Annotated in this window: 183 protein-coding genes and 2 tRNA genes (1 of these 185 running past the window's edge); 109 read left to right on the top strand and 76 right to left on the bottom strand. The window is 40.9% G+C overall.

The genetic code is table 11. The annotated features are described in order from the left end of the window. Both dacB and QZ407_RS12305 read right to left on the bottom strand, forming a co-directional pair. The coding region (dacB, locus tag QZ407_RS12310) for a D-alanyl-D-alanine carboxypeptidase/D-alanyl-D-alanine-endopeptidase (RefSeq protein WP_295771476.1) at positions 1-930 on the bottom strand (930 nt) is incomplete at its 3' end. After that, complete coding sequence (locus tag QZ407_RS12305) at positions 902-2,353, bottom strand: amino acid permease (RefSeq protein ID WP_295771472.1); 1,452 nt, start codon at positions 2,351-2,353, stop codon at positions 902-904. The genes dacB and QZ407_RS12305, both read right to left, overlap by 29 nt. Before the next feature lie 160 nt (positions 2,354-2,513). Here QZ407_RS12305 and QZ407_RS12300 point away from each other — a divergent pair, with 160 nt between their 5' ends. The 3 genes from QZ407_RS12300 (at position 2,514) to QZ407_RS12290 (ending at position 5,115) form a co-directional block, all read left to right on the top strand. Continuing rightward, entirely contained in the window at positions 2,514-3,350 is an 837-nt protein-coding gene (locus QZ407_RS12300; RefSeq protein ID WP_295771469.1) for a sulfite exporter TauE/SafE family protein, read from the top strand. Next, on the top strand, positions 3,347-3,739 hold the full coding sequence (locus QZ407_RS12295) for a DUF1634 domain-containing protein (RefSeq protein WP_295771466.1): 393 nt from the start codon (positions 3,347-3,349) through the stop codon (positions 3,737-3,739). The genes QZ407_RS12300 and QZ407_RS12295 overlap by 4 nt, the downstream gene beginning before the upstream one ends. Positions 3,740-3,825: 86 nt before the next feature. After that, positions 3,826-5,115: an alpha/beta fold hydrolase gene (locus tag QZ407_RS12290; protein WP_295771463.1), complete on the top strand. Its 1,290-nt coding sequence runs from the start codon at positions 3,826-3,828 to the stop codon at positions 5,113-5,115. A 57-nt stretch (positions 5,116-5,172) separates the two neighbouring features. Here the strand turns inward: QZ407_RS12290 and QZ407_RS12285 are convergent, their stop codons facing one another. Beyond that, positions 5,173-5,655, bottom strand: coding sequence for a hypothetical protein (locus tag QZ407_RS12285; RefSeq protein ID WP_295771460.1), 483 nt, complete (start codon positions 5,653-5,655; stop codon positions 5,173-5,175). A gap of 63 nt (positions 5,656-5,718) precedes the next feature. Beyond that, positions 5,719-6,366, bottom strand: coding sequence for an HAD family hydrolase (locus QZ407_RS12280; protein ID WP_295771457.1), 648 nt, complete (start codon positions 6,364-6,366; stop codon positions 5,719-5,721). Between the two features lie 142 nt (positions 6,367-6,508). Here QZ407_RS12280 and QZ407_RS12275 point away from each other — a divergent pair, with 142 nt between their 5' ends. Both QZ407_RS12275 and QZ407_RS12270 read left to right on the top strand, forming a co-directional pair. Beyond that, a complete protein-coding gene (locus QZ407_RS12275; RefSeq protein WP_295771455.1) occupies positions 6,509-7,765 on the top strand; it encodes a metallophosphoesterase in 1,257 nt (418 codons plus the stop codon). Positions 7,766-8,000: 235 nt separating this feature from the next. Continuing rightward, complete coding sequence (locus tag QZ407_RS12270; protein WP_157543188.1) at positions 8,001-8,342, top strand: DUF3276 family protein; 342 nt, start codon at positions 8,001-8,003, stop codon at positions 8,340-8,342. 72 nt (positions 8,343-8,414) lie between these two features. On the opposite strand, the gene QZ407_RS12265 is transcribed toward QZ407_RS12270, so the two are convergent. Together QZ407_RS12265 and mgtE are read right to left on the bottom strand one after the other, a co-directional pair. After that, positions 8,415-8,900, bottom strand: a complete 486-nt coding sequence (locus tag QZ407_RS12265) for a DUF5362 family protein (protein ID WP_295771450.1) — start codon at positions 8,898-8,900, stop codon at positions 8,415-8,417. Between the two features lie 83 nt (positions 8,901-8,983). Further along, the gene (gene mgtE, locus QZ407_RS12260; RefSeq protein ID WP_295771448.1) at positions 8,984-10,345 is read right to left on the bottom strand and encodes a magnesium transporter; all 1,362 of its coding nucleotides are present in this window, start codon (positions 10,343-10,345) and stop codon (positions 8,984-8,986) included. Positions 10,346-10,574: 229 nt separating this feature from the next. On the opposite strand from mgtE, the gene ychF reads away from it, so the two are divergent. The 4 genes from ychF (at position 10,575) to QZ407_RS12240 (ending at position 15,754) form a co-directional block, all read left to right on the top strand. Beyond that, positions 10,575-11,675, top strand: coding sequence for a redox-regulated ATPase YchF (gene ychF / locus QZ407_RS12255; RefSeq protein ID WP_295771446.1), 1,101 nt, complete (start codon positions 10,575-10,577; stop codon positions 11,673-11,675). 177 nt (positions 11,676-11,852) lie between these two features. Continuing rightward, positions 11,853-14,786, top strand: a complete 2,934-nt coding sequence (locus QZ407_RS12250; RefSeq protein ID WP_295771444.1) for a M16 family metallopeptidase — start codon at positions 11,853-11,855, stop codon at positions 14,784-14,786. 119 nt (positions 14,787-14,905) lie between these two features. Next, a tRNA-Arg gene (locus QZ407_RS12245) sits at positions 14,906-14,977 on the top strand. A gap of 198 nt (positions 14,978-15,175) precedes the next feature. Next, complete coding sequence (locus tag QZ407_RS12240) at positions 15,176-15,754, top strand: hypothetical protein (RefSeq protein ID WP_295771442.1); 579 nt, start codon at positions 15,176-15,178, stop codon at positions 15,752-15,754. A gap of 139 nt (positions 15,755-15,893) precedes the next feature. On the opposite strand, the gene QZ407_RS12235 is transcribed toward QZ407_RS12240, so the two are convergent. Together QZ407_RS12235 and ligD are read right to left on the bottom strand one after the other, a co-directional pair. Continuing rightward, a complete protein-coding gene (locus tag QZ407_RS12235; RefSeq protein ID WP_295771439.1) occupies positions 15,894-16,712 on the bottom strand; it encodes an alpha/beta hydrolase in 819 nt (272 codons plus the stop codon). Positions 16,713-17,085: 373 nt separating this feature from the next. Continuing rightward, positions 17,086-19,167 carry a DNA ligase D gene (ligD, locus tag QZ407_RS12230; protein ID WP_295771437.1) on the bottom strand — a complete coding sequence of 694 codons (2,082 nt, stop codon included), beginning with the start codon at positions 19,165-19,167 and terminating at the stop codon, positions 17,086-17,088. Positions 19,168-19,471: 304 nt separating this feature from the next. Here ligD and QZ407_RS12225 point away from each other — a divergent pair, with 304 nt between their 5' ends. From QZ407_RS12225 to QZ407_RS12210, 4 genes are all read left to right on the top strand, one after another. After that, positions 19,472-20,050 (top strand): RNA polymerase sigma-70 factor, encoded by a 579-nt coding sequence (locus QZ407_RS12225; RefSeq protein ID WP_295771435.1) that lies wholly within the window; start codon positions 19,472-19,474, stop codon positions 20,048-20,050. A gap of 138 nt (positions 20,051-20,188) precedes the next feature. Beyond that, positions 20,189-21,184, top strand: coding sequence for a FecR family protein (locus QZ407_RS12220; RefSeq protein ID WP_295771433.1), 996 nt, complete (start codon positions 20,189-20,191; stop codon positions 21,182-21,184). A 178-nt stretch (positions 21,185-21,362) separates the two neighbouring features. After that, the gene (locus QZ407_RS12215; protein ID WP_295771430.1) at positions 21,363-24,770 is read left to right on the top strand and encodes a TonB-dependent receptor; all 3,408 of its coding nucleotides are present in this window, start codon (positions 21,363-21,365) and stop codon (positions 24,768-24,770) included. Positions 24,771-24,785: 15 nt separating this feature from the next. Then, positions 24,786-26,756: a RagB/SusD family nutrient uptake outer membrane protein gene (locus QZ407_RS12210; RefSeq protein ID WP_295771428.1), complete on the top strand. Its 1,971-nt coding sequence runs from the start codon at positions 24,786-24,788 to the stop codon at positions 26,754-26,756. Between the two features lie 66 nt (positions 26,757-26,822). Here the strand turns inward: QZ407_RS12210 and QZ407_RS12205 are convergent, their stop codons facing one another. Genes QZ407_RS12205 through QZ407_RS12195 form a run of 3 tightly spaced genes read right to left on the bottom strand, consistent with a single transcriptional unit; the run spans position 26,823 to position 28,496 of the window. Next, entirely contained in the window at positions 26,823-27,326 is a 504-nt protein-coding gene (locus QZ407_RS12205; protein ID WP_295771426.1) for an MOSC domain-containing protein, read from the bottom strand. A gap of 8 nt (positions 27,327-27,334) precedes the next feature. Next, entirely contained in the window at positions 27,335-27,718 is a 384-nt protein-coding gene (locus QZ407_RS12200) for a DUF3037 domain-containing protein (protein WP_295771425.1), read from the bottom strand. Beyond that, positions 27,696-28,496: a HipA family kinase gene (locus QZ407_RS12195; protein ID WP_295771423.1), complete on the bottom strand. Its 801-nt coding sequence runs from the start codon at positions 28,494-28,496 to the stop codon at positions 27,696-27,698. The genes QZ407_RS12200 and QZ407_RS12195 overlap by 23 nt, the downstream gene beginning before the upstream one ends. Positions 28,497-28,937: 441 nt before the next feature. Here QZ407_RS12195 and QZ407_RS12190 point away from each other — a divergent pair, with 441 nt between their 5' ends. Continuing rightward, a complete protein-coding gene (locus QZ407_RS12190; RefSeq protein WP_295771421.1) occupies positions 28,938-31,970 on the top strand; it encodes a TonB-dependent receptor in 3,033 nt (1,010 codons plus the stop codon). 18 nt (positions 31,971-31,988) lie between these two features. Continuing rightward, entirely contained in the window at positions 31,989-33,785 is a 1,797-nt protein-coding gene (locus QZ407_RS12185; RefSeq protein ID WP_295771420.1) for a RagB/SusD family nutrient uptake outer membrane protein, read from the top strand. Between the two features lie 178 nt (positions 33,786-33,963). On the opposite strand, the gene QZ407_RS12180 is transcribed toward QZ407_RS12185, so the two are convergent. The 7 genes from QZ407_RS12180 to QZ407_RS12150 all read right to left on the bottom strand — a co-directional run bounded on the left by QZ407_RS12180 (position 33,964) and on the right by QZ407_RS12150 (position 43,131). Next, positions 33,964-35,214, bottom strand: coding sequence for a GTP-binding protein (locus QZ407_RS12180; protein ID WP_295771418.1), 1,251 nt, complete (start codon positions 35,212-35,214; stop codon positions 33,964-33,966). 122 nt (positions 35,215-35,336) lie between these two features. Next, positions 35,337-36,242, bottom strand: a complete 906-nt coding sequence (gene cysD, locus QZ407_RS12175; protein WP_295771414.1) for a sulfate adenylyltransferase subunit CysD — start codon at positions 36,240-36,242, stop codon at positions 35,337-35,339. Positions 36,243-36,257: 15 nt separating this feature from the next. Next, positions 36,258-36,965 carry a phosphoadenylyl-sulfate reductase gene (locus QZ407_RS12170; RefSeq protein ID WP_295771411.1) on the bottom strand — a complete coding sequence of 236 codons (708 nt, stop codon included), beginning with the start codon at positions 36,963-36,965 and terminating at the stop codon, positions 36,258-36,260. Further along, positions 36,966-38,480, bottom strand: a complete 1,515-nt coding sequence (locus QZ407_RS12165) for a TSUP family transporter (RefSeq protein ID WP_295771408.1) — start codon at positions 38,478-38,480, stop codon at positions 36,966-36,968. After that, on the bottom strand, positions 38,458-39,252 hold the full coding sequence (cobA, locus tag QZ407_RS12160) for a uroporphyrinogen-III C-methyltransferase (RefSeq protein WP_295771405.1): 795 nt from the start codon (positions 39,250-39,252) through the stop codon (positions 38,458-38,460). Before cobA ends, QZ407_RS12165 begins: the two co-directional genes overlap by 23 nt. Further along, positions 39,249-41,339, bottom strand: coding sequence for a nitrite/sulfite reductase (locus QZ407_RS12155; RefSeq protein WP_295771403.1), 2,091 nt, complete (start codon positions 41,337-41,339; stop codon positions 39,249-39,251). Before QZ407_RS12155 ends, cobA begins: the two co-directional genes overlap by 4 nt. A gap of 391 nt (positions 41,340-41,730) precedes the next feature. Continuing rightward, positions 41,731-43,131, bottom strand: coding sequence for a hypothetical protein (locus tag QZ407_RS12150; RefSeq protein WP_295771400.1), 1,401 nt, complete (start codon positions 43,129-43,131; stop codon positions 41,731-41,733). A 76-nt stretch (positions 43,132-43,207) separates the two neighbouring features. On the opposite strand from QZ407_RS12150, the gene QZ407_RS12145 reads away from it, so the two are divergent. The 3 genes from QZ407_RS12145 to QZ407_RS12135 all read left to right on the top strand — a co-directional run bounded on the left by QZ407_RS12145 (position 43,208) and on the right by QZ407_RS12135 (position 44,653). After that, complete coding sequence (locus QZ407_RS12145) at positions 43,208-43,783, top strand: thymidine kinase (protein WP_295771398.1); 576 nt, start codon at positions 43,208-43,210, stop codon at positions 43,781-43,783. A 67-nt stretch (positions 43,784-43,850) separates the two neighbouring features. Continuing rightward, entirely contained in the window at positions 43,851-44,141 is a 291-nt protein-coding gene (locus tag QZ407_RS12140; protein ID WP_295771396.1) for a putative quinol monooxygenase, read from the top strand. A 143-nt stretch (positions 44,142-44,284) separates the two neighbouring features. After that, positions 44,285-44,653, top strand: coding sequence for a response regulator (locus QZ407_RS12135; protein ID WP_295771394.1), 369 nt, complete (start codon positions 44,285-44,287; stop codon positions 44,651-44,653). Positions 44,654-44,761: 108 nt separating this feature from the next. On the opposite strand, the gene eno is transcribed toward QZ407_RS12135, so the two are convergent. The 8 genes from eno to rpsF all read right to left on the bottom strand — a co-directional run bounded on the left by eno (position 44,762) and on the right by rpsF (position 51,012). Beyond that, complete coding sequence (gene eno / locus QZ407_RS12130) at positions 44,762-46,057, bottom strand: phosphopyruvate hydratase (RefSeq protein ID WP_295771391.1); 1,296 nt, start codon at positions 46,055-46,057, stop codon at positions 44,762-44,764. Between the two features lie 164 nt (positions 46,058-46,221). After that, positions 46,222-46,911, bottom strand: a complete 690-nt coding sequence (locus QZ407_RS12125) for a DUF2490 domain-containing protein (protein WP_295771389.1) — start codon at positions 46,909-46,911, stop codon at positions 46,222-46,224. Positions 46,912-46,984: 73 nt separating this feature from the next. Continuing rightward, complete coding sequence (locus tag QZ407_RS12120; protein ID WP_295771386.1) at positions 46,985-48,079, bottom strand: ABC transporter permease; 1,095 nt, start codon at positions 48,077-48,079, stop codon at positions 46,985-46,987. A gap of 76 nt (positions 48,080-48,155) precedes the next feature. Then, a complete protein-coding gene (locus QZ407_RS12115; RefSeq protein ID WP_295771384.1) occupies positions 48,156-48,917 on the bottom strand; it encodes an ABC transporter ATP-binding protein in 762 nt (253 codons plus the stop codon). 158 nt (positions 48,918-49,075) lie between these two features. Then, the gene (gene mtgA / locus QZ407_RS12110; RefSeq protein ID WP_295771382.1) at positions 49,076-49,771 is read right to left on the bottom strand and encodes a monofunctional biosynthetic peptidoglycan transglycosylase; all 696 of its coding nucleotides are present in this window, start codon (positions 49,769-49,771) and stop codon (positions 49,076-49,078) included. A gap of 150 nt (positions 49,772-49,921) precedes the next feature. Continuing rightward, positions 49,922-50,365: a 50S ribosomal protein L9 gene (rplI, locus tag QZ407_RS12105; RefSeq protein WP_157543158.1), complete on the bottom strand. Its 444-nt coding sequence runs from the start codon at positions 50,363-50,365 to the stop codon at positions 49,922-49,924. Between the two features lie 18 nt (positions 50,366-50,383). Next, positions 50,384-50,647, bottom strand: coding sequence for a 30S ribosomal protein S18 (rpsR, locus tag QZ407_RS12100; protein WP_107831271.1), 264 nt, complete (start codon positions 50,645-50,647; stop codon positions 50,384-50,386). Between the two features lie 2 nt (positions 50,648-50,649). Further along, positions 50,650-51,012 carry a 30S ribosomal protein S6 gene (rpsF, locus tag QZ407_RS12095; RefSeq protein WP_157543157.1) on the bottom strand — a complete coding sequence of 121 codons (363 nt, stop codon included), beginning with the start codon at positions 51,010-51,012 and terminating at the stop codon, positions 50,650-50,652. Between the two features lie 193 nt (positions 51,013-51,205). On the opposite strand from rpsF, the gene QZ407_RS12090 reads away from it, so the two are divergent. Next, positions 51,206-51,829 (top strand): hypothetical protein, encoded by a 624-nt coding sequence (locus tag QZ407_RS12090; protein WP_295771373.1) that lies wholly within the window; start codon positions 51,206-51,208, stop codon positions 51,827-51,829. Positions 51,830-51,884: 55 nt separating this feature from the next. Here the strand turns inward: QZ407_RS12090 and QZ407_RS12085 are convergent, their stop codons facing one another. Next, entirely contained in the window at positions 51,885-52,970 is a 1,086-nt protein-coding gene (locus QZ407_RS12085) for a hypothetical protein (RefSeq protein ID WP_295771370.1), read from the bottom strand. A 171-nt stretch (positions 52,971-53,141) separates the two neighbouring features. Between QZ407_RS12085 and QZ407_RS12080 the strand changes: the two genes are divergently transcribed. Next, positions 53,142-55,064: a DNA polymerase III subunit gamma/tau gene (locus QZ407_RS12080; RefSeq protein WP_295771367.1), complete on the top strand. Its 1,923-nt coding sequence runs from the start codon at positions 53,142-53,144 to the stop codon at positions 55,062-55,064. A gap of 96 nt (positions 55,065-55,160) precedes the next feature. Here the strand turns inward: QZ407_RS12080 and QZ407_RS12075 are convergent, their stop codons facing one another. The 3 genes from QZ407_RS12075 to QZ407_RS12065 all read right to left on the bottom strand — a co-directional run bounded on the left by QZ407_RS12075 (position 55,161) and on the right by QZ407_RS12065 (position 56,883). Next, a complete protein-coding gene (locus QZ407_RS12075; RefSeq protein WP_295771365.1) occupies positions 55,161-55,655 on the bottom strand; it encodes a hypothetical protein in 495 nt (164 codons plus the stop codon). A gap of 80 nt (positions 55,656-55,735) precedes the next feature. Further along, positions 55,736-56,431 (bottom strand): hypothetical protein, encoded by a 696-nt coding sequence (locus QZ407_RS12070; protein WP_295771362.1) that lies wholly within the window; start codon positions 56,429-56,431, stop codon positions 55,736-55,738. Positions 56,432-56,433: 2 nt separating this feature from the next. Continuing rightward, positions 56,434-56,883: a hypothetical protein gene (locus QZ407_RS12065; RefSeq protein WP_295771359.1), complete on the bottom strand. Its 450-nt coding sequence runs from the start codon at positions 56,881-56,883 to the stop codon at positions 56,434-56,436. A 159-nt stretch (positions 56,884-57,042) separates the two neighbouring features. On the opposite strand from QZ407_RS12065, the gene QZ407_RS12060 reads away from it, so the two are divergent. From QZ407_RS12060 to QZ407_RS12045, 4 genes are all read left to right on the top strand, one after another. After that, a complete protein-coding gene (locus QZ407_RS12060; RefSeq protein WP_295771356.1) occupies positions 57,043-58,272 on the top strand; it encodes an NADP-dependent isocitrate dehydrogenase in 1,230 nt (409 codons plus the stop codon). Positions 58,273-58,384: 112 nt separating this feature from the next. After that, positions 58,385-58,903, top strand: a complete 519-nt coding sequence (locus QZ407_RS12055) for a hypothetical protein (protein ID WP_295771354.1) — start codon at positions 58,385-58,387, stop codon at positions 58,901-58,903. 97 nt (positions 58,904-59,000) lie between these two features. Beyond that, positions 59,001-59,981 carry a type I phosphomannose isomerase catalytic subunit gene (locus tag QZ407_RS12050; protein WP_295771352.1) on the top strand — a complete coding sequence of 327 codons (981 nt, stop codon included), beginning with the start codon at positions 59,001-59,003 and terminating at the stop codon, positions 59,979-59,981. A gap of 12 nt (positions 59,982-59,993) precedes the next feature. After that, positions 59,994-60,410, top strand: coding sequence for a PH domain-containing protein (locus QZ407_RS12045; RefSeq protein ID WP_295771349.1), 417 nt, complete (start codon positions 59,994-59,996; stop codon positions 60,408-60,410). A gap of 33 nt (positions 60,411-60,443) precedes the next feature. Here QZ407_RS12045 and QZ407_RS12040 read toward each other — a convergent pair whose 3' ends face one another. Further along, entirely contained in the window at positions 60,444-60,929 is a 486-nt protein-coding gene (locus tag QZ407_RS12040; RefSeq protein WP_295771347.1) for an ABC transporter ATPase, read from the bottom strand. A 278-nt stretch (positions 60,930-61,207) separates the two neighbouring features. On the opposite strand from QZ407_RS12040, the gene QZ407_RS12035 reads away from it, so the two are divergent. Then, positions 61,208-61,280 (top strand) — tRNA-Phe (locus QZ407_RS12035). Positions 61,281-61,375: 95 nt separating this feature from the next. On the opposite strand, the gene QZ407_RS12030 is transcribed toward QZ407_RS12035, so the two are convergent. After that, positions 61,376-62,125, bottom strand: coding sequence for an alpha/beta hydrolase (locus QZ407_RS12030; protein ID WP_295771344.1), 750 nt, complete (start codon positions 62,123-62,125; stop codon positions 61,376-61,378). A gap of 27 nt (positions 62,126-62,152) precedes the next feature. Beyond that, complete coding sequence (locus tag QZ407_RS12025) at positions 62,153-62,962, bottom strand: SDR family oxidoreductase (RefSeq protein WP_295771342.1); 810 nt, start codon at positions 62,960-62,962, stop codon at positions 62,153-62,155. Between the two features lie 292 nt (positions 62,963-63,254). On the opposite strand from QZ407_RS12025, the gene QZ407_RS12020 reads away from it, so the two are divergent. The 11 genes from QZ407_RS12020 to QZ407_RS11970 all read left to right on the top strand — a co-directional run bounded on the left by QZ407_RS12020 (position 63,255) and on the right by QZ407_RS11970 (position 79,612). Continuing rightward, positions 63,255-63,644 (top strand): response regulator, encoded by a 390-nt coding sequence (locus tag QZ407_RS12020; RefSeq protein WP_295771339.1) that lies wholly within the window; start codon positions 63,255-63,257, stop codon positions 63,642-63,644. A gap of 270 nt (positions 63,645-63,914) precedes the next feature. Beyond that, complete coding sequence (locus QZ407_RS12015) at positions 63,915-64,928, top strand: substrate-binding domain-containing protein (protein WP_295771336.1); 1,014 nt, start codon at positions 63,915-63,917, stop codon at positions 64,926-64,928. A gap of 127 nt (positions 64,929-65,055) precedes the next feature. Further along, entirely contained in the window at positions 65,056-65,970 is a 915-nt protein-coding gene (locus QZ407_RS12010) for an ROK family protein (protein ID WP_295771333.1), read from the top strand. A gap of 53 nt (positions 65,971-66,023) precedes the next feature. Further along, on the top strand, positions 66,024-67,442 hold the full coding sequence (locus QZ407_RS12005) for a glycoside hydrolase family 125 protein (RefSeq protein WP_295771331.1): 1,419 nt from the start codon (positions 66,024-66,026) through the stop codon (positions 67,440-67,442). 28 nt (positions 67,443-67,470) lie between these two features. Beyond that, the gene (locus QZ407_RS12000) at positions 67,471-68,553 is read left to right on the top strand and encodes a glycoside hydrolase family 76 protein (RefSeq protein WP_295771329.1); all 1,083 of its coding nucleotides are present in this window, start codon (positions 67,471-67,473) and stop codon (positions 68,551-68,553) included. A gap of 76 nt (positions 68,554-68,629) precedes the next feature. Next, positions 68,630-69,856 (top strand): L-fucose:H+ symporter permease, encoded by a 1,227-nt coding sequence (gene fucP / locus QZ407_RS11995; protein ID WP_295771326.1) that lies wholly within the window; start codon positions 68,630-68,632, stop codon positions 69,854-69,856. Positions 69,857-70,227: 371 nt separating this feature from the next. Next, positions 70,228-73,317 (top strand): TonB-dependent receptor, encoded by a 3,090-nt coding sequence (locus QZ407_RS11990; RefSeq protein ID WP_295771323.1) that lies wholly within the window; start codon positions 70,228-70,230, stop codon positions 73,315-73,317. Between the two features lie 11 nt (positions 73,318-73,328). Next, positions 73,329-74,951 carry a RagB/SusD family nutrient uptake outer membrane protein gene (locus tag QZ407_RS11985; protein ID WP_295771322.1) on the top strand — a complete coding sequence of 541 codons (1,623 nt, stop codon included), beginning with the start codon at positions 73,329-73,331 and terminating at the stop codon, positions 74,949-74,951. A gap of 30 nt (positions 74,952-74,981) precedes the next feature. After that, entirely contained in the window at positions 74,982-76,124 is a 1,143-nt protein-coding gene (locus tag QZ407_RS11980) for a SusE domain-containing protein (protein ID WP_295771320.1), read from the top strand. Positions 76,125-76,180: 56 nt separating this feature from the next. After that, positions 76,181-77,344, top strand: a complete 1,164-nt coding sequence (locus QZ407_RS11975; protein ID WP_295771317.1) for a glycoside hydrolase family 76 protein — start codon at positions 76,181-76,183, stop codon at positions 77,342-77,344. A gap of 177 nt (positions 77,345-77,521) precedes the next feature. Then, on the top strand, positions 77,522-79,612 hold the full coding sequence (locus tag QZ407_RS11970) for a TIM-barrel domain-containing protein (RefSeq protein WP_295771314.1): 2,091 nt from the start codon (positions 77,522-77,524) through the stop codon (positions 79,610-79,612). A 252-nt stretch (positions 79,613-79,864) separates the two neighbouring features. Here QZ407_RS11970 and QZ407_RS11965 read toward each other — a convergent pair whose 3' ends face one another. The 5 genes from QZ407_RS11965 to QZ407_RS11945 form a co-directional block, all read right to left on the bottom strand. Beyond that, positions 79,865-81,409, bottom strand: coding sequence for a DEAD/DEAH box helicase (locus QZ407_RS11965; RefSeq protein WP_295771311.1), 1,545 nt, complete (start codon positions 81,407-81,409; stop codon positions 79,865-79,867). Positions 81,410-81,432: 23 nt separating this feature from the next. Beyond that, a complete protein-coding gene (locus tag QZ407_RS11960; protein WP_295771309.1) occupies positions 81,433-82,158 on the bottom strand; it encodes a DUF3891 family protein in 726 nt (241 codons plus the stop codon). 241 nt (positions 82,159-82,399) lie between these two features. After that, on the bottom strand, positions 82,400-84,082 hold the full coding sequence (locus QZ407_RS11955) for a RagB/SusD family nutrient uptake outer membrane protein (protein ID WP_295771307.1): 1,683 nt from the start codon (positions 84,080-84,082) through the stop codon (positions 82,400-82,402). 11 nt (positions 84,083-84,093) lie between these two features. After that, on the bottom strand, positions 84,094-87,081 hold the full coding sequence (locus QZ407_RS11950; protein WP_295771305.1) for a SusC/RagA family TonB-linked outer membrane protein: 2,988 nt from the start codon (positions 87,079-87,081) through the stop codon (positions 84,094-84,096). Positions 87,082-87,167: 86 nt separating this feature from the next. After that, entirely contained in the window at positions 87,168-88,058 is an 891-nt protein-coding gene (locus tag QZ407_RS11945) for an inositol oxygenase family protein (protein WP_295771303.1), read from the bottom strand. Positions 88,059-88,436: 378 nt separating this feature from the next. Between QZ407_RS11945 and QZ407_RS11940 the strand changes: the two genes are divergently transcribed. Beyond that, positions 88,437-89,447, top strand: a complete 1,011-nt coding sequence (locus tag QZ407_RS11940) for a LacI family DNA-binding transcriptional regulator (RefSeq protein WP_295771300.1) — start codon at positions 88,437-88,439, stop codon at positions 89,445-89,447. A 4-nt stretch (positions 89,448-89,451) separates the two neighbouring features. Here QZ407_RS11940 and QZ407_RS11935 read toward each other — a convergent pair whose 3' ends face one another. Together QZ407_RS11935 and QZ407_RS11930 are read right to left on the bottom strand one after the other, a co-directional pair. Further along, a complete protein-coding gene (locus tag QZ407_RS11935; protein ID WP_295771298.1) occupies positions 89,452-90,924 on the bottom strand; it encodes a glycosyl hydrolase family 28 protein in 1,473 nt (490 codons plus the stop codon). 4 nt (positions 90,925-90,928) lie between these two features. Continuing rightward, complete coding sequence (locus QZ407_RS11930; RefSeq protein WP_295771295.1) at positions 90,929-93,217, bottom strand: GH92 family glycosyl hydrolase; 2,289 nt, start codon at positions 93,215-93,217, stop codon at positions 90,929-90,931. 213 nt (positions 93,218-93,430) lie between these two features. On the opposite strand from QZ407_RS11930, the gene QZ407_RS11925 reads away from it, so the two are divergent. After that, positions 93,431-96,616 (top strand): glycoside hydrolase family 2 TIM barrel-domain containing protein, encoded by a 3,186-nt coding sequence (locus QZ407_RS11925; protein ID WP_295771292.1) that lies wholly within the window; start codon positions 93,431-93,433, stop codon positions 96,614-96,616. A 190-nt stretch (positions 96,617-96,806) separates the two neighbouring features. Here QZ407_RS11925 and QZ407_RS11920 read toward each other — a convergent pair whose 3' ends face one another. After that, complete coding sequence (locus QZ407_RS11920; RefSeq protein WP_295771290.1) at positions 96,807-97,121, bottom strand: DNA-directed RNA polymerase subunit alpha C-terminal domain-containing protein; 315 nt, start codon at positions 97,119-97,121, stop codon at positions 96,807-96,809. Positions 97,122-97,508: 387 nt separating this feature from the next. Between QZ407_RS11920 and QZ407_RS11915 the strand changes: the two genes are divergently transcribed. The 3 genes from QZ407_RS11915 (at position 97,509) to QZ407_RS11905 (ending at position 102,872) form a co-directional block, all read left to right on the top strand. Then, positions 97,509-99,140, top strand: a complete 1,632-nt coding sequence (locus tag QZ407_RS11915; protein ID WP_295771287.1) for a sodium/sugar symporter — start codon at positions 97,509-97,511, stop codon at positions 99,138-99,140. A gap of 41 nt (positions 99,141-99,181) precedes the next feature. Beyond that, the gene (locus tag QZ407_RS11910) at positions 99,182-101,008 is read left to right on the top strand and encodes a beta-galactosidase (protein ID WP_295771285.1); all 1,827 of its coding nucleotides are present in this window, start codon (positions 99,182-99,184) and stop codon (positions 101,006-101,008) included. 232 nt (positions 101,009-101,240) lie between these two features. Then, positions 101,241-102,872 (top strand): alpha-L-fucosidase, encoded by a 1,632-nt coding sequence (locus QZ407_RS11905; RefSeq protein ID WP_295771283.1) that lies wholly within the window; start codon positions 101,241-101,243, stop codon positions 102,870-102,872. Positions 102,873-103,061: 189 nt separating this feature from the next. Here the strand turns inward: QZ407_RS11905 and QZ407_RS11900 are convergent, their stop codons facing one another. The 3 genes from QZ407_RS11900 to QZ407_RS11890 form a co-directional block, all read right to left on the bottom strand. Further along, positions 103,062-105,272 (bottom strand): alpha-N-acetylglucosaminidase, encoded by a 2,211-nt coding sequence (locus tag QZ407_RS11900; RefSeq protein ID WP_295771281.1) that lies wholly within the window; start codon positions 105,270-105,272, stop codon positions 103,062-103,064. A gap of 45 nt (positions 105,273-105,317) precedes the next feature. Beyond that, the gene (locus tag QZ407_RS11895) at positions 105,318-106,526 is read right to left on the bottom strand and encodes a DUF5009 domain-containing protein (protein ID WP_295771278.1); all 1,209 of its coding nucleotides are present in this window, start codon (positions 106,524-106,526) and stop codon (positions 105,318-105,320) included. A 189-nt stretch (positions 106,527-106,715) separates the two neighbouring features. Next, a complete protein-coding gene (locus tag QZ407_RS11890) occupies positions 106,716-108,242 on the bottom strand; it encodes a glycoside hydrolase (protein ID WP_295771276.1) in 1,527 nt (508 codons plus the stop codon). A gap of 407 nt (positions 108,243-108,649) precedes the next feature. On the opposite strand from QZ407_RS11890, the gene QZ407_RS11885 reads away from it, so the two are divergent. The 4 genes from QZ407_RS11885 to QZ407_RS11870 are packed head-to-tail and all read left to right on the top strand — an operon-like array spanning position 108,650 to position 112,357. Next, complete coding sequence (locus QZ407_RS11885; RefSeq protein WP_295771274.1) at positions 108,650-109,666, top strand: zinc-binding alcohol dehydrogenase family protein; 1,017 nt, start codon at positions 108,650-108,652, stop codon at positions 109,664-109,666. 50 nt (positions 109,667-109,716) lie between these two features. Beyond that, positions 109,717-110,985: an L-fucose:H+ symporter permease gene (fucP, locus tag QZ407_RS11880; protein WP_295771270.1), complete on the top strand. Its 1,269-nt coding sequence runs from the start codon at positions 109,717-109,719 to the stop codon at positions 110,983-110,985. Between the two features lie 2 nt (positions 110,986-110,987). Then, positions 110,988-112,013 carry an aldo/keto reductase gene (locus tag QZ407_RS11875; protein ID WP_295771269.1) on the top strand — a complete coding sequence of 342 codons (1,026 nt, stop codon included), beginning with the start codon at positions 110,988-110,990 and terminating at the stop codon, positions 112,011-112,013. A gap of 2 nt (positions 112,014-112,015) precedes the next feature. Then, positions 112,016-112,357: an L-rhamnose mutarotase gene (locus QZ407_RS11870; protein ID WP_295771267.1), complete on the top strand. Its 342-nt coding sequence runs from the start codon at positions 112,016-112,018 to the stop codon at positions 112,355-112,357. A gap of 40 nt (positions 112,358-112,397) precedes the next feature. Here the strand turns inward: QZ407_RS11870 and QZ407_RS11865 are convergent, their stop codons facing one another. Beyond that, positions 112,398-113,279 (bottom strand): AraC family transcriptional regulator, encoded by an 882-nt coding sequence (locus QZ407_RS11865; RefSeq protein WP_295771265.1) that lies wholly within the window; start codon positions 113,277-113,279, stop codon positions 112,398-112,400. A gap of 184 nt (positions 113,280-113,463) precedes the next feature. On the opposite strand from QZ407_RS11865, the gene QZ407_RS11860 reads away from it, so the two are divergent. The 5 genes from QZ407_RS11860 to QZ407_RS11840 all read left to right on the top strand — a co-directional run bounded on the left by QZ407_RS11860 (position 113,464) and on the right by QZ407_RS11840 (position 117,229). Then, complete coding sequence (locus tag QZ407_RS11860; protein WP_295771263.1) at positions 113,464-113,922, top strand: BON domain-containing protein; 459 nt, start codon at positions 113,464-113,466, stop codon at positions 113,920-113,922. A gap of 101 nt (positions 113,923-114,023) precedes the next feature. After that, positions 114,024-115,145, top strand: a complete 1,122-nt coding sequence (locus QZ407_RS11855) for a M48 family metallopeptidase (protein ID WP_295771261.1) — start codon at positions 114,024-114,026, stop codon at positions 115,143-115,145. 19 nt (positions 115,146-115,164) lie between these two features. Beyond that, entirely contained in the window at positions 115,165-115,827 is a 663-nt protein-coding gene (locus QZ407_RS11850) for a TIGR00266 family protein (RefSeq protein ID WP_295771259.1), read from the top strand. A gap of 3 nt (positions 115,828-115,830) precedes the next feature. Then, a complete protein-coding gene (locus QZ407_RS11845; protein ID WP_295771257.1) occupies positions 115,831-116,541 on the top strand; it encodes a TIGR00266 family protein in 711 nt (236 codons plus the stop codon). Between the two features lies 1 nt (position 116,542). Further along, on the top strand, positions 116,543-117,229 hold the full coding sequence (locus QZ407_RS11840; RefSeq protein ID WP_295771255.1) for a TIGR00266 family protein: 687 nt from the start codon (positions 116,543-116,545) through the stop codon (positions 117,227-117,229). A 15-nt stretch (positions 117,230-117,244) separates the two neighbouring features. Here the strand turns inward: QZ407_RS11840 and QZ407_RS11835 are convergent, their stop codons facing one another. The 5 genes from QZ407_RS11835 to QZ407_RS11815 all read right to left on the bottom strand — a co-directional run bounded on the left by QZ407_RS11835 (position 117,245) and on the right by QZ407_RS11815 (position 124,582). After that, positions 117,245-117,961: a hypothetical protein gene (locus QZ407_RS11835; protein WP_295771253.1), complete on the bottom strand. Its 717-nt coding sequence runs from the start codon at positions 117,959-117,961 to the stop codon at positions 117,245-117,247. A 106-nt stretch (positions 117,962-118,067) separates the two neighbouring features. Continuing rightward, the gene (locus QZ407_RS11830; RefSeq protein ID WP_295771250.1) at positions 118,068-119,483 is read right to left on the bottom strand and encodes a TolC family protein; all 1,416 of its coding nucleotides are present in this window, start codon (positions 119,481-119,483) and stop codon (positions 118,068-118,070) included. 34 nt (positions 119,484-119,517) lie between these two features. Beyond that, positions 119,518-122,676, bottom strand: a complete 3,159-nt coding sequence (locus QZ407_RS11825; RefSeq protein ID WP_295771248.1) for an efflux RND transporter permease subunit — start codon at positions 122,674-122,676, stop codon at positions 119,518-119,520. Between the two features lie 57 nt (positions 122,677-122,733). Then, complete coding sequence (locus QZ407_RS11820; RefSeq protein ID WP_295771246.1) at positions 122,734-123,912, bottom strand: efflux RND transporter periplasmic adaptor subunit; 1,179 nt, start codon at positions 123,910-123,912, stop codon at positions 122,734-122,736. A gap of 85 nt (positions 123,913-123,997) precedes the next feature. Next, positions 123,998-124,582 carry a TetR/AcrR family transcriptional regulator gene (locus QZ407_RS11815; RefSeq protein WP_295771244.1) on the bottom strand — a complete coding sequence of 195 codons (585 nt, stop codon included), beginning with the start codon at positions 124,580-124,582 and terminating at the stop codon, positions 123,998-124,000. A gap of 303 nt (positions 124,583-124,885) precedes the next feature. Between QZ407_RS11815 and QZ407_RS11810 the strand changes: the two genes are divergently transcribed. From QZ407_RS11810 to QZ407_RS11685, 26 genes are all read left to right on the top strand, one after another. Next, positions 124,886-125,389: an ArsR family transcriptional regulator gene (locus tag QZ407_RS11810; protein ID WP_295771242.1), complete on the top strand. Its 504-nt coding sequence runs from the start codon at positions 124,886-124,888 to the stop codon at positions 125,387-125,389. 37 nt (positions 125,390-125,426) lie between these two features. Next, complete coding sequence (locus QZ407_RS11805) at positions 125,427-127,220, top strand: ABC transporter ATP-binding protein (RefSeq protein ID WP_295771240.1); 1,794 nt, start codon at positions 125,427-125,429, stop codon at positions 127,218-127,220. A gap of 38 nt (positions 127,221-127,258) precedes the next feature. After that, positions 127,259-128,539: a UDP-N-acetylglucosamine 1-carboxyvinyltransferase gene (locus QZ407_RS11800; RefSeq protein ID WP_295771237.1), complete on the top strand. Its 1,281-nt coding sequence runs from the start codon at positions 127,259-127,261 to the stop codon at positions 128,537-128,539. A 24-nt stretch (positions 128,540-128,563) separates the two neighbouring features. Then, on the top strand, positions 128,564-129,421 hold the full coding sequence (gene murB, locus QZ407_RS11795; RefSeq protein WP_295771234.1) for a UDP-N-acetylmuramate dehydrogenase: 858 nt from the start codon (positions 128,564-128,566) through the stop codon (positions 129,419-129,421). A 9-nt stretch (positions 129,422-129,430) separates the two neighbouring features. Further along, complete coding sequence (locus tag QZ407_RS11790; protein WP_295771231.1) at positions 129,431-130,618, top strand: hypothetical protein; 1,188 nt, start codon at positions 129,431-129,433, stop codon at positions 130,616-130,618. 28 nt (positions 130,619-130,646) lie between these two features. Next, positions 130,647-131,528, top strand: coding sequence for a glycosyltransferase family 2 protein (locus tag QZ407_RS11785; RefSeq protein WP_295771229.1), 882 nt, complete (start codon positions 130,647-130,649; stop codon positions 131,526-131,528). A gap of 33 nt (positions 131,529-131,561) precedes the next feature. Then, a complete protein-coding gene (locus QZ407_RS11780) occupies positions 131,562-132,761 on the top strand; it encodes a glycosyltransferase (protein WP_295771226.1) in 1,200 nt (399 codons plus the stop codon). Between the two features lie 3 nt (positions 132,762-132,764). Continuing rightward, a complete protein-coding gene (locus QZ407_RS11775) occupies positions 132,765-133,523 on the top strand; it encodes a glycosyltransferase family 2 protein (protein ID WP_295771224.1) in 759 nt (252 codons plus the stop codon). Further along, positions 133,523-134,464, top strand: coding sequence for a DUF6625 family protein (locus QZ407_RS11770; protein WP_295771222.1), 942 nt, complete (start codon positions 133,523-133,525; stop codon positions 134,462-134,464). The genes QZ407_RS11775 and QZ407_RS11770 overlap by 1 nt, the downstream gene beginning before the upstream one ends. Next, complete coding sequence (locus QZ407_RS11765; protein ID WP_295771220.1) at positions 134,464-134,955, top strand: acyltransferase; 492 nt, start codon at positions 134,464-134,466, stop codon at positions 134,953-134,955. The genes QZ407_RS11770 and QZ407_RS11765 overlap by 1 nt, the downstream gene beginning before the upstream one ends. A 10-nt stretch (positions 134,956-134,965) precedes the next feature. Then, complete coding sequence (locus QZ407_RS11760; protein WP_295771217.1) at positions 134,966-135,820, top strand: hypothetical protein; 855 nt, start codon at positions 134,966-134,968, stop codon at positions 135,818-135,820. Positions 135,821-135,848: 28 nt separating this feature from the next. Further along, on the top strand, positions 135,849-136,907 hold the full coding sequence (locus tag QZ407_RS11755) for an acyltransferase (RefSeq protein WP_295771215.1): 1,059 nt from the start codon (positions 135,849-135,851) through the stop codon (positions 136,905-136,907). A gap of 27 nt (positions 136,908-136,934) precedes the next feature. Then, positions 136,935-137,750, top strand: a complete 816-nt coding sequence (locus QZ407_RS11750; protein WP_295771212.1) for a glycosyltransferase — start codon at positions 136,935-136,937, stop codon at positions 137,748-137,750. Between the two features lie 28 nt (positions 137,751-137,778). After that, positions 137,779-138,330, top strand: coding sequence for an acyltransferase (locus QZ407_RS11745; protein WP_295771209.1), 552 nt, complete (start codon positions 137,779-137,781; stop codon positions 138,328-138,330). A gap of 3 nt (positions 138,331-138,333) precedes the next feature. After that, entirely contained in the window at positions 138,334-139,428 is a 1,095-nt protein-coding gene (locus QZ407_RS11740) for a glycosyltransferase family 4 protein (RefSeq protein ID WP_295771207.1), read from the top strand. 2 nt (positions 139,429-139,430) lie between these two features. Then, the gene (locus QZ407_RS11735; protein ID WP_295771205.1) at positions 139,431-140,000 is read left to right on the top strand and encodes an acyltransferase; all 570 of its coding nucleotides are present in this window, start codon (positions 139,431-139,433) and stop codon (positions 139,998-140,000) included. A 192-nt stretch (positions 140,001-140,192) separates the two neighbouring features. Continuing rightward, a complete protein-coding gene (locus tag QZ407_RS11730; protein WP_295771203.1) occupies positions 140,193-141,218 on the top strand; it encodes a glycosyltransferase family 4 protein in 1,026 nt (341 codons plus the stop codon). Positions 141,219-141,222: 4 nt separating this feature from the next. Next, a complete protein-coding gene (locus tag QZ407_RS11725) occupies positions 141,223-142,461 on the top strand; it encodes a glycosyltransferase family 4 protein (protein WP_295771201.1) in 1,239 nt (412 codons plus the stop codon). 14 nt (positions 142,462-142,475) lie between these two features. Next, positions 142,476-143,843, top strand: a complete 1,368-nt coding sequence (locus QZ407_RS11720) for a hypothetical protein (RefSeq protein ID WP_295771199.1) — start codon at positions 142,476-142,478, stop codon at positions 143,841-143,843. Further along, a complete protein-coding gene (locus tag QZ407_RS11715; RefSeq protein ID WP_295771196.1) occupies positions 143,840-144,985 on the top strand; it encodes a glycosyltransferase family 1 protein in 1,146 nt (381 codons plus the stop codon). The genes QZ407_RS11720 and QZ407_RS11715 overlap by 4 nt, the downstream gene beginning before the upstream one ends. Positions 144,986-144,989: 4 nt before the next feature. Further along, positions 144,990-145,655 carry a hypothetical protein gene (locus QZ407_RS11710; protein WP_295771194.1) on the top strand — a complete coding sequence of 222 codons (666 nt, stop codon included), beginning with the start codon at positions 144,990-144,992 and terminating at the stop codon, positions 145,653-145,655. A 6-nt stretch (positions 145,656-145,661) separates the two neighbouring features. Continuing rightward, positions 145,662-146,804, top strand: a complete 1,143-nt coding sequence (locus QZ407_RS11705) for an XrtY-associated glycosyltransferase XYAG1 (protein WP_295771193.1) — start codon at positions 145,662-145,664, stop codon at positions 146,802-146,804. Positions 146,805-146,829: 25 nt separating this feature from the next. Beyond that, positions 146,830-147,609 (top strand): glycosyltransferase family 2 protein, encoded by a 780-nt coding sequence (locus tag QZ407_RS11700; RefSeq protein WP_295771191.1) that lies wholly within the window; start codon positions 146,830-146,832, stop codon positions 147,607-147,609. Positions 147,610-147,694: 85 nt separating this feature from the next. After that, positions 147,695-148,507: a polysaccharide biosynthesis/export family protein gene (locus tag QZ407_RS11695; RefSeq protein WP_295771188.1), complete on the top strand. Its 813-nt coding sequence runs from the start codon at positions 147,695-147,697 to the stop codon at positions 148,505-148,507. Positions 148,508-148,549: 42 nt separating this feature from the next. Next, entirely contained in the window at positions 148,550-150,952 is a 2,403-nt protein-coding gene (locus QZ407_RS11690) for a tyrosine-protein kinase (RefSeq protein WP_295771185.1), read from the top strand. A 74-nt stretch (positions 150,953-151,026) separates the two neighbouring features. Then, complete coding sequence (locus QZ407_RS11685; protein ID WP_295771183.1) at positions 151,027-151,605, top strand: WcaF family extracellular polysaccharide biosynthesis acetyltransferase; 579 nt, start codon at positions 151,027-151,029, stop codon at positions 151,603-151,605. A 7-nt stretch (positions 151,606-151,612) separates the two neighbouring features. Here QZ407_RS11685 and QZ407_RS11680 read toward each other — a convergent pair whose 3' ends face one another. Further along, the gene (locus QZ407_RS11680) at positions 151,613-152,170 is read right to left on the bottom strand and encodes a hypothetical protein (protein ID WP_295771180.1); all 558 of its coding nucleotides are present in this window, start codon (positions 152,168-152,170) and stop codon (positions 151,613-151,615) included. 127 nt (positions 152,171-152,297) lie between these two features. Between QZ407_RS11680 and QZ407_RS11675 the strand changes: the two genes are divergently transcribed. Further along, positions 152,298-152,516: a hypothetical protein gene (locus QZ407_RS11675; protein WP_295771178.1), complete on the top strand. Its 219-nt coding sequence runs from the start codon at positions 152,298-152,300 to the stop codon at positions 152,514-152,516. A 112-nt stretch (positions 152,517-152,628) separates the two neighbouring features. Here the strand turns inward: QZ407_RS11675 and pruA are convergent, their stop codons facing one another. The 3 genes from pruA to QZ407_RS11660 form a co-directional block, all read right to left on the bottom strand. Then, positions 152,629-154,263, bottom strand: a complete 1,635-nt coding sequence (gene pruA / locus QZ407_RS11670) for an L-glutamate gamma-semialdehyde dehydrogenase (RefSeq protein ID WP_295771176.1) — start codon at positions 154,261-154,263, stop codon at positions 152,629-152,631. A 154-nt stretch (positions 154,264-154,417) separates the two neighbouring features. Further along, positions 154,418-154,642 (bottom strand): hypothetical protein, encoded by a 225-nt coding sequence (locus QZ407_RS11665; protein WP_295771173.1) that lies wholly within the window; start codon positions 154,640-154,642, stop codon positions 154,418-154,420. Positions 154,643-154,781: 139 nt separating this feature from the next. Further along, positions 154,782-156,683 carry a rhamnogalacturonan lyase gene (locus QZ407_RS11660; RefSeq protein ID WP_295771171.1) on the bottom strand — a complete coding sequence of 634 codons (1,902 nt, stop codon included), beginning with the start codon at positions 156,681-156,683 and terminating at the stop codon, positions 154,782-154,784. A gap of 216 nt (positions 156,684-156,899) precedes the next feature. Here QZ407_RS11660 and QZ407_RS11655 point away from each other — a divergent pair, with 216 nt between their 5' ends. The 5 genes from QZ407_RS11655 to QZ407_RS11635 all read left to right on the top strand — a co-directional run bounded on the left by QZ407_RS11655 (position 156,900) and on the right by QZ407_RS11635 (position 162,191). Then, the gene (locus QZ407_RS11655) at positions 156,900-157,460 is read left to right on the top strand and encodes a hypothetical protein (protein WP_295771168.1); all 561 of its coding nucleotides are present in this window, start codon (positions 156,900-156,902) and stop codon (positions 157,458-157,460) included. 144 nt (positions 157,461-157,604) lie between these two features. Beyond that, positions 157,605-158,147 (top strand): hypothetical protein, encoded by a 543-nt coding sequence (locus tag QZ407_RS11650; RefSeq protein ID WP_295771166.1) that lies wholly within the window; start codon positions 157,605-157,607, stop codon positions 158,145-158,147. A 73-nt stretch (positions 158,148-158,220) separates the two neighbouring features. Next, positions 158,221-159,276 (top strand): tetraacyldisaccharide 4'-kinase, encoded by a 1,056-nt coding sequence (lpxK, locus tag QZ407_RS11645; protein ID WP_295771163.1) that lies wholly within the window; start codon positions 158,221-158,223, stop codon positions 159,274-159,276. After that, entirely contained in the window at positions 159,248-160,063 is an 816-nt protein-coding gene (locus tag QZ407_RS11640) for a purine-nucleoside phosphorylase (RefSeq protein ID WP_295771161.1), read from the top strand. Before lpxK ends, QZ407_RS11640 begins: the two co-directional genes overlap by 29 nt. Before the next feature lie 49 nt (positions 160,064-160,112). After that, positions 160,113-162,191, top strand: a complete 2,079-nt coding sequence (locus tag QZ407_RS11635) for a putative porin (protein ID WP_295771158.1) — start codon at positions 160,113-160,115, stop codon at positions 162,189-162,191. A gap of 37 nt (positions 162,192-162,228) precedes the next feature. On the opposite strand, the gene QZ407_RS11630 is transcribed toward QZ407_RS11635, so the two are convergent. Continuing rightward, complete coding sequence (locus tag QZ407_RS11630) at positions 162,229-163,410, bottom strand: asparagine synthetase B (protein ID WP_295771155.1); 1,182 nt, start codon at positions 163,408-163,410, stop codon at positions 162,229-162,231. A gap of 242 nt (positions 163,411-163,652) precedes the next feature. Here QZ407_RS11630 and QZ407_RS11625 point away from each other — a divergent pair, with 242 nt between their 5' ends. Both QZ407_RS11625 and QZ407_RS11620 read left to right on the top strand, forming a co-directional pair. After that, entirely contained in the window at positions 163,653-164,090 is a 438-nt protein-coding gene (locus QZ407_RS11625) for a peptidylprolyl isomerase (protein ID WP_157543071.1), read from the top strand. Between the two features lie 72 nt (positions 164,091-164,162). Beyond that, on the top strand, positions 164,163-164,597 hold the full coding sequence (locus QZ407_RS11620; protein ID WP_295771151.1) for a DUF5606 domain-containing protein: 435 nt from the start codon (positions 164,163-164,165) through the stop codon (positions 164,595-164,597). Between the two features lie 39 nt (positions 164,598-164,636). On the opposite strand, the gene QZ407_RS11615 is transcribed toward QZ407_RS11620, so the two are convergent. The 3 genes from QZ407_RS11615 to QZ407_RS11605 form a co-directional block, all read right to left on the bottom strand. Further along, positions 164,637-165,920, bottom strand: coding sequence for an ectonucleotide pyrophosphatase/phosphodiesterase (locus QZ407_RS11615; RefSeq protein WP_295771150.1), 1,284 nt, complete (start codon positions 165,918-165,920; stop codon positions 164,637-164,639). A gap of 60 nt (positions 165,921-165,980) precedes the next feature. Continuing rightward, positions 165,981-166,214, bottom strand: a complete 234-nt coding sequence (locus QZ407_RS11610; protein WP_295771148.1) for a hypothetical protein — start codon at positions 166,212-166,214, stop codon at positions 165,981-165,983. Positions 166,215-166,392: 178 nt separating this feature from the next. Next, positions 166,393-167,037, bottom strand: coding sequence for an ankyrin repeat domain-containing protein (locus tag QZ407_RS11605; RefSeq protein WP_295771145.1), 645 nt, complete (start codon positions 167,035-167,037; stop codon positions 166,393-166,395). A gap of 96 nt (positions 167,038-167,133) precedes the next feature. Between QZ407_RS11605 and QZ407_RS11600 the strand changes: the two genes are divergently transcribed. Together QZ407_RS11600 and QZ407_RS11595 are read left to right on the top strand one after the other, a co-directional pair. Further along, the gene (locus tag QZ407_RS11600) at positions 167,134-169,815 is read left to right on the top strand and encodes a DNA translocase FtsK (RefSeq protein WP_295771483.1); all 2,682 of its coding nucleotides are present in this window, start codon (positions 167,134-167,136) and stop codon (positions 169,813-169,815) included. A gap of 93 nt (positions 169,816-169,908) precedes the next feature. Then, on the top strand, positions 169,909-170,580 hold the full coding sequence (locus QZ407_RS11595) for an outer membrane lipoprotein carrier protein LolA (protein WP_295771142.1): 672 nt from the start codon (positions 169,909-169,911) through the stop codon (positions 170,578-170,580). 47 nt (positions 170,581-170,627) lie between these two features. Here the strand turns inward: QZ407_RS11595 and QZ407_RS11590 are convergent, their stop codons facing one another. The 4 genes from QZ407_RS11590 to QZ407_RS11575 form a co-directional block, all read right to left on the bottom strand. Continuing rightward, positions 170,628-172,523, bottom strand: a complete 1,896-nt coding sequence (locus QZ407_RS11590) for an acyltransferase family protein (RefSeq protein WP_295771140.1) — start codon at positions 172,521-172,523, stop codon at positions 170,628-170,630. Positions 172,524-172,645: 122 nt separating this feature from the next. After that, positions 172,646-173,293, bottom strand: a complete 648-nt coding sequence (locus QZ407_RS11585) for a uridine kinase (protein ID WP_295771138.1) — start codon at positions 173,291-173,293, stop codon at positions 172,646-172,648. Next, positions 173,280-174,191: a LysM peptidoglycan-binding domain-containing protein gene (locus tag QZ407_RS11580; RefSeq protein ID WP_295771136.1), complete on the bottom strand. Its 912-nt coding sequence runs from the start codon at positions 174,189-174,191 to the stop codon at positions 173,280-173,282. Before QZ407_RS11580 ends, QZ407_RS11585 begins: the two co-directional genes overlap by 14 nt. Positions 174,192-174,203: 12 nt before the next feature. Continuing rightward, entirely contained in the window at positions 174,204-174,965 is a 762-nt protein-coding gene (locus QZ407_RS11575; RefSeq protein ID WP_295771134.1) for a DUF4905 domain-containing protein, read from the bottom strand. A gap of 103 nt (positions 174,966-175,068) precedes the next feature. Here QZ407_RS11575 and QZ407_RS11570 point away from each other — a divergent pair, with 103 nt between their 5' ends. Together QZ407_RS11570 and QZ407_RS11565 are read left to right on the top strand one after the other, a co-directional pair. Continuing rightward, positions 175,069-175,548, top strand: a complete 480-nt coding sequence (locus QZ407_RS11570; RefSeq protein ID WP_295771132.1) for a DNA starvation/stationary phase protection protein — start codon at positions 175,069-175,071, stop codon at positions 175,546-175,548. A 217-nt stretch (positions 175,549-175,765) separates the two neighbouring features. Beyond that, positions 175,766-176,128, top strand: a complete 363-nt coding sequence (locus QZ407_RS11565; protein ID WP_295771129.1) for an SRPBCC domain-containing protein — start codon at positions 175,766-175,768, stop codon at positions 176,126-176,128. Positions 176,129-176,173: 45 nt separating this feature from the next. On the opposite strand, the gene QZ407_RS11560 is transcribed toward QZ407_RS11565, so the two are convergent. Next, on the bottom strand, positions 176,174-177,301 hold the full coding sequence (locus QZ407_RS11560) for a metallophosphoesterase (RefSeq protein ID WP_295771126.1): 1,128 nt from the start codon (positions 177,299-177,301) through the stop codon (positions 176,174-176,176). A 107-nt stretch (positions 177,302-177,408) separates the two neighbouring features. On the opposite strand from QZ407_RS11560, the gene QZ407_RS11555 reads away from it, so the two are divergent. Beyond that, positions 177,409-178,245 carry an endonuclease/exonuclease/phosphatase family protein gene (locus tag QZ407_RS11555; RefSeq protein WP_295771124.1) on the top strand — a complete coding sequence of 279 codons (837 nt, stop codon included), beginning with the start codon at positions 177,409-177,411 and terminating at the stop codon, positions 178,243-178,245. 3 nt (positions 178,246-178,248) lie between these two features. On the opposite strand, the gene QZ407_RS11550 is transcribed toward QZ407_RS11555, so the two are convergent. Further along, the gene (locus tag QZ407_RS11550) at positions 178,249-178,752 is read right to left on the bottom strand and encodes a CAP domain-containing protein (protein WP_295771480.1); all 504 of its coding nucleotides are present in this window, start codon (positions 178,750-178,752) and stop codon (positions 178,249-178,251) included. Positions 178,753-179,123: 371 nt separating this feature from the next. Between QZ407_RS11550 and QZ407_RS11545 the strand changes: the two genes are divergently transcribed. From QZ407_RS11545 to QZ407_RS11530, 4 genes are all read left to right on the top strand, one after another. Further along, positions 179,124-179,351: a hypothetical protein gene (locus QZ407_RS11545; RefSeq protein ID WP_295771122.1), complete on the top strand. Its 228-nt coding sequence runs from the start codon at positions 179,124-179,126 to the stop codon at positions 179,349-179,351. 67 nt (positions 179,352-179,418) lie between these two features. Next, the gene (locus tag QZ407_RS11540) at positions 179,419-179,778 is read left to right on the top strand and encodes a hypothetical protein (RefSeq protein WP_295771120.1); all 360 of its coding nucleotides are present in this window, start codon (positions 179,419-179,421) and stop codon (positions 179,776-179,778) included. 47 nt (positions 179,779-179,825) lie between these two features. Next, complete coding sequence (locus QZ407_RS11535; protein WP_295771118.1) at positions 179,826-180,881, top strand: nucleoid-associated protein; 1,056 nt, start codon at positions 179,826-179,828, stop codon at positions 180,879-180,881. A gap of 179 nt (positions 180,882-181,060) precedes the next feature. Further along, a complete protein-coding gene (locus QZ407_RS11530) occupies positions 181,061-181,669 on the top strand; it encodes a DUF1349 domain-containing protein (protein WP_295771116.1) in 609 nt (202 codons plus the stop codon). A gap of 6 nt (positions 181,670-181,675) precedes the next feature. Here QZ407_RS11530 and QZ407_RS11525 read toward each other — a convergent pair whose 3' ends face one another. The 3 genes from QZ407_RS11525 to proS form a co-directional block, all read right to left on the bottom strand. Further along, entirely contained in the window at positions 181,676-182,521 is an 846-nt protein-coding gene (locus tag QZ407_RS11525; protein WP_295771114.1) for a TIGR02757 family protein, read from the bottom strand. Positions 182,522-182,611: 90 nt separating this feature from the next. Continuing rightward, a complete protein-coding gene (locus QZ407_RS11520) occupies positions 182,612-183,751 on the bottom strand; it encodes a cystathionine gamma-synthase (RefSeq protein WP_295771112.1) in 1,140 nt (379 codons plus the stop codon). Between the two features lie 151 nt (positions 183,752-183,902). After that, positions 183,903-185,375 (bottom strand): proline--tRNA ligase, encoded by a 1,473-nt coding sequence (proS, locus tag QZ407_RS11515; RefSeq protein WP_295771110.1) that lies wholly within the window; start codon positions 185,373-185,375, stop codon positions 183,903-183,905. A gap of 105 nt (positions 185,376-185,480) precedes the next feature. On the opposite strand from proS, the gene QZ407_RS11510 reads away from it, so the two are divergent. The 14 genes from QZ407_RS11510 (at position 185,481) to QZ407_RS11445 (ending at position 211,114) form a co-directional block, all read left to right on the top strand. Then, positions 185,481-186,377, top strand: a complete 897-nt coding sequence (locus tag QZ407_RS11510) for a hypothetical protein (RefSeq protein WP_295771108.1) — start codon at positions 185,481-185,483, stop codon at positions 186,375-186,377. Positions 186,378-186,400: 23 nt separating this feature from the next. After that, positions 186,401-187,873, top strand: coding sequence for an outer membrane protein transport protein (locus QZ407_RS11505; protein WP_295771104.1), 1,473 nt, complete (start codon positions 186,401-186,403; stop codon positions 187,871-187,873). Between the two features lie 183 nt (positions 187,874-188,056). Continuing rightward, a complete protein-coding gene (locus tag QZ407_RS11500) occupies positions 188,057-188,626 on the top strand; it encodes a chemotaxis protein CheB (protein ID WP_295771096.1) in 570 nt (189 codons plus the stop codon). 152 nt (positions 188,627-188,778) lie between these two features. Beyond that, on the top strand, positions 188,779-190,977 hold the full coding sequence (locus tag QZ407_RS11495) for a right-handed parallel beta-helix repeat-containing protein (protein WP_295771091.1): 2,199 nt from the start codon (positions 188,779-188,781) through the stop codon (positions 190,975-190,977). Positions 190,978-191,215: 238 nt separating this feature from the next. After that, complete coding sequence (locus tag QZ407_RS11490) at positions 191,216-192,985, top strand: hypothetical protein (protein WP_295771088.1); 1,770 nt, start codon at positions 191,216-191,218, stop codon at positions 192,983-192,985. Positions 192,986-193,149: 164 nt separating this feature from the next. Beyond that, positions 193,150-197,283, top strand: coding sequence for a hybrid sensor histidine kinase/response regulator transcription factor (locus tag QZ407_RS11485; RefSeq protein ID WP_295771087.1), 4,134 nt, complete (start codon positions 193,150-193,152; stop codon positions 197,281-197,283). A gap of 117 nt (positions 197,284-197,400) precedes the next feature. Next, a complete protein-coding gene (locus QZ407_RS11480; protein ID WP_295771085.1) occupies positions 197,401-199,692 on the top strand; it encodes a right-handed parallel beta-helix repeat-containing protein in 2,292 nt (763 codons plus the stop codon). Positions 199,693-199,712: 20 nt separating this feature from the next. After that, positions 199,713-201,434: a glycoside hydrolase family 3 N-terminal domain-containing protein gene (locus QZ407_RS11475; protein WP_295771082.1), complete on the top strand. Its 1,722-nt coding sequence runs from the start codon at positions 199,713-199,715 to the stop codon at positions 201,432-201,434. Then, positions 201,434-203,416 (top strand): sialate O-acetylesterase, encoded by a 1,983-nt coding sequence (locus QZ407_RS11470; RefSeq protein WP_295771079.1) that lies wholly within the window; start codon positions 201,434-201,436, stop codon positions 203,414-203,416. Before QZ407_RS11475 ends, QZ407_RS11470 begins: the two co-directional genes overlap by 1 nt. 285 nt (positions 203,417-203,701) lie before the next feature. After that, on the top strand, positions 203,702-206,836 hold the full coding sequence (locus tag QZ407_RS11465; protein WP_295771077.1) for a TonB-dependent receptor: 3,135 nt from the start codon (positions 203,702-203,704) through the stop codon (positions 206,834-206,836). A 12-nt stretch (positions 206,837-206,848) separates the two neighbouring features. Next, the gene (locus QZ407_RS11460; protein ID WP_295771073.1) at positions 206,849-208,462 is read left to right on the top strand and encodes a RagB/SusD family nutrient uptake outer membrane protein; all 1,614 of its coding nucleotides are present in this window, start codon (positions 206,849-206,851) and stop codon (positions 208,460-208,462) included. Between the two features lie 18 nt (positions 208,463-208,480). Continuing rightward, positions 208,481-209,380 (top strand): DUF5017 domain-containing protein, encoded by a 900-nt coding sequence (locus QZ407_RS11455; RefSeq protein WP_295771072.1) that lies wholly within the window; start codon positions 208,481-208,483, stop codon positions 209,378-209,380. 47 nt (positions 209,381-209,427) lie between these two features. Further along, positions 209,428-210,090 (top strand): GDSL-type esterase/lipase family protein, encoded by a 663-nt coding sequence (locus QZ407_RS11450; RefSeq protein WP_295771069.1) that lies wholly within the window; start codon positions 209,428-209,430, stop codon positions 210,088-210,090. Between the two features lie 181 nt (positions 210,091-210,271). Beyond that, positions 210,272-211,114: a hypothetical protein gene (locus QZ407_RS11445; RefSeq protein ID WP_295771067.1), complete on the top strand. Its 843-nt coding sequence runs from the start codon at positions 210,272-210,274 to the stop codon at positions 211,112-211,114. A gap of 374 nt (positions 211,115-211,488) precedes the next feature. Here the strand turns inward: QZ407_RS11445 and QZ407_RS11440 are convergent, their stop codons facing one another. The 5 genes from QZ407_RS11440 to QZ407_RS11420 all read right to left on the bottom strand — a co-directional run bounded on the left by QZ407_RS11440 (position 211,489) and on the right by QZ407_RS11420 (position 219,458). Then, entirely contained in the window at positions 211,489-212,328 is an 840-nt protein-coding gene (locus QZ407_RS11440) for an endonuclease/exonuclease/phosphatase family protein (RefSeq protein WP_295771064.1), read from the bottom strand. Positions 212,329-212,349: 21 nt separating this feature from the next. After that, the gene (locus QZ407_RS11435; RefSeq protein WP_295771061.1) at positions 212,350-214,134 is read right to left on the bottom strand and encodes a RagB/SusD family nutrient uptake outer membrane protein; all 1,785 of its coding nucleotides are present in this window, start codon (positions 214,132-214,134) and stop codon (positions 212,350-212,352) included. A 25-nt stretch (positions 214,135-214,159) separates the two neighbouring features. Next, positions 214,160-217,753, bottom strand: coding sequence for a TonB-dependent receptor (locus QZ407_RS11430; protein ID WP_295771058.1), 3,594 nt, complete (start codon positions 217,751-217,753; stop codon positions 214,160-214,162). Positions 217,754-217,882: 129 nt separating this feature from the next. Continuing rightward, the gene (locus QZ407_RS11425; protein ID WP_295771056.1) at positions 217,883-218,857 is read right to left on the bottom strand and encodes a FecR domain-containing protein; all 975 of its coding nucleotides are present in this window, start codon (positions 218,855-218,857) and stop codon (positions 217,883-217,885) included. A gap of 79 nt (positions 218,858-218,936) precedes the next feature. Further along, positions 218,937-219,458: a sigma-70 family RNA polymerase sigma factor gene (locus QZ407_RS11420; RefSeq protein WP_295771054.1), complete on the bottom strand. Its 522-nt coding sequence runs from the start codon at positions 219,456-219,458 to the stop codon at positions 218,937-218,939. Positions 219,459-219,719: 261 nt separating this feature from the next. Here QZ407_RS11420 and QZ407_RS11415 point away from each other — a divergent pair, with 261 nt between their 5' ends. Next, complete coding sequence (locus tag QZ407_RS11415; RefSeq protein WP_295771052.1) at positions 219,720-220,460, top strand: SDR family oxidoreductase; 741 nt, start codon at positions 219,720-219,722, stop codon at positions 220,458-220,460. A gap of 38 nt (positions 220,461-220,498) precedes the next feature. Next, positions 220,499-221,404 (top strand): AraC family transcriptional regulator, encoded by a 906-nt coding sequence (locus tag QZ407_RS11410; protein ID WP_295771050.1) that lies wholly within the window; start codon positions 220,499-220,501, stop codon positions 221,402-221,404. Positions 221,405-221,415: 11 nt separating this feature from the next. On the opposite strand, the gene QZ407_RS11405 is transcribed toward QZ407_RS11410, so the two are convergent. The 4 genes from QZ407_RS11405 to QZ407_RS11390 form a co-directional block, all read right to left on the bottom strand. Then, positions 221,416-222,324 carry a helix-turn-helix transcriptional regulator gene (locus tag QZ407_RS11405; RefSeq protein ID WP_295771048.1) on the bottom strand — a complete coding sequence of 303 codons (909 nt, stop codon included), beginning with the start codon at positions 222,322-222,324 and terminating at the stop codon, positions 221,416-221,418. A gap of 13 nt (positions 222,325-222,337) precedes the next feature. Beyond that, positions 222,338-222,691: a hypothetical protein gene (locus QZ407_RS11400; protein WP_295771046.1), complete on the bottom strand. Its 354-nt coding sequence runs from the start codon at positions 222,689-222,691 to the stop codon at positions 222,338-222,340. A gap of 212 nt (positions 222,692-222,903) precedes the next feature. Then, positions 222,904-223,338 (bottom strand): DUF2147 domain-containing protein, encoded by a 435-nt coding sequence (locus tag QZ407_RS11395; RefSeq protein WP_295771043.1) that lies wholly within the window; start codon positions 223,336-223,338, stop codon positions 222,904-222,906. Then, positions 223,335-223,606, bottom strand: partial view of an SDR family NAD(P)-dependent oxidoreductase gene (locus QZ407_RS11390; RefSeq protein WP_295771041.1) — the end only. The gene runs 532 nt beyond the window's last position; only the last 272 of its 804 coding nucleotides appear in the window; its start codon lies beyond the right edge, outside the window — the gene reads right to left on this strand; it ends in the stop codon at positions 223,335-223,337. Before QZ407_RS11390 ends, QZ407_RS11395 begins: the two co-directional genes overlap by 4 nt.

Raw genomic sequence — 223,606 nt, 5'->3', positions numbered from 1 at the left:
TGGTGGTACAACCTCTGTCCTGGTGTTTAGTGTAGTTGTTGATTCTGGTTCTTTACCAACTGCAATTCCTAAGCGTTTAAGGGTATCCGTTAAACGCCACGCAGCATCATAAGCCGGATCGGGCATGGCAACGCTGATGCTTTTTTTGGCCTTATCAACGGCATAAGCACCCCTAATATACATTTGCTTGTTGCCCACGGGCAAGTAGGCGTATGATTTATCGCCCGTGCCTGCACCAGACGTAGCAACTTCACTTTTAAAATTAAAATAAGGCATTGCTGGTGCTGTACGCAAAATTTTTACCGGGTTGCCTACTTCACCTGTTTCATATTTAATATCGAAAGTGTTTTCGCGCCAGCACAAGCCTGATGTACCTGCACCGTAATAATTACCTAAATCCTGCCATATCCAACCGTCAGGAACAGATTGCGTATCAAAGGCAGAATCATCGCCAATAATGCGGCCATTTACTTGTTTAATGCCGGCCTGCTGCAACGCGGTAACAAACCTGTTAATTATTCTGCTTTCCTCGGTTTCGGCCCAACGCCAACTGCCGAGGGTTGGGTCGCCGCCACCTTTTATAATAACGTCTCCGTTCAATACGCCGTTTGCATCAACTGTGCCGGTGTATCCAAGGCGAGTCTCAAATGTAAAATCCTGTCCAAGTAAATTATAAGCTGTTATTGATGTTACCGTTTTTAGGGTAGATGCAGGCGCAAGTCCCATATCTGGGTTATGTGTAAAAACAGTGGCACCGGTACCCGCATCAAGCACTGTTAATGATATAGATGCATAGCTGCACTGGGCATCTTTACTTAGCCGGGTAATAGCTGTTTGAAGTTTTTGTGCAAGGCTGCCTGTTGTTTTCTTTTGCGCCTGCGCTGTACTAAAAAATAATAAACTAATGATCAGAAAGTACGGTATCCTCATGCTTTACGTTGCGTTGTGATATAAAATATATAGGGATGCCGATGAGTACAATAATGAGGCCAGGCCAAGTGTAGTCGCTTTTGTAACGCAACAACAAACCGCAAAATGCTAAACCCATTATGATGTAGATAGCTGGCAAAACCGGGTAGCCAAAAGCCTTGTAAGGTCGCGGCGCATCAGGGCGTTTTATGCGTAAAATATAAATGCCGGCAATGGTAAGCATGTAAAATAATACCACAACAAATGAAATCATATCCAGCAAATCGCCGTAACGGCCGCTTAGGCAAAGCACGCTGGCCACAGCACATTGTATCCATAAGCCAAACTCAGGTACGGCGTTCTCATTGAGTGTGCCGGTTTTTTTGAAAAAAAGACCGTCTTTAGCCATGGTGTAATATACACGTGCACCGGCCAATATAAGGCCGTTGTTGCAGCCAAAGGTTGATACCATAATCATTAATGCAATTACAACAGTACCTATATTGCCAAAAATTACGGTTGATGCTGCTACAGCCACGCGGTCTTTTTCGGCCGAAGCAATTTCATTTAAAGGTAGTACAGCAGTATACATTACGTTAGCTGATACATAAATAACCGTAACTATTAAGGTACCCAAAAACAGGCTCAAACCTATGTTGCGTTGCGGGTTTTTCATTTCACCCGCAATAAAGGTTACATTGTTCCAGGCATCGCTGCTAAAAATAGAGCCTACCATAGATGCCGCAATAGCGCCCAGGGCGGCAGCCATGGTGTAGGAAGTTAAGCTGCCATCTTTTGCCAGTCCGCGCATATCCCAGGCGTTAGTCCAGTTGGCTGTCCAAACATCGCCCTTAAGCATAATAAAACCAAAAGCAATTAAACCAAACAAGCTGATAAGCTTGGTTAACGTGAACGTGGTTTGTATAAGTTTGCCGCCTTTAACACCCTTGGTATTGATGTAAGTAAGCAGGATAATGATGAGAATAGATACCACTTGCGCAGCGCTTATGGTTAAGGTAAACATGCCCCCAAACGGAATGCTTAATAAAATATTTTCTTCGCTTACAGCTGGTATAAGGTACGCCGCAAATTTTGAAAACGCCACACCAACTGCTGCAATGGTTCCCGTTTGTATTACAGCAAAAAAGCTCCAGCCGTATAAAAAAGCTACAAACTTGTTGTAAGCTTCTTTCAAATAAACATACTGCCCGCCGGCTTTTGGAAACATGGCACTCAATTCGCCATAGCTTACCGCTGCAGTAAGGGTCATAAACCCGGTAATGAGCCAAACGGCAATTAACCACCCCGATGAGCCAACGTTGCGTATAATGTCGGCACTCACAATGAAAATACCCGAGCCAATCATTGATCCGGCTACCAGCATAGTGCCATCAAGCAGGCCTAACTCGCTCTTTAATTTTGTTTGTGATGAGGGTTGTTCCATCAATAGTTATGTTTAAAGCCCTAATCTATTTAAAAAACTTCAAATTACTGGTGCCTGGCTGCAAATTGGCTTTACAGGCAGGCTGTATAACCAAGGTTTAATATTGCTGCAACAAAATAACCGCATAGCAAAAGATATTGAATAATTTAGCGGCAAGTAAATGACAGTAACTGCAATAACACTTATTATACTGGCCGGTGCCTATCTGGCCGGACTTTTAGGATCATTAACGGGCCTGGGCGGAGGTGTAGTAATCATTCCGCTGCTTACATTGCTGCTTAACGTAAACATTCATTATGCTATTGGTGCATCACTTGTATCGGTAATTGCTACATCATCGGGCTCGGCAGCAGCCTATGTTAAAGAAGGAATCACCAATGTAAGGCTGGGGATGTTTTTGGAGATAGCCACAACCATTGGCGCCATGATTGGCGCAGTACTGGCGCTTTATATGCAAACCAATGTGATTGCGGTAATATTTGGATTGATACTCATCTTTTCGGCATTAATGTCGCTTAAAAATAAAAAAGAGCAAATTGAAACCAAACCTAATCTTTGGTCTGAAAAGCTCAATTTAAACAGTTCCTTCCCGTCAGCAAACGGGGTAGTAAGCTATAATGTAAAAAATGTGGGCGGTGGATTTTTCATGATGTTGTTTGCCGGCGTTATATCAGGACTGCTGGGTATAGGTTCGGGAGCTTTAAAGGTAGTTGCCATGGATGGTGTTATGCGCATTCCGTTTAAGGTATCAACCACTACCAGTAATTTTATGATTGGCGTTACTGCCGCTGCAAGTGCTGTTGTATACCTGCAACGCGGCTATATAGACCCGGGCTTATCCATGCCTGTTGTAATTGGCGTTTTACTCGGGGCACTTACGGGGTCAAAAATTTTGGTGCACACATCATCGGCGGGTTGGCTGCGCTGGGTTTTTGCTGTAATTGTCACCTTTTTAGCTGTGCAAATGATTTATAATGGCTTAAACCACAAAATATGAGTTTAACGCAGCCTAAATTACATGATACTGATATACAGCGAATAATAGGCTGGATACTGCGAGTTGGTGTAATACTATCAATGCTTGTTGTGTTTATTGGCGGCTGTGTATATTTGTACAGGCACGGAGCCGAAACAGTGCATTATAAAGAATTTATTGGCGTTCCGGGATTTGTACATTCGGCATCGGGCATATGGCATGGCATACTTACTTTCAGAGGAAGGGCCATTATACAGGCCGGCATTGTTTTATTGATTGCTACGCCTGTTGTCCGGGTCATATTTTCGGCTATTGGTTTTGCACTAGAAAGAGATTGGCTGTATACCGTTATTACCCTTGTAGTACTTGTAATAATAGCTGCCAGTGCACTAACCGGCCATGCAGGCTAAAAATTTTAGCGGCGCCTTGACCGCTTGAATAATTAAGATATAAACCAGGCAATCTTGATAAACAGATTGCGTTTTGTTAAATACAAATGAAGAAATTACTTTTTATACTGGCACTAATATTAAGCTTGCCTCAGGTATATGCCCAGGCTGCCGAGCCGGGAATTTACCGCATTGCATTAAGTAAATTTACACTTTACTATAACCGCAATCAGCCTGATAGCATCTTTAACATGTTTGCGGCAGATGTAAAGAAAGATTTACCAATGCTGAAAAACCGTGAGATGATCAGCGAGCTGCAGGTGCGTTCGGGGCGGTTACAGCGTGCAACCTTCACCACACTTAATGAGGGCATAGCCACCTACCGTGCCGATTTTCAGCGCGCTGTATTATCCATGCAGATAAGCATAAACGGCGCTGGTAAAATTGGCGGATTGTTGTTTGATAACTACCGTGGACAAAATATAGTTAAACCGGTTGATGACCCGTACACCACTGAAACTCCGCTTGAGTTAAAAACATTATCGGGTGCTATACGTGGCACACTGGCCATGCCTAAGCAAGCAAGTGGTAAGGTGCCGGTTGTTTTAATTATACCATCATCAGGACCTACAGACCGCGATGGCAATAAACTAAAACTGAATCAACAACCCGACACCTATAAATTGATAGCCTTTGCGCTGGCTAAAAATGGTATCGCCTCATTGCGTTATGATAAGCGTTTAACGGGTGAGGTTATTACACCAGCTAAAGAAACGCAACTACGTTTTGATGATTACATTGATGATGCGGTGATGCTGGCAGGTGCATTACGAGAGGATGAGAGGTTTTCAAAGGTGGTGTTGCTTGGCCATAGCGAAGGATCATTGGTAGGTATGCTTGCCGCGGTAAGCCAGCCTGTAAACGGATTTATATCTGTTGAAGGTGAAAGCTTGCCTGGTGACAAGCTGATGTCTGAACAACTGAAAAATCAGCCTGATTACATTACAAAAGGCTTTAAGCAAATTACTGATAGCTTACGCCGTGGTAAAACCTATGATAAGGTAGATCCTTCACTTTACAGTATTGCACGTGTAAGCGTTCAGCCGTATTTAATGACCTGGATGCGCTTTGACCCTGTAAAGGAGATAAAAAAAGTTAAAGCACCAACACTTATTATACAAGGTACAACTGACCTGCAGGTAAGCGCTGCCGATGCAGAACGTTTGAAAAAAGGAAAATCAGATGCAAAAGTTGTGATGATACCCGGCATGAACTACGTGCTTAAAGAAGCCCCTGCGGCTCAAGCTGCTAACCTTGCCACTTACAATCAGTCGGGGTTACCGGTAAAGCCTGAATTGGTGAGTGCTATAACCGACTTTGTAAAATCAATAAAGTAATCAAGGTTTCAAAAAGCCTTGATTACTTTATTGATTTGTATTTACTTGCAATAATTACTATTGCTTAATATATTCCTGTGGGCCAATACAATTAGCATTTGGGCCGCAAATATTATTAAGATTGAGTTTGGTGCGGGTATCATTAAAGCGGAAACTGTATGGCTGTGTTGATTGAAGCATTTCTCCTTTAACAAGGTTGTCCTCATTTGTAACAGTAGCATTGCTTTCTTTGGTGTAAGGTATTATATCATAAAGCTCAAGCCCGTTCTCACTAACAATCCGGTATTTTGAAACTTGCTTAGAGTTGTAGCTTTTTATAGCTCCTGTATTTTCATCAATATAATAACTGGTAAATGTAACCATGTTATTTGGGCCAAAAATTACCCGCACCCTTGCGCCTGCTGCCGAGCTGATGTTATTAACGGCGACCCAGGTGCCTTCAAGCTCTTTTTGACTTTTAGAAGCTTTACTTTCTTTTTTACAGGATGCTACGGCAATACTAAGCAGTAAAACGAGCATAGCAATAAACTTTGGTTTCATGTGTGATACTTGGTTTATTGCTATACGTTAGTACATGCCCGAGTGCTACAGCTAAGCTGTAATTTATAATATCTCCACTAAATCGCTGAACTTGTTAATTACCGCTACCGGCTGCCCATCGTTTACTTGACCAAAGCCATATGTGGCAAATATAATTGGCACGCTTGCTTTGGTTGCGCTGTCATAATCGCCTTGTGTGTCACCTACGTATACCGGTGCTTTAAGATTGTAGTCATTTACCACGTCAATAATATTTTGGAACTTGGGTTGACCCTTGGTTCCGTAGCATTGATGGCCCACAAAAACATGCTCTAATTGGTTAAGCCTTAAAAATGTTTCAATGTAACCACACTGGCAATTGCTCACCACAAACAACTTATATTTACTTTGCAGGTAGTTCAATGTGCTTTTTAATTCAGGATACAATTCTCCGCCTTTTGTATTGAGTACTTCCAATTCGTACTTTGCACATCTGCGTTTAAATTCCTCGCGCACTTCAGGCTCAAGGTAAGGAAACAGTTTTTCAAAAATAGCATTGTAAGCCATGCCGGTAATTGACCGCACCGTTTGCTGCGTTATATCATCTTTTATATAGTCAACCTCCAGCTTTGCCTTCTGCCATGCAGTTGCCACATTGGCTGTTGAATCCCAAAGTGTTCCGTCAAGGTCAAAAATAATACTGTCGTATCTTTCTTTTAAATGGTTATTCATAGCGGCGGTAAAAGTAAAAGTTTAACCCGGCCCGTGTTGTGTTTGCCCGCATAAACTTACATGGTACAAACATAACCGGCTTATTTTGCATTGTATGCCATGTAAAGTACTTGTATTTTACGCCGTTTATTACATCTAACTTATGCGTCACGGATTTTTGCAGTTTTCGTTGTTTTTGGCCACAGCCAGTATTTTATTGGATATATATGTATACCACGGATTTAAGCCGCTGCTTAAAAGTTGGAGTAAAACCGCCCGCCGCACTTTATTATATATCTACTTTGGAATAAATATAGGCGTAGCTGTAGCGCTGCTGCTCAGTTTAACCAATGCCGGTAAACCGCCAGGTATGACGGTGATGCACCAGTGGTTGTTAAGCATATTTATTACGTTGCTGGTTACAAAGGTGATATTTGCCTTAGTACTGCTGTTTAATGATGTATACCGGCTGATAGTTGCACTTTCTACCAAAAAGGAAGATAGGGTAAATGGAGAAGGTTTTTTGCCTCAACGCAGAAAATTTGTGAGCAAGGCGGCTATCACAGCAGCTGCTATTCCTTTTGCATCATTTTGGTATGCAATGCTTAAGGGCAAGTATGATTATAAAGTACACAAACATACCTTATATTTTGAGGATTTGCCCGAGGCGTTTGATGGCTTTACCATAACGCAATTGTCTGATATACATTCAGGTAGTTTTGATAATGCAGACGCTGTTCAAAGAGGTATCGATCTAGCTAATGCTCAAAAGTCAGACCTGTTTGTATTTACCGGTGATTTGGTGAACAATGTGTCGTCAGAAATTGAACCTTACATACACCGTTTCAAGCAGCTTAAGGCACCATACGGACAATTTTCAATTTTAGGTAATCATGACTATGGCGATTATGTACAATGGCCTAACGATGAAGCTAAAAAAGCTAACTTAATGAAGTTGCATCAGCACCACCGTGCAATGGGCTTCAGGTTAATGCTCGACGAAAATATAAAGCTTGAAAAAAACGGACAAGCCATTTCATTAATTGGTGTACAAAACTGGGGCAGGGGCTTTATACAGGTTGGTAATCTCGATAAAGCTTTAAAAGGAGTAAGTACAACAGATTTCAAAATACTGCTATCGCATGACCCTACACATTGGGAAGAGATTGTTCGATATCATCCAGCTAACGTACACCTTACTCTGTCAGGACATACACATGGTGCGCAGTTTGGGGTTGAAACCGATAAATTCAGGTGGAGCCCTGTAAAATACCGCTATCTTGATTGGGCCGGTTTGATGGTTGAAAAGGGCAGGCATCTGTATGTTAACCGTGGCTTTGGCTTCCTGGCCTTTTCGGGCAGGTTAGGTATATGGCCGGAGATTACTGTAATAGAATTAAAAAAGGGTAAACCCGCTTAACTTCTATTTCTCATTGGTTAACATAACCTTAGTTTATACAACTTTTTCTGATGGCTTGCGTAAACGTAATGGTTTGCTATTGTATGGCAGTTTCTAAAACGATGCAAGGCTAAATTGCCTGTTCGGATTATTTAAAAACATTTACAAAACAAGTGTACTCTTTTTGTAAAAATTGCTTGCAATTTCAAAAAATGATTATATTTATGCAATCATTACTATTACAACACTTTTAAACATGGGAGATTTTGACAACAGAGAGAGGGATGAAGTTTTCTCGAAAAAGGTAAGGGCCGGCAAGAGAACTTATTTTTTTGATGTAAAGGCAACGCGTTCAAACGACTATTACATCACTATAACTGAGAGTAAAAAGCGTTTGGAAGATGGAGCTTTTGTGAAACACAAAATCTTTCTTTACAAAGAGGATTTCGAAAAATTTGCCGAGGGTTTAAAAGATACGGTTGACTACATTAAAGCCAACCAGGAAGTAGTAGAAAAACGCTACGAATTCAGCGAACTAAATGAAATTACCAAAGCTGCAGGCGTTGCCGGTGCAACTGAGGAAGACTTTTCTTTTTAAGGGACTTTTATACTAACCAAATCAAAAAAGCCCGTGATGTACATCACGGGCTTTTGTATTTTACTGCGTTTATTATTGCCTGAAAGCAGAATAGGTGCTCATGCCTATAATTCCGGCTATAAAAACTAACGCGTATATTGATAGAATTACAATAGTAACTATACCAATAAACTTAAAGCACGATTTTAGTTTACCAAAGGCTTCGGCAAGCTCAGCACTGTTTGCAAATAATATTGCTTTTTTAGCTTTGCTACTAAACTGAAACAGGTACAAAGTTGGGAAAAAGTAAAAAATGGCAATTAGTACATACATAACAGTCATAACCCCTTGTACCGAGCCTGCCATAGGGTTGCCTCCCATTGCACTAAGGCTTGACATAATTGATGATATAAACGAACCAAGCAATAAAAGCAAGGCGCACATAATAAAACCAATGATGCTTAAAAAATTGCCCCATTTGGCAATTATCTGAATGTAATACTGCGCCTCATCGGTTAAAAACATTTTGTGTTCTGGCTCGGGCACAGGTGAGAAGGTTTCGATAGGTTTGTCTTCCATTTTATTGTGTTTAGTGTTTTAGAGTGATGCTGATAAAACTATAAAACAATAAGTTATAAAACAATACTATTGAAGCCAGACCATTAAATATTCATGATAGATACAGCAATGGTAAAGTAAATGATTAAACCGGTAACGTCAACCAGCGTTGCCACAAAAGGAGCGGAGGATGTTGCAGGGTCTAACCCCAGTTTTTTAAGTAATAAAGGCAACATTGATCCAGCCAGTGACCCCCATAACACAATGCCAACCAGGGCAAAAGCTACTGTAAAGCCAACCGCCATCCAATGAGGCCCGTATATGTTACTGAAAAGTGTCCATACAAAAATTCGTATAAAGCCAATTAGCCCCAGCGTAATACCTAAGAGTAAGCCTGATACAATTTCGCGACGCATAACTCTCCACCAATCGGCCACGGTAACCTCACCAAGGGCCATAGCCTGTATTATGAGTGTTGATGCCTGAGAACCGCTGTTTCCGCCGCTTGAAATAATAAGAGGAACAAAAAGGGCCAGCACAACAGCTTTGGCTATCTGTCCTTCAAAATAGCCCATTGCCGTAGCCGTAAGCATTTCGCCTAAAAAAAGAATGATAAGCCAGCCTACACGTTTCTTAACGAGTTTTAGCAGTGGCATATCCAGGTAAGGCTCATCAAGCGCTTCGGTACCACCAATTTTTTGAATATCTTCAGTGTATTCTTCGTTAGCAATCCACAAAATATCGTCAACAGTAACAATACCCAGCAGTATGTTATTATCATCAGTAACAGGTAACGCCACCCTGTTATTCATCCTGAATATGTTTATGGCTTCCTCCTGCGGGTCATTCACATTAAGGGCAATAAGGCGGTCGTCAACAAGATCGCTTACCTTGGTGGCAGGGTCAACCAGTAGTATTTCCCGTATACGTATATCATCCAACAGTACGCCGTTGTCATCAATAACGTAAATTACATCAATGGTTTCAGAGTTTTTACCGTAACGGCGTATGTGCGAAAGTACCTGAACCACATCCCAGTTTTTTTTCACGGCAATGTAGTCGGGAGTCATCAGTCGGCCAACGCTGTCTTCTTCGTAACCAAGTAACACCAAAGCTTCCTTGCGGTCATCTGGCGGAAGATGTAAAATTAGTGCCTTTACTGTATCGGCGTGCAGTTCGCCAAATAAAGCGGTACGGTCGTCAGGTGGCAGTTCGTTTATAAGTTCTGCAGTTTTGGTGCCGGGCAGTTTTTTGAGTAAGCGCTCCTGTACCGGAAAATCAAGTATCCTGAAAACGTTTACTGCGCGGTTAAGAGATAAGAGCTGAACAAAGCGGTGTGCATGTTCGGGGAGTTCGCCAATCAATTCTTCAACTTCCGATATGTTCAGATTGTTCAAATAGTCGGTTAGCTGTTGTTCATTATTTTGTTGCAGTAACAGTTCTACTTGTTCAACCATTTCTTCCATACTCGGCCCCCGTGTTTACATTTTAATAATAAAATACAGTTTTGTTTAACGCCCGCAAAAGTCGTTTATTTTTTCAAATTTTAAGGGTGTTTTTATATTATCTTTGCGCAAAATTTTTTGTTGGTTGAGTGGTTGATCAAAGTAAGCGGTTAAGTAGCTAAATGCGCATTATTAACTATTTACCAATCAACAATTCAGCTCAACTAACTACTTAACAAAAACTAAACTAATGGGTTTACAATGTGGTATAGTTGGTTTACCAAACGTGGGCAAATCAACACTTTTTAACTGTTTATCAAACGCAAAGGCACAGGCGGCAAACTTTCCGTTTTGTACCATTGAGCCAAACGTGGGTGTGATTACTGTGCCCGACGAGCGCCTTACCAAACTTACCGAGCTGGTAAACCCGCAACGCGTTGTACCCAACGTTATTGAAATTGTTGACATTGCCGGCCTGGTAAAAGGAGCAAGCAAAGGTGAAGGTTTAGGTAACCAGTTTTTGGGTAACATACGTGCAACAAACGCCATAATTCACGTTTTGCGTTGTTTTGATAATGATAACGTAATTCACGTTGATGGTTCTGTTGATCCTATACGAGACAAAGAGATAATTGACACCGAACTGCAGTTAAAAGACCTTGAATCGGTTGAAAAAAAGCTGCAAAAGGTTGAAAAGGCCGCTAAAACCGGTGGCGATAAAGATGCTAAAAAAGCATTTGAAGTATTAGGCATTTACAAAGAACATTTACTTAGTGGTAAATCAGCCCGTACGGCTGCTGTTTCAGAAGAAGATCAGGAGCATATAGCCGATTTATGGTTGTTAACCGCTAAACCGGTAATGTACGTATGTAATGTTGGTGAAAGTGAAGTTAACACAGGTAACGCATACGTTGAAAAAGTACGCGAAGCTGTTAAAGAAGAGAACGCCGAGGTGTTGATTATTTCTGCGCAAATTGAATCGGAAATAGCACAACTGGAAACTTTTGAAGAACGCCAAATGTTTTTGGATGATTTAGGTTTAGAGCAGTCGGGCGTTACCAAACTTATAAAAGCTGCATACAAGCTGCTTAACCTAAGTACCTATTTTACTGCCGGAGTACAGGAAGTACGCGCCTGGACTATTACTAAAGGTTTTACCGCACCACAGGCTGCAGGTGTAATTCATACCGATTTCGAAAAGGGCTTTATACGTGCCGAGGTAATAAAATATGATGATTACGTTAAATACGGATCAGAAAATGCCTGTAAGGAAGCTGGTAAATTAAGCGTTGAGGGCAAAACTTACATTGTTGAAGACGGTGATATTATGCACTTCAGGTTTAATGTTTAAGGCATAATTGCAAGCAGTGAAATACAAGCTGTTTATGCAGCAAACATAAAAGGCCACCTGTTAAGAATGGCCTTTTTCTTTTTGGCCTTAATAAAATGTCAACGAGCATTTTTTTATGGATGTTGGTCTTTGTAAAAACTGGTTTTAAAGCTATATTAGGCCTTTAATCAACTCTCAATGAAATTTAAACATTTGATTATCAGCTGCTGGCTAAGTTTTGCCGGTGTGGCTGTTATGGCCCAGTCGCAGTTTGAATGGAAAACTGCAACAGCCAACGGTTATCCGTACAAGTACGTAACCGGCGACCCAACCCACTCACGCTTTTATACACTTAAAAACGGTTTAACCGTTATTTTGAGCGCTACGCCAAAACAGCCTCGTATACAAACGTTTATAGCAGTTAAAGCCGGTAGCAAAACCGACCCTGCTACCAATACAGGTTTGGCTCACTACCTGGAGCACATGATGTTTAAAGGCACCGATAAGTTTGGTACACTTGATTGGGCTAAAGAGAAGCCTTTGTTAGATAAAATTGATGCTTTGTACGAGCAGTACAACTCAACCAAAGATGAGGCTAAGCGCAAAGAAATTTATAAGCAAATTGACCAAACCTCAGGAGAGGCAGCTAAGTATGCTATTGCCAATGAGTATGATAAGGCAATGGCTGCAATGGGTGCGCAAGGTAGTAACGCCTTTACATCTTTTGAGCAAACTGTTTATACTGAAGATATTCCAAGTTCTTCTGTAGATAAATTTTTGACCTTGCAGGCCGAGCGTTTCCGTAAACCGGTATTGCGCATATTCCATACCGAATTGGAAGCTGTGTACGAAGAAAAAAACCGCGGACTTGATAATGATAGCCGTAAGGTTTTTGAAACCATGTTTGCTGCGCTGTTCCCTAACAATAACTACGGTAAACAAACTACTATTGGTACTATTGAGCATCTGAAAAACCCTTCGTTAAAGAAAATAAGGGACTATTATAACAGCTACTACGTACCTAACAACATGGGCATCATTATGTCTGGTGATTTTAACCCCGATGTAATGATCAAGAAAGTTGACCAGTACTTTAGCTACATGGTACGCAAACCTGTACCTGCTTATACTTTTGGCGCCGAGCAGCCAATTACCAGCCCGGTTAAACGCGATGTATATGGCCCAACGCCTGAAAATCTTACTGTAGCTTTCCGTTTTCCGGGTGCCAGCACCCGCGATGCGCAAATGCTTAGCTTGGTAAGCGATATTTTAACCAATGGAAAAGCAGGTTTATTTGATCTTGACCTGGTTAAAAAGCAAAAGCTGCTTAGTGCCGGAGCTTTTTCATACGTACTTAAAGACTATAGCGCTTTAGTATTGCAAGGTAATCCTGTTAAAGGCCAAACCCTTGATGACGTGCGCGGCTTGATGCTTGACGAGATAACAAAATTAAAAAAAGGCGAATTTGCTGATGATCTGATTCCGTCAATTGTAAACAACTACAAAAAAACAATTATTCAGCAAAACGAAGAGTACGGTTCTCGTGCTAATAACCTGATGGATGCATTTACATCTGGGGTTGACTGGAAAACAAATGTTTCTACAGTAAGCGAGCTTTCAAAAATTACAAAGGCTCAAATTGTAGCGTTTGCTAACAAGTATTTGAATGATAACAATTACGTTATAGTCTACAAGCACCAGGGAGAAGACAAAGACCTTGTTAAGGTTGATAAACCAACCATTACCCCGGTAAGTGTAAACCGCGAGGCACAATCACCGTTCCTTAAACTGGTAAATGGAATGCCTGCCAACGCAGTGCAACCTGTATGGCTTGATTACAATCGCGATATTCAGCGTGCTAAAGCCGGTCAGTTAGATGTTCTATCTGTTCAGAATAAAGACAATAGTCTGTTCCGTTTATTTTACCGCTACGATATGGGTAGCTGGAACAATAAGCTGCTGCCGGTTGCTGCGCAGTACCTGCAATTTTTAGGTACCGACAAAATGAGCGCTGAAGACTTCAGTAAAGCTTTCTACAAACTTGCAGCATCATTCAACTTAACTGCCAATACCGAAATTACCACTGTAAGTATTAACGGACTACAGGAAAACTTTGGCAAAGCAGTTACCTTGTATGAAGATCTTATTGCCAACTGTAAACCAGATGCTAAGGCGCTTGAAGGACTTAAAGCCCGCTTGAAAAAGGCGCGTGAAAATGCGAAGCTTAACAAAACTGCAATTATGCAGGGCTTATTAAGCTATGCTCAATACGGTGCGCAAAATCCATTTAATAACGTATTGAGTAACGAAGAGCTTGACGCTATTAAAGCCGAAGATTTGGTTGCTTTACTTCACAGCCTTGCAACATACAAGCACACCGTGGTGTATTACGGGCCGCAGACAGCAACTGCTTTAGCAGCTTCGCTTACCCCTTTGCACAAAACGCCGGCACAATTTACTGAGTACCCGGCTGCAAAGAAATTCAACCGTATTGTATCAGATAAAAACAAAGTGTTGTTTGCCAATTTTGATATGGTGCAGGCGGAAATTAACTGGATACGTAATGAAACACCTTACGATGCTACTAAAACGCCAACAGTTGAATTATACAACAACTATTTTGGTGGTGGTATGAGCAGTATTGTTTTCCAAACTATTCGTGAATCAAAAGCTCTAGCTTACTCAACGTATGCAACATACGCCGAGCCTGCTAAAAAGGACGACAACAGTGTATTTGTTGCCTACGTAGGTACGCAGGCCGATAAATTTAACGAAGCCATTAAGGGTATGAATGAGTTACTGAATGATTTACCTGAATCAGAAAAAGCTTTAAGCGTAGCCCGCGATAATATCCGTAAATCTTTGGAGACTGATCGTGTGACTCAGGACGGTATCATTTTCAACTACCTGGCTGCAAAACGCCGCGGACTTGACTTTGACCAGCGTAAAACAACGTATGATAGTTTAAACAAATTAAATTATGCTGATGTTAAAGCGTTCCATAACAATGAAGTGAAAGACAAACCATACACTTACTGTGTTGTGGCTTCAGAAAAACGCCTTACTGACGATGATTTGAAAAAGTATGGTGAGCTTACCAAGCTTAACCTTAACCAGGTGTTTGGTTACTAGTTAACACTCATACAAAAAGGCCTTCTTGCTTAGCAGGAAGGCCTTTTTTATTTTAATCACTAAAACGCGTTAGTTACCTTTGAATAAGGTTGAAAAAACTATATTTGCTGCCACAAAAAGCTCCCGTAGTTCAATGGATAGAATTATGGTTTCCGGTACCATCGATAGGGGTTCGAATCCCTTCGGGAGCACAAAAAAGGCCACTTAAATTAATTAAGTGGCCTTTTTTATATTTTTTGTGCGGAATTTGTGCAGGTTATTTTGAGCATGTTTATTAACCAAATAAGGGTTATCATTTTAAATTTGAGTATGCGTTGATTATAGCTATAAAATGAAATTTTAAAGCTGTTAAAGCGTGGTTGATAAGTACTGTTAAAAAACTTATAAAAATGAAATTGTTTTTGATCCTTTTTATATCTGTTTTTGTATCTCACGCTTGTTTAGCGCAATCAAACGCTGATTCAATTAAAATAAAAAAGATTGAACTTAAAGGCGACGCATTTAAAAACGCGCTAGAGAAGTTTATAGAAGATAAAACTGCAGATAATTCGTTATTTAGCAAGGGGCGCGGATTTGTAATAGTTAGGCCTACGTCATCGTATCCAAAGCTGCCGCCTAATACTTCTGCCATATTTTATGTAAATGTAGACTATTACGGGCTCGATAATGCAGAAAACGATCGTATGTATCCCTCTTCATATGCAATTAGTAGTAGCGGAAGGTTAATAATGATGTACGAGAAATGGGTTCCCCGCGAAAGAAAAGTCAAATACACTGCTGACAGTAAGGCAAAGTTAAGGGCGGAATTGGAACCTTTCCTTCCAAAGTATAAAATGATACCTGCATTTAATGATTCAACTAAGCTAGTCAAATTCCGAGAAGAAAATTCTATGCAGCTACATGGCGGAAAATACTTCTTTGTTCTTAATGACAGTAGTGTTGTTGTTAGAGATACAAGACCCTATTAAAATAAGTGTTGATATTTAATCAAACCTGACAAGTTTGGATATGCTGTATTAGCCGGATGACCGCTTTTGTATAAAGCTTTGATGTTATTTTGTTGTATATAAGTAGTAATCCAAAAACAAATAAAGCATTACCAAACTTCTATTTTCCCCCTGATGTAATTGCTTTACTCACTTCATTAATTTCTTTTATAAGTAGTGGAAAGGCAGGCTGAGCCATTCCGCCATGGTCGAAGCCTTGCAACTCGTACAAGCGGGTTTGTTTATTTCCTGCCAGCTTCATCATGCGTAATAAATAGGCATTTTCTTCATACCGGCCAAGTAGCTCCAGTTCACGGTCGCCGGTGATAAGTAACATAGGGGGCGCGTCAGCTCTCACATGGTAAAGTGGGGCATACTCGTCAATAATTGGCTGAACATCTTTTATGCCTCTTTCCTGGCGTACCGTAAAATGAGTTATGGCTTGTCCGCTAAATGGTATAAGTGCGGCAATGCTGTTAGCATCAATGTTATATTTTTTAAGGTACTGTTTATTTAAGGTGGCCATCATGCCAAGGTACCCACCGGCCGAGTGTCCCGAAACAAAAATTAATTTGTTGTTACCGCCATATTTGGCGATGTTATTGAATGCCCAGGCAATTGCTGCAGCAGCATCTTCAATGTATGCCGGTGCTTTAACTTTGGGAGACAAACGATAACCAACACCTATAACTGCAAATCCTTTTTGAGTGAGTGCAGCAGGTATTTCTTTACTGCCGCCTGTTATGCCTCCACCATGAAACCACAGTACCGTAGCAAAATTTTTCTTGTTTTTTGGGTAGTAAATGTCTAACCTGCATTGTGAGTTTTTATAAGCATCACCATTGCCATCTGCATAGTATGAAACATTACGCTGGGTATCATATTCCTGAGCTACTGCAGCGCTGGTGATAAAAAACAAAATGATAAGTAAACGTTTCATAATGGCAAGGTATAAAATTTAATTAATACGCTTTACAGGAGTTGCCTGCTAAACAGTAGGGCAATTGGAGGTATGCACCGTTAAACGGCATTTTCTTTTTCGAACCTGATGCTGTTGAATTCACATTTTTTAGTGCCGTTTTGTTTGTACTTGTAAGGCTGCATAGATAGCATGAACAAGGCTTCCCTGTTGATTTATAAACATGATTATCTGCCGTTATGCCAAGTTTTTTTTGTAATCTTTTAAACATGTGCATGCCTTTTAATTTGCGTTGCTGTTTATTCATCCTTATGTAGCAAAGTGTTAAATAATGTTAAGTATCAAGCTTTAACATAATGTGTGATATACCTTAGTTGCAAACTTAACCCACATGTCATTTAAACAGCGAGTTAGCCTTTATTAAAACTTTGTCCAAATTTATGCCCTTGCCCAGTACAGGTTTAAATAAATCGCCTTGGTCTTTAAGACGTTTAACGGTATTGTGAATGGTAAAGTCCTTCATGGTAAGTCCGGCTTTAACCTCATCCCAGTGTAACGGCATTGAAACGGTTGCGCCCGGTTTAGGCCTTAGTGAATAGGGGCAGGCAATAGTAGCTCCCGGGCGGTTTTGTAAAAAATCCAGATACATTTTACCGCCGCGATTGGCAATTATACGTTCAACACTTGTAAATTCAGGTAATTGCTCATTTACAATATGTACCAACTTGCGTGCAAAATCTTGTGATTCATCGTAAGTGTATTGGGCAGCGAGTGGTATATAAATGTGTAATCCTGTTGAGCCCGAAGTTTTAGGAAATGATGGAACACCAATAGCCTCAAGTACTTCGTGCACTTTTTGGGCTGCTTCAATAACCTGGCTGAAAGTATTTTTATCCGGATCTAAGTCAATTACGCAGTAATCGGGGTTATCCGGCGCCGCAGTGCGACTGAACCAAGGGTTCATTTCAATGCAGCCTGAGGTTACAGCCCAAAGCAAAGTATCTTCATTATTACCAACCAAGAACTCCTTGTGCTTACCATCACTGGTAGTGTAAGGATAAGTTACTGCCCACTCCGGCGCTTTGTCCTTTACGTTTTTTTGGTAAAAGCTTGGTCCGTTAATACCACCAGGAAACCGGTTAAGCGAAAGCGGCCGATCTTTAAGGTAAGGTAAAATGTATTCGGCAATCTGATAATAATAATTGAGCATGTCACGCTTGCTTATATTATCTTCCGGCCAGTATAGCTTTTTTAGGTTGTTGAATTTGATGTTATGACCGCAAACAGGACGTACCTGGCTTGCCTCATTGGGGTTGAGCAATGTGTTACGGTCTCTAACCTCCGGAGCTTTAAGCGCTTTAGCGAATGCTTCACTTGCAGATTGGGTTTTGGTAACAGCATTAGTGTGTTCTGTGACCTCCCGTACAACATCTATGGCTTTTTTGTCGGGCCGTAAACCTTTAAATGATGGCTGCCTGAATACTCCATCAGATGTAATTTCGCTGAATTCAATTTCGCCAACCAACTCGGGCTTTAACCAGGTGGCAACAGCTTTAGGCGGGTCAGGACGGAACCGTGAGGGTTTATTGATGTCAGGAATAGTTTTAAAAGCACTTTTTTTAACAATGTAAGGTTGAAATGCATCCATTAGTTCCTGCTGCATTTTCTTATTAAATCCTGTTCCAACCTTGCCGGTAAATTGCAGTTCACCATTTTCATACACACCTAATAATAGGGAGCTGAAAAGTTTGCTGGTACCCTCATTAACGGTGTAACCTGCAATAACAACTTCCTGGCGCTGGTGTACTTTTATTTTAAGCCAGTCTTTCGAACGGAGATCAAGAGTATAAGTGCTGTTTCTTTTTTTAGCAATAATGCCTTCCAAGCCTAACTTTTCAGCATCTTTAAAAAAGGATTTTCCATTGGTAGTGAATACCTGACCAATCCGTACCCGGTCGTCATCGGCTGGCAAAATCGATTTTAAAATTGCCTGGCGCTCAACTAAGGTGAGCTGTGTAAGATCTTTTCCTTCGTACCACAAAAGGTCGAAAACATAGTATACTAATGCACCATCAGCTTCGCTTCTCCAATTTTGTAGTTCACCAAACTTGGATACTCCTTTATTATTAAGTACCAGTACCTCACCATCAAGCACAGCGTCCAGCTTCCAGGTTTCAAGCAAATGATGTATAGGGTAAAACTTTTCAGTAAAGCTTTTATTATTGCGCGATAGGAGGCTTACTTCACCTTTGTTTAAAACCGCCAGCGTGCGGAAACCGTCCCACTTAACTTCAAATTGCCAGTCTTCGTCATCAAAAGGCTCATCTACAAGGGTAGCCAGCATAGGTTTCACTTGCTTAGGAATAGCACCTTTTGGTGCCTTTTTAAGTAAAGCCGTAATATTTGTTTTCTCTACATTGTTATGAGCCGCTTTTTGTGCCAGCTTGTCAAGTGTTTTGGCTTTGTCGTTTTGCATATGAAAGGCTTTCTTATTTATACACCTATTAGCTCTATAAGGTTTGTTGTTCAAAATATTGCAACACATAACATTTTGTGAATTAAAAGCCTTGAAGTGCAAGCATGACACTACAGGATAGTAAATGCTGAAATATTATTTACGTTAGTTGCACCAATTACCGATCTGTTTTTTATAGCCAATTTTCATTTGTTATTAAGCAGTGTGTTTTCTTAAAATGCGCTTGTGTTGCAGTACAGGGCTGGTTTTTTGGTTTTTTATTTTAACAAAGGTTGACTTTTAACTGAATAGTGTTTACAGAAAAATGCCCAACGTACAAAGCCTGAATGATGTAGAGTTACTGGAACTGATAAAGGCAGACCACGAGCAAGCCTTTGAGGAAATCTATAACCGTTACTGGAAGCAGCTTTACTCGTTTGCGTATAAACGAGTGAAAAGCCGTGAGGTGGCAGAAGAAATAGTACAGGAATTTTTGACAAACTTTTGGGCAAACCGTAACAAACTGAAGATACAGACTTCATTTGAAGGATATATTTACACCTCAGTAAAGCATTTGGTGTTAAATTACTTTGCTCGCGAAAGTCGTAAAAGTATTGTATTTGAAAACATATCATTGACCACCTCCCATGCCGATTATTCAACCGAGCAGATTATACGCTTACATGAGCTTAATACTGTAATAGCAAAAGAGGTAAGCATTTTGCCCGAAAAGTGCCGTTCGGTATTTGAATTGAGCCGCATGCAAAATAAAACCAATAAGGAAATAGCAAGCACACTTGGAATTTCAGAGAAAACGGTAGAGGGGCATTTAAGTAAAGCCATTAAGCGTTTGAAAGTAAGCGTAACACTTATTGTTGCATTACTTTCATGTGTACTATATTAATCTTCAGTTTTTTTATCGCTCTACATTTTATCCGAAAAATAATTTAGCGGGCATGCAAGGGTAAGGCAGGGTTTAATTGTCATATACTATATAAACCAATTAAACTGAGCTTCTTAACCTGTAATTGCACGCTATGGTATGAAAATTACCCCTCAACTTATTCGTAAATATTTAAATAACACTTGTACACCGGAGGAGAAGGAGTTTGTAGATGAGTGGTACAAAAGTTTTGACGAACATCCTGACCCGCTTCGTTTTTTAGATGAAGTTGAGCAGGAGAGTTTAAAGCGTTCAATGTACAATCGCTTTACGCAAAGCGTTGAACAAAAGCATGAAAAGGGGGGCGACAGCTTTTTTAGTGGTAAGTTGTACACTGTTTTTTGTGCAGCAGCAGGAATTGCCGCCTTGTTGTTACTAGTAGTAAAGATTGCCGATACCTGGCTAACATCAGCTACTGTTCAACCAACAAACCTGCAAGCCAATATAACTTATAAAAACACCGGCTCAAGTATATCAAAACGGATCCTCCCTGACCGCAGCATAGTTTGGCTGAATCCCGAAAGTTCAATTACCTATCCCCAAAAATTTAATGACCATACACGTCAGGTTAAATTAACCGGCGAGGCTTTTTTTGAAGTAACTAAAGATAAAGCTCATCCTTTTATTATAAACAGCGGGGAGCTTATCACACGCGTTTGGGGTACCAGTTTCCGGGTTAAAGCTTTAAAAAATATTCCTGCCGAAGTTTCGGTAGTAACCGGAAAAGTATCGGTTACACAGCGTGAAAAGGGACAGGAGATGATGCTTGTAGCCAACCAAAGGGTAACACTGCTTAATCATAATAAAATGGTTAAGCATGAAGGCAAGCAAGTTGAAAGCGAAATGCGGATGTGGAAAAAGGTATCACTATCATTTGAAGATGCTCCTTTGAGTAAAGTTTTTACGGCACTTAATCAGCGGTTTGGTATTCACATTTACACTAAGGAAGCAAACCTTAATGGGTTGACGTTTACCGCCGACTTTACCGATCAAAGTTTGCCGGCTATACTTGAAATGATCAAAGAATCAGTTAACGCCGGCTACCTGGTTGATGATGATAAGACTTTCGTGTTTAAATCAAATGCCACATTATAAAATGCATAATCCACTAAATACCAATGAATAAAAAGAGAAGACGATTTAAAAACCTGATATCGGTAAGTTAATGTAGGGGAACACCCGGTAATTAAGTTCAAGCCGATTATTTATTTAAAAACAACCAATTTAATGTATGCAATATCATTTACTAACTCCAACTAACTGCCTGAAGATTATGAGGATAACTTTGAGCCAGTTATTTATTGCATTAATACTCTCAACAGTGGCCTATGCCAAGAGTAGCAATGCGCAAATCCTTGATAAAATAGTAAGTGTTACTATTAATGAACCAAATTTAGAAAGCGCAATTAAAGCGCTGGGAGAAAAAACAGGCGTAAAGTTTGTTTACAGCAAAAGTATCATTCAAAACAACGCTAAAATCAATTACACTGCTACGGGGCAAAGACTTGATGCCGTTTTGGACAATATTTTACCCGATCAAATTAGCTATCAGCTGATTAACGATCGTATTGTATTGGCAAAAAAGCAATCGGTTGCAACTGCTGAAACCTCTGTAAATACGCCAGTATCGGCTCAGCAGCCACCTGTACAAATTAAAGGTAAGGTTACCAGCGATAAAGGTGAAGAACTGGTGGGCGTAAGTGTAACCATCAAAGGTTCAACCACCGGTACTATAACCGATGTAAACGGTAACTTCTCTATCACTGTGCCTGATGCCAATACAGTATTAGTGGTTAAATATGTTGGCTTCACAACACAGGAAGTAACTGTTGGAACCCAAACGAACCTTGATATAAAACTAATTACCCAAGCCAGTAACCTGAGCGAGGTAGTTGTTGTAGGTTACAACGTGGTAAAACGTTCAGATGTAACGTCATCCGTAGTAAGTATAAACGCACAGGAAATTCGCTCAAGGCCGGTAGCTAACGCATTAGAAGCTTTACAAGGTAAGGCTTCGGGTGTTGATATCAGATCGGCTGAAAGGCCAGGCACCTTAGGTCAGGTACGTATACGTGGTGTACGTTCAATTACCGCTACAAGTGATCCACTTTATGTTGTAGATGGTATCCCACTAAATGGCTCTATAGAAAATATCAATCCTAATGATATTGAAAATATAGATGTTTTGAAAGATGCATCAGCAACAGCAGTATATGGCTCACGCGGTGCAAATGGTGTTATATTGGTAACTACCAAGCGAGGAAAGGCTGGTAGGTTATCACTAGATTATGTTGGAACAGCTACCATCGAAACCTTGCATAACGCACAGGAGATGATGAATTCTGCTCAATATATTGAATTCAGGAGAGATGCTTACCGCAGAGTGGGATATTTGAACCCAGCAGCTAATGCTAACTCAACTTATCCTTTAACGCCCACTTTAGCTGATGACCGAAGGATTTTTGGCCAGGATGCTGTAGCTTTTGCAAACATAGAAAAAGGTTGGGCTAACGGAACGTTTGATGGTAGCCTTGTGCCAACCACCAACTGGGGTGACATGGTTAAAAAAACAGGCGTAACTCATGATCATATATTAAGCGCAAGTGGTGGTACAGATAAAATGACTGCATATGGCTCTTTTGGCTACCTGCGTCAGGATGGTACGCAAATTGGACAGAACTACACTCGTTACAGCTCAAAAGTAAGTGTTGATATAACGCCAACCAAGTGGTTTAAAATGGGTGCCAGTATAAACGCAACTTTCAGTGCGCAGAATTACGGGTTCCAAACTTCCAACGTCACCGGACCCGGTCAACTGTATTCTGCTGCATTAGGAATGTTACCATACGCAGTGCCTTTTGATGCCAACGGTAACCGTATAAATCTACCGGGCGGAGATGTTAACATTCAAAATCCTATTGGTGAAGAAAAATACAATATCGACCTGCGTAAAACTACACGTGCTTTAGGCTCATTTTATGCTGAGTTAAGCATTTTGCCGGGTTTAAAATACCGTTTGCAGTTTGGTCCTGATTTAAGTAATTATAATAACGGACGCTACCAAGATGCCTTATCTATTAACCGTGGCGCCGGCCAGGCAGGTTCGACTAACCAGGCCCAACTTGCTCAGGGTAATAGGATGACATGGACACTTGACCACCTTCTTTATTACAATAAGTCGGTTGGTAAGCATGACTTCGGACTTACTTTGTTACAAAGTTCGCAATCAAACCGTGAGGAAAGCTCAGCAATGACTGCAACTAAACTTCCTTACACCAAACAATTGTGGTACCAATTAAATTCGGTTTCGGCTCTTGATGCATTTAGCTCAAACCTTGTTGATTCGAGACTAAATTCATACATGGTACGTGGTAATTACACGTTTGACAATAAGTACATACTTACTGCATTTGTACGCTGGGATGGATCATCAGTATTGCAGCCAGGCATGAAGTGGGATTCTTTCCCATCGGTTTCAGCAGGCTGGCGTTTAGATCAGGAAGATTTTATAAAACAGTTTAGCTGGATTGATGCATTAAAGGTACGTGTTGGAGTTGGTACAGTTGGTAACGCTGCAGTAAGACCTTATACAACTATTGGTGCTTTACAAACGCTTTACTACACGTTTGGTCCAAATGTAAGCCCGGGTTATGTATCGTCTGACGCATCACTGGCCAATCCAATTTCACTTCCAAATCCAATTGGTTGGGAAAAAACAACGCAATATAACTTAGGAATTGAATTTGGTGTTTTAAAGAACAGGATTAATGGTGCTATTGATTTGTACACTACCCGTACGTCAGACCTGTTATTAAACAGAGGTATTTCGCCTATAAATGGTTATCCTTCTGCTTTTGATAACATAGGCAGAACTTCTAATAGAGGTATTGAGATTACAATAAATACTGTTAACGTAAAAACTAAAGATTTTACCTGGACAACGGGCCTTAACTTCTCTGCTACAAGAGAGAAAATTGAAGAACTTTCTTTAGGAAAGGTTAACGATGTATCAAACGGATGGTTCATAGGTCAGCGTGTTCAAACTTTTTATGATTACGAGAAAATTGGTATCTGGCAAGATACTGAGGACGACCAGCGTGAAATGTTAAAATATCAACAAGCTTCAAGCACTCCAACGCGCCGTGTATTTTATCCGGGTGATATTAAAATTAAAGATCAAAACGGTGATTATCGTATTGATGCAAATAATGACCGCGTATTCAGAGGAAGCCGTAGCCCGAACTGGAACGGTGGTATGACAAATACTTTCAATTACAAAGGCTTTGAACTGTCTGCATTTGTATTTGCCCGCTGGGGTTATATAATTGATGCTGGAGCTGAGTCATTACAAGGTCGATTTGCGCAACGCGTGCTCGACTACTGGACACCAACAAACCCAACAAACGCTTACCCATCTCCAAATTATAACAGTGCAGCTGGAGATGTTTACCGTACATCAATGAATTATCAGGATGGGTCGTTTATAAAAATCCGTAACATTTCCCTGGGATATTTTTTGCCTACCAAGCTTACCCAAAAGCTTAACCTGTCACGCGTAAAGGTTTATGCTCAGACATTAAATCCGGGTTATATCCATAAGTCAGTTGATTTTATTGATCCGGATACTCAAAGCGCAATTTTTAACAGAGGCTTTGTATTTGGTGTGAACGTAGGATTTTAATTGCAAACACAAATCATGAAAAAATTAGCTAAACTAATATATGGCGCCGCAGCAGTCACCACACTTATGGTGATGCCTACAAGCTGCAAAAAAAGCTTTTTGGATGAAAATCAATTAACAGCTTTAAATACCGAAGATTTTAAGACAACCTTTGGTTTAGACGGATTATCAGTTGGTATGTATCAAAGTTTACGTTTTCATTTCAATTATGAATGGGCGTATTCAACTACAAACTATGGCACCGATGAGTTTGCCGTTGGGGGCGACCGCACCATGCAAATGTGGAACTCTTATGATGCAAACCTTAACAGTTTCATTGGTGATGCTGCAACCGTTTGGAGTAATATGTACGGCAACATAAATTCCGCTAACATTATGATACAAAATGTGCCGCAGTATTACGAGGGAGCAAATAAAAATACTCGTTTAGGAGAAGGTTATTTTATGCGTGCCTTTGACTACTTTAAATTGGTTAAACAATTTGGTGGTGTGCCGCTGAAGCTAACTACATCATTAACCATTGAAGAGGAATTTCCACGTAATACAGCGCAGCAGGTATATAATCAGATAATAGCCGACTTTACACAAGCCTATAACTTGTTGCCTGCAACTCCAGCCGAAAGGGGCAGAATAACCAAATGGGCAGCTGCTCACTTTTTGGCAAAGGCTTATCTTTTCAGAGCAAGTGAAATTAATAGTGATTGGAATGCAAGCACTAAAGAAGCTGACTTGAATAAAGCGATACAGCTTTGTGATGAAGTAATCAACACAAGCGGTAAAAGCCTTGCAAATAATTTTAGTGATTTATGGAATTTTACAACTCCTGATGGACCGAATGAAACACTTTCAGAAGTTATTTTAGCAGCGGAGTTCTCAAACAATACTGCAACGCAAGGCCGATATGGTAATCAAATACATTTGTATTATCCATCAATATATCAGAATTTGCCTGGTATGGTACGTGATTTAGCGGGCGGCCGGGAATTTCAACGTTTGCGCTCAACCGATTACGCAATGGATGTATACGATCGTGTAAACGATTCACGTTTTTGGAAGAGCTTTAAAACGCGATATATTGCCAATAATGCAAGTGCCAGTAGTTATCCTAAATGGCCTGCAGGTCATCCTCAGGCAGGTCAAAATAAATTCTCAATAGGTCAGGAAGCAATTCTTTACATAGTTAATAATGCTGGCGATGCCCGTTATACAGCTGCTAACATTACATTGCGTGCACCGCACATGTTCGTAAGATACTTTGCAGGTCAGGCTGAAAACTTCCAGGGAAATCATGGCAATTACGAGGCAAGCCGTTATGTAGCGTTATCGAAATTTATGGATGGCTCGCGTAATGCTGTGGCGTCACAATTTGGTACGCGTGACGGTATCTTAGCACGTTTGGCCGAAACCTATTTGATTGCTGCAGAAGCTTATGGACGCCTCGGCAACTATGGTGCTGCTCTGCCTTATATTAATAAAGTGCGTGACCGTGCCGCTTATAAAGATGGCGAAGATCGTTCGTTTTATGTTGACGGAGGAGTTTCTTATAAAACCAACCCAGCTGTTAGCCCAACTGCACCTAGTTCTTATTCTGATCGTAACACTTATTACGAATCAAACAATATTACAACGCCTGTTACTACAAATACGTTAAATAGTATGCATATTAACAGCGTAGGTGACATTCTAAATTCCAGCCGCGAGTTTTACAGTCGTATTGGCGCTGCATCAGATGCAGATAAGTTTATGGCATTTATACTTAATGAGCGTTCGCGCGAATTAATGGGTGAACTGATGCGTTGGGAAGATTTATCTCGTACACGTACTTTAATTGCTCGCGCAAATGCGTTCAATGATGAAGCCCGTCCTGTTGCTCCAAAGCATTTATTAAGACCAATACCACAGGCGGTTCACCTTGACTTAATCAAGAAAAATGGTCAACCGCTAACATCAGCAGAAAAAGCTGCGGAGCAAAATCCGGGTTGGTAATATTCTTTTTGGTTTACATAGTAATACCCCGTTCTGGTAATTCAGGCGGGGTTTCTTCTTTAAGAATTATGAAGATTGCTCGATAAACACCTTATCATTAATACCAATGTTACCACCTTGTAGTATCCGGGCTGTGATACCTCCGTGTCCTCGCATGGCATTGTAACCTCCGGGGCCGAGAATGTCTTCCATCCGCGAGCAGGGGTGGCAATCGCCGGTATACTCCAGTAATACATCTCCAACCCAAAACTTCCGGTCTTTCAAGGAATGTAAATTAATGCCTTTAACCACAATGTTGCGGCGCAGCATACCGGGCGTTAGATGCGCTAACTGCATTACCGATGCTACCAAATCTATATGTTCCTGCTGTATAAGGGTAATTTGTCGCTTGCTTTTTTCCGAACCTGAAAAGTGATCGCCGGCAAGTCCTTTAAGAGTAATTGCCTCCACATTTTCTACTGAAAGCAGAGGTGCTCTTCGCTGAGGCCTTACGCCAATCCAGGTTACCAAGCCCTGTTGGGGCAGGGTGTCCATTAATTTTTGCAGTGGTGAATTTGGCGATAGCTTCATTTTTACCGTTATAATGCTAAACTTTCATGTAACCGCAATAACGTTGCCGCAGGGTCGGTGCAAAAGCCCGGATGAACTTTGGAGGCCTGAACTACAGTGCTACGTGTTGCTGTCAGCCACCTGAATCTTGATGCAGCATCAAGTTTTCCAATAGCTCCAGCCAGAGTTCCACCGTTGCATATTTTCTCAAATGCACCCAGGTTTGCAGCTACATCATCAACATCCATCATTTTGCAAAAAGATTGAAGCCTTTCAATGTCTACATGATATCGGCACTGCAAAAATTTTAGTTTGGCGCAGTACAATATCACTCCAACATTAATGAACTCTTCGCGCTCCACCCTTGGCATAACGCGTATTACCGCATACTCAAATAAGTGTTGCTCTGGCATTTTGTGCTTCTTTAATAAATACTGAAGATTCGGCAAGGCGCGTAGTTAAAAACTTATAATAAACTTCACGTCGTTCAGACGGCGATTGATCAGATGATGGATCGGATAGCCACTCCTCAGGTATGAGTTCAGTTATGGCTTTTATGCTTTGAGGCGTTAATATGGTTTTAAACTCCTGGTCTGTCTCATCAAGTTGAGTAGCCCATTGCAGCAAAACATGATCTTTGATTTGAGCAAAAGGACGTTTAGCCTGCTCTTCCCAGTTATGCCACGAATGATGGAAATATAATGATGCACCATGATCAATAAGCCAAAGCTCCTTGTGCCACATCAGCATATTGGTATTACGTGGTGTGCGGTCAACATTGGTGAGTAAGCAATCAAGCCACACAATTTGAGAAGATAATTTAGCATCAAGTTGTGTTAAAACCGGATCATAAGTAATAGCGCCCGAAAGGTAGTGTAGTGCCAGGTTAAGGCCTGTACTTGCCTTGAGTAAATCCTGAATTTCTTCATCAGGTTCGGTACGGCCGAAAGCAGTGTCAAGGTTAGCAAACACAATTTCAGGTATTTTGAAGCCTAGTAAGCGTGCAATTTCGCCGCCAATAAGCTCGGCAATCAGCGCCTTTACACCTTGTCCGGCACCTCGGAATTTCAATACATACAAAAAATTATCGTCTGCCTCGGCAATGGCTGGGAGGGAGCCGCCTTCACGCAAAGGCGTTACATATCTTGTTACGTTTACCGAGCGTAACTTGTGCATATCGTCGTTTTCCATTAGCGATGTGATATTGGGCAAAGATATGATTTAGCATTTAATCACTTATCAAGCCAATTTTAGGTTATATGCTTATTGCTACCCATGATGAATGCTTGCCTTAATTAGTTGTCGTTAATTGAAAAATTGTTCCATTAACTTATACAATCTTATATTATGGGTTGAGATTAATCTTTGTTTTCTAATCAAATCTTAATGCCTTAATTAAAATGCTTAACCGCAATTGATAATATTTTACAAACATTAGGAAAAATTTCATAATAAGAAAAGGTGCTAACGCCTACTTTTGATGAGCAATCCCGAACGTTTTTGCAGCTCCCCAATTAACCTGACAATCAATATTTTATTTATTGTTTCAAATGTGGTATCTGATACCGCTTGAGTGTATTTGGTATAGGGGGCGAATGTAGGCTCGTTTGGCTCATTGAAAATTTTATTACTATGAAAAAACTTTATTTAATGTGTTTACTGCTTATTGCAGTAATGGGCGTTCAAGCTCAAACGCGCACGTTTAGCGGCCGGGTTTTGGACGCTGGTAACAGCGATCCGCTAATAGGTGCAGCTGTTACCCTGCAAGGTTCAACCACAGGCTCCATTACCGACGTTAATGGTAAGTTTTCCCTTAATGTTCCGGCCGGTAATGTTACGCTTGTAGTTAAATACGTGGGCTATGCAGACCAAACCGTAACCTTTACCGCAAACGATCAGGATGTGACCATTAAACTGGCTGTACAGCAAAATGCCCTTGAGGATGTGGTGGTAGTTGGTTTCGGTACCATTAAACGTCGCGACCTTACCGGTGCTGTTGCGTCAGTTAAGGCATCAGACATTGTAAGAGCGCCAACGCACAATCCGCTTGAAGCAATTCAAGGTAGGGCAGCAGGTGTTGATATTACCCGTAGCTCAGGAAATGCAGGTGCCGGAGTAGATATCAGATTACGAGGTACCCGGTCTATTGCTAATCCAATTACTACAGCTGCGGGTATAAATCCTAATGCGCCGTTGCTGGTAGTTGATGGTGTTCAAAACGGAGGAAGTATCAACAACATCAACCCTAATGATATTGAAAGTATAGAAGTATTGCAAGATGCCTCATCTACCGCTATTTATGGTTCACAGGGTGCAAATGGTGTAATCATCGTTACTACAAAAAAGGGAATATCAGGAAAAGCTAAAGTTTCATACAACGGATATTATGGCGTAAATGGCTGGACTCAGTTTCCTAAGCCCCGTCAGGGTGAAGACTTTGTTAATCTGCGTCGTGAATCATACCGAAATGCTGAGGGAGTTATCCCGGCAGATAACGTAGTGTTTCCTATTCCAGGCGAGCTTGCGGCCGTACAAGCTGGACAGTACGTAGATTGGATGGATTTGGCTACAAAGAATGGCAGCCAGCAAAGCCATACAGTTAGTGTACGTGGTGGTAGTGAAAATACCAAAGCTGCTTTTTCGTTAGGTTACTTCAGAGAGGAAGGTCAATTAGTCAATAACAATTATACCCGTTATAACTTTCGTTATAATGTAGATCATAAACTAAATAGCTGGGCAAAAACAGGTATTTTGGGCCAGTTGGCTTTCAATAAAACCAATGCTCGTCGTGATCCTATTTCTACTGCTTTAACAGCTATACCACTTGGAACTCCGTTTAATGCCGATGGATCAATTAACCCGCTACCAATTGCTGGGGCAGCCAATACTTTAAGCCCGATTACTGATCAACGTCCGGGTGCTGCAGTTGACGAAACTGTTGGTAATGAAATTAACGCTACAGCGTGGTTAGAATTAACACCTATAAAAGGTCTAACATTTCGTTCGAACTTAGGAACGGTTTTGGCTAACAGCCGTCGCGGTCAGTTTAATGATGCACTTTCTTTAAGTCAAAACAACCAACGTTATTCAGCGGCATCCATCTATAATTTCAGTTCAAGATATTACAACTGGGATAACATTATTACCTACAACAAAGAAATTCAAAAGCACAGTTTTACAATAACAGCTTTAACAAGTTATATTCATAACGACCAGGAAGATGCAACTGCAGGTGGCATCAGGGGTGTATTAAATTCTCAGTCCTTTTATAATTTAGCAGGTAGCGAGGCAAGTAGTCGTACCACTTTATCTACCTACAAACGTAATGACCTGTTGGCTTATGCAGGCCGTTTAAACTATGGGTTTGATGGTAAATACCTGTTTCAGGCAACCATGCGTTGGGATGGCTCATCAAGACTTGCACCTGGTAACAAGTGGGATTATTTTCCTTCGGTATCCGGTGGATGGGTAATCAGCAGAGAAGACTTTATGAAAAACGTAAAGCAACTTAACAATTTAAAGTTAAGAGCAAGTTACGGTGTTAGTGGTAACTCAACTATTGATGCATATGGCACACAAAGTTTACTATCATCAATACGAATGGGTTTTGGCAATGTTGCTGCGCCAGCATATACTTTTAACGGAACGGTATTATCGCCAGATTTAGGTTGGGAGAAGTCAGCTACGCTTGATATAGGAACAGATATAACAGCATTTAATAACAGAGTAACGTTAAATGTTGATTGGTATCGTACAAAAACGAAGGATATTCTATACTTGCGTAACTTGCCTCAGTCGTCTGGGCAATCGCTTGTTTACCAAAATATTGCCTCCACTCAAAATTCCGGTGTAAATATTGCATTATCCACTGTAAATATTCAAAGTAAAAATTTTAAGTGGTCGAGTATGGCTACGTTCTCTCACAATGCTGAGAAAATTACCGGTTTAGTTGACGGGAAGGACATATTCAGTTCCAATCAGGAGCGTGGTTCATTGTTTATCGGGTCACAAATCGAATCTTTTTACGGTTACAAAAAAATTGGTATTTGGCAAAATGGCGAAACGGGTACAAGATTTGGAAGCTTGACAGGTACGCAGTACAAACCCGGTGATATTAAGGTAGAAGATTTGAATGGAGATGGTGTAATTGATCCTACAAACGACCGTACTGTTATAGGCCATGCACAGCCTCAGTGGTATGGTGGCTTACAAAATACATTTACCTACAAAAATTTTGATCTGAACATATTTTTAGTTGCCCGTTACGGACAAATGGTTTACGGTGAATTTTTGGGAAGATATGATCCGTCTGCAGCTCAAAACGGACCTGCTAATTTCGATTACTGGACGCCGACCAATCCGTCAAATGATTTTCCACGACCAGGAAGGGGCAATTTAAGTAACCTCTATAACAGCAATTACACCTCGTTATTTTATATAGATGGCTCGTTCTTCAAAATCAAAAACGTGTCATTAGGATACACGCTTCCTAAAAGTGTTACAGATAAATTCAAAGTGGGATCTTTTAGGGTATATGCTACCGCGTCAAACATGTTTACGTTCACTAAAAACGATTTATTAAAAAATTACGATCCGGAACGAGGTGGTGCTGAATCTTCACCGCTTAGTCGTCAACTTGTTTTTGGTGTAAATCTGGACTTTTAATACAATATATAAATTGTCATGAAAAAAAATATATATAGAATTGCCGGTGTTGGTGTGCTTGCTGTTGCAATGCTATCATGTAATAAACGGCTAAATGAATATAACCCGGGAGGTGCAACAGCCGACGCTACCTGGACAACGCCTCAAGGATTTGTAACCGCAGTTAATGGTGCGTACCAGGAGCAAAGGGCATATTATGGTAAAGAAGATGGCCCGTTAATATCAGAGGGTGGTACGGATTTGTGGTTTACTGCAAATAAAATCAGCTATGCAAACCAGGTAACTAAATATATCAATTTGATACCTGCCACAAATAACTCATCTTTTACAATTTTCAGGCTCTTTTACCGGGCAATTAATCAGTGTAATGCTGGCATCAATCGCATTGACGGTGCCGGATTTACAGACTTAGGCGAGAAAAATCGCAGATTGGGTGAGTTAAGGTTTTTACGCGCATTTTATTACTGGCATATTGTTGAACAATTTGGTGGTGTAAATTTACGGACTACGGAAACTAACTCAGTTGAGCTTACTGCACAGCGCAGCCCTGTAAGTGCGTTTTATGATTTAATTATAAGTGATTTAAAGTTTGCTGCTGATAATTTACCCAATGCCAGCTTTTATGGATCAGGTATAGCCGGTGAGTATAGCCGTGCTTCAAAGAAATCGGCCCTGGGAATGTTGGCACGTGCTTATCTTTCAAGAGCCTATTATGCAACCGGTCAGGAACGTACCGACTACTTTACACTTGCAAAAAATACAGCAAACGATGTAATTGCAAGGAAGGGTGAATTAGGCACAGACTTGTGGGCATCTCCTGCAGAATTATGGAATCCTGCCAACAACAAGAATAACAAGGAAGCGCTTTATATTATCAGTAACTCAACCAATCAGCAATTAGATTATGATGATAACGCTAATCGCTTGCATGCTTGGTTTTTAACTACTTACAACGGTCGCCCAGGCTTGGTAAGAAGTATTCAATACGGTTTTGATAACCAAAAGCGCTTGCAGCCTACACGTTACTTACTTAGTTTATTCAACGAGCAGTTAGATGCCCGCTATGCGGCCAGCTTTCAAGAAAACTGGATTGCGAACACAGCTTACACATGGAATGCATCAGCTGCAAATACTTTTGGGAAAGCACCAAGCGTAATTGGTACGCAATTAATTCCAGGTCAAAGCCTGGCAATGCAGCTTACCAAGCAGGTGGTAGCTGACAAAGCGACCAAACCTTATGTTGTGTACGATATCAACGATATGTATAATGTATCGGCCACAGATAGTAGAGTGGGTACAATAAAATCTTTAACTGATTTTATACCCATGATTAAGTTTTTAGATTACACACGTACATTGCCTGATGCACAGCCGGGTTTTAATGATATAATGGTAATAAGATTTGCCGAAATGTATTTAATATCTGCTGAGGCTGAATTTAAATTAGGAAACATCGGAGCCGCAGTTGAAAAGCTTAATGTTTTAAGAGCAAGGGCAGCTGTGAAAACTCCTGTTGACCGTACTCAGGCATTTCAGGCTACAACCCAAGCATCATTAACAGCAGCTGAAACGTTAGAAGAAGGAGGCGGAATATATTTTATTTTGGCCGAGCGTGCGCGTGAGCTATGTGGTGAACACCTGCGTTGGTACGATTTAAAGAGAACACTTACCGATGAGCAGTTTGCAGCTTACATAAAGAAATTTAATCCTGATATCACTGACGTTCAACCTTTCCACAGGTTAAGGCCGGTACCATTAACAGAGTTAAATGCTCTTACCAACGGTGCTGAGTTTGGACAGAACCCTGGTTATTAGGCTGTAAAAACTGATCGTCGTAAAGGCAGGCAGATGAATCATCAGCCTGCCTTTTTCATTAGGAAATTATTTTAGTCACGCATCCTGCTCAAATGATATACGCTTAACAAAAAAGCAGATCAACCCGACCTGCTTTTACTACTACTGTTAAACATTTTATAAAGAACTATGGATTGGCTTATTCAACCGCTGCGCGCAGCATAAGAGCGCCCACGGTAACATTGGTGCGGCTATCAATGATGATAGCACCGCCGTTGGCTTTGTTGTTTTGGTAAACGTCAAAAGCCAGTGGGTCGGCCGTTTTAATGATGACACGGCCTATATCGTTCAATTTAAATTCTTCCTCGTACACCTTATCTAAGGTGTTGATATTGAATTTGTACAATACCTCTTGTATGCGGCAGCGGGTTACTTTGCTGTTATGCTGAATGAGGTAGGTGAGCGAAGTATCCAGCGCGCGGGTGTCCATCCAGCACAAGTCGGCTTCAATTAATTGAGATACCTCAGGTTTAGCCGAACTGTTTACCAGCACATCGCCACGGCTAATGTCTATATCATCCTGCAAGTGTATAGTAACCGATTGTCCTGCAAAGGCTTCGTCGAACTCCTTGTCCAGTAACTCTATCTTGGTAATGGTTGAGCTAAAGCCCGATGGTAGTACGGTAACCTGGTCATTCACCTTGAATGCACCGCTCGATATGCGACCGGCATAACCACGGTAATCGTGCAGTTCTTCGGTTTGAGGCCTTACCACCCACTGTACCGGGAAACGGGCATGAGCCGCGCTGTCATCCACCGGTATTTCGGCAGTTTCGAGGTGCTCCAATAGATTTTTACCATTGTACCAAGCCATGTTGGCCGATTGATTTACGATGTTGTCTCCTTTTAGTGCACTTACCGGAATGTAGGTCACATTTTGCAGGTTAAGCTTTGACGCCAAAACTTTATACTGACTAACAATTTGGTTAAAGGTAGCTTCATCGTAGTCTACCATATCCATTTTGTTTACACAAACTACCACCTGCGGCAGTGCCAGTAACGATACCAGGAAAGAATGACGGTTAGTTTGCTCAACCACACCTTTACGCGCATCAATCAAAATGATAGCCAGGTTAGCGTTTGATGCACCTGTAACCATGTTACGGGTATACTGGATATGCCCCGGCGCATCGGCTATGATGAATTTACGTTTTTCGGTTTGAAAGTATTTGTAAGCCACATCAATCGTAATGCCCTGTTCGCGCTCGGCTTTAAGGCCGTCTGTTAAAATGGCAAGGTCGATGGTGCCGTCGTCGTTTTTACGGTTTGAGCGGTGCAGGGCCTCCAGTTGGTCGGCCAAAATAGCGTCAGTATCATATAACAGACGGCCAATGAGGGTGCTCTTACCATCATCAACACTACCTGCGGTTATAAACTTTAATATCTCCATTATTTTATTTGGTGATTGATATGATTTTAGGATTGATTCCACCGATTACTTGATTTTGCGTTCTAAATGGGTGAAATCACTTTTAAAATCATTTTCATCATACATTCAATACAAAAAACAAATTAAAAATATCCACCCTTCTTACGGTCTTCCATGGCCGCTTCCGACACCTTGTCGTCCATACGAGCACCGCGTTCGCTTATTTTGGAAGCACTTATTTCGTCAATGATGTCGTCAATCAGGTAGGCATCTGATTCTACAGCCGCCGTACAGGTCATGTCGCCCACGGTACGGAAACGCACGTTGCGGCGGGTAATCACGTCTTCCTCATCCATATTCAAGAACTCGGCGGCAGCCATTAACTGGCCGTTGCGGGTAATACAATCGCGCTCGTGAGCAAAGTAGATGCTTGGCAGGGCTATGTTTTCGCGACGGATATAGTTCCACACGTCAAGCTCGGTCCAGTTACTTATCGGGAACACGCGTACGTTTTCGCCTTTGTGAATTTTACCGTTGTAAATGTTCCAAAGCTCCGGGCGCTGGCGTTTAGGGTCCCACTGGCCAAACTCATCGCGTACTGAAAATATGCGTTCCTTGGCGCGGGCTTTTTCCTCATCGCGGCGGGCACCACCTATACAGGCATCAAATTGATGATGGGCAATGGTATCTAACAGGGTAACCGTTTGCAAAGCATTACGACTTGCATTTTTGCCTTTTTGCTCAATGGCTTTACCCTGATCTATCGAATCCTGTACATGGCCGATAATGAGCTTCTCGCCTAAGCGGGCAACCATCTTATCACGGTATTGAATAGTTTCAGGGAAATTATGGCCGGTATCAATATGTACCAGCGGGAACGGAAACTTACCGGGACGGAAAGCTTTCTCAGCCAAACGTACCAAGGTAATTGAATCTTTACCACCCGAAAACAACAGGGCAGGTTTTTCGAACTGACCGGCTACCTCGCGCAAAATATGTATGGCTTCTGCTTCCAGTTCGTCCAGGTAATCCAGGTTATGCTTACTCATGTTTATTCACAAAAATTATTTAGTAACTGCATGCAAACCGCATTCCTTTTTCGATTGGTCTTCCCACCACCAGCGGCCGGCCCTGAAATCTTCGCCCGGTTGTACGGCGCGGGTGCAGGGGGCACAGCCAATGCTCGGGAAGCCACGGTCGTGCAGTGTATTATACGGTATGTTATTATTCTTAATATAGGTTTTTACCTCATCCAAAGTCCAATCAAAAATAGGGTGGAACTTGGTTAGTTGGTTGCCTTCATCCCATTCAACATTGTTCATGTCGAGGCGGTTGGCTGATTGTTCGGCACGTATGCCGGTTATCCAGCATTGGTTGCCAGCAAGCGCACGTCTCAATGGCTCAATCTTACGTATTCCACAGCATTCTTTTCGGTTTTCAACCGATTCGTAAAAGCTGCTTGGGCCTTTAGTGTTAACCATTTGCTCGAGTGCCTCATGTTGCGGATAGTAGGCGTAAATGGGCTTTCCGTACATTTCCATAGTACGGTTCCAAACGTAATAGGTTTCGGGAAACAGGCGGCCGGTTTCGAGTGTAAAGACTTTAATGGCCAGGTTATTAGCAAAAATCATGTGACTAATCACCTGATCTTCCCAACCAAAACTGGTAGAGAATACCACCTTACCCGGAAAGGCATTGGCCAGCCAGGCCAGCGCCTCAACCGGCGACAAACCTAGTGTATGTTCTTTTATATGTTGAACGAAGCTGTTCATTTACAAAACTTTTGAAGCGAAGCCATAAATACTTTTAAGGCTTACCAATATTACAATGATACCCACCGCTACCATAATAACCTTAACAGATATACGATTTGATATACGTGCCGCAATGGGTGCTGCCAAAGCACTGCCAATTATTAAACCGGCAATAGCGCTCCATGGCGCACTGTTAAGCATAATAAGGAAAGTAAGCGAACCAATCATCGCTATAAAGAACCTGGTTAGCTTAACGGTACCTAATGAAAAACGCGGGTGACGGCCACCGGCAATTAACGATGAAAGCACAATAGAACCCCAGCCACCACCGCCAACGGCGTCAATAAAACCGCCGCCTAAACCCAGTAATGATATGCGTTTGATTTTTTTATCGCCCGATTTTCTTTTACCGGCCTTAAATGCTTTGGATAGAATTACAGAACCTAATATTAGTGTATATACCGACACCAAAGGCTTGGTATACATACTATAATGCTCTAATGACGATACCAAATAAGCACCCGTTAATGCACCCAATATACCGGGGATAATGAGCAATTTGAATAGTTTCCAATTAACGTTACCCATGCGGTAATGCATCCAGCCGGCAATGCCGTTGCTCATAATCTCGGATAAGTGCACCGCCATACTTGCTGATGCCGGCGTAATACCCATCGATAGAGAAAATGCCGTGGAAGTTACTCCGTATGACATGCCAATAGCGCCATCAATCATGGCAAATACAAAGCCTGCTGCCAGGAAGTAGTAAAATATATGGTCTATACCCGCTACATAAGATTGAAATGCCGGCTCGTTAAACCAAAGGGCAGTAACGGCAATACCTAGCGATACCACGATGGTAAGCCAAATGAGCCATTTAAAATTCTTCTTTTTAACAGGCTTAGGTTCAACCAGTGATGCTGTAGCTTTATTGAGCGCTATTACTTTGCTGGCAAAATCGCCGCTCAGCGTGTTACGCAGGGCACTCATTTGCTGTAGCGTTGTATCCAGCTCAGCAGGTAGGGCCTCGTTCAAAACTTCTTTTAAACGCTTAGCTACCGTGGGCGATTTGCCATTGGTAGAGATAGCCACTTTTAAATCGCCTTTTTTAACAATAGAACCTAGGTAGAAGTCGCATAGCTCAGGCTTATCGGCTACGTTTACGAGGAGTTTACGGTCGTGTGCAGCCTGGCGGATATGCTCGTTCAGAATGTTATCTGCAGTAGCGGCAACTACCACCTGCGCATCATTCAAATCATCAGCCTCAAAGCTTTTTTGATTGATGGTTACCTGTGGAAATTTTGATACAAAATCAATTACTCCGGGCAATACGGTTTGGGCCACAATGGTCACCTTTGCCAACGGACTGTTATTAAGCAAAGCAGTAAGTTTTTCTAAACCTACATTGCCTGCGCCAATAAGCACCGTGTGCAAATGGTTAAGCTTCAAAAAAACAGGAAAAAGCTGGTTGCCTTGTCCGGTTTCTTGCGCTTCCAAAGGGGCTGTATCGTTATTCCTGGGCAACGAGCTCATAAAATTCGCGGATAGGTGAAAACTTTGGATGTAACGATACTACATCACCAAACACCATCATAGCCGGGGCTTTAACTTTATTTTCCTGGGCAAGTTCAACGATGGTATCAACAACGCCAATTACCACTTTTTCGTTTTTGGTCGAACCGCTTTGTATAAGCGCTACCGGTAAACGGTGTTTATCTTGTGCCTTAAAAATCTCGGCAATTTCGGCCAGCTTATGTAAACCCATCAATACTACAACAGTAGCTTTACTGCGGGCTGCATCGTACAAATCGTTTGAAATTTCCTGGCTGGCAGTTGTTGCTGTAACCACCCAAAAGCTCTCACTTAAGCCACGGTGGGTTACCGGTATTTGCTGTAAGCCGGGTACGCCAATTGAACTTGATATACCGGGTATAACCACAGTAGGAATGCTATAAGAAGCGGCAAAATCCAACTCTTCATAACCACGGCCAAATACAAAAGGGTCGCCGCCTTTTAAGCGCACTACATGGCCGTAATTAATGGCATAATCGATCATTAGTTTATTTACGGCATCCTGTGAGTAGCTGTGGTCGCCTGAGCGTTTGCCTACGTAAACCTTATGCGCTGTTTCAGGCGCAAAGCTTAGTAACTCTTCGTTTGCCAAAGCATCGTACAACACCACATCAGCGGTTTGCAGGGCCTTCATGCCTTTAATAGTAATTAAATCGGCATCACCGGGACCGGCACCTACCAGGGTGATTTTCGGTTCTTTTACAGTTGTTTTATTTTGAGTGGTTATGATCATGATAATTTTAGCGCCTCTCTGTTCGCTTTCATCTCGTTTAAAAATTCTTCGGCGCTTTGTTGGTAAGCTGAAGCAAATGCTTCTGAAGGTTCATTCTGATTAATTTGCAACACTAAATCGTTAAATGAAACAGGTAGTGTCACCAAACCTGTTTCTACAAAGTGTGCATCAAACTCTTTTATTACAGTTGCCTGGGTGCTACAGTTAACACCTTTATCTAACAACAGGGCTTTAGCCGAACTCAATAAAGTGTTGTAGCTATGGTAAATGGCATCGGCCCAACGGCTCTCGGCAAAAGCCTCTTTGCCCCAGCTCAATTTTTCTTCGGCTTCAAATAGTAGAGTAGCCACCAAGTCAACCATTACGCCGGCACACTCGCCCACACCAATGGCAGTGGCAAAGGTTTCTTCGTGGCCCCAGTCTACAAATTCTTCTTCGGTAAGGGTAGTCAAATCGGCCAGTGGTTTAAGTAACTGGTAAAAGTAATCCTTGCCTTTGGCATCGTAATAGTTATGGAATGTCTCTTCGCTAACTGCGTTTTCTTTGTAGTCATTCAAAACCGAACGTAATACGTGTGTGGCCCGTTTAGCAGGTACTTTGATAACTTTATCGGCCGCACGGCCAATACCATCTCCAACTGTACCGCCGCCCAATAGCACCTGTACCGATGGTAGCACGCGTTTATCAGCTTTTAGTGAGCTTCCGTGAAAGCCAATGTGCGCCAATCCATGCTGGCCGCATGAGTTCATACAGCCGCTGATCTTTATCTTAATGTCGCGGTTGTAAATGAGGTCTTCGTATTCATTGTAAATAACGTCTTCCAATACTTTTGAAAGCGTCATGCTGTTTGATATGCCTAAGTTACACGTATCAGTACCGGGGCAGGTAGTTACATCGGCTACACTGTCGAAACCTGGTTCGGCCAGTTGCAACGCATTTAAGGCGTTGAACAATGCCGGTAACGATTCTTTACGTGCGTACTTTAATAATAAGCCCTGGTTTTGGGTAACTCTTATTTCATCGGCTACCAAGCCGCGTATACCGTCAACAAGTTTACAGGCTTCGGGTGTATGAATATCGCCAACGGGCACTTTCACAAACACGCCGTAAAAGCCGGTTTGCTTTTGCTCAAATACATTGGTAGCTAACCATTGCTCGTATTTTAAAGGGTTCTCAATAGTTACTTCTATGGTGTTAAATGCTTCCGGCGCCTCAGGTTGAGGTACGGCATTGCGGTTTACTTTAAAGGCTTTTACTTTGTTTGCGGTTTTTTCCAGTTCGGCTAAACGTATAATTTCATCAATACCAATTTTGGCAACCAGGAACTTTAAACGCGCCTTATTACGGTTATTACGTTCACCATAACGGTCAAACACGCGAATGATTGATTCGGTATAAGGAATCAGTTCATCCTCGGGCAAAAACTCTTTTACTAAATGTGCTAATGAAGGTTGGGCGCCCAAACCGCCGCCCAGCATTACTTTAAAGCCACGTTCTTCGCCTCGAAGTTTAGGAATAAAGCCTAAATCATGTATATAGCTGAAACCGGTATCGGCCTCGCTTGATGAAAATGAGATTTTAAACTTACGACCCATTTCCTGACAGATAGGGTTACGCAAAAAGTATTCGAACACCGCATGCGCATAAGGCGATACGTCGAACGGTTCCTGCGGGTCAATACCCGAGGTAGGAGAGGCTGTTACATTACGTACGGTGTTACCGCAGGCTTCGCGCAGGGTAATATCATCCTGCTCCAGTTTTGCCCAAAGCTCGGGCGTACGGTCTAAACTAACGTAGTGTATTTGTATATCCTGGCGGGTGGTTAAGTGCAGATTGCCGCTGCCATACTCATCGGCAATATCGGCAATGCGCAGCAATTGTTTAAAGGTAACCTTGCCAAACGGCAGCTTAATGCGTACCATTTGTACACCCGGTTGGCGCTGACCATACACGCCACGTGCCAGGCGCAGGCTCCTGAACTTTTCGTCATGAATTTTACCTTCACGAAAAGCCCTGATCTTTTTTTCAAGGTCAATAATATCCTTTTCAACTACCGGGTTCTCCAGTTCGGTCCTGAAACTTTGCATGTTTAACAGTATTCAAAAACGCCTCTTTCAGTTGTTACCGGAAGAGGCGTTGTATAGATTAATCACTTAAAAACGGTTCTATAAAAGCCTTCTCACGTTGCTGTGTTACAGCAGCAAATGCAAATACAGCAAGTGGTAAAATCGTTAGTGGCTTTCATTATAATTTCAAATATATATAAAGTATATAGAAGTAGTAGGGTTTTTGTTTAAAATTTTTGTAAATGACATTGCGATCAGATTTTGCTTTGCCGTAGGTTTTTGTCTGATTGCAATTTTTATACGACAGGGACATATAGTAGTTACAAGACGGCCCGCGTTAGGATGAAGATATAATTTAAAAGTATGCATTAAGCAAAAAAGCCCGCCTGTTTATAATCAGGCGGGCTTTTTGTTATTGTGGAAATCTTCTGCGTAACACGGCGTAGAACTTGTCTACAGTTGAGGGTTTTTCCGTCCAGTGATTTTTAGTCACATAATTCATTTTTAGAAATTTATCGGCTTCTTCAAAGTTTTTGCAACGGTTTAGTATTTCAATGGCTTCATTGTAAGCCATTCCGTAGCCGTTGAATAATTCTTTTACAAACAGCATACGATCATTCAGGTTAATGGCCGATTTTACGTCGGTTACAGCAGACTGCTGCTGTGCCTGCTGCGGCTGAGTGGAGGCGTTACTTACCGTATCGCCACGAAGCTGTGCTGCAAGGCGCTCATGTAATGATAGCGGCTGCGCTTCCGGCTCTTTATGATCTGCAGCGGGTGTATGAGCATGAAACGTTTTTGGTTCCTCTGTGTAATGTTGGGTATTATCCGGCAACACAGGTGCCTTTTCCTCTGCAACAGGTACATTTACCTCTCGCTCGGCAAAGGTACTGGCTGTTTCCTCATCAAACTTTGAAGTTTGGTGTTCCGAAGCTTCAGGCTGTTCAGCGTCATTAAATTCTTCCGGGGCTTGATAGTTTGAATCAACGTTAGCCGGCACTGAATCGACTGGCTGCGAATTAAATGGCTGACCATATTTTTCCAGTATCGATTCATATGTTTCAGGTACGCTTTGTTCTTCTCTGGCTTCCTCTGCATGAGTTTCTTCCTCGGCCTCGGTCAGGTTAACGTGAGGAAATTCCGTTGTTTCATCAGTTGAGTAACTGCTCTGTATTTCAAATGTGCGCGGTTCTTCGCTTACCTGTGGTTCATTACGCACAAAGTTAAATTCGTTACGCTCATGAGCCGGTTCAATAGTTACATTATGTTCATTGTTATATTCGGTTGAGGCGGGTAGTATAATCGGTTTCTCAACTGAGGCAGTATCTGCATTCTCTTCAGGCTGCACATCGCTCTCTGCTTTGTTATCATTAACAAAATAAAACGGCTCGCTTTCAACCTGATGAGTTGTGGATTTATTCGCATTATGCTCATGATGAAAGGTTTCAATTTCAAACTCATCTTTATGCGGCTGAGCATCTGCGTTATTATTCTGGTAGTTTACGGCATCTTCAAAAAGCGGCGGTAAAATATTTGTTTCCTTAACGGCCGAAGCAGCCTCATGAGGTATATCATTGTCAAAATTAAGCTGCGCTGGCTCCTGATGTTCAGACAGGGCAGGAATAACGTTAAGATATTGGGCGTTGATTTTTCTTAAAATCTCGTTATGGTCTGTCAGGAACTTGGCATTAGCCGCAAAAAGTTCAAGTTCAAGATCATTTATATGAGCTTCCTGGGCTTGTAAGTATTCGTATTGCTCGTTCAGCTCTTTAAGGATATTGCCTATCTTTTTTAATATTTCCTGTTGTTTCATGTACGGATGTGTTGAAAATGTAGCTAATCAAAAGTAAGATATAATTCTGATATTAGCCCGCTGTAAAAGATTTGGAATGTTGTTTAGTGAAGATGTTTTTAGGAGGAGAAGTGAGCATGGCGGGAGTATTGAAGTGGTATGCGGATCAATGTTTTCGGGTAAAACCGAGGAGTTGATACGCCGGTTGCGTCGTGCCCAGATTGCCCGTTTGAATGTAGAAATATTTAAGCCAAACACCGATACCCGTTATGCTGAAGCTGAGGTGGTATCGCATAATCAAACCAGTATTCCATGCTCGCCTGTTGAAAATTCTTCATCCATCTTATTATTAGGCAGCAATGTGCAGGTAGTAGGCATTGATGAAGCCCAGTTTTTTGACGAAGAACTGCCCAACGTTTGTAATGCCCTGGCAAACCGCGGCGTTAGGGTTATTGTAGCCGGTCTTGATATGGACTATAAAGGCAAACCTTTTGGCCCTATGCCTGCAATTATGGCTATGGCCGAGTCTGTTACCAAGGTTCATGCGGTTTGTGTTAAATGCGGTAACCCGGCACTATATTCTTACCGGCTTGTGCCCGATGATAACCGCGTTTTATTGGGCGAGAAGGAGAGCTATGAGCCCAGGTGCCGGTCATGCTATCAACTGCCATAGCATACCGTTGAGTAAAGCGAACATTTTGTAGTTGAGGTTGGTTATATCTATATACTAACCACCAATTATGAGTACCAAAGTTATAGCCACCCTGCATTGTACTGCCGATGCAGAAGAGCCTTTTGAAATGGAGCTTAAACGCCTTGTTGAAGCTTCGCTGCTTGATGAAGGTTGCATTAAATATGAGCTTTTTCAATACGAGCAGGAAGATTGCCATTATATTATTATTGAGGAATGGCAGGATGATGATGCTTTGAAGAAGCACCAGGATTCACCCCACTACAAACATTTTTTGCGCATATCGCCGGTGTTGCTCAAAAATCCGGCGGAGGTTAAGGTACTTAAACGGCTTGTTTAAATAGTGTTGCTTTTTGCTTAAAATAAATGCTTTGCCGGCAAACAAAAAACGTAATTAATAATTATAAATGCGTAGAGGAACAAACTTAGCTTATTGGCTCAAATGTGCCTCTGCGCTTTACTATCATAATTCCGTTACATACCATGGCTAAGAAAGTACTACTTATTGAAGACGATAAAGACATCCGCGATACCATTGTTTATGCTTTAAAAGAGCATGATTATGAAGTTGTGGATTCAGAAGATGCCAAAATTTTAAAAAACGTAGCTGAAATTAACCCCGATCTTATTTTACTTGATAATTGGTTAACCGACTGGAAAAGCGATGCGAATGGTCAACAATTAAGTAAAGAACTTAAAAGCCATCCTGTTACCAGCCATATACCCATCGTTATTGTATCAGCGGTTAGTAACATAAAAGAAGTAGCTGAGGCCGGTATGGCCGATGGTTATCTAAAAAAGCCGTTTGAGCTAAGCGACTTATTTGCTATTGTTGAAAAACATATATCGTAAAGTAAATACAAGCTATATGCTATAAAACAAAAAAGCCACTTACTAAAGTGGCTTTTTTGTTTAAGCACACGGTTATTCAAATTAACCGTGTGACTTAATTACGAGTGATTACTTTTTTGCGTATTTGAAGTTTTTACCAATGAATTTTGCGTTAGCGCCTAATTCTTCTTCAATACGTAGTAACTGATTGTATTTTGCAATCCGGTCTGAACGTGATGCTGAACCGGTTTTAATTTGACCACAGTTTAAGGCAACGGCTAAATCTGCAATAGTAGCGTCCTCAGTTTCACCCGAACGGTGACTCATTACCGAAGTATAACCGTTAGTTTGTGCTAATGATACTGCATTGATAGTTTCGGTTAATGAACCAATTTGGTTTACTTTAACCAATATTGAGTTACCAATGTGCTGATCAATACCTTGTTGTAAACGGGTTACATTGGTTACAAATAAATCGTCGCCTACTAATTGAACTTTGTCGCCAATTTTTTCAGTCAAAATTTTCCAGCCATCCCAATCGTCTTCGGCCATACCGTCTTCAATTGAAATAATTGGGTATTTGGAAGCTAAATCAGCTAAGTATTGAGCCTGCTCTTCGCTGCTACGGATGGCACCTTTTTCGCCTTCGAACTTAGTGTAGTCGTATTTACCATCTACATAAAACTCAGAAGCAGCACAATCGAACGCTAAGCAAATTTCTTCACCTGGTTTGTAACCGGCTTTTTCGATAGCTTGTAAAATGGTTTCAACACCATCTTCGGTACCGCTAAAGGTTGGAGCAAAGCCGCCTTCGTCACCCACAGCAGTAGACAGGCCACGATCATGAAGAATTTTTTTCAGGTTGTGGAATACTTCAGTACCCCAACGTAATGCCTCAGAGAATGATGGCGCGCCAACCGGCATAATCATAAACTCCTGGAATGCGATAGGCGCATCAGAGTGTGAACCACCGTTAACAATATTCATCATTGGTATTGGCAGGGTGTTAGCGTTTACACCACCAATGTAGCGGTATAATGGCTGGCGGCTTTCCTGTGCGGCTGCCTTAGCTACTGCTAATGACACACCTAAGATGGCGTTAGCACCTAATTTACCTTTATTGTGAGTACCGTCAAGATCAATCATAATCTTGTCGATGCTGTTTTGCTCAAATACATCTAAACCTACCAGTTCTTTGGCAATAATATCATTTACATTAGCAACGGCTTGTAAAACGCCTTTACCCATGTATTTGCTTTTATCATTATCGCGTAGTTCAACTGCCTCATGTGCACCTGTTGAAGCACCCGATGGAACAGCCGCGCGGCCTAAAGCACCGTTTTCGGTTAATACTTCTACTTCAACTGTAGGGTTACCACGCGAGTCGAGTATCTGGCGGGCATGTACATCAATTATTAAGCTCATATTGCTATCAAGTTTTTGGTAAGTGTATGGTTATACAATTTATTGCGCGCTAAGATAAGCGCAAAATTATGACAATCAAAAAGTAAATGTGAATACTTAGTGTTGGCTTTACAATATCTTAATATGAAGCTTAGAGTGCTATTGAGATTTTCAGCGATGAAGTCTTATTTGGCTGCCTTACGTTGAATGTTGTAAATGGCATTCAGGTGTAAATAATATTTACGGTTACTGTTGGCCGAGCTATTAAACTGATGCAAGATGCCTGCGGTAATTGCAAAGGGCTTGGTTATCTGGTAACCAAGTAAACCGGCAAAACGGCTGCGCTCAAAATGAGGTTCTTTGTTATTGAAAAAAAGTTCGGCATAAACAATTCCATACAATGCCCCCGGCTCAACTTTGGGTTTGTTGATAGGGGTAATGGCGCTAAACCTGTACCTGAAGCGGTTACGATAGCCGGTGTTAAACCACCGCTGTTCGATGCGGTAACGGTGCTCAAATCTTATACGGCCTAAATATTGGTTTGATGTAAATTGCTGCCAAAACCTAAATTCTTCCAATTGTGGCCCGTCGTCAATATCTTCGAAATCATAAGTTATATAACGGCCGATACCAAGCAAGGCAGCATTATTTTTGTCAAAGTTGTAGCTTACCCCGCCTTTAACTTCATAGTAATAAAAAGTATTGGTAACGCCGTAGTTACGGTTTTGCGCTTCCATGTATCCGCCCCAGCGGTGCTCGGTGCTACCCGGTAAATTTATGGTCAGTACGTTCCAGCCACCTAAGCCGTTATATTGTGCTACTGCCGATTTGCAGATTGCTGTGATGAAAAGAATTATTACAAGCTTGCGAAACATATAACGGCTTTGTTAAGAAAAGATTAACAAAGGCGCAAATATATAGTAATATGAAATTATTGTTAAGAAAATATTATTCCCATTTAAAGGTTTTTATGGCTACTGCATAGATGCCTATGCCCCATATCAAAAGTATTAACAGCTGATGGGTAACATCGCCCAAGCCGGCGCCTTCAAAAGCTACTTTACGCATAGCATTATTTAAATGGGTAAGCGGTAGTGCATTACTAACAGGCTGTAACCATGATGGAAAGGCTGCGGTTGAGAAAAACGTTCCTGAAAGCAAAAATTGAGGTAAGGTGATGATGTTGGATAACGGCGGGATGCTGGTTTCATTTTTAGCAACACCTGATATGATGAAACCAAAACCCATAAATATAATTAAGCCTGCAAAGGAGAGCAGTAGCATGTTTAACACGGTTACTATGCCATTAACTAAGGTAAAGCCAAAAGCAAAATGGCCAACGCTTATAATAACAATAGCTCCTAAAAGGGCAAAGCTTACCCGTGCCAGCATTTCGCCCGTTATAATGCTGTACCGTTTCACCGGTGTAGCAAAGAAGCGCTTAATAACCAGGGTTTGGCGCAGGCTTAAAAAAACGAATGCAGTACCAAATACACCTATATTAAGTAACGAAAATCCTAACTGACCCGGCAAAATAAAGTCAATGTATTTATACTCGCGGCCCTTAATGGTTGTTTCCGTCATGGTGGCAACCTTTTGCGCATTGTTAGGCATGGCTTGTGTGTTAAATTGGTATAGTAAACTTTTGAGCATTGAGCGCAGCATATTCCCTTTCTCCTGAGATGCAGCTGTGTACTTTACATCAATAGTAAATGCAGGTAAGCCATTGCGCTTTTGTATATCAATAATGGCATCCAGGCTGCCTTTATCAAGATTTTTATTCATTTCGGCCTGGCTTTGCTTAGTTATAATGCGAACAACCTTGTAGTTTTTAAGTAGCTGGTATATTGGATTGAGCGTGTCCGAGCTTTTGGCTAGTCCTACATCAACCGATACCGCTCCGCCACCAATATTGGCAAAAATGACAATGAATATCAAGGGAAACAGCAGGCTAAACACCACTGCCGATGGGCTGCGGAATATTGAACGTAAACTGGCTTTTGCAATAGCAAGAGTTGCGCGGGTATTATTGTAAGAGGTCATTGGTTTAAGGTTGATTGAATTACAGAAAGGTTAGTTGATTGAGTGATTGCATTGATGCTGCTTATTTGCGAGGGTGCTACTCGCGCCATTCTTTGCCGGTAAGGTTAATAAATACATCCTCTAGGTTGGCCTGCTTTACTTGTTTTCTCCGTTCAAACCCGGCTGCTACCAATTCATCAATAAAACTATCCGGACTGTTGATGCCTACTATGCGACCGCCATCTACAAAGGCAACGCGGTCGCATAGTTCTTCGGCTTCATCCATATAATGAGTGGTAATAACCACAGTGGTTCCCGCACTTCGTATCTCGCGTATCAGTTCCCACAGGTTGCGGCGTGCCTGCGGGTCCAGTCCGGTGGTGGGCTCATCTAAAAAGATGATGCGAGGATTGTTGATTAAGGTTGTGGCGATTGAAAAGCGCTGTTTTTGACCGCCTGATAAGGTTTTATATTGAGCTTTGGCTTTATCAGTTAATGCAACCTTAGCAAGCATATCCATAGGGTTGATGCGTACACCATACAACCCTGAAAATAAGTTGAGCAGCTCAACAAGGTTCAGGCCCGGATAGTAACCGGCAGCCTGTAACTGAACACCTATACGCTGTTTAATCTGGTTGGCCTGTGTGTCTATCGAAAAACCATCAACCGTAACCTCACCCGAGGTTTTGGTTCGGAGGGTTTCAATAATTTCGAGGGTAGTGGTTTTACCTGCTCCGTTAGGACCAAGCAATCCAAAAATTTCGCCCTCGTATACCTCAAAGCTAATGCCTTTTACTGCGGTAAAGTTGGCATATTGTTTAACCAGATTGTTAACAGTGATAATAGGTTGTTTTGCCATGATGTAAAAGTACTATAGCTTTGCGCTTTTATAAAGGACTTTTCGGCGAATGGCTGCTTTTTAACGGTGAATGGTGGGAGCGGGGATGTAAAAATAAAAAAGGAGATGCTATACATAGCATCTCCTTTTTTTTCAGCGCAAGTCAAATAGGTTAGACGTTAAAAGTCTAATGGACCTAAACGTTTCATATTTTGCATTATTAAGTACCGCCTGTGTCTTATGAACTTAGTTGGATTAGTTGCTGAACGTTTTAACGGACTAGGAAATATGGCTGCAATAGCTGCGGCTTCGCGTCGCGTGAGGGTTGCGGCAGGCTTGTGAAAGTAAGCTTGTGCTGCGGCCTCGGCACCGTAAATGCCGTCGCCCATTTCTATTACGTTGAGGTATACCTCCATAATGCGCTGCTTGCTCCAGAAGATCTCGATTAACAAAGTAAAGTAAGCCTCAAACCCTTTACGCACCCACGAGCGACCGGGCCACAAGAAAACATTTTTGGCGGTTTGCTGCGAAATGGTACTGCCACCAATTACTTTTTTACTTTTAGCATTTTTCTTAATAGCGCGTTCAATGGCTTTGAAGTCAAAACCGTTATGCTCTAAAAAAGCCTGATCTTCACCCGCAACCGCAGCTTTCTTCATGTTAATTGATATCTCATCAAAATCTTTCCATGTTTTATCAATTTTCCATGTTTTGCCGTCGGCCTTGCGCTCAAAGCCACGGGTAATCATAAGCCAGGTAACAGGAGGATTAACCACTTTGTAAAGCAATACCCAAAGTATCGTAATACCAAAAAAGGCTATCAAAAATATTTTAACAAAATACCAGATGAGTTTTTTTATTCCAGTGAGTACCATGGTGTTCTTTCCCAAACCTCTATCAAGAGAGAGGTTCAGGTGATTTCTAATTTTTTGCTAAAATAACAAAGCCCTCTCCATGCGGAAAGGGCTTTTATTAATATTTTCTTTCAAGTTCGAAATTCACATTCCGAAATGTGAAATCAAAAATTACTCAGCTACAACTTCAAAAGGAACCTGTACTTTAACCTCTTTGTGAAGGTTTAGTGTTGCGGTATATTCACCAACAAATTTAGGATCCTCGTTGAAAGTGATGCGACGACGGTCAACATCAAAGCCTTGGTTTTTCAAAGCGTCAGCTACCTGGATAGTGTTAACAGCACCAAATATTTTACCGCTTTCGCCGGCTTTAGCACCAATTGTTAATTTAACACCTTCTAAACGGGCAGCAACTTCGTCAGCATCCTTACGGATTTTGTCTTGTTTAAACTGAGCTTGTTTCAAGTTTTCAGCTAGAACTTTGCGTGCCGATTCGGTAGCCAGGATACCATAACCTTGAGGAATTAAAAAGTTACGACCGTAACCGGCTTTTACTTTAACTACTTCGTCTTTCTCGCCGAGGTTTTTAACGTCTTGTTTTAAAATAATGTCCATTTTGTTAATCCTCCTTTATTATTTTAACGAGTCGGTTACGTAAGGTAATAAACCAATGTGACGGGCACGTTTAACAGCCTGAGCCACTTTACGCTGGAATTTTAATGAAGTACCGGTTAAACGACGTGGTAATACTTTACCCTGGTCATTAACAAACTTTAATAAAAAGTTAGCGTCTTTGTAATCAATGTATTTGATACCGTTCTTTTTGAAACGGCAGTATTTTTTGCGGTTATCGTCCACTTTAGGAGCGGTAACGTATTGAATTTGATCGTTTGCCATAATTAAGCTGCAGCCTCCTCTGTTTTAGGTTTTTTGTTGAAAGCGCCGCTACGTTTTTTCTCGTTGTAAGCAATGGCGTTTTTATCTAAAGCAATGGTCAGGAAACGCATAACACGCTCATCGCGTTTAAATTCAATCTCCAGTTTATTGATTAATTCACCCGGAGCGCGGAATTCGGTGAGGTGGTAGTACCCGGTCGATTTTTTTTGAATCGGGTACGCTAATTTTCTCAAACCCCAATTGTCCTCTTGAACAATTTCGGCTCCGTTATCGGTAAGGATCTTGCTAAATTTGGCAATTGCCTCTTTAGCAGCCTCGTCTGATAACAACGGGGTTAGAATGATTACGGTTTCGTACTGTTGCATTTTAATACGTTTTGTTAATTAATTCCCGTACAAAACGGGGACGCAAATGTAGAAATAAATCATTTAATATGCAAGGCTTTTAAATGTAATTCATTGACTGAATGCAGGGAGTGTAAAGGAGTTGCCAGCTTTACAATGCAAACTGACACGATATACTTATATTAGTAGGCTTAATATTTTCAAAGCTTATCACATGAAAACTTTTTTACTTGCGGCTTTATTGTTCCTTTTCGCCGCTTTTAACGTAAATGCGCAAAATAAAACCCCCGGCCCGGTTGAGCAAAAATTGCTTGATAGTTTGTGTGTTGGTTTGGCAAAAATAGACTTAACCAAAATAAGCACCAAACAAGAGGCAAATGATGCATTTATGGATTGTTTCACGAGCTATGCTTTTTTGCTGATGGATGTAGCCAAAGAGCGGGGTGTTGAGTTTGGGGATAATGCTGCAATGCATCAAATAGGAACTGATATTGGTGCAAGTTTACTTAAAAACAAGTGTTCGGCCTTTATGAAACTGGCTACACTTATGGCCGGTTCAGATAGTAAAGTAAATAGCGGTAGCGGCGTAACGCAAGGCAAATTAAAACGCATAGATAATAAAGGTTTTAACTATTTTATAATTACAGATGCTGCAGGCAAAGAACAGTCTTTTATTTGGCTAAGGCAATTTGCCGGTTACGAGAAATTTACAGGTTCACCAGTTACTTACGCCGGAAAGAAATTAAAGATAAAATGGCAGGAAATGGAAGTATACCTTCCCGGTGCTAAAGGGTATTATAAAGTTAAGGAAATTAGCCAAATAGAAATTTTGAAGTAAAACATGTGCGTATGTAGTAGAGCTTGTAAAATGTAAAAGCAAGCTTAAAAGAGCATCACTTATCTTGATTTAGTTTTAAAAGATGCAAATAACCATTTAACCAAATTTCAGGGCTTTTGGTAGAAGTTTGGATTTCCGACGTTAAGGCGTTATTTCTTTTCTTCAAAAAGTTGCGTTGCGTAGCAAATTTTTGCGGACTAAAATTACCGTGATTATCTATAAAATCTTCAATCATATTGCCGCTGGTGTATTGCTGCATTTGTATTTTTTGCTTCAACTCGGCCAGTTGCTTTTGCAATATTTTGTTGTAGCGTTTCAACATAATGTCGGCCATATTCGTAGCCTCGGTTTCATTTTCATCCAAGTATCTGATCTGTAATTTCAAGAGCGTATAAAAGTCTTTTTCCTGGTATGCTTTGGTAACTTCTTTTACAATCTCGGTATTTAGGTTCTGCTTGTCTTCATCACGTTCCAAATCAGGATGGAACTTTTTTATTAACCGCATGTATACGCTTCGTGCATCACGATGCAGGAGTTTATCATCTGCTTCTTTTCTTGCGGCAGTTTTATTGTCTTTACTCCAATCCTGCACTGGTTCGCTTTCAATAACAGCAGTTGGTTGCGTTTGCCTGGCTTTTATAAAGTGATGCCTGTTTTCGGTAAAGTAGTTTTCCTCACCTTTTTCAACCAACTCTTTAAAGTTGATATTAAAGCCGTAAACTTGGCTGAATTTTGCCGATGTAAACTGCTCTTCGTAATGTCTAACAACATCGTCTGCATTGATATTGCTATATTTAAGCAACAGAGCCGCAAGTAGCGTATCCTGGTAGCCAAATCTTTTAAGTAAAAACCTTGATGTTTCAGCCATATAAGCATCCAGCAACCCCTTGTTTTGTTTGCCCATAACTGATTTATTTGCAGCGCCGTCAATAGCAAATACCAATTTGCGCAGCAGCGCATAATATCGCTTGGTTAGTGGCTCTAACTCAGCGGTCACTTTGGCTTGCGCTGTTTGCAGGCTGCTTTGCAAGTTGTTGTTGTATTGCTGCTGTTCTTGTAACTGGCTTAACAGTTTTTCATATTTTACTTCTGCTTTTGATTTGATATGTTTTGCATTATTTCTGCGGATGATGGGTTTCATGATATGCGCAATTTGGGCAAAATGCGCTTAAACAACAAACGGTTAAAGTTTGTAGCTCAATAGCATTGTAAGTAGTTTCTTTGCTTTACTGTGCCGGTTTTTGGCCACTTACTGTACCTCATTCCCTTCTCGCTATTTTCCCTTTCGGCAAATTTGCCTAACTTAGTGGCTGTGGATAATTTTATTGTTTCGGCCCGTAAATACCGTCCTGTTACTTTTGAAAGCGTTGTAGGTCAGCAACATGTGACCAACACTCTAAAAAACGCAATCAAAAATAATCAGCTGGCGCAGGCATTTTTGTTCTGCGGGCCGCGTGGGGTGGGTAAAACAACTTGTGCACGAATTTTAGCTAAAACCATTAATTGCACCAACTTACAACCTAATGGTGAAGCTTGTGGCGAGTGTGATTCGTGCCGTGCATTTCAAAACGGTAATTCTTTTAACGTACATGAGCTTGATGCCGCATCAAACAATTCGGTTGATGATATACGCAGCCTGATAGAACAGGTACGCATACCGCCTCAAGCAGGCCGTTACAAAGTGTATATTATTGATGAGGTTCACATGCTATCGCAGGCGGCATTCAATGCTTTCCTGAAAACGCTGGAAGAGCCGCCCAACTACGCCATATTTATATTAGCCACAACCGAAAAGCATAAGATACTCCCAACCATACTTTCGCGTTGTCAGATATTTGATTTTAACCGCATCCGGGTAGAGGATATGGCTAATCACCTTGCCTCCATAGCTCAGAAGGAAAGCATAGGTTTCGAAGACGACGGTTTGCACATCATTGCCCAAAAGGCCGATGGTGGCTTGCGCGATGCGTTGTCAATGTTTGATCAAATTGTAAGCTTTTCGGGCGGCAAGGTTACCTATCGGTCGGTAATTGAAAACCTTAATATTCTCGATTACGATTACTACTTTAACGTAACCGATAGCCTGCTTAAAGAAGATACCACCAACACGCTATTGCTGTTTGATGAAATTCTCACAAATGGTTTTGATGGCAGTCACTTCATTACAGGTTTAAGCGGCCACCTGCGTAACCTGTTAGTAGCTAAAGATAGTTCCACGTTAAAGTTGCTTGAAGTAAGCGAAGGCATAAGGCAAAAATACTTACAGCAATCACAACAGGCCAGCACGTCATTCCTGCTATCGGCCATGAATATTGCCAACCAGTGTGATTTAAACTACCGTTTAAGTAAAAATCAACGATTGCAGGTTGAGCTTGCCTTACTTAAAATATGTCATTTGCAAGCAGCTTTTACTGCAGCCAGTATGCCAGCCGTTAACGGTCAGGACTTAAAAAAAAACTCTGAACCAAACGTAAACGCGCCGCAAAGTGCACCAAAACCACCGATAACCGAGCCTGTTGCAGCAAATACGGCTCCGATACAGCCGGTTTCAGCATCAGCGCAATTGCAGGAGCCTAAGCAAACTTACCAGGCTACGCCATCTTTAAGTGCTACTCCTTCAATAACGGCTACACCTTCTCTGTCAGGTGCTACCGGTAGTAATGAGCCAAAATCAGCTCCGGTGCATCAAACCGAGTCGTTGCCATCTGCTTCGCCTCAACCTGAGGCCGAAAAGGCAGCTGCGGCAATTCGTCCCTTAGCTTCATCATTATTAAGTACACCTTCTTTAAGCCCGTCTTTAAAGGGAGGTTTAGCGGGTGGTACCGTAATTGAAGAAGAGGAAGACCCTTATATATACGGTACTGATAAGGAAAACTTTAATAGTGACGATTTTTTAAAGTGCTGGAATGATTATGTAGCGAAGGTAAAGGCCGAAGGTAAATCAACCCTTGTGGCCATACTTACTACAAGTGCGCCCGTTATGACGCAGCCTTATGTTTTTGAACTAATTATAAGTAACCGTACACAAGAGGCAGTTTTCAGGGATGAGAAGCCCGGGTTGATGAATCATTTACGCACAACGCTGCGCAATTTTGATATTGAGGTGAACACCAAAGTAGATGAACTGGTTGTGGTGAGAAAGCCTTACACGGCTATAGAGAAGTTCCAGCATATGGCAGCCAAAAACCCGCAGCTTCTTGAGCTAAGAAAAACTTTTGGATTAGACTTCGATTAATAGCCATTAAATAGAAAAGAGGTATAAAATAAATTGACTATGCATTACTGCAACCTCAAGTTACTTTATACCTCTAACAAATTTATTTATAACTTCTTATTTTAAGAAGTCATCATCTTCGTTCTCACCGCTAATATCGCTGTCGGTTTTTTCAGCACCTTCGGCAAGGTCGGCATCATTTTTCGGGTAACCTTCTTCGTCAAGGTCTTCGCGGTCATCTTCGGGCGTACGGGCCAGGGTTTCGTCAACCGGGTCCAGTTCTACAATCCTTCCGCTGTCAATATGCATACCTAAGCCTTCGGCATCGGTTTCTAATGAGCGGTTTTTGTCATACTCACCCTGTGTATCATAAGGGTTGGCTTCGTCATAGCTCGAATCGAAATCGCTGCCACCCGGGGCTGCTGTATCAAATAATTGAGGCGGATCATAATCCGGATCATCGCTTTCAACAGCAATTTCGTAGCTGTCGGTATCCGGGTCGTATTTTAAATCATGGGCTGAAGTTTCTTCACCCAGTTCGTCTTTCATTTTTTTGTCTCTGTCCAGGTTTTCATCATTAAAACCAGGGTAGAAGGTATCGTCGTTTTTCATACAGGTTTAACTTTGTTGTAATGAATTAACATCAATAATCCATCCAAAGTTTTAACCCGTAAAACTTAAGTTTGCCTGTTTTACTTGCGTATAGGTTTACGATAAGAGGTAAAGCCGCCAATAGCAAAGCGCATTCCTACTACAAACTGCGAATAAACATCCTTGCGTATACCTGCTTTAATGCCGTCTAACTGATCGCCTAAAACGTAATTCAGCTGATAGCCTAAATCAACCTTTATAAACGGCTCATCATAGCTGTTAAAAACCTTAAACTCATATCCGGCTTTTAAGGGAATAAAAAATTCGCTGCTTGAATTACGGCCTGATGATGTATAATCGGGGATATAAAGTGAAGAACGGTTAATTTCAGACATGTTGTTATAAATAACACCTACGCCACCGCTAACATAAATGTTGCGCAGTGCATTCATTACAACATTGTTATTATAACGGATCAATTCGCCAGCCTGAACTTGCGCCCTGAAACTAACTGCGGTATAATTATTTTTAAACTCGCGCCCCGATAATGTTCTCACTGAATCTCCGCCAGCTAAGCGGCCAAACTGCACTTCAGCAATATAATTTAAGAAAGGGGTATGGTTATACGCAAACACCAAATGTGCTGCGGGCGTACCTGTAACCGTTTCAGCATCTGTATAAGCATAATTCAAAGCTGCAGCAAATCCTAAATCATATTGCCCGTACATATAGCCCAGCTGCGCTTTAGCCAACAGGGTAGCAAAGCATATGCATAGCGTAAGTAGTATTTTTTTCAAAACTATGGTAAGCGGTTATAGGTGTAGTAATTAATGATAGTTACAGATGAGCCTGCTTCGTTGGTATTAATAGTTTCAACAAGCTCCATTTGCGTAATAGATAGTGCCGCAACATTATACCTTATAAGCAAATCGCCGCTCTTAAATGCCAGCGTTGATGCCGCTGTATTGGCAGAGTAATAGCCTTGAAACAGTTTTTGGTAAATAGTTGATGATAGTGTGGCCCGGTTATCGGCCTCAAAAATAAAATAATCGTTAGCGGTGCCAATCAACGGACTGGAGTCGGGCTCTTTATCGCCATCAATGTATTTCTCTGATTGCATGAAGGCTAAATTCCACTTGCCAAGTAATTGCGTATTTCGCAGGCTTGCAGGTAAAACTGGCGGGTCTTGCTTGCAACCCGTATTTATTACAACGAGGGCAAGCAATAAAAAACCGTAAATCTTTTTCATCCGTTTCTATATCCGCCTTAAAATTAACATTTTATTTAAATGTGGCCAATTTTTGATGATATGCCGCAGGCAAAAAGTTTAACTTATAAAGTGGCAGGGCAATAGTCAAAATGTATATATTTGGACGTTTTTTAAATACAACTACAACAAAAACCCGATATGTCAAAAATTAAAGTAGAAAATCCGGTAGTTGAACTGGATGGCGATGAGATGACCCGCATCATCTGGCAGTTTATTAAGGATAAATTGATTCTTCCTTACTTGGATGTTGATTTAAAGTATTACGATTTAGGTATTGAATACCGCGACGAGACTAACGATCAGGTTACCATTGATGCAGCTAACGCCATTAAACAGTACGGTGTAGGTATTAAATGTGCTACCATTACTCCTGATGAGGAGCGTGTTAAAGAATTTGGTTTAAAGCAAATGTGGAAATCACCAAACGGTACTATCCGTAATATATTGGATGGTACAGTTTTTCGTGAGCCTATTGTAATGAGCAATGTGCCACGTTTGGTTCCAAACTGGACTGCTCCAATTTGTATTGGCCGTCATGCTTTCGGCGATCAGTACCGAGCTACCGATTTTGTTACTAAAGGTAAAGGTAAGTTAACCGTAACCTTCACTCCTGAAGATGGCGGCGAAGTTCAATCATACGAAGTCTTCAACTTTAAAGGTGATGGCGTTGCTTTATCAATGTACAACACCGATGAATCAATCAAAGGATTTGCGCACGCTTGTTTTAACCAGGCTTTAATGAAAGGCTGGCCTTTATACTTATCAACCAAAAACACCATCCTTAAAAAGTATGATGGTCGTTTTAAAGATATTTTTGAAGAGATTTATCAAAACGATTACAAAGCTAAATTTGCCGAAAAAGGCATTGTATACGAGCACCGTTTAATTGACGACATGGTTGCATCGGCCCTTAAATGGAACGGTAACTTTGTATGGGCTTGTAAAAACTATGATGGCGACGTACAGTCTGACACCGTAGCACAAGGTTTCGGTTCATTAGGTTTAATGACCTCTACTTTGGTTACACCTGATGGTACTGTAATGGAAGCTGAAGCTGCACACGGTACGGTAACCCGTCACTACCGCGAGCACCAAAAAGGTAACCCAACTTCAACTAACCCAATTGCTTCTATTTTTGCCTGGACCCGTGGTTTAGAGTTCCGTGGTAAGTTAGATAACAACCAGGAACTGATTGATTTTTGCCACACTTTAGAGCAGGTTTGTATTGAAACTGTTGAAAGCGGCAAAATGACAAAAGACTTGGCTATTACTGTTAAAGCTAAAGTTGAACACGGCACTGATTACTTGTACACTGAAGAGTTTTTGGAAGCCATTAACGAAAACCTTAAAGCTAAATTAGGTAAGTAATTGTTCCCTGAATTTAAACAAAAAATGCTCCGCAAAATTTTGCGGAGCATTTTTTGTTTAGGGTTGTAGCAATGAGGTGAGCGTCCCCGTAATAATAACAAACCTTCATGTTATGAAACCTGTAAACCTATTCTTGTGCCTGCTGTTAGTTTTTGCCTCATGTAAAAAGAATAGCAAAAGAGCTGATGATTCTGCAAAGGAATCAGAGTATGAAAAAACTGAAAAAAATAACAGCGCTAAGGTCAGCGTTGCCAATGGTGTATGGGGGACGGTTTATAAAAAGGAAGGTGATTGTATGCCATACTTTGGCAATGGTAAAAGTACTTGCAGGCAATACGCAATTCAGCGCGAGGTGCGTGTTTATAAGTACACTACCATAGATGACGCCAGCCCCAAAAGCCCGGTAAATGGATTGTATGATAAATTTGAAACCCAGCTTATTAAAACCACTAACGCCGATGCAGCAGGCTTTTTTGAGGCTGAATTACCAAATGGTAAATATACCGTAATACTTGTTGAAGAGGGAAAACTGTACGTGAGTGGCTGGGATGGTAAGGGTGGAATTTCGCCAGTAGAGGTACAGCAAAATAAAGTAAAAGCAAACTTAGTGTTAAACCGGGCGGTTTATTAGCTTTTGCTATATAGCATAGTAACTAAAATGAATTTTAAAAAACTAAATTTGACCGACTTATATTTGTCAGATAAGTTTTTTACAATTACAACCAACTATGTCAACACTCTATCCTTTAAAATTTAAAACCATTTACAAAGACAAGATATGGGGCGGTCAAAAGATCAAAACCTATTTGCATAAAGACTTTGGCAATTTGCCTAATTGCGGTGAAACCTGGGAAATATCAGGCGTAAAATCAGATGTTTCGGTGGTTGAAAATGGCGCATTGCAGGGCCAGTCATTAGCTGCGCTTTTAGAAGAACACAAAGATGCCCTAGTTGGTAAAGCCGTTTACGAGCGTTTTGGTAACGAGTTTCCGTTACTGATAAAGTTTATTGACGCCAACGAAGATCTATCAATACAGGTGCACCCTGATGATGAATTAGCCCGCAAACGTCATAACTCGTTCGGTAAAACCGAAATGTGGTATGTTATTGAAGCCGATCCAGGTTCGAGCCTTATTGCAGGTTTTAGCGAGGAAGTGGATGAGAAAACCTACGTAGAAAAATTAAACAGTGGTCATCTTACTGATATCTTAAACCGTGAGGATGTTAAAGCGGGTGATGTTTTCTTTTTACCTGCCGGCCGTGTACACACCATTGGCAAAGGACTTCTTATTGCCGAAATTCAGCAGACATCGGATATTACCTACCGCATATATGATTTTGACCGTGTAGATGATAAAGGCAACAAACGCGAGTTGCATACTGAGGAGGCATTAGCAGCTATCGATTATAAAAAATATCCTAACTACCGTACCGATTATACTCCTGTAAAGAACGAGGACGTGCACCTGGTAAGCTGCCCATATTTCACAACTAACGTAATGGATTATACCGAGAACGTTAACAAAGACTATTCAGCCTTTGATTCGTTTGTAATACACGTTTGTTTGGAAGGTAGTTACGAGTTGCAATACAATGGCGAAAGCTATGCCGTTAAAATGGGAGAGTGCCTGCTGTTACCTAATACGGTAGACAAGGTGGAATTGACTACCAGCGAGGGCTTCAAAATATTGGAAAGCTACATAGCATAATAAGCTTGCCGCATGGCCACAACATTCAGATCAAAGATTGGATTAGAATTAGTAATACCATTAGGTGTTGTCTTTATAGCCACATCCGTGCCCATGGTTATGGATGGCCTTTGGTCGGGCTTTATTGTTATAGGTGTTGTTGCTTTATTTACTGCGCACATGTTGTACAGCACATACTACGTGGTAAATAACTCTATAGTAAATATCAGATGCGGATTTCTGGTCAATCAAAATGTGGATATTGATACCATTAAAAGCATAAAGGAAACTAACAACGCGCTAAGCTCACCCGCCTCATCGTTAGACCGGTTAGAAATTGCTTACAATAAGTATGATTCGGTAATGATTTCGCCCAAAGACAAAGCCGGTTTTATAGCCTTAATACAAAGCGTGAAGCCTGATGTTGAAGTGATGTTAAAAGCAAAATAAATTAAAATGCCGCCCAATTACAGGCGGCATTTTTTATGCGGTTAATAAGCTCCCAAAAATCTGTACGTGCCAGCTGTTTTGCAATGGAACTTCCCATTTGGTTTGTAGTTCTGCTAATGTTTGTACCAGGTTATTGTATACAATAGTGCCAGCGTTGATTTCTCCGGCTTTAATTAAAGCCTCAAATTCCTCGCGTGGCAATGATAGTATTTTATCGCCTTCGCGGTATGCCAGGTTAAAACGGTCGAATAAATTGATATTATACTGCTGCTCCAACTCCTTCATTACCCGAACCGATTTATCAATAGAGCATCCGCTTGCACCTGCCTGGCTTTCATCAACCACTAAAATAAGAAAGCGGTTGTATTTTACTACAGCACTGGCCTTCAGTTGATTGTTATGCGCCGTCCAGCTATGTGTAAAGCTGTTTAGCTGCTCTTGTATTTGCTGCGCCTGGCTATCACTTAATTCTTTATCAGCCTGGTAAATCCAAACTCTCGAATCCTTTGAAAATTGCATTTGGCAAAGGTATCAAATTTATTGCTCAGGTATAAAGTGATGGTGGTCATGAATGAGATAAATTTGCTGGTGATATAGGATATTGTACACTTGAAATGCAATGTGCCCGTAACTTTAGGTAATTGCTTAGCCAGTAATCAAGCAAAAAAGTCAGCAATTAAAAAGTATGATGAATTTATTTCGCTTTATATCAATTACATAACACTTGGTGAGTGATTATTTTCAAAATAAATTTTTAGAAATAAAAAAAGAAGCTACATTTGCAGTCCCAAAAGGGCGGTACCATAGCTCAGATGGTAGAGCAAAGGACTGAAAATCCTTGTGTCACTGGTTCGATCCCAGTTGGTACCACAAAAGTCCGCAAGTTTAATACTTGCGGACTTTTTTCGTTTAATAAGCTTTTAATGTTCAAATACACCAATAGCCAGTTGGACGCTTCAACCTTCTCAGGAATATTTAACAACCTCGGATAAAGTTTTTGCCAGCCATTCAGGATTTTCCATTTGAAACAAGTGTCCTATACCTTCGGTCCATATAATATGTGTTGAAGCCGGAAGGTTAGGTATGGTTTCATCACTTGTCATCTGTTGCGTAATTGCAGGGTCGTCTTTTGACACAATCAACGTTACAGGAATTTTAAGGTCTTTAGTATGCCCGGCAATTGATTCGTTCATGCCGTCATTAATCCACCAGTTCCACGTGGCAGGGGCGGCCTGTAATTGCGTTGCTATAGCTGTTTCAAGTATTGCTCCCTCTAATTTAATAACCGTGCCGTTAGCAACTGTTGTTACGGCTTCCTTATAGTTTGGATGTATAAGCATCCGTTGCTTTTCGTCATCGGGCATTTTTTCTACCGTTGGGGGAGAAGGGGCCAGCAGTATCAACTGCTGAACCCTTTTATCTGTACTTTTAGACAGGTGCGCAACCTCCATTGCTATTTTGCCCCCCATTGAATGCCCTGCAAGTATGTATGAGTCGGTATCAACATGTTTATTAACGTAATCAATAACAAAACTTGCCATGTTACTTAAGCTTGGAGCAGGTAAGGCTGCTGCACCGCCAAAGCCAGGTAAGTTGATGGCAACACAGTTATAGTCGCTGCCAATTTCCTTAATAAGCCACTGCCAGCTTGCAGCTGCACCGCCAAAATAATGCAGCAATACTAACGTGGGGTTAACAGGCGAGGTTGTTTCCATTCTTAAATTGCATATTAAAAATTTGCGTTAAAAGGCCGACTCAACTGCCCCCCCGTCAACTCTGTAATTGCTACCGTTAACATAGCTGCATAAATCTGAAGATAAAAAGGCTATTACAGCCGCTACTTCTTCAGGCTTACCGCGCCGGCCAACTGCAATGTGCGGACGCTTATTGGCCAAAAACCATTTAACTGCTTCTTCGCGATCGGTGCCACGTTCTTCTGCCAGTTCATCCATCATGGCGTTCGTCATGGGCGATTCAACATATGCCGGCGATACACAGTTGAATAATAACCCATCATTAGAGTAAGAACGCGAAAGACACTTACTTAAGTTTATAATGCCTGCTTTACAGGCGTTATACGGGCTTTCCTCTTCGTAAGGCTGGTAAGCATTCTCTGAGGCTACCAAAACCACACGACCCCAGCCGCGCTCTTGCAATTGAGGTATAAAGGCCCTGCAAAGGCGTACCGCGCCCATAAGGTCGGTGTTGATGGTGTTTTGCCAGTCTTCATCCGTTAGCGTCAAAAAGTCTCCGGCAGCCCCTCTGGCCCCGGCGCAATTGATAAGTATGTGCGCACCGCCAAACGTGCTTTTTACCTTGTTGGCAAATGCAACAACACTTTCGTTATTATCCAAATCGCATGATAGTGCAAGCACATCGGCCTCCGGATATTCGTTTTGAAGCTTTTCTGCAGCTTCTGCCACACTGTCTTGTTCTTTATCGGCTAAAACAATGGTGGCGCCCTCATTAGCTAGCAGGCGGGCAGTAGCAAAGCCAATACCCGAATCTCCGCCGGTAATTACAGCAACCTTTTTTTGAATGTTGAATTTCATAAGTTAAATATTAGACTGCTATGCAACCACGTATTTAACTACATTGTTTGTGTTGCAACGTGTTACGCTTACAACATTTTAATTTAAAAGCACAATAACAACTAAGGGTTTTGTGATTTAATTGATAAGCATCGAAGGTAAACTTCATCTTTTTCTTTAATCGATTGCACATTGTTTGTCTTGCTTGTATCATCAAAATATTTTTGGCGCACATTGCGCCAACTTTATAGCATGATTATTGTTGAGGGTGATTTATAAAGGTGCTTTTGAAGCTCCTTTTTACCGATTGATTATGATGGAGAAGCATATTTTAATTATAGAGGATGACGCTGATATTAAAGATATCCTTACCGCAATTTTGAGCGAGGAAGGGTATCAAATTACAGCTATATTGGAGGCTAATGATATAATAAAAACCGTGCTTGAAATTAAGCCTGATATGATAATCACCGACTACATATTACACGGCATCAATGGCGGTGAGTATTGTAGTCAAATCAAAAACCATCCTGAAACGTCACATTTGCCTGTTATAATACTTTCAGGGTATGGAAAGGTGCTGGAGTCTCTTGGCCATTACGGTGCCGATATGATAATTAATAAGCCATTTGAAAATGAAGAGCTTTGCAATAATGTTGCGAGTTTATTACACGGTCAGTCGGCCGCAATGGGTAAGCAGTAGGTGTTAATCCTGAATGTTTGTAATCGAATAGTTTAGGCTATAATCAAAGAGTTATCGGTGCCATATAATATTTAGGACAAAATTGTAAATTTGCTGGAGTGAACAAGCTTTCAAACAGTAAGGTAAATTGATTTAGCTATTGTTTGATTTTTGTCAGCTTTTTTTACAATTTTTGATACGAATTTATATGCGTTGTATCAATTACCTGAATTGTATACAGCAAATATGCCGTAACAATACTCAACGCCTTTCTCCTGTATTGCAGCCCCAATGAAAAAGAAAATTTCAATCAATGATATTGCTCAGCAACTTGGCGTATCAATCACAACGGTATCATTTATACTAAACGGAAGGGCGCAGGAGAAGCGAATAAGTGAAAAGCTGGTAAAAAAGGTTTTAGATTTTGTACAGGAAGTTAATTACAAACCCAGCTCCCTGGCGCGCAGCTTACGCACCGGTAAAACCAACATTATAGGCTTAATGGTAGAGGATATATCCGATCCATTCTTTTCGGCCATAGCCAGGGCTATTGAAGCCATTGCTTACCAAAGCGGCTACAAAATTATATACTGCAGTACCGAAAACGCTACCGAAAAAACGCGTGAGCTAATTGCCATGTATAATGAAAGGCATGTTGATGGCTATATTATAGTTCCGCCGGAAGGTGTGGAACAGGATATAAAATTACTGCTTGACACTGGAAAGCCTGTTGTACTTATTGACCGTTACTTGCCTGCTATTGATACTGACTTTGTGGTAGTTGATAACGAAAAGAGTGCTTATGATGCAACATGCCATTTAATAGCCAACGGATACAAAAACATTGCTTTCGTAACTATTGATTCTTTGCAGCCTCAAATGCTTGATCGCTTATCGGGGTATGAGAAGGCTATGCAAGAAAATGGTTTACCGCAGTTAGTTAAAGAAATAGCATATAAAAGCAGTGAGCAAGCCATGCAGCACATTGCAGCATTTATAGACAGAAAAAAGGAAGTTGACGCAATATTTTTTGCTACAAACTACCTGTGTGTAAGCGGACTTAAAGCAACTGCAGTTAAGGGAATAAACATACCGCAAAATATTGGCGTAGTAAGTTTTGACGATTACGAGTTGTTTGAACTATACTCGCCATCAATAACCACCGTATCGCAACCAACCGATAAGATAGCTGAACATGCAATAAATTTGCTTATGTCAAGGCTTAAAAAGGCAGTTTCTGATAAAAAGTTTCAGAAAATCATCCTACCAACTTCGTTGATCGTAAGAAAGTCTTCAGTACGATAAAATTATTGTCAGTCAGTCACTTGCAAATTAATATTATATTATTTGATATATATTTTTGATTTTGCTAAAACGTTTTACATATTTGTTCCCGTTATCTTTTTTTTAATAAACCTATAATTACTACTTAATGAGTTCAGGCCTATCTGATGGTATATCTATTGGGGTAGATATTGGTGGCTCGCATATTACTGCGGCGCAAGTATCACAAGAGGGGAGTACAATTATACCCGGAACGAAGGTGCGGCTTAAGGTTGATCCGCATGCCGATGCTGAAAGCGTGATAAACCGCTGGGCAGAAGCTATCAGCGTTTTATGCAATGGCAACAATAACAGCGCTATAAAGGTTGGAATAGCAATGCCGGGGCCTTTTGATTACACTAGGGGAATATCTCTTATTAAAGGAATGAACAAATACGAGGCTCTTTACGGCCTTGATGTTCGCAGCCAGTTGTCAGATGCTTTGGGTATAAAACCGGAGAACATCTTATTCAGGAATGATGCCGAAGCTTTTTTGCATGGTGAAGTAATGCATTGTAAATTGCCACCAACTGCCAGGGTAATTGGTGTTACCTTGGGTACAGGGTTAGGCTCTGCAAAAAGTTCAGAAGGAATTACCTCAGACGTTTTTAGGGCTATAACCCCTATGCATGATGGTATTGCCGAAGATTATATATCAACGCGCTGGTTTCAAAAGCGTTGTTTTGAATTAACTTCGAAAGAATTATCGAATGTGGAAGCATTGTTAAATCATGACGACGTTATACTTAAAGACACATTGTTTAATGAGTTTGGCGATAACCTGGGACGTTTTTTAAATGCTTTTGCAACCGATGAACAGGCTGATACCATTATTATAGGTGGTAACATTGCAAAAAGTATGCACGTGTTTGTTAACTATGTAACGGAGCAGCTTAACAATAAAAATATTACGCTAAAGCAAAGTGTGTTATGGGAAGATGCTGCCTTAATAGGGGCAGCATGCAGCTGGCCACTTGTTGATACGGCCAAAGGCCTTGACGACAAACTTGTTACCAGCTACTAAAAGTAACAAGTGCTATATTAATACCAATTTTATAAACTCAAAAACCATCTCTTTTGAAACGACGGAATTTTATTAAACAAGCCGGCATTATAGGCTCGGCAAGCATGTTGAGCAGCAATCTGGCACATGCAATTGCTCCAGATTTTAAAGTGGTACGCGTAGCGCCTTCTAAAAGGCATTTTAAAAGTAATGCAGTTGAAAGTGCTATTACAGAGTTTAGCAAAAATGTAAAGAATAAGGAATTGGCCTGGTTATTCAATAACTGCTTTCCTAATACGTTAGATACCACCGTTACCTACTCAAACAACGCAGGTCGTCCTGATACTTATGTGATAACCGGCGATATTGATGCCATGTGGCTGAGAGACAGCACGGCTCAGGTTTGGCCATACTTGCCTTTCATGAGCAAAGATGCCAAGCTGAAAGACCTTATTGCTGGCGTGATCAACAGGCAGGTAAAATGTATATTGAAAGACCCTTATGCAAACGCCTTTTACGGGGATGATAACAAGGTAGGTGAGTGGGCGCACGATTTAACTAAGATGCAGCCCGGCCTTCATGAGCGTAAATGGGAAATTGACTCGTTATGTTATCCGGTACGCCTGGCTTACCACTACTGGAAAAATACCGGCGATATAAAGCCGTTTGATAATAATTGGCAACAAGCTGTAAAAGCAATACTAAAAACGTTTAAAGAGCAACAACGCAAAGAAAACGACGGTCCTTATTCTTTCCAACGTAAAACAGCATGGGCAACAGATGGCGTACCAATGGAAGGCTTCGGATACCCGGTTAAACCGGTAGGCCTTATTTGTTCGTCATTCAGGCCAAGTGATGATGCTACTGTGTTCTCTTTCCTTATTCCATCAAACTTCTTTGCGGTAACCAGTTTAAAGCAAGCCTCAGAAATGATGGCTGTTGTAGCTAAAGATCAAGCTACCTCCAAAGAGCTTAGTGATTTAGCTGTGGAAGTAGAAAATGCTTTAAAGGAACATGCAATTGTTACTCATCCAAAGTATGGTAAGGTGTATGCTTATGAAGTAAATGGCTTTGGAAGCTACAACCTTATGGATGATGCCAATATACCAAGCTTGCTGGCTATGCCATACTTAGGCTCGGTTGATGTTAACGATAGTATTTATCAAAATACACGTAAGCTTTTATTATCTACAGATAATCCTTTTTATTATAAGGGCACAGCTGCCGAAGGTATTGGTGGTCCGCACATAGGTAAAAACATGATATGGCCTATGAGTATAATTGCCCGCGGCTTAACCAGTAGCAACGACGAGGAAATCAGATACTGTATAAAAACGCTTCAAAATACACACGCAGGTACCGGTTTTATGCATGAATCTTTCCATAAAGATAATCCTGAGAAGTTCACACGTAGCTGGTTTGCGTGGACCAATACAATTTTTGGTGAGTTTTTATGGAAAACCTATCAAACCAAACCAAACCTGTTAAGCTAAAACATAACACCCATACTAAAAACCGATTATGATCAACTATAAAAGTGCTCTTGTAGTATTAGTTTCCTTATTAGCATTTGGTAGTACACAGGCTCAAACATCTGTTTACAGAAGTCATATTAAGGATATCTACAATGCCATCAATAAAAATTTAAAAGATCCAAAGTCCACTCTGTACTACGAGACAACGGATCCGGCAAAGAACGAGCACCCGCACTCATACCTGTGGCCGCTATGTGCTTATATACAGGCAGCCAACGAGATGGAAGTTATTGAGCCAGGTAAAAAATATATGTTGCCGGTTGAAAATGCTATTGCTAAGTATTACAGGGCAACGCCTCCATTTCCGGCCTATCAGGACTATGTGGTTTCTGAAAAAACTACAACACTTTACTATGATGATAACCAGTGGATTGCTATTGCATACATGGATGCTTACAAGCGCAATCATCAAAAAAAGTACCTTGATACAACAAAGATGATCTATCGCTTTATGTTAGGCGGGCTTGATACTGTAGGCGGTGGCGGAATTTATTGGCGTGAAAAAGATTTTACAACAAAAAATACCTGCTCAAATGGCCCGGGTGTTTTAGTAGCGTTGCAATTGTATAAAGCAACCAAAAATAAGGAGTACCTAAAAACAGCAATTGACATATACGATTGGACAAAAAAATACCTGCAAGCTCCTGAAGGTGTATATTATGACAACATCAAGTTACCATCAATGGAAATAGCTAAGGCAACTTATACCTACAATACTGGGACTATGCTGCAATCAGCTGCTATACTTTATAACATTACTAAAGATAAAAAATACCTCACAGAGGCACAGCGGGTTGCCAAAGCCGGTAAGGCTCATTTTTTTAAAAATGGACGCTTGCCAAATGAATACTGGTTTAATGCCGTAATGCTTCGCGGTTATGTTGAGCTTTATAAAATCGACAAGAACAGGGAGTGGATAACTTTCTTTGAGCAAGATGCCGATGCCATATGGATGAACGAGCGCGATGCAAATAATTTGGTTGGAAATAAGAAAGAGAAGAGACTTATTGACCAGGGAGCAATGATTGAAATTTACGCTACGCTAGAGCAATTACGAAGCAAGAAATAAACCAGCATAAGACTTACCATTAACCAATTACAAAAACTAAATACTTGAAACCTGGTGTAGCCAGTATACCCTTGCCATGACTATAAAGCCATCTTTCACCGAAAAAAAATTTCTGATCACACTTATTTTTGTTACATCGCTTTTTGCATTCTGGGGTATAGCTATTTCCCTTGGTGATGTGCTTAACAGGCACTTTCAGCAAGTGCTGCATGTATCAAAAGCAGAATCAGGATTGGTACAATTTTCAATATTCGGTGCGTATTTTATAATGGGTATACCGGCCGGATTATTCATGAAGCGCTTCGGTTACAAAAATGGCGTTTTACTTGGTCTTGCTTTATTTGCCATTGGTTCATTTTTATTTGTTCCGGCGGCAAATGCACAGTCGTTTGGCTTTTTCAGGATTGCATTATTTGTATTGGGTTGTGGTTTGTCAACTCTCGAAACTGTTGCTCACCCGTTTGTTGCCTCATTAGGCCACCAGGATACCAGTGATCAGCGTATTAACTTTGCACAAAGCTTCAACGCCCTCGGAACCATTATTGGCCCGCTTATAGGTTCGCAATTTATTTTTAAAGGGGCAGAAGTAGTTGGTACTGAGGGATTAGATAAAATAAAGTTATTATACATTATAATTGGAGCTGTTATAGGCTTGACAGCGTTATTGTTTGCCACAGTTAAAGTGCCCGCAACGGTTGACCCCCATGGTGATGTTAATAGTAGAATTGAGGGAGAGGTTGCGCAGGTGCCATCTAAAAAGCTTTTTCAGAATACGCATTTTGTTTGGGCGGTAATTGCGCAGCTGTTTAACGTTGCAGCTCAAGCCGGTACCTGGGCGTTTTTCATTAATTACGGTCACGATAAAATGGGCCTTACCGACTCGGCAGCAAGTGGTTACATGATCGTGTTTATGATTATGATGCTGGCGGGCCGTTTCATTGGCACTTATTTAATGCGCTTTATAGCACCTAATAAATTATTGGCTGCATTTGCTTTAGGTAACATATTAATGTGCCTTATAGTGGCTCAAAGTCTAGGTTGGGTATCGTTCGCAGCACTCTTCATGATCAACTTCTTTTTCAGCATCATGTTCCCTACAATTTTTAGCTTGGGCATTAAAAACCTGGGTTCGCAAACCCAGCAGGCATCATCTTTTATATCAATGGCTGTAGTAGGAGGGGCAATTTTCCCAATATTAATGGGCAAAATTGCTGATTACGACGTAGCCAAGGCTTATTACCTACCTATCGTTTGTTACACCGTTATTTTCTTGTTTGCCGCTAAGTTTTCTAAGGTAAAATAATTAACAAAACAACGTTTAAAAGCACAATTATATTGATTATTGATAATGCAGAATCCAACTTTTTGTAATACCCTAAAGTTGATAGGCATTTCATATAAAAATTCGTAAATGTTTCGATTGTACATTTGCTAAATCATTTTAGTTATTATATTTGAATCGATTTACGAGATTACCCAGATCTTAGTAATAAACCATTAAAACCAATTGTATGAGAATTTTTTACTTGCATGTTGCTATGCGTTCTGCTGGCGTACGGAATTTATTGTATGAGCATTATCAACCCGGTGATGTATCAACGTAAACTGAAAATATCTACGGATATCTCTAATAAGAAAACACACAAACACAATTTAACTCAATAAAATCTAATTATGAGGATATTTACTTATCAGATAAATTTCTCCAGATCATCCTTGCTACGATGTGCCAAAACAACCGGATTGCTTTTAGTTTTCCTTTTTTGCGCGTTGCTAAATGCATTTGCGCAAACAACCCGTGTTGAAGGTATTGTAGTTGATGAGAAAGGGGAGGCTTTACCCGGTGTTAACGTAAAAGTGAAAGACGCTCAAATTGGTGCGGCAACGGATGTGAACGGTCGTTTCGTACTTAATCTAAATTCATCAACGGGCACTTTAGTATTTACGCTTATTGGCTACACAACTCAAGAGCAAGCTTACACGCCGGGCGCTAAACTAAGCGTTAAGTTGGTTCCTAACCAAAGCGCTTTAAGTGATGTAGTGGTAGTAGGTTACGGTACTCAACGCAGGGCTTCAATAACTAGTGCTGTCGATCAGGTAACGGCTGCTGCAATACAAGGTAAGCCTGCAGTGAATGTAACCCAGGCTTTACAGGGTACTTCTCCCAGCTTGATTATTCAACAACGAAACAACGAACCAGGCGCAGGTATTAATATCAATATTCGTGGTATAAGTACATTAAATAATAATTCACCTTTGGTAGTTGTCGACGGTATAGTAGGTGGCGATATAAATTTGCTTAATCCTGCCGATATTGAAAGCGTATCGGTGTTGAAGGATGCAGGTTCGGCTGCAATTTACGGATCGCGATCATCAAACGGTGTAATTCTTATTACAACTAAGCAGGGAAAGAAAAATGCCCGTACTCAACTTAATTATAATGGTTTGGTTGGCATTCAAACTCCAAAGGTATTTTACAAACCGGTTCACGGATTCGAAAATGCTATTTTACGTAATCAGGCCAATGTGAATGCTGGCCAGCAACCGATTTTTAGTGCAGATCAAATACGTACATTCCAACAACAAGGCGACACTGAGTTTTTCCTCGATGCAATATTGAAGAACGCCTTACAGCAAAACCATAATTTGAGCTTAACAGGCGGCAGCGAAAAATCAAGCTATCTGGTTTCAGCTGGCTTTGTTGATCAGCGCAACAACCTTGTAGGTCCGGGTTTAGGATTGCGTCGTTACAATTACCGTTTAAACATGACCAATGAGTACGGTAAGCTTAAGCTGAATACAATTTTAGCTTATGCTCACTCTGATATTAAAGATCATTCATCAAGCACATCAACACTTATTGTTGATGCTAGCCGTGTACCACTTTACTATCAATTGAAAGATGACCAGGGCCGTTACCTCACCAATGCAGTATTAAGCGAGTTTAACCCACTTGGAGTACTTGAGCAGGGTGGCTACCGTAAATACAATAATGACAACATCTTTGGAAGTTTAAATGCAGAATTTGCCGTAACAGATTTCTTGAAGCTGCGTGGCGTTTTTGGTGGAACACTCAATGCTAATCATCAATATGCCAGAACTTTGCAGGTTAACTATTTTCCAGGTGGCGTATCAGGTGCAGACAGGAATAATAATGATGAGAACTACAAAGACTTGTTGCTGAATACACAGTTTTTAGCAGAATTTAACAAGGTATTCAATAAAAAGCATTCCACTACTTTGTTGGTTGGTGTTTCAAATGAATCATTCAACAGTGAGCAAGTGAACCTTTACCGGAAGTTTACTGATCCGGAATTAGGAACCCCAATTACCGAAACGGTTATCGATCCAAACTCAGTGAATAGTAATCAACGTACAATTGAGACTAGTCTAAATTCTTTATTTGGTCGTGCTAATTACTCGTACAGTGATAAGTATTACGGAGAGTTTAGCTTCCGTGTTGATGCATCATCAAAGTTTAACAAACAAAACAGGTCAGCATTCTTCCCTTCATTTTCTGCCGGCTACCGCATTACACAGGAAAGATTTATGGAGAAATATCGTAGTAACGTTGGTGATATAAAACTACGTGGTTCTTATGGTATTTTAGGTAATCAAAGCGTAAGGGACTATCAATATCAAACTACTTATTCTTCTTTTCAAAATGCTTACGGGTTTAATAACGTATCAGTAAGCGGTACTGGTTTTAATTTTGCAAATCCTGACATAAGGTGGGAGCGTGCAGCTACATTAAACTTAGGTGCTGATGCAACTTTCTTTAAGAATACGCTTAATGTTTCGTTAGACTATTTTGATAAACATACGCGTGATATCTTAATTCCGCCTGCTGTGCCAGGTGTATTTGGATCAGGCTTGCCTGACTACAATGCTGGTGAGGTACAAAACCGCGGATGGGAAATCAACATCAATTACCGTTTGAACGGCCGCAACCTGCGTCATTCGTTTAACTTAAACATTGGTGATAACAAAAATAAGGTGTTATACTACGAAGGCGGAACCCGCTTATCAAAGTATGATGAAGCTCAGGTTATTCTTCAGCCGGGCTTGCCTTATCAATCTTATGTTGGTTTAAAACGTGATGGATACTTTCAAACACTTGAAGAAATTGCTGCTGGCCCAAAACCTGCCGGTTTAGCTTTATCACCAGGTGATATAAGGTATGTTGACGTTAACAAAGATGGTGTAATAAATGATAGGGATAACTTTGTATTAGGTAATCCTTTCCCTCGTTACAATTTTGGTTTTACTTACAATGTAGCCTACAAGCAGTTTGATTTGAGCGTATTTATTCAAGGGGTTGGCCGTCGCAGCACATTTATACGTGGCGAGTTAGTTGAACCGTTCCACTTTAACTACGGACAAACTATGTATCAACATCAACTTGATTTTTGGACTCCAACTAACCCTAACGCTGAGTACCCTCGTTTGGCAGCAAGCGGAAGTGCATCTATCGAAAATAACTTCCGTCGTGGCTCTGACCTTTACATCTATAACGCAGCATACGCACGTTTAAAGAACGTACAAATCGGTTATTCGCTTCCTAAAAAGGTTGCTAATAAATTGGGCATGCAAAACTTGCGTGCTTATTTATCAGGTCAAAATTTGTACACACTTTCAAAACTGAAGTTTTTAGATCCTGAGGCTAGTGAATTTAACAACAGCCTTGGAGCGTCAGGTGCTAATAGTGGACGTACTTATCCTACGCCGGTATATGTGGGTTTTGGATTAGATGTAACATTTTAAATATTACGAAAATGAAAAATATAAAAAGCAAAGGTTTAATACTGGTGCTGCTCATACTGGGCGCTTCTTGTAAGAAGCTTGACCTGGCACCCGTAGACCGCTTTACAGATTTAAATTACTGGACAACAACTGAAAAGGCCAAAACCGTTTTGAACACTGCATACTCGCAAATGTTCAACAACAATTATTTTTTCTACAACGAGGCTTTATCAGATAATGCGTACAACAGCAGGGGCGATAACGAAGGCGTTGCAACGATTGCGGCAGGTAATCAGGATCCTTCACTTGGTCGTTTCAATGGCGAATGGGATAATCACTATTCGTGCATTAAAACCTGTAACGTTTTTTTAGAAAATGTTGATAAGGTTACCAATATGGACGCCGCTTTACGTGAGCGTATGAAAAGCGAAATTCGATTCATTCGTGCATTTCAATATTTTCAATTATACACTTGGTTTGGCGATGTGCCGTTGTTTGAAAAAGACATTACTATTGATGAGGCAAAAACTATAAGCCGTTCACCACGTGCGCAGGTGGTTGACTTTGTTTTGAAGGAGTTAGACGCTGCTACCGCAGTTCTACCACTAAACACAGCTTATGCTGCCGCTGACAAAGGTCGTATTACAAAAGGCGCTGCTATAGCATTAAAGACACGTGCACTGTTGTACGAGGGAAGATGGCAAGATGTGGTAACCGGATGTGAGCAGCTTATGTCAGGTGCTAATGGTTCTTACAGCCTGTTCTCATCATATGAAGGTTTATTCTTGCCTCAAAATGAATACAACAGCGAAGTTATTTTAGATATGCAATATGTGCCATTATTACGCACTTACAGTAATTTCTTTGATTTTGCCCCTATATCTGTGGGTGCAAGACTAAATAACTTTGCACCAACCCAAGAATTGGTAGACAGCTATTTGATGACCAATGGGTTGGCTATAAACCAGGCTGGTTCAGGTTATGATGAGAACAATCCATATGTTAACCGTGACCCTCGCCTTACCGCAACAATTGTTTATCATAATTACCAATGGAAAAAGCCCGATGGTACTACAAAAACAATTTATACCAAACCAGGCACAGATCCTGATCAAAGCAAGGTAGATGAATATGCACCGGGGTCAGTTTCGTCTGCTACAGGTTACTATTTGCGCAAATATTATGATCCAACATCAGCAGCAAATTTCCAATCAGGTCTTAACTTAATACTAATTCGCTACGCAGATGTTTTGCTGATGTATGCAGAAGCTAAGAATGAGTTAGGTCAAATGACAAGTGATGTTTGGGACCGTACTATTCGTGCGCTAAGATCACGTGCCGGATTCACCAGCGCTACTGCATTAAATTACAATGCAGCCGCCGGACAGGATGGCTTACGTAGTATCATTCGTAATGAGCGCCGTACCGAATTGGCTATGGAAGGCTTGAGAATATTTGATATTCGCAGATGGCGCACGGCCGAAACTGTTTTAAATGGTTGGGCTCACGGTGCAAAATTTGGTCCTCCGTCAATTGATAACGGCTACATAAGGGCAAACCAGCGTACGTTTGATCCGGCAAGGCATTATCTATGGCCAATTCCACGTGAGGAGAGAAACCTCAACCCTAATTTGACTCAAAATCCAGGATGGTAAATAATTGAACAACTCAATAAGAAATTAAAAATGAAAAATTTAGCATATAAATTAAATGTGTTGACCCTTGCTCTATTGGTTTGCGTGGGTATTGGTTGTAAAAAAGACAAAGAACTTAGTAACACCAACGTATCGGCAGTTACAAATTTCTACGGTCCTACTGATAATAAATTTATTAAGCTTGATCCTAAAGCTGGCACTCAAACCTTTGAGTGGGAGCAATCTCGCGCCGAGGATGGCGGACTTGTACTTTATGAAGTAGTTTTTGACAAGGCTACCGGCGACTTTTCACAACCTTTATATTCTGTCCCATCTGATGAGAAAGGTATGAGAACCAAGCTTACCATTAGTGATGCAGATTTAAACCGTATTGCTAACATGGCTGGTATACAATCATTAGCAACCGGAAAACTAAAATGGACAATTTGGGCTTCAAAAGGCATTAACGTGCAAAAATCGGCAACCTCAAGACTTATTGAGGTTGAGCGCCCTGCTGGCTTTGCCGAGGTACCTGCCGACTTATATTTGACAGGTAGCGCTACCGAAGCTGGTGCCGATTTAACTAAAGCATTACGCTTTAAAAAGCTTGGACAAGGTAGCTTTGAAATGTATACATCATTAAAAGCCGGTACTTACCACTTTGCAGCAGGCACCAATGCTTCAGCAAAAACCTATTCAAACAACGGTACAACGTTAGTTGAAGGTGGAGATATAACTGTTGCCGGTAGTACCAAGGTTTACCGCATAGCAGTAAAATTTGAAGAAACAAGCACCACTTTAACAGAAATTACCTCTGTTGGATTATGGTTCTCGCCAGAAAACAAGATTTTACATACTCTTAATTATACCTCAAACGGCGTTTGGACCATCACTAATGCGCCTATAGTTTTCCGTCAGGAAACATGGGGCAGAGATGAGCGCTATAAATTCCGTATGGGCGTAAAAGATGCTGCCGGTGTAGCTACAAACGAATGGTACGGTAGCAGCAACCGCGACAATAGCCGTCCGGATGCTAATACAGCTCCGGCTTACTTTAACTTAACTAAGGTTGACGGTAATCAATATGACAACTCATTTAAGTTCAATTCAGCTGCTGATAACAAAAACGTAGATATTACAGTGAACTTCAATGCTGCGTCTACAGCTTATAATCACACTATTACTGTTAAATAATTTATCTGCTGCTGCCGCATTATATAGCGGCAGCAGCGGTTTTAAATAAACACAATATGAAATTTAATAGCATAAAAGCTTTCAGTATATCGGGTGCAATTTTGCTGGTAACTGGAGCCAGCTCATGCCTGAAGGACAAGGCCGTGCCTTTATACAATGATGAGCAGGTAGCGGCGGTAAATTACTCATGGGCTGCAACAGCCGATTCTGTACAAGACAGGCTTTACTCAAGTTACTTATCAGCAAATGGAAAGTATTTTAAAGAAAATAACGCTGATAAAACCACTTTCCACTACTGGCCAAATGCTCACGCGCTTGATGTCATGGTTGATGCATACATCAGAACTAAAAATGATGTATACAAGCAACGTATGTTAAGCTTGCTTAATGGCATCAAGGAAAGTAACGGTAACCGGTTCCAAAATAATTTTTATGATGATATGGAGTGGCTTGCCTTGTCGGCCTTGCGTAGCTATGAAGTTACTAATGACAACGCTTACCTAGATGCCGTAAATATTTTATGGACCGATATTAAAACCGGCCGGAACGATATTCAAGGCGGTGGTATAGGCTGGACGAAAGACCGTAGTTATTTTAAAAATACGCCTGCAAATGCACCTGCAATAATTTTTGCTACACGTTTATATCGTGTGCAAAAAAACGCTGCCGACTTGCAAATTGCCCGCGAACTGTATACATGGCTTAAGGGCAAGCTTGTTGACCCGGCTAACGGAATATTATGGGACGGCGTGAACTACAACAACGATGGCGTGATTACTAAAAATAAATATACCTATAACCAGGGTGTATTTATCGGTGCGGGATTAGAGCTTTATAAAACAACCAATGAGGTGGCTTATCTTAATGATGCCATTCGCACCGCTAAAGCTACTATCCAAGATTTGGAGTTATCTCCTGGAGGAATTTTGAAAGATGAAGGCCAGGGCGACGGAGGTTTGTTTAAAGGTATCTTAATAAGATATTTAACCTTATTGGTGCAAGAGCCCGCAGTGCCAAAAGCTGATAAAGACGCAATGATTAGTTTTCTTAACTTTAATGCAACCACCCTTTATACTCAAGGTATAAGCCGTCCGCAATTGCTTATCAATTCAAACTGGAAAAGCAAACCGGGGGCAACTATTGATTTAACCACTCAATTAAGCGGAATGATGCTTTTAGAAGCTGCTGCTACATTAAGTAAACAAGGTTTAATTAAGTAATACCTTATCACAATGTAAAAGCGCCCGGCCAAAACCAGGCGCTTTTGTTTTTTCAAAAATATTATAGCCCCTCTTTAAAAAAGTCTTTTATACATGGCTCGCGCACTAAAAATCTATCTATGCTTTCTACTGCTAACGGTTAGTTTAAACTTACAACTGCATGCTCAACAGATTAACATGAAACAATCGGGCATGGTCGGTAAATCCATCGCAAAATTTAGCCCCGTTGGCTTTAGTGCTTATAAAACACCATCTCTCATTTTAAAGTCAGAAATGGCTATTAAGTCCCCCGTACCAGCTACTTGGAAAATTAAGCCGGTATTTTTCCTTCGGGATGGCAAGGCGGGAGCAAGCATAAATTTGACGGGAAATATTAGTTTATACGGTGGGGGGGAAGTCACAGGTCCATTACTGCGAAATGGGCAAACTATAAAATTATGGAATACTGATAGCGGCGCTTACGGTGCAGACGGCGGTTCGAGGCTTTACCAAACCCACCCGTGGGTGATGGGCGTGCGTGATAACGGAACCGCTTTCGGAATTATTTTTGACAGTTCATGGAAAGCAGAGCTCACAACCAATTCAGATAAAATTGAGTACAGAAGTGAGGGTGCATTATTCAATGTTTATGTAATTGACCGGCAATCGCCGCAGGAAGTTTTGAAAGGCCTTGCCGAACTTACCGGAACAATTGATTTGCCGCCATTATGGGCGTTGGGTTACCACCAATGTCGTTTCTCATATGCCAGCGAAGATAAGGTGCGTACAATCGCAAATACCTTTCGGCAAAAAAACATTCCATGTGATGCTATTTGGATGGACATTGATTATATGGAAGGTTACCGGGTGTTTACCTTCAACAAAAAGAACTTTCCCGATCCGGCAACTCTAAACAAAGACCTGCATATAAAGGGCTTCAAAACAATTTATATGATTGACCCAGGTGTAAAGGTTGATACAGGTTATGCTGTATACAAGTCAGGTTCTGCTAACGATGTTTGGGTAAAACAGCCTGATGGTAAGGAATATCATGGCAAAGTATGGCCTGGCGATTGTGTTTTTCCTGACTTTACCATGCCTCGGACACGTACATGGTGGGCCAATCTTTACAAAGATTTTATGGGAACAGGTATTGACGGTATATGGAATGATATGAATGAGCCGGCAATAAATGATAACCATTTTTCAACCGAGCTAAGGTTGGGAACAATGCCATATAATACACCACATAGGGGCGGAGACAAGCTGCCCCCCGGAACGCATTTGCTTTATCATAATGCCTACGGCCGATTTATGGTTGAAGCATCGCGAAAAGGCATTGTAGCCGCTAATCCCCAAAAGCGTCCGTTTGTGTTAACGCGGGCTAATTTACTTGGGGGCCAACGGTTTGCCGCAACCTGGACCGGTGATAACCTTGCCGACCCTAAGTTCATGAAGTTATCAGTTCCTATGTCGCTTACGCTAGGCATATCCGGACAACCATTTAGTGGCCCCGATATTGGCGGTTTCCTGGAAAATACAAGTGGAGAATTGTGGGCTCAATGGATTGGGTTTGGAAATCTACTTCCTTTTGCCCGTGGCCATGCCTGTGCAGGAACAAACGACAAAGAACCATGGGCTTTTGGCACTGCTATTGAAAAGACTTCGCGCATTGCATTGGAGCGTAGGTACCGATTACTGCCTTATATGTATACATTATTTCAGCAGGCACATAAAACCGGTATACCTGTTATGTTGCCCGTATTCTTTGACGATGTAAAAGATGCAGAACTCAGAAATGAAGAGCAGGCATTTTTACTGGGTGAGCGGCTTTTAGTTGTACCGTCATTTGCTAAAAACCCGGCGTTACCTAAAGGTATATGGGAAAACCTTAAATTGATTGATGGCGAAGAAGATGATGAGCATCAAGCTAAGCTATTGATTAAAGGCGGTAGTATTATACCGGCTGGCAAAGTAGTACAAAACACAACACAGCAATCGCTTAAGCCGTTAACACTTTATGTATGCCTGAACAAAAACAATCAAGCATCAGGAACATTGTATTGGGATGCCGGTGAAGGATGGGGCTTTAAAGAAGGTAAGTTTAGCCTACTGAATTTTGGAGCTAAAGCAGTTAACAATAAAGTACAGGTTAAGCTCATCTCGAAAGTTGGCCGCTACAATATGAGTAATGTAACCAGCAATGTAAAAGTGGTGGTTGTAAAAGACGGCAAAACCTATGAAGCGACTGGTGATGTAACCAAAGGTATTGTTATTAAATTACTCTAAAAACAATTAAACTGATAGCAAAAAAAGAGGGTCGACTAAATCAACCCTCTTTTTTTTAGCTCTTTTTAGATGAGCTCTTTACGCAATTCGGAACAGTTTTACCGTTCTTTTTCTTAGTTCCCTCTTTTTTGTAACCAGACCAACATGAGTCTTTTTTTCCTTTAGTTGCCATAATTATTTAAGATAGATGTATGATGTAATTTACAACTACCATACCACTCCCTCTGGCTCTTAACTTAGAGAGTTATATCATTAGGCAGACATGGCAACTGTATTATTCTCCTTACGCCTTTGCATAAGTTTGCTTATTATCGTATTCAGTTTATTCCTGTAATCTTCCTTAAGCCAGTCAGTATAGTTTTTTGTTACCTTACCCAGGCATTTTGAATATTGCTTTACCCGCCAATCTATCTCCTTACTTAGCTCGGCGGCAAGCGCCAAGCCTTCTGAAATTGATTCGGCATTTTCTATGCACATAATGGCATGTTGCCTGATGGAATCGCGCATTACAATCTTAGGCTTCTGATTACTATCAAGCGCTTTTTTATAAGCATCCTGAATGTCAAAGCTCATCTGCAAACTTTTCGGAAACTTAGCCTTCAAATCAGCCGGTATAGGATGCGCTTCACTTTCTGTTTGCGCATGCAGGCTTTCGGCAAAGGCTTCCGGGCGTTCAAAAATTAATTGCCAATCCAAAGGAGTTTGCCACTGACCAAACCGATCGGTGTTATTTCCTAGATCTATTATGGTGAATGTTTTTTTGTTAGGCAATCTACGAGCACCACGCCCAATCATCTGGTGGTAAAGGGTAATTGAAGTGGTGGCGCGGTTTAAAATCACTGTTTGAACAGTAGGCTCATCAAAACCGGTAGTTAATATGGAAACAGATGTTAATATAGCCCCTTTAGTCTTTTTAAACCATTTCAAAATTTCTGAGCGCTCAACAGAAGGGGTGTGATTGTCAAGATGCCTTATGTTGTAGCCGGCTTCTTCAAAGTATTGGCAAACGTTTTTAGACGTGAAAATTCCGTTATTAAAGATTAGCGTTTTCTTGTTTTTTGAGTGCGCCTCGTATGCATGCAATAACAGTTCGAGCATAGCAGGCGAGGAGTACAACTCATCTGATGTACTAATAGTAAAGTCACCATTTATGCCGGTTTTTAAAGAGTTTAATTCAACATCATAACGCCAGTTGGCAGGTTTTGCCAAATATCCTTGAGCTATTAAATTTTGGATACTTTCGCCTACGATAAGGTGCTCATAGTTTTTGTACATGGGCATATCGGCGTTTGAGCTGAATGGTGTAGCAGTTACGCCAACAATATATGCGTTTGGAAATTTGCCCAGCAGTTTCTGAAAGGAATTATGATGCGCTTCATCAATAATTACCAAGCCAATATCAGACGTGTTCATCATACCTTCTTTGATGCGGTTACGCAAGGTTTCAACCATTGCCACAAAGCAAGATCGGCAATCTTTGACTTTCAGTCGTTTAACAGTACTGTCAATTACCTTATTAGTTACCCCCAATTTTTTTAAAGTACTGGAAGTTTGACTGCACAGTTCTTTACGATGTGTAAGTACTACTACGCCTTGATTATAATCGGCAATAAAACGTTTAGCTATTTCTGAAAATATCCTTGTTTTACCGCCGCCGGTTGGCAGCTGATATAATATCCTTTGCTTTTTATTGATCTGCAACATCTTTTCAAAGAGCTTGCTTAAATCTCTTTGCTGGTAAGGATATAAATCTGATGTGCTCTCTTCGTCGGTATTCAATATTGTACTGCTGATCATAAGTATATAGTTAGATGTTGCTGTTAATTTTTTTTAAATTTCCAGGTTCTTAACTCCGGAATACATCCATTAAAACGTCTTTTAAACTCCTCGTCGTTTTTAAAAGCCAGTTGTTCTATGGTTCTGGCTTCGCATTGAACTGTAAATTGATCTTGTTCGAACGGCCATGGTTCAATCGTCAGGTACTCACTGTCAATTGCTTTAAGTTTATGCAGGTTACCATCAGGCCCCTTGCTAACATCAAGTGAACGCCCTTCGGGCTGACACTTTTGTGTACATAGTAATAGCGACAAAGCATCACACCATTCAAACAGCCGATAATCATGCTGCAAGTCGCTGTTTGTCATGCCTAGTTGTTCTAGCCACTTCTTGCGTAAAGCCTTTTGTTCATTCAGAAATGCTTTTAAATCAGCATCATTGTTATTGTCGTTACATAAAAAGTTTAAGTGATAGGAGCAAAGCAGGGCTATGTAAATACTTTTGCTGCAGGCGCGGGTCATTGTTTCGCGACAATGCGATAGTTCCATACCACGCATTGCAAAGTCAACTGGGCCACCTTGCGGTGTAAGTAAATTAGCTTGCTCCATCTCAAGTTGTGCGTCATCATGCTCGGCAATGGCAATTAGCGTTTCTATCCAACGATGGCTTTGCACGTTCTTACTCCAGTTGCTTGCTAACGATGCCGCAAGTAAACCATGTGCCCGCTGTGTTATAATTTCCCAACCACCTACGGTGTAGTTAACTATCATTTAATGTGCTGTTTTCCTTACAATGTTTACCAACAAAAAACACCGCAATGCAAAGTTTACAGTGCGGGTTGAACAATTTGGCCTTTATGAGTTAAAGTATGCCAATGCTATGCCAAAAGCATAATTGAAGAAAATCTAAGTCACGACAACTAGATAAGGCGATTTACGGAATGTCTTAAAAAAAGAAAAGCCAGCTTTTCAGCTGGCATTTTCTCACTATATGATCAAAAAACAACACCTTTTAATATCCTGGGTTCTGTACCAATTTTGCATTGGTTTGGAAACCTGAAGTTGGGATAGGGAAAATACGACGATAGGTTTCAGCATTGGTTTTACCTAAACCATAAGTATTTTCATACTTACCAAACCTGATCATATCGTTACGGTGCCATCCTTCGTAAGCCATTTCTCTAACACGCTCAGCGTAAAGACCTTCTAAATCTAAAGTGGTTAAAGCAGCAGATGTCGTACGGTTAGTTCTGATTTGATTTACCAGTGATACGGCTGTTGCACCTGATGTTGGAGCACCGCCACGTAAAATGGCTTCAGCTTTCATTAACAGAATGTCTGAATAGCGGAAAACTGGAAAGTCATTATTTTGGTTGCGGTTGATGGTGTTAGTGTAATCAGCCAAAAATTTATTGTTACGGTAACCAGTATTCCACGCGATCTCATCACGACCTAAGTCATAATCAGAATTAGTACCGGTACGAGGTCTGAATGTTAACTGTGATAATACCAGCGGATATACGTATGCAACTTTACCTTCATCTACAGTACCTTTAAAAAACTGGTCATATCCTGCTTTCGTAGTGCTTACCATAATTGGGCTACCATCCTGCCAGTACTGCTGGCCTGTTAACCATTGTTTATTACGGATGTCATTAGCATCATTGAAATAAGCGTAGTACTCAGCTGTGGTCATTGACGGCCCGCTTGGTCTGATATTAGATAAGCCGTTACCTGTGCTTTGGTTAATTACAGGATTAACATAACCACCTGCAGTAGAGCCTGAGTAACCGTAACGTATACCTAAATTACGATTGAGGTTATACCTTGCAAAAATCAAATTTCCGGAAGAGTTTGATGCATCATACGGTATTGCAAAAATAAATTCCTTTTGAGTTGTTGCACCGTTTGTTGGGTAAAACATTTGCAGGTATGAAGCCATAGGCTCTACGGAGTATTTATTAGCGCTTATAATTTGATCACAGGCTGCAATACAATCATTGTAACGTTGTGTGCCGGTGTATACCGCAGCATTCAAATACATTTTAGCTAGTAAAGAGTAAGCAAAGTATTTGGTTACCAAGCCGTAAGTTGCTGGCGTAACATCCGATTTAAGGTATGGAATAGCTGCCTTAAGTTCACTTTCAATGAAATTGAAAACCTGCGCACGGGTAGACTGAGGTTGTGATTCCTTGGTTCCGTACAGGGTATCCAAAGGAATATTACCAAAGCTATCCATGCCCATATAAAAAGCAAATGCTCTAAGGGTTTTCAACTCGGCAACACTACTTGTTTTTGCCGCGCTTGCAGGTGCTGATTTAAAAACAGATAAGGTTTGATTAGTAACACCTATCATATTGTTGTAATAGTACCAAACAGCGCTTATGCCAGAGTTATCCTTTGTCCAGGTATGGCGGTGTAATTCCATATATCTGTTGCCGTCGATCCAGTCCGGACCAAAAATGGCCAAAAGATTTTCGTCTGTTGTATGGCTTTGTGAAAAAAAGTAAGCCCCTGTATAATCAGACCTTAATGCTACATATGCAGTACCGGTTACAGACTGGAATTGCGCTGGGGTCTGAGGAAATACATCAGGAGTAAGCTGTGTTTCTACCTTAACATCCGTTTTATGACAAGAGGATAAAACTACAGCCATGCAAACAGCAGATGCGATAGTTAGAAATTTATTTTTCATGTCTGTTAATATTATAATGATACGTTTACGCCCAATAAAAATGTACGTGTTTTTGGATAAAAGTTGTTGTAATCTATACCCGGCGACTGACCACCCTGGTTAATCTCAGGATCGACACCTTTGTAACCGGTAATAACAAATAAGTTGTTCCCGGTTAAGTAAACGCGTATGTTGCTTATAGACTTAATTGGTTGTTTAATGTTATATCCTATGGTAGAGTTGTCTAATCTTACGTAAGATCCACTTTCAATATACCTGTCTGAATAGAAGTAATTACGTGTATCGGTTAGTTTATCATCAGCGGCAGAACGTAAGATGTTGTTAGCATTTGCCGATGATACGTTTGATAGATCTGCGCGGGTTGCGTTAAAAATCTTATTGCCAAATGTACCTCTTAAAAATATGTTAAGGTCGAAATTTTTGTATCGGAATGAGTTATTCCAACCCATTAACACTTTTGGCTGCGGGCTACCTGCATAGAAATAGTCAACACCGGTTAGTGGCTGGGTGGTGGTAGAACCGTCGCGTTTGTAGAATAAAGAGTTACCATTAGCATCTTTACCTGCATATTTAAAAGTAAAGAATTGTCCTAAAGGCTGGCCTACTTTTAGTATTTGCAACGTAGAGCCTGATTGGCCCGGACCTTCCGGCGAGGTATATAGCGTTGAATCTACGTTAGCATAAGGATTTTGCATACTGGTAACCTTATTTTTATTATAAGCCGCGTTTATAGTGCTCGACCAATTGAAGTTTTGGGTTGATACTGCATTAGCAGTAAGGCTAACCTCAATACCTTTATTATTGATGCTTCCACCATTTGCATTAATGGATCCACCAGGTACCAGAGCTGGAGATACAGTGTATCTAAATAGCATTTTACTGGTGTTTTTGTTATACAAATCTACCGAACCGGTTATTTTGTTTTTTAATATAGCAAAATCAACACCGATGTTAGTTGATGCGGTGCGCTCCCATTGTAAATCAGGATTTTGTCCTTGTTTAGGCCCATAAGCATTTTCTAGTACACCATTGTTATAGTATTTGTCAACTATTCCATATAATAACTGAGCACTATAGGCGTTTATACCAAAGGAGTTACCTGTAACACCATAACTTGCACGCAACTTTAACTCGTTAAATAAAGATTGATTCTTCATGAAGTCTTCCTGAGTTATACGCCATGCAACACTTCCTGATGGGAAATAACCCCAACGGCTGTTTACACCAAATACAGAGCTACCATCCCTTCTAATCGATCCTTGCACTAAATATTTATCTTTGTAGTTGTAATTCAACCTGAAAAAATCGGAAACTAATAACGTCTTACCGTAAACATCAGTGTTACCAAAATCAATTCTATAGGTACCAACTGCATAAGGGTTTGAAAGTGTAAAGTTATTATAACCAACATTATCAGTAGGGAAATTTATAGTTGTCGCCGTAATACCTTCACCCACTACGTTGTCTTGATAAGAGTAACCTAATACAGCGGTTAACGAATGTTCACCAAACTTCTTGTTCCACGTAAGGAATGTTTCAAGCGTTTTAACCGTGTTTGATAGCTCATTACGGGCTGCGGTACCATTTTGACCAAGGTTAATTAACGTGTGGTATACACCAATTGCAGGATCGGGGTTATTATAAAAACCATTCCCTCTGTATGCATTATAATATGAACCGTAGTACTCGCCACGAGAAGATGTTGTTTTTTGATACGATAAATTTACATTGTAAGTTAATCCAAATGGCAATTTAACTTCAGTGATGAACGAACCTAATAAAACATTGTACTTGCTATCATCTTTCGCATTCTTGGAAATTGCCAAAGGGTTGAAATAACCTGTATTACCAAAGTTTTCATAATAAGTGCCATCCGCATTGTAAATTGGGTTTACAGGCAAATGTTTGGCGGCCTGTAATAACACAACATTTTGTAATGGTACGTTGTTAGAGTTACTTGAAGAATTTGAGAGGTTTAAGCTAAACTTCAATTTATCATTTAAGGCATACTGATCAACGGCCAAGCGGCCAATTACACGCTGTAATGCACTGCCTTGTAAAATACCTTCTTTCTTAAAGTAATTTACGCTGGCACTGTACGTGCCATGCTCAGAACCGCCGCTCAAAGAAATGTTATGATTATGAGAAAATGCAGTAGAGCGCTCAATCGCTTTCATCCAATCCGTATTAGCACCTAAATCATTATTTGCAGAGAAACCCGAGTTGTTTTTGGTCAAATATGCACGTATCTCATCGGCGTTCATCAGGTCTAACTGATTGCTTACTTTTTCAATACCTGCATAACCGTTGTAAGAAACTACTGAAGAATTTCTTTTACCTCTTTTGGTAGTAACCATAATTACACCTGCCGAAGCACGGTTACCGTAAATAGCTGTTGCAGCAGCATCTTTGAGTACGTCAATAGTAACAATGTCATTAGGAGCAACTGCAGCAATATCAGCACCCGGAATACCATCAATAACATAGAATGGAGAACCAGGGCTGTTTACAGTTGAAGCACCACGTAAAATTACCGAAGCCGGTTTGTTCGGGTCGCCGCTTGCAGTAATGTTTAATCCAGGTACCTTGCCTTGTAATAATTGGCCAACGTCGGCTATTGCTCCACGGTTTAAGTCCTCTTGTTTAACTTGCGCAATAGCACTTGATATAGCTTTACGTGAGCTTGTACCATAACCAATAACTACGGTTTCTTTAAGTGCCTGGCTTGATTCTGTTAATTCAATTCTGTAAGTTTTTTCAGAAGTTACGGTTACTTCTTTAGCATTGGTGCCTATGTAGGTAAGTACTAAAACGTCACCTGCACCTGCGGTGATACTGAATTTACCGTTAGCATCGGTTGATGTGGCTCTTGATTTGCCTTTAACGCTTACGGTTACTGCGGGTAAGGCTTCGCCCTTGGTATCAACAACCACACCTGTAATGCGGCTGTCTTGTGCAAATAGGGGCTGAAAGCTAAAAATTAGTGCAAGAAGCAGCATTAGGATAACTGGCTTATCCTTGCAATTAAGGTTCAATCTCATAATTAGCGTAAATTTAAGTTCATATTTGGTTATTGTTTATTTGTTTAAAAACTCAGTGTTTGCGGGAGATACTTGGCAACCAAATTTTCATAATAAGGCTTCAATTCTTCCCAGCTTTTTTGATTTGGGTTTTTAGAGTACAAATCATAAGGGTTAAACAGATTCACCCATTTAAACATGTCGCGATCATGATCATTCATTAAATGGTCGTAAGCGTTTTCACGGTGTTGTGAGTAAAACGAGTGGTAGCGTAACATGTATAACCCAGGCTCAGGTATAAAGTCTTTCATCATATGATAAACATACTCATCATGACCCCATGACATATGTACATTGTCTAAGCCGCAATTAGGGCTGTAAATGCCATATTTGGTATTGTATCTTGAATCGTGGATATCCGGGTTATCTTTAAAAAACTCAGGGAAAACAATTTTGTCAGAAAAAGCACAACCTACCGGGAAGGTGTCGCCAACAACGGCCCACTGCGGCTCCCCAAAAAGGCAAAGTACTTTACCCATGTCATGTATAAGCCCTACCAATACCATCCAATCCGGGTGGCCATCGTTTCGTATGGCTTCAGATGTTTGCAGTAAATGCTGCATCTGGTCAAGATCTGTGTCAGGGTCAGAATCATCTACCAGCTTATTCAAAAAGGTAAACGCATCCCAGATGGGCATTTTGTCTTTTGAGAAGCTTAAAAATTTCTTTTTGTGCTCCAATACAAAATCAAACGTTTGATAGCGATGATTTAAACGGTAGAATTCACGTACCGAATCCTTTTCCGTTGCATTGTAATCTCTAAACGCTTCTTCATCTTTATCTGCATTAATTTTGGATGGATCAGGGTACCTGCGCACTACATCGTCTTCCCATTCATCCAGATTAGAAAGCGGAGACTTTTGATCTACAGCAGGGATGCTATCTTTCAAATTCATATCGTTTGGTTTTAAAATATCACTTATGCGCCTGAAGCTCAGTAAGCCGTAAACAATTGGTTGCACTGATTTTGCAGTACTAAAGTGATACATTTCAGCATGAACTCGTGATGGATGAACGATATTTATTTACGTAAACGATTAAGTAAATGTTAGAAAGTTATTAGAGACTTTTGACCCTGATGAGCTGATTGAGAGAGGTACTTATTAAAAACATGGCAACAAAGCTAAACAATTTTTCAATGCAAATACATCCGGTTTAATCCAAACCGGTTCATTTTGATAGAAAACGTATATAAATGCAAGACTACTTTGTTGTTATTTAATTATTAAATTGTAAAAAAAAAGCCAATCTTTATTTCGGTATTTAGATGCAAAATGGAAACTGTTACTATTAAGTTACTTGCCGAACGACTTAAATTATCAACCGCTACTATATCAAAAGCTTTGGGCGATAGCCACGAGATTAGTGAAGTAACCAAAAAGCGGGTGTTTGACCTTGCCAAGGAACTTAACTACGTTCCAAACGCTTATGCCAGCAGTTTACGCAAAAATAAAAGCAAAACAATTGCCGTACTTATACCCGAGGTGGCCGACAGTTTTTTTTCAATTGCGCTAAATGGTATTGAGGAAGTTGCCATCGAAAAAGGTTATCATACCCTAATATATCTTACTCATGAGAAGCTGGAACGCGAAAAGGCAATTTTAAGCGAGTTGCTATATGGCAGGGTAGATGGTGCACTCATGTCGGTAAGCTCAGAAACAGATTCATTTGAGCATATTGAAGATTTTGGAAAGAAGCTGCCCGTTGTGTTTTTTGACAGGGTTGCCAGCGCGCCTGCTACCGCAAAAATAACCACAAACGATTTTGAATGCGGCTACCTGGCCACCAAGCACCTCATTGAGGCGGGTTGCAAGCGCATTGTAATGCTGTCTATATCAAAGAGCCTGTCAATTATTTCAGAACGTAGCAGCGGCTTTCAAAAGGCGGTTGCTGATCATCAGCTTGATCCAGCAACCTGTGAAGTGGTTAACTGTATTGGTGAGGGAAAAACGGTACATACCACCCTTACCACCATACTACAGGGAAACAACAGGCCCGATGGGATAATTGCAACAGTTGAAAGACTTACCACCGACATATATTTGGTATGCCAGCAGTTAGGCCTGCAAATACCTGGTGATGTAAAGGTTGTTTGCTTTTCAAATCAGGCATCAGCAGTGATATTAAACCCAAGCCTTACGACTATTACCCAACCGGCATTTGAAATGGGTAGGGCAGCTGCTAAAGCCTTGCTTAAACGGCTCAAAAACCCCTACCTCAACCTTGAAGAGGAGAGTGAGGTGATACCATCAGTGCTTACCGTACGTAACTCTACGGGAGGGTAACATTTTACTTTTTAACGATTGCATCTAACTTACCCGGGAAAGCTGCCGTACCGTTGAACCCTGTGATCTTTACATCTTTTACGTTTTGGCTTTCAATAGCATGCTTGAAATAATCGGGTTTGTTTGCGCCCCATGTAACGGAGCTGTTTCTTACGGTTATACTGCCTGCGTTTTCAAAATAAAAGCCTGATGTGGTGCCGGTAAGCAACCCGTCGATCTTAGCCGGCCTGCGGTCATATATGCCGCCGGTAATGTTGCTTGTTTTGTTGATGTGAAGATCAACCTGGTCAAAGTAAATTTCATCAACTTTTTCGGGTGACTCAGCGCCCACGTACACGCCGTTTTCACTGCTTGCTTTAATGCCGGAAAAGAAAATTCTGCTTACTTTTCCAACCTTGCCCTCTTTTACACCCTTTGGAAAGCGCCAGTTAGCATCTTTGTTGTTCGCATTGGCACGGGCATAGGCTGTTACGTAAATAGGTTCGGCTTTACCCCACCATACATCTGTAAATAAATGCGATTCGATAAGGATATTATTAAAATATACATCACTCACCGTTCCTTCGTCGCGGTTTTGAATGCCAATACCACGGTTGCTTGCACGTATTATACAATTGCTGATGATGACATGGTCAATCGAATCCATATTCTCTGACCCAATCTTAATAGCGCATGATCTCGATGTCATTGTACAGTTAGTTACTACTATATTTTGGCAGGGACCAAATTCTTCGTATTCACGCCTGTTTTTTAAACATATACAGTCATCGCCCGATTCAATGTAGCAATTGCTTATGCGTACATTTTTGCAGTGGTCTAAGTCAATACCATCACTGTTTCTAACTTTCAAATCATTAAGCAGCGTAATATTGTCAATAGTTACATCATTGCAGCCTATAAGGTGAACCGTCCAATATGCTGAGTTGCGTATGGTAACGTCTTTTATCCTGATATTGTGTCCGCCTGCAACTGTAAGCAAATGGGGGCGGGGGTCAAGCTTATCAAAAGGTTTAAGTATGTAAGAGTCGGTTATTGGGGCACCCATAAATGATACGCCGTTACCGTCAATGGTTCCGGTGCCGCTTATGGTAACGTTATTTAAGTTGTTGCCTCCAATCCAAATGGTTCCCTCGCCAACGTTATCTTTAAAGGCGCTTTTTTTATAGATGCTTTCATTTGGGTTGGCAATAACACATGCACCTGCTTCCACAACAAATTCAATGTTTGATTTTAAGTCAAAAGGTCCGGTCATAAAGCGTTTACCCTTTGGAATTATCACGCGCCCGCCTCCGGCTTTTGCGCATGCATCAATGGTGCGCTGTATGGCAACTGCATTGTCTTTGCTGGCATCAGCTGTTGCACCAAAATTGGTAATTACATAATCGGCTTTGTTAGCTGTTGTTGACTGGGCGTAAACTGAGCCACTAAACAGTAAGCATAAAAGGCAACTAAAAGCCAGAAGGATATATTTTTTCATGATATTAACGGGTAAGAGATGCAGGTTTATAGCGTTTAGCAGTGCCCCACATTTTATTAGGTGTACTGCGCAAGTATATATCTAATTTGCCTCCCTGTGTAATAGTTTGATGCGTTAAGTAATTAAAATTGTAAGGCTTTCCGTTGTAGGATACATGGTCAATGTAAAATGCGTCAGAGGTGTTTTTATGACATTTTACTTCAAACACTTTGTTTTGACCTAGTTGTACTTTGTAGCTGTTGAAAATTGGAGCAGTGATAAGATATTGGTTTGATGCCGGATTAAGGGGATAAAATCCCATTGCCGAAAAAACATACCATGCTGACACCTGGCCAGCATCATCATTGCCGCTTAAACCGCCAGGTCCGTCGCTGTATTCTTCATCCATAGTGTTTCTAACCCAGTACTGCGTTTTCCATGGCGAAGCAGTAAAGTTATAGATGTAAGGTGTTTGCTGTCCCGGCTCATTGCCGTGCCAATACTCGCCTGTTCTGAAAAGCGTATCTAATTGTTGTTCTAAAACAGCTTGGCCGCCCATGGCTTTTGCAAGTCCATTTATATCATGAGGTACGTAAAAGGTATATTGCTGCGGCGTTCCCTCGGTAATATAAAATTCTTTATTTTTAGGGTTATATGGTGAGTACCAGCTACCGTCACGTTTCCTGGCTCTAACCATTTTGCTGTTGCCATCCAAAACGTTTAAGTAGTTTTTACTTCGGTTGAGTAAACCGTTTTTGTCTTTGTTAAGATTCAGGCCGGCGGCAACCATGGCAAGCGCGTAATCATCAAATGCATACTCCAGCGTACGGCTTACCTGTTCTTTTTTATGGAATGCTTCAGGTACCGAATCTTCAACCGGAATGAAGCCATATTTTAGATATGATTGTATGGCCCTGCGTCCTTTTCCGTCGCGGTATTCCTGCGTAGTTGGAACCTCAAATGCATTACGCCGCATAAGGGCATAAGCTTTTTTTACATCATAGTTGCGTATGCCCCTAATATAGGCCGATGCTATAAATGCGGTAACGTGATCGCCAATCATGGCCGCTGTATAGCTATTCCAGCATGGGAAAATGGGTAACCAACCGCCTTGTTCACCTTTTAAAATCATTGATTTTACGCAGTCATTTACAAAGTCGGGCTTTAAAATCTCAAAAAGCGGCATTTGCGCCCGGTAAGTGTCCCACATCGAAAAATCATCGTAGTAGTTACCGTTGCTGAATTTTTCGTTTTTATAGTAGCTGCCAAAGCGTGGATAAAGGCCATTCACATCATTAAAGCATCGCGGCTGTTGCATGGCATGGTAAAGGGCAGTGTAAAATATGCGCTTATGCTTTTCATTATTGTCGCTAACGCTTACGCGGCTTAATGCATTTTGCCATACTGTGAAGTTTGACTTTATCAAGCGTTCAAAATTCCAGTCTTTAATTTCGCTTTCAAGATTAAGCAGTGCGCCTGCAAAACTGGTAAAGGAAGTACCAACGCGCATTTGTAAATGCTCCCCGGCTTTAAGTTTAAAGCCTACATAAGCACCTGCCTCGGGCTGGTTTTTAATACTGTCTCCGGGTGTAACTTTATCATTTGTAAACAAGCCTGCAGTGCTTAACGGCTGATTGAATTGAATAACAAAGTATCCGTTAAAGCCTGCTTTCTCTCCCCATCCCTGGTAAATACGATGAACAGGATTGTACCCCCAGATAAGTCCTAGCTGGCGGTCTACTTTTACAAAACCCTCATTACGGTCGCTATTTGGTTTTACGGTAAAGTAAACGCTATCTGCGCTTTGACTGGTAAACCTTAGCATTCCACACCGGGTAGTTGCTGTTATTTCGGTTGTTAACTTTCGTTGCGGCAAGTTTACTTTGTAATAATGCGGTGCTGTTATTTCATCTTTATGCGAAAAAGGTATAGAGCCAGCCTCCGGATTTAAATTTAAACGCGAGCCGACAGGCGTAATAGTAACGCTTCCGTAATCCTGCGTGCAAGATCCGCTTAACCAGTGCGACGCTCTGAAACCGCTGATTTTACTATCATTATACCTATAAGGGGGAACGCATTTATTTTCCGATCGCTGCGTTTCAGGTGTCCACTGCGTCATTCCAAACGGCAACGTCACTGCAGGGATGGTGTTTGCATTAAGTTCGGTACCGCTTCCATGCTTTTTTGAGGACGGCGTGGTTGACGGTGCAGTGCCAGATAGAGGCTGAACATATTCTACAAGGTTTTGCGCTACGGCCAGGTAAGGTAGTATGCACAAAACTGAACCAAACAGATGTAGTATAACTTTCTTCAAATGCTTAAGCAGGTTAAACTGTAATGGGGCAAACTTACAGCCTTTTTTGGTTTAAAAATTAAAAGCCTAAGTTATAAAGTTGGATCAATTGTAGGCTTAACAGCTAATCTTTAAATACGAAAACGATTAAGCAGATTATATTTGCCGGTAGTTTTATTACCAATAACTTCGGCTTGATATATCCATCTCACCATTACTGTCAAAAGTCAATTCATGAATTTCAGGTACTTTTTTTTCTTTGTTTTGTTTGTTTCCCAATGGGCTGTTGCGTCGCAGAGTGATACCAGCAGCAACACATCATTACCTCCTGAAATTGAAAATCCGCAATGTATTGGTATAAATAAGGAAGCTGCGCATGCTGCCTTGATGCCTTATCAAAATATTCAGGCTGCACTAGCGGGCAAGCCAAATGCATCGGTGTATGCCATGAGCCTTAATGGCAACTGGAAATTTAACTGGGTTAACACGCCTGATAAACGGCCACTTGACTTTTATAAAACCAATTTTAATGATGCTAAATGGTCCAGTATCAAAGTGCCTTCTAACTGGCAAATGCAAGGCTATGGTATTCCCTTTTACCGTAACATGGGTTATACCTTTAAAAAAGATTTTCCGCATGTAATGAGTACGCCGCCCCCTAATTATACTGCGTATACAGATCGCAACCCGGTAGGCAGTTACAGGAAAGAGTTTACGCTTCCGGCAACATGGCAGGGCGGGAAAATTTTCCTGAAGTTTGACGGCGTTGATGCCGGTTTTTTCCTTTGGGTAAATGGTAAAAAAGTTGGTTACAGTGTAAACAGTCGTAATGCAGCCGAATTTGACATAACGCGGTATTTGCAGCCGGGTAAAAATCTTTTAGCCGCGGAGGTATATCAGTACACCGTTGGTAGCTATCTCGAAGATCAGGATATGTGGAGAATGAGTGGTATTTTTCGTGATGTAACACTTTGGCGTGCACCCACCCAGCACGTGCGCGATTTTTATATCAAAACACAGCTCGATAAAAATTATACGAATGCAATACTAAGCGTATTAACTAAAGTTGCCAATTATGATAGTCGAACGGAAAAAAAGGTTACTGTTTCTGCAGCGCTTTATAAGGGCAAACAGCTAATTAAACGTTCGGCAGCCAGCTCTGTACTTATCAATCCTTCCTCAGAAAAAGTGGTAAACATTAAATTGCCAGTGCTTAATCCTGATAAGTGGACAGCAGAAACGCCTAATTTATACACCACCGTTATCACGCTCGAGCAAAACGGTAAGGCAATTGAATATTTATCAAGCCGTACCGGTTTCAGACAAATTGAAATTAGGGGTCGGAGCTTTTTAGTAAATGGTGTGCCTATAAAATTAAAAGGTGTTAACCGGCACGAAAACTGGCCCGATGGTGGTCATGCAATCACCGAGGCACAAATGATACGTGATATTATGCTGATAAAACAGGGTAATTGTAATCATGTGCGCACCTCTCATTATCCTGATATTCCACGCTGGTATGAGTTGTGTGACGAGTATGGCCTTTACGTATTATCGGAAGCTAATGTAGAATGTCATGGCTTAATGGATAGGTTTAACAATGAACCGCTCATGAAATCGGCCATTATTGACAGAAATGTGGCTAACATTGAGAATTTCAAAAACCACCCTTCAATTATCATTTGGTCGTTAGGTAATGAGTGCGGTACGGGTGGCGAAAACTTCAGAGCGGCTTTAGCCAAAGTAAAAGAACTGGACAATACCAGGCCTACACATTATGAGGGTTTTGGTATAGGCAAAGTTAACCCGGCAGACTTAGACAGCCGCATGTATTCGCCGCTTATACCCAACAACTGGCCAGGTGCCGATGCAAAACGTCGGGCGTTGCGGCCTGTAGAAGAGACTGCAACCAACCCCGATTTAACAAAGCCTTTTTATTTATGCGAGTTTGCGCACGCAATGTTTAACTCCATGGGTTCGTTAAAGGAGTACGGTGAACTTTTCGACAAGTATCCTTCCATACTTGGCGGAGCAATTTGGGAGTTTCAGGATCAGGGCGTATGGAACAAGCGTAACCCGGCGCACCCAATATTAGCTTTTGGCGGCGGTTTTGGTGAATTTCCAAATGATCATTACTTTATTCATAAAGGCGTGGTGTTTTCTGACAGGTCACCCAAGCCCGGCTATTATGAGATGAAGCGTGTATATCAATGGCTTGATATCACTCCAGTTAAAGGTGAAAAGGGATTGTATACCATCAGGAACAAGTACCAGTTTGTAAATCTTGATAAGTTTGATCTGCTTTGGACTGTTTTGAAAAATGGAATAGCGGTTGATTCAGGTAAGCTTGTTATGCCGTCAGTTAAACCGCTGTCAAATGGCTCTTTTATCTTTAATTATAAGGGTAAAACTGAGGTTGCTGAATACCACGTAAACTTTTCGGTTAAACTTAAAGCCAATACTAACTGGGCAAAAAACGGATTTGAAATTGCGGCTGCACAATTTGTCTTACCAGTTGCAGTTACCAACCCTATGCCGCAAGCAGTTGCTTATTCAGATTTAAGCTTAATTGAAAAAGACAGCAATGTTGTTATCACAGGCAAGGGGTTTGAGTTGCTGTTCAGTAAAGCTTCGGGCACTATAGCCAATATTCGTGTTAATTCAAATGAACAGCTTAACAACGACGGAGGGCCAAGGTTGCACTTATGGAGAGCTCCGCATCAGCAGGATGATATATACGCTTATAAGGGGTGGGATAGTACCGGCATCACCGCATTAAAGTGGATTACCAAACAGGTTTCAATTAAACGGGTAAGCGCAGGTAACGTTAACATAACTGCAAAAGTACGTGGATTAGGCAAAAACGGCTTTTGGGTCGACCATCAAGCGGTATACGACATTAAAGGCGACGGCAGCATATTTTGCAAAAATGATGTTAGCGCAAGCGATACCAACATTGTTATAGCCCGTATGGGTGTAAGGATGATTTTAAATCAAAAACTGCAGAACCTTAATTATTTTGGCCGCGGACCGATGGAAAACTACCCTGACCGTAAAGCCGGGTTTGATGTAGCTATTTACAATAGTACAGTGATGGCGCAATTAACACCTTACGAAAAACCGATGGAGAGCGGAAACCATGAAGATGTGAGATGGCTTAAGCTTACCGACGTACCAGGGCAGGGGCTTGGAATTAAAAGTGATGCTTTATTTCAAATGTCGGCTTTACCATTTACTGATGAGGTGCTTAACGCAACCGAATATCGTATTGACTTACCCAAACCAGCGTCAACGGTGCTCTGCATATCAAGCCGTACACTTGGTGTTGGCTCACATTCATGTGGTCCAATGCCATTGCCTCAATATATGCCTCGTTTAAGCAATAGCACTTTTGATTATACAATAAGTATACTTAAGTAGTATGCTGTGGAAAAGGCTGCTGAGTATAATATATAACTGTTGAATATTCAATTTTGGTTGCTGCACTTATAAGTAAAACGATTTTTTTTAAAAATCGTTGAAAATAAGTTACTTATGGGCGAAGTGTAACTATTGTGAAATTGGGCGTTTTGAGGGAATAAAATGCAGTATTGAGCCTATTTACAGCCTTTTATACAAACATCTTATGCGTCATTTGGGTAAGGAACACTAAAATGAGATGATAGCTTTTTTTACCAATATTAGGCAGCACAACTAAGTCTTTATAGGCCAGGCTAAGCAAGTCATGTACGTTATTAACCTTTTGCCGCTTTAAGGCTAAAATTAATCGTTTTGGGAACATGTCAATGTCCTCAATTTGCATCTTAAAATAATTTAACTCAGGCTGGCTCTTCCATTTGCCTGTTAACCTTTCGTGTAATTCTGCTTTCTTGGTATGTTCCAATAGCATTAAATCAACAGAATCCTCTGTAAACGACCGGATCATAATACTAGTAAAAATGTAAGTTTAATTGGGGAAAGAGGATAGTAAATAAGCAATTGCCCTTCAATCTTATGCACTAAGCACTAGCTTGTTCACCATCTTATTCGCACCAATAATCGCTATCTTTTTTTACACGTTTTATTATTAGCTGAATCTTTATTTACGAAAACGATTAAGTTTGGCCCCGCAAAACCCTTAAGGTTTTTGAATTAAGGTTGTAGCAAATTTAAAAGCTGATAATGGTTGCTGGTCGGAAAATTACAGATTATAGTCCATTATGGTCAAAGTATTAATTTTGAGTAGCTTTAAGTTTGAACAACCAATTTTACACCTTTTTATCTGTTCCGCAATAATGCTTGCAGCGCAGCTAAATTACTTTTTTGAGCGTAAATGAACCATTTAGAACTTACTGACTATGTAGTCTTTCTTGTTTACTTTTTTATAGTTGCAGGCTATGGCTATTATATTTATCACAAGCGCAAAACCAAAGAACTTGATGCCAAGGAATATTTTTTGGCGGAAGGCTCGTTAACCTGGTGGGCAATCGGTGCATCACTCATTGCTTCTAATATATCGGCCGAGCATTTTATCGGTATGTCGGGTTCTGGTTTTGCTCTCGGGCTGGCCATATCCTCATATGAGTGGATGTCGGCAGCAGCATTAATCATAGTTGCCGTGTATATAATACCGGTTTATTTAAAAAACCGCATTGTAACAATGCCGCAGTTTTTGTCGCGCAGGTATAATGACCAGGTTAGTACGGTAATGGCTGTATTTTGGCTGCTTGTGTATGTTTTCGTTAACTTAACATCTATCATATATTTAGGTGCGCTTGCTATTTCATCTATTTCCTCGCTCGATTTTGGCTGGTGTATAGTGGCCTTATGCGTTTTTGCCATGTTTGTAACACTTGGCGGTATGAAGGTAATTGGATACACCGATGTAATACAGGTTGTTGTATTAATACTCGGCGGACTTGTAACCACCTATCTGGCACTTAATCTGCTTAGCGATACTTACAATACTCATGGCATATTCCCCGCATTAAAACTGTTAATGAGGGAAGCTCCGGAGCACTTCCACATGATATTTGGTCCTAAAGATCCGTATTATAAAGATTTACCCGGAACCTCGGTAATTATAGGGGGAATGCTTGTAAATAACCTGGCATACTGGGGGTGCAATCAATACATTGTTCAACGTGCGTTAGGCGCCGATTTAAAAACTGCACGCAAGGGTATACTGTTTGCAGCTGTGCTTAAGCTAATGGTGCCGCTTATAGCCGTATTGCCGGGTATAATAATGTATGTGCTGTACCACAATGGTATGTTTGCAAATGAAATGACCGTAAATGGTGTTTTAAAGCCCGATCATGCTTATCCAACGCTTATAAACTTGCTTCCAACCGGGCTTAAAGGTGTTGCTTTTGCGGCACTCACGGCGGCTATTGTAGCCTCACTTGCAGGTAAAGCAAACAGTATTTGTACCATATTTTCGCTTGATATCTATAAAAAATACATTAACAGAAATGCAAGCGAGCAAAAGCTGGTTAGGATTGGCAGGTGGGCGGTAGTAGTTTCATTAGCCGTTGCAGCTGTGGTAACACCGGCGCTAAAGTCGTTAGATCAGGCTTATCAGTTTATTCAGGAATACGTTGGTTTTGTTTCGCCGGGTGTACTGGCAATTTTCCTGCTGGGTTTTTACTGGAAACGCACTACGGCTTCAGCCGCTATGGCTGGTGCGTTAATTACCATACCATTATCAACTGTATTGAAGTTTTTACCGGTATGGACCAACGGCAGTTTTCCCGATTTTCCTTTTTTAGATCGTATGGCAATTGACTTTGTAGTAATCGTAATTATTATGGTGTTGATGAGCTTGGTCGGTACGGAAAAATCAAAATCTGAAACGGAGGGAGAGATTATTGTTGAGCCGAGCATGTTTAAGGTTGACAGAGGTTTTCAAATTGGTACCGTAATTATACTAGGCATTCTGGCTGCGTTATATACAGTTTTCTGGTAGGCCATTCTTACTGATGTCTTCCACATTAAATAAAGAGAATTATGAATAAATATATACGTTGTTTAACACTGCTGCTTTGCGTGTGCTGCTATGGCGCATTTGCACAAAGGCAGGCACACACATTTGCTTTAGGCAATACTGATTTTTTGCTTGATGGAAAGCCATTTCAAATGATTAGCGGAGAGATTCATTACCCACGTGTGCCACGCGAAGCCTGGAGATCAAGAATGAAAATGGCCAAAGCAATGGGTTTAAACACTATAGGAACCTATGTTTTCTGGAACGTACACGAGCCTCAAAAAGGTGTGTTCAATTTTACGGGTAATAATGATATAGTTGAGTTTGTGAACATTGCACGTCAGGAAGGCTTATGGGTTGTTTTAAGACCAAGCCCTTATGTGTGTGCCGAGTGGGAGTTTGGCGGTTATCCATACTGGTTGCAAAACGAAAAAGGACTGGAAGTAAGAAGCAAGGAAGCGCAATACCTTAATGAATACCACACTTACATAAAAGAAGTAGGTAAAAGGTTGGCGCCACTACAAGTGAACCACGGTGGCAATATAATAATGGTTCAAATTGAAAATGAATACGGCTCTTACGGTAATGATAAAGACTATTTAGCCATTAACCAGCGTATGTTTAAAGAAGCAGGCTTTGATGGCATACTTTATACTTGCGACCCTGCTAATGATGTTAAAGATGGTCATTTACCGGGCCTTATGCCTGCTGTTAATGGTCTTGATAAGCCGGCTAAAGTTAAAGAGCTTATTAATGCTTACCATAGCGGTAAAGGGCCTTATTATATTGCCGAATGGTACCCGGCCTGGTTTGACTGGTGGGGAACTAAACACCACACTATACCTGCCGAAGATTACGCCGGAAGGTTAGATTCGGTACTGGCAGCCGGAATTTCAATAAACATGTATATGTTTCATGGCGGCACTACCCGCGGCTTCATGAATGGTTCAAACTTTAAAGATAAAACAGGTTTTGAACCTCAAATAAGTAGTTATGATTACGATGCTCCTTTAGATGAAGCCGGTAATGCAACGCCCAAGTTTGTAAAGTTCAGAGAGGTAATTAAAAAGTATTTGCCCAAAAATGTAAACTTGCCCGAGGTGCCCGCCGCCAAGCCTTCTATGACTATACCAACATTTAGTTTAAAAAGTTCGGCCGCTTTATTGAGTAACCTGCCTGTACCGGTGATCAATAAAACACCACTTACATTTGAAGATTTAAAGCAGGACTACGGTTATGTACTTTATCGCGCTAAAGTTAAGGGTGGTACCAGTGGAATTTTAGCGTTAAAAGAATTGCGTGACTATGCTGTTGTAATTGTTAACGGCAAGGCTGTGGGTACATTAGACCGCAGGTTGAAACAAGATAGCTTACACGTAACTCTGCCGGCAGGCGAAGCTGTAATAGACATTTTGGTTGAAAACATGGGGCGTATAAACTTTGGTAAGTATCTGTTGCAAAACAAAAAGGGTATTACTCAAAGCGTTACCTATGCAGGTAAGGAGGTAAACGGCTGGCAAATGTATACTCTGCCTTTTGCCGATACAAAGTCGTTCACAAAAACTACTTCTGCTGGTGTTACTTCGCCTGTAATTCGTAAAGGAACTTTTAAATTGAATAAGGTGGCCGACACCTACCTTGATATGCGCCGTTGGGGCAAAGGTGTTGTTTGGGTAAATGGTCATAATTTAGGAAAATACTGGAGCATTGGACCTCAGCAAACCCTTTATTTGCCGGCCGAATGGCTGAAAAAAGGAAACAACAGCATTGAGGTTTTAGAATTGCTGAAGCCCGAAGTTGATACATTAAGTGCGTTGGATAAGCCGATTTTAGACGAGATAAGAAAATAGCAAGTTGCTTTATAATCGCAGTTTTACCTTGTTGCGATAATAACTGTCATCAAATATAAAAGTCGGATTTTTACATATCGTGGTCAGTTATTATCAATGATATTGCACGTGCTTCCACTAGCTTTGAAAAAGCCAATTAAGTAATCACTAATTTAATAGCAAACCTTAAAAAACGAGTGACTTGAAAGCGGAGCTTTTTTTGGTGTGCAATTTTGTAAAAGCATAGTTATTTATGAAGAGAAGAAGTTTGATTAAAGGCACGTTAACAGGTGCTGCATCCCTTTACCTTGCCAAGCTACAGGCGCAAACCATTGGTTCGGGCCTGGCCTATGATGGCATGGCTAAAGGACCATTTTTACCGTCATGGAATTCATTGGAACAATACCAGGTTCCGGATTGGTTTCGTGACGCAAAATTTGGTTTATGGGCACATTGGGGTCCGCAATGCCAGCCCGAATATGGCGACTGGTACGCCAAGGGGATGTACGAGGAAGGTAGTTCGGCTTATAAATACCACCTTAAAACTTACGGACATCCATCAAAATTCGGCTTTAAAGATGTAATAAATGAATGGAAGGCAGATAAGTGGGACCCGGCCGAACTGGTATCGTTATATAAAGAGGCCGGCGCAAAGTATTTTGTGGCACTAGCCAATCACCATGATAATTTTGACCTGTATCCTAACAAATACCAAAAATGGAACTCAACCAACATCGGTCCTAAAAAAGACTTGATTAAAGGTTGGGAAAAAGCAGCCCGTGATAATGGTTTACGCTTTGGGGTAAGTGTTCATGCGGCTCACGCCTGGACCTGGTATGAACCATCGCAAGGGGCTGATAAAACCGGCCCTATGGCTGGTGTGCATTACGATGGTAATATTCAAAAAGGTGATGGTAAAGGCAAATGGTGGGAGGGATATGACCCGCAGGAGCTTTACTCACAAAGGCATCCTTTAAGCGTGCCTTATAAAGACGGATTACAACAATGGGATTGGAAGGATGGTGCGAGCATTCCGTCAAAAGCTTACAATGAAAAGTTTTTAAAAAGGACGTTGGCGTTACTTGATAACTATGATCCTGATTTGGTGTATTTTGATGATACAGCCCTACCGTTATGGCCTGTTAGTGATGTGGGTTTGAAAATTGCTGCCCACATGTACAACAACAGCTTAAAAAAGCATGGCAAAATGGAGGCCGTAATTACCGGCAAAATACTTGACGAGCAGCAACGCAAATGTATAGTTTGGGATATTGAGCGCGGGCACAGTAACCGTATTGAGCCTTTGCCTTGGCAAACCTGTACTTGCATTGGCAACTGGCATTATGATAAGCGTGTTTACGAAGGAAACAAGTACAAATCGGCGGCTACGGTAGTTCATATGCTGGCCGATGTGGTGAGCAAAAACGGCAACTTGCTGCTTAGCGTACCGGTAAAAGGCAATGGTACCATTGATGAAAAGGAACGCGCAATTGTACAGCAAATTACTGCATGGACCAAGCAAAATGGTGAAGCCATTTATGGCACCAGGCCATGGAAGGTTTTTGGCGAAGGACCAGCAATGGAAAACGTTAAGCCGTTAAAAGAACAAGGTTATAACGAAGGCACGGTTTATAAAGCCGGTGATATTAGGTTCACTACTAAAAACAATGCGTTATATGCCATTTTATTAGGCTGGCCACAAGACGGCAACCAAATAAACATCAAAAGTGTTGGAGCCGGTGGTAAAGTTGAAAAAGTTACGCTTATAGCAAACGGCAGCAGCTTGAAATTTGAGCAAAGCGGTCAAGGGCTTAAAGTACAGCTACCTGCCGAGGCGCCCGGGACTATGGCTTACGTACTTAAAATAGAAGGCGCAGTAGTTTAATTAAATAAGCAAACAAAAAGGGTCGGTTAACTAAATGTTAGCCGGCCCTTTTTGTTTGAAGTGAAATGCTCGGTTGAGCGTTAATTGCAATTTATATTGATGTGTAACGAGCTTTCAAGTAAGCATGTAGCAGTAATTTCGCATAAATGCTTACTTGTTTTAATGGTATTATTCAATTGAGCTTTTGTATTAATTAGCCTTATTCATTGCCGACCAGTATTTACTGTGAAGTTGGGTTGCAACAGTAATGGTATTTTCTTTAGGCGTTGCCGGGTAATCTTTCCTTGCGTTTACCCATGCCCATTCCCAATCTTTAATTTTGCTGGTAAAGGCTTTGTAATCTAAGCTTTTTTGTCCGCGTAAATCTAATCTAAGCTCATCAATAAACTGTTTCCACCGAGGCTTGTAAAAATCGGTTAGCAGGCCATTCCATTGCCTGCAGGCATATTCATTTAAAGGGCAGTCCTTGTCTCCCCAAAGGGTGATGAGGTCTTTGGCATTTTGTTCGTACAATGCCTTTTCTTGCGACGTAACACCGCAGGCACGTGCGGTGTTAATCCACTCGCCCAGCATAAACTCTTTACGGGTGCCTAATAAACGGTCTATGTCATCAATCAGCTTTAAAAACTGAGCCGATTGGCGATTGAATTCGGCTGCATTTTTATTTTTATATGCCGTAACCATATCTCTTTGAACTGTTAAAGCATAGTTTGCCAGTACTTGTCTGGTTACGTCAACCAAATCATATTTAAAACCGTCACTCTTGCTGTATTTTGTTGAAGATTTAATCAATGCATCCCAGGCAGGCAGTAAATCTTTAGCGTTGTAATTTAGTTTGGTTTTTGCCCAGCGTGTGGCACTATCTAAAGTTGGGCGCGCCTGTATAATTGATTCTGCACCGTCACGTATATACTTGTCTTTTGGTACCGAATAAACGGTGTTACGCAAAATATTCCATGCTTTTAAAGTTAACGGATCAGTTGCACCGTAACGATTTCTGATGTAGCGAGGCAGCCACTTGTCAAGGTTGATAGCCTCATTGGTCCAGGTGTTATCTGTGAATAGCTCATAAATTACCGGATTTTGCTCTATACCTTCCATGGTAAGGCCTATGCCTGTAAGTTTACCACTATTAGGGTCTTTTAAAGCCATAGAAGGTTTAATGGCGGCACTATCTAACCGTCCAAATAAGTTGGTGTTTCCACCAAAATTGTTAAGCATTGACCATATCCAGGGTTTGCCGTAAAACGCTTTTGTCCTTTTCCAAACCGGTTCAATTTCTGTTGCCAAATCTAAAATAATCATCTTATCGTCTGGTACAGCTTTAAGCAAAGCCTCAGTTTGCGGCGCCCGCCAAAACTTTCTGTCGCTATAAAACAGCCAGCCCTGCATTACCCAAACTGCCTTAGGGTCGGCCTGGCGCATACCATCATAAACACGGGCACTTAATTTGCCGAGCTTTTCAGGGTCGTCATACGGTGGCTCATTCTCGTTAAACGTATCGGCCGAGTAGTAGTGATCTGTTCCCAGCAACTTGGTTTGTTTTTCTAAGAAAAGTTTACCTATACGGGCAAACAAAGGATCCTCCGAGTCAAGAATATAAGTGTCGGCAAAGCCGTTTTGCCAATTGGTGGTTTTAAGCTTTGCATCCGGAAAGCGGTTTTTGAATGCCGGAGGTACGTGACCCGTAAAGGCAGGCAAAACCGGTTTCATGCCCAACGCACGTTGCCGCTGTAAAATCTTTTTTTGCAGGTCAAAATGTGTACGCATCCAGTTGAGTGGCAGCGGGCCGCCCCACGCATCCATATTACCCATCCAAAACCATGAAAAATAGGCTGGCCCGGTAAAGAAACCTTTCAAGTCTTCATCAGTAAAGCCCATTTCTTTATACACCAAATACCAAGTATATTCTTCGCCCGTAATAGCCAGCGGCATATTTATGCCATGCAGGGCCATCCAGTCAATCTCTTTTTCCCAACGCGCCCAGTCCCACCAGCTCATGCTGTAGTTAAATGTGCAATAGTTAAGGTAATAGCGTAACTGGTAAGGTGATGATTTTTTTACCTTTTGCGGAACCTTTGGAAGAACGGCTGGCAGGTTAAGATTACTGGCATTCCATGTTACCTGGCAGTGTGCATACTCAGTTAAATAATAGTATAAAGCCGAAGCAACAGCTACACCATTGTTTCCTCCAAGCACAATTTTATTTCCGGCGCTTTCTACTTCGAAAGCGTCTTTATTAGTTGTATTAATTTTTTTTACAACAAAACTTTTGGCATGTGCAGGCAGCAGCCTTTTAATGAGTGCATAGCTTTCGCTTTCTACCGTTTGTGCCAACGCCGTGCAGGATATAAGCAGGCCGGTGAACGCAAAAAATACTTTTTTTAAACTGAAATTCATGTATGTAAAGTGCTTGTTGGTTGTATAATGTATTTGTTGTATTTGCTATAATTTTAAAAATATTTTCCTGTTTGTTAGTTCACACAAGAGCCATAGTTGTATGAGTAAGACACCCGTCCACAACACGGGCCGGTGCCAATCCGGATCTATGAACTTAAGTGCTCCCCCCAAAAAAAACTCCGAAGATGATACCAGGTTAAGCATGCCATGTGCAATAAGGTATATGAGTATGGAGTTCATGCCAATCCAGGTAAATGGTTTACTCCAGGCGGCAAAGCGGGCAACATCAATTACACCATAAAAAAGTGAAAACAGCAGCAAGCTCCATCCGCCTGCGTATAGCACAAATGAACTTGTCCACAAGGTTTTATTAATGGGTAGCCATATATTCCATAATGAACCTAACCCCAGCAAAATTAAACCCGAAACAGTGAGGTATACAAGCTTACGTACAGGCGTTAAGTTATGTGCTTGCATGGAAAGCAGCGTGCCGGTAAATACACCAAGTAATGCCGTTGCTATTGCGGGGATAGTGCCTAAAATACCTTCTGGGTCGTAAACGGTACGGTGTAGCTTGCCTGGTAAAAATAGCTGATCAATATAACTTGTTAAACTGCCCTCGGGGGTAAGTACATAAGCGCCGTGACCCGGTACGGGTATAAATAATAGCATTGCCCAATAACCGGCTAACAAACCAATCAACCACGTTATTTGCTCTTTTAAGCTGAAATTTAAATAAATAAGTGCTGCAAAAAAACAGGATATGCCGATGCGACCTAATACACTTGCGAAGCGGGTGTGCTCATAACCTTTAAACTGCAGAGCACCATTTACCAATATGCCAAGTAGTACGAGTAACAAGGTTCGCTTTATTAAATGGCTGTAAACCTGATGCTTTACCTGGCCATCGGCAATAAATTGAGTTTTATTTTTATACGCAAATGGCATTGATATGCCTGCTATAAATATAAAAAGCGGAAAAATCAGATCATAAAAAGTAAAGCCGTTCCATACGCTATGATGTAACTGATTGCTTAAGCCCAGTATAAGGCGTTCAAGGAATGATAAATTGGCGTTGGTGCTTATTTGCCAGTTAACCGGATTTCGGTATAAATGATATTTATGCTGAACAACCTCTGCCAATCCGTGGAATATTTCTTCGCCACTGATAATCCAAAACATATCAAAACCTCTGATGGCATCAAGAGAACGGAGCCTTTCGGGTTTTAACACAGATGATACCGGCGTAGACATGAGCGCATTTAAATTAAATTAGAGTTTAAAATTATTACAAGTTGTAAAGCTTATTGAAAGCAAAGGTTTATTAAAGCAGCAAGCCCTGACCGGCTAATGCATGCTAATTTCTTACAATATACTGCAATAAACAATGCACGCCCCGAGCTTTTTACTTAAACGATTAAGCCACACATTTTAAGCAATAGGCTAATTTTTGTAAACTAAAGTAGTAATCGATCGTGGTTTGAGTCCAATTGCGTTTGCATTTGCGGGCAGTTTGCCGGCCTTCAAATTGTCACCCGGCTCGGCCGATGTAACGTAGGAGCTAAGCTGCCTGTGTTTATTAAAGTGTTGGATATCCAGTTTTATCTTTCTTGGCTGTTGCGTATAATTGATCAATACCGTAACCAACTGACCTTTGTCATCTTTGAAAGCTGAAATCATAACATCCTGACCGGCCTTGATGTCATCCATATCATCATTACGACTCACTTTTAATCTTTGCATGCCGGGCCTTACAAACCGGCTGTAGTTGCCCAATGCCCATAGGTTTTTTACGGGAGTAAAGTTTCCGTTTTTAAAGCCTTTATCGGGGTGTAATGCTATCAGGTAATACCGCGTATCCATGTTGGTCGGGCCTGGTTCGTAAGCATTCCAAAAATGCCAGGCGGCGGCGTTCGCAATGGTTAAATCGCGGTTAATTACTTTGGCTAAAAACAAAGCGCAATCCATAGAGCTACGTTTACCGGATGCCGATTCACGAAAGCCATTATCAAGCATCGAATATTCAGATTGCCAGTATTCAATTCCATATTTGGCGGTAGTGTCGGCCAGTTGTTTTCTTACGGCAACCATCATGCTGTCGCTTTTCTCAGTAAAGTAGCTATGCCCGGCTACAAAATTAGGAACATTAGTTAAGCCTTTAACATTTTGCGGACTGCCGGCACCAAATAATTCCTGAATTTGCCTATACGAGCCTTTACCTGTTTGATATAAATAGGTAAGCATAGCCGCTTCGGTAGTCATAATTGAAACAGGTAGTTTTTTAACTTTAAGTACAGAGTCAAGCGCAACTATTTCATTGTGAATCTCTTTGTTTGTCCACGGACTACCTTCCTGGCTGCCTTCGCCAAATTTATTTGACCAATCCCACTGCGGCTCATTTATCGGACTTATATATTTAAAGTTAATACCCTCATTTTTAAAATGAACCAGCACATCGGCTAAAAATGAAGCAAAGGCGGTGTATTTGTCCGCTTTAAGGTTTGAAATGAAATCTTTATCTGTTTTGTAGCCTAACCCGTTTTTTGTGAACCACACAGGTGGGGTGTTCGAGAAAGCAATTAAATCTTCAACGCCGTACTTTTTAGCCTTTTGCAAAAACCATTGGTAGCCTGCCTGCTTGTTCCAATTATAAGTTCCGTCACTGTTTAAAAAACTCTCAACCCGTCTCAGCGGATCTTTGATGCCGCTTTTTTCTCCCTGCTCAGCACTGCCACCACCAATGTTAAAACGCCACGCTGATAGGCCTATTCCTTCGGGGCTTCCATTTTTGTTTATTGCTTTGCTAAACAACAGCTTTGCAATTTCCTCTTTTTTGGCGTTAGGCCAGTGCATGCCAATTGGTTCTGAATACCAGCAGCCCGATGCTCCAATATTATGAATGGTTTGTGCGGTAGCCCGGGCGTCAATTTTAAAAATTACGGTTTGTGCGCTTGCTTTATTAAGCGTCATAAAGGTTGCAGTTAGTAGCAGGTAGTGTTTAATAAAAGATAGACGCATTTTTTGCAACAATAAATTTAACTGGTTTATAAGCTTTGTTTTGCTTAACGAGCTTATATTTTTCAAATCTATTGCTTGTAAATTAACAATTATCAAACAACGTTTAAATAATTGCCAGTTTTGTCGCCAATGGGCAAAAGTAGGTCGGCTTTGTACAAGTTGCAGAGATGCGCCATGCGAGTGTTGACGTGTTATTCCAGTGGTTACTATTAAACTCATCTTGCCAACAATCGGATTTGAGCTAAAAATGGTCTGATATTCTCAAACCTGTACTATACCAGCCTAATACTTTTGTAAAAACCAATTTGCCTGTAACCAGGCCTTTTTTCAAGCCAACGTAGATAACACTGTATTAACCCATGAATAAAGCACTTAGCTGCGAGCAGCCCGGACACTTTGAGTACAAAGTATTGCCTTTGCCAAAAAAGGCGAGGGGATATGCTACTATAAAAATCAAAAGTATAGGTATTTGTGGTACAGATTTGCATGCTTATGAAGGCACACAGCCTTATTTTGACTATCCTCGAATTTTAGGTCACGAACTATCAGGCACCTTAATTGATGTTGACGGTAACCCTGATTTTGTTGGCGGCGAAAGGGTAACCTTTATTCCCTATTTTAATTGCGGAACCTGCGTAGCCTGCCGTAATAACAAACCCAATTGCTGTGTAAATATAAAGGTTTGCGGTGTTCATCAGGATGGTGGTATGATTGAGTACCTGCAGGTGCCAAGCTACTCACTTATACACGGCAGCGACCTCACATTTGATGAGTTAGCTTTGGTTGAGCCCTTAGCTATAGGTGCGCATGCGGTAAGGCGAGCTGCTATTGTTAAAAATGAATTTGTGCTGGTGGTTGGTGCAGGTCCTATTGGTTTGGGTATAATGGAATTTGCGCGCATAGCCGGTGCCAGGGTTATTGCCATGGATATAAATGCCGACCGTTTAAGCTTTTGCAAACAACGCCTTAATATTCCTTACGCAATAAATGCTAAAGATGATGATGCCGACAAAATGCTCAGGGAAATTACCGGCGGAGAGTACCCTACTGTTGTGATAGATGCTACTGGTAGCAGGGCTGCTATAAATAATGGCTTTAACTATCTGGCGCATGGTGGCAGGTATGTGTTAGTGGGCTTGCAAAAAGGAGATATAAACGTAAGTCATCCTGAGTTTCATAAGCGCGAGGCAACGCTGATGAGCAGCAGAAATGCTACCCGACAGGATTTTGAGGTAGTGATGAATGCCATGAAAAATAAGCTGGTTAACCCTGCAAATTATATCACTCACAAAACCACATTTGCTAAGCTTAAAGACGATTTTCCTAACTGGCTGAACCCCGCAAGCGGCGTAATTAAAGCAATGGTTGAAATGTAAACCTCTTGCTTTTTTTCAAATCAATAAACCAATTAACCAGCACCCAAATTATGAATAAGAAGAATACGCTACCCATTATTTTATTAACTACCCTATTTTTTTTGTGGGGCTTTGCTCACAATTTAGATCCTATTCTTATTCCGCATTTAAAGCGTTCATTTACGCTGAGTAACGTACAGGCAACATTGGTTGATACAGCCGTTTACGCAGCCTATTTTGTAATGGCAATTCCTGCTGGACTCATCATGAAGCGCTTTGGCTATAAATCGGCAATTGTAACAGGACTTGTTTTCTTCGCTATAGGTTGTTACCTGTTCATTCCGGCGGCCGATACCCAGCAGTATTCTTTTTTCCTGATAGCGCTTTTCATAATAGCCTGCGGGTTGGCAACGTTAGAAACCGTAGCTAATCCGTTTATGACTTTGCTTGGCTCGCCCGAAACTGCCGCCCAGCGGTTAAATCTTGCACAATCATTCAACGGCTTTGCCACCATGCTTGCTCCAGCAATTGGTACCGAGCTTATATTAATACATTCAACACCCGACGAACAGCTAAAATTGATGCCTGCAGCCGCACGCAAGGCTGCCCTGGCTGCCGAGGCCGCATCTGTAAAAGGACCGTATATGGCTTTAACTATTATACTGGTAATTATAGCAGTGGTGTTTTTATTTGTTAAACTTCCAAACGTTCAGGCTGCTGAAAGTAAATCAACTTCCAAACGTGGTTTTTTAAGCATATTGCGCCATCGTCATTTATCATGGGGCATTGCTGCACAGTTCTTTTACGTTGGCGCCCAAACATGTATCATCAGCCTTTTTGTGCTTTATGCAGTAAGTGTAGCCAATTTAACTGATCGTGAAGCTGGTCACCTGGCAAGCATATGCGGGTTGGTGTTTTTAGCTGGACGCTTTATTGGTACGTTTTTAATGAAGTACATTAGTTCAAACCGTTTGCTGGGTATATATGCCATTATAAATACTGTACTGTGTTTTGGGGCAATCTATCTATCGGGTTCATATGCCATATACACAGTAATTGCCATATCCTTCTTTATGTCAATAATGTTCCCTACCATATTTGCACTTGGAATTAAAGATTTAGGACCTGAGCGCGAGCTGGGAAGCAGTCTGATCATCATGTCCATAGTGGGAGGGGCAATAGTGCCGCGTGCATTCGGTTACCTGAGCGATGCAAGCCATGATATAAGAATGGGTTACTATGTGCCTATGGTATGCTTTGTTATCATAGCGCTATTTGCATTCAGAGGGCACAGGGTTGTAGTGCGAACCAATGAGCAAAATGTAAACGCTATATATTAGTCATGAGCACCTGCGCACTTCCACCATTAATTTACGGCACAAGCGTACTGGGGAATTTATACAAGGCTACATCAATAAATCAGAAACTTGAGGTTGTTAGCGCTTGCATGCAGCATCAAAATACGCCTGTTTACTTTGATTCGGCCGGTAAGTATGGTGCAGGTTTGGCGCTTGAGTCGCTTGGGCAAAGTCTGGAGCATTTGCAAATTAATCCAAGTGATGTTGTCATCAGTAATAAATTAGGATGGTTTCGTAAACCCTTAACCTCCGCAGCGCCAACATTTGAGCCCGGTGTTTGGAAGGATTTGAAACATGATGCCGAACAAAAAATCAGCTATCATGGCATTTTAGCCTGCTACCTGCAGGGTAATATGCTGCTGGGAAAGTACAAGGCAAAAATGGTGTCAGTTCACGACCCTGATGAGTACTTACAGGCCGCTGGTGATATAAACGAAAGGAAGAAACGGTACCGTGATATAATTGAAGCTTACAAAGCACTGCTCGAGCTTAAGGTTAAAGGTGAAGTGGCATCAGTTGGCATAGGTGCAAAAGACTGGCGCACCATTGCCCGTATATGTCGCGATGTGCAGTTGGACTGGGTAATGCTTGCAAACAGCCTTACCATACATAGTCATCCAAGAGAGGTGGTTGAATTTATGGAACACTTGAGAGACAATAATATAAGCATAATTAATGCGGCTGTTTTCAACGGAGGCTTTGTTGTTGGTGCTAATTATTACAACTACAGCTCAATTAACCCAAAACACAATAGCGCATTATACCAGTGGCGCGATTCCTTTTTTAGTATTTGCACCAGGCATAATGTAACTCCGGCTCAGGCGGCTATGACCTTTGCATTTCGTGCACCGGGTGTAAGCTCAATTGCTTTAAGCGCTGCCAGCCCCGGCAATGTGCATGAAAACAGTACGTTGTTAAATGCAACTATTCCCGTTGATTTTTGGGCTAACCTGGTAAATGCCAGGTTGGTTGACGAACAATATTTTGAACGCTATTTGAATAATAACTAAATATGAAAAGATTTTGCTACGCACTTGATTTAAAAGATGATGAGGCGCTAATAAAAGAATATGAACACTGGCACTCAAGTGAACATGGATGGCCCGAAATAAAAAAAAGTATAAAAGATGCTTCAATAACATCAATGGAAATTTATCGCACCGGTAACCGTTTGTTTATGATTATGGAAGTTGATGAAGATTTTTCAGCTGAAAGGAAAGCTGCTATGGATGCCGAAAATCCAAAAGTACAGGAGTGGGAAGAATTGATGTGGAAATTTCAGCAGCCTTTGCCCTGGGCTAAAGATGGCGAAAAATGGATACTCATGAACCGCATATTTGACTTAAACGCTTAAGTAGAACGTAATCTTTAATTAAGGCCTGTCATCAATGATGCTATAAACCTACGCTAAACATCTGTTTTTTATAATCTTTTGGTGACAGGCCAGTAAAGCGTTTAAACGTTTTTGAAAAGTACGATAGATCTTCAAACCCTATTTGCTTACTAATTTCTGAGTAGGTCATTCGGCTTGTAGCCATAAGGTATTGCGCCCGTTCCACACGTTTTTCGTTGATGTAGTGTACCGGCCTGGTGCCTGTATAAAGTTTAAACTGCCGTGAAAAATAATCGGCGTTTTGGTTTAAGCGCAAAGCCAGTTGCGCAACAGAAAGATCAGTGTGAAGGTTTACCTGAATGTAATTTAAGGTTTCGGCTATTTTGTTGGGTATAACTTTTTTTAACGCCGGCTTAAAAAATTGGGGCGTTAAAAACCTTGATGTAAGTTGCAGTAATATACCCTGGGTTTCCATAAACACGCTCAGGTTTTGTTGATTGTTTAACTGCTGATATTCTTTGTAAAAAACATCCTTCTCGTAAATTCTTGGATTGTCTGACCGGTTAATTCCCCTTCCCGGATTTATTTCCAGCAGTCTGTCAAATATATTCTGATCAAGGGCAGAGGCTTCGGCCTTCATTATTTTACGATGATCGGCAAATAGTGAATTGCCGTCGGCAGAATCTTCAAAAAACTGCACAAAGTATTGCCCCATATTTTGCTTACAAAGCATATCACAAAGGGTAAAGCTAGGTACAATGTAAAGGTAACCGGCTTCAAGTTTATGAGTGCCGTATGAGTCAGATAGCTCACCCTCGCCCTCATTAATATAATAAATGCGATTGTAAGGACTTATTACATTCTTGTAATTCCATTTCGGTCCAAGTTTCACATAATCAACGTTCAGTAGTGAAAATGTATGCTGAAAATTTCTTTTGATCATAACGGTACCGGAATGCTTAACAAAAATATAATATTAATGCATAGTTAGATATGTATTGCTTCGTGAAGTTTAACACTTTAAATTATAAGGAGAGTTAGTTTAAAGAAAGAGCACGCATCTCTTAATTGAATAAGCACGTAACTTTTTTTCAAAATCATGGTTGAATAGTTATAAGTAATAACAAATGAAAGCATTTTTCGCAATAACGGTAGCAGCAGCCTTGAGTTTAATAGCCTGCACTACTGATAGTAATATAAAGGCCGACATAGCTGTTAAGGCACAAACCGAGGTGGCTTTTATGGGTGTGAACTACGCTGTTAAAGATAAAGTTGTTACGTTAACAGGTGTTTGCCCGTCATATAAATCAAAGCAAATAGTGTTGCAAACCGTAAAATCAATCCATGTTATAAAAGGCGTTAATGAATCTATTGCAATAGGTCCGGTAACACTCACTGATGATTTACCCATGAAGCAAAGTGTTGACAGTGTTTTAAGCCGATACCCACAGGTTTGGGCAAGTGTAACTAAGGGAAAAGTTAGCTTAAAGGGAGCGGCCAGCAGGAAGGATTTAAATAAGCTTTTGCCCGCGCTGGCTATGTTGAAGCCTGCAGGCTTGGAAAATGCGATTGTGGTGCCACAGTAATTCCACTTATAGTTTATGGTTTAATTATAAATTTTATTGCTGGTTGAATATTTCGCGAAGTACTTTTATCTTACAACCATTAAATCATATCATAATATCCATTGCGCAATTACCAGGCTATAATTATACATCCTGATGTCTCTGGCGGAAGATGTTCAGGCTTACTGCATATAGACACCCTGGCGGCTGTCTTCTCCTCTGATGTATTTACTTACAAAATACCCTTGTCTGCATTAAACATAAGTGCAGGGGGTGCTGGCAACCGTTTTATATTTCTTAAAAACGAAAGTCAAAGTCAAATTTCAATTTATACCTCTGATAAGGCCATACTAAAAGATCCGGTTTTGCAGAGTGACAGCCAGTTTAGTCAACAAATAAATAAAGCCCGAAAAACACTTGGTAGCTTGGTTAAAGGCAGTTTGCTGGTTGTTGTATTGCTGTTTGGCTTAATTGGCGCTTTGTATCTGCTTAAAGATAAAATGGTAGAAGGTTTGGCATCAAGAGTGCCTGCATCATGGGAAAGAGCTGCCGGCGACAAACTTTTTAACGCGCTATCTCTGCAATACAAGTTTATTCAGAACGACTCGCTTAAAAAGGAGTTTATGCGTGTAGGCGCACCGTTATTTAAGCAGGTTGAAAAAGAAGGCTATCCGGTATCATTATACTTTGTTAAGGATCCATCCATCAATGCATTTGCACTGCCTGGGGGTAAAGTAATTATACAAAGTGGCTTAATTGATAATGCTAAATCATGGGAAGAAGTAATGGGTGTCCTCGGACACGAGCTGGCACATGTTACCCGCCGTCATCATATAAGGGGGGTAATTAACAATGTGGGTATTTATACCATACTTGCCGCAACCCTTGGCGATGTTAGCGCACTTGCAGGTACCTTTGCCTCATTTGGCGGCGACTTGGCGTCGTTATCTAACAGCCGCACATTTGAAAACGAGGCTGATGAAACAGGTTGGGATTACCTGGTGAAAGCCCGTATTAACCCTAAGGGCTTAATCAGCTTTTTTGAAACACTTAAAAAAGACAATCAGTCAAAAATGGACACGTTGGTAAACAAAAACGTTGATCTTTCATTTTTATCAACTCACCCAAATACTGATGATCGTATAGCTCATCTTAAACAAAAGCAAAAGGAAACAAAGGGAAGTTTTAACCCGCTTCCTGACACGTTTGCCGATTTTAAAAGGAAGTTACTCAACAAACACTAAGCAAATCATAAACCTCAACATGAACATTAAAATTGAAGGAAAACCTGTTTTTGCCCACGTTATAGTGGAGCTTGACCCGGGTGAAACCATCGTGGCCGAGTCAGACGCTATGTCAAGCATGGCCGCTGGTTTAGATATGAAAGCCGCATTAAACGGTGGTTTTTTTGGTGGACTTGCCCGTAAGTTTTTTGGTAAGGAAAGTATGTTTATAAACTACTTCAGCAATCCAACTAACCAGCCACTTACCATACATTTAACTCAGCCCACACCCGGCGATATTGAGATCAAGGAGCTTAACGGCGAAAGTTATTGCCTGCAGCAAGGTGCCTATATAGCATCTGAGCCCGGGGTTAGGCTAGGATTAAGATGGGCAGGTTTGGGCTCATTTATTGGTGGCGAGGGTTTATTTAAACTGGTAGTATCAGGTACCGGAAAAGTGATTTTTGGAGCCTACGGCGGTATAATTGAGCGCGAGATAAACGGCGAATATATTGTAGATTCAGGACACTTGGTTGGCTACGGCCCAAACATGAAACTAAAGCCACAGCTTGCCGGTGGTATATTCAGCAGCATTTTTGGCGGCGAGGGTTTTGTAACCCGCGTTGAAGGAAACGGAAAAATTTATATGCAAACCCGAAACCTTGCCGGCCTGGCATCGTGGATTAACAGGCACTTAAGATAACCTATGGAACAGTATTTCACACCAAACGGCAATACGCTCAATGTAAATCTTCAATTGCAACCGGGTTCATCAGCGGCCGAAGTAAAGCTCAATCCGGGGCAGGAATTTACTGCGGAGGGAGGAGCGATGATAGCAATGAGCCCAGATATCACCATGACTACCACAACCCACAAAAAAGGCTCGGGTAGTATTATGAAGGGTATAAAACGCATGCTCGGCGGCGAAAACTTTTTCCTTAATCATTACACTGCGGGTAAACAGGGCGGAACTGTGTGGCTTGGCGCTGTACATGCCGGCGATATGCTTGTTAAAGAACTCAACGGCGAAGGTTTAATTGTACAGGGCGGCTCTTATGTGGCCAGCACTCCGGGTATTGAAATTGATATGAACTGGCAGGGGTTCAAGTCGCTCATATCAAAAGAAGGCCTTTTTTGGCTTGACGTACGTGGAAAAGGAACCGTAATTATAAATTCTTTCGGAGCTATTTACCCTATAGATATAGATGGCGAGTACATAGTTGACACCGGCCATATTGTTGCATTTGATGAAAGTTTAAACTTTTCACTTACGAAGGCAGGTAAAAGCTGGGTGAGCTCATTTTTGGGTGGCGAAGGCTTTGTTTGCAAATTCAGAGGAAAGGGTACCGTTTGGATACAATCACACAATACATCATCATTTGGATATAGTTTAGGTCCAAGATTAAAGCCAAGATAATATGGAATTAACAGAAAAAAAAGGATTTGATTTCAGGATGGAATGCAAGCCCGATTATGGCTTTCTTTCAGTTACCGTTTCATCAGGGCAAAAATTAAAGGTTGAAGCTGCAGCAATGGCTGCCATGGACACCAACCTGGAAATGAAGACCAAGCTAAAGGGTGGCTTTGCCCGCTTTTTAAGCGGAGAATCTATATTCATCAATGAATTTACTGCAAATAACGGAGATGCGGAAATTCAGATAGCACCTGCCTGTCCGGGTGATGTTGAGCATATTTATCTGCAAAACGAGACTATATACCTTCAAAATACCGCTTTTTTAGCCTCAGCCTATAATATTACGGTTGAAAGCAAGTGGCAGGGTTTTACAAAGGGTTTCTTTTCGGGCGAAAGCTTTTTCCTCATCAAATGTTCGGGTACAGGCGATTTATGGTTCAACTCATACGGCGGCATTATACCTATTGATGTTGAAGAAGGTTACGTGATTGATACCGGTCATATTGTAGCTTTTACAGATGGACTTGCGTATGAAATAGCCAGAATAGGTGGCTATAAATCATTATTCTTCTCAGGCGAAGGTTTGGTGTGCCGTTTTAAAGGTAAAGGCCGTGTTTGGATACAAACTCGTAAAATATCACCCTTCATATCATGGGTAAATCCATTCAGGCCTGTAAAGTCAAATAATTAATGTTAACATATTGAGTTAGCGTTTCTCTGCTTGTACAGCTTTTCTATAATTGGCCAACGCTTTATTAAGTGATTGGCCTTTTTCATGTATACATTCACAAAATACCATGCAGCCCTTCGGTGATTCCCGTCTGTAGCATTGGCTTTTGCAATCTTTTAACGTGTTACGGGGCATTATAGAAAAAGAGTGTGTTATAGTAAATAACACAGCCACTATAAGTGCAAAGCAGCCGGCAAAAAACTTAAACGGAAAGCGTTTATCAACAGCTAGTTGAGCTACCAGTGGCGTTAAAGTTTTAAACGGAAGAATAAATTTCAGCTTATCATAGTTCCAGCATAACAGGTACAAGTTTGCCAGTATCATAAGGGGGGCAGAAAGCAGTGAGCCCTCAAATCTTACTGATAGTGACAGTATGAAGATGTTGAGTATTATAGGCAAATACAAAAGCGCGCCTAATACAACTGTACGGGGTATAAGCAGTAAAATTCCGGCCAGTATTTGTAAGATGCCTATAAACGTGTAATAGTATCCGGTATGGAACAGCGCTTCAAGATAGTGGCCCATAGGCTGGTTGTTATGCAGGTTTGTAAAGCGTTCACCTGTTATTTTGGGCCACCCGGCAAGTATAAAGCCGGCAGCCAATGTAACCCTGTTAAAAACCGAAAAGTATTGCAACCAAATATTTGCCTTCGCCTTAGCATACAGGTTATCAAGTTTAGATTGTAAGTCCATATTAAAAAAGTACTTTGTAAAGCAAAGTTAATTACAAAGTTTTAAAAAACAAAAGCCTTCCGGAGTTACCGGAAGGCTTTGCTGAATTTATTCAATCGCTGGTAACTTATTGTTTCCAGCCGCCACCAAGTGCCTGATACAAGTTTACAATAGCCTGCAGCTCCTGTAATCTGTCGTTCACGCTGCTCAGCTTTGCGGCTAAAAGGCTTTGCTCAGAGGTTAATACATCCGTATAATTTGTAGATGAACTATACCGAAGCAGCTCTTTAGTATAGTCAACCGCTTTTTCTAATGCTTTAAGCTGATTAGCGCGACTGCCTTGTTTTTCAACTGCTGCCTGGTAAGCAAATAATGCGTTTGATACTTCGCCGCCGGCAGTAAGTAACGATTGCTGGAAAGCATAATACGCCGATTGCTGACGCGCCTGCGCTGTACGCAACCGCGCTTTGTTTTCGCCACGGCTAAATATAGGCTGAGTTAAACCGCCAATAACACTGTAAAAAATAGAGTTATCAAAAAGGTTCCTGATTCTTAATGTAGAAACGCCACCTTGTCCTGTAATAGTTAACTGCGGATAAAAATAGGTACGCGCTAGGTTGGTGTTTTCAAACGCCATTCTGAAACCTAATTCGGCCTGTTGCACATCGGGGCGGTTTTTAAGTAATTGCGACGCCACTCCAACCTGCAAATCATGATAAGGCTTTTGCTCATCTAAAGAGCTGCGTTTAATTGCACCGGGACTGCGTGCAAGCAATATGCTTAATGCATTTTCGGCTTCACGTATACTGCGTTTTAAATCGGGGATGGTTACCTCTGCTGCATAACGGTTAGCTTCACTCTGTACAACGGCTGCGCCTGTAACAACTGCACTTTCTTTAAGTGCTTTCATGGTTTCAACGTCGGCTACACGGTTTTTAAGTGTTTGCTCGGTAATGCGCAATTGCTGATCTAAGGCCAGCAGGTTGTAATAACTGTTGGCAATGTTGGCAATCAGCTGAGTTTGAACGGCGCGCTTAGCAGCGTCACTTTGCAGTAAGCCTGCTAACGCCGAGCGTTTGGCACTGCTTAGCTTGCCCCAAATATCAGCTTCCCAGCTGGTGCTCAATCCCAGTTGCGAAATAGTAGTTACCAACGGAAAGGCACCAACAAATTCTGGCGGAAAGTTTAATGCTGCTAATGATTGCTTGTTACGCGTTACCTGTGCCACACCATTAAGGCTTGGCAAAAAAGCAGCCTTACTTTGGCGTAAAGTGGCACTGGCTTCGTTTATACGCTGCACCGCTGTTTTTAAATCATAGTTTTCCTGTAAACCTTCGTTTATAAGGTTTTGAAGAACAGTATCATTGAATAGTTGCTTATAAGGCAGGTTAGCTATCGATGCCGTATCCGTTATACTGGTATCGCGGTAAACGCTCCCTTTAACATCCAGGCCGGGTGCCTGATACTTTTTTGTAACACACGCCGAAACGCTCAGCACTGCTGCCAGTGCCAAAAAGGTGCGCGTTTTATATTTGTTAATCATTTTAATGATGTTTCAAAATGGTAAATGAATAAGGTTAATGAGCTTGAGCCAAAGTTTGGTTTTGGTCATCAGCCTGTTCAGGCTTTTTACCAATGCGCTCCTGCAAATTTTGGAATATGATAAACAGTACCGGAATAACAAACACCCCGAAAATTGTACCGATTAACATACCCCCAACAGCACCCGTACCAATTGAACGGTTACCTTCGGCACCGGCACCGCTGGCCAGCATCAAAGGCACCAAGCCTAAAATAAATGCAAAGGATGTCATTAATATAGGGCGCAAACGGGCAACAGCACCGTCAATTGCAGCTTGTACTATGCTCATGCCACCTTTACGGCGCATGGCGGCAAATTCTACAATCAAAATGGCATTTTTGGCTAATAAACCGATAAGCATAATGAGCGTGATTTGCAGGTAGATGTTGTTTTCTACGTTAAATATTTTAGCGAACAAAAACGCTCCGGCCAAACCAACAGGCAGTGATAACAGTACTGCAAAAGGTATAATGTAGCTTTCGTACTGTGCACTTAACAGGAAGTATACAAATACTAAACACAGCATAAATATGAATACTGTTTGGCTACCGCTTGAAATTTCCTCACGGCTCAAGCCCGAAAATTCATAGCCATAACCGGCAGGCAGTGTTTGTGCTGCAACTTCCTGAATGGCTTTGATGGCGTCACCCGTACTATAACCCGGCTTAGGCGCACCAGTTACCGATATTGAAGTAAACAAGTTAAAGCGGTTAATTGACTCCGGACCATAAACGCGTTTTAGCGTAACAAACTCGGACACCGGTGCCATTACATTATTATTGGTACGTACATAAATGCTGTTTAAGCTACCAATGTTGCCGCGGTAAATAGCATCGGCCTGTATCATAACACGGTATTGTTTACCAAATTCATTAAAGTTTGAGGCATACAATCCACCAAAATAACCTTGTAAAGTACTCAACACTGAGTTTACTCCAACGTTAGCTTCCTTACATTTGGCTACGTTAACATCAACTTGGTATTGCGGAAAGTTAGTATTGAAGAACGTAGTAGCATATTGAATTTCAGGACGCTGGTTTAGCGCTCCTAAAAATTTGCCGTTTACCTCTACAAATTTGCTAATATCGCCACCGGTTTTATCCTGCACTTGAAACTCAAAGCCACTGCTGTTACCAAAACCCTGCAGGGTAGGAGGAGCGAAGAAAATTACGTTGGCACCTTTAATGCCTGCTGTCATTCCAAAAAGCTTTCCGGTTACGGCATTTACGTCATGCTCTTTGCCTTCGCGCTGGCTCCAGTGTTTTAGTTTCATAAATAAAATACCGTAAGAGCCACCGGCGCCACTCAGTAAACCGGTACCACCAATGCGGGTAACCGATTCAACTTCGGGCAGGCTGCGTGCAATAGCGGCAACCTGATCGGCTATTTGCTCGGTACGCTCTAATGATGATGCAGGGGGTAAACTTACATCGGCCATAATAAAGCTTTGATCTTCGTTAGGTACAAAACCGCTTGGCGTTGTCTTCAACAAATACCAAAACAGCCCGGCAAATAAGGCTATACCCAGCATAGCCAACCATTTTTTGGCTGACAGGAACTGAACCGAACTTTTATATTTGTTGGTCATACTATCAAACCCGGCATTGAATGCGCTGTAAAAGCGTTGCATAAAACCCTTAGGTTGATGCTCATGATCATCATGTGGTTTTAACAGCAATGCACAAAGCGCCGGACTCAACGTTAAAGCGTTCACCGCCGAAATAATAATAGAGATAGCGAGCGTTAAACCAAACTGCTTGTAAAATACACCTGTAGATCCGGTAATAAATGTCACCGGTATAAATACAGCCGCCATTACTAATGTAATTGATATTACAGCACCGCTAATTTCGCTCATTGCTTCAAGCGTGGCACCTTTTGCACTTTTAGCGCCGTTGCCCAGCTTAGCATGCACGGCTTCAACAACTACAATGGCATCATCCACCACAATACCAATAGCGAGTACCAAGGCAAAAAGCGTAAGCAGGTTTATGGTAAAGCCAAATAGTTGCAAAAAGAAGAATGTACCAACGATAGCCACCGGCACTGCAATGGCCGGAATAAGCGTTGAACGGAAATCCTGCAAGAAGATGAACACCACAATAAATACCAAAACGAAAGCTTCAATCAGCGTGTGAATCACCTTCTCGATAGATACGTCCAAGAACTCATTTGCGCTGAAAATTGGCATGGCCTTGATACCCGGAGGAAATGTTTTTTGAGCAGCCTCGATAGTCTTCTCCACCTCCTTGATCATCTCATGCGCATTTGATCCTGCTGATTGGTAAACCGCAATGGCAATTGATGGTAAGGCGTTGGTGCTTGAGGTGGTAGAATAATCTAATGAACCCAACTCAATACGGGCAACATCTTTTAAGCGTAATATCTGCTCGTTTTTTGCCGAACGGATTACAATGTTTTCGTACTCTACAGGCTTTTTTAACCGGCCTTTGTATTTCAATACGTATTGGAATGACTGATGGCTGTTTTCGCCCACCTTACCCGGTGCAGCTTCCACGTTTTGCTCGGCTAAGGCTGCGTTGATATCATCAGGCACCAAACCGTAGGTAGCCATTACATCAGGTTTAAGCCAAATACGCATTGAATATTCCTGCGTACCGAAGGCTGTTGCCTCGCCCACACCGTTAATACGCTTAATTTGCGGTAGTAGGTTAATGTTGGCGTAGTTTTGTAAAAAAGTGCTGTTAAATGATTTATTTTCGCTGGTTAAGGCAAAAACCATCACCATGCTGCTTTGCTGCTTGCTGGTGGTAACACCGGCTTTGGTAACCTCGGCCGGTAGTAAAGGCGTAGCTTTTGATACCCTGTTTTGTACGTTTACCGCAGCCAAATCCGGGTCAGTGCCTAATTTAAAATACACAGTTATTTTACCCGAGCCATCATTACTGGCGGTTGAGGTCATGTATGTCATGTTCTCAACACCGTTAATTTGCTCCTCAAGCGGAACAATAACGCTGTTCATAACCACATCGGCGTTGGCGCCCTGGTACGATGCTGATACCTGTACAGTTGGCGGGGCAATTTCAGGGTATTGTGATATGGGCAGCGATGTAAGGCCCAGAATACCGAGTATGACTAAAATGACCGATATAACGGTAGAGAGTACCGGCCGTTCAATGAATGTTTTTAACATAATGAATTTATGTGCTGGTTGATAGATTGCGAAGCATGTGCTTCTTGTCAGCTAATATTATTTTACGTCCTGGTATACCTTGTCGGCAGGTTGTACTTCGGCTTTTACCTGCGTACCATCCTGCAAGGTAGATGTTCCTTCGAGTATTACAGTGTCGCCAACTTTTAAGCCTGAGGTTACTACAAAGTTTTGACCGGCAGTAGTGCTCATTACATTAATTTCGGTGCTTTTAACTTTGCCGGCGGCATCAACTACGTAAACAAAACGTTTACCCTGTAGCTCATAAGTTGATTTTTGCGGAACCAAGATGGTGCTTTTTAAATTTTGCGGAATGCTAACCTTAGCGCTACCGCCACTACGGATAAGTCCAACCGGGTTAGGGAACGTTGCCCTGAAACTTGCTGAACCGGTCTCGGTATTTATTAAGCCGCTTACCGTTTCTACTTTACCTTTTTCTGGATAGTTGCTGCCATCAGATAATATAAGTGACACAGCCGGAAGTTTGTTAAGCTTAGCAGCCAAAGTACTACCTTCAAAAGTGCGGGAGAAATCGAGCAACTGTTTTTCGTTCATTGAAAAGTAAGCATATACTTTGCCAATGTTTGATATTGTTGTTAAAGGCTCCGTAGTAGTGCTGCTAACCAAACTACCCAGCTTGTGAGGAATATTACCTGCAACACCATTGACCGGACTGATTATGGCAGTATAACCTAGGTTTGTGCGAGCGGTTGCTAAGTTAGCTTTTGCCTGCGCCAAAGCAGCTCTGCGTGCCTGCAGCGTATATTGTGCCGATTCCAGATCGTAATGGCTGATAATATCTTTTTCAACCAGTGGTTTTACCTTGTTAACCTGCAATTGAGCGGCGCTAACATCGGCTTCGGCACTGCTGATAGCCGCCTGAGCATTGTTTACACTTTGTTGATACTGCGGAGCGCTTATGCGGAATAATAACTGTCCCTTTTTAACAACAGCACCTTCATCAATGTAGATTTTTTCGATGTAACCGTCAATTTTTGGGCGGATTTCAATGTTTTGCTGGCCTTGTAGTGTTGCTGGATATTCGTTGCTTAAGGTAGCATCCTGCTGCTCTATTTTAAAAGCCGGATAAGCTTGCACAGGTGGTGGCCCACCTGCTGCCGCGCCTGCCTGCTGCTGTTTGTTTCCGCATGAAGATAAGATCAGCAAACTTGCGCCGATGCTTAAAAGGAGATGCGATGTTTTTCTGAAAAGTGGCATAGTGTTAACGTATTGTGAAGTGTTTGTTATGTTTATATTTACTTTTAAGTTTGACAATTTTGTAAAATTCAAAAAATAAAAAAAATCAGAAGAGCAAATCCATAATAATTTGCTTTCGTGCCTTAATCAGCTTGTTATATCGGCTATCGGTAAGTCCGAACATTTGTTTGTGCAACGGAGCCATCAACAATGGGTAAGTTAGCAGCGAGAAAAGATTAATAGCAAACTGCAAAGGATCCATGCTCTTGATAGTGCCTGCATCCATCTCATCTTTTATTTCCTTTAAAAATTTTTTTATCTTCTTCGACTCATCCTCATCATGATATTTAGAAGGATCGAGAATCATTTCAGTCACCAAAAATGTTTCCTGGTATGGAAACTCAGTAACCTCGGCCAGGTAAACTTCGATCAAGCGTTCAATTTTATCTTTAAATAAAAGATCAGATCCCATTACAGCATCAAACCTTGCGGTAAGTTCCTGCATAGCTTCTCTAAATACCTTTTCAATTAAAATATCTCTTGACCTGAAGTAGTAGTGCAGTAAAGTACGGGTGACACCTGCAGCATCAGCAATATCCTGCGTGGTAGCATGAAGTTTACCTTCGGCAAAGAAGACGCGTTTGGCAGTGTCCTTTATTAGTTGTTCAGTTCCTGTATCTCTTGCACCCATTTGTTTGACAAAAATGTCAAACATTTTTGGAAAGAATACTTCGGATTTTTAAATATGAGAGAAAGATGATAAACTTAATTGAAATTTGAACAGCATCTAATATAAAAAGCACGTTAGTGAAATAATAATCAGCATCAATTAAAAGTATTTAAAATAATTGATCGCATATTTGAAAGTTCATGCATTAATCATAAATTAATTGAAAATTTGTTTCTAAACATACTTTGAGTACTTTTGTTACTCAAAGTACAAGCATCAATGCTAGACGCGCTGATTACATCCAAAACAAGACTGAAGTTGCTGATGAAGTTTTTTCTTAACGGCGATAACAAATCTTATTTGCGCGGTTTAGAAACGGAGTTTGGTGAGTCGAGCAACGCTATTAGAATTGAGCTTAATCGCTTTGAAGATGCCGGTTTGCTAATATCAGCAGTAGATGGTAATAAAAAGATTTATCAGGCTAACAAAAAGCATTCGGTTTATAAAGACATTTATAACCTGCTTATAAAGTTTGTTGGTATTGATGAAATAATTGAAAAGGTATTACGCCGTGTGGGAGAGTTGCACTCAGCTTATGTGATAGGCGACTTTGCAAGAGGCATTGATAATAAGATAATAGACCTGATGCTGGTAGGTAATAACCTTGACAAAATGTATGTTTACGGTCAGGTTGAAAAGGTGGAGCGTTTAATTGGAAGGAAAGTGCGTACGCTGATTGTTTCAAATGAGGAGGCGGATAGTTTCATAGAAAACAACCCTCATTTGTTAATATGGAATTGTGACACTGATACGGGCATTAAAGCCTGATTTATATTAGTTAAATGTTAAATTATATAACAGCTGTATGGCTTTAAACTTAAAACACTCTCCGTTTGGGTATTTCAGATACTTTTATGACACGTTGGGTAACCAGTTGCTGTTTAATATAGTTCTTTCTGTGTTTCTTGGCCTGCTTGATGGTCTTGGTTTAGCTCTTTTTATTCCCCTGCTGCAATTTGTAAATGATGGCAGTAACGCAGCCTCAGCAAATACTATGGGAGGCATGTCCTTTGTAATTCATGCTTTTGGCTGGGTTGGTTTACCTGTAAATTTATTTACTGTACTAGCATTTATGGTGCTGGTATTTGTGATTAAAGGACTTGTAAATTACTGGTTGTCAATGGAACAGGTTGATTTGCGTCAGCGCTATATGATTGCGTTACGTATGAAGCAAATTGTTGACTTGGATAACCTTAGCTACCAAGGCTTTTTAAAACTTGACGCCGGACGTATTCAAAATGCAGTAACTGCCGAGGTTGGCAAAAACATACAAGCAATGATCCAGTTTTTAGGGACATTGAAATCCATCCTTGTGTTAATTGCTTACATTGTATTGGCCTTTATAGCTAACTGGCAATTTGCATTCTTTATTATTGCAGGTGGTGCGCTTTCCAATTTTCTGTATAAGCAAATTACTGAAAGCGTTAAAGCAACATCTATCGAAATATCCAAAAGAGGTAATTTATTTAGTGGCTTTATTATACAAGCAATACAATCATTTAAATACTTAAAAGCAACCAACTATTTCCTGGGCTTTTCGGGCAAGTTAAAAGATGTTATTGATGAGGTTGTGAGGCTTAACCGCAAAATAGGCAGGTGGCAATCCGTAACAGCCAGCACCCGCGAGCCTGTGATTATTTTGATTGTTGCTGTGGTGATTATAGTTCAGGTGAACTTTATGGGGAGTTCATTAGGATCAATACTTTTAAGCTTGTTGCTTTTTTACAGAGCACTCAACGGTTTGGTGTTGGTGCAAATGTCATGGCAAGGCTTTATGCAAAACCTTGGCGGCCTGCAAACGATAGCCGATTTAAAGGTGCTTATGCATGAAGAGCGTGAAGTTCAGCCTGAAATAAGCTTTACGAAATTCGAAAAAAGCATCGAGCTTAAAAACTTAACCTTTTGCTACAATAACAAGCCCGCCTTAAGCAACATCAATATGGTAATACCAAAGAATCATACTGTTGCATTCATTGGCGAAAGTGGATCAGGCAAATCAACTTTAGCTAACGTTATAACCACGTTATTAAAAACCTCCGATGGTGAGTTTTTGGTTGACGGAAAAAACATTTACGACTACAACCTTGATAGTTTCAGAGGCCATATTGGCTATATCTCTCAAGAGCCAGTTATATTCTCTGACGATGTTTATAACAACGTTACTTTTTGGGCACCCCGTACGCCCGAAAATGAGGAAAGATTTTGGAGCGTGATTAAGAAGGTATCGCTGGTGGAGTTTGTTGATAATTTGGAAAATAAGGAAAATACCACGCTGGGCGATAACGGCATCTTAATGTCGGGCGGGCAAAAGCAACGAATATCTATAGCCCGCGAGTTGTTCAAGCAGGTTGATATATTGATTCTCGATGAAGCAACCTCGGCTCTTGATTCACAAACAGAAAGATTTATTCAAGACAGTATTGATGAGTTGCAGGGCGAGTATACGATGATTGTGATAGCTCACCGGTTATCAACTATAAAAAATGCTGATACCATCTACTTATTAGATAAAGGACAACTGCTTGCATCAGGCAACTATAATGAGTTGCTTGGTATTTCAGAGCGCTTTCAAAAAATGGTATCATTACAACACGTTTAATCTCAATTAACCATACCAATAACCAAACATTCTATAATATGAAATCCAACTTAAAGGCACATATACAGGGCGGCCAAACACCATCGGGTAAAGTGCGTGTTAGTGGGGCTAAAAATGCCAGTACACGTTTGCTTAGTGCTGCTTTAATTGCCGATGAAACAGTTACCCTTAACAACTTTCCTACCGAACTGGTTGATGCGCGCTATAAAATGGATTTCATTGAAAAGTGTGGCGGTAAAGTTACAGTAGATGAAAAGTTAGAATCAGTTACGGTTAACCCGGCTGACTATAAAGATATCGAGCTTGCTGACTATAATTACCCAATCCGTACTACTTATTTACTGGTAGCCGGTTTAATCAAAAGATCGGGTATTGCACGCATACCATATCCTGGTGGCTGTAAAATTGGCGACAGGGGTTACGATTTGCACATGATGGTATGGCAACAACTTGGTGCAACCGTTACCGAAAAGCCCGACTATATTGAAGTAAGTGCGCCAAACGGCTTTCAGCCGGGCGAAATTAACTTCCCAATATCAACCATTGGCGGTACAGAGAATGCTTTAATATCGGCCTCTATCGTTGATGGCGAAACCATTATTAAAAATGCTTACATCAGCCCCGAGGTTGATAGCCTTATTCAGTTTTTACGCACATTGGGTGCAAAAATTGATGTGGTTGGTAACAGCTTCATCAGAGTAGTAGGCGCAAAATATTTGCGTGGTTCTATCTTCCAGGTTATGCCAGATCGTATTGAGGCAATTACCTGGATTGTTTACGGCATCATATCAGGTGGTCGTATAACTGTAGAAGATGTACCTTTCGATACCATGGAGATTCCGCTTATTCATCTTAAGCACATGGGTATTGATTTGTACAGGAATGATAAAAACGTTATTGTATCTCCGGAGTGTTTAACTAACGGACAAATTCAACCATTTGAGCTTGCCTGCGGTACTCACCCTGGTATTATATCTGACATGCAGCCGTTTTACACCATGTTAGGCCTGCACGCCAACGGCAAAAGCCGGATTTTTGACTACCGTTATCCGGAACGTTTAAAATATTGCGGCGAGCTTAATAAATTTTACGACAACGCCCTTACATGGACACCCGGTGCAATAACCGTTGAAGGTGGTAAAGGCATAACTAGTGCAGATGCGCAATCAACAGACTTACGTGGTAGCATGGCTGTAGTAATTGCAGGGTTATTAGCTAAAGGTAACTCAACTATACATAATGTTGAAATGGCCTTACGTGGTTACAACAACATGGAACAAAAGCTGCGCAACTTAGGCGTTACCATCACTGTTGAATAAGTACAGTAAATTCGCTGTTTACCTATGAAAGCATTTAGTAATTTTAATTTACGGGAATACAACTCATACCGTTTGAGTGCTGTATGCCGCAATGCCTACTTCCCCGAGTATGATGAGGATATCAGAACGTTGTTCTCTGATCCGAATGATAAGAAAATTGTACTCGGAGGCGGATACAACATTATTCTTTCGCAAGATTACTATGATGCTGATTTCGTAGTTTTTTCAGGCACTTACAACAATATTTCGCTTGTGGGCGACGATCAGGTAATGTGCCAGGCCGGAGTTGATATGAAAGAGCTTAGTGAATTTGCTCTAGCTAACGAGCTTACCGGTTTAGAAATCTATTACGATATCCCCAGTTCATTAGGTGGCGCAGTTGTGATGAATGCCGGTGCAGGTGGTGAAGATATTAAGGCACTGCTTGTAGAGGTTTATTATTACGACCCTAACACTGATGCTTTCAATACCATCAGCGTTAGCGATATAAACTTCGAATACCGGAACAGCTTTTTTCAGAAAAACCCAGAAATGATTGTTTGTCGTGCTCTTTTGCAATTGAAAAAGGGCAATGTAGATGAGATCAAAGCCAAAATGGACAAGACCAAGGAGGCTCGGTGGGCAAAACAACCACGCGAATTTCCAAACGCAGGCAGCGTTTTCAAGCGTCCACCCGGAAGATTTGTTGGCCCTATGATTGATGAACTTGGTCTTAAAGGCTTCGCAGTAGGCGGGGCAAAGGTATCTGAAAAGCATAGCGGTTTCATCATTAACTATGCCGATGCAAAAGGTTCTGATATACTTTCACTTATCAGTAGTGTTAAGGCAAAGGTACAGGACGCGTTTGGTGTTGATTTAGAAGTTGAACAAAGGGTAATATAGATTTACTATATGAGCAATGTTGCTTTTTATTTTTCCTCTGTTGTTGGTATAAATACCGGTAAAGGCGGCGCTTATTATAGCTTGCTCACGTACCGCAATGAACTGCAGCGCGAGTATGGCACTCAGGTTATACATTATAACGAACTGAGCCATCCTACGGTTATTGATGCGGAAACAGACGTTTTACTAAAGCCGGCACAATCATTTACAGAAAAGTATAACGAACTAAGGAAATACTTTAAAGAGTACAGGCCTGAAGCTATATTTTCATTCTCGCAAAAGTCGCTTACATTATTGTTAAGGTGGTTTTGCCTTATTTATGGATGTAAATTTATTTACGTTCGTGCGGGCGGGGGGAACTACAAGCTTACACAGTTCTTTAATAACATCATCTTTTACTCCAATGAAAATATGGAGTTTTGTAAAGGCAAACAGGTGAAAAACTCGTATTTGGTTAGTAACAGGGTAGAGGTACCTCAACCTAACAACCAAAGAGTTTCACAATTTACCACCGCTAATCCTGCTGATGCCGATAGTTTGAAGATACTTAGGGTGTCGCGCATCAATTTCAAATACCTGCAAACATTTATATCGGCCATTAACCAGCATAAACGCTTTAGGCAAATGGGGGTAAATGTGATTACCCACCTGATAGGATTTGAAGAAGATGCTCAGGCTGCTGAAGAAATAAAAAAGCAAATTGAAGGCGTTGAAGGAATAAAGCTGTTTACTGATGCCGAACATACCAGCAACACCCAGGAGCTGATACCTTATTATGACGTTGTTATTGGTATTGGCCGTGGTTTTTGGGAAGCAGTAGCATACGGAAAGCTGGTTTTAGGTTTTGCCTCAAACTCAGAAGTGCCGGTGTTAGTTACCCCTCAAAATATTGACACTTTTATAAAATACAATTTTTCTGACAGGGTAAAGCTTGATAGCTTCGAAACATTTGTAGATGCCTATCCTGAATTCAAAAACAACAAATTCAAAGAAGGTTACATTAATGACCTCCGAACTGTCTTTGATGAGCACTACTCATCTGCATTCCTGGTTCAAAAGCTTAAAAAGGTGATTGCCGATAGTCATAGAGAAGACTTCATGAGTATAGCAAATTCCTGTATGGTAATCGATAATCGCGTGGAATTTAAACAGGGCATCAAAAAAATAATAAAGGGAACGAAACCCAGTGTCAAATAAGATAACTTATAAGTCTGCATAGTTTTAAATGATATCTGTTATTATACCATGTTATAATTCTGCTGAGTTCTTGCACAGAGCTGTAGATAGCGTTATTGCGCAAACATATGGTAATTGGGAATTAATACTGGTGAATAACAATAGTAAAGATGATACGCAGAAAGTTATTGAAAAATATGTACAGCAATACCCTGATAAGATAATCGGAGTAAATGAATTGGCGCCAGGATCGGCAGCAGCCCGTAATTTCGGGTTAAAGCTTGCGAAAGGGGAGTGGCTACAGTTTTTAGATGCCGATGACGAGCTGAAACCTAACCGGTTTGAGCTACTGGTGAATATTGATGTTGTGCATGAAAACGATATTATAACAACTGCTTACAACTATATTGAAGATGGAGTTGTGAAAAATGCAAACGCAGCCCATTACGATGAAGATATTTGGTTAAGATTAATCAGCTCACAACTGGGTCGCACCAGTGCCGTACTATGGAGAAAGCAGGCTGTTATAGCCGCTGGAGGATGGGACACTGATAAAACATCGTCGCAGGAGTATAACCTGATATTTAAAATGCTGAAGAACGGAGCTCGTTTAACATCATTTGCCGATAGAACGGTTAACATTTATGCAACCGCCAATTCAATCTCCAGATCAGTAGACAAAACTAAGAGGTTGAAAATTGTTGATAATTATATTCAACTGAGAGAAAATATAAGGGCGTATTTAAGAGAAGTTGGTCAATTGACAAAAAAAAGGCAAGAAGCGATAGACAGTCTTATTTTTGATAATAGCATTCAGTATTTTGACTTAGCCCCTTTGAAAATGTTTATCAAATCGATAGCCTGTAAGTCAATTGGTTTAAAGCACAGGCTTAAGTGTTATAAAGCAGCGTTAAGCCAGCTAAAAAGCTAAATGGTTGTTTTCCAAACAATAAATTAAGTTTAAGTGAAAGTATTACACGTAAATACCGTAGATTTTGGTGGTGCTGCTACAGCATGTTTACGCATACACAAAGGTTTGCTTAAACATGGCATCGATTCAAAAGTGCTGTTTTTACAACGTACAAAGAACAACCCCGAAACTTATGAATTTACCGGCCCGCAAAAAGGTAAATTAGGTAAGATAGCAGATAGAGTTACAGGTAAAGTAAAATATTTGCGTAATCGTGCTAAGGTAGTTGCTTTGCAAAGCAAGCTTAAGCCCGGCATGATCTACTCCGAGCCTACTTCGGAATATGATATTACACAAAGCCCGTTGTATCAGGAGGCCGATATTATTCAGCTGAACTGGGTACGTGGCCTTGTTGATGAACCTTCCTTTTTTGCCAAAAATACCAAGCCAGTGGTTTGGCGTATGCCCGATTTGTATACCTGCGGCGGCGGTTATCACTATGAACTTGGATTTCCGTTTGAAGCGCTTGAGCCGGAGCTTAAAGCCAACGAAGTCGTAAGGAAGAAAGCTCTTGAGGGTGCTGACTTGACTATGGTACCTATATCAAATTGGGTTAAAGAAAAGGCAGATAAAAGTAATATCATAGGTAGGTTTAATAAAAGGGTAATTCATAATGGAATTGATAGCGAAATTTTCAGACCACATGATGCCTTTTTTGCTCGCAAGGTTTTCAATCTTCCATTAGATAAAACTATACTTCTTTTTGGTTCAGACATTCCACATGATGAACGTAAAGGCTACGGGTTACTGCTGGAAGCATTGAAACAAATAGACAATTCGAACCTGTGCATCTGTGTGTTCGGAAGCGGGGTGGTACCCGAGGCAGCTAATGTTTACCAGGTTGGTCATATCAATGATGATCGTCTATTGAGTATCCTGTATTCTGCGGCTGATTACTTTGTGATGCCATCAGTTGAAGAAGCTTTTGGGCAGGTAACCATTGAATCGGCTGCTTGTGGCACTCCGGTAGTAAGTTTTCCCAATGGAGGAAGTAAGGACATTATAATTGAAGGCCTTAACGGTTGTTTAGCTACCGACTTTACGGCTGACGCGTTAGCTACCGCACTAAAAAAAGCGTTGAGCACAAATTTCGACCGCGAAGCCATCATTGCTGATACGCTTAAGCGCTTTAATATTAACGACAAAATAAACGAGTACATATCACTTTATAAATCACTGTTAAAGCACAAGTAGTTAATGAAGCTTTCTGTAATCACCATAAATTTTAATAACGCTGCCGGCTTGCAAAAAACTATGCAATCGGTAACCAGCCAAACTTTTAACGATTATGAGTACATTGTTATTGATGGCGGATCGACCGATGAAAGTGTTGATGTTATTAAAAAATATGAATCAGGGCTTACTTATTGGGTAAGCGAAAGGGATAAGGGTATTTGGAACGCTATGAACAAGGGTATAGCAGTTGCCAAAGGTGATTACTGCATATTCATGAATTCAGGCGATTACTTAGTAGCTCCTGATATTTTGCAAAAGGCATCAGCTTACTTAAGCGGTAAGGAAATAATTTACGGTGATGTATATTTCATTTTTGGTGATGGCTCGGTTACAATGCCTGTGCACGAGCCCGATATGGACTTGTTTAAACTTACCTATACCAATTTACCCCACCAGGCAACTTTTATTAAAACCACTTTGCTTAATAAATTAGGTGGGTATAAGGAGGAATACAAGGTAGCGTCAGACTGGTTTTTTCTGGTTCAGTCTTTAATTGAGCATCATGCTCAGTTTGAAAAGATTCCTCTCATTATAAGCTATTTCGATAAAACCGGTGTGTCGAGCACTACCGATTCGGGACATGAGGGCATTGATGCTATAAGAAAGCACTACCCTTATTTAATTCCGCAAATTGAGCGCAATAATGAGTTACGATATTATCAGCTTTCCAAACCACATCAGTTGCTTAAAAAGCTGTTATTTAAAATTAAAGGTAGGTAATGAGTAATAACAGTTCAGTACAACCCAAAGTTGCTTTCATTATTCCTTATTACGGGAAGTTTCCGGCTTACTTCAGCCTGTTTTTTGATTCTGTCAAAAACCTTCCGGTCGATCTCATTATGTTCGCCGAACAGCAGCCTGCAATGGCCTTGCCGACAAACGTTAAAATTATACTTAAGCCTTATGCCAAAATACAAGAACTCTTTAATAGTAAATTAGGTATAAAGGTAGCTTTCAACAAACCTTATAAGTTTTGCGATCTTAAACCAGCATACGGTTATATTTTTGAAGAGTATCTAACAGGCTATGACTTTTGGGGATCTGTAGATACCGATCTGATTTTAGGCAACTTTAATAAGTTTGTTAGCACTGAGTTACTTAACAGAATAGATTTTTACAGTGGCATAAAGGAATATGTTTCGGGCTCATTCTTTTTGCTCAGAAACACAGAACGGTGCAATAAACTTTTCATGAAAAGCCGCGATTGGCAAAAAAGCTTTCAGGAAGTTGAGTATACGGGTTTTGACGAATGCGGAGGTAGCTTTTTTAAGCAATTAAAAGACGGCGCAAACATTAAGGATTTAAACACCAATGTACAAAGCTTTACCGAGCTTGTATTTGATGAGCGTGAATTGGGTTTACGATGTCATTTTGAAGATACATTGCTTGAGCCGAAAGGGGAAGAGCCGGTGACAGTAAACCAAAATCAAATTTTGTACAGAGGGGAGGAATACTTACTGGTTCACTTTATATATTTTAAAGCCACTTACTATTTTTATATAAATACACAGCTTAAGCCGCCGTATTACATCAATAGTTTAGGAACTTTCAAGAAATTCCCGTCGAAGGTGAATATGTTGTTATCGGCAAACTTTGTCAATGCCTGCCGCAATAAAGTAAACATCAATTTAAGAAAGATAGACAAACGCTTAAAAATCTAATGATTAAAAAAATAGTATTCAGGCTAGAACGCTGGTTTTTAGGGTTAAAAAGTGAGCGGATGAAAGGAGACTTTAAGCGTTGTGGAACTAACGTTTCGGTTGATGCTACCTGCCAGGTAATTTACCCGCAAAACTTTGCAATTGGCGACAATTCTCTCATAGCACCTTACACAACCATCTACGCCGCTTTTGGGGTTACTGTAGGTAAAAATTGCTTAATATCAAGTAATTGTGGAATTTCTTCAATTAATCATGTCATTAACTCTGATGATCGTCATCGCGATGATCAGGACAATATTAAATATTCTAAACCTGTAGTTATTGACGACAATGTTTGGATTGGAATGAATGTATGCGTTCTTCCCGGCGTAACAATAGGCAAAAATTCAATTATAGGATCTGGTAGCGTGGTTACCAAAAGTGTTCCGCCTAATGAAATATGGGTGGGTAACCCTGCACGCTTTATCAAAAAACTCGAATTAAACGCATAAACGTACAGCAATGATATTAGAAAGAATTGTAACGCTTGCTAACGAGCATTCCAAAATTCGTTTTTTAGCTATGGAGCGGTCTTTAAGGGCTACTGGTTGTACGTTGCCGCTTTACGTAATTCCTTATGATGACAATAAGTTTGAATTGCCTGAGAACGCAACTTGGTGGGAGATGCCAGAAATTACAAGCTGGATTGATAAAAATAAATTATGGCCTGCTTTCCGCAAAATTCAATGCCTAACTTTACCTAATTACCAGTTTGTAGATAGCGACGTTATTTTCTTCAAAAACCCTGAAGATACACTTAAGCCGCTTAATGGCTTCATTACCTCATGCACGCACTGGATGGCGCCCGAACATACATTTACGGACGAAACATTGCGGTATATAAAAGCTAAAACAACTACCTGGACAAGATTAATTTTTAACAGCGGGCAATTTGCCTGCGATAAGGTGCTTTACCAGGCAGACGAATTAATGCGCTTTTGTGAAACTAATTTTACCGAGACGTTATTTCATAAAAATTACTTATACAAAGATCAGCCTGGTATAAATATTTTGGTTAACTGTGCCGATGTAGAAATAAGTAATGTGACCATGCCTCCTGTATCAATGGCATCTACATGGGCTGGTGATTATACAGACGAAGCTTCTTTTGAACGTTTCGAGAAACACGATAAACCTTATTTTATACATTGGGCAGGCGTGCCATTAACTAGCCGCAACTATATACATCAATACTTTTTTAAGTTTTTAACAGCAGAAGAAAACGGTGCATTCAAGTTGGAGGGTGTACGAAGACTTAAGTTTAAAGACCGGATGAGGATTAAAATAAAGGCTATCCTTAACATCCTTAAAAACTAAGTGCTGTAAAGCATAACTACTCAAAATAATGCTTAAAGAATTAGACGGTTTCAGAGCACTGGCGGTGACATTGGTTGTTCTGTTCCACGTAGGTTTTTATGTCAATGCCATACCCGGTTTCAATGAAATTATTGGAACAGGTTATTTAGGCGTTCAGGTGTTTTTTATTTTAAGCAGCTTGTTGCTTTCAAGGCAGTATTTGCTTTATTACCCTCAAACTACCGATAAGAAGCAATACACGATAAGTTTTTTCAGGAAGCGGCTTTTAAGAATAGTTCCACTTTATTTAGTCTCATCGGCAGTACTTGCCATACTCAACTATCAAAACTTAACATTCTCACTCTGGAACATGATCAAATATGTTTTATTTATAAGTGATGACTTGCACATAAACGTTGTTACGTGGTCGTTGTTGGTGGAGGTGCGCTTTTACCTGCTGCTGCCTGTAATAATGGAGGTTTTATTTTATTTAAAGCAGCGCAATGTAAGCGTATTTGTAGTGCCTGTTGTTATCATATTGTACTCCTATACATATCGCTACGTGCAGCTTACCTATTTTAATGACAAAGACATGCTTGAAAGACTGTACTCGTCATTATCATCTAATATTGATTGCCTTGGCTGGGGAATAATTGCAGCTGTTATATTTGAAAAATATAAAGGGGTATTGCTCAGGCAAAACCTTACCGTGCCTGTAATACTTATACTGCTGGTAGCAATCTACGCAATTATGCACGTAAGATATCACCATTATTTTCCCGGCTTACAAAAGCTTATTGTGCCTGTAAACAATATACTGTGGACATCACTTATTACCTTAGTAATGCTCGCAAAAACAACTATATTCAACAAAACATTATCAGCCCAGGTTGCAGTTTATATATCGATGCTGTCGTACAGTATTTACCTTTGGCATTTGCCAATAAGGGTTTATATTGATACGTTACTAACAAAAATGATGACTGGTGCCTTGGCTAAGTACATGATGCTGACCGAGCTTGCCTTGGTAATTGTTGTAACCATGATAGTTTCAGCTTTAAGCTATCGTTTTATTGAAAAGCCTTTTTTGAAAAAGAAGGTAGCCTGATATTGATTTTGCATTAAACAACCGGACATGAATTTCTCAATAGTCATTCCCACCTGTAACCGTAACAAACTGCTTGGTATTTGCCTGGAGAAGCTCTTGCCTGGTGTACAAACGGGTAACCACAATTATGAGATTATTGTAACCGATGATAGCACCGGTAACATTGCTAAAAGCTTTATTGAAGAACATTATCTTCATGTGAGATGGGTGGCCGGCCCTAAACGCGGACCTGCAGCAAACCGTAACAATGGCGCAAATCAGGCACAGAACGCATGGCTAATTTTTTTGGATGATGACTGTGAGCCGGATAACAATATCATTGATAATTATGCAGCTCATATTCAAACCAACCCCGAAATTAAAGTAATGGAAGGGGCGATATATTCGGATGATGTGATTGATCCTCTGTTTACTGCTCCAATAAATTTAACAGGCGGCCACCTATGGTCATGCAATTTTGCAATTGCTAAGCAACTTTTTGATGAAATTGGGGGCTTTGATGAAAATTACAAATTTCCAAATTTAGAAGATAACGATTTAAATAAGCGGGTTAGGTTAGCGGGCAATAAAGTGCCTTTTGTAAGCTCGGCAAGGGTTTACCATCCTCCTCGCCCAATTGCATCCCCGAAAAAATTTGCCCGTTACCACGAAAGTTGGATGTACTATCATGCTAAGTTTGGTGAGCCAAAAACCTTAAAAGATTTACTGGTAACCATATCAAGAGCCCGGTTAACTACTATCAAGAACGCTCCTAAAGGTTTAGGTTCTGCAAAAGCACTCTATAATTACTTTGTTGAAATTATTTTAACGGTTAACAACAGTCGTAAATGGAAAAAAGTGTAATGCTCATCTCACAAGCCTCAGTTTAAACATGTCTTTAAAATCTGCCGTAAAACAAGCTCTATTAAAATTCAGATTACGTGGTGTAAACTATCGTAACCTAATTGATCCTTACACCTACATTGGTAAGTTTACAACGCTTAAAACAGCTGATGATAGAAGTACCATAAATTTTAATCAGCATGTTGATTTGCATAACTATGTGTCATTAATTGCCGAAGATGGTGGTGAGATCATATTTGGCAAGCGCGTATCTATAGGCGATTATTCTACTTTAAGGGCAAGCCGCGCTAAAATTAGTATTGGCAATAACACTATGCTTGGCCAAGGTGTAAAGCTTATTTCAACCAATCACGCCTATAAAGATAAAAATCGCCTTATTCATGAACAGGACATTGATACCGAAAAAATTGGTATAACCATTGGTGCTGACTGCTGGCTGGGTGCAGGTTGTGTTGTTTTACCAGGTGTTGCAATTGCCGATGGTGTAGTTGTAGGAGCAAACGCAGTAGTTACCAAAGATGTACCCGAATATGCTATAGTGGTAGGTATTCCGGCCAAAATAATCAGCTACAGGTCTTAAATTATGGAAAATAAAATCATAGTTCATGTTTCTCAAATAGACATCTCGCCCGAAACAGGAATGGGCCGGGTTGAATATTTTTGGAAAGATGCATTTGAAAGAGCTGGTTACGAGTTTATTCATATAGGGCCTGCTCAGGTAGGTCCGCTGAAACATACGGCCTTATTTCCGCGCAAAGCCTATCAGTATTTTAAAGGCCTTAAAATCAAGCCTGTTAGTTTTATAGTTCATGAACCTGCCGCAGGTGCTTTTTCAAAAAAAGGTATACCTTGTTTTGTTGAAAGCCATGGCGTTGAGCGTCGGTATTGGGATGCAACCTTGAATGGCACAGTACCCGGAGCCGATGATGAACCGATTAAGTGGCGCACAAGAATCCTTTTCCCTATATGGCGCTTACGCGGGTGCGATAAAGGACTACGCCATGCCGACAAGCTTTTACTGATTAATACAGACGATAAAGAATACGTTAAACAAAAGTATAATCGTAGCGAGCAGGATATTTATGTATTCAAAAACGGTGTAACTCCAATTTCTGATGTTAAGGTATCTGAAGATAGCGGTTTTACAGTACTGTTTAATGCGAGTTGGGTAATACGTAAAGGCATTAAGATTTTAATTAAAGCCGCCGAACTACTGCAAAAAGAAGGTTTGCAAATTAATTATTTACTTATAGGTACTAGTAAAGACGAGCAAACGGTTTTAAATGACTGGCCCGAAACTCTTAAGCCAAACGTAAAAGTTGTTCCGCGTTTTCAACAGCAAGATGAGGTTAGTTATTTAGCTAAAGCCTCTGTATTGGTATTGCCCAGCTACGCCGAAGGTCAGCCGCTTAGCCTTTTACAAGCTATGGCGGCAGGCAAATGTGTAATTACTTCCAACAGCGATGGGCAAAAAGACATGATCACAAACGGTGTAAATGGCTTCCTGTTTACAAATGGAAATTACGTTGAGCTTGCAACAGCAATCAAACATTGTTATAGTAATCCACAAACAGTCAGCGAAGTTGGGAAAAACGCATTAGCTTATACTGAAGATCGTAATTGGCAAAACGTATCAGATCAAGTTGTTGAATTTGTTTTAGCCAATAGCAAATCATAATTATGAGTTACTTTTTACAGCACGGCTTTTTTGTGTTAAGGGTAAGATACCTAAATAAATTAGGCAGTGGACTACGCAAGTTACGCTACGGTTTACTGGGAATGAAAGTTGGCAAAAACACTACATTGCCATTAATACACGTCACCTGGCCTCATCAGTTAGCTATTGGAAATAATTGCTTACTTGAGCGTAATATATATTTTAAATACGACGGAATTTGGAAGTCCGGCCCATCAATTAAAATTTACGATAACGTTTTTGTAGGAACCGGGTGTGAATTCAATATCACTAAAGGCATAACCATTGGTAACGACTCTCTTATTGCCTCGGGTTGCCGTTTTGTTGATCACGATCATGGTATGCAACAAGGTCAGTTAATGCGTTTACAAAATGGTCCGGAAGAAGCTATTAGTGTAGGCCAGAATGTATGGATTGGCTGCAATGTGGTCGTATTGAAAGGTGTAACAATAGGTGATGGAGCAATTGTGGCTGCCGGCTCAGTGGTTAACAAAAGTATTCCATCAAATGAAATTTGGGGCGGGGTACCTGCTAAAAAACTTAAAGACAGGTAAATTTGAAAGCCCTAACGTTCAAAGGGCGATCAAGCATTTAATGTCATTATTAAATAAAGAATTTAAATATTTATATTATCTTTAGCGGTTGTAAGTAAAAACGATAATAAAACTATCTATTCTTTGAAATAATCATTAATTACATCAATAGAATTTTTAATTTTTGTTACTTTACTTCATCATCTACCTATTTTGAAAATATTATTCTTATCATACAAGTTCTATCCCGATGTGGGTGGCATTGAAACCATGTCTGACGTGGTTTGCAATGCTTTACACGCCCGCGGATATGAGATAAAGGTAGTAACCACATCTGCTGCAAACACTGCAACACAAAATCGTGATTATCCGGTAATTCGCAATCCCTCAAAAATGCAGTTGTTAAAACTTCATTTTTGGGCCGATCTTGTATTTGAAAATAACCCCAGCCTGAATTTATCATGGCCAAATTTGCTAAGCGGTAAGCCGTTGGTAGTAGCATTGCACACCTGGATTTCCAGGGTTGATGGGCAAAAGGGCATTCAAGATAAGCTTAAGCAATTTTGGTTAAAAAAAGCCGAAAGTGTAATAGCATGTAGTAAAGCCATTGCATTAGCTTGCCATCCTAAAGCCACCATTATAGCAAACCCTTATAATGACGACCTGTTTAAAGTCAAACCCCAAATTCGTCGTGATAAGAAGTTTGCGTTTTTGGGTAGGCTGGTTTCTGATAAAGGAGCAAACATAGCTTTGAAGGCGTTCCACGGTTTTGTTGAAAAATCAGGAAACGCAAACGCGACTTTAACTATCATAGGTCAGGGTCCTGAGTTGGAAAGTCTTCAGCGCGAGGCTAAAAATCTCCAAATAGATGGTAAAGTTTATTTTGAAGGCACCAAAAAAGGTGAGGCTTTGGTAAATACATTAAATGAGCATCAATATATGCTGATTCCTTCTGTTTGGGAGGAGCCGTTCGGCTTGGTAGCTCTTGAAGGAATGGCCTGCGGCTGTATACCTGTAGCATCAAATAGCGGCGGATTAAGTGAAGCAGTTGGTAAAGGAGGCATCTTATTTGAAAAAGGAAATGTTGACGATCTTGTTGATAAACTCATTAACTTAGAAAACGACCAACAACTCAGACAAACGCTTATACTAAACGGCGTTGAGCACCTCAATTTGCATAAACAAGCTTATGTTATGGATAAATATGTTCATGCTATTAATCAGGCACTAAATAAATAACAGCATGGGTAACGTTATTGTATTGCATCCAACCGGAAATACCTTTTTAAGGGCTATTGCAACAACCTTGGCAAAAGCAGGTAAATTGGAAGCGTTTTACACTTCGGTAGCCTCTTTCCCTGGTTCAACACTGCAAAAACTTGGCGGCATTGGGCCATTGAGCGAAATTAAACGCCGTGAATTTGATCCCATTTTGCAGCCTTATACACACATGTATCCCTGGATAGAGTTAGGACATGTAATAAGTAATAAACTCAAGTTTAAAAGTCTTACTGCACACGAAAAAGGTGTGTTTAGTATGGATAACATTTACCAAAGTTTAGATAAGCATGTTGCCGGCCAGCTTCCAAAGTATTCAAAAGCAGGTTTAAGCAGTGTTTATGCGTATGAAGATGGCGCACTGGCCACGTTTGAAAAAGCAAAAGCCATGAATTTAAAACGCGCATATGATTTACCTATTGCTTATTGGGAAACCGGGCGCAGATTAATGAGCGAAGAAGCTGAGCGCCTGCCACAATGGGCTGTAACGCTGGGTGGCGGCATACAGGATTCGCCAGCAAAGCTTGAGCGTAAGGTTGCCGAATTACAACTGGCAGATGCGGTTATAGTGCCAGGCAATTTTGTAAAAGATTCACTGCCTGATTGGGCTCAAAATAAAGAGGTTATAGTTTCTCCTTTTGGTTCGCCGGTAACTCCAAGCTATAATGCTGCTACAAAGCAACGTGACCCTAATAAGCCGCTGAGAGTATTGTTTGCAGGTTCAATGGGTCAGCGTAAAGGGTTAGGAGATTTGTTTGAGGCTGTAAAAATGCTTAACACTACTAATGTTGAATTGGTGGTTATGGGTTCGTTATTAACCGATGCTGGTTTCTATAAAAATCAGTTTCCGGGTTTTACTTATGAAAAAGGGCGTCCTCATGCACAAGTGCTTGAATTAATGCGCACTTGTGATGTATTCTGCTTACCTTCAATTGTTGAAGGCAGGGCATTGGTTATGCAGGAAGCCATGAGCCAGGGACTTCCGCTTATTATAACACCTAACACCGGTGGTGATGATTTGGTTATAGAGGGCGAAACAGGTTTCCTGGTGCCAATCAGATCGCCCGAAGCAATTGCCGAAAAGATTACATGGTTTCTTGAAAATAGGGACAAGATACAAAACATGGGCATACGTGCACAACAACATGCGGCAGCCTATACCTGGGAGAAGTACGCAAGTAACATTATGCCTGCTATTATTTAGTAAATTAGATTACCTTGATAATAGTCAAAGACATATTAAGTTTTTTAAAGAGCTTTAAAAAGGACAAAAAGCGTCGTTTAAGTAATAAAGAAAAACAGATTGCTGATTTAAAGCGCTGGATTTGGATATACTTTTGGCTTTTGGTTTTTGAGGGTGCTTTACGTAAGTGGGTGTTGCCGTTTTTGGCTACGCCACTTCTCATCGTGCGCGACCCAATAGCTATAATTCTTATTGTTAAAGCCCAAAATGCCGGCTTTTTTAAAATTAATACAAATATAATGGTGTCGTGGCTGGTTACTGTTATATCATTAATTATGGCGTTACTAGTTGGGCATCATAATATATATGTAGCACTTTTTGGTGCACGTATAATGTTTTTGCACTTTCCGTTGATATTTATAATTGGCGCTATATTCAACCGCGACGATGTTTTAAGGCTGGGAGAGATAGTGCTATGGCTGGCCATACCGATGACTGTTTTAATTGGATTGCAGTTTTACAGTCCGCAAAGTGCCTGGGTTAACCGTGGCATAGGTGGTGATGAGGCCGGAGGTGGCTTTGCCGGTGCCATGGGTTACTTTAGGCCACCCGGAACGTTTTCTTTTACCAATGGTGTGGTATCGTTCTTTGGTTTAGTTGGAGCCTACGTTTTCTATTTCTGGCTGGATGAAAGTTTGGTAATTAAAAAGTGGTTTTTAATAGTGGTTACAGGCTGCCTTGTTGCTGCTATACCACTTTCCATTAGTCGTACATTTTTATTTCAAATAATAATCAGTGCCCTGTTTGCTACTATCGTAGCCATACGTAACCCGCGGCTTACCGGTAAATTTGCCATGGCGGGCATTGCTGTATTCATATTGCTTACGGTATTAGGTAAAGCCAGTTTTTTTCAAACAGGTACGCAGGCATTTAATGAGCGTCTCACCGTAGCAAACAATGCCGAAGGCGGAACAGAGGGCGTGTTTTTTGGACGCTTTATTGGTGGTTTACTTGGTGGTTTAACCGAAAACGAAAAGGTACCTTTTTTTGGGTATGGATTGGGCTTAGGCACCAACGCCGGTGCGCGCTTACAAACGGGTACAAATAAATTTCTCTTCAATGCCGAAGTAGAATGGGGGCGTATAATTGGCGAAATGGGATTTTTGCTTGGCGTAATAATAATTTTTATAAGGGTTGGCGTTACGCTCGATGTTACACTAAAGTCATACTCGGCACTGGCAAAGAAGAATTTTTTACCTTGGATGCTACTTAGCTTTATTTTAGTAAATCTTGCCCAGGGACAATGGGCGCAGCCAACAGCTCTGGGGTTTGGTGCATTAACCGGAGGCTTAATATTTGCCGCTCTCAGACAAAACAAGAAAAAGTTTATTGCTCGTTCATGAAAGTTATCCTGATATCAAATTATATACCCGACAGGCAGGAAAGCATGAAACGTTTTGCCGAGATGTTGCATCGTGAATATCCAAAACGTGGAGTGGAAACTGAACTTTGGTTTCCTAATGTAATATTAGGCAAAGGGTTTAAATCAACCAATACAGGTATAGGAAAATGGCTGGGGTATATTGATAAATGGATTTTATTTCCGCTTATAATTCGCTGGCGGATTCTAATTAAAGGCTTAAATAAGCCCGACATTTCTTTTCATGTTTGCGATCATTCAAATTCTCCTTATTTGGCGCACCTGCCCCAAAATAAAACGGTGATTACGGCGCATGATATGATTGCCATACGTGGTGGTTTGGGATATGCTGATTCGCATCAGCAGGCTTCTTCTTTTGGTAAAATACTTCAAAAGTGGATTTTAGGTAACCTGAAAAAAGCGAAAAAGCTTGCATCTGTATCTGCATTTACACTTAACCAGTTAAAAGAGCTTGCACCTGACGCAAGTGCCAATTACACAAACTGGAAAGTTATATTAAATCCATTCAACGCTGATTTTGGAAAGCTAAACACCAATCAGATTCATCAAGTATTGTCTACATCTGGTGTAGCCATAAATCAAAACTTTATATTGCATATCGGCTCGGGCTTACAGCGAAAAAACCGTGTTATGCTGGTGAAAATGGTAGAGGAGTTAGGGCCAAAATGGAACGGTATGGTTTGTTACGCAGGAGAGGAACCTGACGCAGACCTTTTAAACGCTGTTGAAAGATCAGGCCTCAAAGAGCGTGTTGTTTTTATCAGCAAACCCTCGCATGAATTATTACGGGCGTTGTACAATGCTTGTGAGGCCTTTGTATTTCCATCATTTAATGAAGGCTTTGGCTGGCCTCTTATTGAGGCACAAGCATGCGGGGCTGCAGTAATAGCAAGTAGTTATGAACCCATGCCCGAAGTTAGCGGCGGAGCAGCACTTTACGCAGATCCGCATAATCCTTCACAATTTGCCCAAGCACTACTAAAGCTGCAAGACGAAGCTTTTAAAAATGATTTGATTAAAAGAGGTTTTGAAAATTGTGAGCGCTTTGAAATGGAGAAAATTATTCAGCAATATATAGCATTACATAAACTGCCGGTAGCTTAATAACATGTTTTTAAAACTAATAGCATCAATACTTCCATGGTCGCTAAAAAGGCGGGCACTGCAAAAGTGGTTTGGATATGATCTACATCCCTCGGCTAAAATTGGATTAGCCTGGGCATTTCCGCGAAGTATGACTATGAAGGCAGGTTCGCGCATTGATCATTTCACTACTGCTGTACATCTTGATTACATTGAACTTGGGCAAAATGCAACAATAGGAAGAAGTAATTGGATTACCGGTTTTAGTACTTATGATACGCAAACCAAACACTTTAAGCATCAGCAAAATCGTAAAGCTGAATTGATTTTGGGAGATGAAGCCGCAATAACAAAAAATCATCATATTGATTGCACCAGTGCTATTCATATCGGAAAGTTTTCAACTATTGCAGGTTATAACTCGCAGTTACTTACTCACTCAATTGATGTATTTGAAAACAGGCAAGACAGCTCACCAATAACAATTGGTGATTATTGCTTTGTGGGAACTAACGTTGTGGTTCTTGGAGGATCTGTTTTACCTTCCCATTCAGTTTTGGGTGCCAAATCACTATTAAGTAAAACATTTTCTGATACATGGACTTTGTACGCCGGCGTTCCGGCTAAAGCCATTAAAACCATACCGCAAACAGCTAAATACTTTACCCGAACAGAAGGCTTTGTGCATTAATCGCTTATGAAAATTCTTTTTATCGTTCCTTCTTATAAGCCGGCTTACATTTATGGAGGCCCTATAGTGGTGGTAGCCTTACTTGCCGAGGAGTTGGTTAAGGCTGGGCACGAGGTTGTTGTTTACACCACTACGGCCAACGGCAAAAGCGAATTAGCTGTTGCTCCGGGACAAGAGCTTTTAGTAGATGGCGTAAAAGTGACTTATTTTAAGCGTGTTACCGGCGACCATACTCATGCTTCCCCCGACTTATGGAAGCATCTGGGCAAAACAGTAAAGCAATTTGATGCCGTTCACATACATTCCTGGTGGAACTTGTTGGTAATTGGTGCAGCATGGGTTTGCAGGCGTAATGGTGTTAAGCCAATTTTATCGCCGCATGGTATGTTCAGCAATTATATTTTGGAGACTAATAATTCGGTAAAGAAGCGTTGGATTCATAAATTATTAGGAAGAAAATTGCTTGAATACAGCTGGCTTCACGTTTCAACTCAATTGGAGTGGGAAGAATCAAAGGCTATAATACCAAGCTGGAAGGGCGCGGTAATACCTAACCTAGTGAAGTTATCTGATAAGCGATATCCTCGTGTTAAAAATGACATCTTCACAATAGCTTTTTTGTCGCGTGTTGATCCGAAGAAAGGACTTGATGTTTTAATAAAGGCCTTGAGTAAAGTTGATTTTGATTATAAATTGAAAATAGCTGGTTCTGGCGAAGAGGAGTATCTCAATTCGCTTAAAAAATTAGCTATAGAATGCGGTAATGCTGATAAGCTTGAATGGGTAGGCTGGAAAAGCGGTGAAGATAAATTTGAGTATCTTTCAAGTGTAGATTTATTTGCGCTTACTTCTCATAGTGAAAACTTTGCTATAGTAGTTATTGAGTCGCTTTCGGTAGGTACGCCTGTAATGATCAGTAAAAACGTAGGCCTTTATAACTATGTAAAGAGTAATGACCTGGGCTGGGTTACAAGCATGAATATCGAAGAAATTGCCACTCAGCTAAATAACATAGCAAATTCTAAAGAAAAGCTGGAGCGGATTAATACACAGGTACCAGAAATTATTCGTCATGAATATGATGGGCAAGTATTGGCTAATCAATACCTGGATTTGTACGAAAAGGCCGGATCAGGTAAGCTGAAATAATTTTTAAACATCTAATTTTTACCATATGGAAATTGGACAAAGTGTTTTGCAAGTACTTATACTCACAAAAAACGAAGAGCCTAATATTAAAAGAGTGCTTGATAAGCTTATCTGGGCTGAAAAAGTTGTTATACTTGATAGTGGCAGTACAGACCAGACGCTCGAAATTGTAAGCCAGTACGCTAATACAGAAGTTGTTTACAGACCATTTGACAGCTTTGCAAAGCAGTGCAACTACGGACTTTCATTACTTACCGGTGAATGGGTATTAAGCCTTGACGCCGATTATGTTTTAACAGATGATTTTATTACTGAAACCAAGCAAATACTTTCGCTAACAGGTGATACTAATGTTGGTTATTATACAAAGTTTGAGTTTTTGGTATTTGGCAGGCAATTATTGAGTAACAATACTACACCTCGGGCTGTATTATTCAAGCATGATGCAGGTTCATATTTTGATGACGGGCATGCTCATCGCCTTAAAATTGACGGCCCAACCGGTAACTATAAAGCCAAAATTTTGCATGATGACAGAAAATCTTTATCACGATGGTTGGCTAATCAGGACGGGTATTCGGTTAAGGAAACGCATAAGTTATTACATAACAATGGCGAAAAGTTGTCATTCAGTGCAAAAATCCGCCGTAACAAAGTAGTAGCTCCATTCTTTGTATTCTTTTACTCACTGTTTGTAAAAGGGTTAATTTTTAACGGTTGGGCCGGGTGGCACTACACTTTACAGCGCACCATGGTTGAAATGCTAATGGCTATAAGACTTATAGAAGAGGAAAAATTAAAATAGATCAGGCTATATTGATTTTCGGCAACACGTTTTTTTTGAATAACTTACACAAGTGTTAATCAACTTACTTTAAATATCTAATCTCTTGAAAAACAATAAATTACCTATTGTTGCGCAGTTCCTTGGGCTATTTATAGCACTAATTTTCTTTTCATCATGTTCATACAGGTCCAAAAACACGCTTTTTCACACGCGTGAAAAGTTAAATGTTGATAGCGTTAAAGATGTTTATGTGATGCAACGTGGCAGCGACCCTGACCAAAAAGCTCATATAATTTCTACCAATGATATTATAACAATCCGTAACCTTCAAAATCCAAACCTTATATCTGGTTTGTCATCAGGAATGGAGTTTGCTACAACGGCAATTGTTTACCGGGTTGACGTTGACAGCACAGTGGCTTTGCCGGTAATTGGTCGTGTGAATTTGGTTGGGCTTACTATAATACAAGCTGAGAACAAGCTTAAAGAACTTTATCAAAAACCGCCGCTTATGCTGCGCGATCCTATTATAAATATACTGGTTACTAATGCAAAAGTAACAGTATTGGGCGAGGTAGGCAGGCAAGGTAATTTTTTGCTTACCAAAGAGCGCACAAGTTTAATTGAATTACTTGGCGATGCAGGCGGATTAACGCCTCGCTCTAATAAAAAAACGGTTCAAATTATTAGAGGTAACCCTAAAGACCCTCAGGTAATTTATGTGAATATGCGAAACATTGACGTTTTGGCAAGCGATAAAATTTATCTTCAAAACAACGATATCGTTTACGTTCAACCAAACCGTTTTTCGTTGGGACTTGAGCAATTGCAGCAAACATTGCCCTTTCTTAGCGCCTTTACGTTGCTGTTAAATACAGGTTTGCTTATCGACAGATTGAGCAATTCCAACCGTTAATATTTGTTGTTCGGATAAAATTATAAAGAATAAAAGTCTTTTATGGAAGATAGAAGTGCCGAAATTGAAAATGAGCCGGCAGGTGGTAAGATTAACATAGGGAAAATCCTTCGTGTATTTCTTAGCAAATGGTATTGGATAGTTGCCTGTATAGCGATAATGCTAGCAGGGGCATATGTTTACCTGAAATTTGCTAAAGAAATTTATGCTACTACGGCTATCATTCGTATGGCCGAAACCAAAACCGAGTTTACTGAATTGGTAAACCTTGGAGATCAATCAGCAAGTGACGAAAATGAAACAGAAATGTTTATTTTAAAGTCGCAAAGCTTGTTAGAGAGTGCAGTTAATAATCTTGATTATCCGGTTACCTATTACACTAAGGGCCGTGTTAAGGACGTAAATATTTATCCGCAAAAGCCTTTCCCTATTGAGATTGTTTCAGCAGATAGTTTGTTGCGCGGCGTGCCTGATTTTGAGGTTACACGTAAAGATGGTGCAAGCTTTACCCTGGCTTACGAAAAAGGTGGCGATGAGGTGAAACGCAATTATAAATTTGGACAGATGATCACCTTTGATCAGCTTAAGTTTATTATCCGTAGTGGTTTAAATATGGGTAGCCATACCTACCGCATTCATTTCAATACGGTACCTGAACTGGTTAATGAAGTAAGAAGGGGTTATAGTATAACACCTGGTGGCAAAACCAAAATTATGTCGCTCAGATTATCAGGGCCTAACCCGGTATTGATTGCCGATATTTTGAATACCATTATTGAGGAGTACATTAAAAACGACGCCGGTCGTAAAAAACAGGCTGCAACACAAACTATTGATTTTATCGATAGCCAGCTACTGCAATTTTCGCAGCAGGTTAACAAGTCACAAGATGAGCTTTCGAATTACAAGAAAAATAATGATATAGTTAACCTTAGTGCTAAGGGCAACCAGTTATTAGCGGAGGTAAATTCAAATGAGCAAGCTAAAAATCAATTAGAAATTGAACAGCTCTATATTCAACAGTTGGAAACCGAGATGAAACAGAACCGTAACGCTATTACCCTCAACCTTGGTTTGGGTGGCCAAACGGAATCTTTGTTATCCACGTTGATAGCAAACCTAAACAATCTTATCAAAGATCGTAATGTTAAACTAGAGCAGTTTGATGAGCAATCTTCGTTAATTCAGGTTATCGACAATCAAATTAACGAGATTAAAAGGGCTGCTATGAATAACATACGGTTGTTGAAAGACCGTAATAATAAAACAATAAGATTTTTAGATAATGAAAATGCCAAATTAAAACAGAATTTGCGCGCCTATCCAACAGATGAGCAAAACCTGTTTAACCTGCAAAGCAATTTTGACATCAAACAAAAGATATACACCTATCTTAACGAGAAAAAGCTTGAGTCGGAGATAAGCAGGGCGGCAACCGTAGCTAATGCAAGTGTTGTTGAAAATGCCAAACCTAACTTTGCATTGGTTAGCCCTATATCTACAAGCATTTACCAAAATGCAATCATTTTTGGGTTAATGCTGGGCTTGGGATTAATCTTTTTAGCGCGCGCCTTAAACCCTTATTTACATGACCCTGCGGAGGTACAAATAGCTTCGACCGTGCCTATTTTAGGTATGATAAAAAAGAACAATGAGGTTTTAAATGAAGACGAAAAACAAAGTTTAAATCTTTTAAGCTCAAAGTCGGCTTTTGCCGAAGCTATACGCTCTGTGAGAACTAACCTAAGCTTTATGCAAGCCGATCAGGCATCAAAGGTTATTTGTATAACCTCTGAGGTTGCGGGTGAGGGTAAATCATTTGTATCGGTGAACTTATCGAACAGTTTATGCCTTATGGACAAAAAGGTAGTGCTTATAGCTGCCGATTTAAGAAGATCACGTCTTCATAAAACCTTCGATATGTCTGCTGACCATAAGGGTTTAAGCGAATATTTATCTAATCAAGCTCCATTAGAAAGCATTATTAACAAAACTGTTATTGAAAACCTGACTTTCATATCCTCAGGAAAAATTCCACCAAATCCCTCGGAGTTACTCCATAGAGACAAAATGAAGGAGTTGTTGGTAATTTTAAGACAGCAATATGATTATATAATCATTGATACGGCACCGGTAGGATTGATTTCCGATTCTATTCCGTTAATTCAGATGTCTGACATTAACATATTCGTGATCCGTTCAGGTGTGTCAAAAATAAGCGCTGTTAAACTTCCTGCACGTATTGACCGTGAATACCGCATGAATAAATCGAGCATTATTATGAATGCTTTTGAGCCAAACGCATTCAGAGCAAGTTTCTTCTCGGCAGATAGTACTGAAGGGAATTATAATAGTTATTACTACGCCGATTATAATTACAATTCGCCGTATTATGATGATGAGCCGGTGAAAAAATCTTTCTGGAGAAAGATTTTCGGTAAATAAAGATTAAATGAATAATTAACCCATTAACATAGCTTAGGCTGGTTAATGGGTTTTGTATTTAAAGATTTTATTAAATGAGTGACATTTTAAAGGAAACTGCACAGCCCTCAAGGGTAAGGTTAGGCGACTTCAATGCAGCGGGTTTTGAGCGCGGAGCAGGTAAACTTAAAGAAATTAGCTGGTACCTTATCAAGATGATGTTCTTTCTAACAGCGTTTCCATTTCCAAGTAGCTTGAAGTGTGCTCTCCTCAAGTTATTTGGTGCTAAAGTGGGTACCGGTGTAAATATAAAGCCGCGCGTAAATATTCACTTTCCCTGGAAAATTTCAATTGGTGATGCCTGCTGGCTTGGGGAAGAAGTATTTATCTTAAATTTTGAGAATACCATAATAGGTAACAACGTTTGCCTATCACAACGTGCTTTCATTTGTGGAGGTAACCATGATTTTAAACAACCATCCATGCCTTACCGTAATGGTTCAATAACGCTTATGGATGGTTGCTGGGTTGGAGCATCATGCTTTGTAGGGCCGGGTGTTACTATCGGCACTGATAGTGTAATAACTGCCGGTAGCATAGTCACCACTAATATTGCCGGTAACGGAATTTATAGGGGTAACCCTGCTACATTTGTTAAACAGCGTTGGACATAACTAATTATTACTTTTCCAGCTCTGCCAGCACCTGGCAAAAAGCCATATATACAGGTTTTAACAGTTCAGGCGCGGTTAAACCCAAATTTACATTTAGTTCCAGGTAAGGTTGCTCTTCATCACTACCCTCTGGGGTATGTGTGTGTATGCCAAAATCAAAGTCTTTTAAATTAGTAAACACGCTACGTAACTCCGGATTAGCAAACAGTTCTCTAAGCCGCGTTTCATAATTTGTTTTTATGATAACGTGCTTATCAAATTCAGGATAGCCGGTATGCAAATCGTCCATGCCTAAAAACTTGCCAATTGAATCGAGGAAATCTTCATCATGCAGTGCAAACCTAAAAGGCGTAGCCAGAGTTAATGGAGCAGACAGCTGTGTTATTTCTGATCCGCCTTCAAATCCGCCGCCCAGATCAATATCAATGTATAGTTTAATGGTTTTGCCATCCTGGTTTATTAAAGCTTCGTAATTAAGCATCCCTTGGTCGGCTTTTAAGTCAGCTTCAATTTGTTGCCAGCTATCATTCACATCGCTGCAATTAATTATTTTTTGTGCTTCCATATTACTTTATTTAACAGCCTCAACAAACTAATTGTTTATCGCGTTTAGCCGGCTCGTTATTGGGCGGCTCCACAATTATCAAAACAATTTAATGCATCGTTTACTTATAATTTAAAACTATACAACGATGGAAGCTGAAAACACCACACCAATAAACGAGGAGGAGAATCAAAAGGCAAGCACCCGTAATCCTGAAGATACTGAATTGGGCAACGCCCATGATGTTGAGAATAAAGATGCCGGCGAAATGGAAGCCTGGCAGCACGCCTATGATGCATCAACGCCATCATACGAATTAAACGTGGATGCAGGAATTGCAGATAAAACTGAAGAGGGAGAAGAATAATAGTATTGTTCTATTCCTAAAACTTTAAAGTAAACAAAAAGGTCATTTCAGTTTAAAACGAAATGACCTTTTTGTGTTGATACTTAAACACTGATAAGAGTGTCAAGCACTGTTATACCTCTTTATCTAAAAATGGGTAACGGTAATCTTTAGGCGGATCAAAAGTTTCCTTAATGGTACGTGGTGACGACCAGCGCAGTAAATTTTGCATTGAACCCGCTTTATCATTAGTGCCTGAGCCACGCGCACCACCAAAAGGTTGCTGGCCAACTACAGCACCTGTAGGCTTATCATTTATATAAAAGTTACCTGCCGCGTTTCTTAATCGGGTAGTAGCTTGTGTAACCGCGTAACGGTCTTGCGCAATTATTGAGCCCGTTAATGCATAAGGAGAGGTATTGTCGATGATATTCATGATCTCCTCAAACTGCTCATCTTCGTAAACATAAACACTTAACACCGGGCCAAACAGCTCCTCGCACATGGTTACGTAGTAAGGGTCCTGAACCTGGATTACCGTAGGCTGCACAAAGTACCCAACCGACTTATCATAAGTTCCACCAGTAATAATGTCAACATCAGGGTTAGCTTTTGCTTCATCAATGTACTTTGCCAGTTTATCAAATGACGCCTCGGTAATTACCGCATTTACAAAGTTTTCGAAATCTTCTGTAGGCCCAACTTTAAAGCTTGCAATATCAGCAATCATCTTTTCTTTCACGGCAGGCCATATTGACCTGGCAATATAAGCACGTGAAGCAGCTGAACATTTTTGTCCCTGGTATTCAAACGCACCACGTACTAAAGCGGTAGCTACCACTTCGGCGTTAGCGCTTGGGTGAGCAAGTACAAAATCCTTACCGCCTGTTTCGCCCACAATACGTGGATAACTACGGTAATTGCTGATGTTGTTACCAATTATCTTCCATAAATTCTGGAAAACGTGGGTAGAGCCTGTGAAATGTAAACCAGCAAAATCCCGGTGGGTAAAAATTACGTCGCCGGCAACAGGGCCGTCAACATTTATCATATTTATTACACCCGGAGGTACACCTGCTTCATTAAAAACCTGCATAATTACATTGGCAGCATAAAGCTGGGTAGGCGCGGGCTTCCAAACCACCACGTTGCCCATAAGAGCAGGGGCGGCGCAAAGGTTGCCGGCAATAGCGGTGAAGTTGAAAGGAGTGATTGCAAAAACAAATCCTTCCAGCGGGCGGTGTTCAACCCTGTTCCATACTCCTTTAGATGAAATGGGCTGCTGTGCATAAATCTCGGTCATGTATTGCACGTTGAAGCGCAAAAAGTCTATAAACTCACATGCCGCATCTATTTCAGCCTGGTAAGCATTTTTGGATTGACCCAACATAGTAGCTGCATTGATTTTAGCACGGTAAGGACCGGCCAACAAATCGGCAGCTTTTAAAAATATGGCGGCGCGTTGCTCCCAAGGCATGGTTTCCCAGTTTTCTTTGGCAGCTAAAGCCGCATCTATCGCAGCTTTTACATGGCTTGCATCACCTTCATGAGCGTTAGCCAATAAGTGTTTATGATCATGCGGAGGACGTACTTCAAGCGTTTTGCCTGTACGCACCTCTTCGCCACCAATATACATAGGTATATCAATAACCTGCGCACGGCCTTCGGCCAGGGCAGCTTTTAAAGCGGCACGCTCAATACTACGCGGACCGTAATTTAAAACCGGCTCATTTTGAGGTGCCGGTACATTAAAAAATCCTTTTAACATAGGCTTATCTATTTACATACAAAGATACGGGTTAATATGTATTACCAACAATATCTTAAACATAGCCATATAAAATTACGTAGCAATTGCTTTGTTTAGGTGTTCAATAAAGTATTTCGGCGCAATGCTCCTAATTCTCAAACAATGCACCCAATTATAATTTGGCTTCGAAGTTGTTTTTTACACTGCGGGAAATGTATGTTGCAAGACCCTCTCCAATAGTTGCGAGACGCTTCATTTGCTCAACATGACGTTTCCCGGGCTTTGTGTATGAATACAAATAAACATCGCCACCTTTGAAACGTATTTTTATATTATCGTTGCCAGTTTCATAAGCTTCAACGCCTGAGTTGCCGCTCAAATTGTGGTATTTAACCATGTATTTATAATATACAAAAGATGCTCTTTGTTTACTTTAAGGCGTTACTGAAATTTAAAGTTTAAGGATATTGTGTTTAGGTAATCCGGCCACTTAGGTAAGTGCCGGATTGCTTATATTCTATTTTAACCAGGAATTCTTATTTCTTAACATCAACAACCATTATGTTTGGCTTAGGTGGTGTTTTCATGTCTTTGCCAATAAAAAAGCTGGTATGTGGCGGCTGATTGTAGGCAACGTTTTGCCAGGCAATGCTTAGGCGGTATTGGGGGTCGTGCATGAAGGTGTAAAAACGGTTCTTAGCTGGAATAGTAGTAGTGAAAATTCGCAATTCTTTTCCATCGCGTGTAGCGTAAATGGCTTCTTCGCGCCAATCGCCCAATATATCACCGCTAAGTACCGGATTTTGCTTAGTGCCGTTGTTGCTTACACAATCATAATTGGCGGCGTTGAACAACATGTCTGCCTTTGAATTTTGATAGTCCCATTTGGTAATGCGCGTGCCATCCAATAGTTCGCTTAGCATGTCATCATCCCAAAATATTCCAAAGTTAACTGAAGGGTTGCGTTCAGATATTTTATTTCCCTTAACATCAAACATGCCGCTGATGCCTGCACCGGCAACCCACGATTCGAAGCCCGGGTAACGTGGGTCAACATCTAATGATAAGCCTCTTCCAGGCCCTTCACCATCTTCACCCGCTTTAACCGACGGAATTTTCCATATAATTTCACCGGTACGCGCATCCCTGAAGTTTGCACCTGCATCACCAAAGCGTTCCTGGATGTCAAAAACCTCTAGTCCCGGACGATTCGGATCTAAATCAGATACATGCAATGCATCAGCGTGTCCAGTGCCGGTACTGTAAATACCTTTGCCGTTATCATCAACCACCATGGCTCCGTATACAATTTCATCTTTGCCGTCATTGTCAACATCGGCAATGGTCAAATTATGATTTCCCTGTCCGCGGAAACGACGGTTTTCAGCATTTGCGTCGCTATCAAATAACCAGCGCTGTTTTAACTTGCCTTTTTGGAAGTCCCAGGCAACAATAACTGTGCGGGTATAGTAGCCACGGCACATTATTAAACTCGGGTGCTTGCCATCGAGGTAGGCCACAGCGGCAAGGAAACGGTCACTTCTGTTGCCTCTGCCATCGCCCCAAACTGCTTTTAACTGTTCGGTGGTCGGGTTTTCAGTATCAGGATGACGTACCGCAACAAAACCTGTGGTGTTAATGGCGGCACCTGTTTGTCCGTTAAAAATGGTTAAATACTCCGGGCCGCTTAAAATATGCCCGTTTTCGTTACGCCATGTTTTGGTTGAATCGCCTATTACCTTGCCTTGGCCATCAATAGTACCATCAGCGGTTTTGCAGGCAATCTCGGCTTTACCGTCTCCATCAAAATCATAAACCATAAATTGGGTATAATGCGCACCCTCCCGTATGTTACGCCCTAAATCAATACGCCACAACATGGTGCCGTTGAGTTTGTAAGCTTCCAAAATAGGATTTGATGTAAATCCGTTGTGCGAATTATCATGTCCGCGACTTACCTGATGCAAAATTATTTCGTAATCACCATCGCCATCCAAATCACCAACAGATGCGTCGTTAGGTTTATAACCAGCCATGGTTTGCAGCGGTATTGAAAGGTAAGGCTTAGCACCGTTATTTGCCGGTAAAACAAACGGCTTACTAACTTCTGATTCCTTTCCATTTAAAACCGTTTTTACAAAATAGCTGGTTGCTACGGTAGAGTCGACATTACTATCAACGTAATTTGTGGTTGTAGTGATAGGAAAAGAGTTAAGTTTAACGGCCGCTTTGTTGCCTGTCCTCTTGTATAAATTAAAGGCAATATTATCAGGATCAGTACCTAGCATGCGCCAGCCCACATAAATTTTGCCACCTCCCTGGTTAATTGCTACTACGCCACGCCCTAGTTTTTCCATTATACGTTGTGAAAGGGCGGTTTGATAAGTAATAAAAGACAGCAGGCATGCCGAGCATGCTGCAATGAAATTAAATCGCATAATTTGGTTAGTAAGTCTGGTTATAATTTGCACTAAAATAATATTGCACAGGTGTGTAACTGTGCTGTACTATGGGGTTTTACTTGTAACTATTTTGTGATATGCTGTTGCAGTTAATCCATTAAAACGAATTGTAGTCTGAACCATAAAAAGTGTTACAAGGTTAAAACCGTGATTTTTTGATGGCGTTTAACACTAATCTGCTATAATTGTATCATGATAAATAGATATTTACCTTCAATAAGCAAAACATACATATTTAAGGCAATAATGGCGCTTTGTGCTGTATTTTTTTCGTTGCAGGTAAAGGCACAAACAGCCGCATCAGACATTGATCGTCTATATCAAAAATATAAAGGCAATACCGAAACAACCATATTTGTTGGCGATAAGGAGGTTAACGCGCGTGTGCTTATAAACTATAATGCTAATAACAAACCTTACCGTATTATTATTTATGGCGAAGCCCTTGCAGACAGTGATATGGACGAATTGATTGACCAGCTTTGTGATGCAAAGATTAAGGCAGGCTACAAGCGTTCACCATCAAAAAATGTTGTAAACTTTGATCAAAACGGCATTTACGAAAATAATATTGATGTATCCACCTTTCAAAAAGGAACGCAATACGCCAAGTATGGCATAAAAAAAATGGAGGCGCGAAACCAATTAGTTGGCGAAAATGGTACACCTAAGTATTCAAGCGACTTTTTCTACTTTGAAGTAGGCGATAACGCAAGAAAGAGAACTTCAAAACCTGAGAAATTTGATTTCTAATGCCAATTGGGCTTAGCCAACCGTTATTAGCTTTACAATATTTGTAAAATAAAATATCGCTTAGCTTCGATGTAACAGGCGCTTAAGCATTAATTGGTTAAATATTGTATTTTTGCGCATATAAATCAGCGTACCGGCAATAATATGAAACGGATATTTTTTGTACTTGTAAGTATTTTACTATGTAGTGAGCTTTGGGCACAAAAAAAGGTTTCTGAATCCGAACTTGATGTTGACCGGATATACAATCTTTATAAAGACACCAGTGATATTGTTATAAAAACAGGTGGCAAGGAGATTAAAGCTAAAATAAAAATCACCCTAAACGCATTTGATAAACCGTACTCCGTTATAGCATATGGCGAAGCAGATGCCGAAGTGGATGACGTTTTGCAAAAGTTGAAAACCGAACTTGGGGTAGCTAAGTTGCAAGCCGGCTACAAACAATCGCAAGGTACATTTCCTGTAACGTTTAATCCAACAGGTAGTTATGAGCATACTTTGCAAATTTCTTACTTTCAAAAGGGAACGCAATCAGCTAAGTACGGTATCCAAAAAATAATGTATAATGATCAGGATATTAATGGCTTGAAAGTACCAAGGCATGTAAGTGACTTTTTTTACTTTGAGGTTTGTGATGAGGGAAGGCGTAACGCAGCCAAAACCGAAGAGAAATTTGTTTTCTGATCAATAATCACCTGATGATACACCGTGAACCCAAGCCTATCTTACTGGCTTTTTATATATTTGGGTAGCTGGTATGAAAAAATTACGCTTACTATTGTTTCCGTTTACCGTATTGTACGGGTTTGGCGTAGTTATACGTAACTGGCTGTACGATGCGGGGGCTTATGCAAGCATTAAATTTAACCTGCCTGTAATTGTAGTGGGGAATCTTGATGTTGGAGGAGCCGGTAAGAGCCCGATGACAGAATACCTGGTAAGGTTGCTTAGGAGTACAGGTAAACTAGCTACATTAAGCAGGGGATACGGGCGTGATACCAAAGGATTTTTAATAGCCGAAAATAATAGTTCCGCCTCAAGCATAGGCGATGAGCCTGCGCAGTTCAAACAAAAGTTTCCGGATATTACTGTTGCTGTTTGCGAAAAGCGGGTAGAGGGTATTAAGCAATTAGAAAATAATCATGATGTAGTTATACTTGATGATGCATTTCAGCACAGGGCTTTAACTCCCGGGCTAAGCATATTACTTTTTGACTTTAACCGTATAAGCGATAACAAGCTTATGCTACCTGCAGGTAATTTGCGCGAGCCGTTTATAGGCCGTTACCGTGCCGATATTTGGGTAGTAAGCAAATGTCCTGTTAATCTTTCCACTGAACAGCAACAAGAAGTGTTGCGAGTGTTAAAGCCATTAAACTATCAACAAACGTATTTTACAGCAATTGATTACTTACCGCTTCAAACTATAAATAAGCTGGCAGCCGGGCCAATGCCCGACGCCCAGACAACTGTGTTTTTACTAACAGGCATCGCCAACGCACAACCTTTATTACAATATATCAAACAATTCACATCAAACGTTATTCATCATAGTTACCCCGATCATCATCAATATAGCTCAAAAAATATTGGTAAACTTGCAGCCGATTTTAGCAACTGTAATGCACCAAAAAAAGTAATCATTACAACGGAGAAAGATGCTCAACGACTGCATGACCCTTCATTGATGGCTATTTTGAAAGAATTACCAATTCGTATACTGCCAATTGGTATAAAATTTTTGCTTGGAGGGGGAGAGCAGTTTAATAAACAGATAAACAATTATGTTAGAGAGTATACAACGCACAACTGAATATATTAAAGGCCGCATAGGTGATTTTGAACCGGAGGCAGGTATTATTTTAGGCACCGGTTTAGGTGGCCTGGTAAAGGAAATTGAAATTGAAAAGCAAATGCCTTACGCCAACATTCCCGGCTTTCCAATCTCTACGCTTGAATTCCATTCAGGAAGGCTTATTTTTGGTAGACTGGCGGGTAAAAAAGTAGTAGCCATGCAAGGGCGCCTTCACTACTATGAAGGGTACAACATGCAGCAAATTACGTTTCCGGTTAGGGTGATGAAAATGCTGGGTATAAAAACGCTTTTTGTTTCAAATGCCAGTGGTGCTTTAAACCCGGCCTTTAAAAAGGGCGACCTTATGGTTATTGATGACCATATCAACCTGCAGCCTACCAACCCGCTGGTAGGCACCAATTATGATGAGTTGGGTCCTCGTTTTCCGGATATGAGCGAACCTTACGACCAGGAGTTGATACAAAAAGCTTTACAAATTGCATCATCAAACAATATAACCTGCCATAGAGGAGTTTATGTAGCGGTTACAGGACCAAATTTAGAAACACGGGCCGAATATAAGTACCTGCGCATTATAGGTGGCGATTCGGTAGGTATGAGTACAGCACCCGAGGTAATAGTGGCAAACCATATGGGTTTACCGGTATTTGCTATATCTGTTTTAACTGATGAAGGCTTTCCTGAAATGTTGAAGCCGGTATCAATTGAAGAGATTATTGAGATTGCGCAGCGTGCCGAACCTCATATGACCCATATACTTAAAGAACTCATTGCCGGACTGTAGCCTTTTACCACAAAAAGATATTGCCCGCAGGCATATGTATAAACACACTTTGAAGCTCAGTAAGCTGCGTTACTTATTTTTTACCCTTTTTTTGCTGGTAATGGGCAACTGTGCGTTTGCACAAATACCCGACAGACCTTATGGTGTTGACACCATACGCAACGGCCGCTCGGTTGGGCAAACTCAGTCAATTGATAGTGTAAGAAAACGGCAGGAAAACCAGGGCGATACTGTAATATACACTTCAAAGTATGTGAAGGTTACTACCGAAGACTTACTCAAAGACAGCACGCAGGTATTTCCATTAGATACCGGGTTAACTAATTTTGAGAATTACAGCCCGCTTATGCAGCCGAGGTCGCCGCGTATACATCTAGGAAATACGGGCTTGCCGCAACGCCCTTTATTATTTGAGCCTATGAAAACTGTTGGCTTTGATGTTGGCTTGCATGCACTTGATCCGTACATGTTAAAACCCGAAGATATTTTATACTTCAGAACTCGGGTTGCCTACACTAATCTATCATTCTACAGTGGTGCCTTTGGTAATTCAAACAGCGAACAAATTTTCAGGCTTATTCATACACAAAACATTAAGCCAAACTGGAACTTTACTGCTAATTTTAATTCAACAGGTTCGCGCGGGTTTTATCGCCGGCAAAACGTGAGTGATCTTAACGCTGCCATTGCCACCTGGTATGAGTCAAAGGGAAAGCGGTATAACCTACTGGGTAACCTGTTTTTTAACAACATTAAGGCACCTGAAAACGGTTCGGTTGTAAACGATGTTTTTAACGTTGAGCCTGGCCAGTTGTTTGATAAGTTGCAGGAGGGTGTGCGGCTTAACAGTTCTTACATAAATTACCGAAATAATGGTGCTTACATTAAGCAATCATACTATTTAGGCCGCATTGATACGCTAAAGAATGCTGGCACTGAATCTGTAAAAATATTGCCTACCCAGCGGTTTACTCATACATTTTTTTACAACACGCAAAAGTACAGGTTCATACAGAATGAACCTGATAACTACCGGGTATTTCCTGATTACTTTTTTAATTCAACTGTTTCGCAGGATTCGCTTTCGGTAATGAACATTCGGAACGACTTTTCCTACAGTTTTTATTTGCGTGGAAAATCAGTAAGTTTTGTTAAAAATGAGGTTAAGCTTGATGTTGGATTAACTCACGATTTATTTCATTATAACCAGTTCATAGTTGATTCATTGCAGCAGGGTACTAATCTCCGTAATCAAGTCAGAAAGGTACAAGGGTCAAGCTATCAAAACATAAAATTAAATGCCAAATTTAGTTATCGTTTCAGCGATCGTCTGGGTCTTGATGGTAACTTTCAACAGGTGGTACAGGGTTATAACTTTGGAGATTACCTTTATGATGCCAAGCTAACGATTGCTGGTGGCGAAAAAGCCGGTCGTATTATTTTTGGTGCTTACGCACAAAACAATGAAGCCCCGCTTATTTACAAAAACTGGATTTCGAACCACTATGTGTACCGTAATACCGACATTGGTAAACAGCAAATCAACAACCTGTCATTCAATTATATTAATGATAAGCTTAAACTAGATTTAAAGGCAGAGTACTTTTTAGTTAGCGGGTACCAGTACTTTGCGGCTCAAACTCCGGGAGGTATTGATGCTGCTCCCGCTCAACTAAGCTCTCCATTAAATTTACTTAAAGTTGCTTTAGGAAAACGGTTTGACTTCGGTCGTTGGCATTTTGAAGATTATTTTGTCTATCAGCGCTCTGATTACCAGTCAACCATACGCACACCTGAGTTTTACAACTACGTAAATATTTATTTCACACGCTTGTTTTTCAAGGTGCTTAATGCTTCAATAGGTGTAAACGCTCGGTATAACACTAAATATAACGCACCTAATTACGCCATTGGTATAGGACAGTTCTACAACAGTTCTGATATAAGTTTCCTTACTTATCCGGTTATAACGCCTTATATTAAAGCCACATTATTCCGCACCAATTTGTTTATCATGTATGATTATGCCAATCAGGGCCTGCAAAGCAACGGGTACTATACGGTTAACCGTTACCCAATGCCCGATAAGCAATTAAAATTTGGCGTAAGCTGGGCGTTTTATAATTAATTATTTTGATTTTAAACAAGGCTGGAATAGGCTTTATTTAGGTTTTCTGCTTCTTCTTTTTAGCCGCCGGGAATAAAACGTTGTTGAGTATAAGACGGTAGCCTGGCGAATTTGGATGCAGCTTTAAATCAGTAGGAGGGTCGCCTACGGCATGTTGATAATCTTCGGGATCGTGGCCGCCGTAAAAGGTCCACTGGCCTTTGCCAAAATCACCATGTATATAACGGGCTTCGTTACCGGTTTTCATTTCGCCCATAACGGTTACATCAGGCTTAATACGCGCCTTATTATAGGCCGTTGTAAGTCCCATAAAGCCTTTTATAACCTTATCATGGTTTTGGGTAAGCATACTTGGCACCACATCCCACTTGGCCGAAAAGTCAAAAAGCGTAAAGAAGTCACGCGTACGATCGACCTGCCTGAAATTAGTCATATCAATATCGCTAAACTGATGCGACATTGGATTCATGTCTAACTGAAAATTTTGAAACGCAAATGTTTGATTAAAATCAAGTTTGTCCTGAGCGCGTGAATCTGCTGCGTCACCATCAAACATGGTTTCGCAAATATCAGTTTTGGTCGCAGCGGCGGCAATGTCAAACGTATCAGTACCCGAGCACATGGCAAACAAAAAGCCGCCCCCATTACAAAAGTCATGTATATGCTGCACTACGGCCAGCTTCATTTGTGATACTTTTTTAAACCCCAGCTTATGTGCTGTTTCCTCCTGTTTCTTGACATCGTCCTGGTACCACGGCTGGTACCTGAAGGCAGCAAAAAACTTACTGTATTGCCCGGTGAAATCTTCGTGATGCATGTGCAGCCAATCGTACTTGCTTAAGTCGCCTTTTAAAACCTCTTCATCGTATACCACGTCATAAGGTATCTCGGCATACTTTAATACCAGCGTTACAGCATCATCCCAGGGTAGTTTGTTTTTTGGGGAATAAACCGCCATTTTAGGTGCCTTTTGAAGTTTCACAACATCCATATTAACTGATGGATCACTCACCTCAGTTAAAATGGATGTCACTTTAGCATCGGGCAACACTTCATAGCTTACACCCCTTATTTTGCATTCATCTTCAATTTGCTTGCTGTAAGTGGTCATGAAACTTCCTCCACGATAGTTCAGCAGCCAATCTACCTCGCCAGCATTTTTTAAAACCCAAAAAGCTATTCCATATGATTTCAAATGGTCTTTTTGTACTTCATCCATCGGTATTAATATGGATGTAGCCTTTGTTACAAAGGCTAATAACAAAAGGATTAATGCTAAAAAGTACTTCTTCATTTTTAAGCCACAAAAACCAAATATGAGGTTTTGATTAATTCAACCCGGCAATATTAAAGGGAGCGGGCATAATCAAATGTAACGAATAATTACTTAAGCTATTATAAGTTCACGGTAATGCTCAAAATGATTAACTTTGCCCTCCTTGTTTTATAAACATAAGCAATATGAGCAAAGCAATAATGAAAACCGAAAAGGGCGACATGACCATCCAGTTTTATGATCAGGATGCCCCAAATACAGTTGCAAACTTTTTAGGCCTGGCTAAATCGGGCTTTTATGATGGTGTAACCTTTCACCGCGTTATCCCTAATTTTGTTGTTCAGGGCGGCGATCCAACCGGTACCGGTGCAGGTGGCTCAGGTACCCGTATCGACTGCGAACTAACCGGTGGTAACCAATACCACGATCGTGGCGTACTATCAATGGCACACGCCGGACGTAACACCGGTAGCTCTCAATTTTTTATTTGCCACAGCCGTGATAATACTGCTCACTTAGACAGGCATCATACCTGCTTTGGTAAAGTAATTGAAAACGTTGAAGTTGTTGACGCAATACGCCAGGGCGATAAAATTTTAAGTGTAGAAGTTATTGAAGAATAATCAGTGTTGGGAGTAATGGATTGACGGTTGTACACTGTCGACCTATCACTCACAACCTGCAACCTGTAAAATATGAATTTACAAACAGTTGTATCGGTTGCCGGTAAACCGGGACTATGGAAAGCGCTTGCACAAAATAAAACTGGTTTTATTTTGGAGAGCCTTGATGAGAAAAAAACGAAGTTAGTGGTAAACTTATCAACTGCGAAACTTGCCGCGTTAGACGAAATTACCATCTTCGGAACAGAAGATGATATCAAACTAACCGACGTGTTTGAGCGCATGAAAGCTGCAGCTTCAGTTCCTGATGCAAAAGCAGACGGTAAAACCATGCGTGAGTTTTTCCGCGAGGTTGCACCTGATCATGATGAAGAGAAGGTTTATGCTTCAGACATGAAAAAGATATTGACCTGGTATGCACTTTTAAAAGATATGCCAATATTCAACGATAGTGCTGCGGCCAGCACCGAGCCTAATGAGCCTGAAGTTGAAGAACAGGAAAATTAATAGCTGAAAAAAGAGCCCGGTGTCACCGGGCTCTTTTTTTTATTTCAATATCTTTTTAGCTGTATCATAGTTGCTGTCAATAGGTTCCTTGATGTGCAATCCTAACAGTTTTGCTACTATAGCATAAACATCCACATTGTAAAAGGCCGGTACTTTCAACCCCGGTTTTATGCCCGGGCCCCAGGCATAAAAAAACGCCTTCATGTCAGGCACTAATGCAGGGTCGTATCCATGCGCGCCAATATTTGGTTTGCCGTTTTTAGTATAAACAAATACGTTGGGATGACGGGGTACTAGTAGTATATCACCAATACGGTTGTACCTGTCATTTCTTAAATCATAGTGCCATCTTTTTGGGGTGCTACGTTTTAAATAAACGTCATACTTGCCATCAGCCTTCTGCTTTAAGTTGCTGTAAGTTGCTTGTATAGCTGATTTGTCTTTAGCGTAAATGTGCACCAATACATCTTCTCCGGTTACCCTGAACTTTGCCGTATCAATTATATCATAGGGTACTTGTAGGGGTTTAGCATGATTAATGTTGGTCATGCCGTGGTCTGAGAGTACAATGTAGTTTACAGGTAGACCAGTCTTGCTTACTGCAAGTTGCAACGCGTTAATAGCAGAGTCAATAAGTAATACAGCTTTACGCGTTTCATCAGATTCGGGCCCAAAGTGATGGCCAGCAAAATCAACCTGTGGAAAGTATAAGTTTATAAGATGCGGGCGTTTATCTTCAGGCAAGCTTAACCAGTTTATAACGGTATTTATGCGGCTGTGAAGGCTTATTTGTTCGTTATAGGCATAATAGTAAGAGGGGTAAGTGTTTTGTATAGCCACGTCAGAACCTACCCAATAAAAGCCGGCACTAAGCATATGTTGTTGCTCGGCCAGTACCCATAGCGGCGTTCCGCCATACCAATGTGCTTCTTTGGCAACTGCGCCTTTAGATGCGTAATACTTGTTAAGCTTACTATCGTAAAATTTATTACCCACCAACCCTGAATGGGAAGGATATAAACCTGTTACTAGCGTATAATGGTTTGGAAATGTAATTGATGGGTATGATGGTATGAGTCCATCAGCTATTACGCCGCTTTTTGCAGCAGCGGTTAAGTGCTGTGCATTATATTTAGTTGCATAATCATAACGCATACCATCAACTGAAATCATTATAACGTATGGCTTCTGCTGCTCTATGCTGCTATTGCTACGATTGACTATTGCGTGTTGAACAGTATCAATGTTTTGACTTGAGGCAAGCTCACAAAAAAATGTGCTTAGTAAAAAAGATAACAGTGGGCCGTACAAAAAGCTCTTCATCACTGCAAAAATACTCAATTAGCATTTATGCCAGTGTCATTTAATACATAAACTACAAGACTACGCCTCGTATTCAATCTTCACTTGTACCAGGTTATCGTTATGAACTTTTGCATATTGTTGAGGGTTGCGGGTGAACTCCGGGTCGGTATCAAGATATATATCAGTAATGCGAACATGGTCGGGATTAAAGCTTGTACCTGCATTGAACTCGTAATAGGGTTGAGTTTGTAAGTGCAGTTTGATATCCTGGTATTGTTTACCGGTAAGCATTACGGTTTTCTCAGCTTTCATTTTATTGTAGTTTAAATATAAAACGCCCAGGCGCGAAAATTGATTGGTTAGTTATACAAAGATATATCTGGATTTTACTTTAACAACTCAAATTACTTCTTACTCGCAAACCTATAAAATGGAAAAGGCCCTTAACAGCTATGTTAAAGACCCATCAAGTTGGGAGCAGTTTGCGCTTTTACAAGCTTAAAATTGCAGCAATTTCTTCATGTCCGTTCTCGCTGGCCAGGTCTGCTGCCAATTTTCCGTCCTCCATTTTTATTGAAACATCAGCTCCGTTTTCCAACAAAACAACCAGCATCTCTAAGTTACCATTCCTTGCTGCATAGTGTAATGGAGTAATTCCAGTATCATGCTGTGTGTTAATCTGTACATTGTGTTCAATAAGCATTTGAACAATATCTGTATGGTTGCCTGCAACTGCTAAGTGTATTGGGCATATACCTGATGCACCTGCTATGGCTTGATTGGCTTTTGCACCTTTAAATATCAAGTATCGTGCGGTTTCATAATGGCCAAAGTAGCAGGCCAAGGCTAATGGAGTAAATCCATCGGCATTGTATTCATGTATTAAATCGGCATTATTATATATCTGGTAAGCTAAAACATCAAATTTACCAGCTGCAGCAGCATCAAAAATGTCAATTTCATCAAGGTATTTCAGCAAAACGTTAGTAACGTCGGGCTTCTTATAGTAACACGAAAGCATTAACGGCGATATATCATCGTCTGCAACACTTTTAGCTAACTCCGGATTTTTTTTCAGCAACAAATTCAAATTATAAATGTCATCTGTTGTTATTAAATATTCTAACTGTCCCATACTCAGTATACTCTATATTTAAACTATAAATTAAAAATCGTGCCAAATAAAATTCTTATTAATACTTTTATATTTGTACTCTAAGTGTAGATGAAGATGCCGCCAAAAGGAAATCAGTTTAAATCTAATTCTTTTAAAGATGAAAGCCGTCCGCGCCAGAGTTCTGCCAGCCGAAACGAGCGCGAAAGACTGAGCCGGCCAAGGCTGGAAAGTTTGCCGGTATTTAATTTAGGAGATGGCCGAATAATTAAAATTATAGGACTGTTATGCCTGATAATTTCGGTATTTTTCCTGATTGCATTCACGTCATACATTTTTACCTGGGAAGCTGATCAAAGCTACGTCCTTGAATCAAACGGAGGATGGAGCAACCTTTTTAAAACTCAACAAGAGCTTATAGATAATGGAGTAACTAATCCGGTTGTGCAAAACTGGTTAGGCAAGCTAGGGGCCCTTATGGCAAATCAGTTTATGTTTGAATGGTTTGGCCTGGCGTCGTACTTTTTTGTTCTTGTATTTTTTGTAATAGGATACCGCTTACTGTTTAAAGTAAGATTGTTTTCTGTTGCCAAATTACTGGGTTACTCATTTTTTGGGTTAATATTTTCATCAGTAGCCATTGGCTATATCCATGGCTTTGTAAATAACTATCCGCATTATTTTGAAGGTGAATTTGGCTATTGGAGTACCCGTTTATTAAACGCACAAATTGGCCCTGCTGGTACCGGTTGTGTACTGGCGTTTGCTGCCCTTACCGTTCTTATAATTGCTTACAACATTGATTTTAAATTACCTGAACGCCCTAAAAAGCAAGTAAAGGTTAGCGATGGAAATATTACAACACCTGACAGTATAGAGTTAGAAGATGAGGTTATATTTGAGCCTGTTGAATGGCCCAGAGCGAATAATCGTTCCCGGGAAACGGCGGCTCCCGCTCCGCTTGCTCACGATAGTCAAGAGCGATTGAAGCAGGAATCATCATTTAGGCCCACAGTAACAGAGCCACTTACACCCGAGCCTGTTTTAACTCATAATCTGGCGCATGCTGCTGCAATAGCAAATGTTGCTAAGGCTGCTGATGAGGTATTTTTGTCTCCGGAGGTTAGTTACGAACATAACGAAGATGAGAGCGATTTAGAAGATGTATCAAACGGCGATGATATACCTTTGACTGTAGAAGATTCGCGCCCCCAGGCAGAATTAAGTATTGAAAAGGAGGCAGACAAAAACACCAATGAGCTGGTTGAAAAATTTGGAATGTATGATCCAAAACTTGATTTGTCGAGCTATAAGTATCCCACGCTTGATTTGCTTGAAAACTACGGAACTAATAAGATAAACGTAGATGCCACTGAGCTTGAAGCCAACAAGAACAAAATTGTAGAAACGCTCAATCACTATAACATTGAAATTGATAAGATAAAGGCAACCATTGGCCCAACGGTTACTTTATATGAGATAATTCCAGCACCTGGCGTACGTATATCAAAAATTAAAAACCTGGAAGACGATATTGCATTGAGTCTGGCGGCATTGGGCATACGTATTATTGCGCCAATGCCTGGTAAGGGTACGATAGGAATTGAAGTGCCAAACCAGCATCCTGAGATGGTGTCAATGCGTTCGGTGTTGGCAACTGAGAAGTTTCAAAACACAACGATGGATTTACCAATTGCATTAGGTAAAACTATATCAAATGAAGTGTTTGTAGCTGACTTGGCTAAAATGCCTCACTTGTTGGTTGCAGGTGCAACCGGACAGGGTAAATCAGTAGGTATAAATGCTATATTGGTTTCGCTGCTTTACAAACGTCATCCATCTGAGCTTAAATTTGTAATGGTTGACCCTAAAAAGGTGGAGTTGACCTTATTTAGAAAGATAGAACGCCATTTTTTGGCAAAACTTCCTGATGAAGCCGATGCCATTATTACCGACACTAAAAAGGTAATTAACACGCTGAATTCATTGTGTATTGAAATGGATCAGCGCTACGACTTGCTTAAGGATGCACAGGTGCGTAACCTGAAGGAATACAACGGTAAATTCGTAAACCGTAAACTTAACCCGGAAAATGGACATAGATTTTTACCTTTCATTGTTTTGGTTGTTGACGAGTTTGCCGATCTGATGATGACTGCGGGTAAAGAAGTTGAGATGCCTATAGCCCGGCTGGCACAGTTGGCACGTGCAGTAGGTATTCACCTGGTGATTGCTACTCAGCGTCCATCTGTAAACATCATAACAGGTACAATTAAAGCTAACTTCCCTGCTCGCTTAGCGTTCAGGGTGTTATCAAAAATAGATTCACGCACCATTTTAGATGCCGGAGGCGCCGATCAGCTGATTGGGCGTGGTGATATGCTATTAGCCACAGGAAGTGATTTGATACGCATTCAATGTGCTTTTGTTGATACGCCTGAAGTAGAGAAGATATCTGACCACATAGGCAATCAACGCGGTTATCCAAGTGCAATGCTGCTTCCGGAATACGTTGGAGAAGGGGAGGTGAGCGCACCCAAAGACTTTGACCCTAACGATCGTGACCCTATGTTTGAAGACGCAGCACGCCTTATTGTGTTGCACCAGCAAGGATCTACTTCACTTATACAACGCAAAATGAAATTAGGCTACAACCGCGCAGGTCGTATAATAGATCAGTTGGAAGCAGCGGGTATAGTTGGTCCGTTTGAAGGAAGTAAAGCTCGTGAGGTTTTATATCCTGATGAATACAGCCTTGAACGTCATTTAGAAGAACTTCAAAAATCTTCCGGTAATTAAACCATCCCCGCAAAATCTTGTTCTAAGCTTTAATTAAACGTATATATAACGTATGTTACCGTTACTTGCTTTTTGCAGGTGCCTATTAAAATTATGAAAAAAGCTTTCACCGGACTATGCCTTCTTTTGGCAGTCTCTATAAATTCTTACGCTCAAAAAGATGCTGATGCTAAGGTTATATTGAATGATGTAAGTAAAAAATATCGTTCATATAATACAGTAAAAAGTGATTTTACTTTGGCTATATCAAATCCTCAGGAAGGCGTAAATCAGGTGCAAAATGGTGTACTTATTACCCAGCCAAAAGCTAATAAGTACCGATTAAATATTTTTTCTAATGCTGCAAAAAAGGAAATCCTTCAGGAAATTGTAAGTGATGGTAAAACGCAGTGGACTTACATGCCAAAACAAAAGGAAGTCCAAGTGAATGATGCCAGTACAGCTGAAGGCCTAAACCCGGCCCAAATTTTTACGATATATGAAAAAGGGTATAAATATATATATGCAGGGCTACGAAAGCAATCAGGAAAACAATACCAGGTAATTGATCTTACACCCACCGACGCAAAGCAAAGCATTTTCAAAATCAGATTGCTGATAGACAAGCTCAAAAAGCAAATCTACAGTGCTCAGTTATTCGATAAAAATGGCAGCCGTTATACGTACACCATCACGTCTTTAGTTGCTAACACTAATGCGGGTAGTGATACTTTTTCTTTCAATACAAAAGCTTATAAAGGGATTGAGGTTGTTGATTTAAGGTAGTTGACTTACCAGACTGTATTTGCGATTCAAAAATGCATCACTTTGTGTCAAAAAACTTTGGGCGTCCTATTTAAATAGTTAGCAAAGAAGGGATTTTTAAAAATTTTTTCCACTAAAAGGTCAGCACCATATTTTGACACGTGTTGGTTGTCAGTCATATACGGGACTAGGTTTTTTGACAGAAATGGTAATGAGTCCTTTTTATTAATAATATCAATATAACGGTCACGAAACTCCTTTTTTAGACGATTATTCACTTCATAGTCTTTTTCGATGAGATAATCATTACGCGAATTGCTTTGATCTCTATATTCTCGGGCTGCAATCATTGGAAATGAATTTTCATAAGTCTCCGTCTGACCAATAATCAATATACGGGGATTATATTTGCTTATATAATTTATTGTCTCATTTATACCTTTTATAAGAGTGTCTAAATTTTTTACTTTCTTGTAACCTGCCCAATTTGCTGTAATTAAAATTAAGTCTAATGATCGAGCATTTTTTGGTATAAAGTCAGAATACATATAGTTTATAAGAGATCGCGAATTGGCATTCGTTTGTTGATAGTCATTAATCAAAGGCAACGTAGCTGAAGCTGTTGCTTGTAAAAAATTTACGTTATTTCTTTTGCCCATTTCATTGAACGATTGAGCAAGTTGGCCCATGTGGCTGTCGCCTATCAACAAGACATTTTTTGTTGCTGGTATATTACAAAGACATATCTTTTTGTTGAAGTTTGAAATGCTCTCCACATGGCACGTATCCTCTCGATATTGTTTTTTTCGCTTTTCAATATTCTGGCTTTGGTAATCAGCGATGGCAATAGTTTCTTTTTTAAATAAAACTGTATTTGAATCGATTTTGCTTAGTGATGCTGTAGTTATTAATATGATGGCAGTATATATAAGAAGCCGTAGGTTATTTTTAAAACGAATGCTTTCAATGTATTTGTAAGATAAAAATCCCGCTAAAAGAGAAGATGTAATATAGATCAGGACTGTAAATGGAGAAAGCTTAATGAACAAGTATTGACCAACCACAAATATTGGCCAATGCCATAGGTATACAGAATAAGATATAGATCCAAAAGTTTGAAAGACTACCTGTTTTAGAAAACGAAAGTCTTCATTTGTGACAAGTAATAGGTAAGTTGCTGCAACAGGAATTACCGTCAACGAATTAGGCCAGGCACTGGATGGACTAATTAGTACGTAGCTTAGTAAAATTGTTAAGTAGCTAAGAATTGATATTATGGTGTTGACGTTTTGATTCCATAGTTTTTTTTTATCAAATAGGAAAGCAATTCCCCCAATTAGCATTTCCCATGCTCTTGTAGGTAAAAGATAAAAAGTTGCGGTAGGATTTCGATTTGATAAGTACCAACAAAGTAAGAACGACGATAAGGTTAGTGTGATAATTATGCTCTTTACGGCAGTCAGCTTATACTTAAATTTGTAAAATAATGAAACTATGATTGGAAAGATCAAATAAAACTGCCATTCAACAGATAGAGACCAAGTGTGAAGGAAAATATTATAGTCTGACGATGGAGCGAAGTAATTAATTTCACGCCAGTATACTATGTTAGATATGAAGATTGCACTACTTGCAGCGTACCTTTGAATATTTTTATAGTCATCTGGAAAATATACAAAAAAACCAACGACAGTCACTACGGTTAGCATCGCCAGTAAGGCTGGAACAATTCTTTGAAACCTCTTTTTGTAAAAGTCTAATAAAGAAAAACTACCTTTCTCCAAGGAAGTAATTATAATTTTTGTCATCAGGTAGCCTGAGATGACAAAAAAGATATCAACACCTACAAAGCCGCCTTGAAAAAATTTAACTTTATAGTGGAATAAAACAACACCTATGATTGCTATAGCCCTTAAGGCGTTAATGTCATAGCGAAACGTGCTGGTTGAGGCAGATGAAGTCATGAATGAGAATGATAGTCTGTAAATATAACTATCTGGAATCATCCAATAAACTATATTTTTCAAACTAATGGCTTCATTGGAATGTAATTATTGCAATGAAACTAACTTATCTAAACAATATCCTAATTTTCCCCAAACAGTCCGTGTCTTAGCTCCGCTGATATTTCATCGGTTATGCGCACAATATCCTGTGCATTGTTAGTGTTGTTCAAAACAATTTTATGACAGCTTTCTCGGTAAGGTAATAAGTATTCTTGATAAGCAGGTACAACATGATTATGCCACTTGTAAAGAACGTCATCATTTGAGTATCCGCGCTCATTTAAGTCACGTTTTAAACGTCTTTGCAGAGCTACATCTTCGTCAGTATCTAAAAATATTTTCAGATTTAAGCTATCTGCAATTTGTTTAAAGTGTAGTATAAACAAGCCTTCAACAATCAATATGGGCGCCGGCTTTATCTCAAGCGTTTTAGGGACAGCATTTGGATTGTTAAATGTATATTCCTGTTTAATAATCGGCTCGTAATTTATTAAGCTCTGAACATCTGCAAGAAAATGATCACTATCAATTGTTGCAGGTAAATCAAAGTTGTATAGCTTGTTTTCTTCAGGCGTCATGTTGTGTGCCACAGGGATATAATAGTCATCCTGTGATACAAGGCATACTTCTTCGGCCGAAAAGTGTTCAAGAAAACATTTTAAAAAAAAGGTCTTGCCAGATCCGCTTCCTCCGGCAATACCAATTATATACGGCTTATTCTTGCTCATTAGGCATTCCGTAGCTAATATTTACATGGAACCGTTTATCCAGCGAACCTAGCGCGTCTGCCGCACTTTTGGTAAGCACAATTATCACGTCCTTTGTCATCTCATTATCGGTGAACCTACCAACTACTTTGGCATAAGTAGTTCGGTTAGTCATGGGATTGGTTATTTTCAATACGGTTCCAACCGGAGCGGTGCGATGCAGTACCAGCTTTTTATTAGGATCAAGTCCTAGTCCAGCATCATCTATAAATGTGGCAACTCCTTTTTCATTACGCTCGGTCAGGCCGTAACGGTTGGCAGGCAGGCGGCGCTCCACTGAAACAGAGTCATTGGCTGCTACTGTTGTTGAATCGCGTTTAGCTGAATCGATGGCAGGGTTTGCAACAGCCGGAGCTTGTGACTGTGTAACCGCAACAGGGGTTGAGGTTACAGCTTTTATTTTTAAAATTTGACCAGGTTGAAGTGCATTTGAGGTCAGGTTATTCTGGCTCATTATATCTTCTACCCGCACGTTAAATCTTTTCGAAATGGCGTATAAAGTTTCACCGGGAGAAACCTTGTATTCTGTTAATTGATTACCGCCTGAAGCTGCAGATGTACTTGTACTTACGCTAGGAGCTGGTGTATTGCCAGAGTTTACAAAAGGCAAGTCGGTTGGAACCTTTATTACTTTACCAACTCGCAGTGATGTGTTACTGTTAAATTGAATTACAGCAGCTGGCTTAACGTTATAACGGCGACCCACGGAGTAATAATTGTCTTTCGGGTCAAGTTTATGAAGGATAACCTTCTTTCCGTCAAGGTTTTCCACCCCTATAGAATCGAGCGGCGAATGCGCCAAAACCGGTGTAGCTAAGCACGAGATGATGCTACCCAGAAAAATTAATTTAAAAGTCATGTTAAAACCTTGTCAGCTTAAATTAAGTACCTTAATCTCCACCTTATCTTTTAAATAAATAAGCTGGTTACGGTATAAAACAAACGCCTCGGGTTGTAATTTTTGTATATTGGTATTCAATATATCCTCAAAAATTAGAACGCCGTCTTTAACAAGGTATAAACTTTGTTTAAGCTGGCCGGCCCAAAGCGAGTGCAAAGATACAATTATCCAGTTATTGTATTCCAGATAATGAACATTGTTATGATTAGACTCTGACGGCAACTTTGGTAAATTTGCAGGCATCGGAATGGTTTGCGGTACGATAATCTGGTTATCAACAACAAGGTCATCATTAGAATTAAATTTGCGCAAAGCTACTCCGTTATCAATATTTAAGAGCGAGTATGTTGCAGGTTGAAAGCGACTGTCAAAAACAATAGGTCCGTTTGAGCTTAAATGATCAAAGGTTAAATTGAAGTTATACCATAGCAATTTGCCTGTTGCAGCCTCAATAGCTGTTAAACCCTTATGAGCTGGACTGGCCGTGTTTTCATAAAAGTGTAATAAGAGCACGCCATTGTAAGCGGTTTCTATACCAGTTAACCATTTCTCGTCTACAGTGTAATTTTTGAAATTTGTCTTCCCGTTCTTAAGATCAATAGAAGCAAAGCTTACAGCCCTATCTTCAATATTTCGTATCTCGGCAAGTAATGTATGGGTAACATAATCTACCTCCATACGCCATACTTCACCTGCGAAATGTTCGGCAACCAAAAGCTTGAAAGTGCTCATGCTTTAAAATTAGAATTTTTATTTAAATGAGATTGAAATGTTGGCTACTTTCAAACACTTCACTTAGGTTTGTGTTGAAAGATACACTTACAAATACTATACTATGGACGCAAAAGAAATAAGTTTGAACGAACAGGAGGTGAAGCCTGTAGTTGATCATTTAAATGAGTTATTAGCTAACTACCATATACATTACCAAAAATTACGTGGCTGCCACTGGAATGTTAAAGGACCAAGCTTTTTTACCTTACACGTTAAGTTTGAAGAATTATACACAGAAGCGCTTACTTTTATTGATGAGCTTGCCGAGCGCATTTTGACCTTGGGAAAGCCACCGTACAGCACTTTTGCCGAGTACATTCAAACCTCGCAAATAATAGAGATAAATACCATTGGTATGAAAGATACTGATATGGTAAAAGCACTTATTGCTGACATGGCAGCGTTGATTGAAATGGAGCGTAATATACTTGACATTACATCTGACGCGGGCGACGATGGTACTAACGATATGATCAATCGTTTTATGCAGTATAAAGAGAAAAACACCTGGATGCTACGTTCATTTGTGAACGAAGATTAATTCCAGCTTTCCTTATTGTAAAGCCGTGGCAATGCTCACGGCTTTTTTTGTTTATTAAGATGAATGTTTTTTTCGCCCCAATTTTGTCGCGTATAGCCAGTATACACTTTACAAACTTGTGCTAAATTTGAGAATATTACAGACTCAAAAAAGATGGAAACAAGCAGTAAAGACCCAATAGTAATCAAGGCAAACATAAATGCTCCGATAAAAAAAAGTGTGGGAGTTTTGGAATCATCCGTCGCATATAACAAGTTGGGCGTTTGCATCTGATGATTGGCATGCACCTCACGCCGAAAACGACTTGCGTACAGGCGGTTCTTTTAAAACAACTATGGCCGCAAAAGATGGTAGCTTCAGTTTTGATTTTGGCGGAAAGTATGATCGTGTTGAAGACTTTAAAAGCATTGCTTACACCATAGATGACGGGCGTAAGGTTGCAATTTTATTTGAAGAAAGTGATGGGCAAACCATAGTCACAGAAACATTCGAACCGGAAGATTCAAACCCTATTCAAATGCAACAGGATGGTTGGCAAGCAATTTTAAACAACTTTAAAAAATATACGGAGAGTAAGTAAAAAAAAAGCAAAAGGCCTCCCGGTTCAAATAGGAGGCCTTTTGCTTTATTTGATAATGATGCTAAATTCATCATCGAGTGATGCAGGTTCTTTTATGTCGCCTGTTTTATGTGGCAAACTAAAATACTGTCCGGATAGAATTAGCTGATCATTTATTTTTTCAATGGCTATTTTAAGAAAGCCGTGACGGTTATCGCAGTAATTCATGAGTTTCACGTTTTTGAATACTTCGCTTTGGTTAGTAAAACGTTCATCATCTACCTGAGCAATTGCATGTAACTCGTCAAAACCGCCTGAGCCGCCAACTATATAGGGTACTTCTTTGCCATCACTATACGTTTTGCTGAAGCGTTGATAATTATGCACATGCCCGCTAAATACAATATTGGGTTTAACACCGGTTTCAGTAAATGCAGTTTCTAAAAAGTTGATCATGGCAAGGCTTGAGCCATGATTGATATCGGCAGAGTAGGGGGCGTGATGTATGCAAATGATGATTGCTTTTGCTGGCCTTTCACTACCAGCCCGCTTCAATTCCTCAATAAACCACGCGCGTTGTTCATCGGTAATAATACCAAATTTAGGCACATTACTGTGCAAGCCAATGATGTTGGCCAACGGTGTAATTAACGTCCAATAGGTATTGGGTTGCGTGTTGCTCTTCCACTTTACATCGTTGCTAAATGGCACTATATGCTCTTGCGCCGAGCAAAAAACCTGCTTAAACGCATCAAGACTTTGGTATGGCGTTTTACTTTCGGCGTTTACGTCGGTATCATGGTTGCCGGCAATAGCGAAAACCGGAGCAGGATAGTTGCGGTATGGATTAAAAAACTGGTCGTAATAGCGATCAGCTTCTCCGTGATGATAAACCACATCGCCCAAATGAAACAAAAAAAGCGGTTTATCTTCAGGTGACTCTGCCTCGATAAACTGCGTTATCATTTCCTCGGCAACCTCACGTTGAAAGGCCGGGTTACGCACACTTCCGGTGTCGCCAACCATCTGAAAAACAATTTTTTGATCAGATACAGCAGAAACTTTATCAGTAAGCGGCAAGTGGTAAGGGTAATTACCAACCGGTGCAGGCAGCAACTTAAATTTGTGGCTATCGTCGGGTTGATTCAGTTTTATAACCGGTGTAGAATGTTTGGTAGTTGTAAATTCGGTCATCAGCAAAAATACGTGTTTTATATTAAACGAAGGTTAACATTGCGTGTTGACAATTTAGCATCAAAACGTTAATATTACTTTCGAAAGCCTAAACACAAGTTTGCCTTATGAAAAAAATATTTTTGTTATTTGCCATTTTTGCTTTTGCGGGTTTGGTTGCAAAAGCCCAACAGTTAACGGTGGCTTCGTATAATTTACGTTTTGATACTAAAAACGATACAGGTAACTTATGGAAAGACCGTGCACCGGTTGTAGCCAACCTTATAAGGTTTCATGATTTTGATGTATTTGGTACACAGGAAGCATTAGAAAACCAGTTAGCAGATATAACTAAAACGTTACCTCAATATCAGCGATATGGTGTTGGCAGAGACGATGGAAAAGAAAAGGGCGAACACTCAGCCATATTTTTTAAAAAAGACAAATTTAAATTGTTGGCCAAAGGAGATTTTTGGCTGTCACAAACACCGCAAAAGCCATCATTAGGTTGGGATGCTAGATGCTGTAACCGTCTATGCTCATGGGTGTATTTGCAGGATGTTGGTTCGGGCAAAAAGTTTTACTTCTTTAATGTGCATTATGATCATGAGGGCAAAGTTGCGCGCGAAGAAAGCAGCAAACTTATACTGCAGCAAATAAAATCAATAGCCGGCAACAGCAACGTTATATTAACCGGAGATTTTAACGGCGATCACACCAGTACCTGGTATCAGCGTATAGCTGATTCTAAATTGCTTGAAGATACCTACCGCAAAGTGCAATTTCCTTATGTAAATAACGGAACGTACAACGGTTTTGGCAGCAATCTTGAAAGCATGGAAATTATAGATCATATATTTACCTCGCCTGCAGTTAAGGTAAAAAGCTGGGGTGTGCTTACTGATAGCTATCAGGGCAAATATCCTTCAGATCATTTTCCGGTTGAGGCTAAAATAACAATGTAGGTGTTATTTAACGCGCCTTATTTTTATCCTGCCGCTTTTTATCAGCTCCTTTTCCCGTTTGGTAAAAGCTCCGCGTCCGCCAAAGTCCTGCACCCAGTAGGTGTCATGTTCGGCAATACCAATTTCTGTAAAATCGCGGTTCATTAAGTTCATACAATGGCGCGGACTTTTGAACCAACCCTCATTAACCTCGGCAATGCTGGTTTGCCCTTGGGCAATGTTTTCACCTATGGCAAAACTTTTATAGCCATCGTAAGTGTAGCCTGCATTGGTAATACGAGCCTCAATTGAGCGGCCGTCTCGGCTGTTATGGCTAAAGTAGTTGTTACGGGCCATATCACGTGCATGGCCTGCTGCAGCGGCGGCTAAATCATCATTCCAAACTAATGGTGCAACCTGAGGCATGTTAGTTGTGCCGCACTTGCAACCCTGTTTTCGTATTTTGTTTATGCGCGTTAGAAATTCATTCTTAAATTTTGAGCTTATGCTTTGTGCCTGGCTAGGCATAAGCAAGCTGCTCACAATCAGCATAAAAAATAAATTAATCAAAAATCTACCCATAGCAGTTTTTAAGACTGAAATCTTAAGTTTTGGTTTAGCTTAATGCGATATTTTTTTAACTCCATTTTTCAGGAATTTATTTTTTCATTCAAAATTTTAATGTGTTAAGATACTTTTATGTAAATGTAATTTTATTGAAACCACGGTTGTATTTTTGACGTCTAAAGAGAAATATAAACATCTATCTATCATTTAGTTTCAGCCTAAAAATGTTTACTCTTAATAAGTTTATTATCGCATTTTCAGCAGTTGGTTTTGCCGGCATCTTTCTAATAATTTACATCATGAGTCGCCAGCATAATAAGGTAACCAGCATCATGAAGCAGAATAAAAACGTGGCGCCGTTACTGCTTCAAAAATCAACTTTGAATAAATTTAATACTATACGTACAAAGCTTCCCCATTCATCACACCCCGAGCATGAGCGTTATAAAAATAAGCTTGATGAATTGGTGTGCCTGTATAAGAACGAAAGCATTTGCATAAAAAAATACAATCACGGCTTAGATCAGTTAATGCGGCAACTGAATAATGTGAAAAAGTAATTTGCCTTGTCTATAATTTTATATGTTTGTTTGCAATAAGTAACGTAATTGCAAATAAAGCATATCTATGTCTGACGACGCGGTTATTAAACGCCTAAAAGTAATTGTAAAAGAACATGGCGGCCAGTTAGGATTGGCCAAAGCCATTGAGGTTGACCAGGGTTTTATAAGCAAGGTTATTAACCGCAAGCAGGAAATCAGCTATTATCTTATTCGCAAACTGTGCTTTCAGCTAAAGTACTCTCCCGAGTGGCTTATTTTAGGAAGCGGCGAAAAAAAGGTAACTAAAACAGAATCGCCTAAGCTGATTACCGAAATACAAATGCTGCGTACAGAAGTTGATATTTTGCATGCCCGCATGAAAACGTACGAAATTCAGCTGAATGAAATGCGCCGTCAGGACGAGCAGCATACAAAGGCAGGTTAAGTATCTCTTCAGCGGCTCTCAAATTATTAATTACCTTTGCCGCCTCTATGGTAACTTCATTCGAGGCTTCACTCCAAACTATTTCGGTACATCATGTTGGCAATCCGCTGCAGGATGAACGCTATGCACTTTCTGATGCGCCTATTGAACTTAAAGATGAGATTATACCGCGCTTGCTTATGCAGTATTTTCTATCTCCGTTTGAAAAAACGAACGAAGTTTACCATCTGATGCATCCGGGCGACGATTTACATCTGAACGAAATACATTATTACTGCACAGATATTTTTGAAGACAAGAAGCGCTTTCACGAGCTTTCGCAGCAAATTGCCAAGCATTTGTATAGCACATCAGGGCATCCAAAAATTAAGGCAGGCGAGGTTTATATTGGCTATTTTACCAATGTGCAGCTGGAGGGCGAACTGCTTGATGCCATAGGAATATTCAAATCTGAAAATAAGGAAACGTTTCTGAAAGTATATCCGCAGGAAGGGGGCTTTGGTTTGGATTATGAAGAAAATGCCATTAATATTAATAAGCTTGACAAAGGCTGTTTGATTTTCAATGTGCAGAAGGAAGATGGTTACAAAGTGGTAGCTATTGATCAAACCAACCGTAGCAATGATGCCGTTTATTGGAAGGACGATTTCCTGAAGCTTAAGGTTCGTAACGATAACTTTAATCAAACCAATAACACACTCAGCATTTATAAAAATTTTGTAACACAAAAGCTCGACGATGAATTTGAGATGAGCAAAGCAGATAAAATTGACCTGCTTAACCGCTCGATGAAGTATTTTAAGGAGAAAGATACATTTGAGATGGATGAATTTGCGGGCGAGGTGTTGGGCAATGATCAAGCTATTGAATCGTTCAAAAATTACAAAAATCAGTATGAGGAAGAGTACGATACCCGCATACCCGACTCGTTTGAAATTTCAGACAATGCTGTAAAAAAGCAGGCACGTGTATACAAAAGTGTTTTAAAGCTCGACCGTAACTTCCATATATATATTCATGGTGATAAAGATTTGATTGAAAAAGGGTTTGACGATGCCAAGGCCATGAATTACTATAAAGTTTATTTTAAGGAGGAAGAGTAGAGGATAGACATCTAATTGGTTATGCTGTAGTTATCTATAAATCAATTATAGAATGTCAACACGGTGCAGTCATATTACAAAGGCGAGATGCCGGAACCAGTTAACCATAACTTATTAGGTTTATAATAAAACTCTCAGCTAAAATCCTTTAATTAGCTTCCTTTTACATTCAACCAATTATGAAAAAGCTTATACCTTCAATATGCCTGACCCTGGCATGTTTTTATGCTAACGCACAAACCAAAACAATGAAATGGTTTAACCAACCTAAACAATGGAGCGGTAATGCTCAAAAATTAACTTTTACCGTTGATCCGGGTACTGATTACTGGCGTATTACCCATTATGATTTTATTCGTGATTCGGGGCCGTTTTATTATCAGGAAACCGAAGGTGATTTTGAAGCTACTGTAAAAGTTACGGGCAGTTATCAAGAGTTGTTTCACCAGGCCGGTTTAATGGTGCGTATAGATAACAAGAACTGGATTAAAACCGGCATTGAGTATGTTGACGGTGTACAAAATGTAAGTGCCGTGGTTACGCGTGAGGTGTCTGACTGGTCGGTTGTGCCACGTACAGATAGCCCTAAATCAATATGGCTGAAATTACTACGCAAAGGCGATTACGTGCAAATAGAATACTCTTTTGATAGTAAAACTTTTAAAATGCTGCGCTTAGCGTACTTCCCGCCTAAGGTGAAAGCTCAGATTGGTGTGGTTGCCGCTGCACCGGGCAAAAAAAGTTTCCCTGTAGTATTTGAAAACTTCGTGGTAAAAGCGGTTAAATAGCCGATACTACAATTTTACTCCAGCCAATAAATTATCCAGTCCCCACCGTTCTTCAATACCCAAACCAAATAAAGCGAAATCATATTTTACCGGGTCGGCGGGGTCAAACTGGCGGAGGTGATCGGTAAGCTCGAGGGCCGTTTGCCAATCGGTTTGCTTGCGCGTTATCAGTTTAAGCTTGCGGGCTATACGGTCAACGTGTATATCACACGGACAAACTAAATCTGCCGGGCTAATACGGTTCCATATACCAAAATCAACCCCAGAATCATCTTTACGAACCATCCAGCGTAAAAACATGTTCAGGCGCTTACAGGTAGACTTTTGGGATGGTGATGATACGTGCTTTTTAGTACGATGCGGAAAATCCGGCAAGGAGAAGAAATACTTTCTAAAATGATTTAAGGCCTTCTGAGTGCCAGGCCCGGTATTATTTAACTCATAAGATTCATTATCATCTGAAATAAAAGAGTTTGTTACGCGAGGTAAGAACGCGTCTTCCAGCGAGTGATAATTACTATAGTGATGCTTGAAAAATTGTATGAAATACAGGGTATCAATATCATTAAAAGTACGGTGCTTAAAGCTCAGTAGCTTTTTGAGGTCAGGTTCCTGGTGATTGATGATGAAATCATAAGGAGCACCATCCATTAAAGCAATCAATTCGCGGCATTTTTTGATGATGGTTACGCGCTGTCCCCAAGCCAGGGTTGCCGCCCAAAAACCCATAATTTCAATGTCCTGCCTTAGCGTAAACTGATGAGGGATAACAATAGGATCGTTCTCAATAAAATTGGGGTGATTGTATTGGGCAACTTTGGAGTCAAGGAAGGCTTTAATGTCGGTAACCATAACTTAGAGTCAGGAAGCAAGAGCCAGGAGACAAGATTGCTCTGAAACTTTTGGAGAATCCTAGCTCTTGTTTCTTGGCTCCAGTTCTTTTTATGACAAAGCGTTCTTCAAATCTTCCAGTAAGTCTTCAATATCTTCTACTCCTACACTGATGCGTAAAAGATTATCAACCACGCCTACTTTCTCGCGCACTTCCTTGGGTATAGAGCCATGGGTCATGGTGGCAGGATGATTGATTAGTGATTCAACACCACCTAATGATTCGGCCAACGTAAATACATTAAAATTAGAGGCAATGCGGAAGGTTTCGTCAAGCCCGGCATCTTTAAGCACGATGGAGATCATGCCACCAAAATCGCGCATTTGCTTTTTGGCTACTTCGTGGTTAGGATGATCGGTAAAGCCCGGCCAGTATATTTTTTCAACCTTTGGATGTAACTTTAAAAACTCAGCAACGGCACGGCCGTTTTCGCAATGGGCTTTCATGCGCAGGTGCAGGGTTTTAATGCCACGCAATGCTAAAAAGCTGTCCATTGGGCCAGGAGTAGCACCACAGGCATTATAAATGAACCAAAGGCGTTTGTACAAGTCCTCGTCGTTCATCATCAAAGCACCCATAACCAAATCAGAGTGACCGCCAATGTATTTGGTAACTGAATGCATTACTATATCTGCACCCAAATCCATTGGGTTTTGCAGGTAGGGGGACGCAAATGTATTGTCAACCACCAAGGTAAGCTCATGCTTTTTAGTGATTGCTGCAATGGCTTCAATATCTACAACCTGCATAGTTGGGTTGGTAGGCGTTTCTATCCAAACCAGCTTTGTGTTTTTGTTTACGTACTCCTCTATAATAGTCGGATCGCTCAGATCAAGGAAATGGAACGTGATGCCATAGCCTGCAAATATCTTGGTGAAAATGCGGTAGGAGCCACCATAAAGATCGTTACCGGTAATAACCTCATCTCCCGGAGAGAGCAACTTCATTACCGCATCAGTTGCGCCCATACCACTTGAAAAAGCCAGACCGTATTTAGCATTTTCTAAAGCGGCTAAACAGTCTTCCAATGCCTTGCGGGTAGGGTTGGTGCCACGCGAGTATTCATAACCCTTATTATCGCCCGGTGCAGCCTGTGCATAGGTTGATGTTTGATATATTGGCGTCATTACTGCGCCAGTAGTTGGATCGGGATGTTGCCCCGCATGTATCGCTTTGGTTCCGAATTTCATACCCCCAGCCCCCTGAACGGGGGACTCGTAGCTACTCCTATCCCTAAATAAGAGTAGTGTTTTAATAAAACATGCCCTTAGGGAAGGACTTTTAAAATATTAATTTTAAATAAGCTATCAACTCCTGCTCCCCCTTCAGGGGGGTGGGGGGTTAATATGCTCTTGCAAACAAAACCCTTTGCGTTGATGGTTTGCCTGTTAATATACACTTACCGTCTTCCTGTTTGTTGTTTAAAGGAATACAGCGAATGGTGGCTTTGGTTTCTTCTTTAATGCGTTGCTCAGTTTCAGGTGTACCGTCCCAATGTGCCGAAATAAAGCCTGGCTTTTCGTCTAACAGTCGTTTAAACTCCTCGTAGTCATTTACTTCAACAGTATTTTCGGCGCGGAAGTTAAATGCTTTATCGTAAATGTTTTTTTGTATTTGTTCAAGTAGTTGCTCAATATGATCAGCCAAACCCTCCTGATTTACAGTTTCTTTGGTTTTGGTGTCGCGACGGGCCAGTTCTACTGTTCCGTTTTGCATGTCGCGGCTGCCAATGGCTATACGCAAAGGCACGCCTTTCAATTCATATTCGGCAAATTTAAAGCCCGGGCGCTGGGTGTCACGGTCGTCAAATTTAATGGAAATTCCTTTGGCACGCAGCTCGGCACTTAAGCCTTTAATGTAAGTGCGAATGTTTTCCAACTCCTCATCGTGTTTATAAATTGGTACAGCAACAACCTGAATTGGAGCCAGTTTTGGAGGAAGTACTAAACCGGCATCATCAGAGTGGGTCATAATTAATGCGCCCATTAGGCGGGTTGATACCCCCCATGATGTTGCCCAAACATAATCCAGCTTGCCTTCTTTGCTGGTAAACTTCACATCAAATGCCTTGGCAAAGTTCTGCCCTAAAAAGTGCGATGTTCCTGCCTGTAAAGCTTTTCCGTCCTGCATTAAGGCTTCAATACAATAGGTATCCAATGCACCAGCAAAACGCTCATTAGCGGTTTTACGCCCTTTTACTACCGGTACGCTCATCCAGTTTTCAACAAAGTCAGCGTATACTTCCAGCATTTGTTCGGTTTCGGCAATAGCTTCTTCGGCAGTTGCGTGGGCAGTATGGCCTTCCTGCCATAAAAATTCACTGGTACGCAAAAACAGGCGTGTACGCATTTCCCAGCGCATTACGTTGGCCCATTGGTTAACCAGTATAGGCAAATCTCTGTAAGATTGTATCCAGCCGCGGTAGGTATTCCATATGATAGTTTCAGAGGTTGGACGAATAATTAATTCTTCTTCCAATTTTGCTTCCTCGTCAACAATAATCTGGCCTTCGCCATCGTTCTTTAAACGGTAATGCGTTACCACCGCACATTCTTTAGCAAACCCCTCAACGTGACTTGCCTCTTTTGAGAAGAAGGATTTTGGTATTAACAGCGGAAAATATGCGTTGCTGTGCCCGGTGTCTTTAAACATTTTATCAAGCGCGGCCTGCATTTTTTCCCATATGGAGTAGCCGTACGGCTTAATGATCATGCAGCCTCTTACCGGTGAGTATTCGGCAAGATCAGCTTTTATTACAAGGTCATTAAACCATTGCGAGTAATCTTCGTCTTTACTTATAATCCCCTTGCTCATATATACTTTGTGGAATGAATTTTGACTATTGAAATATGTAAGTTTGCTGCCAAATTTATAAATTAATTATGTTTTTAATCTTCAACTTTAAATATACCCTATAAAATGAAAAGGAACTTTTTGCACGCAGCCGTTCTTGTGAGTGCATTAGCCTTTGCTTCCTGCTCAACTACCAGTCAATTGGCATCCAGCGCAAAACAGGATGACGATGTGTACTTCAGTAAAGCAGAAGCCGGTGATGCACCTGTTTATCGTCAGGCAATAAGTGACGATGAGCGTTACGTGGCCACCAGTGGCGACGATGATGATTACTATTATTATGACAGTTATGCCTCGCGCATAAACCGTTTTGGTTATAATTCGCCATTTGATTATTATGGCGATTACTATTATGGCTATAATAACCCCTACGCATACAGTGCATTTGCCAGCCCCTACTATGGGTATGGTAACGGCTGGGGCGGCTATGGTGGCTGGGGACTGGGCGTTGGCCTAGGTTACGGTTATGGTAGCGGCTGGGGCTGGGGCGGTGGCTTAGGCTACAGTCCGTGGGGCTATGGCTACGGTGGCTGGGGCTCACCATATTCTTTTTGGGGAACGGGCTTAGGTTATGGTGGTGGTTATTGGGGAGGCTACTCGGCCTACAACAATCCAAATTACCGCAGCAGACCTAACCGTAACTTCAACGGATCGGGCTCTTACGGCAGCACAAGCGGCCGCAGGGTTGGTTACAGCGGCAATTATCCAAACGCGGGTAACTATCCGGGCCGAAGAGGCACTAACAGTGTAAACGGTAATGGCAATTCTGGCGCAAACGGAAGCTATGGCGGTCGTGTATCACGCGGCGCACGTGGCGAATCAAATCCACAGCCTGTTTATCGCCCAACTACTGTTGAAAGGCCAACTTACAATCCAGGTAACAGCGGCGGCAGCAGAGGCGGCGGCGGTGGTTACTCAGGTGGAGGCGGCGGCGGTGGCGGCGCACGTCCATCAAGACCATAAACATCTTATTGCACATTTAACATATGAAAATCAAATATTTATTAAGCGCACTTGCTACAGTAGCATTTGCTCAAAATAGCTTTGCACAATATGCGCAAGACGCGCTGAGGTTTTCAACCTTTCAGCCGGGCGCAACAGCACGCATTAGAGGTATAGGCAACGCCGGAACTGCAGTTGGCGGAGATTTAAGCTCGATAGGCAATAACCCGGCAGGCTTGGGTTTCTTTACCCGTTCTGAGTTTAGTTTTACACCTGAGTACAATGGTTCGAATGTGAAATCAAGTTATCTTGGTAATAACATGAGCGACAAACGCAGTGCTGTTAATTTAAGCAATGCATCCATTGTATTTCACTCGCGTGTAAATTCGGCTCGCGGAGCAGATAAAAGCAAAGGCCTTTTAAGTTTCAATTTTGGAGTAGGCTACAACCGTACCAATAATTTTTATGAAAATATTACTTACGGTGGTCAAAACGGCGGTAATTCTGTTGCAAATTACTACGCCAACCTAGCTAACTCAAACCGATTGCCTAATGAGGAGCTGCCTCAGGAAGGTACACTTCAAGGTATAGCTTATGATCAGCAATTAATTGATTTATACAATTCAAGCAATAGTTATCAAAGTAACGTGAGAGGTTCCGTTGCACAACTATCAAACACCATGCGCACAGGTGGACAATCAGAGTTTAACCTGGCCTTTGGTTTAAATAGTAGCAACAAAGTTTACATAGGTGGCTCGGTGGGTATCAGCAGCCTGCGTTATAATTCTATAAATACTTTTACCGAAACCGGAACGGCTTCATTATTTGAAAACGGTAATGATGTAAGCAGAAACTTTAATTCTGATTTCATACGCGATCAAAGCACTAGCGGTAGTGGTATCAATGTAAAGCTGGGTATGATTTTAAGACCGGTTGAATCGTTAAGAATAGGTGCATTATTTACTTCGCCTACATGGTATAACATTGATGATAGTTATTCAGAGGGCATCAGCACACAGTTTGATAACATCCGTCCTGTGAGTGACAGGCAGAACTACGACTTTTCTTACAACCTGCGTACACCTTTAAAACTAGCAGGTGGTTTGGCTTACTTCTTTGGTAAGTATGGTTTCATCAGCGGCGATGTTGAATACGTTGATTACTCAAGTGCCAAGCTATCATTTAACGGTGACAGAGATGATAACACAGAGATAAGAAGAGATTACAAATCGGTAGTAAACTCAAGAGTTGGTGCCGAGGCTCGTTTGGCTGATAGCTTCTTTTTACGTGGAGGCTACGGATTTATGGGTAACCCGTTGAAAAACGGTGGTGCGGATATGAATACCGTTAGTGGTGGTTTAGGTTACCGTTTCCAAAACTATTCTTTGGACGCAACTTATACTCACGTAAAAACATCAGGCACTGTGCGTCCTTATGATGTAGGGCCGGCAACGCCTATAGCAAACTTAAATAATCGTTTCAGCAACGTTTACCTTACTTTAGGTGTAAGGTTTTAATTAAAACGCATATAAATAACTAACAAAAGGGGGGCTCAGTAGAGTTCCCCTTTTGTTTTTGTAAACGAACTGTTTAAGGCGAACAATTACCCCCAGTGTATGTAGTCTATTTATTGGCTTAACAAATACAGTGTGCTATGGCATTGCTACCTGTTTTGCTAAGATTTAAAAATTTGTGATTATATGGCAGAATATGATTTTTATTTGATTGGGATAGGTTCATCAGCCGGTGGTTTTGATCCTTTAAAGGAGATCGTTAAAGCATTAACTACTGATGTTAAAGCGGCTGTAATTGTGATACAGCATATTCCGGCTCAAAAGCCAAGTAATCTTAATCATATTTTACAACGCATAACACCGCTTGATGTAATTGCTGTACAAAATGCAGAGCTTTTGGAGCCGGGAAAAATATACGTTATGGCCGAAGGAAAGCAATTTAAAATTAACGACGGTTATATATCTGTAGAAGAGCGTACTTCAGAAAGTAAAATTAACCGAACCATAGATCATTGTTTTAAAAGCATGGCTACTGAAGCCAAAAGCAAGAGTATCGGCGTTATTTTAAGTGGTGCCGGTTATGATGGGCTGGAGGGTGCAAAAGCAATTGAAGATGAGGATGGATTGGTGATAGTGCAAGATCCCATTACCGCACAATTTCCCTTAATGCCGCAAAGTTTGATAGCAAATGATCACCCCGATCATGTTTTGGAACCTAAAGCCATTGCACAAAAGCTGTTGGAATACATAGGCTGATCACATTAGCCCTTTGGTGGCCTGGTACAAGTGTGACTGTGAAAATGGTCTGTTTAAATAGATAAATACAACACCGGCGTAAGGTTTATAAATGTTATTATCATTTACTTTACTCCTCAAGCTGTACTCTGTTTGACGCTAATTGCACACTTATGACTTACTTTCAAAAGGTTGCTGAAAACCAGACCTCAAATTCGTCCGATGCCCACCTGAGGTTTACCCTCAAGTTTTGGATATTGAGCATTGTTTTTCTACTCTTATCCGCCACATCCGTTTCAGCATTTACATTTTATGTGGGTACCAATGGCAACGATAAGTTTTCAGGCAAACTGGCTCACCCAAACGCACAAAATACTGATGGACCTTTTGCAACATTGACAGCTGCGCGCAACGCAATAAGGAAAATGAGGCAAAGTAAGCCCACCGAAGCCTTCATAGTTGAAATAGCCGCAGGTACTTATTACTTAAACGAACCCTTTGTATTGCTGCCCGAAGACTCAGGAACGGCAGCTGCTCCGGTAAATTATAGGTCAACTGGCGGTGCAGTTTTTGTCGGCGGAATGCCGGTTAACAATTTTCAAGTTAAAAACGGTTTATGGGTTGCCAGGCTGCCCGCTTTGTTAGCTAAACATGGTTTTGAGCAACTGTATGTTGACGGTGAGCGGGCAGTTAGGGCAAAATCACCTAACAATGGCTTTTTCGCTCCCAAAAAAGTTGTTGAAACTGTAATTGAAAAAGGTAGCGATAGAGTAGCAGCCAAGGCCACCCAAAAAGTGTATGTTAAAGGAAATGATGCCGGATGGCTCAAATTCATTAAAAAGGAAGAGATTAATAAAGTAGTCCTCACGTTTTACCATAAGTGGGATAATACCCGTAAGTACATTGATAGTCTTAACCTGACTGATTCCAGCATCACTGTAAGGGGACAAGGCATGAAATCATGGAACCCGCTAAATGATAAAACGCAATATATTGCTGAAAACTTTAAAGCAGCTTTGGATACCGCCGGTGAGTGGTTGTTAGAACAGTCGGGCACCTTGTATTACAAACCCTTACCTGGGCAAACCATCCAAAACACAACAGTCCTGGCGCCGTTGACTCAGCAGTTACTAGTTATAAAAGGTGCATCAGCAACGCAAAGCGTAAGTTTCATCAATTTTGAAAACATTGCTTTCAAAGTCTCAGGTTATCAGTTGCCCGCATCGGGCCAGGAACCGGTTCAGGCAGCAGCTCCTGTTGAAGCCGCCGTAATGATAGATTATGCAAACAATGTCAACTTTAAAAATTGCGAAATTGCAAATACTGGTGCAAATGGTATTTGGTACAGGGAAGGTTGCAATAATAGCACTGTGAGCGAATGTTATTTACACGATTTAGGTGCAGGTGGTATTAAGTTAGGCGCTCTGAAATTAAGTGCAGACACTGCAGAAATAACAAATCACATCACTATTGATAACAATATAATAAATTCAGGTGGTTACACTTTTCCATGTGCTGCAGGCATAGCGGTCTTTCATGCATTCAAAAACAAAATTACCCATAATAATATTTCTGATTTTAGGTACAGCGGCATATCAGTAGGATGGGTATGGGGTTATAAACCCAGCGTTACTCACCACAATACAATAAGTTATAATCATATTCATCATTTGGGCTGGGGCGAGTTGAGTGATATGGGCGGCATTTACACGCTTGGCCCATCGCCCGGTACGCAAATAACCAATAATGTTATTCATCATATTTACTCCCGCACCTACGGCGGTTGGGGATTATATACTGACGAAGGATCAAGCGATATTCTATTAGAGAATAATTTGGTTTATGATACCAAAAGTGCAGGTTTTCATCAGCACTACGGCAAGAACAACATAATTCAAAATAATATTTTTGCAATGGGCATTGAATCTCAGTTGCAAATGAGCCGCGCAGAAACGCATCAATCTTTTACCCTTAAACGTAATATCATCTATTATAAGCAAGGCGAATTATTCAAAACAAACTCTAAAAAGTATTGGGAAAACGCTGTTACTGCTGTAGACTCAAACATTTACTGGAATGCCTCAGCCCGGCAACCTAATTTTCCTTTTGGAGGATTGGAAGGATGGAGGAAGTCCGGGCATGATCAGCACTCATCCATTGCCGACCCAGGTTTTGTTGATGCTGAGCACTTCAACTTTAGTATACGCAATACAGAGGTAATTAAGCAAATTGGGTTTAAGCCGTTTGATTATAATAATTCAGGCGTGTATGGAAACAAAGCATGGTTAGATAAAGCTATGCTACCTAAAGCAAAACTGGCATCATTTGATGAGCTTATGCAAAGCACCAATAAGGTGTTTTCGGAGCACTAAACTTGTTAGTTGCTCCAAACGCGTTAAAAGATGAATTGGAAGACTTTGCTATACACGATTTAGAAACATTTGCGTTAGAGCCTGCAACATGTGGGTAAGTATTTTATTGGGTAGGTTACGACCTTAGCACAGGCTCTGCCTATCAAAATAAGTGTTGGTTGTACTTGAGTTTGATTGCAATGGCCGATACCGCTTACCAGCAGTATCGGCTTACTTTTTATACCTAAATTATAAACCTGTGTTTAAAACAAAAGCTTCGTTATTTTTACCACTCATCTTATGGATGGCCTTCACACTGAGAACAGCAGCCCAGTCATCTAAAGCTCAGTATATATTAGATATGGTGCACAACAACCCCGGCGAGGAGCTTACCGTATCTGCATTTAACAATCCTGCCTACCTGCAAAAAAACGGCTACAACGGACAAGTATTTAACGATTTTACCTTCGCTCACGCAGCTATCACCTTTGATAAACTGAATCCCGATATATTTCCCTTTGGCAGTGTAGCGCGCGAGTGGGTTAACAACGCAGCAAATAAGGTTAAGGCAAATATTCAGAAAGCGCACAAGGCAGGTATGAAGGCTTACTACTTTACGGACATCATTGTGCTGCCCAAAAAACTGGTTGAGTTGTATAGAAATGATATTTGCGATGCAAACGGCAAGATTTCGTTTAAGCGTCCTAAAACAATTGATATACACCGGTTAATGCTTAATGAACTTTTTGATACCTTTCCTGATTTAGATGGTTTGGTTATACGTACCGGTGAAACGTACTTAAATAATGTCCCTTATCACACCGGCAATAATCCCATTACCCAGGGCGAAGCCAGCCATGTTAAGTTACTTAATTTATTGAGAGAGGAAGTATGTGTAAAGCGGCACAAGAAGATTTTTTACCGTACCTGGTCGTTCGGTGGCATGCATGACGATCCGCAGTATTACCTCAATGTTGTAAATCAAATCAATACTCATCCCAACTTGGTTTTTATGGTTAAACACACCAAAGGTGACTATCACCGCACCTTTGACTTTAACCCAACGCTTATGAAGGGCCGGCATAAACAGGTAGTGGAAGTACAATGCCAGCGCGAGTACGAGGGTAAAGGTGCTTATCCAAATTATGTGATGAACGGTGTTATAAGCGGGTTTGAGGAGTACAACGTCAATAGGCCGCAAAAAGAATTTAAAAGTTTAAATGATATAAGGCATCATCCGAATTTTGCCGGAGTATGGTCGTGGTCGCGCGGGGGAGGCTGGGTAGGCCCGTACATTGCCAATGAGTTTTGGTGCAGGCTGAATGCCTATGTACTTAGTCACTGGGCCGGCAATACCAGCCAAACCGAAGATCAGGTGTTCAAGCAATTTATGATAGAAAATGGAATGAGCCAATCCTCACATTCCGCTTTTCGCCAGCTATGCCTGCTATCGGCCAGGGCAGTGCTTCGGGGACATGACTCGGCCATGCCAACGTTTAATAGTGAATGGGTATGGTGGATGCGCGACGAGTTTTTAGCTGGTTCTGCTCCTAACAAAGATTCTACCGCCTTTGATTCTGAAGGCACGTTGTACAAGCAATTCACGCAATATTACCAGAAGGGATTACTAAAGGCAGCTGTTGAGGAAAAGTTTGAAGCTGCACGTAAGTGGGATACTATTGCCCGCTTAAGTATGAAGATAAAAATCCGCAATAAAAGCGATGAAGAGTACATACGCGTGTCGAGCACTTACGGCCGCCTGCTGTACAATATTATAGCCGAAGGGTGGAACATTATGGCTATAGGATTTGAAGGCGATAAAACGTCGACTTACGATAAAGCTAAACTTAAGGCCGCTATAATAAAATATGATAATTTATGGCTGGCCTATCAAAAGCTCAAGGCAAATAACCCAACGTGCGCAACGTTGTACAAGCCGTATGCTTTTGTTTACAAAGCTCCAACTTACCATAAAGAACTTGGAATGGCGGCTTCAGTCAATAAATACCGACAAATTGCCTTTAATTGATCTCATGCCTACAAAACAAGCCAAAAGATGGTTCGTACTTGCTGTAACGTACTGCTTTATGATAATTGTTATTATATGTGCTATATTATATCTATTATAGTTACTTCAAAATTAGCAGCCCTTATCTCAGTAATTGAGTGCTGTTAAAACCAATGTAAACGTTTATGCTTAAGTACCTGCTCTCATTCACTACGGCAATATTGTATGGCATTGCTACGGTTAATGCCGGGCAATCAACCTACACATTAAATGACGACAGCGGCATAAGCTTAACCCCGATATTTAAGGTTTATAACAGTAATGATGGCCTGCCCGATGTTCGCATCAGGAACTTGTTTCAAGATAGTAAAGGCTTCTTGTGGGTGGGTACCATGAACGGCTTGTGTAAGTTTGACGGTTATAACTTTGTTAAGTACTACAAGAACAACAACCTTAGCAGCATATCGGGTAATTGGGCACACGCTATATGCGAAGACAAAAAGGGTAACCTTTGGTTTGGTACCGAAGCCGGCTTAAGTCGTTTTAATTTACAAACGGAAAGGTTTACCAATTATCCCGTAAATAAAAAACAGGTTTATTCTTTTTTAAGCAGGCAGATTAATGCTTTACAGGCCGACTTATCAACCGGCACGTTATGGATAGGCACAGCAGAAGCATTAATATCATTTGATCCGCAAACCGGATCTTACAAAACTTTCAACCAAGCCCCTTTTAAGGATATAGTTAAGATTATTGATGGTGATAATGACTGGCTTTGGATAGCCGCACGCGAAGGTATCATTCATTTCAATACCAGGAATGCGCAATATCAGCTCTATCGTATTCCGGCAAACCCAAATCCTTACGGCGATAAGTTTTGGAGTTTAATGTTGTACAACAAAGATTTGTACATAGGCACAGGAGGAGACGGACTTATGAGGTTGCCGTTCGATAGTGATAACGGCGGGTACAAGCCATATGAGTATGTGAATACATTTAAAGAAAGCCAAACCACACTTAAAAATTACCAGATATTTGATATAACAAAATCGCCGTTGGGCGACGTATGGCTGGCAACAGAGTATGGGTTAGCCAAAATTGAAAAAATAGCATCGCCTGATGCCAGGCTTACCATTTACCGGCACAATGCCATCAGCAATAAAAGCATAAGCAGCAATATTGTGTACAAGGTAATGGTTGATAGAAACGCCGTATTGTGGTGTGGTACAGAAGCCGGCCTCAATAAGGTTGATTTAAACTTACTACCATTACAGTATTACACTTTTACTAATAAAAACTTTAAAGATAGGGTAAGAGGCTTATTTTCAACTAATGGTAATGATGTATGGTTTGGCACCTCAAATACCGGTGTGTACAAGTATACCTTGGTTAACAATACCCTCACCAAAGTACAGGCAGGTACACCCAACGCCTATCATAATAACCGGTCGTTAAGTATAATAAATAACCAAGTTTGGGCAGGCAGCCTGGCCGGGTTAACCACGTTTAGTGTCAACAATATGAGTGGCTTAACGCAGGTGCTGCAAGATAAAGCAGTGTTTGCGATACTTAAAGACAGTAAAGCAAATACCTGGATTGGTACAAACTCAGGCGTTGTTTGCGTTGATGCATCTGGTAAGCAAATCAATTTTTCGCAACAGCCTGCGGCTCATCGACTCCTTCAAGCGGGCTTTTTACGAGCCATTTTTGAAGACCACGCATGCAGAATATGGCTTGGCTTTGAAAACGGTAAGGTTGGATACATAAACCCGGTTGATAAAAAATTCAAGGCGGTTGAGTTTGACAGTAAAGGCAATAAGGTTTATGGCAGTAATTTTTTGTCAATTGCTGAGTACCCTCAAAACCTAATATGGGTAGGTTCCGAGTCGGGCCTTAATCAAATAACTTTATCGGGTAATGAGCCCGAACCTGTGATTAAGCAGGTAAAAACCTATTTCGAGAGTGATGGCTTGCCCGATAAATCAATTAACGGTTTACTTGCCGATGATGCCGGTAACTTGTGGATAGCAACTATTAAAGGATTGGTAAAATTTAATCCTCAAAAAAAACAGTTTAATAATATTATTTCGGGTATCGATTTTAGTGCGGTAAGCAGTTGCCGCGTAAGCAAAACACAGTTTTTGTTTGGTACCGATGATGGCTTCTTAAGCTTCAATCCATTACTGTTAAGCAGCAATACGGCTCCGCCTCAATTGCATTTTACCGAATTGAAGTTGTTTAACAAAACCGTTAATGTTAACGATACCCTTAATAATCAGGTTATTTTAACCAAACCTATTACCAACACACGGGCAATAACCCTAAACTACCATAACAATGTATTTACTATAGGCTTTACAGCCTTACACTTTTCAAACGCTGAGCTAAATGCATACGCTTATAAAATGGAGGGGTTTGATAAGGAATGGATAAACGTTGGAGCCGATAACCGTAGTGCCACATATACCAACCTTAACCCGGGTACTTATTGGTTTAAGGTTAAAGCTGCAAACTATACAGGTAAATGGAATAACAATCCTATAAGCCTGAAGGTAATTATTTTGCCTCCGCCATGGAAAACATGGTGGGCAATTGTGCTATACATCATCATATTCAATGTTCTGCTGTATGTATTTGTAAAATATTTACTTGCGCAAAGCCGTCACCGCAGTCAGTTACACTTCGAAAAGCTGGAAAAAGATCAGTTGCGAAAACTTAACCAAATGAAAGTTGAGTTTTTTACCAACGTATCACATGAGTTCAGAACGCCGCTGTCACTTATCGTTGGTCCGGTTGATGAGATGCTTTCTTCAGATGACTTAAATAGTCCTTTGCGTCAAAAAATGCAGATGGTATACCGGAACTGTAAAAAGCTGCTGTATTTGGTAGACGAGTTAATGACGTTCCAAAAAATGGAACAGGGCATGCTTAAGTTGCATAAGCGGGATGTTGATGTAGTTGATTTTATTAAAGAAATATGTCAGAATTTTGAACCGCTTGCTCAAAAGAGCAGTGTTGATTTTTCTTTGGAGAGTGAGCTGAGTAGTTTCATTATTGATATTGATCCGGGCAAAATGGAAATGGCTATCAATAATTTACTTATCAATGCATTTAAGTTTGTGCCTGCAGGGGGTAAGGTGGCCGTGAAGATAGCAGAGATTGCATCGAGCCAGGTAAAGCAACAAGTGCATATAAAAGTTAACAAATGGATTGCCATTACCGTTGAAGATAACGGAAAGGGTATAAATACCGAAGAGTTCAAACACTTGTTCGAGCGTTTCTTTTCCGACACTCATGTTAAAGGTACCGGCGTAGGTCTTTCTTTAACCAAAAGTTTGGTCGAGCTTCACCAAGGTGTAGTGGCGGCAGAAAGTGACCCAGGCGTTAAAACCACTTTCACAATTTTGTTGCCTGTTAAAGATGCTTATGTAAACCAAGTCGGCTTAACCATACCCTATTCAGTTTACCAACCCGAATATGACTTCAATTCGTCACTCGCAGTTGAATTGGCGGATACTGATCAAGCTCTTGATATAAAACCTGATGCTCATAAAGAAGTGCTGCTTATAGTTGAAGATAACCATGATGTGCTGGATTACCTGGAGCAAATATTTGCTGATACCTACGAGATACTAAAAGCCGAAAACGGCAAAATTGCGTTAAGCATTATTCAAAACCATGAGCCTGCGCTTATTTTAAGCGATGTGATGATGCCCGAAATGGATGGCGTGGAGTTGTGCCTTAATTTAAAGCAGAACGTAGCCAACAGTCACATCCCGGTTATTTTACTTACCGCAAAGACTGATGTACAACACCGCATTGAAGGCTACCAAACTGGCGCCGATGATTATATAGCAAAACCGTTCCACCCTGAATTACTTAAAGCAAGAGTTAACAACCTGATTGCAGCGCAAAAAAGGCTGATTGCCAAGTATAAGTCTGACGGGGTGATGGTGCCTAAGAATATAACCCGGAACCCACTCGATGAAGAGTTTTTAAATAAAGTAATTGCAGCAGTGAAGGCAAATATGAGTAACGATGAGTTTGGTGTAGAAGATTTAGGCAACATAGTGTGTATGAGCCGGAGCCACCTTTTCCGAAAACTTAAAGCCATTACCGGTCAAAACCCGCTTGAGGTAATTAGCAGTATACGGTTAAAACATGCGGCCGAGTTGTTGTTACAACGCAAGCTTAATGTATCGCAAATATCATATGAGGTTGGGTTTAAAAATCCGTCGTCGTTTACAGCTTCGTTCAAAAAACAGTTTGGCAAAACGCCATCGGAGTATTTAAACAGCATGATAGAGAATGCTAACTGAATTAACATTGTCTGAATTAAGTTTTTGAGACATTGCGTGCATAAAATGCAACATTTGCATCATTAGCGGCCATTTAAAAAGCGGTTATTTACATCACCAATTACAAGCTTTTTTTTGATGAATAGTATTACACCGTTTGGTTATAAGATACCGCTCAACCTAAACCTTATCACAGTACTGTGTTTGCTTTGCTTTTTTGAACAGGCCGCTGCTCAAACTGCTGCTAAAAAAAGCCCGACGGTTAATCTTTATGTTTCCACAACCGGCAATGATGCCTGGGCGGGTACATTAAAGGCTCCTTTTGCTACTTTGGGTACCGCTCAGAAAGCAGCGCGAAAAATTTTAAAAGGTAAGCAGGGTGTTGTGATATGGATAAGGGGCGGAAATTATTCATTAACCAAACCCCTCATATTCAATGAGCAGGACTCGGGTACAACACATCAGCCTGTGATTTACCGTGGCTATCCTAATGAGGTGGTTAATCTATCCGCACTAACAAGTATTGGTGTGGATAAATGGAAGCCCTTGAGTGCCGATGCACAGAGGCGTGTTCATCCCAAAACTAATGCAGCCAATATTAAGGAACTTGATTTAACAGGGCTCAACCTATCACATGTAAAGCAGTTTGCGCCGGTAAATCAGTTTGAAGATAAATGGTATATTATTGATCTGTTTGCCAACAATAAGCGCCAACTTTTATCACAATGGCCTAACCAAACCGAGAGTATCAGAAATGTCAATGACGCCGGTTGGGTTACGTGCAACGGTGCAAAAGATAATTACACATTTTACTATGCAAACGGTGGCAAGCCGGAGGACAAGGAAGAAATAAACGAGGTTGACCTTGATCGCACCAACCGGTCAGAACGATGGAGCGCCATGATGGCCAATGGCCATGATTTGTGGCTTAAAGGGTTTTGGCGGGTGCCATGGGGCCCTTATACCTCCAAGGTGAAAAAGCTAGATTTACAACAGCATACCATTAGCTTTTTTGAAGAGCCGCCAGGTGGCATGGGGTCAAAATACTCCGAAATTGCCAGTCAAAACCCTTTATGGCGGGTAGGCAATGGTAAAGAAAAATGGATGGCTTTAAATCTTCTCGAAGAGATTGACACCCCCGGTGAATGGGCCTTGGATACTAAAGATAATAAGATCTATTACTATCCACCTGCGCCATTGAACAAGATGAAGGTGAGCGTAGCTGATTCAGACAAGCCGTTACTTACGCTTAAGGGCGCATCAAATATCCAGTTCCAAAACATCAATGTTAGCGGCACCTTAAGCAATGGTTTTGAAATAACTAATTCGTACCATATAAAAATTGCAGGCTGCAATATTAGCAATGTTGGTAACACGGGTATTTGGGTGAGTGGAGGAGATGATGTTACAATTCAAAGTAATAACATATTTGATACCGGTGGCAGTGGTATTGAAGTGCAAGCGGCAGGCAATCGCAAAAAGCTGATAGCTGCCCATAGCAAATTAATAAATAATCATATTCATCATGTTGCGCGTATTTCTTTTAAGGAGGCAATTCAGTTAAGAGAATGCGTTGGATTAAATATAGCCCATAACCTTATACATGATGTGCCCAAAAGCGCAGTTCGTACTGATTTAATAAACAACTGCTTGTTTGAATTTAACGAGGTACATAATATTGCTTTGAAAGAAGCAGATAACGGCGCGTTTTATAATTACGGCGGATGGTCTACCTATGGTAATATTTTCAGATACAATTTTGTTCACCATGTAAACCGCTCCAATGGCTTTTATTGTGACGATGGCGATAGCGGCGACATGTTTTACAACAACATAGTGCATGATGCTATTGACGCCATAAAATTTGGAGGCGGGCATGACAATATAGCCCGAAATAACGTATTTGTTAAAACTCAAAACCAAATTATTGATGACCGTGGCACCAGCCGTAACTATAAGCTTGGCACCGCTTATGAAGAACGGTTACAGGAGATGGAGCCATTTAAAGAGCCGTGGAAATCTTATGGTAAAATTCTTGAAAAGCAATATGGTCTGAAGCATTCGCTGTGGGGTGATGTACTGACTGCTGAATGGCGCCCTGACTTACCTAACGGATGTGCCATGATTAATAACATTGCCGTTGAGAGTGGCCCGTTCACAAAGCCCGAGCGTGGTGATGTTACCATAAAAAATAACGCACGTTTGCCTTTGGTAAAAAAGGCCATGTTTCGCAATTACGCCGACATGGATTTGCGAACGAATAGCAAAGCCATATTAAGCACATTCCCCAACTTAAATAGGGTGTTTGTTTCTATGGGGCTCATTAAAGACCAATACAGGTTACGTGTACCCACCCGAAAGGAAACCGGAGGGTTGGTAAACAGAACCAAAGCTGGTGATGCGTGGAACGAAGACCAGTTTGTTGATTAAGTAAATATTCACTACACATAATGAAGTACAGAATTTTGGCTGCAATGCTGCTGTCGGCGGTGGGCCTGCGCGCGCAGGTTGCCAGCGTTGATGGTTGGAAAAAGCTTACCCTGAGGGAAAAAATAGGGCAAACCATGATTATGCTGCCCGATCGTAAAATGGAGTTACAATTAGGCAATGGTACTTTGCCGGGTTTTTTTAAACGCTACCCGGTAACCGGTTTTTTTATGGGCTGGAAATTGTTTCAGAGTGTAGATACTAAAGAGAAAATCAGCTTTATAAAGCAAGCTGCCACAGCTTACCAGCAGGCCAGTAAGCAACCGTTAATTTTTCAGCAGGATTACGAGCATGGTGTCGCCCTGCCCGGCATGACGGGGATGCCATATGAAATGGCCATAGGAGCGGCTAATTCACCGCAGCTAACCTATAACTATGGCAAAACGCTGGCTATGGAATCGCAGTCCGTTGGTATACAGTGGGTACTACACCCCATGGCCGACTTAAACTTAAATCCATTAAACCCCATTGTTAATGTGCGTGGTATATCTGATGATCCGGATAGGGCCATCAGGTTACTAGCCCGTCAGGTTAAAGGGTTGCAGGATAACGGCGTAGCTGCCACTATAAAGCATTTTCCGGGAGATGGAGTTGATTACCGCGACCAACACCTGACCACCACAACAAACTCGCTCACTTTAAGTGATTGGCATCGGTATCATGGTAAGGTATTTCAGGCACTTATTGATAGTGGCGTTGCCGCTATCATGCCGGGGCACATTACCTTGCCGGCTTATCAAAAAGAAAAACTAAACGGTTTTCTGCCCCCTGCAACGCTTTCGCGCGAACTGTTGACAGGTTTGTTAAAAAATGAAATGCATTTCAAAGGCGTAATTATATCAGACGCCATGACTATGGGTGGTTTCAGGGGCTGGTACCCCAATCAGCTTGAAGGCGAAATAGCAAGTTTTAAAGCCGGGGTTGATGTGTTGCTTTGGCCATCTTATGCTTTTATGGATACCTTAGAGGCTCGTATAAAACGTAATGAAATCCCGATGTCGCGCCTGGATGATGCGGTAAGCCGTATATGGGCAATGAAGGTTAAATACAATGCAGCAAATGCACAGCGCCAGTTTATAAAGCCAATGAGCGCTGCAGACAAGTCATTTGCGCAGGCTACGTCTGATAGTATTTGTGCCGCGTCAGTTACCTTGGTGCGTGATCGTGATCAATCAATTCCGCTTAACAAAAGCGTTAAAAAAGTATTGGTGATTGGTGTTGTACCGCAAAGCCATAAAGGAGGAGATGGAGGTTTGTCTGTATTGAAAACTTTTGCCACAAAACTTGTACAAAAGGACTATAAAGTTGATTTTCAGCATAACCTGCTTTACGAAAACCAGGGTTGGGACGAGCAGATATCAAAGCAATATGATAAGGTGATTTTTGCCGTGGTAAGGCAGCCGCATACACCTTTTGGTCCGCTGCAGTTGTATGATGATGAGGCACAATCGGCATGGGCAGCCAATGCTATGCCTAAATCAAAGGTTATTGTAATTTCGTTTGGCAGCCCATATGTTTTAAACGAATACTTTGAAAGGGTGAATACCGCTATAAATGCTTACAGCAACAATGAGGAAATGCATAACGCTGTAATTAAAGTGTTAACAGGCGAGGCGCAAGCCAAAGGAACTTCGCCCGTTAACTTGCAAAATAATGCTTTTAAAAACTTTAATACTATTGAATAATGATTGCCATAAAACATCTTCGCTGGTATATTATACTGCTGCTAAGTTTTAACTGCATAGCAAGTTTTGGGCAACTCCGCCTGCCGCATTATTATACTAATCATATGGTTTTGCAGCGTGATAAGCCGGTTAAATTTTGGGGGTGGAATGTGCCGGGCAAAGGCGTGAGCGTTAGGTTAAACGGCAAATTACTCAATGCAAATGCAGGCATAGATAGCGTATGGACAGTGATGCTGCCTGTTATGAAGGCAGGCGGGCCTTATACAATATCAGTGCAAGCAGGCGCCGATACCGTAAGCATAAATGATATTTACTTTGGTGACGTTTGGTTTTGCGGTGGTCAAAGTAACATGAACTTCCGCATGAGGCAAATAATGAATCATGACAAGGAGTTGGCAGATGCCGATTACCCGCTGATAAGAACATTTAATGTTCCATTGATAGGTGCAGAAGAGCCACAAAAAGATGTGCTCAAATCAAACTGGCTGGTTGCTGGTCAGCAAACTATTGATAATTTTTCAGCAGTAGCTTTTCAGTTTGCCAAAAACGTTTTTAAGGCGACGAAAGTACCCATTGGTCTAATCAATACTTCATGGGGAGGTTCGCCTATTGAAACGTTTATGAGCCCTGAGTCATTGAAAGACTTTCCGTCTGCATCGGCAAAAGTAAAAAGCATTAGGCCTGGTTTTATACAGGCCACAAAGCAAGCTAATACTGATAAGATCAAACAATGGGAGCAAAACTTTGCCAACGCTGCCGAATACATTGATGCAAACCGCACCCTTAATGGCAAAGCGGAATTTTTTAATACCGATGACAGCTGGAAACCGGTAACTGTACCGGGTTTTGTTGATGACCAGGGTATTGCTGTAAAAAAAGGAATTAGTTGGTACAAAAAAGAGTTCACTATAAGCGAAATTCCATCTACGGCTGCAACCATTGATTTAGGACGTATAAACTTTGCAAGTTTTACTTACTTGAATGGTGTTTATATTGGTATACAGCCTAATCCGTATTATAACGCCAAGTTTAAACTTTCATCCGGCTTGCTGAAAAAAGGCATCAACGAAGTACTGGTTTGCGGATACAACGATAGCGATAAAACAGGTTTCAGACCAATAGCTAAACAGCAAATAACCATTGGCGGGCAAAGTATATCATTAAGTGGTGAATGGCTTTACAAACAAGGTAAAGTATTTGATAAGGCCGGCGCACTTGGAGCTGTTGTAACACTCGATTTTGAGCACGGCTATCCGGCGTTAGCTTACAATGCTGTTATACATCCGTTTTTTAATTATGCGGTTAAAGGCTGCCTGTGGTATCAGGGTGAAGCTAATGCTACCATCAAGTCATGCTTTGAATATGAGGTCTTGTTAACCAGCCTTATTAAGTCATGGCGTCAATCATTTAATAACAATGCACTGCCGTTTTATATGGTACAGATAGCTAATTACGGCCCGGTGAGTGCGCAGCCAAAAGCTTCGCCGTGGGCTGTTGTACAGGAGGCTCAAACCAAGGTTAGCAATGCTATTATCAATAGTGGTATTGCCATAACCAATGATGTTGGTAACGCGTTAGATGTGCATCCCACCAACAAACAAGAGGTGGGCAGGCGGCTCGCACTGGTTGCCTTGAAAAACGCGTATGGGCAAACAAACCTTACGGCTGAAGGGCCCGTTTTGAAGTCGGTAAAAATACAGCAGGAAGGCATCGTACTTTCTTTTGATAATGTTGATGACGGCATTCAGGTTAAAGGCGGCGGTAACCTGCTAGAGGGCTTTGCTGTTTGTGGCGATGATAATAAATTTTACTGGGCACAAGCCAAGGTTGAGGGCAACAAGGTTATTGTAAGCTGCCCGCAGGTGAGTAAACCTTTGCACGTACGTTATGCATTTGAGAGCAGTCCGGCTAAAATAAACTTTTATAATAAACAAGGGTTGCCTGCAGTGCCATTCCGCACGGATAAGCTAACCGAATTTTGATAAATAAAGTGTGCTGACGATGTTTTAAACCGCGTTTGAGACATTTGCGTTATCAATTGCAACATCAACAATACCGCTACATAAGCATATTATTTCATTTTAGTACTCACAACGCCGCTGCGTTTCAAACCAATTATTCTAACCTTTTAGAACCTGTTATTTATGTTGAAGAAATGTTACCACTACAGAGTAACTAATGCTCTTTTTATGCATAGCACCGCGCTTTGCGATCCGTGTGACGGACTATCAGTTTCGTTTAATTCACCATCAATTTAACCGGCGTATATGAATAAATATCTACGCTTAAATTTACTGCTGGCGTTATTGCTTAGCTGCTTTTCGGCTTTCAGTCAAAATGCCATCACGGTAAAAGGTGTCATTACTGATAAAAAAGGAGAGCCTTTGCCCGGCGTAACAGTAAAGGTTAAAAACCTGCAAAAAAGTACTGTTAGTAATCCGCAGGGAAGATATACAATTGTTGTTCCGTCTGATCAGGCTGTGCTGTTATTTACCTACGTTGGGTTTGCAGCACAGGAAGAACCTGTAAATAAACGAACGTCTATTAACATAACCCTGCTGGAACAGAACAACGCACTTGATGACGTTGTGATTATTGGTTACGGTACGGTTCGCAAAGGTGATTTGACTGGTTCGGTTAGCCAGGTTAAGGTTGAAGATTTGCAAAAGGCACCCGTAAGGTCATTTGAAGAAGCATTGGCAGGCCGGGTAGCAGGTGTTCAGGTAAGCTCGCCCGAAGGACAGCCGGGTAATGCCAGTAACATTGTTATACGTGGCAACAGCTCCATTACTCAGGATAATTCTCCTCTATACGTTATTGATGGTTTCCCGATAGAGAATCCGAACAATAACGTTATCAACCCATCAGAAATTGAATCATTAGAGGTGCTGAAAGATGCATCGGCTACTGCTATATATGGCGCAAGGGGCGCAAACGGTGTAATTATAATAACCACTAAAAAAGGAAAAACCGGTGCGCCAGTGATTACTTATGATGGTTACTACGGGTTTCAAAACACTATAAAAGAAGCCAAACTGATGAGCCCTTATGAGTTTGTAAGGTACCAGTTGGAGCTGGATCCGGTTAGCTATACCGGTGTTTATACACCCGATGGTACAACATTAGATAGCTACCGAAATGTACAGGGAATTGACTGGCAAAAGCAGGTGTTCAGAACGGCGCCTATGCAAAGCCACAACTTTGCTATGCGTGGTGGTAATAACCAAACCTTGTATTCTTTTTCAGGCTCGGTGTTAGGCCAGGATGGTGTCATTATCAACTCAGGCTTCAAAAGGTACCAGGGGCGTTTATCGTTAGATCAAACTTTGAAAAACAACATTAAGGTTGGGGTTAACGTAAACTTTTCAAATACCAAAACCAATGGTGCAACACCATCAACTTACAACGGTACAAGTAACTCTTTAAGCTTACTTTATAGTGTATGGGGTTATCGCCCAATTATAGGCGGCGTACTACCCAATGAAGACCTCCTCGAACTTCCTCTTGACCCGGGTGTGGATGGCACGGGCGACTATCGTTACAATCCCATATTATCGGCGCAAAATGAGGTTAATTTATTGTACAATAATACGTTAATAGCTAACGCTTACGCACAAATCCCTCTGTTTGCAGATTTGACCCTAAGAATAAGCGGTGGCGTAACGCGCGAAGCAAGAAAGCAGGAGATTTTTTACAACACACTCACTAAATATGGCGACCCGCACAGCGCACAAGGCTCAAATGGTGCTAATGGACGTTTATACAATTTTGAACGTAACGATTATCTCAACGAAAACACGCTTACCTATAAAAAAACAATCAACAAAGCTCATTCCATTACGGCGTTAGCAGGCTTTACCATGCAAAAGCAGGACAACCAAACGTTTGGTTACCAGTCAAACAGATTGCCTAACGAAAGTTTGGGTGTAAGCGGACTTGAAGAAGGGGTGTTGGTGAACGCTACATCGGCCAAAACCAATAACCTTTTGGTATCATACTTAAGCCGCGTTAATTACAGCTATAAATCAAAATACCTTTTAACTGCTTCAATACGTGCCGATGGATCTTCCAAGTTCTCGAACGATAACCATTGGAGCTATTTTCCATCGGGGGCTTTTGCATGGCGCATAAGCGACGAAAACTTCTTGAAAAAATATCAGTTTTTGAGCAGTGCCAAATTACGTACCAGTATTGGTGTAACAGGTAATAACCGTGTTTCTGATTTTGCCTATTTACCTACCATTACGTTTCCAATTTCAGGTAACTATACGTTCGAAAACGGTTATTATACCGGCGCTATACCAACAAGCCTGGGCAACAAAAATTTGAAATGGGAAACAACCCGTCAAATTGATGCAGGTGTTGATATATCTTTTTTCAGCAGCCGTATAAATCTAACAGTAGATTACTACAACAAAAATACTTACGACTTATTACTGAATGCCCAGTTACCCGTATCAACAGGTTACCAAAGCGGCTTCCAAAACATTGGTAAAGTAAGTAATACCGGTTGGGAATTTGAATTAAATACCGTTAATGTTGCTAATAAGGGTTTCCAATGGAACTCATCATTCAATATTACTTTTAATCGTAACAAAGTTTTGGAGCTAACCCGCAATCAGGAAAGTATTGGAACCGCCCTGGCTTGGGAAACAGGTTACAATAACATTCCGGGTTATATAGCTAAAATTGGCAGCCCGATTGGTTTACTTTACGGATACAAGTGGCTGGGTAATTATCAGTTCAGTGATTTTGACCAGCAGCCCGACGGCCGTTATATACTTAAATCAACCGTGCCTGATAATGGCAGCGGCCGCACTGCAGTACAACCTGGCGATATCAAGTACGAAGATATTAACGGTGATGGTACTGTAAATGCTTCCGACCGTATGATTATCGGAAATCCTAACCCTGATTTTATTGGTGGTTTCTCTAACAACTTTAATTATAAAGGTTTTGATCTTAACGTATTCCTTCAATGGTCTTACGGTAATGATGCCTTAAACGCCAACCGGCTTGTATTTGAAGGAAGCAGCCGTTTAAGCCTTAACCAATTTGCCAGCTATGCTGACAGATGGACGCCCGAAAATGCAAACAATGAATATTTCCGCACTAAGGGTTATGGACCAACAGCTTACTCATCGCGCATAATTGAAGATGCATCATACATAAGGTTAAAAACCATTGCCTTAGGATATACCTTGCCGAGCAAATGGCTTAAGAAGGTAAGGATGCGCAGCGTAAGGGTGTATGCATCGGCGCAGAACCTGTTAACGTTTACAAATTACAGAGGCTTGGATCCTGAAGTATCAACTAAAAATTCGGCGCTTACGCCAGGGTTTGATTTTGCTGCTTATCCGCGTGCTAAAACAGTAGTATTTGGTCTAAGTCTGTCCCTTTAACAATTGTTCTTTATGAAAAGAAATACATCATTTGCATTTATAATAGCTGCTTTTTGCACGCTAGGCTGCAACAAGCAATTAAATACAGTACCTAAAGATTTTATAAGTCCGGTAAATTACTACCAAACCGAGGGCCAGTTAAACAATGCCTTAAATGGTGTTTATGATCCGCTGGGTTTAGAATCAATGTATGCTAACGGATTGCTTACTTACCTTTCGTACGGTAATGATGAGGGCGTTTGGCGGGCATCGGGCCAGGTAACGGGGCCTATGGTTTACAACTATGACCCTTCTGAAGCCAACATTAACAATTTATGGACTGCAGCCTACACCGGTATTGGCCGTGCAAACCTACTGCTTGATAATATTAATAAAGCCACTGCGGTACCTACAGCAACCCGGGATGTTATACGTGCACAAGCATTGTTTTTAAGAGCTTACTACTACTTTATACTGGCCGATAATTGGGGCGGCGTACCTATGCGGCTTACAGCAACCCAAAGTGCTGAAGAGGTTGATTTGCCTGCAACGCCTGTAGCTGACGTTTACAAACAGGTTGTTAAAGACATGGAAACGGCAGAGGCTTTGTTGCCCACCGCCGAACAATGGGGGCCCAATTCTGCAGGCCGCGTATCTAAAAATACTGCAGCGGGTATACTGGCACGTGTTTACTTAACCATGGCTGGCTCTCCGGTTAATGATAAGGCACGGTATGCCGATGCGCTAAAATGGTCAAAAAAAGTTATCGATATGGGCTTTAATCAACTCAATGCCGATTATTCGCAGGTGTTTATTAACCACTGTCAGGATAAATACGACGTTAAAGAAAGTATGTGGGAGGTTGAGTTTTACGGTGTTAAAGCCGATGCTTACAATGAAGTTGGTTATGTGGGTAACCGGAATGGTATCGCCTCCAACAACATCGACTTTCCTGGGTATGGCTACGCGTTTTTGTATGCTACTTCCAAGCTTTATAAATCATATGAATCTCGCGTTAACGCAACCACAAAAGTTGAGTTTTCGCCTGATGAACGCCGCGATTGGGTAGTATCTCCTTACACCTGGAATGATGCCACTAAAACCAAAACATTCTTAGCTGCTACGGCTACATATGACCGCTACCCAGGTAAATGGCGCCGCGATTTGGAAACTAACCTGCCACGTAATAAAAACTACAGCGGTGTAAATTTTCCATTGCTGCGTTATTCAGATGTGCTGCTGATGTTTGCCGAAGCCGAAAATGAGGTTAACGGCCCTACAACTGCCGCGTTAAATGCACTGAACCAAGTACGCCGTCGTGCTTATGGGAAGCTTAAAGCAGGAGCAACTAACGTAACCGAAGCTGATTTAACCGGACTTGATAAAACCACCTTTTTTAACGCCGTAAATGCCGAACGTATGCGCGAGCTAGCGTTTGAGTGTTTGCGAAATCATGATTTGAAGCGCTGGGGCTTGCTACAGTCGACATTAAGAGAGTTTGCTGCCGATATTAAATTAAATGCACCGGCTAACCGCAAGTTCACGGCTATTATAGGCGATAATATACAGGACCGTCACTTGTTTTACCCAATCCCAAGCCGCGAAATTTCATTGAACAAGGCAATTAAACAAAATCAAGGCTGGTAATTTAAACCTGAATCAAAAATGAAAATCATAAAACATATTTTGCCTTTGCTGCTGGTAGTGGGTTTATTTACCGCATGTACTAAGGAGGATGCCTCTACGCCGGATTTTGATGTTTCGGTGTCCTCAGCCTCTAATTTCAAGGCGGGGCAACCTGTAATCTTTTCTTTCAACGGCAACCCCGATGTTATTACATTTTACTCGGGCGAAGCTAACCGCAAATATGAAAACAGGAACAGAAACAGTGTTGATGGCAAGGCGATGCTACAATTTTCAAGCTTTGCACAAAATAGCGGCGCGCAATTGAACTCCTTAGCCGTTTTAGCCTCTAATGACTTTAAAGGAGCCTATAATGTTGATGGTATAAAGGCGGCTACCTGGACAGACATCACATCGAGAGTGGTTTTATCAACCGGTGCCGACAATGTGTCATCGGGCGTAATTGATGTATCAGACGTTGCACCTAATGGTAAGCCTGTATATTTTGCTTTTAAAAAGCGCGATGAGAACAGCGCAACATTAAAGCCACGGGCCTGGACCATCCGTTCGTTTAGTGTTGATCACCAAACTACTGATAACAGCACTTTCAATGTAGCCACTTTGGCTAATGCCGGCTGGGCGGCAGTAGATGTGCTTAACCCAACTTATAAATGGAATGCATCAGCAACGGCGCTTACTATTGGCGGCGGTAACATTAATACGCCCGAAAATGAGGATTGGATAATTACCAAAGTGTTATATCCAAATGCCATAAACCCCGATAGGGGTACAGGTGTAAAATCTGTTGATACCCGCTTGGACAGCTACCCTTATACATTCAATACAGCTGGGAAATATCATGTAGTGTTTGTTGCATCAAATGTAAGATTGAAGGGCGCTAAAGAGGTAGTTAAGGAAATGGATATTACAATTGTCAACTAAATATTGATAACTACCGGTAACCCCGGTATTTGCACCTTTTTATAATAATGAAAATTTTTTTTACAGGCTTTGTAATACTGAGTCTATTGTTTACAAACGCTTCAAAAGCGCAAACTAAACCAGCTTTTTGGGATGATATACAAGCCATAAAGCGGTACGATAGAATCTATCTTCCACCGCAAAAGCCAATTTTATTTATTGGTAGCTCTTCGGTTAGGTACTGGTCGGGCTTAAGCAAGGCATACCCCAGTAAAACTGTTTTAAACAGGGGTTTCGGCGGTTCGCGGATAAATGATGTACTGCGTTACATCGATGATATTGTCTTCCCTTATCAACCGTCACAAATTGTAATTTACGTAGGCGAAAACGATGTGCCCGATCAGCAACTGACGGCCGATAGCATATTGAATCGTTTTAAAGAGCTCTACACTGCTATTCGTTCTAAATTGCCTAATGTGCCTATGGTTTATATATCAATGAAGCCAAGCCCAAGCAGAGCAAAATATGTTGGCAAACTTATAGAAGCCAATAAACAAATTGAAGGTTATATAAGCACACAAGCTGACATTAAATTTTTAAACGTTTACAGTCTTATGTTAGATGCTAAAGGCAATATGCAGCCCCAATTATACAAGGAAGATAAACTGCACATGACCGCTGCCGGGTATAAAATATGGGAACAAGCGCTCGAGCCGTTATTAATACGGTAAGAAGAATAATTGACTGTTGAATTACTGTACCCTAATGCAGCTTTGTTTACAGTTAAACTTAATTCTTAAGTTTACAAATGCCCAGTGCCAGCACCGGGCATTTGTGTTAATAGCTAACGAAGATGATGATGTCAATTAAACCATATAAAAAGCGTGTAGTCACACATGAAACTTATGCCTCATGATTTACACTTATTTCCGGTCAACACTCCTTCTGTTGCTTTTAGGGTTTGCCAACGTGTATGGTCAGCACTATTCAGGTAAAACGAGTGTAAACATCTTTGGTGACACCACAACTGTTTATACCGATGATTATGGGAACATTAATCATACGGTTACAAAAAAGACTGATATTTTTGGAAAGCGAATTATAACCACGTCAGATCGTAATGGTAAAGAGATTAGTAATCTGGAGCAGTCGACTGATATATTTGGAAATAGAATATTAAAGAGTAGAAGTGGCAACCCTAATGAGGTTAAGGTAATTAAAAGTTCTACTGATATATTTGGAAATAAGACATTATCCGTCTCTAAAAATGGGCAGCCTGTAGCCACCATTAAAAACTCTACCGACATTTTTGGTAACCGTGTTAAAACGATTGAGGAAAATGGTAATACCACAACCATCAAAAATGCCACTGATATATTTGGTAATAGTATTAAAACTATTGAGGCTAACGGAAATACGCTTACGCTTAAAACGGCCAAGGATATATTTGGTAACGAGAGTAGAGACATAATTGGATACGACGGATCAAAAATGACCGTTAAAAGCAGGTCAGATATTTTTGGAAATCAAATTATGGAAGTGTCAGACAGCCGAGGTCAGGCTATTGCGACTATAAAAACTTCCAAGGATGTATTTGGCAATTTGATCAACACCGTAACCGATAATAAAGGGGGCAAAGTCCTTAATATCAAACTTGTTAAAGATGCCTTTGGAGATAAGTTTGATGTAAAGAGTAGTGGCCTTACACCCGAACAACAAGCTTTTTATATGCGTTTGATAGAAGGAAGGTTTTGACGTTTTTAAGTCAGTAATCCCAACACATATTACATTTGTATTTAACGGTAAGGCAGAAGCTAAAGATAAACTCAAATTTTTTAAAGAAGGTGGATACTTTTCGGAAAATGATGTGCAACACCTGGCTGATATGCACAATCAACTACAGGCAAGCGTAAGATCAGTTCAGCAAGATACACGCAGTTTAATGGAGGCTATCAACCGCTTGTATTATTTCAGATAATTAGATAAGGAAAAGACTTTGACATACGCCAAAGCTTCTTCGAAAATTTAGAACGTGTTCTGCTGATGATTTCAATATTTTGTTCCGGGCACAAATATAAAAGCGCAGGTTTCAACAGAAACCTGCGCTTTTGAGTAATAGGATGTTGTATTTATTTCAACTCAACTTCTGCCAAAACCGGAAAATGGTCTGACGGGAACTTACCGTAATAAGTATCTGTCAAAATTCCCCACTTGTTTGCAGTAAATGATTTGGTCATAAAAATATGATCAATTACTGCCTGGCTGCGTGGTGCTTTAAAGCTATTAAAAGAAGAATTGTTGGCGTAAGGATATTTTACTTTAGCATAAGTATCTGCCAATAGCCCCGACTCAGCCAGCTGTTTATACCATTCGCTGTTTCTGTCACCGTTCAGGTCTCCGGTTAAAATTGCGGGCGTGTTACCTGCTATCTCACCAATCTTTTTCAGTATTAATTTGCTGCTTTCCCTACGAGCAACTACACCCTGATGGTCAAAATGTACATTGAAAAAGTAGAGTTGCTTTTTAGTTTTTAGGTCCTGAAGATAAACCCATGAGCATATGCGGTTACAGCAGGTTGCATCCCAGCCTAAACCAGGTTTGTCAGGAGTTTCAGACAGCCAGAAGTCGCCGCTTTTTAAAAGCTTAAACCGGCTTTTTTTATAAAAAATTGCCGAGTGCTCACCACCCTCTTTGCCGTCATCGCGGCCTTTACCGTAGCGTGCATATTCAGGTAAAGCGGCGCTCATATCATTCAATTGATTTTTAAGTCCTTCTTGTATACCTAAAACATCAAACCCATGAAAGCGGACAAGATTGGCCACCACTGGTGCACGGTTTACCCATAAATTACCTGTGTCGCGCGGATTATCAAACCGGATGTTGAATGTACCAACTGTTATTTGTTGTGCGCTTACTAAATGCGTTGCAGATAGGATTAAAGCGGCTATGAACCAGATTTTTATTTTCATTTTTTAAACGTTAAAAGTTAATTATTGCCAGCCTTGGTTTTGTTTTAAGTTTGGATTGCGCTGCAGGTCAGCCAGTGGAATAGGATAGTAGTAATTACGTTCATCCCATTTGCGTGGTATCTCATTCATCCATATTAACTCACCCGAAGTGCCATTTTTTAATAATTGTGAATTTACGGCATTGGCAGTTCCTATTCTTGGCGAAACGTTAACATAAGTAACACCTGCTACAGCAGCAGGTTGAGTTCCCTGGTAAAAAGCAACGTCAAGTATACCATCTTCGTTTAGGTCCATAGATGTATTTAATGATGGCACATAGAAACCGTTCCATTCCTGTTCCATTAACTGCCCTCTTTTCCACCTTAACAGATCAGAAAAACGAAAGCCTTCTAAACTCAATTCAATGCCACGCTCTCTGCGTATTTCTAAAATAGTTGGATCTGTAATACCAGGGAAGTAATTATTTACAAGGTACTGGTCAACTACAGTAGGTTTAGTAGCAAGGCCACCTGTAATACCTGCCCTGGCGCGTAATGCGCCTATAGTGGCAGCCCATTCGGCGTTTGTTAGGGTACCCAACTCGGCTTTTGCCTCTGCAAAGTTCAATAGCACCTCGGCGTATCTGAATAAGGAAACGGCGTTTGTATTTAACGCGCCGGCATCGAGGCTTTCGTCATCCAAGGTCCATTTAATGGGCTGGTAACCGGTAAAAGTATAAGAAAACACCGGAGGCGCAGGCACTAATTGCCCGTTACGCAAGCGCTTGTAATCACCCATACGGATGGTTTGCTTCAGGCGCAGGTCGCGGTTTTTTACCTCATCTTTAAATAAGGTTGTACGATAAGCCGGGTCGTTGGTGAAAGGTGTACCATCTATTTTCAGATAGGTGTTAATGAATGTACGGATAAAGCTTGCTTTGGCTCCGTAGGTTCCGCTGGTCCACCACCAGTTAGCCTCATTGAGTATGCCCAGGCTTGCATCAGCAACAGAGGCTTGTAACACTTCCTGGCTATTCGGAGCACTGCTGGTAAATACCTGTCGGTATGATGCACCGGGTCCGCCTGTTGTGTTAAGCGAAAATCCGCCATTTTTCATGATTTGATCTGCTGCTGATACCGATTCATTTAACCAACGCTCGGCAGTAGCCGTAAGACCCAGATTGGTGTGATATTTTCTAAAAGTACCTTCAAATAAGCAAATCCTTGACTTAAGCGCATAAGCCACCCATTTGGTAACGGTGGTACGGCTGGGGTCATTAGTAGCCTGGATGTTGGCGCAAGCATAATCTAAATCGGCCAATACCGAATCCATTACCATTGCACGGCTATCTCTGCCCGCCGTAAGTGACGGGTCATCAGCATTTAAAGCCTTATTGATCCAAGGCACATCGCCAAACCGTTTTACCTTTTCCATGTAAAAGTATGCTCTAAAATAGCGTGCAATTCCAAGGTAATTTTTGCGTACAGCAACGGGCACTGCCGGATTGTTGCAGTTTTCAATAAAGTAATTGATTTGCCTGAGATCTCGCCAAACCCAGCCCGAACTGTTATTTGCCCCGAATGCGCCGGGGCGTATAAAGTCGGGTACGGCTTTCACAGCAAGATAGTCTGACATGGCATCCTGACTGGTTGAGTTTTTAGGAAGAAAATCAAGACTGTAAAAAGCATTGGTAGCTATTTTAAGGCCGCTTTCAGTACCAAACACAATTTCTTTAGAAGGAGTGGACTGTGGTTGCTGATCTAGTTTCTCGCAGGCTGCAAAGCTTATGCAAGCTATTAAGATCAGGATAATATGTTTTCTTTTCATTTTCGATCTGGTATTTGTTTGCTGTTTAAAAACCAATGTTTAAGCCTAAAGAGTAACTTTTTAAGATTGGATAATTATAGCCATCGCCGTTGGTTGCATTTGGATTTAAATCCTGGTCAACCGGTACGGCGTTTTCAACATCAATAGTGTTTTTAACAATTTTATACATAGGCGAATAGGTAAAGAGATTTTCGCCCGAGAAGAAAACTTTTGCACTGCGTGCACCAATTCGGCTTAACCATTTAGCAGGCAGGGTGTAGCCTATTTGCAGGTTTTTCATACGCAGGTAAGCAACATTTTGCAGGTAGCGGGTTTGTGCCACTCCCAAAGTGCGGTTAGTATTGCTTGATGCCGCGCGCGACATGGTGCGTGGAAAGTATGCATTGGTGTTTTCAGGTGTCCACATATTGCCTAAGTGAAATTTAGGAATGTTGTTGTACGGACGGTTGTATTGCCCCCAAAACATTTCGGTTTCGGTGCTTGGGTACCATTGCTGCTTGCCCACTCCCTGAAAGAAAGTAGAGAAAGAGAAGTTATGCCAGTTTGCACCCAAATTAATACCATAAGTATATCTTGGGGCAGAGTTGCCTATAATTCTTCTGTCTCCTGATTTACCTACCTTGTTTTCGCCAACGTTGATAAAGCCGTCACCGTTAAGGTCGCGCAGTTTAATATCGCCCGGAAACCACAAGCCTGAAGGAGAGGCACGCATTTGGGGATCTTGCTTGGCGTGCGATGCTATATCAGCTGCATCAATAAAAAAGCCTTCGGTTTCATAACCCCAAATCTCGCCCAAAGTCTGCCCTTCGTAGTAATCGCTCAGCAGCTTATCAGGATTGTTGTATTTGTCAATCTTAGTTTTGTTATCAGCAAGGGTAAGCCTTACATTGTAGCTGAAGGGGTTTTTACCGGTACCAATACGGTCGTTCCACGCTAATGACAGTTCCCAGCCGCGTGTGGTTAAGTTGGCATAGTTACCTTTTGGCGCATCGGCTCCAAAAACTGCCGGAGGCGTAATAGCCGAGGTGAACATATCAGTTGTTTTACGCGAGTAAATGTCACCGCTAAAGCTTAACCGGCCTGCAAACATAGCCAGGTCTAAACCAACGTTTGTTGTGGTTGATGTTTCCCAGGTTAAGCCAGCAGGCAATACAAACTCCAAACGGGTAGTGGCCGGGCGTGTACCATTCAGAATTACGCCCGATTGATTGATAAGAAAGTTCTCAACAAAACGGTAAGAGGGTATGTTGCCGTTACCTAATGAGCCGTACGAAGCGCGCAGCTTTAAATCAGATACCAGTTTTTCGGAAACCTTCCAAAACGATTCGTTATTAATTCTCCAACCGGCAGAAACTGACGGAAAGAAACCATAACGTTGGTATGATGGGAATTTAGACGAACCGTCATAACGTGCGTTTACCTCCAGCAGGTACCGGTCTTTAAACGAGTAGTTTAATCTTGAAAATCCTCCTGAAATAACCCAACGTTCGTAACCACCTGTGCCGCCGGTAGGGGTAATGTACTGGCCAACGGTAAGGTTAGGGTCCATGGCATCTTCAAACAAAATTCCATTGCGTTGCACGGCAACCCTATTGTAGGTAGATTGCTCATAGTTATAACCTACCATTGCTTTAAAATAGTGATCGTTACCAAAGCGGTTTTCGTATTCTGTATAAATGTTGGTTGCCAGGTAACGCGTTTTGCGAGTGTCAAACAGCAAATCATTGGTAGTGGTACCAACATAACCTGTTACCCCTTTTGAATTGCTGTAAGGCACCTGTACACGTCTTTGGTTACGGTCTTCATTGGTGTTGCGGAAGGTAAAATCGGCGTTAATGCGAAATTTATTGTTAAAGAATTTACTTCTTAAACTGGCTATATTTCTGAGAACTTCGCGGCGGGTATCCAAGCCATTTTTACCGTAAATGAAGTCGCCCACGGTATAAGCAGATGCAAATGTTAAAGAACCATCAGGATTAAAAAGTGGCATAGTTGGTTTGCCTTCATCAGCAATGTTTCTCCAAATACCACCGCCTTCGCCCACGTTTATAGGGTTGTGATACTTCATTACCGAGTAATCGGTATTGTTCTCGAAACTCAACCACGGAAAAACTTGTACCGAGCCCCGTGCCCGTAAGTTTTTCATGTTATAATCATCGCTGTTGTACCTGAACAAGCCGGTTTGGTTCAGCATACGGCCCGATACTAAATAGGTTGCCCTATCGCTTCCGCCACTAACCGAAAGGTTATTTTCAAATGCAGTATTATGGTCTTTGTATAAGGCCTTATAATAATCGGTACTACCATAGTACGTGTACTCACCGGTAGTTGGGTTTACCTCAACTTCATTATACGGCTGGCCGGATTCTACTCTTCTTTTAAACTCATCAAGATAAGCCTGCGAGAACTTTTGCGTCTTATTTGCATTTTGAGGGAAGGCCCCATCACCGTTAACAAAAGCTTCGGCAAACATTTTTGCCCAGGTATAACCATCAGTTACATAGTCGGGCCTGGTAACAGGAGCCTTAAAAGCAAAATTGGTGCTGTAAGTAACGTTGGTTTGTCCTTTCTGACCCTTTTTAGTAGTGATTAATACAACACCAAACACACCTCTTGCCCCATAAATGGCCGCTGATGCTGCATCTTTCAAAATAGATACAGTTTCAATATCATTTGGGTTCAACAAACTTGGATCACCTTCAAAACCGTCGATTAAAACAAGTGCACTTCCGCCCTGTCCAATAGATGTAGTTCCCCTGATATTGTAGCTGGGCGATTGTGTTGGCTTTCCGTCCAGCATTCTGAGGTTAAGGTTAGGTAGCAAACCTTGCAATCCCTGGGTTAAGTTGGTAATGGGCCTGTTTTCGATGTTTTTTGCTGATATCTGGTCAACCGCACCGGTAGCATTAGCTCTTTTCTGGGTTCCATAACCTACTACAATTACTTCATTTAAGCTACCGGTTTCGGCTTTCAAAGTGATATTTAACGGCGCATTCTCGCCATCTTTTACCGTTACTTTACTTAAATTTAAAGTCACATAGGATACAAAGCTTACGGTTAAATTATAAGTGCCGGGCGGAACGCTTATTTCAAAAGTTCCATCTGGTCCAACCATTGTTGCTTTGTTAAGCTCTTTAACAAAAATGGTAGCACCAGGCAGCGCTTCGCCCTGCTCATCTTTCACGGTACCCGAAATACGGGTAGGGGCAGCATTACTTACTTGCTTTACAGGCGCTATTGCCACAGGTTTTTGTTTTTCTACTTTTAACAAAATATGCTCATCATCAACCTGCTGTACTGATCCCTGGTAACCTGATAACAGTTGCTTAAGGACGTTAACTACCAGCTCGTTATTGACATTCAGGCTGATGGGTTTATTGGAGTCAAAAACATTTGAATTATAACCTATTTTGAAAGGTGTTCTCTCTTCAATTAATTTGAAAACATTTTTAATAGGCTCATTTTTTACCGACACGCTGATGCGCAACGTATTCATGGTTTGACCATCGGCCGAGTAAGACGGTGTTGTGGAGGTAATTAAAATAAGCAATATTCCGAGGAAAGCAGGGATTTTCCTGAACTTGCTTTTAATTGAAAAATATTGATAAAGATTTCTCATTTTTACTATTGTTATTACTATGATTTAGGAATCGTTGAAATGACGTGGCCTGCTGCTTCAGCAGCCATTAACAGGCAGGTGTTCTCAAGGCATCAGCCTGTTTTCGTTTTAATGAGTATTACATAATGTTTAATGGCAGTTTTTTGAGTGTATGATGATTTTGTTTTGGGCAGTTTTGTAAGTGATGCCGGTTAGCTGGCTAAGTACTCCAAGCACTTTGGGCAGAGGCTCGTGCAAAAAACTAATGGTATAGCTGCATTTTCCTACAGGCGTATCGGCAAACTGAATGTTACGGTTGTAATGGCGTGATAAAGCCATTACTATTTCCTGTATATCTGCATCTTCAAAGTATAACCCGCCATTTTGCCATGAGGCAATCTTTTCTGCGTCTGCATTAACAGTGTTATAGCGTTTGCTGCTTACATTGTAGGTAAGCAGCAGATTGTGGGTAAGTACATTGCCCAACGGTTTGTTGTTACCATTTTGCTTATGCTCACTTACGCGCACCCTGCCCTTAACTACTGCCACCTTAATGTTGCTTTCGTTTTTGTAGGCATGCACGTTAAATTCGGTACCTAATACCCGGGTTTTTAGTTTACCGGTGCTTACTATAAATGGTCTTGTGCTATCATGTGCAACCCTAAAGTAAGCCTCACCAGAAAGCTTTACGTTGCGGAACTTTTCGTTGAAATTATCATCGACAGTTAGCACCGATGATGCGTTAAGGACAACCTCTGTACTGTCAGGTAACCTGATGATTTTCCGTTCCCCAGCTAAAGTGCTGAACTGTTGCTTTGCTGCAATGAGTGGTTTTGGCTGGTTGCTATATATTAAATATGCTAGGGGGAGGAGCAGTAGAGCCGCTGCTACGCGCAAATAAGGTCGCATGATATTATAAACACTGTGTTGCGGAGCAATATTTTTTAACACGTTTTTGCGTGCCGCTTTAACAAGTTTTTCTTCACTGGTGTTTACAGCATCCGGAGTGTTTTTACCAAGATTATGCAACCAGTTCTCTACCTGTTGCGTTTCCCGGAGTGTGCCTTTCCCTTCACGGTATTTCTGTAATAAAACGTTAATCAGTGCCGACTTTTTGTTGTTCATCTGCACTTATAATCGGGTGTTACGCCAAAAGGTACCGTTAAATAATTATCAAAAATCTGTTAACTTAAAAACAGCAATGCTAACGGCAAAAGCATATTCTGAATACTATCAATAGTAAAGAAATACTTTCCATACGATTGAATCGTACCTGCAGGCGCTTAAGAGCAATAGTTAAATTGTTCTTTACAGTTTGCTCTGATAGTGAAAGACGGGCGGCAATATCCCGTACGGGTAGTTGCTCATTGCGGCTAAGTGTAAAAACATTCTTTATGGTTTCGGGCATTTTGTCTACCTCATTACTTAACCAATCTTGTAATTCAGTTGCTAAAATGCTTTCATCTGCCGCAGGTGCAACTTCTGCATCATATTCAGGCAATAAAGCCTGGTAGTTTACAATTTCACGGTTTGCAGCGAGGTAGTAATCAACCACCTTGTTTTTGGCCGCTTTATACAGGTAAGGGGAAAGTGTATCTGTAATATTAACACCGTAACGGTTATTCCATAAGGTAAGGAAAATATCCTGTACGGCTTCCTGTGCATTTTCAGGCGAGTTGATTCGGGCATCAATATATCTGAACAGCATTCGGTCGTACTTTTTCATAAGAGAAAGTAGTGCCTTTTGGTTGTTGTCCTGCATTTGGCTCAACAATCTGTTATCCGAAGGCTCGTTGCTTTTCACGCCCCAAACCTACATGTGACGTTTTAAGTGATTGTTACGTATAGATAAAATTACATATCAAGCCTTGCAGTTATTTAGGATACGGTAGCTAATAAAACTTTACCAAAATTGCTACACATCTAACTGTTTTGGCTACTTGCCAGCCATCAGGTATCATGACCTTTGTATATCAAAAGTTAATATATGGAAAACGGAATAGCAGGAAAAGTAGTTGTAATTACCGGTGCCAGCAGTGGTATTGGTAAAGCCACAGCAGAATTATTAGCGGCTCAGGGTGCGAAAGTTATTTTAGGCGCTCGCCGTGTCGAAAAGTTGGAAAGCATTGTGCAATCAATTGGAGATAACGGAGGCGATGCTGTATATTCAGCAACGGATGTAACTAAATCTGAAGATTTAAAGTTATTGGTAGCATTGGCTGTAAAGCATTTTGGCCAATTGGATGTTATAGTAAATAATGCTGGTATAGCGCAGTTATACCCGATGGAAGAAACAGATATAGCAGGCTGGGAACAAATGATTGATGTGAATATCAAAGGTACACTTTACGGTATAGCAGCTGCAATGCCTGAGTTTTTGAAAAACGGATCAGGGCACTTTGTTAACATCATTTCTACCGCAGGTATTGCAATTGTGCCTACAATGGGTGTTTATGCAGGTACAAAAAATGCAGTACGCACAATTAGTGAAGCACTACGTCAAGAGTCTCAGGGGCGCTGGCGGGTAACAGGCATTTCACCGGGTTATGTAGCAACGGAGTTTGTAAGCAATATTAAAAATGACGCGATACGTTCGGCCAGTCAGGATACCGCCGATAGAATATCCATTCCTCCTGAGTCCATTGCGCAAGCTGTTGCCTACGCTATTAATCAGCCGCATAACGTGGACGTAGGTGATATTGTTATACGGCCAACCGTTCAGGGCTAAAAGTCAATTTATAATTAGCATATTAAAAGTACCAACCTGTGAGCACGCTAAAATTTGAAACAATAAGTGATTTGATGCGCCGCCTCCATTCGAAAGCACCTGCGCATCCTATGATTACGCTGGTAAATTATGATGAGGAAGAGATTGATTTGCGTGATGCCGGCAGCTGGGTTATGCTTGACTTTTATAAGATAACCTTTAAAGAAGATTTTAAAGGCAGCGTTAAATACGGGCCGGGCACATATGATTTTAAGGAAGGCGGCATGGCGTTTCTTGCTCCCGGTCAGGCTGTAAAAATGACGCCCGATCGGGAGGATTATCAAGGTTATGCTTTATACTTTCATCCTGATTTGCTGTCCCATTATTCTCTTGCACAGCGCATTCATCACTACGGCTTTTTTGATTATACTGTAGCCGAAGCTTTGTTTTTATCAGCTAAAGAAAAGCTTACCATGGAAGCGCTGTTTCAGGCAATTGATACTGAATTGAATAACACAATCGATCAGTTCAGCACAGATGTGCTGATATCACAATTGGAACTGTTACTCAATCATAGCAACCGGTTTTATAACCGGCAGTTCCAAACCAGAAAGAACATGCACCATGAACTGATTGTGAAAATGGACGAGTGGCTGGCCGGGCAGTTTAATAAGGCAATCATAAGCGGATTGCCATCACCGCATGATTTAGCTACTCATTTGAATATCTCCCAGCGTTACCTCTCTGATATGCTAAAGTCTCTCACCGGAAAAACCACGCAGCAGCACATTCATTTGGTCTTGATAGATAAAGCAAAAGTGCTATTGAATCAAACCAACCTTACTACTGCTGAAATTGCTTATCATTTGGGTTTTGAGCACCCGCAATCCTTCAATAAACTTTTTAAGCAACGTACCAATGTATCACCGGTACAATACCGGCGAGGGCAGCTTCAGGATAATTAATTGCTTATTAACTAGTTGAATGAAGCTCTGAATTCAAGCGGAGATTGCTTGGTTTTATTTTTAAACAACTTACTGAACGACTGTGAGTGCTCAAACCCAAGACCATAGGCAATTTCACTGACGGAAAGCGTTGTGGTTGATAGTTGCTCTTTAGCCTTATCAATCATTTTATTATGAATGAGCTGCTGTGTGGTTTGACCGGTTAATTGCTTCAAAAGGCTGCTCAAGTATTTTGATGACATATTCAGCGTTTCTGCAAGATATTGAACGGTTGGTGCACCTTTTGATAGCAATGCATCATTTTCAAGATATGTATTTAGTATACGCTCTAACCGCTCCAGTATCTTATGGTTAATAATTTTGCGGGTAATGAATTGGCGCTGATAAAAACGCTCGGCATAATTTAGTAGTGTTTCAAGATTTGCAATGATAATATCCTGGCTGAATTTATCAATGTTTGAATGATATTCATTCCTGATGTTTCGAATGATATCATTGATAACACCTTCTTCCTTATCAGACAGAAATAGCGCCTCATGCGTGGCATAGCTGAAGTATTCATACTTTTTGATTTTGGCCGAAAGCGAAGTGTTCCACAGAAAATCAGGATGAATAAACAACATCCAGCCCTCCAATTCAGCAGGTATACCATTTTCGTCTCCACGCAATATTTGGCCGGGTGATAAAAAAGCCATTAACCCCTCGTCAAAGTCGTATTTTTGCTGACCGTAAATCAGGTTATTACAGCCTCTTTTCATCGAAATCACATATAGATCGAACACCACAGCATTAATATCATGATCGTTCTTCAAACCTTTCAGGTCAACAATGCTGATAAGCGGATGGTGCGGTTTGGGCATGCCCATCAAACGATGTATTTCTGTAATTGAACTGATACGGTATGGTTTAGCAATTTGCATATCACAATATAGTTTAATTTTTGAACGGATATTTTAACCATATCATTAATAACGGCATAACCAGAAAAGGGATCTCAATCAGAGCTATTTTGATGTTGCCATTACGAAGCGCCAGCCCCATGATAGTTACAATAGATATGGCATGTATCTTGTTACCCACGAAAAAGGTTTTAGGTATCAAAAGAAGGATGCCGGTTAATAGTGTCAAAGCTGCAAAGGCGGGAATCATGGATACACTTACGCCCAAACTTTCCATCATTTTAAACGATTCGGGGTTGCGTTGGTAATGCGCCGTGTCCCAGGCGTGTTTAAAGCTTAGCGAAACAGATATAATGAGTAATAATAGAGAGACGATATTTTTAAACATAGCGTTGTAGTTGTGTGTATAATTAAAAAAATATCAAAGGGCAAAGTCTTTGTTGCCTCTTAGGCTGATCAAAGAGATTTTGTTCCGTTAAGATCACTTCACCTGTGCTTAAGTACAGCAATAAATCAGCTGGCCGTACTGCATTTAAGATCATTAACCAAAAGCTTGAGCGTTCGTCGTATTGAATGTTTCTCATAGTTGTGAATATTTATTTACTGTACACGGTTCCATATAAAAGTCTTTCCCAGCATGGGTACGCCTTTGTAGCCACGCGTTTCCAGTTCATTAATACCATGCAATCTACCTTTAAGACTGTAGGTATTGCCGTCCTGTATACTGTATAACTTGCCATCTACGTATTCACCATCTTTAAACATCAACGCTGTAATATGGGTGAGGCCTAGTCCGGATCTGCCTTTAAGATTAGGGTCAGGATTTTTGGCGTCCTTCTTTGGTGTTTTTCCGTCAGCTTCAAACATATCTTTTGACCACAATAGCTTTGCTGAGTAAGTGTTACTAGACTTATAGATCTCAATTTTGTAATCAGTGCATTGCCAAATTCCTAATATTTGATCGGCCGGAAGTTTCTGAGCAAATGTTATCATTGCTGCGTACAGCAATATGATTGTTAGGATTGTTCTTTTCATATCGTTGAGTTCTTAAGGTTGTTGTTCAATTGCCTGAATCTCTCAAACTCTTTGTGACCAAAGTTGATTAGGGCACCTGGTACAATCCTGCTTGCCCATTTAATTACACCAATAAGTACTGGGTTTAGCTCCGGCTTATCCTGTTGCATCCCTTTAATGGCTATTTTAACCATCTTATCAACTTCCATGGTTAACGACGAGTTTGAATCTGTTGGTAGCACCCAATTTTTTTGCAGGTTAGTTTTAACACCCGGAGGAATCATTTCAA

Origin of the sequence: uncultured Mucilaginibacter sp. (assembly GCF_913773635.1) — a bacterium.
Taxonomy (GTDB): Bacteria; Bacteroidota; Bacteroidia; order Sphingobacteriales; family Sphingobacteriaceae; genus Mucilaginibacter.
Note: the sequence above shows the minus strand (reverse complement) of the source record. Positions and strands in the feature narration are given on the sequence as shown.

Bases quoted from the DNA above. Each gene is read 5' to 3' on its own strand.
- QZ407_RS12305 (WP_295771472.1), bottom strand. From the start codon at position 2,353: ATGGAACAACCCTCATCACAAACAAAATTAAAGAGCGAGTTAGGCCTG.
- QZ407_RS12300 (WP_295771469.1), top strand. From the start codon at position 2,514: ATGACAGTAACTGCAATAACACTTATTATACTGGCCGGTGCCTATCTG.
- QZ407_RS12295 (WP_295771466.1), top strand. From the start codon at position 3,347: ATGAGTTTAACGCAGCCTAAATTACATGATACTGATATACAGCGAATA.
- QZ407_RS12290 (WP_295771463.1), top strand. From the start codon at position 3,826: ATGAAGAAATTACTTTTTATACTGGCACTAATATTAAGCTTGCCTCAG.
- QZ407_RS12285 (WP_295771460.1), bottom strand. From the start codon at position 5,655: ATGAAACCAAAGTTTATTGCTATGCTCGTTTTACTGCTTAGTATTGCC.
- QZ407_RS12280 (WP_295771457.1), bottom strand. From the start codon at position 6,366: ATGAATAACCATTTAAAAGAAAGATACGACAGTATTATTTTTGACCTT.
- QZ407_RS12275 (WP_295771455.1), top strand. From the start codon at position 6,509: ATGCGTCACGGATTTTTGCAGTTTTCGTTGTTTTTGGCCACAGCCAGT.
- QZ407_RS12270 (WP_157543188.1), top strand. From the start codon at position 8,001: ATGGGAGATTTTGACAACAGAGAGAGGGATGAAGTTTTCTCGAAAAAG.
- QZ407_RS12265 (WP_295771450.1), bottom strand. From the start codon at position 8,900: ATGGAAGACAAACCTATCGAAACCTTCTCACCTGTGCCCGAGCCAGAA.
- mgtE (WP_295771448.1), bottom strand. From the start codon at position 10,345: ATGGAAGAAATGGTTGAACAAGTAGAACTGTTACTGCAACAAAATAAT.
- ychF (WP_295771446.1), top strand. From the start codon at position 10,575: ATGGGTTTACAATGTGGTATAGTTGGTTTACCAAACGTGGGCAAATCA.
- QZ407_RS12250 (WP_295771444.1), top strand. From the start codon at position 11,853: ATGAAATTTAAACATTTGATTATCAGCTGCTGGCTAAGTTTTGCCGGT.
- QZ407_RS12240 (WP_295771442.1), top strand. From the start codon at position 15,176: ATGAAATTGTTTTTGATCCTTTTTATATCTGTTTTTGTATCTCACGCT.
- QZ407_RS12235 (WP_295771439.1), bottom strand. From the start codon at position 16,712: ATGAAACGTTTACTTATCATTTTGTTTTTTATCACCAGCGCTGCAGTA.
- ligD (WP_295771437.1), bottom strand. From the start codon at position 19,167: ATGCAAAACGACAAAGCCAAAACACTTGACAAGCTGGCACAAAAAGCG.
- QZ407_RS12225 (WP_295771435.1), top strand. From the start codon at position 19,472: ATGCCCAACGTACAAAGCCTGAATGATGTAGAGTTACTGGAACTGATA.
- QZ407_RS12220 (WP_295771433.1), top strand. From the start codon at position 20,189: ATGAAAATTACCCCTCAACTTATTCGTAAATATTTAAATAACACTTGT.
- QZ407_RS12215 (WP_295771430.1), top strand. From the start codon at position 21,363: ATGAGGATAACTTTGAGCCAGTTATTTATTGCATTAATACTCTCAACA.
- QZ407_RS12210 (WP_295771428.1), top strand. From the start codon at position 24,786: ATGAAAAAATTAGCTAAACTAATATATGGCGCCGCAGCAGTCACCACA.
- QZ407_RS12205 (WP_295771426.1), bottom strand. From the start codon at position 27,326: ATGAAGCTATCGCCAAATTCACCACTGCAAAAATTAATGGACACCCTG.
- QZ407_RS12200 (WP_295771425.1), bottom strand. From the start codon at position 27,718: ATGCCAGAGCAACACTTATTTGAGTATGCGGTAATACGCGTTATGCCA.
- QZ407_RS12195 (WP_295771423.1), bottom strand. From the start codon at position 28,496: ATGGAAAACGACGATATGCACAAGTTACGCTCGGTAAACGTAACAAGA.
- QZ407_RS12190 (WP_295771421.1), top strand. From the start codon at position 28,938: ATGAAAAAACTTTATTTAATGTGTTTACTGCTTATTGCAGTAATGGGC.
- QZ407_RS12185 (WP_295771420.1), top strand. From the start codon at position 31,989: ATGAAAAAAAATATATATAGAATTGCCGGTGTTGGTGTGCTTGCTGTT.
- QZ407_RS12180 (WP_295771418.1), bottom strand. From the start codon at position 35,214: ATGGAGATATTAAAGTTTATAACCGCAGGTAGTGTTGATGATGGTAAG.
- cysD (WP_295771414.1), bottom strand. From the start codon at position 36,242: ATGAGTAAGCATAACCTGGATTACCTGGACGAACTGGAAGCAGAAGCC.
- QZ407_RS12170 (WP_295771411.1), bottom strand. From the start codon at position 36,965: ATGAACAGCTTCGTTCAACATATAAAAGAACATACACTAGGTTTGTCG.
- QZ407_RS12165 (WP_295771408.1), bottom strand. From the start codon at position 38,480: ATGAGCTCGTTGCCCAGGAATAACGATACAGCCCCTTTGGAAGCGCAA.
- cobA (WP_295771405.1), bottom strand. From the start codon at position 39,252: ATGATCATAACCACTCAAAATAAAACAACTGTAAAAGAACCGAAAATC.
- QZ407_RS12155 (WP_295771403.1), bottom strand. From the start codon at position 41,339: ATGCAAAGTTTCAGGACCGAACTGGAGAACCCGGTAGTTGAAAAGGAT.
- QZ407_RS12150 (WP_295771400.1), bottom strand. From the start codon at position 43,131: ATGAAACAACAGGAAATATTAAAAAAGATAGGCAATATCCTTAAAGAG.
- QZ407_RS12145 (WP_295771398.1), top strand. From the start codon at position 43,208: ATGTTGTTTAGTGAAGATGTTTTTAGGAGGAGAAGTGAGCATGGCGGG.
- QZ407_RS12140 (WP_295771396.1), top strand. From the start codon at position 43,851: ATGAGTACCAAAGTTATAGCCACCCTGCATTGTACTGCCGATGCAGAA.
- QZ407_RS12135 (WP_295771394.1), top strand. From the start codon at position 44,285: ATGGCTAAGAAAGTACTACTTATTGAAGACGATAAAGACATCCGCGAT.
- eno (WP_295771391.1), bottom strand. From the start codon at position 46,057: ATGAGCTTAATAATTGATGTACATGCCCGCCAGATACTCGACTCGCGT.
- QZ407_RS12125 (WP_295771389.1), bottom strand. From the start codon at position 46,911: ATGTTTCGCAAGCTTGTAATAATTCTTTTCATCACAGCAATCTGCAAA.
- QZ407_RS12120 (WP_295771386.1), bottom strand. From the start codon at position 48,079: ATGACCTCTTACAATAATACCCGCGCAACTCTTGCTATTGCAAAAGCC.
- QZ407_RS12115 (WP_295771384.1), bottom strand. From the start codon at position 48,917: ATGGCAAAACAACCTATTATCACTGTTAACAATCTGGTTAAACAATAT.
- mtgA (WP_295771382.1), bottom strand. From the start codon at position 49,771: ATGGTACTCACTGGAATAAAAAAACTCATCTGGTATTTTGTTAAAATA.
- rplI (WP_157543158.1), bottom strand. From the start codon at position 50,365: ATGGACATTATTTTAAAACAAGACGTTAAAAACCTCGGCGAGAAAGAC.
- rpsR (WP_107831271.1), bottom strand. From the start codon at position 50,647: ATGGCAAACGATCAAATTCAATACGTTACCGCTCCTAAAGTGGACGAT.
- rpsF (WP_157543157.1), bottom strand. From the start codon at position 51,012: ATGCAACAGTACGAAACCGTAATCATTCTAACCCCGTTGTTATCAGAC.
- QZ407_RS12090 (WP_295771373.1), top strand. From the start codon at position 51,206: ATGAAAACTTTTTTACTTGCGGCTTTATTGTTCCTTTTCGCCGCTTTT.
- QZ407_RS12085 (WP_295771370.1), bottom strand. From the start codon at position 52,970: ATGAAACCCATCATCCGCAGAAATAATGCAAAACATATCAAATCAAAA.
- QZ407_RS12075 (WP_295771365.1), bottom strand. From the start codon at position 55,655: ATGAAAAACGACGATACCTTCTACCCTGGTTTTAATGATGAAAACCTG.
- QZ407_RS12065 (WP_295771359.1), bottom strand. From the start codon at position 56,883: ATGAAAAAGATTTACGGTTTTTTATTGCTTGCCCTCGTTGTAATAAAT.
- QZ407_RS12060 (WP_295771356.1), top strand. From the start codon at position 57,043: ATGTCAAAAATTAAAGTAGAAAATCCGGTAGTTGAACTGGATGGCGAT.
- QZ407_RS12055 (WP_295771354.1), top strand. From the start codon at position 58,385: ATGAAACCTGTAAACCTATTCTTGTGCCTGCTGTTAGTTTTTGCCTCA.
- QZ407_RS12050 (WP_295771352.1), top strand. From the start codon at position 59,001: ATGTCAACACTCTATCCTTTAAAATTTAAAACCATTTACAAAGACAAG.
- QZ407_RS12045 (WP_295771349.1), top strand. From the start codon at position 59,994: ATGGCCACAACATTCAGATCAAAGATTGGATTAGAATTAGTAATACCA.
- QZ407_RS12040 (WP_295771347.1), bottom strand. From the start codon at position 60,929: ATGCAATTTTCAAAGGATTCGAGAGTTTGGATTTACCAGGCTGATAAA.
- QZ407_RS12030 (WP_295771344.1), bottom strand. From the start codon at position 62,125: ATGGAAACAACCTCGCCTGTTAACCCCACGTTAGTATTGCTGCATTAT.
- QZ407_RS12025 (WP_295771342.1), bottom strand. From the start codon at position 62,962: ATGAAATTCAACATTCAAAAAAAGGTTGCTGTAATTACCGGCGGAGAT.
- QZ407_RS12020 (WP_295771339.1), top strand. From the start codon at position 63,255: ATGATGGAGAAGCATATTTTAATTATAGAGGATGACGCTGATATTAAA.
- QZ407_RS12015 (WP_295771336.1), top strand. From the start codon at position 63,915: ATGAAAAAGAAAATTTCAATCAATGATATTGCTCAGCAACTTGGCGTA.
- QZ407_RS12010 (WP_295771333.1), top strand. From the start codon at position 65,056: ATGAGTTCAGGCCTATCTGATGGTATATCTATTGGGGTAGATATTGGT.
- QZ407_RS12000 (WP_295771329.1), top strand. From the start codon at position 67,471: ATGATCAACTATAAAAGTGCTCTTGTAGTATTAGTTTCCTTATTAGCA.
- fucP (WP_295771326.1), top strand. From the start codon at position 68,630: ATGACTATAAAGCCATCTTTCACCGAAAAAAAATTTCTGATCACACTT.
- QZ407_RS11990 (WP_295771323.1), top strand. From the start codon at position 70,228: ATGAGGATATTTACTTATCAGATAAATTTCTCCAGATCATCCTTGCTA.
- QZ407_RS11985 (WP_295771322.1), top strand. From the start codon at position 73,329: ATGAAAAATATAAAAAGCAAAGGTTTAATACTGGTGCTGCTCATACTG.
- QZ407_RS11980 (WP_295771320.1), top strand. From the start codon at position 74,982: ATGAAAAATTTAGCATATAAATTAAATGTGTTGACCCTTGCTCTATTG.
- QZ407_RS11975 (WP_295771317.1), top strand. From the start codon at position 76,181: ATGAAATTTAATAGCATAAAAGCTTTCAGTATATCGGGTGCAATTTTG.
- QZ407_RS11970 (WP_295771314.1), top strand. From the start codon at position 77,522: ATGAAACAATCGGGCATGGTCGGTAAATCCATCGCAAAATTTAGCCCC.
- QZ407_RS11965 (WP_295771311.1), bottom strand. From the start codon at position 81,409: ATGATCAGCAGTACAATATTGAATACCGACGAAGAGAGCACATCAGAT.
- QZ407_RS11960 (WP_295771309.1), bottom strand. From the start codon at position 82,158: ATGATAGTTAACTACACCGTAGGTGGTTGGGAAATTATAACACAGCGG.
- QZ407_RS11955 (WP_295771307.1), bottom strand. From the start codon at position 84,082: ATGAAAAATAAATTTCTAACTATCGCATCTGCTGTTTGCATGGCTGTA.
- QZ407_RS11950 (WP_295771305.1), bottom strand. From the start codon at position 87,081: ATGCTGCTTCTTGCACTAATTTTTAGCTTTCAGCCCCTATTTGCACAA.
- QZ407_RS11945 (WP_295771303.1), bottom strand. From the start codon at position 88,058: ATGAATTTGAAAGATAGCATCCCTGCTGTAGATCAAAAGTCTCCGCTT.
- QZ407_RS11940 (WP_295771300.1), top strand. From the start codon at position 88,437: ATGGAAACTGTTACTATTAAGTTACTTGCCGAACGACTTAAATTATCA.
- QZ407_RS11935 (WP_295771298.1), bottom strand. From the start codon at position 90,924: ATGAAAAAATATATCCTTCTGGCTTTTAGTTGCCTTTTATGCTTACTG.
- QZ407_RS11925 (WP_295771292.1), top strand. From the start codon at position 93,431: ATGAATTTCAGGTACTTTTTTTTCTTTGTTTTGTTTGTTTCCCAATGG.
- QZ407_RS11920 (WP_295771290.1), bottom strand. From the start codon at position 97,121: ATGATCCGGTCGTTTACAGAGGATTCTGTTGATTTAATGCTATTGGAA.
- QZ407_RS11915 (WP_295771287.1), top strand. From the start codon at position 97,509: ATGAACCATTTAGAACTTACTGACTATGTAGTCTTTCTTGTTTACTTT.
- QZ407_RS11910 (WP_295771285.1), top strand. From the start codon at position 99,182: ATGAATAAATATATACGTTGTTTAACACTGCTGCTTTGCGTGTGCTGC.
- QZ407_RS11905 (WP_295771283.1), top strand. From the start codon at position 101,241: ATGAAGAGAAGAAGTTTGATTAAAGGCACGTTAACAGGTGCTGCATCC.
- QZ407_RS11900 (WP_295771281.1), bottom strand. From the start codon at position 105,272: ATGAATTTCAGTTTAAAAAAAGTATTTTTTGCGTTCACCGGCCTGCTT.
- QZ407_RS11895 (WP_295771278.1), bottom strand. From the start codon at position 106,526: ATGTCTACGCCGGTATCATCTGTGTTAAAACCCGAAAGGCTCCGTTCT.
- QZ407_RS11890 (WP_295771276.1), bottom strand. From the start codon at position 108,242: ATGACGCTTAATAAAGCAAGCGCACAAACCGTAATTTTTAAAATTGAC.
- QZ407_RS11885 (WP_295771274.1), top strand. From the start codon at position 108,650: ATGAATAAAGCACTTAGCTGCGAGCAGCCCGGACACTTTGAGTACAAA.
- fucP (WP_295771270.1), top strand. From the start codon at position 109,717: ATGAATAAGAAGAATACGCTACCCATTATTTTATTAACTACCCTATTT.
- QZ407_RS11875 (WP_295771269.1), top strand. From the start codon at position 110,988: ATGAGCACCTGCGCACTTCCACCATTAATTTACGGCACAAGCGTACTG.
- QZ407_RS11870 (WP_295771267.1), top strand. From the start codon at position 112,016: ATGAAAAGATTTTGCTACGCACTTGATTTAAAAGATGATGAGGCGCTA.
- QZ407_RS11865 (WP_295771265.1), bottom strand. From the start codon at position 113,279: ATGATCAAAAGAAATTTTCAGCATACATTTTCACTACTGAACGTTGAT.
- QZ407_RS11860 (WP_295771263.1), top strand. From the start codon at position 113,464: ATGAAAGCATTTTTCGCAATAACGGTAGCAGCAGCCTTGAGTTTAATA.
- QZ407_RS11850 (WP_295771259.1), top strand. From the start codon at position 115,165: ATGAACATTAAAATTGAAGGAAAACCTGTTTTTGCCCACGTTATAGTG.
- QZ407_RS11845 (WP_295771257.1), top strand. From the start codon at position 115,831: ATGGAACAGTATTTCACACCAAACGGCAATACGCTCAATGTAAATCTT.
- QZ407_RS11840 (WP_295771255.1), top strand. From the start codon at position 116,543: ATGGAATTAACAGAAAAAAAAGGATTTGATTTCAGGATGGAATGCAAG.
- QZ407_RS11835 (WP_295771253.1), bottom strand. From the start codon at position 117,961: ATGGACTTACAATCTAAACTTGATAACCTGTATGCTAAGGCGAAGGCA.
- QZ407_RS11830 (WP_295771250.1), bottom strand. From the start codon at position 119,483: ATGATTAACAAATATAAAACGCGCACCTTTTTGGCACTGGCAGCAGTG.
- QZ407_RS11825 (WP_295771248.1), bottom strand. From the start codon at position 122,676: ATGTTAAAAACATTCATTGAACGGCCGGTACTCTCTACCGTTATATCG.
- QZ407_RS11820 (WP_295771246.1), bottom strand. From the start codon at position 123,912: ATGCCACTTTTCAGAAAAACATCGCATCTCCTTTTAAGCATCGGCGCA.
- QZ407_RS11815 (WP_295771244.1), bottom strand. From the start codon at position 124,582: ATGGGTGCAAGAGATACAGGAACTGAACAACTAATAAAGGACACTGCC.
- QZ407_RS11810 (WP_295771242.1), top strand. From the start codon at position 124,886: ATGAAGTTTTTTCTTAACGGCGATAACAAATCTTATTTGCGCGGTTTA.
- QZ407_RS11805 (WP_295771240.1), top strand. From the start codon at position 125,427: ATGGCTTTAAACTTAAAACACTCTCCGTTTGGGTATTTCAGATACTTT.
- QZ407_RS11800 (WP_295771237.1), top strand. From the start codon at position 127,259: ATGAAATCCAACTTAAAGGCACATATACAGGGCGGCCAAACACCATCG.
- murB (WP_295771234.1), top strand. From the start codon at position 128,564: ATGAAAGCATTTAGTAATTTTAATTTACGGGAATACAACTCATACCGT.
- QZ407_RS11790 (WP_295771231.1), top strand. From the start codon at position 129,431: ATGAGCAATGTTGCTTTTTATTTTTCCTCTGTTGTTGGTATAAATACC.
- QZ407_RS11785 (WP_295771229.1), top strand. From the start codon at position 130,647: ATGATATCTGTTATTATACCATGTTATAATTCTGCTGAGTTCTTGCAC.
- QZ407_RS11775 (WP_295771224.1), top strand. From the start codon at position 132,765: ATGAAGCTTTCTGTAATCACCATAAATTTTAATAACGCTGCCGGCTTG.
- QZ407_RS11770 (WP_295771222.1), top strand. From the start codon at position 133,523: ATGAGTAATAACAGTTCAGTACAACCCAAAGTTGCTTTCATTATTCCT.
- QZ407_RS11765 (WP_295771220.1), top strand. From the start codon at position 134,464: ATGATTAAAAAAATAGTATTCAGGCTAGAACGCTGGTTTTTAGGGTTA.
- QZ407_RS11760 (WP_295771217.1), top strand. From the start codon at position 134,966: ATGATATTAGAAAGAATTGTAACGCTTGCTAACGAGCATTCCAAAATT.
- QZ407_RS11755 (WP_295771215.1), top strand. From the start codon at position 135,849: ATGCTTAAAGAATTAGACGGTTTCAGAGCACTGGCGGTGACATTGGTT.
- QZ407_RS11750 (WP_295771212.1), top strand. From the start codon at position 136,935: ATGAATTTCTCAATAGTCATTCCCACCTGTAACCGTAACAAACTGCTT.
- QZ407_RS11745 (WP_295771209.1), top strand. From the start codon at position 137,779: ATGTCTTTAAAATCTGCCGTAAAACAAGCTCTATTAAAATTCAGATTA.
- QZ407_RS11740 (WP_295771207.1), top strand. From the start codon at position 138,334: ATGGAAAATAAAATCATAGTTCATGTTTCTCAAATAGACATCTCGCCC.
- QZ407_RS11735 (WP_295771205.1), top strand. From the start codon at position 139,431: ATGAGTTACTTTTTACAGCACGGCTTTTTTGTGTTAAGGGTAAGATAC.
- QZ407_RS11725 (WP_295771201.1), top strand. From the start codon at position 141,223: ATGGGTAACGTTATTGTATTGCATCCAACCGGAAATACCTTTTTAAGG.
- QZ407_RS11715 (WP_295771196.1), top strand. From the start codon at position 143,840: ATGAAAGTTATCCTGATATCAAATTATATACCCGACAGGCAGGAAAGC.
- QZ407_RS11710 (WP_295771194.1), top strand. From the start codon at position 144,990: ATGTTTTTAAAACTAATAGCATCAATACTTCCATGGTCGCTAAAAAGG.
- QZ407_RS11705 (WP_295771193.1), top strand. From the start codon at position 145,662: ATGAAAATTCTTTTTATCGTTCCTTCTTATAAGCCGGCTTACATTTAT.
- QZ407_RS11700 (WP_295771191.1), top strand. From the start codon at position 146,830: ATGGAAATTGGACAAAGTGTTTTGCAAGTACTTATACTCACAAAAAAC.
- QZ407_RS11690 (WP_295771185.1), top strand. From the start codon at position 148,550: ATGGAAGATAGAAGTGCCGAAATTGAAAATGAGCCGGCAGGTGGTAAG.
- QZ407_RS11685 (WP_295771183.1), top strand. From the start codon at position 151,027: ATGAGTGACATTTTAAAGGAAACTGCACAGCCCTCAAGGGTAAGGTTA.
- QZ407_RS11680 (WP_295771180.1), bottom strand. From the start codon at position 152,170: ATGGAAGCACAAAAAATAATTAATTGCAGCGATGTGAATGATAGCTGG.
- QZ407_RS11675 (WP_295771178.1), top strand. From the start codon at position 152,298: ATGGAAGCTGAAAACACCACACCAATAAACGAGGAGGAGAATCAAAAG.
- pruA (WP_295771176.1), bottom strand. From the start codon at position 154,263: ATGTTAAAAGGATTTTTTAATGTACCGGCACCTCAAAATGAGCCGGTT.
- QZ407_RS11665 (WP_295771173.1), bottom strand. From the start codon at position 154,642: ATGGTTAAATACCACAATTTGAGCGGCAACTCAGGCGTTGAAGCTTAT.
- QZ407_RS11660 (WP_295771171.1), bottom strand. From the start codon at position 156,683: ATGCGATTTAATTTCATTGCAGCATGCTCGGCATGCCTGCTGTCTTTT.
- QZ407_RS11655 (WP_295771168.1), top strand. From the start codon at position 156,900: ATGATAAATAGATATTTACCTTCAATAAGCAAAACATACATATTTAAG.
- QZ407_RS11650 (WP_295771166.1), top strand. From the start codon at position 157,605: ATGAAACGGATATTTTTTGTACTTGTAAGTATTTTACTATGTAGTGAG.
- lpxK (WP_295771163.1), top strand. From the start codon at position 158,221: ATGAAAAAATTACGCTTACTATTGTTTCCGTTTACCGTATTGTACGGG.
- QZ407_RS11640 (WP_295771161.1), top strand. From the start codon at position 159,248: ATGTTAGAGAGTATACAACGCACAACTGAATATATTAAAGGCCGCATA.
- QZ407_RS11630 (WP_295771155.1), bottom strand. From the start codon at position 163,410: ATGGATGAAGTACAAAAAGACCATTTGAAATCATATGGAATAGCTTTT.
- QZ407_RS11625 (WP_157543071.1), top strand. From the start codon at position 163,653: ATGAGCAAAGCAATAATGAAAACCGAAAAGGGCGACATGACCATCCAG.
- QZ407_RS11620 (WP_295771151.1), top strand. From the start codon at position 164,163: ATGAATTTACAAACAGTTGTATCGGTTGCCGGTAAACCGGGACTATGG.
- QZ407_RS11615 (WP_295771150.1), bottom strand. From the start codon at position 165,920: ATGAAGAGCTTTTTGTACGGCCCACTGTTATCTTTTTTACTAAGCACA.
- QZ407_RS11610 (WP_295771148.1), bottom strand. From the start codon at position 166,214: ATGAAAGCTGAGAAAACCGTAATGCTTACCGGTAAACAATACCAGGAT.
- QZ407_RS11605 (WP_295771145.1), bottom strand. From the start codon at position 167,037: ATGGGACAGTTAGAATATTTAATAACAACAGATGACATTTATAATTTG.
- QZ407_RS11600 (WP_295771483.1), top strand. From the start codon at position 167,134: ATGCCGCCAAAAGGAAATCAGTTTAAATCTAATTCTTTTAAAGATGAA.
- QZ407_RS11595 (WP_295771142.1), top strand. From the start codon at position 169,909: ATGAAAAAAGCTTTCACCGGACTATGCCTTCTTTTGGCAGTCTCTATA.
- QZ407_RS11590 (WP_295771140.1), bottom strand. From the start codon at position 172,523: ATGACTTCATCTGCCTCAACCAGCACGTTTCGCTATGACATTAACGCC.
- QZ407_RS11585 (WP_295771138.1), bottom strand. From the start codon at position 173,293: ATGAGCAAGAATAAGCCGTATATAATTGGTATTGCCGGAGGAAGCGGA.
- QZ407_RS11580 (WP_295771136.1), bottom strand. From the start codon at position 174,191: ATGACTTTTAAATTAATTTTTCTGGGTAGCATCATCTCGTGCTTAGCT.
- QZ407_RS11575 (WP_295771134.1), bottom strand. From the start codon at position 174,965: ATGAGCACTTTCAAGCTTTTGGTTGCCGAACATTTCGCAGGTGAAGTA.
- QZ407_RS11570 (WP_295771132.1), top strand. From the start codon at position 175,069: ATGGACGCAAAAGAAATAAGTTTGAACGAACAGGAGGTGAAGCCTGTA.
- QZ407_RS11560 (WP_295771126.1), bottom strand. From the start codon at position 177,301: ATGACCGAATTTACAACTACCAAACATTCTACACCGGTTATAAAACTG.
- QZ407_RS11555 (WP_295771124.1), top strand. From the start codon at position 177,409: ATGAAAAAAATATTTTTGTTATTTGCCATTTTTGCTTTTGCGGGTTTG.
- QZ407_RS11550 (WP_295771480.1), bottom strand. From the start codon at position 178,752: ATGCCTAGCCAGGCACAAAGCATAAGCTCAAAATTTAAGAATGAATTT.
- QZ407_RS11545 (WP_295771122.1), top strand. From the start codon at position 179,124: ATGAAGCAGAATAAAAACGTGGCGCCGTTACTGCTTCAAAAATCAACT.
- QZ407_RS11540 (WP_295771120.1), top strand. From the start codon at position 179,419: ATGTCTGACGACGCGGTTATTAAACGCCTAAAAGTAATTGTAAAAGAA.
- QZ407_RS11535 (WP_295771118.1), top strand. From the start codon at position 179,826: ATGGTAACTTCATTCGAGGCTTCACTCCAAACTATTTCGGTACATCAT.
- QZ407_RS11530 (WP_295771116.1), top strand. From the start codon at position 181,061: ATGAAAAAGCTTATACCTTCAATATGCCTGACCCTGGCATGTTTTTAT.
- QZ407_RS11525 (WP_295771114.1), bottom strand. From the start codon at position 182,521: ATGGTTACCGACATTAAAGCCTTCCTTGACTCCAAAGTTGCCCAATAC.
- QZ407_RS11520 (WP_295771112.1), bottom strand. From the start codon at position 183,751: ATGAAATTCGGAACCAAAGCGATACATGCGGGGCAACATCCCGATCCA.
- proS (WP_295771110.1), bottom strand. From the start codon at position 185,375: ATGAGCAAGGGGATTATAAGTAAAGACGAAGATTACTCGCAATGGTTT.
- QZ407_RS11510 (WP_295771108.1), top strand. From the start codon at position 185,481: ATGAAAAGGAACTTTTTGCACGCAGCCGTTCTTGTGAGTGCATTAGCC.
- QZ407_RS11505 (WP_295771104.1), top strand. From the start codon at position 186,401: ATGAAAATCAAATATTTATTAAGCGCACTTGCTACAGTAGCATTTGCT.
- QZ407_RS11500 (WP_295771096.1), top strand. From the start codon at position 188,057: ATGGCAGAATATGATTTTTATTTGATTGGGATAGGTTCATCAGCCGGT.
- QZ407_RS11495 (WP_295771091.1), top strand. From the start codon at position 188,779: ATGACTTACTTTCAAAAGGTTGCTGAAAACCAGACCTCAAATTCGTCC.
- QZ407_RS11485 (WP_295771087.1), top strand. From the start codon at position 193,150: ATGCTTAAGTACCTGCTCTCATTCACTACGGCAATATTGTATGGCATT.
- QZ407_RS11480 (WP_295771085.1), top strand. From the start codon at position 197,401: ATGAATAGTATTACACCGTTTGGTTATAAGATACCGCTCAACCTAAAC.
- QZ407_RS11475 (WP_295771082.1), top strand. From the start codon at position 199,713: ATGAAGTACAGAATTTTGGCTGCAATGCTGCTGTCGGCGGTGGGCCTG.
- QZ407_RS11470 (WP_295771079.1), top strand. From the start codon at position 201,434: ATGATTGCCATAAAACATCTTCGCTGGTATATTATACTGCTGCTAAGT.
- QZ407_RS11465 (WP_295771077.1), top strand. From the start codon at position 203,702: ATGAATAAATATCTACGCTTAAATTTACTGCTGGCGTTATTGCTTAGC.
- QZ407_RS11460 (WP_295771073.1), top strand. From the start codon at position 206,849: ATGAAAAGAAATACATCATTTGCATTTATAATAGCTGCTTTTTGCACG.
- QZ407_RS11455 (WP_295771072.1), top strand. From the start codon at position 208,481: ATGAAAATCATAAAACATATTTTGCCTTTGCTGCTGGTAGTGGGTTTA.
- QZ407_RS11450 (WP_295771069.1), top strand. From the start codon at position 209,428: ATGAAAATTTTTTTTACAGGCTTTGTAATACTGAGTCTATTGTTTACA.
- QZ407_RS11445 (WP_295771067.1), top strand. From the start codon at position 210,272: ATGATTTACACTTATTTCCGGTCAACACTCCTTCTGTTGCTTTTAGGG.
- QZ407_RS11440 (WP_295771064.1), bottom strand. From the start codon at position 212,328: ATGAAAATAAAAATCTGGTTCATAGCCGCTTTAATCCTATCTGCAACG.
- QZ407_RS11435 (WP_295771061.1), bottom strand. From the start codon at position 214,134: ATGAAAAGAAAACATATTATCCTGATCTTAATAGCTTGCATAAGCTTT.
- QZ407_RS11430 (WP_295771058.1), bottom strand. From the start codon at position 217,753: ATGAGAAATCTTTATCAATATTTTTCAATTAAAAGCAAGTTCAGGAAA.
- QZ407_RS11425 (WP_295771056.1), bottom strand. From the start codon at position 218,857: ATGAACAACAAAAAGTCGGCACTGATTAACGTTTTATTACAGAAATAC.
- QZ407_RS11420 (WP_295771054.1), bottom strand. From the start codon at position 219,458: ATGAAAAAGTACGACCGAATGCTGTTCAGATATATTGATGCCCGAATC.
- QZ407_RS11415 (WP_295771052.1), top strand. From the start codon at position 219,720: ATGGAAAACGGAATAGCAGGAAAAGTAGTTGTAATTACCGGTGCCAGC.
- QZ407_RS11405 (WP_295771048.1), bottom strand. From the start codon at position 222,324: ATGCAAATTGCTAAACCATACCGTATCAGTTCAATTACAGAAATACAT.
- QZ407_RS11400 (WP_295771046.1), bottom strand. From the start codon at position 222,691: ATGTTTAAAAATATCGTCTCTCTATTATTACTCATTATATCTGTTTCG.
- QZ407_RS11395 (WP_295771043.1), bottom strand. From the start codon at position 223,338: ATGAAAAGAACAATCCTAACAATCATATTGCTGTACGCAGCAATGATA.